Below are 230,686 nucleotides of genomic sequence, written 5' to 3'. Positions count from 1 at the left end.
TGGTCGGTCGGCCATAAAATGTCGTCCGAACCCAGCTGGATAAAAATATGCTCGGGCTTTCGCTTGACCAATTCGTCCACATCTTCCAGCGCGAATTCAGCCGTTTTCCCCGCACCGGCCAGCACGTTCTCCTCTTTCAGCACATCATGGTAAGACAATCCCTCCGTAATCGAATCTCCTAGAAAAACGCTTTTCTGATACAGTGATGCATATGAGGTTTGCTTCGCAGTGGAGATGTCCTCGACCTGCCTGGTCATCTCGGGAGCGGGTGGTTGTCCATTGCTGCCACACGCCGCAACCGATAAGGCGACCATGGCGAACAGTGTAATACTCATCATTTTCCTTTGCACTTTCATCTTTCCCCTTTCTTCTTGAACAAGGTAAAGAGTAATCGTCAAAGATCAAGATCAGATGCAGATCGTGTGCAGATTAGGTAGAAATGCAATAAAAAAAGTGCAGAACCGAGGTTCTACACTTTCGTTTTCTTCAATTCAAAATAGAACAAGACGCCTTCCTTCGTGTTCATTGCCCCATAGAGCGCCCCATGAAGTTCTAGTATCTGTTTGGAGATCGCCAGGCCCAATCCGGTTCCTCCCGTCAAACGGTTGCGGGAATGCTCGACTCGGTAGAAACGATCCCATATCTTCTCCAACTGCTCGCTCGGAATCTGGACGCCTTTGTTTTCGATGCAAATCTTGACAGTATCCTCCCCTTCAACCGTCGAGATGACAATTTCCTCTTTTTCCGGTGTGTAGCGAATGGCGTTTGTCAGGAAATTCACGATCACCTGCTCGATTCGATGCTGATTGGCGATAACCTCGACTGGGATTAAACGGTGGTGCAATTGTAACTGCTTGCTGGCGAGGTCCGGTATCAACCTTACGCAGATTTGCTCGAGTAGCCCATCAATCCGGAACGAATCCATCTGCATTCTATACGTACCGGATTCATATTTTGCCAATTCCAGCATATCCGCAACCAGCATGTTCATCTTCTTCACTTCATCTTCCATCGCAGCAAAATAGTAATCTCGCTTCGGGCTATCTGCCTTATCCTTCAAAATGTACAGGCAGCTTTCCATAATGCTGAGCGGAGTTTTCAGCTCATGCGACACGCCAGCTATAAATTCCTTGCGCGTTTGCTCCAGCCGCTTTTCTTTCTCAATATCCTGCTCCAGACGGACAATATGGGCATGCAGCATATCCGAAAGCCGATTAATATTCCGTGACAAGCTGCCGATCTCATCCTCCGTTTTGATCGGAATTTTTTCAGAGAAGTCCAGCTTGGCCATTTTTTGCGTCATGTCGTCCATTCGGAGCAAAGGAGCTGCTATTCTGCGGGAATAATAGAAGGAGGCGAGCAGAATGAGCAGCAAGGTACCTGCAATGATGTAGCCATAATAACTTCTCATCACCCCTGCAGCTTCGTTTACGGGCTGCAGTGATGTCATGGCAAACAGATAGGCGGGTTTCCCTGTTTGATCGGTCACGCGCTCAACGAATATTTTGTAATCGATATTGTTCTCTTGGTAGTCCGTTATGGTGCTTGTTTGCTCCACAACATCTCCGTATAGAAGATCCGCTTGAAAAGCTTTCACCCGTTCAAGAAATAAGCGGTTCATATAGCGGGATACATCCGCGCCTTGCGGTGTTCGGACCTGCGTGATGGTTCCACGAAACAAAACGCTGGGATAACGCTCATGGTATTCGGTGCCACTCTTGAATCTCGGGACGACCTCATACTCTTTTTTGACGAGTTGCTGATTCTCCAGTTGATCTTCCTCTCTGAGATTGGAGACACTCCTCCCGATCCGTTGCGCAAACCATTGATTATCGAACATGATCCCTTCCATGGCAATCTGTTGTCCCGCTTTCACATAAGAATCTAAGAAGGGGTTATCGGAGCTTACATCCTCCACATCCATGACCGTGTACAACGGAACGACAATCGACTTGCGAGAGAGAGCTGGAGCGGCGTCCGAGTTATCCAAACGGACCTCCATCTGGAAATCGTCCGTGTATTTCAACTGGCCTCTGTCATCCAATCGAGCAAACCAGGCATTCGTCTTTTGATAAAACTCCTGTTCCTTCCTGACCTCATCCTGGGAAGCCCCGTCATGAGTCAACTCGTTTTGCCGATAGGATTGAAGGGCTTCCTTCACCTTTTCTACCTTTTGATGAACATAATACTGCTCGAAAAATACGGTTTGTCCGATAAAAATGCTCGCGATCACAGACAGGCATAATCCGGTCGTGAGCAGAAACAGCTTGCGTACAATGCTCGTTCTCATGGCCGGTCCTCGAATTTATAACCGGAACGAACAACAGTGACAATATGCTTCGCCTGCTCTCCCAGCTTGGAACGCAAATTCCGAACATGGCTGCTGAGTGTGCGATCCTCGCCGACAAAGTCGTAACCCCAGATTTTTGTAATGAGCTGTTCTCTGCTGAGGATGATGCCCTTGTTTTTCATCAAGTAGGCTAAAATTTCGAATTCCGTGTGCGTTAGGCTGTAGTTCTTTCCCTCAATCGAAACCGTTCTGGACGGCAAGTGAATCGTAATCCCGCCGCCGGACAACATATCCCCAGGTTCTTGCATTTGCCGGTTTTCCAGCAACCGTTTGGAGCGTGCCAGCAGAATGGGTGGACTGCACGGTTTCACCACATAATCGTCTGCCCCGAGCTCAAATCCAAGCAACGTGTCATCCTCATCCGAACGAGCTGTTAACATCAGAATGGGGACGTTGGAAACTTTGCGAATGCGTCTGCATACTGACCACCCGTCCAATTCCGGCAGCATAACGTCCAGAATGATCAAATGTACTTCATGCTCCTGAAATAACGTCAGCGCTTGAGTTCCATCGCCCGCTTCCAACACTTCGTATCCTTCGTCCATCAAGTATTCCTTCATAATCTCTCGCAAAACCTGCTGGTCTTCTACAATCAGTATCGTTTTCGTCATGCTTATGACCTCTCGTCCCTCTATCTCTCCAAAAGATATTTTTTAGAATGTTATCATGACTTTGGGGTCGTCACAATATGGCACAGCGTCAAATCGACATTCGAGCTATCGTCCATACTGGGTGCACAACAAAAGCCAAATCTTGTCGTCTAACAAGATTTGGCCCGTTTCTACTAGAGCTGGAAGTCATCCTCACCGCTTATTTTTCAACTTTGTAATACCGATCCCCGGTCTTCGGATTGAAGTATACACGACGCTTTTCCTGACTTACTGGATCGATCGTCACTTCATTCGTCGGCTCAAATCCGGGCGGGACGACTTCTCCGTGGTCTTGGTGCAGTCGCTTGTCCTTGAATTTCGAAATGATGAGCAAGGTGATGAAAAGCAAGATCTGAAAAACGATGTAGGAAATGAAATAAATCATTCCTTACACCTTTTCAATGACAACTGCTGTACCGTATGCGACAACTTCCCCCATATTTCCCATATTTCCAGAGTCGTAACGACACATGACCACAGCGTTAGCTCCCATGGCAGTTGCGTTTTTTATCATGCGGTCAAGTGCTTGCTTGCGCGCGTCCTCCAGGAGCACCGTGTATTCCTTGATTTCTCCGCCAACTACTGAACGAAGACCTGCCATGATGTCTCCCCCAATTCCGCGTGCTCGAACGATTAAGCCGAATGTTGTTCCTTTCACTTCAACGACACGATATCCTGGAATGTTTTCTGTTGTTACAACGATCATTCGCTTCTCCTACTTTCTGCTTTTATTTTTAAAGATCACATGCAGCACGATGTCAGCGCTAAAATGACTAATGATCGCAGCTTCTAAACCGTAGCGCCAATATAGGAAGCCAAACAAGATGCCCATGATACCGTTTAGCAACAACGTCCATACAGTGACCACGTTACCTTTTCCGTACGTCAAGTAATTGGATGGGAGATGGGATACCGCGAAAACAATGGCGGCAACAAGGATGCCCAGCCAATAGGAAATTCCCAGCCACCCCATCTTCTGTACCAAAAATACGACAACAGTCATAACCCCTAGACGCATGAGCACTTCTTCGCAGACCCCTCCGTAAAAAGACGAGAGAAAGCCGAAGAACCGTGATGAAATCGGTTCTTTACCCATTAATGTGGTCATGTGTTGTTGAAAGAAAGAACGATCTGCCCATTTTACCAAAAGGCCTACCGCGATACCTGAACCAATCGATATGGTCCAAAACGACCAGATGGAAAAAGGCAGCTCCGCTCTGGACACCCAGTAATCGAGAATCCAGAGTCGAAGACCAGTAGAAGGCATGAGCCACAAGCCTATCGCAGTCGCCAGAGCCAGAAAGACAGAACTCTGCATGATCATAATCGCAACCATGACGGAAATAGGCGGGACTTTGTTAGTAGAATAGATGGCGGCTTGCAACAGTACATGTTGGCGAATCGTGTTGGATTGAATAGGTATCGTGCATAGAGCGCACAGTACACTAACCAACCAGATTAGCCAAAAATGTTCCATTTCTACGCCTCCTCCTTAGATTTCTGATCGCTCCAAAAAGTACCAGCCCATAAAGAAAAACACGATGTTGAGTGTGAAGACACCTGCGAGGCCCGGTAAACCTGTGATGAATGCTTGCGCCAGCGTTGAGTTTTCTTGAATCACCATCATTGCCGCATTTGACAATCCGCCTGGAGACACCATATCCAAAAATTTACCGAGAAATTGTGGAACCGTGAAAATCAGGATATTGAATACAAGTGAGGCCCCACCGGCACCAACAGCATTGTTAAAAAAGCTGGAGGCGCACAGCGTTGTTGTGACGACAAGGAATAGATTCGGTATGTACATCAACGTACCGATCCATACGTGGGTCCAATCAAGTTTTCCGAAAAGGATCTCTGTATAGTAGGCAGTTATCCCCATCCCGATTAGCATGCTTGCCATTGTTAACGTGTAGTAGGTAATGGCTTTGGCGAGATAGTATTTCGCCCGACTGATGGGCTTGACGAATACCATGGATGCTACTCCAGAGGCTTTTTCTCCGGCAATGGACCCCATGACGATAAGGATTAGCACAAACGTGCCGAGTGAGCTAAATTTGCTAATCGCTGTCGAAAGTACTTCAGGAGCCGACGGGGTTGGAATTTTGATGACTGCCCCTTCCGGCAGTCCAGTGGAATTGGCCAAAATATCCGGGAGCATTTTCATCGTAATCGGTTGTGTAATCATTAAAGCAATAAACACAATCGGAATAATGAGTATCTTGTAGGTTTTGACCAATTCATTAAATTCTTTTCTGATCATTGGGTGGGAAGTCATCAGTTATTCACAACCTTTAGGAAAATATCTTCGAGGGTCGATGCGGACAAGCGATAATATGCCAGTGTCCCGCCAGTTTCCAAAAGAATGTGCGGCAGGAGTGCCTTGGCTTTTTCCATGTCATTGATAAGAACTTTGTAAATACCGCCTTCTTGGCTCCATTCCCTGATCCAGGTTAGCCCATTCAATACATCAGTTAAATCGATGTCCTGTTGATCAAGCTTGAACTCAATCAATGGCTCCACATGGTTTGCTCGCAGCTGATCCAAACTCGACGACAGCACCACCGTACCGTCCTTGATGATGACGATGTGGTCGGCGATTCTTTCGATGTCATCCAAAATGTGAGTCGACATGAAGACAGTCATATGTTGCTTCAACTTTTCAATTAGCAATAAGACGTCATATCTACCCATGGGGTCGAGCGCGGAAACGGGCTCGTCCAAAACGAGTAGCTTGGGGTTGTGGATGAGCGCCTGAGCAATACCCAGACGCTGTTTCATCCCTCCGCTGTAACCGCTTATTGGGCGGTTCCTCGCCTCATTGATTCCGCATAACTCCAAGAGTTCATCAGTCCGCTGCGCAATTGTGCGCTTGTCCAATCCATAAAGTCTGCCCACCCAATGCATCCACTCTGTCGCAGTCATGTAGTTATAAAAGGCTGGGATTTGTGGACAATATCCGACTTCACTTGTGACTTTATTACGGTCGGTCACGACGTCGTAGCCTACTACTCTCACTTTTCCTCCGGTCGGTGCAGCCAACCCGGTAAGGATGCGGATGGTCGTCGTTTTCCCGGCACCATTCCCCCCAAGAAAACCGACACAACCGATGCCATCGACGGAAAAGGTTACGTTCTTTAACGCTTTATGGTCTTTGTATTCCTTTGTGAGGCCTTCACATTCAATAACTCGCAAAGAATGTCAACCCTTTCCTCGGTTCTCTTGAGCTAGTCTTTTCTGCCTACAAAGAAATACACGATTGGACCCAAGGTGTTGATAAAGATAATGCCGAGAGCCCACGGCCATTTTTTTCCACCTGCAACTCGGTATGCTTCACGTCGAGCCAAGTCAATTAATGCAATAACTGCTAGGATCAATTGAATAGCAATGATAGGTGCAAGTAGCTGAATGTCAAATGGCATGGATAAAACCTCCAATTTTTATAGTTATTTTAAAGTTTATCACTATTTTGGGTATTTTCCCACCCGCCACCATAATAATGAGGTGACGGATGGGCATTTATTTTTTATTGCAGGGCTTGTTCCGGTAATTTTAGTTGGCCGCTTCTGATAAAGTAATCAAGGACTTTACCGAAAACTTCCTCGTCAATTTCCGGGCAATCAATGTCGTTTTGACGCAGCAAACGAGTCGTTTTATTGCCCACATAGACGACACTTCCTCTGCTTGTGTGGCCGTCTGTGAACAGATTGCCGAGCGGAGCGGCTGAGTTGGCCTCATTGCCTTTTTCTTTCGTATCTTCTTGCACCGCCTCAATCCATTCATCCATGGTGACTCGTTCCAATACAAAACCTCTGTTTTCAATCGCTGAAATCAGGTCTTCGTAATCGGTTGAGTTCGGGTTGAGCAAGTGGAAGTTTTCGCTCAAGCTCTGCTCGGTCATGGAGAGATGAACGATTCCTTTACTTGCAAAATCTACCGGCATCATGTCCAGATCGCCGCTCATGTCAGGAGCTTTGCCCAAATCTATAATCCCTGCTGCAATTCTCCACATCAGGTCGTCCTTCTGGCATGCTCCTGTTTCGCTGTCCCCAGTCATCCGTCCGCAACGGTATATCGCCGCTGGAATGCCGCGTTCGCGTGCGAGGTTGACGAGATGCTCGGCTACCCACTTGCTCTGTGTATAACCGGAAGTGAGGACGCGACTGTTCTCTGGCATGTCCTCTTCGCGGAAGGCCATGGATTCTTCCGTTTCTTCGGATGCAAACGTGAAAATCGTGGAGACGAAATGCACAGGCTTGGTCTTTTTGGCTACAGCAAGGCGGAGGATTTCCTCTGTCCCTTTTACGTTTGCTTTCTTCAAGGCTGCGTACGGATAGACAAAGTTAACGAGAGCACCGTTGTGGTAGAGCACATCCACTTTTTCAGCCAGCGCAGAGAACTGATCTTCGGACAGATTCAGACGTGGCTTTGCCAAATCACCGATTACAGGGATGATCCGATGCGCCTGCTCCTCATTCCATAACTCGTATAGCTCTAATGTTTTGCGGAGTCGGGCCATTCCTTCCTCTTCGTCAGAAGCTCGAACCAGGCAGTAAATGTCAGCGTCAGTCATTTGTAGCAGGTCACGCAACAAGAAAGCACCAAGGAAACCAGTGGCTCCTGTCAATAATGCCGCTTGGAAATGGCTTGGATCACCGACGTACGGCTGTTCAGCCTGAATCGCTGGATCGAGTACGATTTCATCCTTGAGATCCTTTGCGTCGATGTCATGGGAAACAGCAGAAAGACCGTGTTTGAGAATTTCCTCGATGGTCTTGGCCATACCTGCAATGGTCGGGGTCTCGAACAGGATTCGTAGCGGTACCTCAAGCTGTAGCTCTTCGCGAACCTTGAAGATAAGCTGAGTGGCGAGCAATGAGTGACCGCCAATCTCGAAGAAGTTGTCGTGTACTCCGATTTTGTCCATTTCCAGTACGGAGGCCCAGTGCGTATGCAACATAATCTCGACTGGCGTTTGCGGCGCTTGGTATTCGACGCCTGATTCCGAGCGGTCGTATTCCGGCTTCGGTAGCGCTTTGCGATCCAGTTTACCGTTTGGCGTCTTCGGTAAGCTCTCCATGATCATAAAGTGTTGCGGGATCATATAGGCTGGAAGCTTGTCAGTCAGGAAGTGGTTCAGGTCATGAGACGAACTTGTGTGATTCTCTTCGAACACGATGTACGCTACTAGACGTTTGTCCCCTTCTCTGTCTTCACGAGCGACTAGCACGACTTCCTTGACTTCAGGGTGGCGTCTCAAAACAGATTCGATTTCGCCCAACTCGATACGATAGCCGCGGATTTTGACCTGGTAATCTACCCGGCCCATAAACTGAAGATTCCCATCTGGCAAGTAGCGTACGAGATCTCCAGTCCGGTACATCCTCTCTCCTGGCCCACGGAACGGATTCTGCACAAAGCGTTCCATGGTCAGATCGGGGCGGTGGAGATAGCCACGTGCTAAGCCTGATCCACTGAGGTACAATTCTCCCGGTACCCCTACTGGAACTGGTTTGCGATGACTGTCTAATACAAATACTTGCGTATTGAACTGCGGTCGTCCGATCAGTGGTTCGCTGATGGCTCCTCTTTTCACGATGGAGTGTGTAGAGTAAACGGTGTCCTCTGTCGGTCCGTAGAGATTAAAGACTTTTTCTACGTGTTCGAAGGCGTACAATTCCTGTGCCAGCTTGTTAGAAAGTGGCTCACCGCAAAGGTTGATGACACGAACCGACGCCGGAATCCCTTTCATACGTACCAGCTCCATCGCCGCTGACGGTACGGTATTGATCAATGTCACCTGGTTGGCTGCTGGCAAGGCTGGCAACTGTAATGCATTTTCAGCCATGATAACTTTGCCACCCATGGTGAGTGTTGCGAACATTTCGTAGACAGACAAGTCAAAGCAGATTGACGTAGAGAACAGTACGCCGCTCATCTCCTCTGGTGTGAATGTGTCGTGTGCCCACGATAGGAAGTAGCTGACACTGCGATGTTCGAGTGCTACACCTTTTGGATTGCCTGTAGAACCTGACGTGTAGATGACATAGATCAAATTGTCGGAAGTCCCAAGCTTGGTCGGGTTTTCCTCGCTTTCGTCGGCAACTGCTTCCCAATCATTGTCCAGGCAGATCACTTTGGCGTTGTGCTCAGGTAGAGTTGGGAGCAGATTTTCTTGCGTTAATAGGACGGGAACCTGTGAGTGCTCGATGATGTAGGCAATGCGGTCTGCTGGATAGCTTGGGTCGATTGGCACATAGGCCCCGCCCGCTTTCATAATGGCCAAAAGTCCAATCATCATCTCGGTTGTCCGCTGAGCGCAAACACCGACGAGCACTTCGGGTCCCACGCCTTGCTTGCGTAAATAATGAGCCAGCTTGTTTGCTTGTCTGTTCAATTCCCTGTAGGTAGTCGTTTGATCTCCTACAATGAGAGCGATGTTGTCCGGGGCTTTCGCCACCATGTCCTCAATCATCTCATACACGCATTTTTCTTTCGGGTATGGCGCTTCTGTACGATTCCATTCGGTAACGAGTCGTTGTTCCTCTTCCTCACGCATGAGCGGTAGCAAGGTGATTGACTGATCCGGGTTGGCAATGATTTCTTCCAAAAGCTTGTGGAAATGATCAACCATTCGAACGATCGTACTGTGATCAAACAACGCCTTGTTGTACTCCAAGGTAGCAATGAGACCGGCTGATGTCTCCAACATGGTCACCGTCAAATCGAACTTCGAGGTAACGGCCTCTGCACCGACGTCAAAGCTGCTTATCTGAATATCATCAACAGGATCTACCTGCATCGGGATGTTTTGCAGAATAAACATCACCTGGAATAGCGGCGAGTAGCTCATGCTACGCTCGAGCTGCAGCTCATCTAACAGTTTTTCAAACGGAACGTCTTGGTTCGCATATGCCCCCAGAGCTGTCTCACGAACGCGTGCAAGCAATTCGCGGAAACTTGGCTGACCTGACATATCTGTGCGTAAAACGAGTGTATTGATGAAGTAACCGATCAATTGCTCCGTCTCTTGTTTGTTACGTCCCGCAATCGGAGTTCCGACGAGAATATCCTCTTGGTTCGTATAGCGGTACAACAGCGTTTGGAAGGCTGCAACCAATGTCATGAAAAGTGTAGCCGTTTCTTTTCCGCTCAGATTACGCAATTCTTCCAAGAGGTCGGCTCCAAACTGAACGGAGAGCTTTTCTCCTTCGTATGTCTGTACAGGTGGGCGCGGTCGATCAGTTGGCAGTTGCAGTAATGGTTCGCTGCCCTTGAGTTTTTCTCTCCAATACTCGAGCTGTCCATCAAGAACCTCTCCACGTAGCCATTCACGCTGCCAGACGGCAAAATCTGCATATTGGATCGGCAATTCCGTAAATGGCGATGCCTCTCCTTGACTAAACGCTTTGTAATTGGTCATTAATTCGCTCATCAAAATTCCCATCGACCAACCGTCTGCAGCAATGTGGTGCATCACGAAAAGGAACACAAAGTCGTTTTCGTCGAGCTGAACCAGATTGGCTCGGAGCAACTGACCTTTGGACAGGTCAAATGGCTCGAGTGTGGCCTCTTCAGCTAGGCGTTTGACTTCTGCTTCCCGTTTCGCAGGGTCCAAAGCCCGCAGATCGGTTTGGTTCATAACCCAGTCGTCCTCTGGGTGAATTACTTGAACAGGACGTCCGTCACGAACCTCAAAGCGAGTACGCAAGCTCTCATGACGCTGTATGATAGCTTTCAAGCTTTCTTCCCAAGCGGATATGCTGAGGTCTCCCTGAATCCGTAGGAACGATGGAATATTGTTGACTGAGCTTCCTTGCGTGAACTGCTCCAGGAACCACAAACGCTGCTGGGTAAATGACAATGGGAGCGGTTCTTTGCGAGATACTTTTACAATCGGTGGAGCCATCTTGATGGATGTTTGCTTGGTCAGCATAACGAGCTGTTCACTAAGCCCTTCGACTGTTGGGTACTCAAACAACGTACGAATTTGCAATTCTACCCCAAAGATTTCCCGCAAGCGAGAAACGGTCTGTGTTGCGAGCAGGGAGTGTCCACCTAATTCGAAAAAGTTGTCATGGACGCCAACTTTCTCGACGGAAAGAATTTCAGAAAAGACGTTGGTGACCATTTCTTCCACGGGGGTACGTGGAGCGACATATACGGCTGTTAGCTGGCCCCAATCTGGCGCAGGTAATGCTTTGCGGTCTATTTTTCCGTTGACCGTCAGTCGAATTTCCGGAAGCCACATGAAATAGGACGGGATCATGTACTCGGGAAGTTTCTCTTTGAGCCAGAGCTTGATTTCGTCTATCGACGTCTCCTGCTCCAAAGCATTAGTCAAATAGGCTACCAATCGTTTGTCACCAGGTCTTGCTTCTCGCGCAATAACGACTGCTTCTTTGATTGCTTCATGCTGTCTCAATGCCTCTGCAATTTCGCCTAACTCGATACGGAATCCGCGGATTTTCACCTGATCGTCGACACGACCGATGTAATCCACGTTGCCATCTGGCAGATAACGAACGAGGTCGCCTGTTCGATAGAGTCGTTCTCCCGGTTGACCGAATGGATTCGGGATAAAACGCTCTGCTGTAAGCTCTGGACGATTCCAATAACCACGCGAAAGACTCTCGCCACCAATGTACAGTTCGCCCGGAACACCGATAGGGACTGGTTGTAGATTTCGATCTAACACGTACAGCTTGGTATTCGGGAATGGACGCCCAATCGTTGGGGCTTGGTCAGCATCCGTTAATCGAGCGATGACCGTACCAACTGTTGCTTCCGTCGGTCCGTAGCAGTTATAAAATTTTCGTCCTTTTGCATAGTGGGCAACCAGTTCACGGCTGCATGCGTCTCCTCCGACCTCAAGGCAGACCAGATCCGGGTACTCTTCAACAGGTAGTGACGCGAGTACCGAAGATGCCATCGATACCTTGGTGATGCGACGTTCACGAAGGGTGCGAACGAGGTCTGGTCCTGGTAACAGAGACTCACGATCTTCGATGACTAACGTTCCTCCAGAGAGCAGCGCCTGAAGAATCTCGGAAATGGAAACGTCGAAGCCAAATGACGTAAATTGCAGGACACGGCTGGATTCGTTTATTTCGAAGTAATTCAGGTAAGCCTGCACCATATTCATCACACTTCGATGCTCAACGGCTACCCCTTTCGGCAATCCCGTGGTGCCAGATGTGTAGATAACATAGGCAAGATTGGTTGATACGACATCGCTTTGTGCGTTTTCTACGGACATCTGCTCGTAGAACAGTCCTTCATCCAGGCAGATGACGTTCGCTTTCGTTTTTGTGAATGGCTCTGCAAGTTTCGCTTGTGTCAGGACGACAGTTGCTTGTGAATCTTCCAGGATGAAAGCCATTCTTTCTTCGGGATGAGCTGGATCAACCGGCACATAAGCTGCTCCCGCTTTTAATACACCAAGAATGCCAATGATCATTTCCATGGAGCGCTCCACGCAGATCGCAACAGTCGTATCAGGCTGCACGCCTTGAGCGAGAAGCAGATGTGCTAACTGGTTGGCTCTTTGGTTCAGATCCGCATAAGTCATGGCTTGTTGTTTATACTCAAGTGCAATATTTTCAGGAGTTTTCGCGACTTGTTGTTCAAATGCCTGATGAATGCAAAGTTCGCGTGGATACTCTTTCTCCGTGCGATTCCAATCGATGAGTACCTGCTCGCGCTCGACATCGTCTATCAATGTCATGTCACCGAGATGTATCTCCGGAGACTTGCTCATAGTGACCAAGAGCTGGGTAATTTGGTTCAAGACCCGGTCGATCATCGCGTCATCAAAACGGTTTTGCTCATACTTGAGTTTGATGGCCACTTGCTTGCCTGGTGCTGCCACCAAGGTAAGAGGATAATTCGTCTGTTCGACTGCTGCTACGTCGTGAATTTCCAAAGAAACACTGGACGAAGCTGAACTGGACTCTTCTGTTTCTTGCCCTGTTGCTTGTACAGCCGGATAATTCTCAAATACGAGTATCGATTCAAACAAGGCAGATCCACGCGGCAGTTCGCTCCATCCTTGAATGTCGAACAGCGGAGTGTATTCATATTGGCGTATCTCCAACTGTCTGTGCTGCAAGTCTCTCAGCCACTCTAGCACGGTCGCGTTCGTCTGCAAGGATATCCGGACAGGTAAGGTATTAATGAAGGAACCTACGATCGTCTCAACATTGGAGAGGTCTGCCGGTCGACCTGAACCTGTCGCACCAAAAATGACTTCCTCTTCCCCGCTGTAGCTTCCGAGAATCCAGCCCCACGCCGCTTGTACCAAAGTATTGAGCGTTAACTGGTGTTCGCGTACGAATTTTTGCAAGTGCTCGCTCGTTTCTTCTGATAGAAGGACGCTCTTCTCTTCGTATTGCTTCGGTCCCGCAGTGACTACTGCTTTGCTCATACCCAAGCTGGTTGGTTCGTGGAAGCCTTTTAGTTGGTTTACCCAGAAGCGTTTGGCCTCCTGCATATCCTGACGTTTCAACCAAGCAATGTACTGGGAAAACGGCTGAGGATGTCCAAGCTTAACCTCTTGGCCTTCGCTGATCGATGCATAATAGGCAAACAGTTCGTTCAGTACCAAAGGAACACTCCAACCATCAAGGAGAACGTGATGGAAGCTCCATACGAAGCGATAGCTATCTTCTCCTGTTCGGAAGACAACCCATCGTGACAAAGGTACATGTGTAATATCGAAGCTTCGTCTACGGTCTTCCTCCAGAAAGGCGGTAAACATCTCATCCTGTACATCCGTATGCAGATGACGCCAATCTTCCTGACAAAGAGATACGTTTACCTCTTTGCGGACAATTTGGTGTGCTTGATTCAAACCATCCCAGACAAAGTGAGTTCTTAGAATGCTATGACGGTCCATCACTTTTTGCCATGCTTGCTCGAATACCGGCACATTCAGGTTCTTGAAATCAATCGCAAATTGGACGACGTAATCCCCGCTGTCACTCGCATACAGGGAGTGGAACAGCATCCCCTGCTGGAGCGGAGAAAGTGTATAGACATCCTCGATATATCGGTCAGAACCGATGTGTTTGTCGATGCTCTTCTGATCCAATTCAGCCAGCGGAAAATCAGATGGGGAGTAACCGCCAGCTTCCTCTGTCGCGCAATGGGCAATAATCTCACGAAGCGCATCCATAAAATCCTTCGCGACTGCTGTTATCGTACTCTCCAGATGAATCTTCTCACTGTATCGCCACGTCACATGCAGTTGTTCTCCTGCAACGACACTATTTACGTCGATCAAATGGTGTCGCCCGGCGTCCGGGCTAAGGTTGGAACCGCTGGACTCAGGTGCCCAGCCAAATAAGGAGTCGCCATCGACAATCTGATCGATTTTGCCCATATAGTTGAACAGCACTTGTGCTTGAATGCGGGAAATTTCATCGACAATATGCTGATCCGCATGGAGGTAACGAAGAACGCCATAACCAAGCCCTTTGTTCGGGATCGCACGCAGTTCTTCTTTGGTCGTCAAAAGTGCTTTTCCTACGGAGAATGTTTCGTCCCATTGAAGGTGCACTGGATACATGCTGGTGAACCAGCCGATCGTACGGGACAGATCAATTCTCTCTGACAATTCTTCACGACCATGCCCTTCTACGTTTACGAAGACAGATCGATTACCCGTCCATCGAGTAAGCGACTTTGCCAAAGCGGTTAGCAGGACGTCATTGATCTGGGTGCGGTATGCCTGCGGTACGTTTTGCAGTAGTGCTTTGGTTTCTTCGCTGGTTAATGTAGCGCTGACGGACTTTGTCGTTGCTTCTGTATTCTCCCCTTCATCTGTCATATCCACAGGTAGTTGTGCTGAATCGACGGAGGATTTGCTCATCCAGTACTTTGTTTCGTTTTCCAAAGCATCTGAATTCGCATAGCGCTCCAGTTCTTCCGCCCATTCTTTGTAGGAGGTCGTTTTCGCTGGTAGTTTCACCGCTTGCCCTGCGACAATTTGTTGGTAGGCGTTTTGCAAGTCCTCGAGAATGATGCGCCACGATACCCCGTCAATGACCAAGTGATGTGCGACAATCAACAGACGATTAGGTTGGTCTTGACCCAAATCAAAATAAATGGACTGAACCACATGTCCTTCAAACAAATTCAGACTTGCCTGCGTCTCATCTGCAATCTTTTCGATGGCCTTGCATTGCTCATCTGGTGTAAGGTGGGACAGATCTTCCATCCGGAATGGAATCGTATCACTAGGCGCTTCCATCTCTTGCTTCCAGCCAAACTCTGTCTGTATATAACGCATACGTAAAGCATCGTGCTGATTGAGTAAATGCCCTACCGCTTGTTTCAGTGCTTCCTGATCAATACCTGGCTGGATGGAGAGCAGTACGGATTGATTCCAGTGATGTCTGTTCTTCAGCGGAAGCTGGAAGAACCACTTCTGAATCGGCAAGAGCGGCAATTCGCCGATAATCGGACCTTGTTCAGCAAGGATCGCTTCTTTTTCCTCAACGACCTCTGCTAATTCAGCGATGGTTTGGTACTCGAATAATTGCTTCGGAGTGAGCCTTAGACCTGATTGATTGGCACGTGACACGATCTGGATACTGAGAATCGAATCACCGCCCAGCTCGAAGAAATTATCGTGTATGCCAATTTGGTCAATACCGAGCACATCTTTCCATATCGCGGCAAGCTGTTGCTCCTTTTGCGTTGTTGGGGAGACAAATTTTCCTTCCAGCTCAGGACGATTGAAGTCAGGTGCAGGCAAATTTTTACGGTCTACCTTTCCGTTTGGTGTGAGCGGCAGATATCCTAACGGGATGAAAAATGCAGGAACCATGTAATCAGGCAGTACTTCCTTTAGCGCTTTGCGGATGTCACTTGTGGTAATCTCCGTGTCCTCTTCTACAACCAGGTACGCAGCAAGACGCTTCGTCCCTTGATGGTCCGTGCAAACAGTGACCACTGCTTCTTTTACCGCAGGGTGAGCGAGAATGGCTGTTTCTACTTCCCCCAGTTCAACGCGGAATCCGCGAATACTCGTCTGATCATCTGCACGACCGATGAACTCAATGTTGCCGTCCTCCAGGTAGCGCACCAGATCCCCTGTACGGTAGAGACGTGCTCCTTCTCTTTCACTAAAAGGATGAGTGACAAAGCGCTCTTGTGTCAGTTCGGGACGATTCAGGTAGCCGCGGGCCAAGGAACTTCCACCAATGTATAGCTCACCCGTGACACCTACGGGTACAGGCTGCATACGCGCATCGAGAATATAGACTTGCACGTTGTCAATCGGACGTCCAATGGATGGTGCAATGCTTTGTCCTGTCGCTACCGGAACGATACCAGCTGTTGCAACGACTGCGTTTTCGGTTGGACCGTATTGGTTCACCAGGATAAACGGCAGGTTCGAACTCGGATAGTGATGGAGCTTGTCTCCTCCTGTCAGCATGTAACGAAGCTTGGTATGGCTCGGCCAATCCAGCGCCAACAAGCTCTCTGTTAAAGGCGTCGGCAAAAAGCTGATGGTGATCTCAGAATGGATGAGCCAATCACGCAGTTTTTCCGGTATGAGACGGATTTCCTCTTCTGGTAAATAAAGCGTGGCTCCTTTTGTTAAATAAGGCCAAATTTCCCAAACAGATGCGTCAAATGCCGTCCCGGAGATCTGTGATGCGCGATCTTCAGACGTGACATGATATACGCGTTGATGCCAGGAAATTAAATTGAGAAGAGCCGCGTGCTCGATCTCAACCCCTTTTGGCGTGCCTGTCGAACCAGATGTGTAGATGACGTAAGCAAGCTGGTTCGTCGTAGTCAAGTTCATTGGAGTCATCGTACTTTCCTGAGCGATCGACTCCCAGTCTGTGTCCAGGCAAATCAATTGGCTCGTACCCGCAGGGAGTTTTTCTGCGAGGCTGGCTTGTGTAAGCACAATCGACATACCTGCATCCTGCATCATGAAGGCGAGACGATCCTTGGGATACGCGGGGTCCATTGGTACGTAGGCACCGCCAGCTTTCATGATAGCCAATTGACCGATCAGCATCTCAATCGAGCGCTCAACGCAGATCCCTACCAGATTTTCCTGACCGATTCCCTGTTTTTGCAGATAATGCGCGAGTTGATTCGCTTTGGCATTCAGTTCCGCATACGTAATGGATTGGTCCCGTGTGAAAACAGCCAGCTGGTTGGGCATTTCATGAGCGACCTGATCCACCAGTTCATGTACGCAATGATCCTTGGAGTAGGCCATTGCGGTGTTGTTCCATTCTGTTACGACCTGCTGCTGCTCCGTTTCTCCCATCAGTTGTGTAGCGGTGATCGCCTGGTTTGTGTTGGCAGCAACGGCCTTGAGCAGCTGAGTAAAGTGTTCGATCATTCGTTCTACTGTGTTCTGGTTAAATAGAGATGTGTTGTACTCGAATGTAGCGGACAGACCTTCTGCCGTCTCTGCCATCGTCAAGGTGAGATCAAACTTGGTTGTTTCTACCTGTTGATTCCCTTTTGGTGGCAAAATGCGAATCCCGTCAAGCGCTTCTACCTGAACTGGAATATTTTGCAGAACGAACATCACTTGGAACAAAGGCGAGTAACTGAGACTGCGCTCTAATTGCAGCTCGTCTACAAGCTTTTCAAAGGGTAGATCTTGATGGGAATAGGCTCCCAAGGCTGTTTCCCGTACACGGCTAAGTACCTCTCTGAAGCTAGGCTCGCCTGACAAATCTGTTCGCATCGCCAATGTGTTGATGAAAAATCCAATTAATCCTTCTGTCTCTTGGTGACTGCGTCCTGCTACAGGAGTACCGACGAGAATGTCGTCTTGTCCTGTATATCGATACAGAAATACTTGGAATGCGGCGAGCAACGTCATAAACAACGTCGTACCTTCGCGCTTGCTCAAAGAATGCAGATTCGTCATCAATTCTTTGTCATACATCAGTGTGATGCTGCTTCCTTCATAGGACTGAACAGCAGGACGGGGACGATCTGTCGGCAATACGAGAAGCGGTTCTGCTCCACCCAGCTTTGCACGCCAGTAGGACAGTTGTTTTTCCAATACATCTCCTGTAAGCCATTCGCGCTGCCATGCCGCATAATCTGCGTATTGTATAGGCAGGTTGGTAAGTTGCGGTACTTCTGATTTGCTAAATGCCTGATAGCAGGTAAATAATTCGCTGAGCAAAACACCCGCTGACCAACCATCGGCGATGATGTGGTGTACATTCAGCAGGAAGATGAAATCCTGCTCTCCTGTTTGAATAATCGTCGCACGCATGAGCGGTCCTGTGACGAGGTCAAACGGCTTGTTCGCATCTTCTTTGGTCAAGCGTTGTCCTTCGTCATCTCGTCTATCATCTGGCAGCTCGCGTATATCCATTTTGTTCAGTTTCCAATCCATCTCTGGATGAATCACCGCAACGGCTTCCCCGTTGATGTCGGAGAACGTTGTACGCAAGCTCTCGTGACGGCAGATAATCATCTGCAAACTTTGCTCGAGCGCTTCAATGTTTAGCTCTCCTTGCAAACGAACGGCAGTTGGAATGTTGTAGAGCGAACTGTTTGGCATCAAGCGGTCAAAGAACCATAAGCGCTGCTGTGCAAACGAAAGCGGCAAATGTCGATCACGTGAAACGGGTACGAGCGGAATACTAGAGAGTCCAGATTTGTCCTCGTTCATGGATACAATCCATTCACTGAGTCGGTTGACTGTCGAATATTCAAATAAAGCACGGAGCGGTAAATCTACGTTAAACGCTTCTTTTAAGCGAGAGATGGTTTGCGTAGCCAAAAGAGAATGGCCACCAAGCTCAAAGAAATCGTCGTAGCTACCGACTCGTTCTACCGAGAGAACCTGCGACCAGATGTTGGCCACTAGCTCCTCTGTAGGAGTACGGGGGGCAACGTAATTACGCTGCGTGGAAAGTTGTCCCCAATCTGGTACCGGTAGTGCCCGTCGGTCTACTTTTCCATTAACCGTAAGCGGAATCGTCTCCAGCCATACAAAGCCTGCTGGTATCATGTATTCAGGCAACGATTCTTTCAGGAAAAGAACGAGCTCCTCCGCGGTTGGCATGTCTCCCGTTGCTACCAGATAAGCAGCCAAGCGTTTGCCCCCCGCTTTTTCTTCCCGGACGATGACCACAGCTTCATGGACGGCAGGATGCTGTCTGAGCGAATTTTCAATCTCACCCAATTCAATGCGGTAACCGCGAATTTTGACTTGATCATCCATACGTCCAAGAAATTCGAGGTTGCCGTCCTCCAGATAGCGAACCAGGTCGCCCGTCCGATAGAGTAGCTCTCCTTCTTTGCCGAACGGATGCTTGATAAAGCGCTCTGCTGTTTGTTCTGGACGATTCCAGTAGCCGCGAGCCAAGCCTTTTCCTCCGATATACAGTTCACCTGGTACCCCGATAGGCACAGGCTGCCTATTTGCATCCAAAACGTACAGCGTCGCGTTGGCAATTGGCCGACCGATAGGCGGATTGCTCATTCCAGCCTCGCAACGCATCATAGTGGAGCATACGGTTGCTTCCGTTGGACCGTAGCAGTTGAAGAACTGCCGATTCGCTGCATAGCGTGCCACAAGTTCTCGGCTCGGAGCTTCTCCGCCTACAATCAAGGTTCGTAGATCAGGCAGGTGAGCTTCAGGCAATGCTGCCAGTACCGAAGAAACCATGGACACGGTGGTAATGCGTTGTTCTTGCAAAACTTGGATCAATTCAGGGCCTGGCAAAAGGGACTCTCGATCCTCGATGACTAGCGTCGCACCAGCGAGTAAGGCCATCACAATCTCAGACACCGATACGTCGAAGCTAAACGAGGTAAATTGCAGAACGCGACTGGCTGGCTGAATATCAAACGCATCGATCAAGGCATGGGCCATGTTTATCACATTGTGGTGCTCTACCATTACCCCTTTTGGCTGCCCAGTTGAACCAGACGTATAAATGACGTAGGCAAGATTATGTTCTGTGACCTTGCAAGCAATGTTGGCACCAGGTTCATTCGTTAACGGATTGCTGGCTAAACAAATGACATTCGCCTGTGTTGCTGGCAAGATGTCCATGAGAGACTGCTGGGTCAGCAACACATTTGTTTGAGAATCCTCGATCATATAGGCGATGCGTTCTTGCGGGTAAGCCGGGTCAATCGGTACGTAGGCAGCTCCCGATTTTAAAATGCCGAGTATGCCGATGATCATCTCAGGGGAACGATGCACGCATATGCCGACGAGTGTATCCGGTTTTACCCCTTTGCTTACGAGCTGATGGGCCAGTTGGTTTGCCCGCTCGTTTAGTTCCTTGTAGGTGAGCTCCACGTTTTTATAGGTAACGGCAATCGCATCTGGTGATTTTTCCACTTGTTGTTCAAACGCCTGATGAACGCACAGGCCGCTCGGATATTCCACCGTTGTCTGGTTCCACTGAACGAGAACCTGTTCACGTTCGTTTTCGCTGATCATCGAAAGATCGGCTATCCGTTGCTTGGCGTTTGTGGCGATAGAGATCAGGAGTGAATGAAGCTGATCGAGAACTCGCTCTATAGATGATTGCTCAAACTGGCTTTCATCAAATTTGACCTTGATGTCGATTGTTTTGCCTGACGCCGCAACCAAGGTAAATGGATAATTGGTTTGCTCCTCGGAATGTACACCTATGATCGAAAGCTCACTCTCTCCACTACCGCCGCTAGCATTACCGACAGGGGTATTTTCAAAGACGAGAATGCTCTCAAACAGAGATTGTCCACGTGGCAAATCGCTCCAGCCCTGAATTTCCACGAGTGGGGTATATTCGTACTGGCGGAAGTCGGCTTGCTGTTGTTGCAGAGATTTGAGCCAATTGATTACGCTCTCCTCCGCTCTTACCTGCACGCGGACAGGAAGTGTATTAATAAACAGACCAATCATTGTCTCGACCCCAGGCAAATCGGCAGGACGTCCGGATACTGTGGCGCCGAAAATAATGTCGTCCTGCCCACTGTAGCGATTCAACAGCAGTGCCCATGCGCCTTGCACAATCGTGTTGACCGTCAGGCGATGTTGACGAGCCAATGTCTGTAATGATTTGGAGATTGCCTCGGAAACGGTCAGATCTAGCTCCCGATAATTTTTCTGGTCAAGGTACGGATTTTTATACGCTCGACCGAATGAAAGTGGCGTGGTTTCCGTGAAGCCTTGTAGATACGTGCGCCAAAACGCCTCCGCTTGCTTCAAGTCCTGCTTTTTCAGCCAGACGATGTAGTCACGGTAAGATTTAACCGGAGGAAGTTGTACAGGCTGCCCTTTGCACAGCATGTTGTACGCCGCAAACACTTCCCCGAAGACGAGCGGCATACTCCATCCGTCTATTAGCACGTGGTGCAAAGTCCACGAAAAATGAAAGGTATTACTACTCAACCGGAACAGATTTAATCTCATCAACGGCGCTTCTTCGATATTGAAACCACGTTTGCGATCATCTTTGGCAAAGGTATGAAGAAACGATTCTTGCTCGGAGGAGGAAAGATGAATAATGTCATGTTCCACCAGGGAAACCTTCAGCTCTTTTAAGACAACCTGGACGTATTCTTTTACTTTACCGCCAATAAACCTGGTGCGAAAAATAGCATGTCTGTCTACGAGGCATTGCCATGCCTGTTCGAATAACGGAATGTTCAAGGGACCTTGCAGCTTCAACCCCATCTGTACGATATAGGCTCCGGACTCTGGTTCCAACAAGCTGTGGAAAATGAGACCTTGCTGCAAAGGAGTAACGGGATAATACGTTTCAATGTTATTCATCTTCTCCTGCCCACTCCCATAAAAAATTTGCCATAGAGGCGCCGTGGTTGACGCCTCTATGCAGTTTGTATTCATTACTTGTCTTGGATGAGATCAAGTAAGTCGGCAATCTCTTCATCATCCCAACCGAATTCGGACAGATCACTTGTTGTTGGTGTTGCGGTCGTCTCCGTCTGACCTAGCTCGATCAATTGTCGTAGCGCGCTTACATAGTAATCCACTAAATCTTTGACGGTTTCTTTGCGATAAATCTCTTCACTGAAGGCGATCGTTACAATCAATTGTCCCCCAACGACAGAGCTACCGAAATCCAGCAGGTGCTGACGTTCCGAGTTGCGGTTGAAGTTGTCGCCTCTTGCTTCGTTTGCAAAGCCAAACAAGGATTCTGTGTCATCGGCTGTCTGATCAAGCTGACCGAGGTAGTTGAAGCTAATCTCTGCTTTTGGCAAAGACTTGAACGTTTCAGTCGTTTCCTCGTTCAGGTAACGGAGAATTCCATAGCCGATCCCCTTGTTCGGAATGCTACGCAGCTGTTCTTTGGTCGTGTGTAGCGCTTCTTTGAGAGAGGTAGTTCCCCTCGTATCCAAGAGGATGGTATACATGCTCGTGAACCATCCCAAGGTACGCGATAGATCGACATCGTCGAAAAGCTCTTCACGTCCGTGCCCTTCCAAATGGACGAGGGAGGTTTGATTTCCAGTCCAGACGAAAATGGCTTCTGCCAATGCAGTGAGCAAGACATCATTGATCTGCGTTTGGTAGATCGAAGGCAGATCCTGTAAAAGCACTTTGGTTTCTTCCTGCGTAAGTGCAACAGAAACCATCTTTGCAGTAAGCTCGCGGTTCTTTCCGTTCTCATAATCTTTTGGCAGAGCGTTTACTTCTGTATCGAGGCTGCTTAACCAATAATCCGCTTCCTCACGCAGGCTGTCCGATTGGGCGTACTCCGTCAATTTTTCAGCCCAATACTTGTACGAGCTGGTTTTTGGCGGCAGCTGCACCTGCTTGCCTTGTAGCAGCTGGATGCTTGCCTTATTCAAGTCTTCCGTGATGATGCGCCAAGAAACACCATCGACTGCCAAGTGGTGAATGACGATTAGCAAGCGGCCTTCCTGTTCACTGCCCAAATCAAAGTAGACGGCACGGAGCAACGGACCTTCCGAGAGATGCAAGCTAGCCTGAGCTTCCTCAGAGATTTCCCCGATTCGCTTCACTTGCTCTTCATGCGGCAAATGACCCAATTCCTCTACGGTAAATGGAATGATATCTGTCCAGTCCTCGTTGATTTGCTTCCATTTTCCATCCTGATGGTAGAAACGGAGGCGGAGGGCATCATGATGTCCGAGCAAGTGATAAAAAGCTTGTCTCAAAATTTCCGGATCGATCGGTTTGACCGTTAAAAGTACAGATTGGTTCCAGTGGTTGCGATCTGCCAATTTTTGCTCGAAGAACCAGCGCTGAATCGGCAGAAGTGGCACTTCCCCTGTGACGATGCCTTGCTCGGCGAAAATGTTAACCGACTCCCCAATCGCTTGGGTCAACTCGGCAATCGACTGATTTTCGAACAAGAGCTTCGGTGACAAGCGAATTCCAGATTGTGCTGCACGGGTCACGATCTGAATGCTTAGAATCGAATCACCACCGAGTTCGAAGAAGTTATCGTGAATTCCGACTTGCTCTACGCCTAGAACCTTTTTCCATATTTCGGCCAATACTCTCTCGACGAACGTCTCCGGAGCAACGAATTCTCCATTACTTACTTTGTACTCCGGTACAGGTAATGCACGACGGTCTACTTTGCCATTTGGAGTGAGTGGCAGAGCATCCATGATGACGACCGCAGCTGGCACCATGTACTCCGGCAGTATTTCTTTGAGGTAGCTGTCGAAGTTGCCAGCTTGGTCCTCTACCCCTTCTTCAAGCACGACATACGCGGCCAGTCGTTTGACACCTGGCATATCTTCGCGGGCAAGAACGATTGTTTCTTTGACAGAAGGGTGCGTGTACAGGGCGGTTTCAATCTCGCCCAGCTCGACACGGAAACCACGGATACTCACCTGATCGTCGGCACGGCCGATAAACTCGATGTTGCCGTCTGGCAAGTAGCGGACAAGGTCTCCTGTGCGGTACATTTTTGCCCCTCGAATGTGCGCAAACGGATTTTCGACGAAGCGTTCTTGTGTCAAATCAGGACGTTTTAGGTACCCGCGCCCCAAGCTGTTCCCTGCGATGTACAGTTCGCCTGCAACACCGATCGGCACAGGTTGCAGTTTTGCATCAAGAACGTATACCTGCACATTGTCGATTGGGCGTCCGATTGTGGGTGCGGCTATCTGACCAGCTTGTACAGGAACGATGCCTGCTGTAGCTACGACGGCATTTTCCGTTGGTCCATACTGATTCACCAATGTGAATGGCAGATGAGCCGATGGATAGTGATGCAGTTTGTCACCGCCTGTCAGCATGTAGCGCAAACCAGTATCGGCCGGCCATTCAATAGACATCAAGCTCTCTGCTAATGGTGTTGGCAAGAAGCTGATCGTGATTCCTGAGTCGACGAGCCAATCCCGCAGTTTTTCCGGTACGAGACGAATCTCTTCATGTGGCAGATACAGGGTGGCTCCAGCCGTCAGATACGGCCAAATTTCCCAGACAGCGGCATCGAAGGCCGTTCCGGCGATTTGTGATGCCCTATCTTCTGGCGTGACGTTGTAAGCGTGCTGGTGCCAATAGATGAGATTCAACAGAGCACGTTGCTCGATTTCCACGCCTTTTGGTGTTCCGGTAGAACCAGAGGTGTAAATGACATAAGCGAGATTGTTCGTTGTCGTCGTAATTTCGGGTGATTCCGTGCTCTCACTGGCAATCAAATCCCAATCGATATCGAGACAAATAAACGTTGCATCACCTGTTGGCAATGCTTCAAGCAAGCGTTCCTGGGTCAATACGATCGGCATGTTCGTGTCATCCATCATGAAGGCAAGGCGCTCCTTTGGATAAGATGGATCCATCGGAACAAACGCGCCGCCTGCTTTGAGAATCCCTAATTGGCCGATCAGCATCTCGAGAGAGCGTTCCACGCAAATACCAACGAGTGTCTCTGTTGTAACCCCTTGTTGTTGCAAGTAGTTCGCCAGCTGATTCGCTTTCGAATCCAGTTCTGCGTAGGTGAGCGAACCTTCGCTGGAGACGACTGCCAGCTGATTCGGCATGTTCCTTGTCATTTCGGCAACTAGCTCGTGTACCGTCTTCTCATACGTGTAATTGGCAGCTGTGTTGTTCCACGCAAGTATAAGCTGTTCACGTTCATCCGGACGAAGCAATGGTAGCGCCATGATCGATCGATCAGGTTGGGCGACGATTCCCTCCAGTACATGATGGAAATGGTTCACCATTCGCTCCATCGTTGTTTGGTCGAACAAATCGGTATTGTAATCAAACGTAGCGATCAGGCCGTTTGGCGTTTCTGCCATCGTCAAGCTGATGTCGTATTTGGACATCACTTCTTGGCTCTTGCTTTCAAACGGAGCAATCTGAATGCCTTCAAGCTCATGCGTCTTCATTTCGAAGTTTTGCAGAGCGAACATGACTTGGTAGAGCGGCGAATAGCTTAGGCTACGTTCCAGCTCCAGCTCATCTATTAACTTTTCAAAGGGCAGGTCTTGATGGGTATATGCTTCCAATGCTGACTCGCGCACTCTTGCAAGTAGTTCACGGAAGGTTGGAGCGCTAGACATATCGGTTCTCATCGCCAGCGTGTTGATGAAGAAGCCAATTAATGACTCCGTTTCTTGTCTATTGCGTCCAGCAACCGGACTTCCGACGATAATGTCGTCTTGCCCGCTGTAGCGATGAAGCAGGATTTGGAATGCTGCGAGCAAGGTCATAAAGAGCGTAGCGCCTTCTTGTCGGCTGAGCGCGTGTAATTTTTCCACAAGCTCGGTCGGGAAACTTGTCGTGTATAAGGCTCCATTGTATGTCTGTACAGGTGGACGCGGACGGTCTGTCGGTAAGGCCAATAGCGGCTCACTGCCACTCAGTTTTGCTTTCCAGTATGCGAGTTGTTGCTCCAGCGCCTCTCCTTGTAACCACTCACGCTGCCAAGCTGCAAAGTCTGCATATTGGAGTGGCATGTCGGTGAGTTGCGGCGTTTCTTCCTTGCAAAGCGCTTCATAAATCGCAACCAGCTCTCTTATGAAAATGTTCATCGACCAGCCGTCAGACACGATATGGTGCAAATTTAGCAGGAAGACGAAATTCTCTTCGCCGATCTGGATGATCGTGGCCCGCAGTAACGGTCCTGTACGTAGGTCAAATGGTTTGGTTGCCTCTTCTCTCTCCAGGCGGTGTACCTCGGTGTCACGCTCTTCTTCTGGTAGATCTCGCAAATCAATCTTGCGCAGGCTCCACGCGATTTCTGGGTGAATGACCTGTATCGCTTCCCCGTTGATGTCAGTGAAGGTTGTTCGCAAGCTCTCGTGCCGCTCGATGATCATCTGCAGACTGCGTTCCCATGCATGAATGTTGAGGTGTCCTTGCATCCGCATGGCAGACGGGATGTTGTACAAGGCGCTGTCCGGCATTAAGCGATCCAAGAACCACAAGCGTTGCTGGGCAAAGGAGAGCGGTAGATGCTGGTCGCGAGAAACGGGTACGAGTGGAATGCTGGCAACATTCGATTTGGCTTCCAGTAGTCCGGTTACTTTTTCGCTCATTTGTGCCACGCTAGGATTCTCGAACAAGGCACGAAGTGGTACTTCCACACCAAATGTTTCTTTCAGGCGGGAAACGGTTTGGGTAGCCAAGAGTGAATGTCCACCCAGTTGAAAGAAGTCATCGTGGATTCCAATTCCCTCAACGGAAAGAACCTGCGACCAAATATGGGCAACGATTTCCTCTGTTGGAGTACGCGGTGCCACATATTCCTTTTCTGTCTCCCCTTGTCCCCAATCCGGTGCTGGAAGGGCACGGCGATTTACTTTCCCGTTGACCGTGAGTGGAATCTCTGGCATCCATACATAACCTGCAGGAACCATGTATTCCGGTAGGGTCTCTTTCAGGTAGTGGATAAGCTCAGCATCACTCGGTTGTTGTTCGTTTGCTGCAACGAGATAAGCCGCCAAACGCTTGTCTCCTTTTCGATCCTCACGCGCGATAACGACGACATTCTGAACAGTTGGATGTTGCCTGAGTCTATTTTCGATTTCGCCCAGCTCGATTCGATAACCGCGAATTTTGACTTGGTGGTCGATTCGTCCGAGGAATTCGATCTGTCCGTCTTCCGTATAGCGAACCAGGTCGCCAGTCTGATAGAGGCGTTCTCCTTCCTTACCGAACGGATGATTGATAAAGCGTTCTTTCGTAAGTTCAGGACGATTCCAGTACCCTCTGGCTATTCCTTTTCCGCCGATGTACAGCTCGCCTGGTACGCCTATTGCCACAGGTTGCAGGTATGCATCCAGTACATACACTTCCACATTGGCGATGGGTCGGCCGATTGATGGATTTTGGCCGTTATTCTCACAACGTACGAGAGTAGCGGTGACAGTTGTTTCTGTTGGTCCATAGCAGTTAAAGAGCTGGCGATCCTTGGCGTGACGAGCAACAAGCTCTCGGCTTAACGCTTCCCCGCCGACAATCAGAGTCTTCAGGTCTGGCAAATCCGCTTGTGGCAATGCCGATGCTACAGAGGAAGCCATTGTCACGGTCGTGATGCGTTGTTCCTGCAGGACTTGGATCAACTCCGGACCAGGTAAAAGTAATTCGCGATCCTCCAAGACGAGCGTGGCACCAGCGAGCAGGGTCATAGCGATCTCGGAGACTGAAACATCAAAGCTAAAGGATGTGAATTGCAAAACCCGGCTCGTCGCATCGATTTGGAACGAATGGATCAGGGCATGTGTCAAATTGATAACGGAGTGGTGCTCGACCATTACCCCTTTTGGCAAACCGGTTGATCCAGAAGTATAGATGACGTACGCGAGATGATGCTCATGGACGCTGCTATCCACGTTTGCGGTAGGTTCATCTGCCAGTTCATCGCTATCGAGGCAAATGATCTGTATAGAAGGAACTGGTAGCATGTCTTTCAGCGATACTTGCGTCAACAAAATGTTTGCCTGCGAATCTTCGATCATGTAGGCAATGCGATCTTGCGGATGCGCCGGATCGATTGGCACATAAGCAGCCCCTGCTTTCATTACACCGAGGAAAGCGATGATCATCTCGAAAGAACGCTCGACGCAAATGCCAACTAGCTTGTCCGGTTGTACTCCCGATGCAATCAACCTGTGAGCCAGCTGGTTTGCACGGTTGTTCAGCTCGGCATAGGTCAGTTCCTTCTTCTTGTAAACGAGTGCAATCGCATCAGGGGTCTTTTCCACTTGTTTCTCAAATGCCTGGTGTATGCATAGCTGGGTCGGATAATCTACGCGCGTGTCATTCCATTCGACTACTACTTGCTGGAGCTCGCTTTCACTGATCATCGACACCTCTGCGAGGCACTGTTCAGGCTTTGCCATCATGGATTCGAGCAAGTGAGACATCTGGTGCAGAACTCGTTCGATATTTTCAGACGCGAATCTGCTTTGGTCGTATTTGATCTTAAGAATGAACTCTTTACCCGGACCGCAGACGACGGTAATTGGATAATTCGTTTGTTCCATCGTCTCCACATCAGATAATTGCAGCTGATTGTGTTCATCTTTTACCGATTCACCAATCGGGTAGTTCTCAAAAATGAAGATGCTCTCGAACAGGGCAGCATTACGAGCCATTTCACTCCAGCCTTGGATGTCAACCAACGGCGTGTACTCAAACTGACGAAGCTCCACTTGATGTTCTTGAATCTCGCGTAGCCATTCCCGCACCGATTTGTTCGCATCTATAAAAACACGAATCGGCAGGGTGTTGATGAAGAGACCTACCATGCCCTCTACGGTAGGCAGATCAGCCGGACGACCGGAAACGGTTGCACCGAAGACGACATCATCCGTTGCGCTGTATCGGCTCAGTATGAGAGCCCATGCTCCTTGGACAAGCGTATTCAAGGTCAGCTGATGAGTACGGACAAAGGCTTGCAAACGTGAAGTCATTTCCGCTGATAAGCGAATTTCTTTCTCTTCGTACACTTTCAGCGTATTTTCCCGGACGCCTGAGTGGTTACTCATCGCTAATGGGGTTGACTCGTGGAAGCCTTTTAGCTGTTCACGCCAAAAATGTTTGGCAGCACTCAAGTCTTGTCGCTGTACCCAATCGATATACGCAGAGAATGGTTGGACGTAGCTGTACGAAACCTCTCTGTTTTCTGCTAGGGACACATAAGCACTAAACCAGTCTTTTAGTACAATCGGGACGCTCCAACCATCAAGCAGTACATGATGGAAGCTCCAAGTGAAGCGATAAACTCCCTCACGTAAGTGGAACAACGTCCAACGCATGAGTGGTGGAGACGCAATCTCGAAATTTCGTCTGCGGTCAGCTTCTAGGTAGTGGGCCAGCTCCGTTTTTTGCTGCTCCGTTGTCAAATGACGAAGGTCGATTTTTTCTACAGTTGCTTTTACTTGTTTGCGTACAATCTGATGAGCCTCAGAACCTTCCCAAACAAAATAGGTACGCAAGATTGGATGACGATCCACTACCTTTTGCCACGCCTGTTCAAACGCATCGACGTGCAAGCCCTCCATCGTCATGGCAAAGTGAACAATATAGTCTCCCCCTTCTTGTTCGTACAGGGAGTGGAACAGCATGCCACCTTGCAATGGACTGAGTGGATAGATGTTCTCGATCAGGCGATCCTGTCCCAGATGCTTGTCGATAGCCCGTTGATCCATTCGCGCTAGCGGGAAGTCAGATGGTGTATAGCCGCCTGCTTCTTCGGACTGGCAGTGCGCCATGATCTCGCGCAAAGCTTCCAGATAGTTGCACGCAAGCTCTTGAATCGTGCTTTCCTCGTGAATGTTTTCGCTATAGATCCATGTGACATGGAGTTGTTCGCCGGATATGACACTGTTTACATCAATCAGGTGCTGGCGTCTTGTGTCTTTCCCCAGATTGGAGCCTCTTGATTCTTGTGCCATGCCAAATCTCGATTCGGCTTGTACGATCTGATCAAACTGTCCGAGGTAGTTGAAGCTGATTTCTGGCTTCGGCTTTTCACCTAGCCATTTTTTCAAATCCTGATCCTGACTGAGGTATTGGAGGATGCCGTAGACTACACCTTTCTTTGGAATGCGACGAAGCTGTTCCTTGACCGCTTTCAAAGCGTCGCCCCATGTCTTCGACGGATCAATCGAAAGCTGTACCGGGTACATGCTCGTAAACCAGCCAACCGTACGGGATAAGTCTGCTCCTTCGATAATTTCCTCTCGTCCGTGCCCTTCCAGATGAACAGCTACTGTTTTTTCACCTGTCCACCGATTCATTACTTTGGTTAAAGCCGTAAGCAATACATCATTGATCTGCAGGCGGTAAGGCGAAAGGGTATCCTGCAACAACGCACGAGTTTCTTCGATAGTAAGCGCAAGACTGACTTGTTTGGAGGTTGCATCTGTGTTTTGGCTTGGCTCGAAGGCACGGTCAATGGGAAGTGGACTCACTCCATCACTTTGACCCAGCCAGAACGCTTTTTCCGGCTCGATCGCTTCGGAATTCGCATAGGATTGCAATTGCTCTGCCCATGACTTGAATGAAGTCGTTTTCGCTGGGAATGATACCGGTTGATCGTTTACCAATTGCTCGTAAGCAGTTTGCAGATCCTCTAGCAAAATGCGCCAGGACACACCGTCAATCACCAGATGGTGGGCAACAATCAGCAGACGACCAGGTTGGTCCGCTCCAAGATGGAAGTACACCGCTTGGAAAACGGGTCCCTCACTTACATGTAGACTAGATTGCACCTCGTTTGCGATTTGCTCCAGACGATCGGCTTGTTCTTCTTCGCGAACAGCGGACAGGTCCACACTACGGAATGGAATGGTCTCAGGAAGTCCCTCGATATGTTGGGTCCAGCCTTGCTCCGTATGGATATAACGCATACGTAATGCGTCGTGATGCGTGAGCAGACTCTCGATGACACGCGCTAGAACAGTCAGGTCAACAGGTTGTTGGACCGTCAAAAGCAAGGATTGGTTCCAATGATGGATCGACGGTTGTTCAGTCGTGAAGAACCACGATTGAATTGGCGTGAGCGGTACCTCTCCCGTCACGATGCCTTGTTCTGCTTGGATTTTTACTGCTTGTAAGCCGCCAATCTCTGTCACGACACTTGCCAGTTCCGCGATGGTTTGATTTCTCAGGAGTTGTTTCGGTGTCAAACGAATTCCAGCCTGATTGGCTCGAGAAACAATTTGGATACTCAAGATGGAGTCTCCACCCAACTCGAAAAAGTTGTCATAAATACCAACGTTGTCAATACCTAGGACTTTTTTCCATATATCTGCAAGCGTAGCCTCTATAGCAGTTGTCGGCGCAGCAAAACTGCCTTCTGTTTCGTTGTGTAAGAAATCAGGTACAGGCAATGCTTGTCGGTCTACCTTACCGTTTGGGGTCAGCGGCAGGTTATCCATGATGACAAATGCAGCTGGCACCATGTACTCAGGCAGCTTTTCCTTCAGATAGCTACGGAAGTCACTTGCTTGAATTTCTTGATTTTCTCCAAGTACAACGTAGGCAGCGAGTCGTTTTACGCCCGGAGTATCCTCTCGCACGAGGGCGATGGTTTCTTTTACTGCCGGATGAGTGTACAGAGCCGTTTCAATTTCACCCAGTTCGACCCGGAATCCTCGAATGCTCACCTGATCGTCAGCGCGGCCAATGAAATCTATGTTTCCATCTGGCAGGTAACGAACCAGGTCTCCCGTTCGGTACATGCGCGCTCCTGGTTTTTGTGAGTATGGATTGGCTACGAACCGCTCTTTGGTCAGATCGGGGCGCTTCAGATAACCCCGTGCCAAGCTGTCTCCTGCAATATAGAGCTCTCCGGCTACACCAATCGGCACAGGTTTTCGTTTTTCATCAAGGACGTATACCTGCACATTGTCGATTGGACGACCGATTGATGGTGCGAAAACATGAGTAGCTTCTGTCGGAACGACACCTGCTGTGGCGACAACCGCATTTTCAGTTGGGCCGTATTGGTTCACAAGTGTAAACGGCATGGTTGCTGGTGGGTAATCGTGTAGCTTGTCGCCCCCTGTGAGCATATACCGCAGCTTCGTGCCGATAGGCCATTCCAAGGTAAGCAGCCTTTCCGCCAATGGCGTCGGCAAAAAGCTAATCGTGATTCCCGATGCAACAAGCCAATCTCTGAGTTCCTCCGGGACCAGACGAATCTCTTCTGATGGGAGATAAAGTGTTGCTCCCTTTGTCAGGTACGGCCAGATTTCCCAAACAGACGCATCAAAGGCTGTCCCTGCGATTTGTGAAGCTCGATCATTTGAATCTACGCTGTACGACCGTTGGTGCCAGGAAATGAGATTTAACAAGGCGGCATGTTCGATCTCTACCCCTTTTGGCGTCCCAGTAGAACCAGACGTATAGATGACATATGCCAGATTCCCTGTTGTCATTGCCATGTTCGGCGCCTCGCTGCTCTCTTCCGAAATGATAGTCCAATCACGATCCAAGCAGATGAATGAGGCAGTTCCTTCTGGCAATCGCTCTAACAGTCGTTCTTGGGTTACTACAACTGGCATATTGGCATCTTTCATCATGAATGCAAGGCGCTCTTGTGGATACGCTGTGTCCATTGGGACATAAGCACCGCCAGCTTTGAGGATTCCCAATTGACCGATGAGCATATCGATGGAACGTTCTACGCAAATGCCGACAAGTGTTTCGGAGGATACTCCCTGTTTTTGCAGGTAGTTCGCTACCTGATTCGCTTTGGCATCCAGTTCTGCATAGGTGATCTGCCCTTCTTCGGATACAACTGCTAATTGATTTGGCAACTCTTGTGCAATCCGGGCAACCCTTTCATGCACGCATGTTTCGCGTTCAAAAGGTACATTTGTATCATTCCATTGATGGAGAAGCTGCTCCTTTTCCATATCGCCCAGGAGAGGTATGGCTGTGACTGGTTGCATCGGATTTACCGAAATCGCCTCTAGCAAATTCGAGAAATGGTTCCCCATGCGCTCGATCGTTGCTGGATCAAAAAGATCAGTGTTGTACTCGAATGTTGCAATAAGTCCGTCAGGTGCTTCTACGGTGGTCAAGGTGATATCAAACTTGGCGCTTACACCCTCCTGACCTTTGTGGAAAGGCTCGATGCGAATCTGGGACAATTCTTGTACTTCCATCGGGATGTTTTGCAGTACGAACATCACTTGGAATAACGGTGAGTAGCTTAGGCTTCGTTCCAGCTCCAGTTCATCTACCAGTTTTTCAAACGGGACGTCTTGATGCGCATAAGCTTCCAGTGCGGTCTCTCGTACTTTTGCTAGCAAGTCTCGGAAGGTTGGTTCCCCAGACATATCCGTACGCATTACCAGGGTGTTAATGAAGAAACCAATCAGTGACTCCAATTCCTGTCTATTTCGTCCTGCGACCGGACTTCCGACGAGGATGTCTTTTTGACCACTGTAGCGATAGAGCAGGGTCTGAAAGGCAGCTAGCAAGGTCATGAATAAGGTTGATCCCTCTTCACGACTGAGCACTTTTAGATCGGCAAGCAGTTTTTCCGGGAGCCTAATTGTATGCATTGCCCCTTTATGGCTCTGAACAGCAGGGCGTGGACGATCTGTCGGCAATCTCAGAAGTGGTTCTGCATCGCCTAATTGTTTTTTCCAGTACGCCAATTGTTGCTCCAATACCTCACCTTGTAACCAATTGCGTTGCCATGTGGCATAGTCTGCATATTGCAGCGGCATTTCGGCCAGTTGTGGTGTTTCCCCAGCAGATAACGCTTCGTAAATGGAGACTAACTCCCCCATGAATACACTCATGGACCAGCCATCCGCAATGATGTGGTGTAAATTGAGCAAAAATACATGCGCTTGTTCATCCATGCAAATCAGTTTTGCGCGCAATAACGGCCCTTGATTCAGATGAAACGACTGTTCCGCATCTTCTATGGCGAGACGCAATACTTCCCCTTCTCGCTCTGCTTCGTTCCAGTCTCGTAAGTCGATTCGTCCCAGGTTCCACTCAATCTGCGGGTGAATGACTTGAACGGCTTCTCCATTCCTATCGGAGAAAGTTGTACGCAGGCTCTCATGACGTTGGATGATCAGCTTGAGACTGCGTTCCCATGCCTCGACGTCTAGCTCACCCATCAGACGAACAGCAGTTGGGATGTTGTAGACGGAACTGTCTGGCAGCAGCTTGTCCAAGAACCACAAACGTTGTTGTGCAAATGAGAGCGGCAAGTGTTCGTCACGCGACACGGGCACGAGCGGGATGTCAGTGAGACCCGCTTCCCCTTGTAATAAACCCGTAATTTTTTCGCTGATCGCTGCCGTTGTCGGATAATCAAACAGCGTACGAAGCGGCATGTCTACGCCAAAGGTTTGACGCATACGGGAAATCGCTTGGGTAGCTAGGAGAGAATGTCCCCCTCGTTCAAAGAAATCGTCGTGAATCCCGACTTGCTCTACGGAAAGCACCTGTGTCCAAATGTTCGCCACTATTTCTTCTGTTGGTGTGCGTGGTGCGACATACTCCTGTTGTGTGGTCAAAAGTCCCCAATCCGGTGTAGGCAGTGCCCGGTGGTCTACTTTTCCGTTGACCGTAAGCGGAATCGCCTCCATCCAGACGATGCCTGCTGGGATCATGTAATCCGGCAATGTCTCTTTCAGATAGAGAACGAGCTCCTCTGTAGCTGGCTTCTCGTCACCCATTGCAATCAGATAAGCAGCCAAACGATTGTCGCGTACGGTAATGACAGCTTCCCGAATCGCAGAGTGCTTTCTCAATGCGTTTTCGATTTCACCTAGTTCGATGCGGAAGCCGCGAATTTTCACCTGATTATCGATACGACCGAGGAATTCAAGGTTACCGTCTGGCAGATAGCGTACCTGATCCCCTGTACGATAAAGACGTTCGCCTTCCGCTCCAAACGGATGAGTGATGAATCGTTCCGCTGTAAGCTCTGGACGATTCCAGTAACCGCGTGCCAAGCCTTTTCCACCAATGTACAGCTCACCTGGTACACCTATAGGGACAGGCTTCAGATTGGCATCTAATACGTAGATGGTCGCATTGGCGATAGGGCGGCCAATTGGCGTGTTCGTCAGATTTGTATCCAAAAGCATCAGCGTGGTGCAAACGGTTGATTCCGTTGGGCCATAGCAATTGAAAAATTGACGATGGTTTGCATAGCGAGTGATGAGCTCATAGCTTGGCGCTTCGCCACCGATTACTAATGTTTTCAGATCAGGTAAGTCGGCGTCAGGTAATGCCGCAAGAACAGCGGGCACCGTCATGACAGTTGTGATTTGTTTTTCTTGCAAGACAGAGATGAGTTCAGGGCCTGGCAAGAGCATTTCTCGATCCTCAATGACTAGGGTCGCACCCGAAATCAAAGCCATGACGATCTCCGCGACAGATACGTCGAAACTGAACGAACATAACTGCAAGACGCGGCTAGACGGCTGGACTTGGAACAACTCAATCAGGTAATGAGCCATATTCATTGCACTTTGGTGTTCGACCATAACGCCTTTGGGCAAGCCAGTGGAACCAGATGTGTAAATGACATAGGCAAGATTTTGTTCTGAAACCCCGCACTTCACATCGTGAACAGGTTCATTTTCCAAAGCATTGCTATCAAGGCAAATTACCTGAGCCTTCGTTGTAGTTAAATGGCTTGCCAGAGATTGCTGGGTCAACACGATGTTTGCCTGCGAATCCTCGATCATGTAGGCAATACGCTCTAGCGGATGCGCCGGATCGATTGGAACGTAGGCGGCACCTGCTTTCATCACTCCGAGAATCCCGACGATCATCTCAGGAGAGCGCTCGATGCAAATCCCGACGAGCGTATCTGGTTTCACGCCTTGGGCAAGGAGATAATGCGCCAATTGGTTCGCTCGCTGATTCAGCTCGGCATACGTCATTTCCATCTCTTTGTACATGAGTCCGATCGCATCGGGCGTCTTTTGTACTTGTTGTTCAAATGCTTGATGAATACAAAGCCCGGTCGGATAATCGACCTTCGTATCGTTCCACTCGACCAAAACCTGCTCTTGTTCGCTTTCGCTGCTCATGCTCACATCAGCCAGAGTTTGATCAGGATTGGCTGTCATCGATTGGAGCAGAAGAGTCATTTGCTCCAGGACACGTTCGATACGCATAGGATCGAATCGGTTTTGATCAAAAACGATTTTGAGGACAAATTCTTTTCCAGGGCCACATACTACGGTAAGTGGATAGTTCGTTTGCTCCGCAGAGTCTACATCAGAAATCTGAATACGGCTGTCCGCTTCTTTCACAGACTCGTCGATCGGATAGTTCTCAAAGATAAAAATACTTTCGAACAGAGAGGTGTTGCGCTCGAATTCGCTCCAACTCTGGATGTCAACCAGCGGCGTGTACTCATATTGGCGAATCTCCAATTGCATTTCTTGCAATTCGCGCAGCCATACCCGAACGGTTTTGCTTGGATCGAGTGTGATTCGCACCGGAAGCGTATTGATGAACAGACCCACCATATTTTCTACACCAGGCAAATCGGCTGGACGTCCTGAACCAGTTGCCCCGAATACGACGTCTGCTTCCCCACTGTAAGCTCCGAGGATCATGCCCCACGCACTTTGTATGAACGTATTCAGCGTTACCTGATGCTGACGGGCAAAGGATTGCAGCTGTTCGGTAAACTCGGCCGAGAATCGGATAAAGCGCTCGTCGTAGGTTTTGGGTTCTCCAGTGGATTGGAGTGCTTGTCCGAGATTGATTTGTGTCGGCCCGTATATCCCTTTCAGATGGTTGCGCCAGAAGCGTTCCGCAGCTTGCATGTCTTGGCGCTGGATCCACGCAACATACTGGGAAAATGGCTGTACAGCCCCAAGCTGAATGTCTTTTCCATCTACCAGTGCTAAATAAGCGGCAAACCAGTCCTTTAAGACGAGCGGCAAACTCCAACCGTCCAGTAATACGTGGTGGAAGCTCCAGATAAAGCGATATGTTTCGTTGCTAATCCGAAACAAAGTCAAACGCATGAGAGGTGCTTCTGTAATCGAGAAGTTCCGCTTGCGATCCTCTTCCAAAAATGCGTCTAACGATGCTTTCTGCCTATCCGTCGGTAAGTGTCGCAGATCTCTTTCATCAACTGTCACTCGAACGTGTTTGCGGACAATTTGATGCGGATTCACTATTCCATCCCAGATAAACGAGGTACGCAGAATGGAATGACGATCGATGACTTTTTGCCATGCTTGCTGGAGTGCATCGACTTGCAAATGATGGATCGTCATGGAGAACTGAACCACATAGTCTCCGCCCTCTTGCTCGTACAGGGAATGGAAAAGCATGCCTTCCTGCAACGGCGTCAGTGGATAGATGTTCTCGATGGAACGATCTTTCCCCACATACGTGTCGATTGTACGCTGATCCAAACGAGATAACGGGAAATCAGAAGGAGTATAGCCCCCTGCTTCTTCCGAGCGGCAATGAGCCATAATCTCACGCAAGGCGTCCATATAATCTTGAGCAACTGCTTCCACCGTACTTTTCTCGTGGATGTTTTCGTTGTAAAACCAGGTGACATGCAGTTGTTCTTCGGAAATGACGCTATTTACATCGATTAAATGCGAGCGAATGGAATCAGGTGCAAGATTCGAGCCTCTCGATTCAGCAGCCATGCCAAACTTGGAGTTAGATGAAACGACCTGATCAAACTGGCCGAGGTAGTTGAAGCTGATCTCTGGCTTCATTCGAGACTTCAACTGCTCTTTCAGCTCGTCATCCTGACGTAAGTAGCGCAAGATACCATAGCCAACTCCATTTTGCGGAATGGCTCGAAGCTGTTCTTTGACCGCTTTCAACAGTTCGCTCCACGGTTTCGTCTGGTCAAGTGTAAGTTGTACAGGATACATACTCGTGAACCAGCCAACGGTGCGGGATAAATCCGCTCCTTCCAAAATATCCTCGCGTCCATGCCCCTCGAGATGGAAAGATAACGTCTGTTTCCCCGTCCAACGGTGCATCGCTTTTGTTAAGGCAGCGAGTAATACATCGTTGATTTTCAAACGGTAGGGAGAAAGTGTTTCCTGCAACAGGGCACGGGTTTCTCCTGCGTTTAACGAGAATGTTACTTGTTTGGTAGTCGCTTCGGTGTTCTGACTCGGTTCATAAAGGTGATCAATCGGGATCGGACTCGCCTCATGGTCTTGTTTGAGCCAGTACTCTTTTTCTTGCTGGATGGCGTCTGAATTGGCATACTCGACTAATTGTTCAGCCCACATCTTGAACGAAGTCGTCTTTGCTGGCATTTGTACGTCTTGACCGTTCGCTATTTGATCATAAGTATGTTGAAGATCCTCCAGCAAAATACGCCACGATACACCGTCAACAACCAAGTGGTGAATGACGAGCAACAGTCGGCCAGCTTGCTCTTCGCCCATGTTGAAGTACACAGCCTGTACAACGGGACCTTCTGTGATATTTAGGCTCGCTTGTATTTCTTGTGAGATTTCCTCCAGCCTGGACTCTTGTTCCTGTTTAGGGAATTTAGAAAGATCCACGCTACGGAATGGAACATTCTTTTCAAGACCTTCCATCATTTGTGTCCACATGCCGTCATGGTGTGAAAAGCGCATGCGCAAAGCATCATGATGGGCCAGTAGGCTCTGGATGGTTTGCTTTAGTACAACAAGGTCTACTGGCTGCTGAACAGTTAGAAGTACTGACTGATTCCAGTGGTGCAGTGACGGTTGATTGGAGTCAAAGAACCAATTTTGGATTGGGGTGAGCGGTACATTTCCAGTAACAGCGCCCTGTTCATTTTTCCATTTGATATCTGTTTCTTGGCTAAAATCAGTAACAACGCGCAGTAATTCAGCAATGGTTTGATTTTCAAAAAGTTGCTTGGGTGTGAAGCTTATTCCGGAATGATTGGCTCTTGCGACGATCTGGATACTGAGAATGGAGTCGCCGCCCAATTCGAAAAAGTTGTCGTAGATGCCGATGTTCGCAACACCTAGCACGCTTTTCCAGATTTCTGCCAATTTTATTTCCAAATCCGTTGCAGGTGCTACATAACCGCTATCCGCCTCATTTCGGGAATAGTCAGGGATTGGTAGCGCCCGGCGGTCCACTTTTCCGTTTGGTGTCAGCGGGAAGCTGTCCAACTTCACAAAGGCGGATGGGATCATGTACTCTGGCAACTTATCCTTGAGATAGGATCGCATCTCGGTATGAGCAACCTCTTTTTCCTCTGCAAAAACGAGGTAGGCGGCTAGGCGCTTGTCTCCTGGAGTTTCCTCTCTCACCATGAGTAATGATTCTTTTACAGCCGGATGGCTCTGCAACACTGTCTCGATTTCGCCTAGTTCAATGCGGAAGCCGCGAATTTTTACTTGATTGTCGATACGACCGATAAACTCAATCGTGCCATCAGGCAAATAACGAACCAAGTCACCAGTACGGTACAGGCGAGAGCTTCCATGTGGATCAAACGGATTCTCCACAAAACGCTCTGCGGTCAACTCCGGATTATTCAAATAGCCAAGAGCGAGTCCATCTCCGCCTATATATAATTCGCCTGCTGCACCCATAGGGACAGGTTGTTGATGCTTGTCCAATACGTACACTGTGGTATTGCTGATCGGTCGACCGATCGGGAAGGAGCTGACTCCTTCTGCAAGCTCCGTGACGGGATGGCAGCAAGTAAACGTCGTATTTTCCGTCGGTCCATAGCCGTTTATCACCGTGATATCGCCAAGAGAGAGCACCTTGCGTACATGGGATGTGGAAACAACATCCCCACCGACAAGTAGCTGCCGCACGCCGCGCAAGTACTCCACCTTGTGGTCAACCATGACCGTGAACAGACCAGCCGTCAGCCAAAGTGTCGTCACCTTGTGATTTTGAATCGTCTCCCCCAGTTCATCGAGGGAAGGCTGATGTGGCGGCATCAACACCAGCTTCGCTCCGTTTAACAACGCTCCCCAAATCTCAAAGGTAGCAGCGTCAAACGATACGGTGGAGGCTTGCAGGAACACGTCCTCTTCCGTAATGGTCACGTAGTTTGTGTTTTTGATCAGGCGGACAATCCCGCGTTGGACGACCAGCACTCCTTTTGGTGTTCCCGTCGAACCGGAGGTGTAAATGACATAGGCGAGACTGTCGGCTGTCATATCTACTTGAGGAGCAAGCGTGCTTTCTTCTGCCCATTTTTCCCCGGCCTGGTCGAGATTGAGAATGGTAAGCTCTTGTCCTTGCCACTTGTCAGCCAAATGCTTCTGTGTCAATAAAATGGAAATATGGGCATCTGCCACCATGAAAGCCAGGCGTTCTTCTGGATACGCAGGGTCGAGTGGCACATACGCCCCGCCCGCTTTGAGAATCCCGAGCATACCGACGAGCATATCTAACGAGCGTTCTACGCAAAGCCCGACAAAAGTACCTGTTTCTACTCCTTGCTTTTGCAAGTAGTGGGCAAGCTGATTGGCTTTTGCCTCCAGCTCGGCGTAGGTCAACTGTTCATCTCCCGCAACGACGGCGATACGATCCGGGTATTGGGTCGCTGTTTCGGCAAACAGTTGTGGAACGGTTTTATCCCGAGGGTATTCGCTCGCTGTGTTATTAAGCTCTACTACCTGTTTATTTCGTTCGCTCTCCCTTAGAAGATCAAGCTTTTCAATCGACTCCTCTGGTTGGGCGATGATAGCCTCAAGCAAATTTTGCAAATGGCCAGTCATTCGCTCGATCGTCGATCTGTCGAACAAATCTGTGCTGTACTCAAAGGAAGCCACAAGTCCGTCTGCCTGCTCTCTCATCGTCAATGTGAGGTCAAACTTGGATGTCGTCAAATGTCGCTCAGAATCCAGTGGTGTCAACTGAATGCCGGACGTTACTGCATCCTCCAGCGGGAAGTTTTGCAGGACAAACATGACCTGGAACAACTGCGAGTAGCTGAGGCTACGCTCTAGCTGTAGCTCATCGACCAATTTTTCAAAAGGTAAATCTTGATGTGCATAGGCCTCCAACGCTGTTTCTCGAACGCGTGCTAGTAATTCTGTAAAGGTGACATCTCCTGTTACGTTGGTTCGCAGTGCCAAAGTGTTGACAAAAAATCCAATCAAATTCTCGGTTTCTTGCCGATTGCGTCCAGCTACCGGACTTCCCACAACGATGTCTTCTTGTCCACTATAGCGGTATAGAAGGGTCTGGAATGCAGCCAGCAACGTCATAAACAAGGTAGAATTGGACTCCTGGCTAAGCACTTTCAATTTGGCAAGCAAGTCCGCAGAAAAGGTCTTGGTGTAAATGGCTCCTTTATAGGATTGCACAGCGGGACGCGAACGGTCTGTCGGCAGTGCTAGAAGCGGTTCTGCTCCATTCAGTTTTTCTTTCCAATAAGCAACCTGCTGTTCCAAGATTTCGCCGTCCAGCCACTCACGCTGCCATGTGGCAAAATCCGCATATTGAATCGACAGATCTGGAAGCTCTGGTGTTTCTTGTTTACGGAAGGCTTCGTAGTTGGCAAGCAATTCGCGATAGAAGATGCCCATCGACCAACCATCAGAGATGATGTGGTGCATGTTGATCAAGAAGACATATGCGTGATCATCTGTTTGGATCATCGTTGCACGTATCAGCGGTCCCTGTCCAAGGGAAAAAGCTCGGGCCGTTTCGGCTTCAGCCAACTGCTCTACCTTTTGTTCTTTCTGTTCAGCGGATAGGTCCCGCAAGTCCAAAATGTCCATTTTCCAGTCCATATGCGGATGAATCACTTGTATGGATTGTCCGTCTATTTCGTGGAACGTGGTACGCAAGCTTTCGTGACGCAAAATGATCGCCTGTAAGCTTTTCTCCCATGCCACTACGTCGAGTTCGCCTTGCAAGCGAAGGGCAGATGGGATGTTGTACATCGGGCTTTCCGGCATGAATTGATCAAAGAACCACAATCGCTGTTGGGCAAAAGACAACGGCAGATTGCTCTGTCTTGACACAGGCTGAATTGATCCGCCAATCGTTTCTTTTTCTCCCAAATGAAGTGCTGCTCCTTGTTCACTCCATGCTGCAATGGTTGGATGTTCAAAAATGGAGCGCACCGTCTGCTCTATTCCAAACGCCTCTCTCAGGCGTGATATGACTCGTGTCGCCAAAAGGGAATGTCCACCTAGCTCGAAAAAGTTATCGTGAATCCCCACTTTTTCTACTCCGAGTACCTGCGACCATATGTTGGCAATCAGCTCTTCTACCTGATTGCGCGGCTCCATGTAGCCTTTGTCGGAAGCAGGATTTGTCCATTCCGGTTCCGGCAATTGTTTGCGGTCGATTTTACCATTTGCCGTCAAAGGCATCGCATCAAGGAAAATATAAAATGATGGCCTCATGAATTCTGGCAACTTTGTTTTTGTCCATGCACGCAAATCAGAGGTTTCGAGGTTGTTGTCTTCTGAAACGGTAAGATACGCCGTTAGATGCTTCTCGCCCGGCTTCATCTCACGGACCAAAACCACAACTTCGTTTACAGATGGATGCAGGCTGAGTGCTGCTTCCACCTCACCTAATTCGATGCGGAAGCCGCGGATTTTTACCTGATGGTCGATACGACCGATAAACTCAATCGTGCCATCAGGCAAATAACGAACCAAGTCACCAGTACGGTACAGGCGAGAACTTCCATGTGGATCAAACGGATTCTCCACAAAACGTTCTGCGGTCAACTCCGGATTATTCAAATAGCCAAGAGCGAGTCCATCTCCGCCTATATATAATTCGCCTGCTGCACCCATAGGGACAGGTTGTTGATGTTTGTCCAATACGTACACTGTGGTATTGCAAATCGGTCGGCCGATCGGGAAAGAGTTGACACCTTCTGCAAGCTCCGTGACGGGATGGCAGCAAGTAAACGTCGTATTTTCCGTCGGTCCATAGCCGTTTATCACCGTGGTACCGCCAAGAGAGAGCACCTTGCGTACATGGGCTGTGGAAACAACATCCCCGCCGACAAGTAACTGGCGCACGCCGCGCAAGTACTCCACCTTGTGGTCAACCATGACCGTGAACAGACCAGCCGTCAGCCAAAGTGTCGTCACCTTGTGATTTTGAATCATCTCCCCCAGTTCATCGAGGGAAGGTTGATGTGGTGGCATCAACACCAGCTTCGCTCCGTTTAACAACGCCCCCCAAATTTCAAAGGTAGCAGCGTCAAACGATACGGTGGAGGCTTGGAGGAACACGTCCTCTTCCGTAATGGTCACGTAGTTTGTGTTTTTGATCAGGCGAACTATCCCGCGATGGACGACCAGTACTCCTTTTGGCGTACCTGTTGAACCCGATGTGTAAATGACGTAAGCGAGACTGTCGCCGGTCATATCTACTTGAGGAGCAAGTGTGCTTTCTTCTGCCCATTTTTCTCCAGCCTGGTCGAGGTTGAGAATGGTAAGCTCTTGTCCTTGCCACTTGTCAGCCAAATGCTCCTGTGTCAATAAAATGGAAATCTGGGCATCTGCCAGCATGAAAGCCAGGCGTTCTTCTGGATACGCAGGGTCGAGTGGCACATACGCCCCGCCCGCTTTGAGAATCCCGAGCATACCGACGAGCATATCTAACGAGCGTTCTACGCAAAGCCCGACAAAAGTGCCTGTTTCTACTCCTTGCTTTTGCAAGTAGTTAGCAAGCTGATTGGCTTTTGCCTCCAGCTCGGCGTAGGTCAACTGTTCTTCCCCCGCAACGACAGCGATACGATCCGGGTATTGGGCCGCTGTTTCAGCAAACAGTTGTGGAACGGTTTTATCCCGAGGGTATTCGCTCGTAGTATCGTTTAGCTCAACCAGTAGATGCTGCCTCTCTTCTGGACTGAGGATAGAGATAGAGGACAAGCGTTGTTTCGGATTCTCCACGATGGCAGCTAGAATGGATGCCATTTGGTCAAGTGTCCGTTCGATTGCCGTCTGCTCAAAGCGGTCTGTCCTGTATATCATTTTGATGCTAAATTGCTCGCCCGGAATCCCGACAATCGTAAGCGGATTATCTACTTCTTGGAAGTGCTCAACCTGAGAGATGGAAAAACCGAATTCCCACTCTTCTCCTTCTCCTAGCGGATAGTTCTCAAAAACGAAAATACTTTCAAACAGTGGTAGTCCACGGGGTACATCCGTCCAGCCCTGGATATCCACCAATGGCGAGTATTCATATTGGCGGACTCTCGATTGCTGATTTTGCAACTCTTTGAACCACTGATCCAACGCTTGCTCAGGCTCTACTTTCGTTTTCATCGGCAACGTGTTGATAAACATTCCAACCATCTGCTCTACACCTGGCAGATCACTCGGGCGCCCGGAACCGGTTACCCCGTATACCACGCTTTCTTCCCCACTCAAACGGCTGAGGAGAATGGCCCATGCCCCTTGCACGATGGTGTTGACCGTAACCTTATACGTTCGAGCTAATTTTAAGAGAGCTTTCGAGATTTCATCAGTCAAGGTTCGAGTCGATTCATGAATTCCTTTTTCCTCTTCTGAATCCCTCAAGGGATAAGATTCAAAAGGAAGAGGGGTTGGACCCTCGACGGACGACAGGAACTCGCGCCAGAACTTTTCAGACTCCGCCTTGTCCTGACGACGAAGCCAGGAGATATAATCCTTGAATGGCTTTGGCTGCGGAAGTCTCAAGTCCTTGCCTTGGCAGTACGCCTCATAGAAATCGAGGACTTCCTGAAAAAGAATGGGGCTGCTCCATCCATCCAAGAGCAAATGGTGAAAGGTCCAGATGAACTGGTGCACATCTTTGGCCTTTTTGATGACCGTCACTCGCATGAGTGGGGCTTCGCTCAAGTCGAAGCCCACCTTTTTTTCTTTTTGCAAAAACGATGTCAGCATGGTTCTTTGCTCTTCATCGGTGTGATGTGACCAGTCGTCCTGGTGTATGGAAAAAGGAACACTTTCGAAGACCACCTGAAGTGGCTTCTCCACTTCTTCCCAAAGGAATCCAGTACGCAAAATGGAATGTCTTTGAACCACTTTGTTCCAGGCTTTTTCAAAGTTGCCGATGTCAAGCTCGCCTGTAAGAATGGCAATGTTCTGTACCATATAGGCTGAACCCTCAGAGTACAGCGAATGGAACAACATCCCTTCTTGCAGCGGGGATAAGGTGTATAGATCAGTAAAATCCCCCATTGGATTAATTCCCCTTTCTTTTCTTCAGCTTGGAGAGAACCTTGTTTAACGCCGTCTGACTCAAGTCCGCATCCTCAAAGTCTTCGACTCTATAACTTTGTTTCTCCGCCTGTATCAGTGAACGCAGGATTTCTGTGAAATGACGAGCGAAAGTCTCGACACTCTCTTCGCTATGCAAAGTCTCGCCGTAGAGGAAGCTGAGGTTCAGCTTGCCTCCTGTGACTGCCCCCACCACATCAATCAGATGAGCCCTTCTGTTGTCCAGACTGATGTTGGAGCCTCTTTCTCCTTCCGCAAATCCAAACAGGGAATCTCCTTCACCCGCCTGATTGAATTGTCCCAGATAGTTGAAACTGATCGGTGGTTGCGGAATAGTCGCCAGCTTTTCGGACACCTCGCTATCTTTTGTCAGGTAGCGCAGGATGCCGTATCCAAGACCTTTGTTCGGAATTTGTTGAAGCTTTTCTTTGACTCTTTCCAGCGCATTTTCCTGAGACATGTTCTGATCCAGTCGAATCAAGAGTGGATACATGGACGTAAACCAGCCGACCGTACGGGAGAGATCGACCTCCGAGAACAATTCTTCACGACCGTGGCCTTCCAGGTTGACTAACAGGGCTTGTTCTCCCGTCCATTTGGCGTGTGCCAATGCTAGCGCGGTCAATAGAACATCATTGATTTGCACGCGGTAACGGGACGGTACTTTTTGTAGCAGGGCTTCTGTCTCTTCCTCCTCCATTGCAATCGTTATCGTCCGGCAGTTCCCTTCTGTGTTCGACTCACTGTCATGGATTGGCAATGTAAAGGACACCATCTCTTCTGCTGCAGCTATCCAGTACTCCTTTTCAGCGATAATACGTTCAGAAGCTGCGTACTCATTCATTTTTACTGCCCATGCCTTGTAGGAGGTTGTTTTTGCAGGCAATTGAATCTCTATTCCCTCCGCAGCCTGCCTATATGCCGTTTGCAAGTCTTCGATCAAAACTCGCCACGAAACGCCGTCTACCGCCAAATGGTGGATGACAATCAGCAAACGGCCCGGTCGATCATACCCGAGATCGAAATAGACGATCTTCATGAGCGGTCCGTTTTCCAAATCTAGGCTCGCTTGTGCTTGGTGTGAAAGTTTTTCGATTCTTCTCATGTGCTGAGCCGGCGAGATCATGCTCAGATCCTCCACGATGAGCATAGGTTCCGATTGGACTTCAGCGTGAGTCTGCTTCCACTGTCCAACAGTGTAGGTATAACGAAGGCGGAGCGCGTCGTGGTGAGCGAGCAGGTGGGAAATGGCTTGCTCCAGATGCTCTTCGTCCAATTGTTCGTTCACTTGCAGGAGCATCGATTGGTTCCAGTGATGTGGCGTTGGTTGCTCTTGCTCGAAGAACCATTTTTGGATCGGCAATAGTGGAGCTTCACCTGTTACCATTCCTTGCTCTGCTTCCATTTTCGTTCTTTGGCCTGCAACCTTTGCCAACTCTGCAATTGTTTGGTGATCGAAAAGGTTTTTCGGAGTTAGATGGATGCCAGCTTTGTTTGCACGCGCGACGATTTGAATGCTGAGGATGGAGTCGCCCCCAAGCTCAAAAAAGTTATCGTGAATGCCGATACGATCCATTCGCAGAACGCCGCACCAGATTTCCGCCAGTTTTTGTTCGATAACGTTGGTAGCCTCTGTAAACGAATCAACATCTTGGCTGCGATCATAGACAGGCATTGGAAGTGCTTTTCTGTCTACTTTCCCGTTTGGCGTAAGCGGCATTTCATCCAGCATGACAAAAGCAGATGGCACCATATAATCCGGAACATGTGCTTTGAAGTGTTGGCGCAGCTCGGCTGTGTCAACCTCCTGCTCGGCTTGCTTGACCGCATAAGCGACGAGCTGTTTCTTACCCGGTTCATCTTCGCGGACAATGACGACGGATACGGCAAGAGCAGGATGTTTGGCTAAAACTGCCTCTACTTCAATCAGCTCGATGCGGAATCCGCGGATTTTTACCTGATTGTCGATTCGGCCGATGAATTCGATAACACCATCTGGCAGGTAACGAACCAGGTCACCCGTCCGATACAGTCGTGCCTGCGGATCGGTTGAGAACGAGTTAGGTACAAAGCGCTCTTCCGTCAAATCAGGACGATTCAAATATCCATGCGCCAGACCATCTCCGCCGATGTACAGTTCACCTGTTACGCCAATCGGGACGGGCTGCATTTTGCTGTCCAGTACGTACACCGTCGTATTTTTGATGGGTCGGCCAATCGGGAATGAACTGATCGTCTCTGGCAGCTCCGTGACCGGATAGCAGCAGGTGAATGTCGTGTTTTCCGTTGGGCCGTACCCGTTGATAATCGTGATCCCTTCGATTTCCAACGCTTTTCTTACGTGAGGAACCGAGACGACATCTCCACCCACGAGCAGTTGTCTAACCCCCGTCAGGTACTCTTTGTGATGATCCACCATTAGGGTGAAAAGTCCCGCCGTCAGCCAAAGTGTCGTAACCTTATGGGTCTGAATAGCTTGTCCCAGCTCTTCCAGGGAAGGCAGATCAGGCGGCATCAGTACCAGCTTTGCCCCATTCAGCAAGCTGCCCCAAATCTCAAAGGTCGCCGCATCGAATGATACTGTCGATGCTTGCAGGAAAACGTCCTGCTCTGTGATCGTCACATAGTCGGTCTCTTTGACGAGACGGACAATGCCTCGATGGATGACTAGCGTTCCTTTTGGCAAGCCAGTAGAGCCAGAGGTGTAGATCACGTAAGCGAGACTTTCCGCTGTGGTGTCAATGTCAGGTGCCTGTTCACTTTCTTCGGCAATCATCACCCAGTCGCGATCCAGACAAATCACGGTATGCTCACTGGATGGGAGTGACGGTAGAAGTTGCTCCTGTGTGAGCAAAACGGTGACTCGAGCGTCGTCCATCATGTATGCCAGACGTTCCTTCGGATAATCCGAATCGAGCGGTACGTAAGCCCCACCAGCTTTGAGAATCCCGAGCACCCCGATCAGCATTTCGAGCGAACGCTTTACGCAAATACCAACGAGTGAACCTGGGCGAACGCCTTGTTTTTGCAGGTAGTTGGCCACTTGGTTGGCTCGCGTCTCCAATTGGGTGTAGGTGAGACTCTGGCCTCCCGCTACCACTGCTATTCGATTCGGGTAGCGCATCGCGGTCTGCTGGAACAATTGATCGACGCGTTGATCCCGTGGGTAAGCCGTCGTGGTGTCGTTCCATTCCACCAGCAACTGCTCCCGTTCTGCCTGAGGCAAAAGCGGCAATTGGGTAATGGCCTGCTCCGGCATTTGAACGATGGCTTCGAGTAAGTGATGGAAGTGCTGTGACATCCGCACAATCGTCGTCTCATCAAACAGCGCAGTATTGTACTCAAATGTTGTGATCAATCCGTTTTGCTTTTCTGCCATCGTCAACGTCAGGTCATATTTGGCGGTGACAAGGTGCTTGTCCATATCGAATTCCGATACGCGAATGCCAGCCTTTTCATCTAAATCTAGCTGGAAGTTCTGAAGGACAAACATCACTTGGAACAGCGGCGAGTAGCTGAGACTACGCTCTAGCGCCAGTTCATCGACCAATTTTTCAAACGGAAGATCCTGATGGGCATAGGCTCCTAGCGCCGTTTCCTTCACTCTTGCCAGCAAATCACGGAATGTCGGTTCTCCTGACATATCCGTACGAAGCACCAATGTATTAATGAAGAATCCAATCAATTGTTCCGTCTCTTGTCTATTGCGTCCTGCGACTGGGCTTCCGACGAGGATGTCTTCCTGTCCGCTGTAGCGGTAGAGCAAAGTTTGGAAGGCAGCCAGCAAGGTCATGAACAACGTCGATCCTTCTTCACGGCTAAGTGCTTGTAATTTGTCGAGAAGTTCACCTGCGAGCGCCGTTGAATAAATCGCTCCCTCGTACGTTTGTACAGCAGGACGTGAACGGTCAGTCGGCAAAGTGAGAAGCGGTTCAGCACCACTTAATTTTTCATTCCAGTAAGAAAGCTGTTCGTCTAATACCGAACCTTGGAGCCAGTCACGTTGCCAAGCCGCGTAGTCAGCATACTGCACAGGCAAATCAACTAAATCGGGTATGGCGTTTTGGCTAATCGCTTCGTAGGAAGTGAACCATTCGCGAATGAATACTCCCATCGACCAACCGTCAGAGATGATGTGATGCATGTTCAAAAGGAAGACCGTTTCTTGCTCGCTTATGCGAATCAAGGTGGTACGGAACAACGGACCTTCGCTCAGGTTAAATGGCGTAGCTGCCTCGATTCCCGCCAGTCGCTGTGTTTCTGCTTCGCTCTCGTCCGCTGGAAGCTCCCGCAAATCGACTACATGCAGCGGCTGTTCTTGGTAAGGGTGAATGATTTGAACGGCTTGCCCATCCACGTGGTCAAAAGTTGTCCGCAAGCTTTCGTGGCGCTGGATCATTACCTGCAAGCTCTTGTTCCACGCCTCCATATTCAAATCTCCGTGCAATCGCATCGCGGACGGGATATTGTACAAGGCACTGTCTGGCATCAGACGATCCAGGAACCATAGACGCTGCTGCGCAAAGGACAATGGCAGATGACCTTCCCGTGAAACAGGTTCGATCGAAGCTCCTGTTGTTTCTTGCAAAAAGCTTCCGAGTGCTTCGGATAGTTCTGCAACGGTTGGGTTTTCGAAAAGAGTACGGATGGGTACTTCTCCGGCAAACATGTCACGAAGACGGGAAATGACCCGTGTCGCTAAGAGAGAATGCCCGCCGAGCTCGAAGAAGTTGTCATGAATCCCGACTTTTTCGATACCGAGCACGTGCGACCAGATTGTGGCGACCAGCTCCTCCGTTTGGTTGCGTGGCGCTACATACTCTTGGGTAGAAGCCATTTGCCCCCACTCCGGCTCTGGCAGCTGCTTGCGGTCAATCTTGCCGTTCGGTGTGAGCGGCATAGCGTCCAGCCAGACAAAAACAGATGGAACCATAAACTCCGGCAATTTTGCTTTTGCCCAGACCGCTAAGTCAGTGCTCTCTTCGCTACTTTCCTCTTTTGTCGTCACATACGCCGCCAGACGCTTGTCACCCAGCTTGTCTTCTCTTGCCATCACCACGGCTTCCTTGACAGCCGGATGGGTGCGAAGGACAGCCTCCAACTCTCCCAACTCGATTCGATAGCCGCGAATCTTTACCTGATGGTCAATCCGTCCCAAATACTCGATTTGTCCATCTGGGAGATAACGGACCAAGTCACCGGTGCCGTACATCCGCGCTTGCGGGTCAGCGTGGAATGGGTTGGACAAGAATCGTTCTGCTGTCAGCTCTGGGCGGTTCAGATACCCGCGCGCCAATCCTTCCCCGCCAAGATACAGTTCCCCAGGTAAGCCGAGTGGTACAGGTTGCAGGTTGGCATCGAGAATATACGCTTGTGTGTTGGACAGAGGACGACCGATTGTCGGTTCTGACGTCGCGCCTTTTGTGACCTGTACATACGTGGAGTAGGTCGTATCCTCAGACGGACCATAGAGATTGAAGACTTTTTCCACATGCCCCAGCGCGTACAGACTTTGCGCCAATGTGTTTGGCAGTGGCTCTCCAGCCAGGTTGACCACTCGTACCGTGGACGGGATCGCGTTGATCCGCACCAGTTCTTTGGCGGCAGATGGAACGGTATTGATTAACGTCACTTCGTTGCCTGCTGGCAGACTCGGCAAATGCAAAGCGTTGTCCGCCAAGATGACTTTTCCGCCGTAGGCTAAGGTCACGAATATTTCATAGACAGACAGATCGAAGCAGATAGAAGTCGAAGCAAGCACACCACTCATTTCTTCAGCCGAAAAGACCGTTTTCGCCCAGGCGATGAAGGCAATGACACTGCTGTGCTGAATCGCTACCCCTTTGGGCAGACCAGTCGAGCCCGAGGTGTAAATGACATAGGAAAGGTTCGTTGGCTCTACCAGATTAGGCAAATTCTCTTCGTTTTGCTCTGCGATAGCCTCCCAGTCTCGATCCAGGCAAATCACTTTTGCTGTACGCTCAGGCAGCATGGATAGCAGACTTCCTTGGGTCAACACGATCGCCGCATGCGAATCTTCCAGTGTATAGCCGATTCTCTCTTGGGGATACGCGGGATCAATCGGGACATATGCGCCACCAGCTTTGAGAATGCCCATCATCGCTACGATCATCTCGGTCGTACGTTCCATGAGAACAGCAACCAGGACCTCTGGACCGATCCCTTGAGAACGCAGATAGTGCGCCAACTGGTTTGCTCGTCGGTTCAGCTCCGCGTACGTCAGTCTTTGTTCTCCGACGATTAAAGCTTCCGCATCCGGTGTTGCGACTACTTGTGCTTCAAATAGCTGGTGCATCACCGCGTCACGAGCATATTCCGTTTCCGTTGCGTTCCATTCTACTAACAGCTTGTGGCGTTCTTCGTCTGTGATGAAGGAAAGTGTACGCAACGGCTGTTCCGCTTGAGCGGTTAGGGCATGTAGAACCTGAGACATCTGTTCCAATACTTTCACAACTGATTCCGTATCAAAACGTCCTTGCTCATAGATCAATTTGAGAGCAAGTTCATCGCCAGGAGCCACTACCAAAGTCAATGGGTAATTGGTTTGCTCCACTGCTTGGACTTCACTCAGCGACACTCCGGAATCTGACCCCTCACTTGTGCTATTCAAGTAGTTTTCAAAAACGAGAATACTATCAAACAACGATTGTCCATGTGGAACCTCACTCCAGCCTTGGACGTCTACAAGTGGTGTGTACTCGTACTGGCGTATGTCTAATTGTGTCTTTTGCAGTTTTTGTAACCATTCTTGTATTGTTTGGCTTGGGTCAAACATGACGCGGACAGGTAGTGTATTAATAAAGAGTCCTACCATGTTTTCCACTCCTGGCAGCTCTGCTGGACGACCAGAAACTGTCGTTCCAAAGACAACATCATCTGATCCGCTGTAACCGCTCAGGATCAGTGCCCATGCCCCTTGCACCAGCGTATTTAGCGTCAACTGCTGCTGGCGGGCAAAAGCTTGCAGGTGGGCCGTTACTTCTTTGGACAAGTAAACGGTACGATCTCTGTAGGCTTTAGGCTGTATGGCATGACTGCCTGCTTTTCCCATAGCAAGTGGCGTTGATTCGTAGAAGCCTTTTAACTGCTCCCGCCAATAGCGCTCCGCAACTTGCTTATCTTGCTTATGGAGCCATGCGATATAGCGACTGAATGGTTGGACTGCTTCTAATTTTTCTTCTGCGCCTTTATCGATCGCTTGATAACTTGCCTGCCAATCTTGCAAGACAATTGGCATACTCCAGCCATCTAGCAAGATATGATGGAAGCTCCATAAGAAGCGGTACGTATTATCGTCTGTGGAAAACAATGTCCAACGCATTAATGGCGCCTGATTAAGCTGGAAGTTTCGCACCCGGTCTTTTTCCATGTAGGATTGGATTTCAACTTCCTGCTTATCGACATCCACATGGCGCAGGTCGATTATTTCCACGCTTGCTTTTACTTGTTTTCGGACGATTTGATGCGGTTGTTCCAAGCCTTCCCAGATAAAGGAGGTACGAAGAATCGCATGACGGTCGACTGTTCTCTGCCATGCTTGCTCGAATGCTTCCAAGCGAATATCTCGCACTGTCATGAGGAACTGTACAACATAATCGCCGCCCTCTTGTTCATACAGGGAGTGGAACAGCATCCCCTCTTGTAGTGGGGTCAACGAGTATACACTTTCGAGCTGACGATCCGAAGCGATGTATTTGTCGATAGACTGCTGATTTAGATTAGCCAATGGGAAGTCTGACGGTGTGTAACCCATTTCTTCTGCTGATTGCGTGTAAGACATAATCTCCCGCAATGCTTCCATGTAATCATCAGCAATCGCCGCAATCGTCTGTTCGTCATGGATGTTTTCGTTGTACAACCAGGTGACGTGTAGCTGATCTCCTGTTACCGCACTAATGATATCGAGCAAGTTCTCTCGAATCGAATCAGGGGCAAGATTGGCTCCACTGCATTCAGACGCTATGCCAAACGTAGAGGAAACGGCCACCGTCTGATCAAATTGCCCGAGGTAGTTGAAGCTGATTTGCGGTTTCGGTTGAGCGTTCAGCTGATGTTGTAGTTCAAGATCATCACTTAGATATCGCAAAATTCCGTAGCCCACACCCTTATTGGGAATCCGGCGGAGCTGTTCCTTGACCGTCTTCAGCGTATACCCCCAAGGTTTTTCTTGCTCGATAGAAATCTGTATCGGGTACATACTTGTGAACCAGCCAACCGTATGGGATAAATCTGCTCCCTCGATAATCTCCTCGCGTCCATGCCCTTCCAGAGTGACGACCATCGTCTCTTTTCCTGTCCAGCGATTCAGCGCTTTTGCCAAGGAAGCAAGCAATACGTCATTCATTTGCAGACGGTAGGAAGGAAGCGTCTCGTGAAGCAAGTTGCGCGTCTCTTCGGCGGTCAGCGTAAGTGTAATCTGTTTCGTGGATGCCTCCGTGTTTTGCGCTGGCTCATACGTATGGTCGACAGGAAGTGGTTCCACTTCATACGCTTGGTTTGCCCAAAAAGCTTTCTCCTTTTCAAGCAAATCAGAGTTGGCATAAGTGTGTAACTGTTCAGCCCATGCCTTAAACGAGGTCGTTTTTGAAGGGAATTGCACCTCCTGACCATTTACCGCTTGTTCATAGGCCAACTGCAAGTCTTCCAGCAAAATGCGCCAGGATACCCCATCGACTACCAAGTGATGAACAACGAGCAGCAGTCGTCCCGCGCGTCCTTTTCCAAGGTGGAAGTACACAGTTCGTAACAAGGGGCCTTCCGTGATGTTCAGACTTGCTTGCTTCTCGCCTGCAATTTCTTCCAATCTCGTGAATTGTTCCTCTGGTGAGATGCCAGACAAATCAACCAAATGGAAAGGTACAGGTTCGCCCAAGCCCTCGATGTGCTGTGACCAAATACCATCGTTGTTGGTATAACGCATGCGCAAAGCATCGTGGTGTGCAAGCAACTCGGTAATGGCACGCTCCATGGCGCTTGTATCAACCGGTTCCTCGACTGTCAACAAGAAGGATTGGTTCCAGTGATGGATAGACGGTTGATTTGCGGCAAAGAACCACTTCTGGATTGGCGTAAGCAACACATTGCCAGTCACGAGGCCTTGTTCCGCCAGTTGAATAGCACTTTCCCCGTTTCCAGTTGTGGAAACAAGAGCTGCCAGTTCAGCGATTGTTTGGTTTTCAAAGATCTGTTTAGGTGTAAGACGAATCCCTGCTTGGTTAGCCCGAGAGACGATTTGGATACTCAGGATCGAGTCTCCTCCGAGTTCGAAGAAGTTGGAGTTGATACTGATTTCGTCGATTCTGAGAACGTCTTGCCAAATCTCAGACAATTTGTGCTCGATCAAGGTATGTGGTGCAACGTAGTGCTCATTACTTGTGTACGCATAGTCAGGTTTTGGCAGGGCCCGACGGTCTACTTTCCCGTTTGGCGTAAGCGGCATTTCATCCAGCATGACGAAAGCAGATGGCACCATATAATCCGGAACATGTGCTTTGAAGTGTTGGCGCAGCTCGGCTGTGTCAACCTCCTGCTCGGCTTGCTTGACCGCATAAGCGACGAGCTGTTTTTTGCCCAGTTCATCTTCGCGGACAATGACGACGGATGCGGCAAGAGCAGGATGTTTGGCTAAAACTGCCTCTACTTCACTCAGCTCGATGCGGAATCCGCGGATTTTTACCTGATTGTCGATTCGTCCGATGAATTCGATAACACCATCTGGCAGGTAACGAACCAAGTCACCCGTCCGATAAAGTCGTGCCTGCAGATCAGTTGAGAACGGGTTTGGTACAAAGCGTTCTTCGGTCAAGTCAGGACGATTCAAATATCCTTGCGCCAGACCATCTCCGCCAATGTACAACTCACCTGTTACACCAATCGGGACGGGCTGCATGTTGCTGTCCAGTACGTACACAGTCGTATTCTTGATCGGACGGCCAATCGGGAATGAACCGATCGTCTCTGGCAACTCCGTGACTGGATAGCAGCAAGTGAATGTCGTGTTTTCTGTTGGACCGTACCCGTTGATGATCGTGAGTCCTTCGAGTTCCAACGCTTTTCTTACGTGAGGAACCGAGACGACATCTCCACCCACGAGCAGTTGGCGAACCCCTGTCAGCGATTCTTTGTGATGATCCACCATCAGTGTGAACAGTCCCGCGGTCAGCCAAAGCGTCGTAACCTTGTGCGTCTGAATGGCTTGTCCCAGTTCTTCCAAGGAAGGCAGATCAGGCGGCATCAGTACTAGCTTTGCACCATTTAGCAAGCTGCCCCAAATCTCAAAGGTCGCCGCATCGAACGATACCGTGGACGCTTGCAGGAAAACGTCCTGCTCAGTAATCGTCACATAGTCGGTTTCTTTGACGAGACGGACAATGCCTCGATGGATGACAAGCGTTCCTTTTGGCAATCCGGTAGAGCCAGAGGTGTAAATCACGTAAGCGAGACTTTCCGCTGTGGTGTCAATGTCAGGTGCCCGTTCACTTTCTTCGGCAATCATCACCCAGTCGCGATCCAGACAAATCACCGTATGCTCACTGGATGGGAGTGACGGTAGAAGTTGCTCCTGCGTGAGCAAAACGGTGACTCGAGCGTCGTCCATCATGTATGCCAGACGTTCCTTCGGATAATCCGAATCGAGCGGTACGTAAGCTCCACCAGCTTTGAGAATCCCGAGCACCCCGATCAGCATTTCGAGCGAACGCTTTACGCAAATACCAACGAGTGAACCTGGGCGAACGCCTTGTTTTTGCAGATAGTTGGCCACTTGGTTGGCTCGCGTCTCTAATTGGGTGTAGGTGAGACTCTGGCCTCCCGCTACCACTGCTATTCGATTCGGGTAGCGCATCGCGGTCTGCTGGAACAATTGATCGACGCGTTGATCCCGTGGGTAAGCCGTCGTGGTGTCGTTCCATTCCACCAGCAACTGCTCCCGTTCTGCCTGAGGCAAAAGCGGCAATTGGGTAATGGCCTGCTCCGGCATTTGAACGATGGCTTCGAGTAAGTGATGGAAGTGCTGTGACATCCGCACAATCGTCGTCTCATCAAACAGCGCAGTATTGTACTCAAATGTTGTGATCAATCCGTTTTGCTTTTCTGCCATCGTCAACGTCAGGTCATATTTGGCGGTGACAAGGTGCTTGTCCATATCGAATTCCGATACGCGAATGCCAGCCTTTTCATCTAAATCTAGCTGGAAGTTCTGAAGGACAAACATCACTTGGAACAGCGGCGAGTAGCTGAGACTACGCTCTAGCGCCAGTTCATCGACCAATTTTTCAAACGGAAGATCCTGATGGGCATAGGCTCCTAGCGCCGTTTCCTTCACTCTTGCCAGCAAATCACGGAATGTCGGTTCTCCTGACATATCCGTACGAAGCACCAATGTATTAATGAAGAAACCGATGAGTGACTCGATCTCCTCCCGATTTCGTCCTGCAACCGGACTTCCGACAAGGATGTCTTCCTGCCCACTGTAGCGATAGAGCAAAGTTTGGAAGCCAGCCAGCAAGGTCATAAACAGTGTCGATCCTTCTTCACGGCTGAGTATACTCAATTTTGCTAGCAGCTCAGCTGGAAGCGTAAAGGTATACATCGCGCCATCATAGCTTTGAACGGATGGACGCGGACGATCTGTCGGCAAAACCAATAGTGGTTCGGCATCCACTAGCTTTTCTTTCCAGTACGCTAGCTGATGCGTAAGTACATCTTCTTCCATCCACTTCCGTTGCCATACAGCATAATCGGCGTACTGTAGTGTCAGATCGGCTAATGCAGGTTCTTTGCCGTGAACAAACGCTTCGTACAGTGCTCTCATTTCTTTGATGAAAATACCGATAGACCAGCCATCGAAAATAATATGGTGCATGTTAAATAAGAAAACGGCTTCTTGCTCGCTTATGCGAATCAAGGTGGTACGGAACAACGGACCTTCGCTCAGGTTAAATGGCGTAGCTGCCTCGATTCCCGCCAGTCGCTGTGTTTCTGCTTCGCTCTCGTCCGCTGGAAGCTCCCGCAAATCGACTACATGCAGCGGCTGTTCTTGGTAAGGGTGAATGATTTGAACGGCTTGCCCATCCACGTGGTCAAAAGTTGTCCGCAAGCTTTCGTGGCGCTGGATCATTACCTGCAAGCTCTTGTTCCACGCCTCCATATTCAAATCTCCGTGCAATCGCATCGCGGACGGGATATTGTACAAGGCACTGTCTGGCATCAGACGATCCAGGAACCATAGACGCTGCTGCGCAAAGGACAATGGCAGATGACTTTCCCGTGAAACAGGTTCGATCGAAGCTCCTGATGTTTCTTGCAAAAAGCTTCCGAGTGCTTCGGATAGTTCTGCAATGGTTGGGTTTTCGAAAAGAGTACGAATAGGTACTTCTCCTGCAAACATGTCACGAAGACGGGAAATGACCCGTGTCGCTAAGAGAGAATGCCCACCAAGCTCGAAGAAGTTATCGTAAATCCCGACTTTTTCGATGCCGAGCACTTGCGACCAGATTGTGGCGACCAGCTCCTCCGTTTGGTTGCGTGGCGCTACATACTCTTGGGTGGAAGCCATTTGCCCCCACTCCGGCTCTGGCAGCTGCTTCCGGTCAATCTTGCCGTTCGGTGTGAGCGGCATAGCGTCCAGCCAGACAAAAACAGATGGAACCATAAACTCCGGCAATTTTGCTTTTGCCCAGACCGCTAAGTCAGTGGCCTCTTCGCTACTTTCCTCTTTTGTCGTCACGTACGCCGCCAGACGTTTGTCACCCAGCTTGTCTTCTCTCGCCATCACTACGGCTTCCTTGACAGCCGGATGGGTGCGAAGGACAGCCTCCAACTCTCCCAGCTCGATCCGATAGCCGCGAATCTTCACCTGATGGTCAATCCGTCCCAAATACTCGATTTGTCCATTGGGGAGATAACGGACCAAGTCACCGGTGCCATACATCCGCGCATGCGGGTCAGTGTGGAATGGATTGGACAAGAATCGTTCTGCTGTCAGCTCTGGGCGGTTCAGATACCCGCGCGCCAAGCCTTCCCCGCCAAGATACAGTTCCCCAGGTAAGCCGAGTGGTACAGGTTGCAGGTTGGCATCGAGAATATACGCTTGTGTGTTGGACAGAGGACGACCGATTGTCGGTTCTGACGTCGCGCCTTTGGTGACCTGTACATACGTGGAGTAGGTCGTATCTTCAGACGGACCATAAAGATTGAAGACTTTTTCCACATGCCCCAGCGCGTACAGACTTTGCGCCAATGTATTTGGTAGTGGCTCTCCAGCCAGGTTGACCACTCGTACCGTTGATTGGATCGCGTTCATCCGCACCAGTTCTTTGGCCGCAGAGGGAACGGTATTGATTAATGTCACTTCGTTGCCTGCTGGCAGACTCGGCAAATGCAAGGCGTTGTCCGCCAAGATGACTTTTCCGCCATAGGCTAAGGTCACGAATATTTCATAGACAGACAGATCGAAGCAGATAGAAGTGGATGCGAGCACCCCACTCATTTCTTCAGCGGAAAAGACTGTTTTCGCCCAGGTGATGAAGGCAATGACGCTGCTGTGCTGAATCGCTACCCCTTTGGGCAGACCTGTCGAGCCCGAGGTGTAAATGACATAGGAAAGGTTCGTTGGCTCTACCAGATTAGGCAAGTTCTCTTCGCTTTGCTCTGCGATAGCCTCCCAGTCTCGATCCAAGCAAATCACTTTTGCTGTACGCTCAGGCAGCATGGATAGCAGACTTCCTTGGGTCAACAGGATCGCCGCATGCGAATCTTCCAGCGTATAGCCGATTCTCTCTTGTGGATACGCAGGATCAATCGGGACATATGCGCCACCAGCTTTGAGAATGCCCATCATCGCTACGATCATCTCAGTCGTACGTTCCATGAGAACAGCAACCAGGACCTCTGGACCGATCCCTTGAGAACGAAGATAGTGAGCCAACTGATTTGCTCGTCGGTTCAGCTCCGCGTACGTCAGTCTTTGTTCTCCGACGATTAAAGCTTCCGCATCCGGTGTCGCGACTACTTGTGCCTCAAATAGCTGGTGCATCACCGTATCACGCGCATACTCCGTTTCCGTTGCGTTCCATTCCACTAACAGCTTGTGGCGTTCCTCGTCTGTGATGAATGAAATGGCAGAGAGATGTTCCGTAGACCGAGCCATCATTGACTCTAATACTTTGATCAACTGAGCCAATACCTTATCCATGGTGATCTGCTCGAATCGATTTGTCTCATAAATCAGTTTGAGCATTAGCTCTTCGCCAGGCGCCGCCACCAATGTCAATGGATAGTTCGTCTGCTCAACTGCTTTGATTGTGTTTAGTGACATGTCTGTATTCGCATTTGTATTTGCACCAGACATGTAGTTCTCGAAAACGAGTATGCTGTCAAACAACGCCTGTCCGAGCGGCACGTCGCTCCAGCTTTGAATGTCAACAAGCGGTGTGAACTCGTACTGACGAATCTCACTCTGTTCCTGTTGGATGTTCTGCAGCCAGTCGATCACCGTCATTTGTTCCGAGAAAAGCACGCGAACAGGCAGCGTGTTGATAAACAGCCCCACCATGGAGTCCACTCCACGCAAATCTGCAGGACGTCCCAGATTGGTTGTCCCAAATACTACTTCCGACTCACCTGCGTAACGGCTTAAAATCAACGCCCACGCACCTTGGACTAGCGTATTCATCGTCAGTTGATGCCTACGGGCAAAAGCTTGCAGACTCGCAGTTGTTTCCTTCGATAAAAGTATCATTTGATCGGCGTATTCTTTTTGTTGCACAGCTCTTCCACCCGGTTTCCCCATGCTAAGAGGAGTTGGTGTACGGAAGCCACGCAGATGTTTTCGCCAATACTGCTCTGATGCCTCAAGACTCTGCTGCTTTAACCAGGCAATATAAGTGGAAAACGGAGGAGCGATAGGCAGTTCTGCTTTGGTACCATCAACAGATGCCTGATAATAGGCCAACCAATCGTTAAGTACGATCGGTGTACTCCAACCATCCAACAACATATGGTGAAAGCTCCAAACGAGCTGACTGGTTTTCGAATCAAGTCGAATCAACGACCAACGCATCAATGGCGGATGAGCGAGATCAAAGCCTAGCTTCCGATCTTGTTCGAGATAGGTTTGTAAGTGAGCTTCTTGCTTTTCTTTTGGTAAGTGACTCCAGTCCAGTTGTTCGACATGTGCTTTTACTTTTGTATGAACAACCTGATGCGGTTTCTCTAATCCGCTCCATAAGAAGGAGGTTCGGAGGATGGCATGTCGCTCGACCACTTTTTGCCATGCTTCTGAAAACTTCGCCACGTTCAAGTGATCCAAATTCACGACCAGTTGAACGACATAGTCCCCGCCTGCTTGCTCATAAAGAGAGTGGAACAGCATCCCCTCTTGTAACGGGGTGAGTGTGTAAATGTTCTCGATCAGACGATTGTTCCCGATGAACTTGTCGAGGCTTTTTTGATCCAACTCCGCCAACGGGAAGTCGGAAGGTGTATAGCCACCTGCCTCTTCAGCGTGACAATGGGCAATGATCGCTTGCAATGATTGCACATAGTCACGAGCAAGCTCTTCAATCGTTCGATGTTCGTACATATCGCCGCTGTACGTCCAGGTCATTTCTAACTGATCTCCTGCCACCATGCTCTGGAAATCGAGTTTATGGAGTCGGGCTTCGTCCTTGCTGAGATTGGATGCTGACCAGTTCGGAATGATCTGGAACAAGGAAGCATCAGTCGTTTGATCCTGGTCGAATTGTCCTAAGTAATTGAAGCTAATCTCAGGTTGCGGATAAGCTTGCAGGGTATTTATCGTTTGTTCGTCTTTCCTTAAATAACGATGAATGCCGTAGCCAATCCCTTTGTCAGGAATCGAGCGCAATTGTTCTTTGACTGATTTTATCAGGGAACCCCAAGTTGTCTTTGGCTCCATTTCCAGCAAGACCGGGTACATGCTTGTGAACCAGCCTACTGTTCGGGAAATGTCTACGCCATCGACGATTTCTTCTCGCCCGTGTCCTTCAACTGAAACATAAAGTGTCTTTTGCCCGGTCCAGTTGTTATAGGCTCGGACCAAAGCACTGAGTAGCACATCGTTAATCTGAGTACGGTAAGCGGCTGGTACCTCCTGCAACAAGGCACGTGTCTCGTCCACGCCCAGTTTTACCTTTACTTGTACGGCCAGACTTTCTGTGTTCTTTCCATTCGGATGGTCAACAGGCACGTTGAGTACGTGACTTGTATCCAGATTCGCCCAGTATTCGTCGACTACGCTTTGCTCTGCGTACTGTGTCAACTGTTCCGCCCATCGCTTGAAAGAAGTCGTCTTTTGAGGCAAATGCAGCTGTTGCGACCCTGTCAATTGTTGATAGGCCGTTTGCAAGTCTTCCAGAATAATTCGCCAGGAAACACCATCGACAGCGAGATGATGAATCGCAATGAACAGACGCTGTTTGTCCCCGCATTGGAAGTATGCAGCACGAAGCAATGGTCCTTTTTCGATATCCAGACTTTCTTGTAGCTCGTCTGCAATGGCTTGCATTTGTTCCTCTATGTCCGTCTCAAGTACCGCCGTCGTCAAATCTACGATCTGAAAGACGTCCTCATCCGAAACGACATCATGATATTGCTCCCATTTTCCGTTGACGTTCCGAAAACGCAGGCGCAAGGCATCATGGTGCGCGAGAATCGCCGCAAAAGCTTTTGCCAACAAACTCGCATCCATTTCTTCACGAACAGCAAGCATGACTGATTGATTCCAGTGATTGACATGGCAAATGTCCTGCTCAAAGAACCATGTCTGAATGGGTGTCAGAGGCAATTCGCCTGTCACAATCCCCTGCTCCCTATGCACTTGTGGTGCATCCTCAAGAACATCTACACTTGCGGCCAATTCTGCCAATGTTTGAGAGTCAAACAAGTGCTTTGGTGTAAATCGGATACCCGCCTGATTGGCACGCGCCACGATCTGAATGGTTAGAATCGAGTCACCGCCCAGTTCGAAAAAGTTATCGTGAATCCCGATTGATTCTACACCTAGAACTCCTTGCCAGATTTCGGCCAGCTTGTGCTCAATTTCCGTTTGAGGGGCAACAAAGCCGTCTTCCCATTGAGTTCGCACAGTATCGGGTAACGGCAAAGCGCGGCGATCTACTTTTCCGTTTGGAGTGAGAGGAAGGGCATCCATCAGTATAATGACAGAAGGTACCATGTAATCTGGAAGTCTATCTTTCAAAGACTGACGCAATTCATTCGTCTGTACCTCTTCTCCCTCATGAAGCACAGCATAAGCCACCAGTCGTTTCACACCGGGCGTCAAATCCTCCCTGACGATCACCACTGCTTCCGAGACAGCTGCATGTGCATACAAAGCCGACTCTATTTCCCCTAGCTCAACCCTGAATCCGCGTATGCTCACTTGATCATCAGCGCGCCCAATAAATTCCAAATTGCCATCTACCAAATAGCGAACCAAGTCGCCTGTGCGGTACATCCGCGCCCCTTCATCTGTCGAGAACGGATTGGGTACAAAACTGGCTTCCGTTAGGTCAGGTCGATTCAGATAACCGCGTGCCAAGCTTTTCCCCGCGATGTAAAGTTCCCCGACAACTCCTACAGGCACAGGTTTTCTGCTTGCGTCGAGCACATAGACAGAAACGTTGTCAATGGGACGTCCAATGGAAGGAGCCGCTTCTCGTTCTCCCTGCACCGGCACGATGCCGGCAGTAGCAACGACGGTATTTTCTGTTGGGCCATACTGGTTTACCAGCGTAAACGGTACATTCGCAGACGGGTATTGGTGCAAGGTATCACCACCCGTCAACATGTAGCGCAATGCTGATTCGGCTGGCCAATTCAACGTAAGCAGGCTCTCTGCCAAAGGTGTTGGTAAAAAGCTTATCGTGATGCCAGATTCGACTATCCAATCACGCAGTTTTTCCGGTACGAGACGAATCTCTTCCTGTGGGAGGCAAATCGTAGCACCCGCTGTCAAATACGGCCAAATCTCCCACACCGAAGCATCAAATGCTGTACCAGCTATTTGTGATGCACGGTCCGCAGCGGTTACGTTGTACGCTCGCTGATGCCAATTGACTAGATTCAAGAGTGATCCGTGCTCGACCTCCACTCCCTTTGGCGTTCCTGTAGAACCTGACGTATAGATAACATAGGCGAGCTGTTCTGCTTTCGACGTAACCGCTGGCGCAACCGAACTCATCTGAGCCATTAGATGCCAATCTCGATCCAAGCAAAGGAACGTTGCAGCGCCTTCTGGTAATGCATCTACCAACCGCTCTTGAGTTAAGACCATAGACATCTGTGCGTTCTTGATCATAAAAGCGAGTCGTTCTTGGGGGTATGCAGGGTCCATCGGCACATAAGCGGCACCTGCTTTGAGAATCGCGAGTTGACCGATCAACATCTCGATGGAACGCTCCACGCAAATTCCCACCAAGTCTTCCGAGCCAATCCCTTGCTTTTGCAAGAATTGAGCGAGTTGATTGGCCTTTGCATCCAGGTCTGCGTAGGTGATTGCACCTTGGTCACCTGAAACCGCAATCTGATCAGGCAACGTTTGTGCGATCTGGGCAACAAGTTCGTGCACGCAAAGATTGAGGGAATAATCAACCTCAGTATCATTCCAACCGCCGAGTAGCTGATCTCGCTCCTCATCGCCTAACAGTTCAACTTCCGTTATTTTCTGCGCTGGATTGACCGCAACAGCTTGCAAAAGATTGCGGAAATGCTCTGCCATACGCTCAATTGTCGTACGATCAAATAGATCTGTACTGTATTCAAACACACCCTTCAGTCCGTCATCCTCGTCTTCAATCATGGTGAGAGTCAGATCAAATTTGGTCGTCTTGTTGAGATTGACTTCATTAGGGGTAATGGATATCGTTTCGCCTTTACGTACACCCGTTGACATTCCCTGTACGGAGAAAAGTACCTGGAATAGCGGCGAGTAGCTGAGACTGCGCTCAATTTGTAATTCATCCACCAATTTTTCAAAAGGAATATCCTGATTGGCAAAAGCATCAAATGCCGTCTCACGAACACGTCGCAACAGTTCAACGAATGTAGGGTCGTTCGACAGGTCCGTACGAAGAACCAGCATGTTGACAAAGAATCCGATCAGGTTTTCGATTTCCTGACGATTACGTCCCGCAACAGGTGTTCCGATCAGAATATCTGTGGTATGCGTATAACGGTACATGAAGTGCTTGAATGCCGCTAAGAGCGTCATGAACAGAGTCGCGCCTTCTTGTCGTCCAAGCTCGCGTAGCTTTTGCCCCACTTCCCTCGGCACGTAGAAAGAATAATTGTCACCGCGATAGCTTTGCACGACTGTCCGTGGACGATCGGTTGGAAGTGGCAAAAGTGGTTCACTCTGGCCCAGCTTCTTTTTCCAATAACTGAGCTGCTGCTCCCATACATTGTCTTGCCATTTCTCTCGTTGCCAAACTGCGTAATCCCGATATTGAATGGGTAAATCGGCAAGCGGTACTTCTGCTTCTTTAACGAATGCCTCATAGATTGTGCTTAACTCGTTCACGAATACATCCATCGACCAACCGTCTGAGATGATGTGATGCATATTTATCCAGAGTACGGACTCTTGTTCCTCCAGTCGGATCAACGCTGCCCGCATCAATGGCCATTGATCCAGTTGAAATGGCGTAGCGCCATCTTCTTCCACCATACTCATCCAGATCGTGTCTTTTTCCGCTGCTGGCATCTCGCGCAGATCAGTGACAGGAAGTGACAAATGTACATGTGGATGAATCACTTGAACCGCTCGTCCTTCTATGTCCTTAATCGTTGTTCGAAGGGATTCATGCCGGTTGATGATTTCATTCAAAGCACGTTCCATTACATCCGTATCAACCGCTCCACGCAGATGGAATCCGACCGGAATGTTGTACATGGCGCTATTCGGGATCAGTCGATCAAGGAACCATAGTCGTTGTTGGGCGTAAGACAGTGGCAGCTCTTGGGAACTGTCCAAGGAAAACGGTTGTATCGGGCTTTGCTTTATCGGCTCAGTACCTTGACGAGTGAGTTGAATACGTTCAGCCAATTCTGCTACCGTCTGATAGGTAAAAATCTCACGCATCTGAAGCTGGGTCTGAAATACTTTGGATGTACGGGACAGCAATTGTGTCGCTAAAAGCGAATGCCCTCCCAATTCGAAAAAGTTATCGTGGATTCCGACCTGTGATACACCAAGAACCTCCTCCCAAATCCGGGCGAGCAATTCCTCAATCGGATTACGCGGCGCACTGTACGCGTTGCCTGTTTGCACATTGCCATCTGGGAGCGGCAAAGCTTTGCGATCAATTTTGCCACTCGAGGTCAGAGGGAACTCTTCCATTTGAATGAAATGTGACGGAACCATGTAATCTGGCAGCGTTTGCCGAAGCAATGTACGTAATGAGGCAACAGTCCACATCTGGTCAGCGATAATATAGGCGCATAGATATGCTTGTTGGTTATGATCTGTTTGTGCCACTACCACTGCATCGCGAATCGATTCTTCTTCGATCAACCGGCTACGAATTTCGTTTAACTCAATCCGGAAGCCGCGAATTTTCACTTGATGGTCAATGCGTCCGAGGTATTCAATGTTTCCATCCTTGCGATAACGAGCCAGGTCGCCTGTACGGTACATGCGTTTGCCTGCTTCAAACGGGTGGGGAACAAACTTTTCGTTCGTTAACTCTTCATTGTTTAGATAACCCCTCGCCAATCCAGCTCCGGCAATGCATAATTCACCAGGAACCCCGATTGGCTGTAACTGCCCATGTTGATTGACGATATGCATTTGGTAGTTGGCCAAAGGCTTTCCAATAGGCACAGGATTTTCTATCAAGTCTGCCGTGAGTGAGTAGCAGGAAGCATAAATGGTAGCTTCTGTCGGACCATAGATGTTCTCCACTTTCACTTCTGGCAATACTTGATATACTCTTGGCGCAAGATCATTCGGCATTGCTTCCCCGGCAGCCATGATGTATCGCAGTCGGTTTGCCTCTTTTCGCCCCTCGAGATACTCGACAAAAAGAATGAGCATAGATGGAACAAAATTGACGTGAGTTACGTCATAATTAATGATGGATTCCCAAATTTTGTAAGGTTCTTTTTCTGCGCCAGGTTCGAGAATCACCAGTCTGCCGTTACCGAGAATCCAACCGAAGATTTCTGCGACGGATACGTCGAAGGTGTAGGTCGTTTTTAACAAATACGCATCTTTTTCTTGAAGCGGATATTGCTCCTGCAGTGCGAAGATTTGGTTCAATAGACTCGCATGCTCGATCATGACGCCTTTCGGTTTGCCTGTCGAACCCGATGTGTAAATGACGTATGCAAGATTACTCGTTTGGGCTACATTTGCAAGATTACCCGGTGCTCCCTGATAAAGCTCATCCGCCTCCAGATCAAAGATCCGATCAGCAAAATCTATTGTCTCTAAAAAGCGTTTTTTGGTAAGAAGCAGCACGCTACCGCTGTCTTGTAAAATGTATTCGATGCGTTCCTTCGGGTGAGCCGGGTCGATTGGTAAATATGCGCCGCCTGCTTTAAAAATCGCAAGAATGGCAATGATCATTTCCGCTGAGCGTTCTGTGAGCAAGCTGACAATACTTTCTGGCCCGACCCCTTTTGCACGTAAAAATGTAGCAAGTTGATTTGCCTTTTCGTTTAGCTCACGATACGTAAGCTTTTGCTCTCCCATGACTAGGGCAATGAGGTGTGGTTGTTTCTCTGCACGCTCTTCAAAAATCTGGTGAATCAAATAATCAACAGGATAATTGCGATATGTATCATTAAAAATATGGAGCTGAAGGTGCTTCTCTTCGGAATTGACTACTTCTAAATTTTTCAAAAGGATATCCGGTGTTTTTGTCACTTGCGTCATGATAGTAGTGAGTTGCTGATTGAGGTGTTGGAGCTGATCTTCCGTAAATACGGATGCATTGTAAAGATACGTAACAGTGAGGGTATCGTCTGAGGTGACCATTATGTTTAGGTCGTAGTTGGTTTGTTCAAAGGCATGCAGTTTTGTGAGAGTGAATTCTTGGTTATATTGGTTCAGACGGGCCAAAAGCTCTGCGCCCATCGGATAGTTTTGGAACAGAATGATATGATCGATCAATTGTTGATTTTTTTGAATGTCGGCGAGGGAAAGATAATGATATTTTTCCAGCGAACTCGACTCTTCTTGTACTTGTTTCACCAGATCAGAAAACGTTTGATTGTCACTCATCTGAACACGGACAGGTACGGTATTGATGAAAAGTCCAACCATCTGGTCTACGTTCGGGATATCGATTGGACGGCCAGAGACAACCGATCCGAATACAACGTCATCAATATTGCTTTGGCGCTGCAACATGAGGCCCCAAATTGTACGAAAGAGATTGTTTACCGTTACTTGCAATTTTCTAGCGATATGATTCAAGTCGCTCGTCAGCGACTGACCAATGGTAAAGACCAGCTCTGCTTGCTTGTATTTGATTCCGGTACCCTGCTTTTGAATAAATGTGCTCGGCTCATAGCCACTTAAATACCGTGACCAATTGACTTTTGCTTCTTCTGCATCCTGTTCCCCTAACCAGCTAATGTACTGGCTGTACGGATAAACGTGGCCGAGATTGACTGGTCGTTCTTCTTTTATTTGTTGATAGATTTGGAAAAAGTCATGTAAGACAATCGGAATGCACCAGCCATCGAGCAAAATGTGATGGTGACTCCAGATCAGTGTATATGCGTCAGAAGAGGTTTGGACTAGAGTGAGACGAATGAGCACATCTTTTGCCAAATCAAAGTTTTTCTGACGTTCACTTTTCGCAAAGTCCTCCAAAAAGACAGCTTGCTCGTCTTCAGAGAGGTGTGTGATATCTATCACCTGAACGTTTGTCTTTCTTTCCTTAAGGACAATTTGTCGCGGCTTTTGAACCTTCTCAAGGATAAAGACAGTTCGGAGAATATCGTGTCGCTCGATCAGCGCGTTTAAGCTTTGTTCGAGAATAGCTGGATCGATGAATCCTCTAATGGTAAAGCGCAATTGTTCAAAATAGGACTCTGTTCCTTCGTCCAGGAGGGAATGAAATAACATTCCCTCTTGCATGGGAGATAACGGATATATATTGGCGATCTTTTTACTTGACACGTCTACTCTCCTCCTGAGCTCCATTTACTTACAAATCGCCTATCAAGTCCATAATGTCATCGAGTTCTTCCAGAGAGAGCTTCTTGTCCACGAAATCACTCGGTGTTAACTCAGAATCTTTCTTTTGTAAACAATGTAAAATAATAGCGTTCAAATGAAATTGATAGAGTCCCATGAGCTTGTCTATCGTCGTTTTGTGATACTCATGGCGATTGTAATTCAAATAGATAACTAGCTCTCCACCGATAATCTTGGCATAGATATCGAGCGGGTGCATGCGCTCGGCATGAGGGCCTAGTACTCTACCCTCTGGTAGATCCGATAATGTGAAAAGCTCATTGTCCAGATCGGCATCGTACTGTCCCAGATAATTGAACACAACCTCGGGTTGGCGTGTGAAATGGATGTCTCGTTTGTGCTCGGAATCTGTGAGATGCTTTAGGATGGCATACCCGATTCCTTTATTAGGAATGGCACGCATCGTTTCTTTGACCAGCTTGATCTGCTCCCCCAATTGGCCCGATTTGGCTACAGGCAGCACGACAGGGAAAAGGGAAGTGAACCAACCTACCGTACGGGATACATTCAAGCCTTTGACAATCTCTTCACGTCCATGTCCTTCCAAAAAGACCTTTACATCGTTTGCCCCTGTCCATTCCTGCATTGCCATTCCCAAGGCAGTCAACAAGATCTCTTGCGTTTCCGTTTGGTAGGCGTGATTTGTATGGCGCAGTAATTGTTCCGTCTCCGTTTTGGAGAAACGAACCGACGCTGTTATCGTCTCCATTTCGGTCTGATAAATGGTCTCCTGATCCTTCGGTAAGGGAGGGCACGGAATGGATTCGACTTTTTTCCAATAAGCTAGTTCATTGACAAGCTTCTTGCTATTGGCAAAGGTTTTCAGCTCTTTCGCCCATTTTTGATAAGAATGTGTTTTTTCCGTTATAGCAATTGGATTACCTGAGGCTACTTGCTGATAGGCGATTCGGAAGTCTTCCAGAAGGATTCGCCAAGACACACCGTCAACAACCAGATGGTGAATCGCAAAAAGCAGATGGTCACCTACTCTTGTCTTGAAGAGCGCTACTTGAACGAGCGGCCCCTCCTGTAAATTCATACTGGCTTGAAGACGGCTTGCTTCTTCTTCCACTTTGTTACGAGCGTCCAGCTCTTCTGTAAAATCAAACACATGGAATTCGAACAGATTACCATCGTCGTCCCGATTAAACTGGACAAATCCCTCATCCGATTCGATAAAGCTCATGCGCAGGGCATCATGATGAAGCACAAGTGCATGGAGAGACTCCATCAATAGTTCGCTATGGAAGCCCTCTCGGCTGAAAACCATCATGGCTTGATTCCAGTGATGTCTACTTGATGTTATCCGTTCCAAGAAGTAGTGCTGGATTGGTGTAAGCAAGACAGGCCCTGTTACCAGTCCCTGATCGAAATTGATACTCTCGGAAATGATAAACGGTGCCATTCGTTCGATGGTTGGATATTTAAACAGATGATTGACTGCCATCATGAGATTCATCCGTTGCAGACGAGACGCGATCTGCAAACCCTTGATTGAATCCCCACCAAGCTCGAAAAAGCTGTCTTGAATCCCTACTCTCTCGATGCCAAGTACTTCTCCCCAAATTCCGGCAAGAATCTTTTCCATTTCAGAGCGGGGGGCTACATATTCCACTTCGCTTCTCACACTTCCATCCGGTTCGGGCAGAGCCTTGCGATCTAGCTTGCCGTTGGATGTAAGGGGAAACTCCTTCATGAGAACGAAGTGGGCAGGTATCATATATTCTGGCAATTCACGGCGAAGCAGGTCTCGCAATTGACTGACTGTCCATTCCTTCGCGGAAAGCAGATAGGCGCATAAGTATGCCTGATTGTTCTGGTCCACTCGGGCCATAACCACCGCATCATCAATGGACGCTTCCTGAATCAGGTTGCTTCGAATTTCATCCAACTCGATGCGGTATCCACGAATTTTCACCTGATGGTCCATCCGTCCGAGATACTCGATGTTGCCATCCTCACGATAGCGTGCCAGGTCACCAGTGCGATAGATACGCTTTCCAGCCTCTAATGGATGGGCAACAAACTTTTCCGCGGTCAGCTCTTCGTTATTCAAATATCCTCTTGCCAAGCTGATCCCAGCTATACAGAGTTCGCCTGGAACGCCTATCGGCTGCAACTGTCCATACTGATTGACAATGTACATTCGATAGTTGGGCAGTGGCTTTCCAATGGGGACAGGACTCTCCAGTAAGTCTTTTGCGAGCGAATAACGGGACGTATAGATGGTCGCTTCTGTTGGCCCGTAGATGTTTTCCAATTTCACCTCCGGCAGTACTTCATACACCTTTGGCACGAGATCATCCGGCATCGCTTCCCCACAAGCAAGAATGTACCGCAATCGGTTGGCTTCGTTTCGCCCCTCCAGATATTCGACGAACGGAATCAACATGGATGGCACGAAATTGATGTGGGTGATCCCTTCTTGGACTACCGCGTGCCATATTTCTTTGGGAGTCTTTTCTGCCTCTGGCTCGAGAATCACCAATTTTCCATTTCCAGGTATCCATCCGAAAATTTCGGCTACAGAGATATCAAAAATGTAGGTCGTCTTCAGCAGGATCGCATCTTCACTCATTAGCGGATATTCATCCTGCATGGCATGGAGCACATTGAGCAGCCCCCCGTGTTCAATCATCACGCCTTTGGGCTTCCCGGTTGAGCCTGATGTGTACATGACATACACGAGGTCATCCGGCATGTTAACCAGTGGTAGATTGCTTGTATCTGGGGAAAAGCTCCTCTCGCTGTCCAGATCTATAACACCCGCTGTAAAGCTTGCTTTTTCAACGAAACGGGACTGTGCCATCACCATCTTAGCGCCGCTATCTGTGAAAATGTAGGAAATTCGGTCAGCCGGACTGTTCGGATCGATCGGCAGATAGGATCCACCTGCTTTCAATACGGCGAAAATGGCCACTATCATCTCGAAGGATCGTTCCGATATCAGCATCACCAGATCGTCTGGTTTCACCCCTTTTGTCCGGAGGGTATGTGCCAGTTGATTAGCTCGTTCGTTCAGCTCTCGATACGTCATGCACTGTTCGCCAAGAACCAATGCGATCTTGTCAGGTGTAACAGCAGCCCATTCTTCTAACAACTGCATGATCAATTTGCCGGGGTATGTTTTGGATGTATCGTTTACCCCTAGTAACAAATCGAGGCGTTGCGCTTGAGGCATTAGTTCAAACGTTTTAACTTGCGCCTCCAAAGCGTGAACAGCTTGCAAAAGGAGGTGTTCAAACTGCGCAATCATGCGGTGGATCATGGATTCATCAAACAACCTTGTGTTGTATTCAAAGACAATGTGCAGCTCATTGTCCCGCTCCACTGCTTCTAGTGTCAGGTCGAACTTGCTAATCCTGTTGTTGATATGACGCGTGTAGTTTTCCAACCCTGTCTCCGATGTGCTTTGCATCATGAACATCACATCAAACAGGGGATGACGATTCCCGTCGCGTCTTGCGCCGGAGCCTTCGAGAATTTTATCAAAGGGAACGTACTGGTTTTGCAAAGCGGACAAAAGCTCTTGCTTCACCTGTTGCAGGTTATGTAAGAAGCTTTCTTCATGATCAATTGAGAGTAGAAGTGGCAAGGTATTAACGAACATCCCAAGTATCTCTCGCGTATCTGGATGCTGTCTTCCATCTGTTACGGTACCTAGTATGACTTGCTCGCTGTCGTTATTCATCTTGGATAGCCAGACAGATACGATGGTAAGCATCAGCATATAGAGGGTTCCATCATGTTTGGTTGCGGTGGTCTTGAGCTTTCTCGTGAGTTCTTTGGTTGCGCGATACGTGATCGTAGCCCCATCAAATGTCAGTTGCGGCGGACGTTTTCGTGTAGGAAGCTGGACAACGGGAAGCTCTCCCTCAAGAAGGGTTTTCCAGTAAGCAGCTTGCTGTTTGTATTCCTCGCTTGCATGCCAGTCATTTTGCCAGTGCGCAAACGACTTATAGGTACTCTGTAAAGGGGGAAGCTGCTGTTGTTCGAGTAAAGTCTGTAATTCCCGTAACAAAATCGACTTGGATAATCCATCCATGAGGATGTGATGGGAGTCGAGCCAGAGAACCTTTTTGTCAGGAGTTTCAATGATTCCAGCCCGGAGCAATGGCGCCTTTGCCAAATCGAATGGCTTGATGTGCTCTGCAAGTAGGCTGTGCAGTACCTCTTCTACACCCGTTTGACGGACAAATGATAGTTCGGAACACGTGACAATTTGCTTTACGATTTCGTCATGATACATGTGATACGTGCTTCGTAATCCTTCGTGACGTATCACCAGCTGTTGCAAGGCCAGCTGGATATGCTCCACATCTACGGAGTGGGGAAAGTCAACCGTGAATGTCACATTGTATGCGATCGACTCTGGATTCTGCTGTTGGATAATGTACATCCGTTTCTCCACCGCGGATGTTTCGTATTGCTGTTGTACGGTCAGCTCTTGCAATGGTTGTATGTTCGTCTGCTCTTGCTCTGTGAACAAACGTTTCAATTGGCGAATCGTTGGATGCTTAAAAAGCTGGTCATATCTCAAATCGAATCCGATATTTTTGAACTGGGAAATGAGCTGCATGGCCTTGATCGAGTCCCCACCGCATTCAAGAAAATGGTCGTCGATTCCCACCTGCAAGATTCCCAGCACACTGCTCCACACGTGGGCCAATTGTTGTTCAAGCTCATCAGTCGGCCCGACGTAATATTCCCTCAGCAGCTCCTCATCTCCCTGTACATCTGGCAATGCCCGCTTGTCTACCTTTCCATTCGTGGTGAGCGGTAGCGCGTCCATGTGAACAAAGTGAGTCGGGATCATGTAATCAGGAAGATCATTTCCGAGCCATTCCCTCAGCTCGTGAAAAGGGATTTCATCAGGAGCAACATAGTAACTAACTAAGTATTTGCGGCCATCCTCCCGTTCTTTGGCGATAACGGTTGCCATTTCGACCATTGGATGATTCATGAGGAAAGGTTCAATTTCTCCTGGCTCGATCCGATATCCGCGAATTTTCACCAAATTGTCGAGGCGGCCCATGAACTCGATGTTCCCGTCAGGCAACCAGCGTGCCCTGTCTCCCGTGCGGTACATGCGCTCCCCCGTCTGCGGATGAATGATGTATTTCTCAGCAGTCAAATCTGGTCGGTTCACATACCCTCGTCCCAACGCTCTACCGAGAATAAATAACTCGCCTGCTACCCCAATCGGTTGTAAAGCCAGCTTTTCGTCCAAAATTAAGATGGAGGTATGACCAATCGGCTTGCCAATCGGAATGCTCTGGTATTGCTTGTCCACCTCAAAAACAGTAGCAAGAATCGTGCACTCTGTCGGTCCATACAAGTTGTACAGCTTGTAAGCACCGCGCCGATCAACCTTTTTTAGCACATCCCCGCCTGTAAGCATCGCTCGAAAAGAACGATTATCCATTTGCATGAACTGTTCAGCTGCTCCCGTCGGAAAAAAGCTGATCGTAATGCCTTCGTGGTTGCAATAATCATTCAAGGCAATCAGATCATACTTCAGGGCAGTTGGCACGATGTGTAGTGAAGCGCCCGTGAGCAGATAGGGAAAAATATCCAATACAGATCCGTCAAATGAAAAACTGGAATAGACAAGGGCTTTGTCTTCATGGCTCACTTCAAAGTACTGGCGATGCCATTCACAAAAATTTACCAAGTTGCCATGCTCGATCATCACGCCTTTGGCCAAACCGGTCGATCCCGATGTATACATGACATAGACGAGATCTGTTGATCGATTGACGTGCGGTAGATTCTCTTTTCTGTCGCTAAAGCTATCAGGGTCACACACGTCCATCACTTCTAGTTCGCAGATGCTTTTCGCCTTTTCGATAAAGGGAGTCTGTGTCAATAAAACAGGTGCACTACTGTCGTTTAGCATATAAGCGATTCGTTCATCCGGATAATCCAGATCGATAGGGAGATATGCAGCCCCTGCCTTTAGAACGGCGAGAATACTCACCAGCATGTCCAGTGATCTGTCCATCATGAGCGCCACCAGATCGTCAGGCTTAACTCCTTTGGCACAAAGGTTATGAGCTAACTGATTGGCTCGCTCATTTAGCTGTTTGTATGTCAAGGACTGGTCTTGACATACAGCTGCCAGACTGTCCGGTGACACTTCGACTTGTCGTTCAAACAACTGATGATAGGTTAGATCGCTCTGCCTCTCTACTTGTGTTCGTTTCCCACAAAAACGCTTTAATGTCAGCAGTTCTTTTACGGTAGTCATATTCAGGTTTTTGTAGAAATCTCGGTCTTTTTTGTAGTGAATCGATCCGCCAGTTGGTTGTGGAAAAGGTGTGATCCGCCCGCTGACAATGTTCTCCCATTCTCGGATGAACAGGTCTTCAATCACCTGATTCGCTTTGTTGTAACAATCGATCAACGTATCATCGTCATTAAAAGAAATCTCTTCCTGAACAAGGATATTGCCGGTATCGATGTTCTCGTCTATGAGGTGTAGCGTAACCCCTTTTGGTGTCTCATCCCAAATGCTCCAGAAAACAGGGTCTCTCCCCTTGCTCCAGGGCAAGAGGGATGTATGTAGATTGACAATGCGCCCTTTGAAATGAGAAACGATTTCCTTACCCAGAATATAGCCGTACGCGTAACTGACAACATAGTCAATCTCTTCGAAATATTCGGTTTGTTGCTCCCATTTTTTTGTGCACACAATGACTTCGTGGTTTCTTGATTCCAGATACTGGACAATCCTGTTTTCTTTGCTCATGAATGTTGTTAGGAATAGTATTCTCAAAAAAACATCACCAGCATTTCTCATAATTTCGTTGACAAAAAGTTGACTTCGATTGAAAATCATCCTAGATGGAAGTTGTACCACATTTTTACTTTTTGTTACATGTTTTTACATATAACTCAAAAATATGGTTCTCTGCAAGTAGTTGTATGTAAATTTTTTTATTTTTTTGGCCCGACAAATAGAGGAAAGAACGCCAAAAGGCGCTACTCTGCTTGTTTTGAGCGATGAAAGGAGGTAAGTTTACCACTGGTAAAAATTGACAATTTCTGACAACTCCCGTTTTCAATGCTGCACTTCGCTCAATTTGACATTTCACTCTGATATGAAATTGCCTCTGTGTCTCCATCTCCAGTTGGTTTTGCCCATTTGGTAATCAACTCATTACCTTTACAGATTTTTAATATTCCGAATTGGATAAAAAGGTTACGATATGAGAGCTGCACATGAAATTGGAGTCACAGAGAAATCTAGGAAAGGGGATTTTTTTATGGAGCCTGCAATCGTCATTAAGGATCTCAAAAAATCGTTTGGAGACAAAAAAGTTCTCGATGGCATTTCCCTCTCGATTCCCAAAGGTAAAATTTTCGGTCTACTTGGACCTAATGGAGCTGGAAAAACAACCTCTCTACGTATCTTGTCCTGCCTCATTGAGCCTACGTCAGGAGAAGTCACTATCCTCGGTCATCAAATCAGCAAAAATAAAGAAGAGATTCGCAAAAAAATTGGTTGTGTAACGGAATCTCCCGGGGTGTATGACAAGCTTTCTCTGTTGGACAACCTGGAATTCTTCGCCTCCTGCTACCAGATTCCCAAAGCCAAGCGTGCTTCACGCATCGAGTATTTGCTACGCCAGTTCGATTTGTGGGACAGAAGAAATGATCCTGCCGGCAGATTGTCGAAGGGAATGAAACAAAAACTTTCGATTGTTTGCGCGATTTTACACGACCCAGAGGTGCTTTTCTTAGACGAGGTCACAGCCAATCTCGATCCGGTCAGCACCCGGAAGCTGAAAGATCTGATTCGCGAGTGGGCTGCATCTGGAAAAACGATCATCTTTTGTTCACATATCCTCGCAGAAATTGATGAGTTATGTCATGAATTCGCCATCATTAAGGGTGAGGTGATTCGATTAACCACCCCACAGAAGTTCCGCGAAGAGTGGACCACCTACAATGTGCTTCTTGACGTAGGAGCGGATTCGAATAAATCGGAACAGATCATTAAAGCCGCCGAGGAAGTGGAGACGTATAAGCGCACCGAAGATCAGTTCCATCTGAGGGTAGCCAATCCGAAGACCTCAAACCCTCAGCTGGTCAAAAAGCTGGTTGCTGCGGATATTACCGTCAATTACATAGCACCCATCTCCGTGTCACTGGAGGACTCCTATCTCAGCTTGTTGAATCAAGAAAAGGAGGCGATCTAGGATGCCGGGATTTGTTATTCTCCGGGAATGGAAAGAGCTTTTCGCTGCCCGCTCCGTATTGATTACGAACCTTGCGGCACCATTCGTTATATTGATTGTCGCTCTGATCACTACTGTATTTGCCCAAAACGGTAAAATGGAGTTCATCCTTAACCTGATGAAATTGACCAATCCCCTCCTTAACATGGCAGGTACAGATGGTCATATAGCGATTGCCCGCTTCTACTTCCTTTTGTTCCTGATTGTACCGGCGATGATCCCCTTAACATTTGCCACGACGAGTATCATCATGGAAAAAATGACAGGAACATTGGAAAGCGTACTGGTCACCCCGATTTCCACCAAGGAGTTTTTGCTCGGTAAGGTCTTAGCTTACTCCTTGCCTTCCATCGCTTTGACCTGGGTGGTACAGCTAATTTTTCTAGGGTTCATCTTTGCAACCTTTGACAATGCTGGCGAGTATTTTTCCATCGTATTTATTCTCGCGATGCTCCTGCTGGTTCCATTTATTTCGATCATCAGCGTATCCATGAGCGTCATTGTTTCCTCCAAAGTTGACAACGTCGCAGCAGCCCAACAATTTGGTGCCATACTGGTTCTGCCGATCATCGGACTTGCTGTCAGTCAGGTCATCTTCCTCTCCATGATGAGCAATCCGGTAATCTATCTGGGTATGGTCACGCTTTGTGCGGTGGTAGCCCTGATCCTGTTCCAGATAAGTATTAAAGTGTTTGATCGCGAGCATATCATCAGCAAGTGGAAATAACCGAGGGGATGAAAAATAACCACCTTATGAAATCGTTGTTGTTACACGATTCCATAAGGTGGTTTTACTTTTGGGTTTTGTTTTTAGCCAATAACCGCTTTGAGAGTTTGCGTCATCGTATGCCAGTCTTCTTCTTGCATGATCGTATCTAAAGGTCTCTTCAATTCCATTAGTACATCCTCTACATAATGCTCACGTCTCATCCCTACGAGGACACTGTGCACCTCTGGAGTGGCACGCATCGTTCTAATCGCGGATTGGCTGAGGTTATCTGTTGTCATTAAATGCGGTTTCACCCTCGTCAGCTCTTTCGAGATATCCAGTGAACGCTGGTAGTCTTTCGGGGCGTAGTAGCTCTGCAAAGCTTCTGCTGTCTCCATGAGAGCTGCCTTGTAAGTATCCAGCCATTGCTGCGTCTGGTCGTCCAAGCCCTCATGCCTTTTAATCGTATTGCGAATATCTTCGATGATCGGTTCAAACAAGAAGTTTCTCACATTTTGCACATTTGTGGCAGAGTATAGCTTTTTCCAGTATTTGCGAAGTGTAGCTCCAGATGATATTTTTTTCTTCAGCTCTTTCACATCTTCCTTCTCCATTTTTAATAATGGCAAGACGCGATAGACGATCTGATCCTCTACATCATCTACACGATTCAAGCAATCCTTGATTCGACGAATGGCTTCTTTTTCGTCAATGACCGCGCTCTGATCTAGTTGGATGTTCGTCAGGCGGAAGATTTTTTCCTTTGCTGTCACATCTAACGTCCGGTTGGTCATGACACCAAGCCCTTTTTCCTTGGCAAATAACAAGGCACTCTTGCCTTGCGCATGACTTTTTTCCAGTATGGCACCGGATTCGTACATGTTCATTGGAAACTGGATGACGCGAAAATGGTGATTCGGCGTAATCTTTTCTGCAATGTCCCAGAGGGTATCTAACGCAATAAAATCAAATTCTTTGACATTGCTGACAAACGAATTGGCACTGACTCCATAGCATTGAATCCGACCTGATTCTACTTCTCTCTCCAGATGTCGAAAAGCCTTCTCCACTCGCTCTAATAATTCATCATACGCTTCCTGTTGTTTGATCTTTTTCATTTTGGCCCATAGCAAATACCACTCTGGATTGTGCAGCATGTAGCAATCAATCGTGTCAACCTGCAAGCGCTGCAGGCTGCGTGTCAGCTGGTCTTGAAGATATTCAGGGTGGATACATATCGACAATCCTTCGTGTACCGTCGTGAAGTCTTGATACGGTTTTCCTTCCGCTGTCCTCTTCGTCGTTTCCTCGGAATCCTCGCCTTGTACGATACCGGCCTTGGACACGATTACAAGCTCTTCCCGCTTTATTTTTTCCTCACTTATCAGCTGCTTCAGCACATTACCGATGACTTTCTCGGCGCTCCCATTTGTATACATACTACTCGTGTCAATCAAGTTAATTCCTTCGAGCAACGCTTTACGGAGAGCCTGCTGGTACTGCTCATCCTGTTCATCAATCCGGTACGTTCCGAATCCAACCTGACTGATCCACACATCGAAGCTGCCAAATTGCTTATAGAAAAGATGGGGATTGGCCTGAGCTAGGCGCTGTGTCCCCTCTCGTGTTGCTTTTCCTGTCATCATCCTATCCCCCTGTACCCAGTAAGATAATTTTGAAGAGTTGACCCCACAATACTAATGACTTGGTCCTGTTGCGAATGGATGAAGAAATGGTCCCCTTCCAGCATGTAGGTTTGAAAAGCAGCGTTCGTGTGATCTGCCCAGGCTTCGAGATGTGTTATGGAAAAGTCAGGATCCTGCCAACCGCCAATGGCCGTTATTCCCGACTCCAGCGGCTCCTCGTCTTGATACCGATACGTCTCGCATATCGTGAAATCGGCCCGAAGCGTAGGGAGAAGCATATTCAGAATCTCCTGGTCCTCAAAAATTTCCTTTGGCGTGCCATTCATCGTTCGTACGCCCTCCAGAAACTCTTGATCTGGGAGATGATGGATAGCTTCACCCGGATCTGGTAGATGTGGAGCATGGTATCCGGATGCAAACAGGTGCTGCGGCTTGAGGTTGTAATGTTTGCGTAAATATCTGGCCAGCTCAAAGCTGACCAGCGTTCCCATGCTATGTCCAAAAAAGGCAAACGGTCGATTCAGATAGGGAAGGAGCGCTTCTGCCAAATCACGAATCATTACAGACAAATCCGTGTAGCAAGGCTCTAAAAAGCGATTACTTCTGCCCGGGAGCTGTACAGGACAAACGCCAATCTGAACAGGCAGCTTTTTTTGCCAATCCCGATAAATACCAGCATGGCCACCAGCATAGTGAAAGCAAAATAATAGCACTTCTGCCTCTGCCGTCGTTTTTGCAGAGAGTAGCCATCTGTTCTGGGAAACGTACATCTTTTGCATAGGTATCCTCCTCGCTATTACTTAGGGAACAATGCGAATCTTTGCATTATCTTTTAATTGTGATTGCCCCTTGATAACTACCTTGTCTCCAGGTTTCACTCCAGAGCTGATTAGTGTCTTCTCCGTTCCTTTCGAAGCAATCGAGATTTCCTTCTCAGCTACTCTTTCTCCATTCACGACGTAGGCTACCGATTTCCCATTTCGCTCGAGGATCGCATCTGTTGGTATGAGAATCCCTGCTTGTCCATTGATTGAAGAGACTTCTGCCTTCATTCCGGGTAGTAACGTGCCTTTTGGATTTGGCACTTCTATTTCCACGGGGAAAAGCTTGGATTGGTCAGAAGCCTTTAGTCCCACGTAGGTAATACTGCCCTTGACCTTGATATTTTGAGACGGAACCTGCAAATTTAGCTGTGTTCCTTTTTGAAAGCTTGCCAACGCTTTTTCAGACACATTCACCTTCACAATCATCGGGTCAAGGTTAATTACCGTTGCAATAGGCTTTTGCGGGTTGATTGTATCGCCTTCTTGGACTTGGATATCGGTAATAATGCCGTCAATTGTTGATTTGATCAGTGTGTTTTCCAATGCATTCCTAGAAATATCCACTTCAACCTTTCCTTGTTGCACATTTGCTTGCGTGACTCGTCCATTTTTATCGGCTGTATTCACTTGTGACCGTGCAGTAATCAAAGCGGTTTGCGCCTGATCCAGCTGGCTTTGATACTGGTTTTTTGCTTGCAGATACGCGTTTTCCGCATTCTCAAGCTCACCTTTGGACAAAGCTTTCTGTTCAAACAGCTTTTTTGAGCGGTTGTAATTTGCCTGCGCGAGCGTCAATCCTTGTTCCATCGTACGCTTGACACTCGCATAGGTTTGCTCCGCCTGCTTCAGTTGACTGTTAGCCAATTCGCCAGACGTCCCCATTTTGTTGGAATGCTCAAGATTTGCGTTGGCGACTGCTAATGCTGCCTCAGCTTGGCGCAGTTTCAATTGCGCTTCGGTTTGATCCAGCTTTCCGATGACTTGTCCTTTTTTGACTGTATCCCCTTTCTTTATCAGGATTTGAGAGACGGTTCCGGTAGTTTTGCCGTAAATACTCACATCCGTGTTAGCGAATACCTCCGCAAGCAACCTGTCAGAGTCTTTGAGTTCTCCTTCTATGACTTCCTCTACTTGAACATCAACGGAATTCTCCACTTTAATGGTTTCAACCTCAGTACCGGACTGGCTTTCGGTTGGTGTTCGTCCTTCTTTTGAATTGGTATTGTCTACGGATTGTGAATTGCATCCCGACAGTATTGTCAAGCCTAAAAGACATGCCACGCCTGAGCTGATTAGCTTCGTCTTCTTCATGTTAAGTAAACTCCTCCCTCTGCCTTACCCAGACTTTTTCATATCGCGTAAACTTCTCAGTACGGAAATGAACATATCTTCACTTGGCTCGATCTCCGCTTCTTTGGTATCAGGGGCAAAAAACTCTTTTTTGATCCGATACAGCAATTCATACCCGATAGGAACCACGAACAAGGTCAGGATCGTCGAAGTAACGAGTCCACCAATGACCACAATCGCCAAGCTTTTAGTCATCAAGGCCCCTTCAGAAAAGCCGAGGTAAAGTGGCAAGAGCGCACTGACTGTCGCAACAGCCGTCATAATAATGGGTCGTACGCGGGTAACGCCAGCTTCGACAACTGCCTCACGCATAGAAGCCCCTTCCAGTCTTCGCTGCTGGATATTGTCCACATACACAATTGCATTGGTAACAACGATTCCGACCAGCATCAAAAAGCCGATAAGTGCCGTTATATCGAGAACGGTATCCGAAATGAACAGACCAAATAATCCGCCGATCACAGCAAGTGGCAGGGACAGTAGAATCGCGAGCGGAGCTGTAGCATTGCCAAAAGTGATGAGCATGACGATGTAGACGATAAAAATCGCTGCACCAATGGCTAAAAGCATATCTTTAAAGCTTTTTTCCATGTCACTTGAGACACCTTCAGATGACAATGTAACTCCAGCAGGCAATTTTTCCGCTTGCAACATCGCAAACAGGAAATTACTCGCTCCGCCTTTGTTGTCGCTCGTGATATCTGCTGTAATTTGCACGAATTGTTTTTCGTCCTTGCGCATGATTTGTGATTGAACTTTTTCTTGGTCAATCTCGGCAAAGTCCACCAAACGAACTTGTTGCTTGCTTGGTGTTTGGATGTAGATATTATTCAGTTCCTCTAACGATTTCGCATGGTTTTCACTGAGTCCAAAGAAGAGACTATAGTCTTTGTCGTCGACTTTGATCTTGCCAATTCGGGTATCCGAGACCAGGAGGTTGACTTCTTGAGCCACCTGTACAGGGGAAACGCCCAGTTCCGAGGCTTTGTCTCTATCGACTTTGATGACAACTTCATTTTTGAAATCATTCAGATTGTCCTTCACGTTGGTCAACAGCGGACTTACTTTCAAGTTTGATTTGACAATTTCGCTTGCCTCTTTCAAACGATCCAGATCTGGTCCATACAGAATCACCTTGAACTTGTTGGTATCGCTGCTACCAGGTTTCGTCAAGGCCATTTCGGTTCCTAGTGGAATCATAGGTTTGACGATTCCCTCAAATTTTTTGATGGTTTGGTCGAGATTCACATCTTGCCCTATTTTGATTAGTAAGAGGGCTTGGTTCGATTGGCGTATTTCCGCTTCATTTTCAGAGCCAAGATTGATTTCTATGTACTCTACTTCAGGCTGCTCCATCAATTTACTTTCGACCTGGGCAACCGTTTGATCGAGTCCATCTAGTTGTGTACCTTTTGGCATCGTTACTTGTGCGAATATGTACTTCGCTTCCGGATCAGGAAACAAACCGTATTTCATATACGGGAGAAGCGCTAGACTTGCGACAAATAGAACGAGTGACAGAAATCCGACAGCAGGCTTGCGGTTGAGTGACCATTGAAGCAACTTCCTGTACGTGTCAGACCCTTTCCCATGTTCATATTCCTTGATATTGTGGTCTTTTAAAATCATCAGCTTGGCTAACAGTGGAACAATCGTCACGGCTACTAATAGTGAGGCAAACAGCGAGCAGACGACGGTTAGTGCAAATGGGCGGAATACTTCTCCGATCATCCCCCCAACAAATACAATGGGTAAAAATACGGCGGTTGTCGTAAAAGTCGATGAGGTAATGGCATGTAGCATTTCGTGGGTGGCGATTTGAATCAAGCTTTCCTTGCGTTCTTTGTTCAATTGCAAATGGCGGAAAATATTCTCGATAACGACGATACTGTCATCCACGACTCGTCCTACAGCCACTGCCATCCCGAACAGTGTGATCATATTGAGAGTAATGTCCATCCAGGACATGAAAATCAGGCTTACTAAGATGGATGTTGGGATCGAGACTAGGACGATGAGGGTCGCTTTTACATGACGTAAAAACAGCAAAATGACTACAGAAGCCATAATAGCTCCAAGCAAGCCTTCCTTGAGCATGCCGTTAATCGAATTCTTGATATCGACAGAAGTATCATAAATCGTGGTAAAGGTTAAGTTCGGGTACTCTTCTTTCAAAAGGGATAATTTTGCATTAATGGCATCACCGGTTTCTACCGCATTGGCGTCACGCGTTTTGTAAATATTGATGTTAATTCCATTCTTTCCGTTATAGCGGCTGATCGAATTAACGACTTCATCAAAATTGATTTCAGCGATATCGCCAAGCCTTACGTAGGTAAGCCCATTTTTAGGGTCACTTGGGAGGAATATCTTGGTGTTACGAATATCTTCCACTGTGAGGTAACGGCTCACCACGCGAATGATGCGCTCTTCCCCATCCTCGATGATCGAACCGATAGGCAGGGCTACGTGATTGTCAAGTAAAAGCTGTTTCAACTGCAACGGAGAGATTCCGTAGTAGTTTAGCGCATCTACCTTTGGCAGGATTTTCATTTCTTTGAATTGCCCGCCTATTGTTGATACTTTATCAACACTTTCAATGCCTTCTAACTCTTTGAGTACGGTTTCTTTTACATCGTTGTCAAAATGATCGAGTCCACTCTCCTTATCCTGTCCTGTCACGAACAGATAATAGACGGGTTGATTGCTGAAGCCCTGAATCATTACTTGCGGTCTGTTTACTTTACTGGGAAGCGCGATACTGGAGATTCTTCTTTCCAGCTCGTCCCTGACAGCTTGTACATCTGAACCGGTCTCCAAGTAAACCTGTAGCGTGGAACTATTGTTGCTTGAGTATGACTCCACTGCCTTAACGCCCGTTACATGCCCAACTTCACGTTCCAATGGCTTCGTTACATCATCGAGAACATCTTCTGGTGATGCATCCGGATAAGTCGTATTGACTAGAAGCACAGGGAAAGTGATATCCGGCATGTTCTCTACCTTGAGAGACATGGCGGCAATGATTCCACTAACTACGATAAGCAGGCTCATAATAATGATAGCTGTTGAATTTCTGAGAGAAAAATTCGTTAGAAAACGCAAGGCATGCCCCCCTCATTCCTAATAAATTCCATTCTCTATATTACCCCTCATTTTTTCCGTATTCAATAAATTTCCATAAAAATTAAAATTTGTTTTTCATACCGCTTTTTGAACAAACAGAAAGAAGACCAAAAACCACCTTACGACGGAGTTTTTGATCTGCTTACTCGATTAAGCTCTCGAAATGTTAAAAAATTGTATGTTTTCTACTCACACGGAATGTGAGGGAAACGGTCTTATTTAATGAAACCATGAAGGACGATATCCCCGATCGCGTGTGCAATCATTGCGTACTCCAGCCCGCGCTTCCAGTAGAGGTATCCGTATAATATACCTGCCACCCCATTAAGGGCGAGCGTGCGAATGAACAAAAGCGGGGTAATCTCACCAAAATAAACATTTGCCGCAGGGAGATGACCAAGCCCAAATATAAGGGCTGCCCCAATGATGCCTGCCCAGTACATCCATGGCTTAGGGGAGGATTTACGTCCGAATAACTTGCTCAAAATCCACACGATCATGGTCATCATAAATAAACGAACCATGACTTCCTCGTATACTCCACCTTGAATGGCTGTCAGGATGCCTGCCCAAACCGACACTTCTACGTCTTGGGCTTTTTCTGCCAAGATTGGTAGTAATGGTTGGAAAACGGCGAATTCCAGTAGGAGCAGCAGACCTGTTGCTGCAAATCCAAAGATGACTGCTTGAATGATTCCCTTTTTATGAAAGGACTCTCCACCCGTTTTATATAACCACTTCCGAAGGACAGGGGCATCCAATCCAACCTTGGTTGCGAAAGTCAATCCAATCCACGAAAACAGAAACGCCATGATGGTTCCCTGTAAGACGAAAATTGCCATTGCAACCGGGATCGGGAGAGGTACCAGGGCTAATGCATCCCCGCCAATTGCCAGCAAATAGGGAATAGCTGCGATAAAACCGATAGCGCTCACCAACGATAACAGAAATGCTATTTTCAAGTTTTTCATTTTACTTTCTCCTTCCTGTTTTTTTGTAATAGTAGTGGCTGCTTGCGATCGAAATCAGAATTGTCACCAACACAATGATCAACATTAGGATGTAATGTAAAGTTGTTGGTAAGAATGAGGTGAGCATGATGAGAATTCCTCCGATGAAGAACACACGGGAACTCAGTAGGTGGGTATTTTTCCAGACCTCTTCACTAGCGAGTGACCATGGCGTGCGTATCCCAATCAGATAGTTATGTCGAAAACGAGGCATAAAATTCCCTATTGTTACAAACAGAATCCCCAAAATAAGGGTTACGAATATCCCAATATTTAACATATACCCATATCCATATGCGATTATCACGCTATGGATGACGAGAAGTACGATCATTAATGTATGCAAGATTGTATCGTGACTGCTTTGGAACTTTTGGTAATACTGTTTTTGACTGCGAACAGCCACGAAGAGAAACAGCATCACAACCGGAATGAAGGCTACACCCACAACCTTAGGCGCAAAACCATTCGGTTCACCATTTGGTCCCCAATGAATGACCATCTGATCCGGCATGGAGGGATAGCAAAATACACTTATGACTACACTGATGGCAAATAATAATAGAGACAAATTGGACTTATTCATGTGACTCCCTCACTTTCTAATGGAATTGTATAAACCATTTTAATAAGTCTTGAAAAACGGTCGTATTCAGAGAGTAGTAAATGTTTTGCCCTTTTCGTTCGTCGTAAACCATTTGTGCCTGTTTCAACAAGCTGAGGTGGTGGGAGATGCTGGGCTTTGTCATTTGAAAATGATCGGCAATTTCTCCAGCCGTCATATCTTTCTCCCGCAAAAGGTCAAGAATCTTTCTTCTTGTGGGATCAGAGAGTGCCTTAAATGCGTAATTCATTGACATAATCAATCGATCCTACTTTCATACGTCATTTTTAGATATTTAGGAATTTATCTAAATATTGAATTGAAAAATGCCTTGTGCCAGCTCGTAAGGCACAACTGGAAGGAGGAAGTTTTTTGAATCGTTCATTTCCATATCAATTCTACCACAAATTACAAAATTTATCCAACCATTCTGATACAGTTTATCCTAACTCAGATAAGTATTTACTTCCATAGTAATTCCAAAGTAAGTAGAATGTCGAGTGACATAAGCATTTTCTGGCAACACGCAGTCAGTATCCTTGGATATATCACTCGACAAGAATCAATCTAAGCGAGCAATCTCATTCTATTGTTTCCGCCGACTTTCATGAGCACATCTTGTCAATTACGATTGGATTCGTGAATATCTAAAGGTATGCCAAATTTCATTATCATCCTTAATGGTTAGATAGATTTGCCCCGCTCCATAATCCGCCATGGCTACGTATACTTTTCCAGGGGTATAATCGCCCACATATTTCCCATAATAATCGCTATCAAATGTTAAACTTCTTCCCGATATTTCAAAGGTTACTGATGTCCCTGTCGCTGCTATGCATTTGACATTTACTTTATCTACTGCTGGTTGTTGATAGGTTTGATCATTCTGAGTTTGCACTGTGCTTTGCTGTCTGACAACTTCTAAATCCTTTTTTAATGCGTCATTCTTTTTCGTACATGCTGACAAGGCTTCTTGTACTTCCGCCAGACGTCGCTCTAATCTGGCAATGTGTCTCAGTAATTCGTAATCGTTGTAGTGTCTGCCTTCTCCCGCCGAAATTGGATAATAACCCTCTTGCGGATACCACCCGTACATATATTCCCTCCTCCATTGGCTTTCACACACTTTACGTTATGGATTTAACGCCTAACTCGTTCGCCCATTTTGCCAAAAATTGGTTTTGTGCTAACTCCACTAAATGAGACAACGGCCACCTAAGACCTGCATATAGAGTCTTAGACTGACCGCTGTTTTTATCGCTTATCAAATTCCACTCCATATTTAGTGAAGATGGCCGTGTATTTATTCTCGAATATGGTCCATCGCTTTTCTGTTCCGTACTTTTCGTGCAAAGCCTTCCAATAATGTTTAGCCGCTGCTACATCATTGGATTGGAATAGCAAATGAAAGCTCTCTTCGCTCAGATGTAAAAATGGCCCTGAAGTGTAATAATCCACAATAGATCTGGCACTGGTCATCGCTTCATAGAAATGAATCGCCTCTTCTAGTCCACTTAGAAGTGTTTTTCTTACGTCATCCATATTCGTATCCGGAGTGATTGAAAATCGATCTGGTACAGACTCAACAATCTCCCCCATTCTTGCTCTGAAGTGACACTCCGCTTCTAGAGGTGCTGTTAGAATCTCTCTCGATTGTATTTGTGCCAACTCCGCTGCATAAATACCACAGTTCACATAAAACATTACATGGTCCGCTGCATTGCCAGCAGATTTTTGGAAGTTGAACATGTAGATGAGGCTTTCGGTTTTCTTAGTGAAATTCAAACCCTTCTTTGCGAAGCCACGCTTAGAAAGGAACGGCTTTACGTCCTGTTTCATCATATCGGTAAAGAGCTGCTGCAACATGATCCCTCCTAGAAGATTTTTTTGGTATGTCGTACATCCGCACAAAATCAGGAGCGCTTACGCCAAGGCCAGGCTAGGTCGAGCAAGGCAGCGATGGCTGCTCCCGCCGTGTACCGCACAAGATCCGCCGTCAAAAAGCCTTTTCCTAAAACCAATGCCCCAAGCGTTGTCTCCCGTAGGTAAATGATCCAACCGGCCTGATACAATTGGCTGCCTTCGATCGCAAAGCAAAACGCGAGGCTACACCACAGTGAAAAAGAAATCTTTTTATAAGTATAACAAGTACGAAAGCCGAAGTAGATCATGCACGCCCATAATGCATCGCCAAAATGCTCAGCTACAAAGACAGGCAACACATCGTCGAATACTCTGGACCCTAAACCCAAAGCCATAACAGCAAAAACGGCTACGATATAGCCACCCCTGGGTCTCCATCCACACGTGGAGTGCTTGTTACGCGTAATCAAAACTTTATGAAAGTAATCGTAAATTTTGTAAAGCTGTCTTTCTCACTCTCCACTTTAATCAAGGCACGATGTGCTTCGACAATGGCTTTGACTAGCGCCAATCCAATCCCAGTCGAATCATGCTTGTTAGAACCTGTTGCTTTGTAAAATCGATCAAAAATATGCGCCAATTCCTTAGTTGCAATTCCTTCTCCAAAGTCTTGAATCACCAACTCCGTATAAATAGGCGTATCTTTTACGTGAATGATGATTGTACTGCCGGGTTTTGAATGTTCGATCGCATTCTTCAGCAGGTTCATCAAAGCTTCCTGCATCCATAGTTTATCGTGAACAACGACGATTTCCTTGGGGGCATCCCAGTCAATCGCTATATCCTTATCAATGACCATCTTTGCCAAGCCGTCTATAACTTCCTCGATCGTCTCCACCAAATTGGCTGGTTCTTTAACAAACGAAATAGCTCTGGCGTCGATTTTCGCTACTTTTAACAAATTTTGAATTAAGACATTCATTCTGGAGATTTGAACTTCATTATTTTGCAAAAGTTGAACTTGCTGCTGACGAGGCAGCTCTGCATTTAATAACATTTCATTGTATATGGATATCGTGGAAAGAGGCGTTTTTAATTGATGGGAGATATCTTGCAGAATTTGTGCTAAAAACTCTTTCTCTTCCAGAAGATCCTGCATGCTTTTTCGGATAATATCCTTCATGGAACGAAAGGAAGCCGCTAGTTTGGCAAGATCCCCTTCTTTATTTTCATTGATGACTACCGAGTAGTCCCCGTCGATTATTTTTTTAGCTGCGGAAGTAAGTTGTCTGATTTTATGGAAGACCATCTTGAATTGCATATAGCTTGCGCCTAGCAGAATCAATCCGAAACAAATCAATCCCCAATAAATCCATTGATTATGGCTGGAAATATGTTTATTTAATAGGGGAAAAAGCTCTGACTCCAAATCTTCATATAATCCATACTGTCTAAAGAGCTCTCTTCCTTTTTCCCGATACTCATTTGAATTAGATGCGTGATTTGTTAAGACCTTCATAATTTCCGCTTCATTCTCGGGATTTTGTTCAACCAATCTAGCCGTAATTTCACCCCAGGTTGCAATGGAGTCGCTTTTCACAGCATCATAAAACAGTTGATGGGCAATAATCTGGTGAATGGTAAATAGTGATAACAGAACGGCCAGTATCGTCATATACCCTTTCAATTCGGTATTCTTCATCATCTTACTCGCTACTCACATCCTTATTCCACCGATAGCCTAATCCTCTTTGGGTGACGATAAACTGCGGATTTTTGGGGTCATCTTCCACTTTATCTCTTAGACGCTTGATGTATACAGAAAGCGTGTTTTCATCAAAAAAAGCATCTTCTCCTTCCGATACTTTCATCAAGAGATCATCTCTTTTTAGTGCTTTATGGGCGTTCATCATGAAAGTAAGCAGAAGCTTGTATTCAAGATTGGTTAATGGAATGCTTTCCTGATTTTTATAAGCCTTGACGAGGTTCGTATCCATTTTTATATTTTCAGATACTAAAGTGATAGAAGATGTTTGCAACCGTCCACGTTTGCGCAATTGCACTTTCACTCTGGACATGAATTCTTTGACTCGGAATGGTTTCGTTATATAATCGTCTCCGCCAATATCCAGTCCCATTACTACATTAGCTTCTTCATCCAAGGCCGTTAAGAAGATAACAACCGATGAATCGTTTTGTTTTTTGAAATGCAGACATAAATCATAGCCGTTTCCATCTGGAAGGCCGACATCTAGGATCGCCAAATCAAAAGGTTGAAGTTCAAACTGGTGTTTGGCTTCTTTTACACTAGAGGCTCTGACTACCTCATAGCCTTCATTTCTCAATGAGAATTCGATGGCTAGACCAAGCGCCTCATCATCTTCCACGAGCAATATTTTATGCAAGGTTGTCCTCTCCTCATTTTCATTCCAGTGTTCAGCCATTGACCAATCCGAAAAGCCCGACTATAAAATAGCCAGGCCCATTTTATCATTGTTCCCTGATCACATCGATAAGATTATCTTTTTGAATTTTTCTCAGTGGCAATAGAACAGATAAAAAGCTGATGATCAAAGCTGAAACAAACGTAATGAGACAAGCTTCGTAGGGGATCGTCCATTCGACCCTCAAGACACCGAAAGCCGCCAAATAGATAATATAAGACAGTATACAACCGAAAAAGATCCCTTGCAAACTTCCAGAAAAACCGTAAATCAGCGCTTCATAGATGATCATTTTTTTCAAATCTCTTTGTGACATGCCTATGGATTTTAACGCAGCAAGTTCTTTTCGTCTGATGATGATGCTGATCGTAATTGTATTAAGGATATTGAGACTGCCAATCAAAGAAATGACTGTGATAAAACTGTATACCAGCACTTTTATGACGAGCTCTGAATCTTTCTTCACTTTATTCTCATCAATGTGATTTACAATGGAAATGGCGTGTTTTTTTCCAACAGAGTCCTCGATGTGAGTAACAGTTGCAAGAGATTGAGTCTTATCCTTCAATTCGATTTCAAAATGGAGGTCCTGTTCCTTCACTCCGGATACATTTTCAACTGACTTCAAAAGCTCCAAAATTTGCTGTCTTTCTGCTAAAGAATCATCATGATCTTGTTTCAGGTAGATGGATAGATCAGTTTTCGCAGATAAGTCCTTCACATATTTGGATGCAAATGCCATATCCATCATTGACGAGAAAGTAATAAACAAGACGCTGGATATAATGATGGATAGAATCGTGATGGTATAACGATTTTTATTTCTTTTGACATTTTTCAAGGCTAGGCTCAAAGGAAAAGATAACGGCTTTTTCAACACGTTATTCTTATGTTTTTTAATCGCTTCTTTTTTGATGGATAACCTGCTGCTGATGGCCAGCAGTGGGGATATTCTGCCCGCAAAAAAAGCTGGGTAATAACTCGACGCTAGTACGGCCGTCAGCGTAATGATCGAACTGATGAATAAAATCCACCAATCGATATGAAAGAACGAAACACCTGCACCCTCTTCTAAAATGATCGAGAAAATGGATTGGAGAGCAGCGACCGCCAATATGCTACATACAAGTCCAACCGGAATGGCGATGACAGCCAACACAGCCGCTTCTCTCATCACGATTTGTCTAATTTGCTTTCGCGTAGCACCGATGCTTCGGAGCATCCCGAACTGCTTCATCCGCTCTACGACGCTGATTTGAAAAGCGTTGTAAATCACCACAACTGTCGCGATCACAACAATACTGATGACGATAACGAGCACGGCCAAAATCGATTGATTCGACCCCGGTTTCAAAACTTTGATCAATTCCTCATTGATAACCAGATTCTCGTCTTTCGTAAGTGATTTTATCTCATCTATTACCTCTTTAAAGTCCGCTTTCTCGTTGATTCCGGCTAAGATCCTACCCTCTCCGATAGCAAAATCATGTTTATAGGTTAGGAAACGACCCACTTTATTTCTCTGAGTGAACGCCCGATTATCCAGTAAACCAACCAGTTGATAGGTTTGACCATCCAATTCAAAGGAATCGCCGATCTGAAGACCCTTTTTCAAAAAAGGAAGCGTCCATGAATCGACAGCTGCTTCATGCTCATTGGCAGGTAATCTGCCATCAGCGAGACTGTAGGTTAAAAACTCCAATGCGCTATGATCAGCGAAATTCTTTTGAACAGAAACATCTCCATCTCCAACCGGAACGATCCCCCCCTGTGACATCAAACCATACGAAGCAATTTGGGGATTATATTTGATTTTGTTTAATAGTGGTTCATCGTAATTGGAAATACTGAGATGAAAAGAAAACCCGTTTAACTTCTTGATATTCTCGATTTGGGATAGTTGTGATCCTTTCATAAAAAGGCCGACTGTCGAAATTAACGCTACAGAGAGTATGATTCCGATCAAAGTCAAAATCGTTCGTTTCATATTCCCCTTTAAATACTTGCTGCTTAATTGTTTATAGCTGCTGATCAAAATCATTCTCCTCCAGTCTTTTAGCTAATTCGCAGCAAGCCGTTGGTCTGAAATGATCGTACCGTCTTCTATCGTGATGATCCGGTCAGAAGCCGAAGCAATCGCGAGATCGTGAGTAATCAAGACAATGGTTTGATTGTATTTTTTGGCAGTCAATCGTAATAAATCTATGACTTCCTTCGTATTTCGTGTATCCAGATTCCCAGTGGGCTCATCGGCCAAAATCAAATGCGGCCGATTCATTAAGGCTCTGCCGATGGAGACCCGTTGCTGTTGACCTCCCGATAATTCGGAAGGCAAGTGGTCTTTCCGTTCATGGAGACCCAGGATTTCAATAAGTTCATCCAGATACTTCATATCTATCGGTTCCTCATCCAATAACATGGGCAACGCGATATTTTCCTGGACATTCAATACCGGGATCAAATTAAAAAATTGAAAAATAAACCCGACTTTTCTTCTTCTGAATATCGAAAGCTCATCATCTGTATAATCGTAAATATTATGATCCCCAATGAATACTTGTCCAGAAGTTGGACGATCCAACCCGCCTAAAATATGTAGCAGTGTACTTTTACCAGAGCCGGAAACACCAACGATGGAAACAAACTCTCCTTGCTGAATCGTAAGGTGAATCCCCTTTAATGCATCTACCTTGCTATTTCCTTCCCCATAACTTTTTACTACGTTTTCCATTCGTACAACTTCCATACAGTCACCCTCTCATCAACCAAACTCAATCTTGTACGTCTACGAAGTTTACTTTGTCTTCACTATTTGCGTATACGTTCCCGATTTCTTGTAAGACTTGGTTCACCTGATCTTTCTTCTTATAATCGAAGCTGCGATTTTCAAACTGGATCAAGGAGAGCGTTGACTCTGCTTCGGTTAATTGGTTGTAAGTCTGGTCGTCAACGATAACAAGCTCCGCTTGTGGTATATACCCGATCCACATCTGATGGTTTACATGGGCTACAGGTACCATCTTGCCGTTCAAATCAATTTGGCCATTCTTCATTTCATCATCACTATAAGAGTAAAACAGATTTTGACCATTCGATAATTGTTTTATGCTAGTAACAGGGTCTGAAATAATAGATGTGCTGTTTGGCTCTTGTCTGGCTCTGAGAATCCCCTTCTTGACGAATTGCTCAGCGGTGGATCGAGTAACAACCGAATATTTGATCTCTCTAGTATCAAATTCTTGACCTGTTTCTTTCTGACCTTGCTCTGACAATTTCGTAATTTTTTTCGTTGTAACCAATTTGATTTTGTAGTCCATCGCTTGTTTGGTGTTATCTTTATACAACTCTTTGACCTTATTCGCATCTTTTTGTGTGCCGATTACGAGAACGCCATCGACCGGTTGTGATGGACCTTCTACATATCGGTTTACTCCGAATCCAATCCCTGCAAAAATGACAATCGCCAACAAGAAACCTATTACTTTTTTCATCTTAATTGCTCCCTTATAAACTATTTATGTCTGGATTATAGACGAGACTTTCCTGCAATTGAATGACTCTAGTCTAACGATTTTGACCTTCTTTCTTACAATTTAGTAAGAATGGAGCCAAGCATCAGTCTCTTCCCGCAGGATAAATCAAAAAAGACCGCTTCACTGGCAAAAGAAGCCGAAGCAGTCTTTTCTCTTATACAGATGTAGTTGTGCTTTCTTCTCGTTCAAGTAATACATTTCTCATTTCCTGCATCACCGATGGTCCTTGTGGCAAGACGAAGTTAGGCTGCGTGGTGCCAGATGCTACTTCATAAGCCATAGCTTCTACTGGATTCACAACAATGTGACCGTCCTCTCGGAGCTGGTTTACATTTCGCTGAACCACATTTTTTGTCCACATTAATCGATTCATATTTGGAAAGAACATAACGGGTTTTGGATGCGCTAGAATAGTGGAGGTTAGCAAGTTAGGGGCAAGTCCGTTTGCAGCTTGTCCAATTACATTCGCCGTCGCTGGCAAAACAACGAACAGATCTGCCCACCGTGCTAACTCAACGTGGTTCATTTTTTTCTCAAGACTAGGCTCTTCATCTATAAATATCTCGTCACAGTAAAATAAAATCGTAGACGGCGGGATGAGTGTTGCCGCCTGTTCAGTCATCACGACTTTTACCTCTTTGAAAAGGGCTCGAAACATACTAAGATAAGGAGACACTCCTATAACGGCAATCGAGCCTGATATTCCGAGCAAAAGTTTCTTCTCCTTCAGAAATGGATCGTGTGTCATCCTTTGATTTCTCCTCTTCTAGGCCAACAGGAATGGCTGATCCCATTGTGGCTCTTGATTACTGCTTGCAGAAAGAAGAGCAAGACCAATACCGGCTGCACCTTCAAGTGCGCCTGCCTTATTGAGCCCTACTTTTCCGTCACCATTTGGTTCTATATCTTGATAACCAAAAGGGAGTAACGGATTAAAATTATCTATTAGGCACTTAGCTAAATACGCGATATGTGGTTGATAGCGCTCGTCATCTGTAGTTGTTGCCATTCTAAGCGTCATTTGCATAAGCCCCGCTTTTCCATGACAAAACGTATCTGCGTACAGATTCCAATCGCTTTCTGATCGCTTGAAAACATTATCATAAGCTTGAATAGCCAGATGACAATAAGATGAATCTTGCAAAGCTTCACCCGCTAGATAGAGCGAACGAGCTACCCCTGGTGTGCCATAGCACCATGCATCACGTCGAAACGACTGCGGAGAAAGCACTTCTTCCCCTAGCTCTTCCTCTAATTTCACTCTACCTCTCCACATAATCCCATTAGCGTCCTTTTCCTTCCAACGCACCAACCATTCAGCTATGCTACGTATTGCCTCTCTCTGACCAGTTACTTCTACTCCTTCTTTCAAAGCAAGTGATAATAAGGCTAATGGTCCGGGAATCCCATGAGCAAGTCCTACGTTAAAATTTCCTTTCGGATACAACTCTTTATCAATGTCTAAATACTGCATCTCTTGGGTCAAGTACCACCCTGGTATTTTTCTACCATCTTCATAATCTCTTGGCTGACTTATATATACGAGATATTGCAAAACATCCTGTAAGGCGGCATGAAGAACATCGATTTGCTTACTTGCCAGTAAGTACCGTCCAATGCCTGCTACACCTTTAATAGCATCATAGATATGAGGATTACTTCCCCCTCTTTTTTTATTAAGGACATACTCATCTTCAAGTATGACCGCAGTTCGTTTAGCGAGCAATTGATCCAGCTGTCCAAGAAAACGCTGATAATGCTCCCGATTGCGTGAAGCTACCAGCGTAGCAAAGCAAATACCTGCTACTCCACCAAACATGGATTCGCTTGAAATTCCAACGGCCTTAATTTTTTCTTGAAGAGCAAGAAGATGTTCATGAGCAACTATATTCCAACCTTGATCAGGGAAATGTCGATCCAGCTCGGCAAAAAAGAGTATCGTACCGGGATATCCGTGAGAAAGAGTAGCAGCCCCCCAAGGATGTTGATGAATCGGCCCTACGACACTGATGTTATCTTTATTCATTACGACTTTTTCTACTTGAATGGGATCTCTCAAACACTCGGCTACCTTGAGCGCAGTAGATAAAGCCTTTGTTCTTAACTCTTCATTTTTCATCCCTTTCCATGCTGGATTAGTCGTTACCACTGCTTTATTTGTCTCCATACTTTTCCTCTCTCTTTTACATTTGTCCAACCATCTGTCTTGTCGATTCATCCGTTTCTTCCAGATAAAAAGAAGCCTGCATGTGAAAAAGAGATGCATAAACGCCGTTTTCTGCTAGTAGATCCTTATGTGTACCCGCTTCAATGATCTCTCCTTGTTTTAGGACAAGAATCTGGTTGGCATATCGAACAGTTGAGAATCGATGGGAAATAAATAATCCCATTTTATTTTGGGGCATTTCACGGAACCGAGTGAATACTTCTTGCTCTGCTTGAGGGTCTAGTGCTGCTGTCGGCTCGTCAAGAATGTATAAATCCGCATCGCGCATGTAAGCACGAGAGATGGCAATACGCTGCCACTGTCCCCCTGAAATCTGATACCCATCCGCAAACCATTTTCCAAGCTGAGTATGAAACTGCTGCGGAAGACGTTTAATCATTTCATCTGCTCCGGCCTGTTTGCTTGCATCGATTATTGCTGCTTCATCATCAGCTTTTAGATAGTTACCAAAGCCAATGTTTTCATTGACTGCCATCTCATATTTAATAAAATCCTGAAACAAGGCGCTAATTTTTTGGCGCCATTCATTCTCCTCATAGTGGTAAATTGGCTTACCATCATACAAGATTTCGCCTTCTGTCGGTTGATACAATTGCGTAATTAATTTTACGATGGTCGATTTTCCTGAACCGTTCTCTCCTACTAATGCTAGCGTTTCTCCTGGACGAATGACGAAGCTTACATTCCGTAATGCATAGGACTCGACACCTTGATATTTAAACGAGACATTGCGAAACTCTAAACCAGACGCGTTTTTCTCACATGGATCACTTTCTGAAATTGCTAATCTGTTTTCATCTGGCACTGCTAGAAATGTAAATAACTGACTAATGTACAGATTGTTTTGATACATGTTAAAGATCGTTTGCATAAGATCTGTGGAGGTTGTTTGGGTGTAAGATATCGCTTGGATAAACGCTATCAAGCTGCCTACTGCAATCGTACCTAACATCGTTTCCCATACGACATACGACTGCATCGATACTACAGCAAGAAGTGACAGAGCTTGAAACCCAAGAGCCACCTTTGTCCTTTTTATCACCATTGCCTTGTCTTGATTAAAAAATCGCTCGTAATATTTGCGATATCTCTCGACCAGAAATGGGCCAAGTTGAAAGATTTTTAGTTCTTTTACTGATGAATCGCTGGTCAATAAATTCATCAGATAATATTGCTTACGACGATCAGAAGCTCGGTTGTGGTCAATCATGAATTCCTCTTGTCCTAATCGAATAAATGAGAAAGTAGAACAAATAGGTAGTAAGAGCAAAAATACTGCTAGCCACCACTTCCAAGCGATCAGCATAGCGGATACAGACAGTAATACAATCACATTACTAATAATACTTATCACCTGTTGAAATAACTGATAGGGGCGAAACGTGGAATCTTGCTTTGCTCGTTGAAGCTGGTCATAGATTCCGGCATCCTCAAAACTTGAATAAGGAAGTCGCGTAGCTTTATTCATGATCAATAGGTTTACATGATTGGATAACAGTTCTTGATACAACGTTTTATAGACCAGGTCAACATGTTTGAGAATATCGCGGATCACGGCGAGAAACGCGAACAGCCCAAACGCGATAATAAGCGGAACGATCCCTCCACCTGCAGAAATGGCGACTGCCGCATTAATTAATGATTGCGTGGCAATAATCACACCTACAGGAATCAAGCTACTTAGAATCGTCAATATCATAACAATCGCAAAGTAACGAGGATTTGTTTGATACAGTAAACGAAAAACGCTCGGCCAATGAGAGAAGGAAACAAATACATTTCGAATCGTTTCTAATCGATTGCTGTTGTGCTTAAACGGAGTCACCAACATTCTCCCTCCAGTGAAGCTGGCTGTGTAAAGTATGGCGTACAAAGGCCATCGCTTTATCTTCCATCTCTCGCCTTACTCCAAATAAGCGATTGCAATGTAAATGGATCAAGCTGCCCATGATCATCGATGGGGAACTCCAAAGAGAATGGTTTTGTTCACCCTCAGCTACAAGCCTTCCAAAATCCTCCATTACATCCGCTCTCAAGGCCATTGCTTCACAAATGGCTTCCCCACTTGGATGACTACGCAATCCTTGCCAATCGTTCCGCGGATCAGCGAGAGAAAGCAATGGTTTGCGCCATTTTCGGAATTCTTCTCTATGGGCATCCTTTTTTACACGCATTTCCATCCATGCCAGTTGCTGTTCGAAACCCAGTCCGAATCTAGTCATCATGTCAATAATACTAATCGTAGCCAAAACATAGTCAGGTAGATTCGTTTGACGGAACCGCAATAATCTCAAAAGATTCGCAGTCGTCTGGCTATCTTTGGCAAATACTCGCTCCGCATCAGCCATGATCGATGGTCCACCGTATCTTTCTACTTCGCGATCATATGTATCAATGACCATTCTTTGAATGAATCCTTCTCGTTGACACTCTTGAATCCAAGGGTAAAGTTCTGGAAAAATCTCCTGCATAAGCTTTTCGGGCTTGCCGTGAAAACGGAGGCGAATATGATGGCCCGGGTCTATGTATCGCATGAAAAACCATTCGTCTGCCGCTCCTTTTTTAACCATGGAATCGGCAAACACACGTATCTGATCAACGATAAATTCATCCTGTCTCTGGTGGCCCCCATACAGTTTTAAAAACAGCCAATCACTTCCAGGAAGTTTTGTGTATTGCTCCTTAGATAGAACATTTTCATTTTGATAGGAGGGGGTATTTTTTTTCTTCTCAATATGTGGTCTTCTCAGTAATGGAACCACACATTCCATCGAAAAATGCCCCTCTGGTCCAGTGACCCAATACTCTTCTGTACCCCCGATTTTTTCACGGAGTTGAATGCTGCTTGTCTTAAACAATTCTGTACGCAACTCTTCTACATGATAAGGATTATCCAAATCTAACAAAATACGGTTGTCACCGAATGCCATGTACGCATATCGTGGTAGATCCCACGCGATTCTCCATGTAGCAAAAGCTTCATTCCAGATTTTGTCTTCTTTCGGATCTCCCTTCAGTCCCAGAGAATCTGGTGTCACCTTCCAAATAGCAGGTGATAAGATGGTTTTTCCATATCGAACACGTGGAAGATACGGCGAGGCATCCATATTCCCCCAAGAGAATGGACTCCAAAGACGTACATTTTCCATAGAAACTTCACGCAAGAAACGATAAATATTTGGAGCATTCTTGAAATTAAGCATATTATCCGATGAAAAAATTAGTTTCTTTCCATGTGTACGGGATCTCAGATAGAAATGCTCTATAGTGGCACCTACCACAATATCCTCAAGTTGAAGGGAATGTAGAGTTTTCTCTGAGCAATTCGTACCAATGGCCAGTTCATATTTGCTAACGGATGGGTGGAGTACGATATTGGCATGACGACCAACGGCTGAAAGATAATTGGCATCAACAAAGATCACATCTTCATGTTGTTCCTGTATTTGATTATGGACCTGTTCATGTTTCTCTATCGCTTCTGGTCCGAGTATATCGAAGAATCTCCCAAACGATTGACCCACCTTAGCTGAACCAGGCATGGGTGCTACCTCTAGTAGATAGTCTCCTTGATCGATTGCATCCTGTGAGGGTCCGATTACCTCCACGTACATTTCCAAGGAATCCGGTGCATATTTCGTATCTACTGGCTCTGTATCTAGCTGGTCGAGAAGATCATTAGTAATTTCTATTTCTCTTGTTTTTGTTGCAATCGCATGAACTACTTTTCTCATCAAACTAGCTTCACGCTTCTCAGAATACTTCAGAGGCGACACTGGCTCTCTTCGACTGCTTTGTGGAAACATATATCCTGCTGGAGCCCCTAAACCAACCTCATCACTAAGAAGCTCCAAAACGGGGACTTCTCTTGACGTTCCGTATTTCTCCAAAAAGTCCTTATGGTAACTTCTTAGATGGGCTGCTCCTCGCTGTGGTAAGGATAGTCGCCACAGACATTCCACCGCTTTTGCTACTTCTTCACCTATACCCTTGTGTAAAGATACGCTGTGATTACCTACATGGAGGTCTACTTGTACGGGCATAATGCTTGCTTCAAGAACCTTCATCCGCGTAATTAATTCTTGAAAGCCTTGTATCCCTGTTCCAATCGGAAGTCCATCGTACTGTTTCATTCTTGCTTGAATCGCAGCTAATTCTGAATATATATCCTGTACACCATCAAGTAACGCAAGGCGCTCCATCACATAAGCAAATGGAGTTGCTACCGTGAGTGGTGGACGTAATTCGCTAATCAAAAATTCTTGAGAAAATAATTGCCATAGTAGTCCGGTTACTTTCTGCTCCCCCGCCTCAGGGTACTTTTCCATCAACCTTGCAATTAATTGTTCAAATAGGATCGGCTTTTTTGCCAGATCAAACACGGTGTGCACCACTTCTGTAGCACGGATAGAAATCCTCTCTTTTTGTTTACCATCTAACCATTTCATTTGCCCGTATTCAGTGGCAAACGTAAGTTCCATTCGCCCGCCGACCTGTACGGAAGCGTGATTTCGTTGTACTTTTAACTGTTTAACTACATCTAGTCGTTGCTCTATTCTCTGAATGATTGCAAGCAACCATTCCATGTCTGGACGTGTACGTTTTTGGTGAAGGTGTGAGTCTTTCAAAGAGACGTTTGTCTTGTCAGTGAATGAGCCCAGAGCAACACCAGCGAATAAGCCATATGGAGTGGCACGGGTACTCATCCTTAACAAAAAACGAACAAAACTAGATAGTGCCTGCTTGGTCTTTCGAGAAGTAGGATCGCCTTCTAGATTCGGCAATGCTTCGTAAAGCGATGGACTAGAGATGAGAATAGCTTCTCGTACCTTTTCGTCCTTCGCATATTCCTTTATAGCAGCTAGATAATCACTGGTTTTATTTGATTCATAGAAGGTTTCTATTGGATACAGTGGTACCCGTAGCATAAAAAAGTCAGCTGAGGCATATAGGTTTCCCTCCTTCTTGTTCTCAGGGTAGCGAGTAGTCAGCTCCCTCTCTAACATCTGCTTGGCCATTCATACCCCTCTTTCCTATGCATGAAGTGAGACTATAAAGGAAGAACATCGCTTATCGCGATGCTCCTCCAGCGTCAAACTAAATTAGCAGCAGTTGCTTTGGCACCAAGTAACTGAGCAGAATGTAGTGCAGATGATGTCGCTCACTACTGAATCCGATTGTACTTGATTTACCTCTTTTACTTGAACATCCAAATCAAACAGATCGTTTTGCATTTTTTGTTCCTCCTCAAATTTTAATATTCGTACCCAGAACTTCACGCGCGTTTGTAAGTGCTTGGTTACGCTTACAATAATAAAATAGTAATTATTACCAGTAAAGGGTATTTTTTAAAAATTCATAGAGTTTTTTTATTTTTTTACTCTTAACGTTTTTTAAACAGAAAAAACCATGTCTCATTGAAAAAACTCCAATGAACATGGCTTGTCTCTCGTCACAAAGAAATCGTCTCAAGAATTTCCTCTTGCTCCCGGTTGTTAACAATGAAAAACCAATTGGATAATAGTACCTTCACCGAGCTTACTTTCTATTCTTATTTCAGCGTCATGAATGTTAGCTATCTCCTTACATAAAGAAAGCCCGAGCCCGAGGCCTCCTCCATTCGCTCTCGATCTCGATTTGTCGGACATAAAGAATGGCTCAAAGACTTTGTTTATGTCGTCATCAGGAATACCAATCCCTGTATCTTTCACTTCAAGAATAATTCTTGACTCCGTATCTCTGTATGAGCGTAGCAGTATTTTATCGTTGTTCTTCGATGCTTTAATGGCATTGTCTATCAGGTTTGCAAGTAAAATTTTCATCAAATCCTTATCCATGAAAACACTCAGATTCTCCGTTGATATTTCAAGTTCTATATTCTTTATGTTCAGCTTTGGTATAAAGGAATGTTTGATTTCCACAAAAAGCTCGTCAAGATTTCCCTTTTTTAACTCATAGTCTTCTTTTCGCAAAACAATGAGCTCCATAAGCTTAAATGTCAATTTCTCCAGCCGCTTTCCTTCTTCATAGATAAAGCTTAATGAGTTGATATAAGTCTCTTCATCATATTTATTTGTCCGTAAATAATCCGCATAGCCTATGATCGAAGTTAAAGGAGTCCGAAGTTCATGTACCAGGTTATCGATAAACCTTTGCTTGTCTTCTGAAGATCTTTTAAGCTGGTTTACTTTATCTTCTACATCAACGGCCATCATATTGAAATTTTCCGCTAACAATCCGATTTCATCCTTCGATTTGACCATGACTCTTTCGCTGAAATTCCCGCCTGCAATTATTCTTGTTGACTGGATTAGTTTATTAATCGGTTTTACGATATACATGCTCATGATGATGGTAACGATGACCAAAATTGCTGAAATAAGAGCATTTAACTTGATTAAAAGGCTTAATAGGTCTTGTCTATTTTCATAAACACTCGAAATATCTTTCACGTAAGAAAGCTTATAGTGATTATTTTCCAAATACATATTCTTCGCTATAAATAAGTACGTCTTTTCCCCTAGATCCCGTATGATGTAATTTACTTTATCGGATGGGATGTTTAATTCTTCTCGATTCGTAAGAGTTATCTTGTTATTTTTAAAATGGCTAAAAACGACTTCGTTTTTCTCATCTATTACATCCAAATACACATCCTGTTCTCCGAGGTTGTCCAAGTACGTACGAATCATGGAATCTATGTTTGCTTTGCCAACTCCTTCTGCATCTGGGGTTGAAGACTTTTGAACTTTAAGTAGATATAGATTTGATTCTAAAGAGTTAGCAAATCGATCTTGTTCACTTATCCCGGAGCGGATCTCCATATTGAGATTGAGTTCAAAGCTGCTATTAATAAGGTAAATGGATGCTGGTACAAAAAAGATTTCGAATATGATTAATGTACATAAAAATATCCGCTGCCAAAATTTCATTTATTCCTCCAGCCTATATCCCAATTTAAATACTGTTTTAATTTCCTCTTTCCATCCCAGCTTTCTTCTTAGCTTTTGTATATGGTTGTCAATCGTCCGAGTCTCGCCAACGTAGTCATATCCCCAAATTTTTTCTATGATTTTTTCCCTCGTTAACACGATGTTTTTATTTTGCACTAAAAACACCAATAATTCGAACTCCTTCAAGGTAAGCTCTATCAATTCACCGTTCTTTTTCACCTTCATTTCTTCCAAGTATACTTCTGTGTCTTTAAAATTTATGATGTTGCTTTTTTTATTGTAATGCCTTAATACATTTTCAATCCTGGCGAGTAATTCAATTCCTTCAAAGGGTTTCGTAATATAGTCATCGACTCCTGCTTTTAATCCATACACCTTATCTGTGACAGAACTTTTCGCAGTTAAAAAAATGACAGGTATCCCTAAAGGTTTAATTTTTTCAAATAAAGTAAATCCATCAACTTTCGGAAGCATGACATCCAAAAGTATGAGATCAAAACGATCTCTTTCAATCACATTTAGGGCTTCCTCTCCATCAAAAACGATGGAACTCTCATAATTTGCCGTATTTAAATTCAATTTTATTAAATTTGCTACGGCGATATCATCTTCAACCACTAAAATTTTTATCATACAGTTTTTACCTCGTTCCTTTTGTAACGGTTAGATGGAGTAAGTACCATTTCGGGCACTTACTCCATCTAATCAATCCGCCAATTTTTAATTCACTTTCAGTCCTCTGAAATTCTCACTGTGGTCTTTTTCTTCGGAAGGTAGAGGGAGTAGTCTGTCATAATTAATCTCATAACTAGATACGGAATAATTCTTCAGACTAATTGTCATCTCTACATCTCTTCCATCTTCCAGGTTACAAAGAACACGTACGGTTCCGGAGCTAGCGGTCTTACTAACCTTCATCGTATTTTCCTTAACGTTTTTCTGTTGTTTACCAAAAAAGCTGATAACCGCAGTTTTAACTTTCGCATCATCGATTGTTGTCTCTGAGCTTCGATCTTCATTAGTGAAAGCAGTTAAAGAAACAATTTCACCTGTTTTTTCATTTATGACAATGCGATTAGAAGATGGCATTGGCTGGTTTAAGTCTTCAGCACGAGCAAACTGTACTACGATAACATCTGCCGTTTCTTTTTTGGCGTTTTCTTTTAATACAGCTGCATCTTCTTTTGAATATAAATCCATAAAGAACTTAAAGTCTTCTTGGTTGTTCGTTCGATTTACATGCGCCTCACCAAAAGATTTCGCGTCAAGCTCCATGTAGTCTTTTAGAGCTTTCGTTGCCATTTTTACCGCTTCTTCATCACTAATCTTTCCGTTTGTTACTTTAGCTACAGTGGATTGATTTGTGTCATTTCCTGATTTGCTTACCAAAGTTACAACTTTGTTTTTCGTAGATTGAATCGCGTTATCGCTTGCAAATACCGCTGCTGTAGCACCGCCTACAATTGTTAGTGCCATTGAAAAAACGAGAATATTTTTTTTGTTCATGGTAATGCCTCCTGAAATGTTTTATTTTTGGTTTGGGCACGAAACCCTTGTTACAGGTAATAGAATATAGCGTTCATATGTTAAAAGTATCTTTCAGTTGTCTCCAAGTTGTAAATTCTATAAAAACCATTTCGTTCGTTGTTACAGGGAAGATTGAAAACCACCTGGAGGCTTGCTTCAGATGGTTTCCAAGAGGGGGGTATTGCATTCCTACCATTCAATTACTAATACTACTATAGAAAGAAAAGCAAAGAACAGTATCCAACAACAAATACTGTTCTTTGCTTTATATTTTCAGATTATGCTTATTTAAGATCGAAACGATCTGCATTCATTACCTTCACCCATGCAGCAATGAAGTCTCGGACAAACTTTTCTTTGTTATCGTCTTGGGCATAGACTTCTGCAATGGCACGCAGAACAGAGTTTGAACCGAACACGAGGTCAACAGCAGTCGCTGTACGCAAGAGTTCACCGGTTTTGCGATCACGTCCTTCAAATACGCCACCGTCTACTGGCTTCCACTGTACGCCCATATCTAGCAAGTTAACAAAGAAGTCGTTCGTGAGTGTACCTACCCGATCCGTAAATACACCGTGTTGTGTGCCCCCGTGGTTTGTACCAATAACACGCATACCGCCAACAAGTGCCGTCATTTCAGGAGCAGTCAGGTTTAGTAGCTGTGCCTTGTCTATCAGGAGTTCCGCAGGACTGACACGATATTGCTTCTTCTGGTAGTTCCTGAAACCATCAGCAATTGGCTCGAGCACAGCAAAGCTTTCTTCATCTGTCTGCTCTTGGGTAGCATCGCCACGTCCTGGGGCAAAAGGAACCGTTACATCAAAGCCAGCATCCTGTGCAGCTTTTTCTACTGCGGCGCTACCGCCCAGTACGATCAAATCGGCCATACTGACTTTTTTACCAAAGTCCTCTTGAATGACTCCCAGGATCGTAAGCACCTTTTCAAGTTTTTTCGGCTCATTGACTTCCCACTCCTTCTGGGGAGCAAGACGGATGCGCGCTCCATTCGCGCCGCCACGCATATCCGAGCCACGGAAGGTACATGCGGAAGCCCAAGCCGTTGTTACCAGCTCGCTGACGGTAAGGCCAGAGTCTAAAATCCGTGTTTTCAGTTCTGCTACATCGGCATCTGTTAATTCATATTCAGCAGCGGGTATAGGATCTTGCCAGATAAAATCTTCTTCTGGAACTTCTGGACCTAAATATCTTGAGCGAGGTCCCATGTCGCGGTGTGTGAGTTTGAACCATGCAGTTGCAAATGCATCTGCAAACTCTTCTGGATTCTCATAGTAACGACGTGAAATCTTTTCGTATACTGGGTCCATACGCAAGGCCATATCCGCAGTGGTCATCATCGTTGGAACACGAACGGACGCATCTTCTGCATCCGGTGCAAGATGCTCATCAGCAGGATTTACAGCAACCCATTGGTGTGCACCTGCTGGGCTCTTGGTCAGCTCCCATTCATATCCGAACAAGAGTTCAAAGAATCCATTATCCCATTGTGTCGGATTCGCAGTCCATGCACCTTCAATACCGCTGCTGATGGCGTCGCGACCTTTACCGGAACCGTGTGTGCTCTGCCATCCTAAGCCCATTGCTTCCAAAGGAGCAGCTTCCGGCTCTGGGCCTACAAGAGCAGCATCTCCTGCGCCGTGAGCCTTCCCAAATGTATGACCGCCTGCTACAAGTGCAACGGTTTCTTCATCGTTCATTCCCATGCGTTTGAAGGTTTCGCGAATGTCACGAGCACTAGCAAGCGGATCTGGATTCCCGTTCGGACCTTCGGGGTTCACATAAATCAGACCCATTTGAACAGCAGCGAGCGGATTCTCGAGATCACGATCGCCGGTGTAACGCTTATCACCTAGCCATTCCTTTTCAGCACCCCAGTAAATATCTTCTTCTGGATGCCAAACATCCGCGCGTCCGCCTCCAAAACCGATTGTCTTCCCGCCCATGGATTCAATAGCAGCATTACCTGCTAGAATATACAAGTCTGCCCAAGAGATCTTGTTGCCATATTTTTGCTTGATCGGCCATAGAAGTCGACGAGCTTTGTCAAGGTTGGCATTGTCTGGCCAGCTGTTAAGGGGAGCGAAACGCTGTGTGCCGGTTCCAGCACCGCCACGGCCGTCTCCTGTACGATATGTACCAGCGGAGTGCCAAGCCATACGGATAAATAATGGCCCATAATGTCCGTAGTCGGCAGGCCACCAATCTTGGCTGTTTGTCATTAGATCATAAAGATCCTGCTTGAGGGCCTGGTAGTCCAACTTTTTGAACTCTTCTGCATAATTGAAGTCTTCGCTCATCGGGTTAGATTTTCTGTCATGCTGATGCAGGATGTTCAAGTTCAACTGGTTGGGCCACCAGTGTTTGTTCGATGTAGCACTAGGGTTGTGATTCGTAGTGCTACCGTGCGAAAACGGGCACTTTCCAGTGTTAGCAGTTGCCATAGAGTCCATTTGTCCCTCTCCCGTCATTTAAATTAAGTATTAAATAATAATACTTCTAATTAATTTATATAGCAGTTAACAGGGGAAATCAACATCTTTTTGCTTTTTTCATCGTAAGGATTTATGGACAGTTGCGATTGGCATCTCATGAATACGATAAAATATATGAACTCTTTCATTTTCGATATTATGCTGATTCTAACGTATGCATGGACCTTGTAGATTATGATCTTGTCACCAGCTCGTTAGCCTCTTTTCCATGTGATTATGGTTTGTTATCAGAAAAAGCCCACTTTTCTCCCTTACGGAATGAGTGGGCTTTTAGTGCGAAAACGGTTCAACTTCGCTTACGATGATTCTCTATCATTTTCTTAATACAAGCTGAATGACATGGGCTAATCCAGTGTGTGCCTTTCCTGCGATACGCTCTTGTTCGCCATAGAAGAAATGGAGCACCTCATGCCCTTCGCACCAAGCAAGAATATCTTTTGGTTCATATAGCATTTCACGTTCTGAAGGGCCGCCTGTACCATACTTTACTTGTTCCTCGGAAAATACCTCAAGCATGAGAATTCCTTTAGGCCTTAACGCCTTTTTCATTTTATTAAGAACCGTGGTTTGAGCGTCTTTTTTGAAATGTCCATATACCATAATGGCAGCGTCATATTCCTCTCGCGGGACATCTTCCTCCAACAGGTCAATTTTTTGGGTATGCACGTGAACGCCATGCTTGTGAGCCAGTTTTCTTGTTTTTTGCAATCCGCTTTCCGAATAGTCAATGGCTGTCACTTCAAGATTTTTTTTTGCTAAAAAAACTGCATTCCGGCCTTCACCCTCTGCAAACGCAATAACTTTTTGAGATTGTTCTAAGCGGAAAGCTTGTTGTTGAATAAATATGTTTGGTTCTTCCCCGTAGTAATATTCGTCTGTCTTATAACGCTCATTCCAAATATTCCCCATACTTACCGGCCTCCCTTTATGTCTTTAATGAGTGTAAAAAAGCAACGTAGCTACAAAACACGCTCTGGTTACTTACAATGACTATTGTGGAGTTATCATATCTATAATATCTCTGCAGGCAGAGCGGACTTACCAGCGATATGGTAAAGGGCGAATCGTCTCTACTAGACATCCGCCCATTTCTCGCTTTGCTTCAATTTGATGAGAGCTAATGTAACAGCTGAATGCATAACAGTCAGATAAAGACCCTTTATTTGGTCATGAAATCCAACGATGGGGTAACCGTCTTCAGGCATGGGTCTTAAGAACTCTTTGCTCATGCAGCTTCACGATTTCGATGATGGTGTTCACAGCGTGCATCATGTTGTCAACGGAAACATATTCGAACCGCCCGTGGTAGTTTTCCCCGCCTGTGAAAATATTCGGTGTTGGCAACCCCATGTAAGATAGCTGGGAGCCATCCGTACCACCGCGAATCGGCTGGATACTCGGCACAATTCCGAGGTTTTCTAGTGCTTGCGTGGCAATGTCCACTACTTCCATTACAGGCTCAATCTTTTCCCGCATGTTGAAGTATTCATCTTTGATTTCGAGTTCAATTCGATTTTCTCCGTATTTTTTCTGTAATTCTTCTACGATACGAGCCAGTTCGGACTTCCTCTCCTGAAACCGATTGCGATCGTGGTCCCGGATTAAATAGCGAAGCTGCGTTTGCTCGACGTCACCTTGAATGGAAGACAGATGATAGAAGCCTTCGTAGCCCTCCGTCTCCTCAGGAGCTTCGTCAGTCGGCAGCTTTCCATGCAGCTCCATGGCTATTTTAGCGGCGTTAACCATTTTCCCTTTGGCCGAGCCGGGGTGAACGTTCTTCCCTTTACAAATAATGGTCGCTGATGCCGCATTAAAACTCTCGTATTCGATTCCGCCAAGAGGGCCGCCATCCATCGTATAGGCATATACTGCGTCGAAGGCGGAAACATCAAATTTATCTGGGCCTCTTCCGATTTCTTCATCCGGGGTAAAGGCCACTCTTACTTTCCCGTGTTTCAGTTCTGGATGGCGAATCAGATAAGCCATGGCGGTCATGATTTCGGCAATACCGGCTTTATCATCAGCGCCAAGCAATGTGGTGCCGTCTGTCGTGATTAAGGTGTGGCCTTTGTAACCAGCCAGCTCTGGAAACTCGCGCGGCGAAAGGACAATATTCAGTGCTTCATTCAAGACAATGTCTTGGCCGTTGTAATTTTCAATGACTTGCGGCTTCACGTCAGCGCCGGTAAAATCGGTGGCCGTATCCATATGAGCAAGAAAACCGATTGTGGGTATTTTTTTATCTGTATTGGACGGTAGGGTTGCCATTACATAACCGTTCGAATCCATCGTAACTTCCTGCATACCTATGGCTTGTAGTTCGTCAACAAGCATTTGGGCCAGCACGAGCTGCCCTGGTGTTGAGGGGCACGTTTCGCTGTTCTCATCGGATTGTGTATCAACTTGTGCGTAAGAGATGAATCTATTCATGATCTCCGTTTTCATGGTCTTATCTCAGCTCCAGTACAATTAGTCAAACCTATTTTAGAATGAAGCAATCTCGTGACAAATTCTACCACGATCCCCATCGATTCTTCAATCAATAGCCTGATGCTTTCAAATGCCCTTCCATTACGTTTCTAGACAGTTAACTAAATGCTCCCAGCCTCATCGAAATTCGTTTTGGCACTAACTCTGAAAAATAAACCAACGGCGAACCAAGACCTGAAAATATAGTCTTAGACTCACCGCTGGTTTGATTGAAATTTCTATCCAGTATTACTTCCCATTCCAATGATAAATGAGTTGCACAACGCCAGAGGAGAACGTTCGTGTTTTCACCAACGTTAGATTCAACCTCTGTTTTATATCCATAAACAACGGTTTTCCTTCACCTAAAATAACAGGGTGAACAGATAAACGAAATTCATCTACAAGTTCTAAATTGATAAAAGTTGTCATAAGACTAGCTCCACCATATAGCCAGATATCTTTCCCAGGCTTATTCTTTAGTAGGTTTACTTCTTCAAGAATATTATCATTGATGAATATTGCTTTATTATCCGTCCCTTTTTGTGTCTTGGAAAACACATATTTTTCTTTACTATGAACCAATGACCAAATCTCTTTTTCAGTATCTGTATGTTCATTTTCCGGCGTAAATTGCCCCCATAAATCATAACTTTTTCTTCCGTATAGAATCGTGTCTATTTCATGTAAGAAATCCACAAACCCCATCTCAAAGTCCATTATGCACCAATCAACTTCTCCATTTTTCCCTTCAATAAACCCATCTAAAGTAACAGCTAAATCTACTATGATTCTTCGTTTCATGAGTGGTTACTCCTTTCGTTGATCTACCACCCATTTTAGACCATTAAACATGTCACCTTGTGTCTTATTCGTCATACAAAAAAGCTCACTTCATTGGCGATAGATGGACCATGCATGTGGGGAAAACGCGGTTGCCCCGGTTATACATTCTCCCTTACCACGCGTTCTCATGTCCATGCATCGGGCAATAAATGTCCTTCTGCTACCAGCTTTGAGTTGCCTTCCAAGTAAACGGATTCGGCAGCATAATCTGTGAGATGGTAAGAAATTTTAAGTGGTCCCCCTCGAGTAAGCAGGTTTACAGAGGTGTCTACATGTCCTAAAACACCTGCAATGATTGCTGCAGCAGTCGATCCGGAACCGCACGCGTAGGTCTCTGCCTCTACTCCGCGCTCATAGGTTCTGATGCGAAGCGTTTGCCTATCAATCGGTTCCACAAAATTTACATTCGTACCATTGGGAAACTGCTTCTCATCATTTCTGACCATTCGGCCCCATTCTCTGAGCTGGTCGTCCGTTATCGCGAAAACATTTTCGACAAACCAGACCGTATGGGGAACGCCGACAACACCGTAGTGGTAGACGCTATTCGGTCCGTCCCACTCATATGGTTGATTCAGCTTCAGCACTTGCAATTGAACGTCGGGGAACTTGACCTTCACGCCGTTTTGATTGAGCTCTGCCTGATAGATGCCGGCCATCGTTTCGAAACTCATCTTCGTCTTGGCTGCTCCGATTTGGTAAGCAAAGCGCGACATGCACCTTGCACCGTTGCCGCACATTTCTCCTTCACTGCCATCTGCGTTAAAATACCTCATCTTAAAATCGGCGATGTTGGAGTTCTCCAGCAGCATGAACCCATCCGCACCGATTGAAGTGCCTCGCCTGCATACATGTTGGACAAAGGCTGAAAGCGAAACCTCGTTCAACAGGCCATCGCGATTGTCTACTATAATAAAGTCGTTGCCACAGCCATTCATTTTTGTAAACGGGATCCCAAGATCAAACATTTCGCTCCTCCTTTTATCTGATTTACCTTGCTTAAGAAGGATCGATTGCGCGAAATGATTGATAGAGATGACAAGCGACCGATTGCCCTTCTATTTCACTGAGCTTTGGCAACTCGACTTTGCAAATTTCCATGCTGGAACGGCAGCGCGGATGGAATTTGCATCCCTTCGGAGGATTAATCGGAGACGGGAGATCCCCCGATAACACAATTTGCTCTCGTATATCATCAGGATCGGTAATGGGTTTGGCTGAAAGCAACGCTTGTGTATAGGGATGCAGCGGTCGTCCAAATAGCTTCTCTTTCTCAGCATACTCGATGATTTCACCTAAATACATGACCGCCACTTTATTGGCAATGTGTTCAACTACGCTCAAATCATGGGAAATGAAGACATAGGTCAAGGAAAATTGTTCTTGTAAATCCTGCAGCAAATTAAGGATTTGCGATTGAATCGACACATCTAGTGCGGAAACAGGCTCATCTGCGATAATCAGCTTTGGCCGAAGAATCAGGGCGCGGGCGATTCCAATTCGTTGTCTTTGCCCTCCGGAAAATTCGTGAGGATAACGAGATAGATGCTGCTTGCTCATGCCGACAATCTCAATCGTTTCTTCCAGTAGCGCTTGTCGATGCTGTCGGGAAATACCATGCGAAATCAGTGGTTCCGTCAAGATGTGCCCGATCGTTAGTTTCGGGTTCAATGTCTCAAATGGATTTTGAAAAACCATTTGCATATTTCGCCTAACGGCACGCATTTCATTTTTGTTCATTTTTCCTATTTCGTTCCCTTGGAAACGAATTTCGCCTTGGACGGGCTCCAGCAAACGCAGAATACATTTTCCCAATGTAGACTTTCCGCATCCTGACTCCCCGACAATCCCTAGCGTTTCTCCTTCATAGACGCTCACATCAATCCCGTTTAGAGCATGAACATATTGCGGTTGTTGAAGCCACCCTTTTTTCATGCGAAACAGCTTGCGCAGCCCTTTCACTTCCAGGAGTGGAGTCATCATCCACCTACCACCGAGCTTTCCTGTTCATGACCTTTGTCTTGGGAAAATAACCAGCATCGACAAGAAGAATGCTGATCTACTGGATGGAGAACAGGATTCCGCTCCCAACATATCGCCATCACTTTATCGCATCGCGGGGCAAACCGGCACCCATTGGGTTTGTTTTCCGGTGTCGGCACACTGCCTTTTATGCTGTAAAGCCTCTTTGCGCGTTGCCTTGGTGTCGATTGGAGCAAACCCGCGGTGTACGGGTGCTTCGGATTGCGCAGCAACGACCTTACGTCCGCTATCTCAATCGCTTGTCCCGCATACATCACCATAACGCGGTCGCACACTTCAGCGATCACCCCTAAATCATGCGTTATCATGATCACTGACATGCCGATATCCCTTCTGATTTTTTTGATCAGATTCAAGATTTGCGCTTGAATGGTCACATCCAATGCGGTCGTCGGTTCATCAGCGATCAGTAATGACGGATTACAAGCGATCGCCATGGCAATCATCACCCGTTGCCTCATTCCTCCTGACAAACGGTGCGGGTAATCCCTGTAAATCTCTTCCACTCGGGAGATGCCCACCACCGTAAGCAAATCCAGTACCCGTTGCTTTACCGCCGCTTTGCTTTCCCCCTCATGCGCGTGCAGTACCTCACTGATTTGTCGGCCGATCGTCAACACCGGATTTAACGAATGCATCGGTTCCTGAAAAATCATCGCCATTTCCTTGCCTCTGAGACTGCGCATCTCGGCTTCACTCAGCGCAAGCACTTCTTTCCCGTTGAATCGAATGCTTCCACTCAAAGTGGCATTATTGTCCAACAGTCGCATGAGCGAGAGCGAAGTAACGCTCTTGCCGCACCCCGACTCTCCGACAATTCCCAGCGTCTCCCCTTTTTTCACATGTAAATCAAGCTGATCAACCACCGTAATCGTGCCCGACTCTTTCGAGAACCGGGTTGTCAGCCCTGTCACTTCCAATACATTGTCCATCAATGGAATCCCCTCTCCCATCCTCTTATTGCCCTTTTACTTTTGCGTACGAGGATCAAAAATATCACGCAAGGCATCTCCCAGCCGGTTTACAGCCAACACGACAATGGTGATGGCCAATCCCGGGTATGTCGCAAGCCACCAGGCATCGGACAAATAATCTTTTCCTTCATTCAGCATGGTCCCCCATTCGGGCGTCGGCGGCTGTGCGCCCAAGCCGATAAAGCCCAATGCAGCCGTATCGAGAATCGCTCCCCCGACGAACAGTGTCATGTAAACGAACAATACATTCGTAATATTGGGGATCACCTGAAAAAGAATGATCCACCAGCTCGGCGTGCCGATCGATCTGCTGGCTTCCACATATCCAGACGACATGATGACGAGCGTCGCTGCCCTGATCAGACGTGCAAAGCTGGGAATGGAAGAAATGCCGATTGCGATCATCGCATTGGTTTGACTCGGTCCAAGCGCCGCGACAATGGCCAAGGCCAAAATGATCCCCGGCAAGGCGAGCAAAATATCCATAATCCGCATGAGCAGGTGATCAATGAATCCTCCCACATACGCACTGATGACACCAATCATCGTTCCTGCCACTACTGTGATGCCGACCGCCATGACAGCAACCACAAGCGTAACGCGCGTTCCGTATAAAATACGGGAAAGCAAATCGCGGCCGATCGCATCCGTTCCGAGAACATGCTTGGCAGACGGTCCTTGCAAAAAGGCATCGTAGTTACTTTCAGTAGGGTCATAAGGAGCGATCCAAGGCCCGACGATTCCAATCGCAGATATAAGTAAAAGCACCACCAAGCTTAGTTTTGCTGCTCGCTGTTTCTTGATTTCCCCCCAAAATGCAAGCGTGGGAAACATCGGGGATTTGGCATGTGTCGCCCCATGTGCGGCGGTTTTGCTCACCTCATTCAATTTACCGCCCCTCCTTTTCCGTAATGAGGTCGACACGCGGATCAATCAAACCATAGAGCAAGTCGACCATCATATTTACCACGACATAGACGAAGCCCATCAGTAGCACAATACCCTGAATCATCGGAAAATCACGGGCTGAAATCGCTCCGATAGCTAATGTGCCAATTCCAGGCCAGTTGAACACTTGTTCGATGATAACTGCCCCGCCCAGCAAAGTTGCGATTTGCAAGCCCACCACCGTAACAACAGGAATCATGACATTGCACAACGCGTGTCGGTATAGGATGATCGACTCCCTCAAGCCCTTGGCCCGTGCCGTTCGAATGTAATCATGGGAAAGCACTTCGACCATACCTGAACGCGTCAGTCGGCTGATCATTGCGGAAGACAAAACGCCCAAGGTACACGCAGGCAAAACAAGATCCTTCCATCCCGTACCACCCGCAATCGGAAACCAGCCTAATTGAACGGAAAATAACATAATGACGATTAACCCCAGCCAGAAGCTCGGCAGCGATAATCCGATCGAAGCTGCCGCCATCAGCATAAAGTCCAAGAGTGTATTCTTGTATTTCGCTGCAATCATTCCCATCGTTAAGCCAATGACGACCGCGATGCCAATCCCAGCAAAGGCTAGTTTGGCCGTTGCCGGAAACCGTTCCATTATTTCCACGATGACAGGCCTTTCTGTTTGTAAGGAAGTCCCGAAATCTCCTTGGATGACTTTTTTCATGTAGGTCAGGTACTGATGAGGAAGGGGCTGATTTAGCCCCATCTGTTCACGCAACTGTTCCACTTGTGCTTTTGTAGCCTTTTCCCCTAACATAATCCGTACCGGATCACCAGGAATAAAATGAACGAGCGCAAACGAAAAGATGGAAATGCCGAGGAGGACAATCACTCCTGATAGCACCCGATTCAACAAGTACTGTTTCATGATTCGTTCACTCCTCTCTTCCAGAATGCGTATGGCTAAACTCGCTTGGGAATTTGGCGATAAGAGCCCATCATGCGAATTACCGTTTGACTTTTGTCTCGTATAAAGCGTACGGTTTGATCCGACCCGTCAACGTTCGCGAGAAAAACGTCTTCGTCGATAGCTTTTAAAGAGAATGAGTCCGAATGATCTACCGTTATGATCAGCGTACCTGCATCCACGCTTACCTGAAGATGAATTCCTTCCATAGAGCCATACTCGCCCGCATATTCATGCAGACGCTCTGTCGGGAGGTCATATTCCTTATACGTGACATGCGTTGATCTCGCCGGACGATTCTCAATGCAGTGAAACGTGCCATGTGCCAATGCGGCAGCCGGCGAACCACTGAGATTAGTGAGCACCACGGCAGCCAGTCCGTATTCCGGGATGATACTCATGTGGGCTTGGATCCCTTTTTCTCTGCCGCTATGGCCCAGCATCACAGCACCGTAAAAATTGGGTGTAATCGCTACACCATACCCGTAATATTGGTTTTGTTCGCAGCGGAAATAAGGGGTGATCATCTGCTGCACACTTTCCGTGCGAAGAATCCGTTCCTTGCCAATCAAACCTTTCGTTCGAAACAGCTCGGTGTATCTCATCATATCGGTGAGCGTTAATTTTAATCCGCCGGATGATTGAAACGGCGGTGTCTCAAATAGCGATGTTCTATCCTCGTACCCGTGCAACTCCGCCAAAGAAAAGCAACTATGCTGCATTCCCGCTGGTTGGAGAATATGCTCCTTCACATACGTCGAATATGGCTTGCCGCTTGCCCGCTCAACAATTGCTCCCAGTAGCGTATAGCAATCATTGGAATAACTGAACTCCGTACCTGGTGCGCCCAATAAAGGAAATTCCAGTTGTGCCATATAAGACATCAATTCCTCATAAGTATTTATCCCACGCTTGAGTGCTTCATCGACGCAAGATAATGGCGGCAAACCGGAGGAATGAGTTAGAAAGTTGTGAATGGTGATTGCTTCCGTTCCACCACTTCCCGTTTTTACTTGAAACTCTGGCAGAAAACGGGAAACAGGATCGGCAACCGTCAGTTTTCCGGCTTCCTGTAGCTGCATGATCGCAATAGCGGTGAACGATTTCGTAATCGAAGCGATTCCGAACAAAGTATCAACTGTCACTACCTGACCTTGCTCAATATCTCGATAGCCGAAGCCTTTGGCATAAACGAGCTGTCCGTGTTTGGCCACTCCAATTGCAGCTCCAGGCACCTTGCTTCCCAACATTGTTTCTCGGACAAACTCCTCATAACTCACGATCCATTCCTGATTGTTCATCACCTGTTCTCCTTGTTTTTTGTTTCTCCGCTTACTTAACCCACACGTCCTGATACCATTTCAGTCCGGATGGATCAAGCATCAATCCCTGAACACGGTTGTTTACCACGACAAACCGTTTTTCCGTGTAAATGGGAATCCAAAACGCCTCCTCTACAGCGCGCTTCTGAAGATCTTCATAGATTTTCGCTCTATCGTCGCTCTTCATCGTCACCTGTCCCTTTTCCAGTAAGGAATCGATCGTTTTGTCATGGATAGCTGAACGATTCATCCCACCGATCTGACTTGAATGCATGAACGGAAACAAGATATCAGGGTCATCAGCGACGTATCCATCCAGCGCCAAGTCAAATGTGCCGGCAGCAGTTAACTGGTCGACTGCGCTGCCTTCCAGAGTAATGATTTTCACGTCTACCCCAATTGCTTTGAACATTCCTTGCATCAACTGGGCAGGTTGAGACCATGCTTCCATACTCAACAATTCGAGATGAAGCGGTTTTCCTGCTTTCTCCCTTATCCCTTGTGGATTCAGTTTCCATCCGGCTTCTTCCAGGAGCTTCATCGCTTCCTCGGGGTTGTATTTGTATGCATATTGGGCAATGGATTGATCGTATCCGAACAAATTTGCTGGCAGCGGACCATCTGCAACAATTCCTTCGCCTTGCAAATGCGACTGCACGATAGCCTCTTTCTTTACTGCCATTTGCAACGCTTTGCGTACGTTTTTATCTTGTAAAATTTCGTTTTTCAAGTTCAGCTCGACAAACAGCCCCAAACCGCGCTTTGTCTGCTCCAGTACGGTAAAATGATCGTTGTTCTTGAATTTCTTCGCGTCTTTCGCAGGCAGATCAGCGATGTCGATGGTTCCGCTTTCCAAAGCAGCGACAGTCGTTTGCGGATTTCGAATCAATTTCAGAACTAATTTGTCCGGCCTCGGTGGTCCTTGATTTTTAAAGAAGGGCGTTGCCCAGCGATACGCATCATTCTGAATCAGCGTGATTGAATCTCCTGATTTCCAGCCCTCCATCTTCCATGGACCGACACCGACCGGATTCCTTCCGTATTGATCCCCAAACTTTTGCACAGCTTCCACCGAGAGTGGCTGCATCCAGCTCGCGGAAGTAAAATAGGTGAGGAGTGTGGCAGACGGTTCATTCAACTCCAAAATAAGGGTCCGATCATCTGGTGTTTTAATCGATTTGATGATGCCAAGAACCATCCCTACGCCTTTCGGAGCGATTTCCGGAGACATGGCCCGCTCAAACGTTCGCTTGTACGCCTGTGCAGTAAGCAGCGTCCCATCATGAAAGGTAACGCCTTTGCGAATCTGAAATGTCCATGTCTTCCCATCTTCCGAAATGGAGTACGATTCCGCCAGATGGGGATTAACCTCATTTGTTTGGGGATCTCTGTAAAGGAGAGCCCCCCCTAGATTGAGTGCGACCCCCTCCGTGCTTAACGCTGTCGATTTGTGGACATCGAGTGTATCTGGTTCACTGCCGATCGCGACGGTGATCGTTCCGCCCTTTTTCTCGGATATACTGGCATCTTTATTTCCTACATCCGTACCTTGTTTCGTTGCAAGTGCATCGCAGCCGGACACGATTGCCAGCAGTACGAAACAGGAAAGGACAATGCTCACAAACGTGGCGATTTTCCGCTTTCTTATCCACATGAATGACACCACTCCCTTGTTTCGGAAATATCCTCGCCCCCTACGATTTGAGCCAATCAACCGTTTTTTGATCCAGCTTTTTGACGAGAGCCGTCAGCAATTTGACCGTATTTTCCACATCATCATGATGGAGAATCGAAGCGTGACTGTGGATATAACGCGCAGGGATTGCAATGACGATGGATGGAGCCCCTTTGCCAACCATATGAGCTGCTCCTGCGTCCGTACCCGCACCTGCAATAGCACCATATTGATACGGGATGCCTTCCTCTTCCGCCGTATCAAATAACAGATCCCGCAACTTCCGATTGGGCACGAGCGAGCCGTCGAATAGACCAATCGTAGGCCCGCCACCGCACTTGATATTAGGCAAATTAGGAGAGTCGGCGCTTCCTGGCGTGTCAAACGTTATCCCCGTCTCCAATGCAATGAATAGATCCGGCTGCACCATATACGTGCTTGTGAATGCGCCGCGGCATCCCACTTCTTCTTGTGCTGTAGCGCCGCTAAATACGATGTTGGGATGATCCGTTTCTTGCAACTGTTTCATCACTTCAATGGCTGTCAGACAACCGCCGCGATTATCGAGCGCTTTTGCCATATACATCTTGTCATTTGCCATCACCGTGAAAGGGCAGATCGGTACAATTGGATCACCCGGGCGAATTCCCAGCTCCTTTGCCTGTTCTTCGCTGGATGCTCCGATATCGATGTACATCCGCTCGATTTCAACCACTTTCTTTCGTTCTTCCGAAGACAGCAGATGCGGCGGTTTTGACCCGATTACGCCGACAATATCCCCTTTGCGTGTTTTAATGTTCACGCGCTGTGCCAGCATCACCTGCGACCACCAGCCACCAAGCGGCTGAAAGGCGATGAATCCATCCTTCATCACACGCGTTACCATGAACCCCACTTCATCCATATGGCCCATCATCATGATTTTCGGTCCATTGGCCAAGCCTGTTTTCTGCCCGATTATGCTTCCCAGATTATCTGTGAACACTTTTTCTGTAAGCGGTTCCAAGTGCATGCGTATTAATTCTCGCACTTCCTGTTCTTGTCCGGGAACGCCGGAAGCCTCTGTCAGCTCTTTCAGTACCTTTACCCAACTATTCATTCATATCTTCCTCTCCATTTGCAGGTTATCTCCATGTATCATCCATTCGATCATAGGAACCGATGCGAAGATCTGCTTTTTCGTTCGCCAGTACATGCTTGGCTATACGCTCAGATGGGGTACGAGGCAATTCACTACGGTATTCCCAATATCGTGGAACCTTGTAGTAAGCAAGATGCTCGGTGCAATGAGAGATCAATTCATGAGGAGACACCGTTTGGCCCGCTTTCACTACCACGTATGCCTTGATTTCTTCCCCGCGTATTTCGTCCTTCAATGGAAGGCAGGCGGCATATTGCACAGCCGGATGCATTTTCATGACTTCCTCAACCTCAGTAGCCGAAATATTTTCCCCACTCCGGCGAATCATCTCCTTTTTTCTGCCGACATAATAGATGTATCCGTCTTCGTCCATTCGCACCAAATCTCCGGTGTGGAACCAGCCGCCCTGAAAGGCAGCGCAAGTCGCATCAGGATCTTTATAGTAGCCATCCATCATCCCCAAGCCCCGCAGGAGGAGCTCGCCAACCTCCCCCCTCGAAACGGGGCGATTTTGAGTATCAACAATGCGGACAGTCCGGTCTTTATCCGGTTTTCCGATGCAGCCTGTTCCGAGCAATCGGTCATGATCTTGTGGTTTAACCGAAATATCTCCGCCTGTCTCTGTCATGCCAAAAACCTCATACCATGGCGCGCCCCATCGCTCTTCCAATTCGCGGTGAAGATGCGGGGGAATGGCCGAGCAAAGGATGGTGCGAACGTTATTTTCCCTGTCAAATGGTGAGCGTGGTGCTTTGACCATGAGCGTGGGCATGATTCCCAGACAGTAGAAAAAAGTAACGCCATATTGCCGTACTTTCTGCCAAAATGTAGAGGGATGAAATCGATCGAGAACCACAAGCTTTGCCCCTACAGCGATTGCCCCCAGCAAATTCCACTGCGGGTCCATATAGTAAAAGGGCTGCGCCGTTAACAGTACATCTGAATGGGTCAAATGGGGATGCTGCTCGACCATCTTGTTTGCTATGGTGAGCCAATATTCATGTGAGAGCATACACCCTTTGGGGAAGCCTGTCGTGCCGGATGTATACTGGATGTTGACTAAAGTTTCAGGAAAAACGGTAAGCGCTGTTGGAGTCGTGGGCGCTGTCTCACACATTGCTCTGAAATCGACAACGTTGGGATCGTCTGATTGGTCTACTGAGAGGATTGTTTGGAGGGTTTGTAAGGAAGGTCTGATCTTCTGTAGCAGGGATAAAAACTCCTGTGAAGTGACGATAACGATTGCTTCGGAGTGGTGGAGGATATACTGTGCATCGTACTCTTTGTAATTTATATTTATCGGCACGATATTCGCGCCTAGTTTTGCCAACGCCAGCCAGGTAAGCGGGAATTCCGGCTGGTTCCTCAGCATGACGGCTACCCGATCCCCATAGCCAACGCCCAGCACTTGGAGCATGTTGGCGATTTGGTTGGAACGGTCTTCTATCTCCTTAAATGACAGTTGTTCATTCCATTCATCAAAGACAAGCCCGATTTTTTCTCCCCATCGTTTGGCCGCCCGTGCCGTCAAAGACTTGATTTCTTGCACGTCCAAAAGGTTTCAGCCCTCCTTCTCTAAACCGATCCTTTTTTTCGGAACCCTTCAGCCGCCTGCTTGGATTCAATCGTTTGCACGGTTGCCAGCGCATGCTCGATCTCCAATTCAAAAGCTGCCTCCAGATCGCATTGTGCCCCGCGATTTAGCGCAAATTTGGCTTTTGCAAGCGCTACTTGCGGGAGCTCTGCTAACCGTTTCGCCCACTTGTCAGCTTCTTCAGCTAACACTTTATGATCCACTACCTTGTTGACGAGTCCTAACTGCAGTGCTTGCGATGCACCAAACCTTTCGCCCGAAAACAGCAATTCTTTCGCCCGGACCAGTCCGATCGTGATGGGAAGGATATGCGAAATCCCTCCGGTAACACTAAGTCCCACACTCACTTCGGGAAAGCCGAATTCGGCATCTTGAGCGGCGATGATCAAATCGCATCCGAGCGCAAACTCACACCCTGCTCCTAATGCATAACCATGGACCGCAGCGATCACCGGGAAAGGAACACGCTGGATTTTTCGGGTTATATCCTGAATCTTCTGTAAATTAAGGCGAAGCTCAGCCTCATTTGCAGGCTTTTCTTCATGCCGCAAATCATGTCCTGCACAAAAAGCATTCCCGCGGCCAGCCAGTATTGCTGCCCTTACTCCTTTCCGTTCCAACTTGTCGAGCGATCCATACAGCTCCTCTACCAATTGTGGAATCACCGCATTTAACCGCTCGGGGCGATTCAGGTGAATCCAGCCTACCTCTTGATGGATCTCACACTCTACCACCGCCTTACGTGTTGTCATCCTTTTTTACCTCCGCCTTTATTTTGGAAATCAATGCTTTTGCATTCGAACCGAGCACCTTCTCCAGCACCTCGGGCTTTATGCTTAATTCCTTCCATTCTGCAATCGCGCGTTCCAGAGGAAATACAGGCCAGTCTGTTGCAAAGAGGATTTGATCTTGCAAGAGGTTGTTAGCTAACCTGTACATCATTTCCCACCCTGCTCCTTGCACTCCCAAATACTTTGGAGAAAGCCCGCCCAAATCCATCAGAACATTGGGGTGCTTGCGCGCTACGGCAACCATTTCGGGCACCCAGGGCCATCCCCCATGACACGCAATCAATGTTAATTCCGGAAAATCACAGGCGACTTGATCCAGCAACAGCGGGTGTTCATTACGGATGGGATGAATCATCGAATAATTAATTCCGGTATGAATAGCAACTGCTAAGCCTAACTCGGCAGCCTTTGCGTATACGGGATATAATTTGCGATCATCGATCGGCATCTCAAAAAATGCAGGCTGGATGTTTACTCCCAGAAAGCCCAGTTCTTTGATGCGGCTCACTTGTTGGACAGCGCGCATCGGTCTAAAATGCTCCATTGAAATTGTACCGAATCCTGAGAAGAGCCTGGTGTGAGCGGATATGACTTTTGCCAATGCTTCATTCAGCGCATCCCCATCCTCGCCGAATTCGTATTCTGCGTGCATAATGGCGTGGTCTACTCCTGATTCCTTCATTTCTTGAATCAAATCGTCGAGCGTTTTCGCGATAGTCGATCTTACTTGTAACACCGCATCATATTGCGCGACGTACTCATTTCGCATTTCACCTAGGCTCGCCTCACGGAACTGCTGTGGCAAGCGGACACGGGCATCAAGAATGTTCATCCGCAGTAGCCCCCAGCCATGGTTTCATAAAAAAACGAGCGGGTTCAGGTAGATCCAAATCGGCGACAGTCAGTTGCTGGCCGTTTCGCTTTGCCTGAACGAGTGCAAGCGCCATATCTGAAAAATTCAAGCTGATTTCTTCCAATGAATTTGGGCCATCGGGCGAGTACCAATGGGCGACACCCGTGCACATTTGAAGCAAAGCCAGGACGGCAAGCTTGGTATTTTCTATCGTAAATACGCCCTCCTCTAATCCGCCCGTTAAAATACGCTGCCAGAGCAGCTCATATTCACTGCGCAACTTGGCAATTTCTTCGCGCGTATTTCCTGTCAGCGCACGGAATTCGGTATCTACTACTAGCGCTGTTAGCTTGTCAATGGCATGGCTGGTAACATGAAGCTGTACAAATGCTGCCAATTGCTGTTCGGGCGCTTCAAGCTCAGCGAGTACTTCCTTTGCATTCCCAAGAAGGGTCAGTAACCCTTCTTGCATGATGGCAACGAGCAGATCCTCTTTTGTCTTCATGTAATGATAAAGGGTGGAGGAGGTTACCTCTGCTTCTAGGGCGATATCACGTATGCTGGTTGCTTCAAAACCTTTTCTTGCGAATAGCCGTAATGCTGCTTGAAATATTTTTTCTTTTGTCAAAAAAGCGCGCTCCTTTCTACCGATGATTGCAGGAAAAGAGAGTCCCTCATGTCCAGTTACTTGTGGCGGTACCAGGTACCATCATTTGCTTTTTGAGGTTAGTCGATCGATCGATCGATAGGCTGTTTGTAATCACCACTTTACTAATCACCCGATTTAATGTCAAGATTATTTTTTATTTTCTGATATTTATTTTGACATAACAAAAATCTCCTCCGGTTTCCCATGAGGAGATCTGATTTCGTTATGTTTCATTACTTCAAGTATCTACCCGTGATCGATTGCTCCGCATGGATGATCTGCGGAGGTGTGCCCTCGAAGACCACCTGACCGCCGTTGCTGCCTCCGTCCGGCCCCATATCGATAATCCAATCCGCTTGGCTGATCACATCGAGGTTGTGTTCGATGACGATTACCGTATTGCCTGCATCCACGAGGCGGTTCATGATCTCCAGAAGGTGACCGATATCGGACATATGCAGCCCAGTCGTCGGCTCGTCCATCACATAGATGCTGCCCTTCTTGTGCAGCTCGCTTGCCAGCTTGATGCGCTGACATTCCCCGCCCGAGAGCGTGCTGAGCGGCTGGCCGAGTGTAATATAGTTCAACCCTACATCACTCATCGCCTGGAGCTTGCGCACAACCTCTTTTAGCTCAAAAAATTCCAATGCCTGCTCCACGGTCATCTCCAGTACTTCTGCAATTGACTTGCCGTTCAGTTTGTACGCGAGCACCTCTTCCTTGAACCGTCTACCTCCACATACTTCGCACGGCAACTTTACGCTTTCAAGGAATGCAAGGTCTGTATACACAACACCCAGTCCTTGGCAGTTCTCGCAAGCACCCTTGGAGTTGAAGCTGAACAAACCTTGGTTGACCTTGTTCGCGGAAGCAAACGCCTTTCGCACATCATCCATAATCCCTGTGTAGGTCGCGGGATTCGAGCGCGTTGACACGCCTACCGCCGATTGGTCGATGACGATCGCATCTGGATGCTTGGCGAGGAATACTTCGTTAATCAGCGTACTCTTGCCGGAGCCCGCGACACCGGTAACGACCGTCAGAACTCCTGTTGGAATATCAACATTAACATTTTGCAGGTTGTGAAGTGTGGCGTTTTCGATGGTCAGCTTGCCAGTCGCTTTCCTGGAATCTTGCTTTAATTGGAGCGGCCGATTCATATGGGTACCAGTCAGAGTCCCTGACTCTAGCAGACCTTGGAAGTTTCCTTCATACACGATGGTACCGCCGTGGCTGCCGGCGTGAGGACCGACGTCGACGATATGATCTGCCACCTTGATTACATCAGGATCATGCTCGACGACAATGACGGTATTGCCCTTGTCGCGCAGCTTCTGAAGCAATTCGTTTAGTCTATGCACATCACGCGGGTGCAGGCCAACACTGGGCTCATCGAAAATGTAAGTGACATCCACCAGACTGCCGCTCAGGTGCTTCACCATCTTGACGCGCTGTGACTCGCCGCCGGACAATGTATCCGTCTCACGGTCCAGCGTCAAGTAGTCCAGTCCGATATCGACCAAATGCTGCAACCGCTCCGTCAGCGATTTGACCATCGGTGCAGCAACTGAATCGTCAATCTCTTGAATGACGCGGATAAGCCGACCGACCTCCATGGAGGACATCTCCGCAATATTAAGTCCGTTGATTTTGCAGTTTAGCGCGGCTTGACTGAGTCTTGCTCCGAGGCAGCTTGGGCAGGGACCCTCAGAGATGAACGGCGCAACAGCTTTTTGTGTACGCTCAGACTTCGTCTTTACATCCTGCTTAATGTATTTGTTGGTGAACTTCTCAATAACGCCTTCCACTGTAATATTCGTTGCCTTCCCTGCGAAATCCATCTTCACTTTTCTCGCCTTGCCATAGAGCAGTTGCTCCAGTTCCACTTCCGAATAATCGCTCAGCTTCTTGTCTGGATCGAACGAACCCGACTGCACGATGATCGTCCAATCCCAGCTGTCCACTTTATAGTCCGGCAGCATGATTGCCCCTTCATTCAACGACTTGGACATGTCTACTGCCTTGCTGAGGTCGACGCCTAATTTGCGACCGATCCCGTTGCATTCGGGACACATACCTTGTGGATCGTTAAAAGAGAACATGTGCGCTTGTCCAACATAGGGCTTTCCTACTCGGGAGAAGAGAAGACGGAGAATGGGAGAAATATCGGTAATCGTGCCCATCGTGGAATGGGAACCGCCGCCCAACCGCTTCTGGTCCACGATAACTGCCATGCTCAGGTTCTCGATCGCGTCCGTATCCGGCTGCGGATAGCGCGGCAGGAAATTGCGAACGAACATGCTGAAGTTTTCATTCAGCAATCGTGTGGATTCTGCAGCGATCGTATCGAAGACGATCGACGACTTGCCGGACCCAGATACACCGGTGAAGATCGTAATCTTCCGCTTGGGAATACGTAAGGAGACGTTCTTGAGATTGTTTTCCCTCGCACCCGAGATTACGATATACTCCTGATTAGACTCGCTCATGCCCATCATCCTTCCGATAGTATTCAGTTTTACTTATATTTACATTGTACCATGAAAAAGCTGTTAGGGAACATCAGTTCCTCCAACAGCTTTTCATTGTCAATCATCCCATGTTTCTTTGCTTGATTACAGAAGAGGCAAAATTGCGTTCGCGTACGCCTGGGCTCCCTTTTGATTAGGATGACCGATGGAGGCACGTTTGCAAATCTCGAAATCCAAGCCTGTGCACCCAGCTTCTGTGCAGGAGACGAGTCGCTCGGCTGTGATCAGGTCTTGGGGTGTCAGATCCAAATTGATGCCGAATACATAGGGATCATCGGTCAGCGCCGCATGCTCCGGATCAAAATTCGGATCAGCGAAAAAGATACTGCGTCCGCTCGTCGAAGCTGCTGCCGTATTGCGTCACTTCAATCAGGATAATCTGTCTTTTTTATTGAAAAGGGAAATTACGGCGTCCGAGTTTTTCCAATTGATCCGATTTTCGTTTGTACGGAAAGTGGACAGCGGCTGGACGATTCATTCCTTGATGAGAGAAGCAATCGCCCAGGACATGCGGGCACGCACTCCGCTTCATTTTGCAGATTTGCAAAAGCGGTCCGTTTACTACTATTATGAGAAGTTCACCAAGTCAGCCCATTCGGTCCGCACTCCAGAGGCATTGGAGCTAACCTTCTTTTTAGGTGACGCACTCATTCGCGCTTTTTTAAATTGGTTCGATCCATTACCCCAACCATTCGAATCGATCCACATTGGTCATCGGGAAGAACTGCTGGAGTATATCCGCAACCAGCGACTCTGTCCCTCCCCTAAAACAATCAAACTGTTTGATCCGCATACAAACCGCCATTTTGATTTTCACCTGACAGCGGAGCAAACCTTGTACCCATTGAATTGGCTTGATCATGACCGACTATTCTCTCTCGGGTATGACGTACTTCGCGTTCTGCGCAATGAAAACGGAGCGATCTCGGCACTTGCCGCAGTTGTTCCCATCAATGAAAAAACTCTTCCTTATCTGATGGAACATTCCGGCTCCCGTTCCTATTTTACTGCGCTATCCAAACAAGACCTAGAACGGTTCTCCGTGCCAGAACACGCACGAGCAGGCTGGTTCATTCACACGATTCATCAAGACGATTACGAGGATGTTTCCCAACACACTGCCATTGGCCATTTGCTGCATGGGTTGATGTTCACTGGGGAGTTTTTGTTGTGTTCACCTGCACCATTTCCCTTTTTCAAAGCCGCCCATGAAAGTTTGGGATTTGATATTGCTGAATTTGCCACCCACACCAACTACGATGGAGTAACACCCACACTCGTATTTTTTCGTGATACGCAAGGCGAGCATCTCCCCGCTTACTTGCAAAAGCTGCTCAAACGATCGGGATTGGATGCGGATTTGCATTTGGAAGAAGAAGCGGTTCCATCTCCTGCTCTACCAGCTTCACAGGGCATGGTTACCTCGTAGAACATGAGCATACTGACGGTACGAGAAAGGGAAGTAGCCGCTCTTGTTCTGGAGGGATTAACGAACGCCGAAATCGCTGCCCGCTTGTATTTGAGCGAAGTAACGGTAAAAAAGCATTTGAAATCCATTTTTGAAAAGATGGATGTCAGCAACCGGACACAACTGGTGAAAAAAATGCTTGTGTAAATCGAAAAAAAGAGGAACCGTAGATGGCGGCTCCTCTTTTTTATGTACCTAACAATGGTTACGGCATGACATACGGTTGTTCGAATAAAATATTCTCGACTGCCTCTACTACTTTTTCTGTCCACTCCCGTTCCTGGTCCACGTTTGTGAGATAAATAATCGTTTTATCTTTTTGAATGTAACGTCTTAGCCAGCTTCTATACCCCGGCCAGCTTCCGCCGTGATGCACGACTTTTCCTGTCACCTGATCTTCACGTAGCCGCCAGCCATACCCATAATGAGATAGACTGTTGTCACTAAGCTGCACTGGGGAAAACGCTCTCTCTAGTGTTGCTTTTTTGACCAGCTTTTCTGTGTAGAGAGCTCTGTCCCACTTACGCAAGTCATCCAGTGTTGAACTGACCGCGCCGTCTCCCTGAATGCCATCCAGATAAATGACAAAATCCTGCTCACTTGATTCATCCGGTAACACTAGTGCTTCAGATGGAGCAGAATACAAGTAACCGTAGGCGTAATGCTGGATCAACTCAGGAGAATGTCTTCGGTTGTACACTTTCGTGTGCTGCATATCTAGTGGTTGAAAAATGTGTTGCTGCAAGAAATCGGCAAATCGTGTACCAGCTACGTGTTCTACGATAGAAGCCAATAATGCATAGCCAGTATTACTATACTCATACTTTTCATTGGGTGGAAACAATACGGTGGGTCGATGCTTGATTAGCTGTTCGAGGATGTCTTGATTCGTCGCGATTTTCGATTTGTCCCAATGTTCTGCAAATAAATCCATGTAATCTGGCAAACCGGATGTGTGCACAAGTAGGTTCTCTACGGTAATATCGTCATAAGGGAAATCTGGGAAGAAGCTGTTCACTGTATCTGTATAGTCGAGCTTCCCTTGCTCTTGCAAGATCATGATGCCCATTGCTGTAAACGCCTTGGAAACGGATGCAAGCTCAAATACAGAATGCGGTGACAATCTCTCGGCCGTTTCCAGATTGGCCATTCCTATGGAATTTTGATAAAAAGGTTTTCCTTCTTCCAAAATCAAGATGTTGCCGCTCCAATTATTTTGTTCAGCAATCGCAGAAAAAAGCTCATCAAGCTGGCGGCATCTTGCATCACTTACGTTGGCTCCCAGTGTCATTTTTCGTTTCCCCCACTCGTTTTTGTAAATTGTCTCCCCGAAAAAGCCATTCGAACAATCTTATTCTTTTCAGCTCTGATAAACCGTGCCGCGAAATCTGTACCAAAAGCCCGGACTACAAAGAGATCTTCAGAAAACGGCTTCATTACGTAGTTTTCTCCCAAAAAAGAGAGCATTAGCTGACCATTTTCCAATCGGACCGGCAATGTCCCAAACTCACTAGAATGATAATCCCCCACGAATTGATTCATTGCTTCCTCAGTTAGGAAATCAATCTTGCTAACCAGATGAGAGGATTCAGGAGGGCGGTTTTCCAGACTGTTTAGCGCACCCACCATAACCGCCAGAACCGGCGACAATTCTAGATTGGACAGTGCCACTCCGGCCAGTCCTGTTTCGGGAAAAAAGCACATCTGAGCCGTAACCCCTTTAATACCACCACTATGCTCCACTAATGTTTTTCCATAGTAGTCAGTTGTTATGACCAAGCCATATCCGTAAAATTGACCAGGTACCAAGTCAGTTGGAAAGTAAGGGGTTATCATTTGTTGTACACTTTCCGGCGTCAGGATACGATTGCCCCGTGCGGTAAGCCCACCTTTGCAGAACATGTCCGTATATTTCAACATATCCCGCACGGTTGATTTTATAAATCCTGCCGCCCGAGAAGCGGGAGAATCCCACCAGTTCGGAGATGAGAGCACTTCCTTGTAATCGCCTCTGTCTCGCATGATATACAGCTTTGTAATATTCTCATAGCCATTTAGCTCTTCCAGAAAAAAGCTCGTGTGCTCCATCCCGATTGGATCGATGATATGCTCCTTGACATAAGCCTCATACGACTTCCCGCTGACGCGTTCAATGATCGCTCCCAGCAAGGCGAAGCAGTCATTGGAATAACTGAACTCCGTGCCTGGTGGCCCTAGCAGCTCTAAATCTAAAGTAGAGATTACACTCATCAGGTCTTCGTACGTATCGATTGGGACCGTTTCATCTGCCTGGTTTTGCATCAATGGAAGGTCTTCTACCTCGTTCGCTTCCAAGCTTCGCATCACACTTGCCAAAAATGTGGGCAAGGGGGGAATTCCACTCGTATTCGTCATAAAATGATGAATCGTGATTTGCCCCACATCAAGATTTTTCAGACGGAATTCCGGCAAGTATTTGACAACAGGGTCATGTACGGATAACTTACCCGCCTCTTGTAATTGCATGACTGCCACACAAGTAAAGGATTTTGTTATCGATCCGATACCAAAAACCGTATCGATTGTAACTCGTAACTGCCGTTCCACATCACGGAAGCCAAATCCGTTACTATAGAAGGTTTGACCATCCTTTGCTAATCCCATACAAACACCAGGAACCTGACTTTTGGTTATCAAATTTTGGGCATATTTTTCAAAAGAATCAATCCATCCGTTATGTTGCATGCGCTTCTCTCCTTTGTTGGCATGTAGTTAGTTCTCGACCCAGCTGTCATTATATGTCGGCATGACAGATGTCCACTTTACTCCTTTTACTCGAGAATTTATGACAGTATAGGCCTTATCGTAATAAAGAGGGACAACGTACGCTTGCTCAATGAGATGCTTTTGTACATCCATATACACTTGCTTTCTGGCATGAGTCTGTAAGGTTGTCCGCCCTTTCAAAAGGAGGGCGTCCAGCTTGTCGTCTTTTACACCAGACAGGTTGTAGGCACCGCTGGAATGGAAATAAAAGTATAAAATATCAGGATCATCATAGACGCCCGATATCAACGTTACATCAAAATTTCCTTTGATGACTTCCTGCATGTACCCTGCTATTTCCAGATTCTGTATCTTTATGTTGATACCAGCCTCTCCCAGCATGGCTTGGAGCAATTGGGCTTCTTTGTCAAAATCTGCGGTACTGAGTAAATTCAGACTCAGTGTTTTTCCGTCCTTTTCTCTCACACCACTTCCATTTACTTTCCAACCAGCATCGTCCAACAATTTCTTGGCTTCGCTCACATTATACGCGTACCCGTACTTTTCTAAGGATTTGTCATACCCTAGCGTCGATGGAGATAATGGCGTATGGGCTACTTCGCCTTCTCCCTTCGTAACAGCCTGGACAATGGCTTCTTTATTGACGAGCATATGAAATGCTTTACGCACCTGAATATCTTCAAACGGTGGTCTCTTCAAATTCATCTCCATCAATAAGCCCAGTCCTGGACGCAAGCGTTCTATCACTTGATATTTCGAATTATTCCGATAATAAATCGCGTCTTTCACAGGTATTTCCGTTGCTACATCGATAGCACCACTCTCTAGCGCTGACAATCTGAGTTGGCTGTCAGCAATCGCTTTTATGACAAGCTTGTCGGCTCTTGGAGGACCTTGATTTTCATAATATGGTTCTCCCCACTGAAAAGCTTCATTTCTAATATAGGTGACAGCTTCGCCCGTATTCCAACTCTCAAACTTCCACGGCCCTACTCCCACAGGACTCCTGCCATAATCCTCCCCAGCGTTTTCAATCGCTTTCAATGATAACGGCTGTGTAATATAATTCCCTAGCGAATCGAGGAAGGCAGTATTGGGTTCATGTAGTTCCAGAACGAGGGTCTGATCGTCTGGCGCTTTCACACTTTTTATTGGAGCCATTACCTCAGCGGCTGTTTTTGCTTTTGTCTGCGGATTAAGTGCACGATCGAAGGTTTCCTTAAAACTTTTTGCGGTCAGCGGTGTCCCATCGTGAAAGGTAATCCCGGAACGAATGGTGAAGGTCCACGTTTTGCCATCCTCAGAAATTTTAAAGTCACTAGCTAGAGAGGGCTTGTATTCGTTTGATGCAGGATCCTTATAGAGCAGAGATCCACCGAGCAACCAGGTATAGACCCCAGCTGATCCAGCAGACATGTGAGCATCTAATGTATCCGGTTCATAAGGGTACGCTACTGTAATGGTTCCGCCCGATTTTGGTTTGGCACTCTCCTGTTGCCAGGTTGGAACAATTGTTTGCGTGCTGCAACCAACCACCAGGAACAGGCATAGCGTGACAAATCCCCCTATAAAGACATTGTACGTTTTTCGGTTGTTTTTTTTCATGTGCCAGCATGCCACCTCCCGCCCTTTTCTATTTGAAAGAACTTCCGATGATGACAGATGATTTCACCTCCTTCGCAAGCTGTAACAAAGAGTACTTTTACTCGTTATCCAGTTGTTGAAGCTTCCACTGTACTCCTTGGTAGAATAATTCATTTGTTTTCATATACGATTGCAGACCTGGGTACAGGATTATACAAATTCTTCTAAAGCGCTCGAGATTTTCGGTTTGGCTTGAAAGCAACCATTCAGCAAATCGACGGAAAAATGATTGCGAGACAGGGAGTTCGTCAACATCCGCAAACAGCAACACATACTCTTGAATATTCGCCTGTACGACAGGACTATCTGGAGTTGCATGTTGCTCCGCAGCTTTCAACAGCTGTTTATGGTTTTTAAGCATTCTGGCAGTCCACATCTCCACACTGATTTTAGGCAGGTGAACTACTTCCAGGAAGGACATAACATTATGCTTCATTTCCCGGACAATCTGTGGATCATTCAACATTGCCTCCAACTCATCTAATGCAGCCGTTTGCGCCGCCGAAAGATTGCCTTCCAGCAACGAAGAGACGTTAACCCCTAGTAAAAATATCTCTCGCCATTCAACCGGAAATTGTTCAGGAAAAACGGACGAAAACATTTTTTCCAAAATAAACTTTTCTCGTTCCAATGCATTTGCGGAAATCGATTCAATTAGCTCGTGCATATAGCTCAAAGAATCATTGCCATCCTTACTCTGCTTTGTTTGTTCCAAAATAGTCTTCATGCTGGCAAGTGTACGCATTTGGATGTCCAAAGCTTCGATTTGCCATTCTATCGCCATATCAACAGGGATATCCCCAGCTAACATTCTCTTAATATCATCAATTCCAAAGTTTAAATAGCGCAGGGTTAGGATCAGTTTTAACCGCCATATTTCCTCTGCTGTATACATACGATGACCTCCAGGAGTTATCTCAGCAGGTGAAAGCAGGCCAATCTCATCATAATACCGAACAGTGGGTACAGAAGATCCTGTCATTTTCGCCACTTGTCCTATGGAGAACTTCACTTCCTTTGTTGTTAGATCGTTCTGTTGATTTTGTGTGGTGTCTAATCTGTTCCTCGCCTTTGCGTGCACGTTATAACACCCCCCTTTAGCCAATTATAAAACCTCATGTCACTTGAGATTCAAGAGGCAATATGAAAAAGCCCGGTGGTTCTTGACACCTGATTTCGTAAACAAGATCGGACGGTTGGAATTATTCATAGGGATCTGTGCTTTAATAGCTCAGACCTGAATGATTAATCGTTAACACAGCAGCAACATTTCCATCGGAATTTTCCGTGATCCTTGAAAGATCTTGTTCTCCATAGACATAGCACCTCTTTTCGTATATTTTGGACTATATAGTGTCTGGTCCGAGCTATATACAGATTAATTGCAGAATATAGCGTACATACGTGGAATATAACGTCCGAATTCTATGGAGGGTATTTATGGAAGAGTTTCACACAAATATTGGTGAGAATATAAAGCGTATCCGAAAAGAAAGAAACTTGAGCTTGGATAAAACTTCTGAAATAACAGGGGTTAGCAAAACGATGCTCGGACAAATTGAGAGAGGCAAGTCTGCTCCAACCATCACTACCCTTTGGAAAATAGCTAGTGGGTTGCGCTTGTCCTTTTCTTCACTCGTTAGTCAATACAAGCCGAATGTCACGATCATAAAAAAGAAGGAAGTAAACCCCATTATTGAAAATAACGGTCAATATCGTGTGTATCCACTAGTCCCATATAATCCCGAACAGCAGTTTGAGATCTTTTCAGTAACCCTTGAACCAGGATGCGAGCGTATAGCAGAACCGCATACTACTGGCGTTGAGGAGTTTATTCTCGTAAATGAAGGCACGCTAGAGGTTGTCGTCAATGAACAAGTTTACGTAGTTGAGTCAGAGGATACTCTTATTTTTAAAGCAGACAGGCCCCACATTTATCGAAACAACGGAGATCGTATTGTAAAATGTTCCGTAGTCATTCACTACTCCAGTCAATGAAACAAAGAGAAACCCCATACATGTAGGGTTTCTCTTCCGTTAGATCACTCGAATAGATGTTATCCTGTTACAGTGTTCCCCCATTCCCGTTTCCGTTCGTGGAGCGAGCTGGCAATAATACGGTCTAACAAATGTGTAAAGGTCATACCTGCTGCACCTGCACTCTTTGGAAACAGGCTGTTGGCGGTCATCCCCGGTAAGGTGTTCACTTCTAATACGTAAGGTATATCCTGACACAAAATCATATCGACCCTTGCATAGACTTTGCACTGCAGCAGTTGGTAGCTTGCGAGCGCAGCCTCGCGCACACGCTGCTGGGTAACGGGAGGAAGCTCGATCACCTTCTCCTCCGCGCCCCCATCCTCATATTTCGCTCGGTAGTCGAACCACTCTGAATGTGCGGAGCGAATGCCGATTATCGGTAGTACCTCGCCATCCAGAATCGCGCAGGTTAACTCCGTCCCTTTCAAATAGGGCTCAATCAAGATCCCCTGATCCAAATGACTGGCTTCCTGAACAGCCGACAGCAGCTCCTTCTCATTTTGCACGAGCTGGACACCTATGCTGGATCCCCCCAAGTTTGGCTTCACAATCACCGGGTAACCCAATTGCTTCACCGCTTGTGGATCATAAACGTCCTTCCAGTAAAGTCCTGCAGGCGTTTGAATGCCCGCTGCCTTCAACAGCATCTTGGACAGTTGTTTATTCATGCATAGGCTGCTTGCCAGGACACCGCTTCCTGTATAGGGAATACCAAGTGTCTCCAGTGCTCCCTGCACTGTGCCATCCTCACCATATTGACCATGCAGTGCCAACAGCCCGAAATCGATGCCAGCCTGATGTACCTGCGTGATTAAATCAGCTCGCTGAGTAATGACAATGGGAACCGCCTCGTAGCGACTCCGATCCAAATGATTGATCATCTCTTGACCAGTCTTCAGCGAAACTTCTCGCTCTGAAGAAATACCACCCATAATAACGCCTATCTTCATGATGACACCTCATTTTTCTTCCAAATGGTTGTGTAGTTTGTAATCGTTATCTCTCCAGAATGCGGCGCACCTGTTTGCCGATTATCTGAATGCCCCGCTCGATATTTTCATCCGTTACTCGTGAAAAACCTAGTCGCAAAGTATTCGTCCCTGTTCCTTCTTGAATAAAAAACTTGTCCCCCGGTGTAAAAATGACCCCTTGCTCTGTGCAAGCTTCTAGCAGTTGGCGTGTATTTACGCCTTGCGGAAAGGTAAGAAACAAATGCAAGCCCCCGTCCCCAGATAGCTGCGCCTCAGGGAGATATACTTCACAGCATGCCTTTGTCAGTTCATATTTGCGCTTATATTCCATACGGGCTTTTTTGACATATTTATCAAAGTTTCCATTTAGCAAATATTGATAGAGTATTGATTGATCGATGGTTGAAGTGTGAATGGTGCGTGCACGCTTAATGCTTTCCAGATTGTCGATCAATGCCTTGTCTCCGAGCACCCAGCCCACTCGCAATCCAGGGAACAGTACCTTGGAGAAGCTACCAATATAGATGACACCATTCCCCTTCCCTGCTGTCGCGATTAATGGCGCAACATGCGCTCCCGAGTAGCGCAACTCCTCGTTGAATCCATCCTCGATCACCGGAATCTGATAATGCATCAGTAATTTCATAACCGCACTGCGCTTCGCTGGCGACATGACTATGCCTGTCGGATTGTGATAGGAAGGAGTCAAATAGGCCAAATCGAAGCTGTTTGTCTGCTTATGCAACACCGCCTCAAGCTGCTCCACATCCATACCATCACTCTCCATCGGAATGCCGGTAATCTCAAATCCTTGCAACTTCAAATTCTTGATCGCTGTATGATGGGTCGGATTTTCACAAATGGCTGCCCCACGGCGCGCAGAAGGACGAAGTACCGACAACACGATGTCAAAACCTTCTGTAAACCCGTTTGTTATCAGCATATCCTTACCGCTTAAATCGACGCCCTTATTCTCCATATATCGCATCAAGTAATCGATCAGTGGCTTGTAGCCCTTGGCGTAGCCGTAGTTGAGTAAGACCTGCCCTTCGACTGCCATCCGATCCAAAAACGCCCGCCTTACATCCCCCAAGTCAAACAACTGCTCATCCGGCGCGATGCTTGTGAATGAAATGGTTCCTTTTTTGCCGCGTATGCCTTGCTTCATCATGTCCAGTTCTACAGCAGATACAGCATATTCGTTCATTCGTGCCTTCCAGTCGATTTGCCAGGAGGCATAGCCGTCAGTTCCTTCGTTATCCGTAGTCAAATGGCCCACCATCGCGGTAACATAACTGCCTTTTCCTGGAATCGCATACGTAAATCCGTCATCCTCTAAGCCTTCGTATGCAGCAATGACCGAATTGCGGCTCACTTTTAACAGACTGCTCATTTCTCGTGTGGAGGGCAGCTTTTGATCTGCCTGAAGCGCACCTTTGATAATTAAACGTTTGACGTATTCTTTCACTTGTATCGCGACTGGACGGTCACCAACAAGCTTGAAATCCTGGAACATCCTTCATCGCCCCCGTCTATAATGATGGCATGGGAGACGAGAGAAAAAAAGAACCACCTCACTGGATTTTTCATCCTTCGGTGGTTCCTCTGAAGCGGTCAGCATCCATCCGGCGGTAAAAATGACGTAAAAAAGAACCCATTTTTCTTAAGGGTTCCTCTTTTGCAATCAGTTTTAATAGACCGATCGTGGATCCTTTACCAAATGCTATCCACTTTATGGTTGTTTTGCGCCATCACTATATACTTGTCCAATTGCTGGCTTACCCCCAACACTACGTCACTTGTTAGACCATGTTTTCCAGCCAATTCAATCATTTGCTGTCGTAGTTGTTCGATGCTTGTTTCCAGATCCAAGTGGTGGCGACTTACTTCTATTCCCGCGCCCCAGAACGTGCCCTTGCTTTTCGGGGATGTTCCTGGGTGCACAGAGACGTCCCTTTCTAATGAACTTGCGATACCTTTTATGTTAAGCACCTCCTATGATTTACAAAATATGACATTAATAACTATAAATCAATATGCAAGAATTCACCAACTAAGAAAAAATTGAATAGAAAAAAACATCCTATCGAAAGGATGTTTTTTCGTGTCTTATAAAAACTGTTTCTAAAAATCTGCACCATGCTGATAGTTAATTACGTGTTGGGCCTCAGACTTTTGTGGTTCGTAAACGATGCCACTGCTAAACCCAAACGTTAGAAGAAGGGCCAGGAATACATTTTTCATTCTTTTTCATCCTCTCTACTTATCATCTTTTTTAGTAATTGTTGATACAGCGTCCTACAACTCGTTTATAAATGTAGCTTCAGCCTTCTTCTCTCCAATTACAATGGCTTGATATTGGAGAATCTGTGATGGAGAAGCAAGATGTCGATATTTTTCAAACAACTGTACACATTGCAGAGCATCATAATGTCGATTCATCAAATTCGATAGTACGAAACAGTGCAGGGTTTCATTGAGTCCACTTTCAATGCGCCACTTTGTAAAATCATATATTGCTTTCTGATATCGATATTGGAGGTGCTGAACCATATTAACCAACAATGTTCGTTCATGGAATCTACCAATATCTTCAGAGAGGCGTAATAAAACCTCATCGACACAAAAATGATATTTATTAGCAGCTTCCATAATTGTAACGAGGCCCGGAAGTATTTCATCAGGCTGCTCCGCCAGATAGTCGGTGTATTCCTTAATGATATCTTCATTTCCCATTAATACTTCCAGTGTGTAAAAATTCGCTTTCGCAAAGACAGCAAACCGCTCAACGATTCGTAACCCTTCATCGTCCAGAAGTTCAAACCAATATAAATCGGCGTATGCTTGTACATATTCTTTCGAGTGTGAATAAGCGCCTTGCATCTGTAAGACTAATCCTTTATATAAATAACCCATTCCATAGTAGTAGACGAGTGGGCGTTCTGTTTTTATCAACTCTGCCGCTCGATTTTTTCTGCGTTTTTGCAGCTTATCTTGATAAATAATTTTGGAAAGCTCTCGTAGCTCATCTGCGTAAGTTTCTGCTTCACTCCATTTTTGCAAAGTGAAACAAACCTTCGCCAAATTTAATAAAGCGTCTAATTGATCCGTTTCAGGTAATCGCTTTCGATATAATGAAAAGCGAATAACAGCCTTCTCATTTTCATCGGCATTTGTCCCGAGAATTGCCTGAAATAATCGGTAGTGACTCATCACAAACTGGGTTGAGTAGCTATCTTTCTCGTTCTCAATTACGTACTCATAGAATGGCACCGCCTTTCCCAATTTTCCCTCCTCATATAATTGCTCTGCCACAGTAAAAAGGATGGAAATATTTTTTGGATTCTCCAACAATTGGGAGGCAACAGCTTCAATGCAATCCTTTCGCCCATTCTCAGCGCTTCGAATCAAATAAGGTATCAATCGGGGGCGCGAAATTTTCCCTTCATATAAACATTCATCGGGATATAGTTCATACATCCAGCCTGGCTCGTAGCCAAACACCGAAGCGAGCGCATCTAATTGACCTATTGTGATAGCCCGAGGTGGATTCCCATTTAGAATCTCGCTCAATGTCCCCGGATTAATACCAGTTAAATCCCCTAGTTTGCTTAATGTATAACCGCGCGCTCGCCGATGTTGTTCGATTTCTGACCGCAGCGACTGGTGCAATGTCCCTAGCAGTCCCCCCATATTGGATCACCCTTTTGGTTTTACTTTATTTTACAATCAAATGGTTTTTTTTGGAAGATGCATTAGACATTTCTTTATCGTTTTACTAGTTTTTGTAAGGAGATGTTCACATGCAAGTAACCATAACAGAGCTTGTTATGGTTACATTAAGCTTTCGCTATTCCTTTTTCCCAATCAACATTTCCACTTCCTCGATTTCCTTCGGGATCTGTGACGAGAGTATCTCACAGCCCTCTGCTGTTACCAACACATTATCTTCAATCCGAATCCCAATGGCTTCTTCCTCTATGTACAGACCTGGTTCAATCGTGATCACCATACCAGGCTGCAAGCCAACATTGTAATCTGAGAAATCGTGCGTATCTAGTCCAAGGTGATGTGACACGGAATGATAGTAGTATTTGGAGAGCTCACTGCTGTCTTGGATGAGACCGAGACGTAGCAGACCATCTGTCAGGACCTGTTTCGTAACATCATTGAGTTCTGAAAGTGTGACACCAGGCTTCACTGCTTCGATGGTCTTGATTTCTGCTTCGAGCACGAGTTGATAGATCGCTTTCTGTCGTTCAGTAAAGCGACCATTTACGGGAAACGTTCGCGAAATATCAGCCGCATAGTAATTCGATGCTGCACCGAGGTCGAGGAGGACCAAGTCACCATCTACCGCACGCTGATTATTCGCTTCATAGTGCAAGATAGTAGCATTGACGCCACTAGCAATAATGGGTAAATAAGGAAGCTCGCGAACACCGTGCGACTTCAACGTGAAATCATAGTGCGCCTCTAGTTCATATTCCATGATTCCAGGACGTGCATACGACCACATGCGCCGGATTGCTTCATCCGTGATCGTAATCGCACGTCTGATCTCTTCGATTTCGGCCGAACTCTTCAACATACGCAGTTCTTTCAGCCATGGGCCCGCATCGTGAATTTGAAGGGTCCGGTATTTCTTCTGCGCGTCTTCGGCAAAATTGTCTGCAGGGGTCAGCTCGTCGCTCCACTGATAGCGATACAAGTCAAGATAGAGTGAGGACTTGCCTTCGCAGCGCCTCACAAAGACTCCAAATGACTCCAGCCACTCATCGAGATAGTCGAAGTGTTCAATACCAGATTGCTCCTTCGCCTCTTGATCGGATAAGACCGCCCCTGTCCATTTCGCTTCCAGCTCATTTGGGCGCTGAAGAAATAGCGTTTCGTTTACGATACCAGCGCGTTTCGTGATCATGAGAATGAGGTTGCTGCGCGCAATGCCCGTTAGATAATAGAAGTTGCGGTTTGGTGAAAACAGATATTTATCGTCATTGCTGCGTGTCTTGACAACCCCTGAAAAGAGGACAAGTGCGCTGTGGTCAGGCATTTTTTCCGCGAGTTTTTGACGGCGCTTGATGAATTCTATTGAATGTATGGTGTTTGTCATATGTTTGATACCCCTTCGTTCGTGAGTTTCTTCACGGATTGATATCGATTGTGAAAAGCGTTCTTGATCGCTTCAAGTTCAGTATAGTCTGATAATTTTCTGCCGATTTCAGTTTGAAAGTATCCTCCTTTCTTCTTTATTTTAGGATACTTTCATCAATTGGGAAACGAGTTTCAACAAAGAGCAGTTGCTTTATGCAAACTGCTCCTTGTCACCGTAGATTACGAAGGTTGCCGGGTTTCATCGGGCCAGTCCCTCCACCACTCTCGATAAGAATGTTCTATGAAATGTAATTTCATAGAACATTCTTTTATTTTTCTTTATTATTTATGGAAATGCAAGAATGTCGGCCCAAATCTTAATTGTCGTGGCTAGGATCAACAAGGCTAGAATGGTTTGGAGAATCCGGGTGTCCAAACGTTTGCTGACCTTTGTACCGAGCGGCGCTGCCAAGATGCTGGCGAATACCATGATCACGGATGGCCAAAACAATATATCCCCTGCCATCCATTTTCCTATGGTCGATCCAATGGAAGAAAGGAAGTTGATGGCAAGAGAGGAAGCAATCGCAACTCTTATCGGTATCCTAAGGATGATCAACATGATGGGAACCAAAATAAAAGCGCCAGCTGCCCCTACAATTCCAGAGGCACCTCCGACAATCAAAGCGGATAATACAGCTGTTGGCTTATGAAAGATCATCTCGGTCGTCTGTTCACATTCGTCCATTCGCTTTTTTGGCAGGAACATCAAGATTACAGCAATGGTGGCCAGAATGGCGTAGACGATATTGACGGCATCTGCTGAAAGATATTTTCCTCCATATCCTCCAAGCAAGCTCCCTACAATAATGGCACTTCCCATGTACACAACGAGCTGGTAATGGATAAGCTGATCTTTGCGTAGAGTCCAAACAGCAGCCAGGGTGGCAAAAAATACTTGGACGGCACTTATTCCGGATACTTGGTGAGCTGTGTAAGCAACGAATCCAAGGGCAGGCGGAATGTACAGAAGCATCGGATACTTGATGATGGAGCCCCCGATCCCGACGAGACCAGAGATAAATGATCCCGCGAAACCGATAACAAACAGTGTGATTACGAGGTCGATAGTCATAGGCTCACCCTTGCAACTCCTCGCTTCGTTTTATCCTAGTTCTACGACTGCCAAGCCGTCTCGTTGCCATTTCAATATTCCGCCGCTCAAATTCATCACTTCTTTGAATCCGTTTGCTTTCAGAATGCTGGCGCCAATAGCGGATCGGGCACCGGAACGGCACTGTACGAGAAGTGGCTTTTCGCGAAGAATCTCATCCAGCCGCACGGCGAGTGTACCGAGCATGATGTGCTGTGCATCCGGAATGTGTCCTTCCTTCCACTCAGCCAAATTACGAACATCTACTACGTGAACCTCTCCTTTTTCCACGCGGTCTGCAATCTCCAGCGGTGTTACCTCCTCGATTGTCTCGAGCGAAGACGCTTCCCTTTCCATTAACTTGCCGCAGTCGATATAGCCTGTGACATGATCAATCCCTACGGAATGCAGGGCTTGCAAAATCTCGTCCAGCTCATCTGGGTTGGCCAGAATGTGAACCGGGCGATTGTAATCGACAATCCAGCCCGCCCAGTTGGCAAATGATTTGTTAAAAGGAATGTGAAGAGTTCCCGCCAGATGCCCCTTCGCAAATTTCTGAAAAGGACGCGTATCGATCAGCTGTCCGTTTTCCACCGATTCCTTGACCGCTTCAAGCGAGTTGAACTCTTGAACAACGGGGAGTTCCTTGAGCAAAGCAGGGCCTTCCTTATTCACGCGTTTCATCACTGCAAAATACGTTGGCGGCTCTGGTTGTCCATCAAGGAGTGCCTGAACGAATTCCTCTTCACTAGAGTGTGACATCGCCCAGTTAAAGAGCTTTTCGTAGCCGACGGTAGAAGACGGCACGGCCCCCAGTGCTTTCCCGCAAGAACTTCCTGCGCCATGAGCTGGCCATACCTGCATATAATCCGGCAGTTGCTTGAATTTTTGGAGGGACTGGAACATGTCTCGTGCACCTGACTCGGACGTACCCTTCATTCCCGCCGCTTTTTCGAGCAAATCCGGTCTGCCGATATCGCCGACAAAGACGAAATCTCCCGTGAAGATCCCGATGGGGCGATCTGCATTCCCTCCAAGGTCAGTCAAAAGGAAGGAGATGCTCTCAGGCGTATGGCCAGGCGTATGCATAACTTCAAATAGCAAGTTTCCGATAAAAAAACGATCTCCATCGTGGACAAGCTGATGGTCCAAACCCTCCAAGTATTGATATTTCCAGTCTTCATCGCCCTCATTGGATAAAAACAGCTTCGCTTGGTGAACTGCCCCCAATTCCCTCGCACCAGATACAAAATCAGCGTGAATGTGGGTTTCCGTGGCGGCTACAATGGTAACTCCCTCTGCTTTGGCGACTTGAAAATAAGGAGCCAGATTACGGGCAGGATCGATCACAATCGCCTCCCCGGTTTTTTGGCAGCCAACCAGATAGGATGCATGGGCCAATTTCTCATCAAAAAAGTAACGCAATAACATGGTTCATTCCTCCCTTTACAACATCTCTTATTCGTTTAATTTTTCCGCGAGAACTTCGAGAAGCGCCACGGAAACAGATTCGCTTTTACGCTCGGCTCGCACTTTTGCTTTTTGGAAGACAGCCACGCCATACTCTACTTGCGTGGACACATTTACATCAATCCTTTAAGCATGCCATTCCAATAAAGGATGGGAAGCAGTTCTCTTTTCATCAGGTACATACTGAATCTCTCTTTGGATTGGTCAAAAGGAAAGGTTTCACACGGTGTCAGGTTGTAATCAAATTCGGCTAGCACGAGTTTGTTGTACCCCGTTACGAGTGGGCAGGATGTATAACCGTCATACTTGGCAGCCAATGGAGTCCCATTGATCAGCGCGAGCAGGTTTTTCTCGACGACTGGTGCCTGTTTGCGAATCGCAGCTCCAGTTTTGGACGTGGGAAGATTCGTGCAATCGCCAATACCGAAAATAGTGGGAAACCTTGTGTGCACAAGTGTAAATGGATCGACATCCACCCAACCTCCTGTGTCTGCCAATGCGCTGTTTGCAATGAAATCGGGCGCTTTCATGGGAGGGGTCACATGAAGCATGTCATACTTCCATACTTCCTGCTCTTTGGTTTCCAGCTTCTCGAATACAGCTTCTTTCGTATCCGCCCGCACTTCCAATAGGTTGTGCTTGTATCTCGTTTCGATGTTCTTTCGACGAATGACGTTGTTGAGGGTATTAGCATACGTTGGAACGTCAAAAATACTTCCCTTTGCCGATGCAAAAATGATCTGTGACTGATTGCGAACTTGTAGCTTGCGAAAGTAGTCATCGGCCAAATACATGATTTTCTGAGGGGCCCCGCCACACTTTACGGGTGAATTCGGGTGGGTAAAAATGGCAGTACCGCCTTTAAAACTCCGGATGGCTTCCCATGTACTTTCAACCGTTTGGTATGCGTAGTTGCTGCAAACACCGTTTTTCCCAACGGCATCCTTCAAGCCCTTTACCCCTTCCCAATCTAGTTGCAGACCGGCAGCAACAACGAGGTAGTCATAGGAAAAGACGGCCCCCTGTTTCGTATGAAGCGTATGTTGTTCTGGTTGAAACATGGTGACCGCATCGCAAATCCAGTCGACGCCTGCGGGAATCAGTGCAGAGAGATCACGCTCGGATTTCTCCTTTTTTGCAGCACCACCTCCGACTAATGTCCACAAAGGCTGATAATAATGCTTGGATGCGGGATCGATGATGGCGACTTGTCCTCTGAGCCTTTTGGAAGCCCGGACGAGACGGGCAGCAACAGAGATACCGGCTGAGCCTGCTCCCACGATGACAACCGTATAGTGTACTTGTTTTGCCATAGTTCCTCCTTCGACGACGATATGGTTTCCAAGTGTACGATGATGGTTCTTAAGGTGTAGTCTCTCTATTCAGTTTATTCGCCTGTCCTTTTTTCCATATAGGGGAAGTCCCCTACTTTTTGATCTATGCAAATTAAAACGCCAAATCGAGATATCTATTTTTTATGGCGTATTGGATCAATTGATGCTTAGAATCCAGTCCTAGTTTCTGCATGATATTCGTTTTGTGGTTCTCCACAGTTTTGACACTGATCAACAGCTTATCTGCTATTTCCTTATTGGTATAGCCAAGCACAATGAGTCTGACTAGCTCCTTTTCACGTAGCGTTAAAACAGAAGGTATCGTTTTGGCATCCGATTTCAGCCATAGATTAATGATCTCTTGCGATACAGAAGTCTTGTAAAAGCGCTTGCCTCTGTAAACCTCCACAATGGCTTGATACAGCAGCTCTCCATGGCTGTTTTTTAAAATGTATCCATGGGCTCCGACGGTGATGGCTTTCTGGACAAAAATCTCCTCGTCATGCATGGTCAAGATGACGATTTTCGCGAAAGAATTCGACTTGCGAATCTCATTGCTCGCGGTAAACCCATCCAGCCCATTCGGCAATGACAAATCCATGAGCACTACATCGGGTTTTAGCTCATTGGCTTTCAGGATGGCATCATTGCCTGTGTGACTCTCTCCGACAATTTTAATTTGAGAGTAACTTTCGAGAAGCACACGCAATCCCTTCCGAATCATCGTGTGATCATCAACCAAAAGCACCCGTATCACTCTACTCCCCCTCCCTGTCCTACTACCGTTACCTTGATCGAAGTACCTTCGTGAAGCACGGATTGAATCTGAAGAGTCCCCTCCATTTGATCCACTCGTTCTTCCATATGTTTGAGGCCCAGACCAACTTGAACCTGATCGCGCACAAATCCAATTCCATTGTCCTGAATCAGCAAAGTCAGTAGGTCGTCCTCCTTGTACAAGATCACCTCAATGAGTGTCGCCTTCGCGTACTTCAGTGCATTATGTAAGCTTTCCTGGATGACACGGTACAGATTGATTTCCAAGTTTGGCTGAAAATGATCTCTGACATTACTGTAGGAAAAGGTAATGGAAACATCCTGATGTGCTTTGTTCAAGCTGGAAACCAGATGCCGTACCGTAGGAATCAGACCCAGTTGATCGAGACTATGCGGACGCAGCTGTAGAGAATACAGCTTGACGTCTTGTATCGCTTTTTCCAGCTCATTCACGATCTCTTGCATGAAGTCCCGGAATTGTCCTTTCTCGTTGAGGCGCGCTTGAATCGCTTGAATGCCTACCGAAACGGAATACAAGGATTGTCCTACGCCGTCGTGCAGCTCACGGGCCAGGCGCTTATGTTCATTTTCTTGAGCTTCTAGCGTTTTTTGCAGCACCTGCTTGGAGATTCTGACCTCCTCTTCTTTTTTCTTGACCGTCATATCTTTTAAAACTAATAGGACATCCTGCATGTTTTGTTCACCATTTTCATAGATGACAGCCGTGCTCATCTCCATGTCTACGTACCGTCCTTCATAGGTAGGCATCGCAGAAAGAAAATAGGGAACCTCCCGTTTGGCGAGCAAATAACATCGTTCTTCTCCCGGTTCCAACTCTCTGTTTTGGCAGTAGGAGCAGAACGGGACCTTTTCTCCTCGTTTCCAACCGGTCATTTTCTCTGCGGATGGGTTCATTACCATGATTTTTCGTTCCTGATCCATGAGAATAATCCCGTCCTGCAAGTGGTCGAAGATTTGTTTCAGGTACCCGTTATCCATCGCCTTTCCTTCATCGCCAGAGCGTTCAAAACAAGTCGGACTTTGATCCATTATTGGTCCTCCATACTGAAAGATATTGGGATCATTTCCCCTATGACCCAATCGTAAAAGACGGGGAGCACCTTTCAAATAGGTACCTTCCCCTATCTTTTGTGACGCTAAATGATGGTCAAATAGATACTGTGCTGTGCTTTGGCATCTGCGTATGAAAAAGCCGAGTAAACGCTAGGTATCATCTCCTAACATGTACTCGGCTTGCCACCTGAATATTTTCCTCCGTGCCCAAAGACGATCTACGGATAACCGTTTTCTTGCTTCCACGATTGAGCTTCAGCAATGAACATCATCGGTTTTATTGTAATCCAACAGAAGCTTTGCTTCGTTCATAGGCAAAAATGATCATCGTCACACCTAAGATTGCACAAATCATATACATAAAGGAATAAGAGAAATGATCAGCAACTGGCCCCATGATGACTCCTCCCAGAGAAACACCCAAATCGGCCATAGCTATGAATAACCCGATTAACACATTGCGATCCGTCTTTGGTAGAACAAATGTCAAATACGTCGTTAACGTTGGATAAAGAAGGGCTTGAGCAATTCCCATTAATATGGCCCCTACGTAGAGAAAGGCTGCTCCACCCACGCTAGAAAAGCTTACACTTAACGCCGCTACCGCAAGAATGAGCATAATTCCCATCATAAACGAGGAACGCCACTTGCCGTCTGATGGAATTTTTTTTCTCAACACAAACCGTGATAATACGACGGTACCCGCTTGAAGCATCAGGAAAATTCCCGCATTCCCGTAGTTGATTTGTACAGCGTACAGCGGTATAAAGGTTGTCACAGCTCCAAATATAATGGATGCCACCAGCATCAGGACGCTGCATTTACATAAATACGGGTTTTTGACCAATTGGCTCACGGAACCAAGCATGGTTGCTCCCTGTTCAGTCTGACCCGGATCAGGCTCAGCTACTTTTTTGTCGATGCTGGCGCTATAACCCACTACTCCTGTAAGGATCGCAATGGTGACCATGGCAACTGTAAAATATGAGCTATCCCCCGCTTGCCAGATGCCTAAAGCGAGTAGAGGGCCAATAATACCAGGCAAATAAGCACATAAGGAATACAGAGAGATCCCTTGTGAACGATCCTTGTCCGGCAACGCATCAATAATCCCTAGCTGTAAGGCCATGGAGAAAAAAGCGGTACACATCCCTTGCAGAATTCGGGCAACAATAAACCCCTCTAATTCAGTAAACGTATATAAAATGAGAGCCGCTCCATTGAAAATAAGAATCGTGCGGAGCACTTTGATTGGTCCATGTTTTTGGATGATATGGCCTGCCCACGGCCGAAAAAACATGGTTGTAAACAGATACGCTCCCATAACGACTCCAATTGTTGTATTGGTCGCACCCAACTCTGCACCCTTTAACGGAATAATGACATTCAGAATAGAGTTCGCACTAAAATACAAAAGAGTCAATATGTATAATCGTAAAAATGGCCAAGACAGAGCCCCTCTCATAGCTCTTGCTCCTCCCTCTGATCCTCTGCTCACTCTCATTGCCAATTCCTTTAAGCAATAGTCATTTGCAGCAGTTTCTTCGTATAGGCGGATTGAACATCTTTTAATTCTTCAACCCTCACAATCTCTTCGATCTCACCATTTCGTATGATCATGACTCTGTCGCAAATATAGGCGGCAGCCTGTATATCATGAGTGATGAAGATATAGCCAATCTTGTAACGTTTTCTCAAGTCTTTTAGTAAATCAAGCACTTGCATTTGCACAGACCCATCCAATGAACTGATTGCTTCATCGAATAGAATGCATCTCGGTTCCGTTGAAATGGCTCTCGCTATGCATACCCTCTGAGCCTCCCCCCCTGATAGCTCATGAGGATATTTCTTTCGATAGGAAGGATCCAACCCTACTTGACTTAATAAATGATCAATCTCGCTTCGAACATCTTTTCGTCCCCTTCTTTTCATTTGCAAAGGCTCCCGAATGGCATCCTCAATCGTATATAATGGATTGATCGAAGAAGTGTAATCTTGAAATACAGCGCTGATATTCCCTGTTCTTACTTTTCGATCCTCTACTTTTTTGCCCTCAAACAAGATGGTACCTCGATCAGGCTTTTCTATCCCCAGGAGCAATCTTCCTAATGTCGATTTACCACTTCCGCTTTCTCCGATGATGCCGAGACACTCCCCAGACTTGCATTCGAAGCTAATGTTACTCAACACTTGCTCTCTTTCCCTTGAGAACAATCCGCCTTTTCTGTATGATTTCTCTACACACTCAACGCTCAGCAATACTAACTCCTCCCATGACCCTCTTAAAATGTTGATTCATCGCCAGCTTCGTGGAGAGCAAGTAGCGGGTATAGGTATGCTGCGGTTCAGAGAAGATGGCTTGGGTCATCCCGTTTTCAACAATTTCTCCTTCTTTCATGACGAGAACCTCATCTGCCATTAATTTGACAATCCCTAAATCGTGAGAGATGAAGATCATCGAGCAGCCCATTCGATCGCGCAATTGCAGGAACTGTTCAACCACTTCGAACTGCGAGATTGTATCGAGTGCTGTCGTGGGTTCATCCGCAATCAGAATGTCAGGCTCCAATACGATAGCCAGCGCAATCATGACCCGCTGCAGCGTTCCACCCGACAACTGGTGGGGATACTTATTCATTACCTCTATCGGGTCTTTCAGCATGACGCTTTCCATGGCATTTTTCATTTTGGTTGTGATTTCGTCACGGCTCCATCCAAAATGCTCCACTAGCGTTTCCTTTAAATGAACGCCCACCACGCAAGAGGGATCAAAGGCACGCATGCCATTCTGTAAAATCATACAAAGCTGCTTTCCCCTCTTTTTCCTCATCTCCTGTTCTGAGAGCTCCATGAGGTTTTCTCCTCGTAATAGAATGTCTCCCGATTGGCGAAGCCCGGCCTTATTCAATCTCATGATGGCCTTGCACGTAACCGACTTCCCGCTTCCGCTTTCTCCAACAATGGCCAGACAGCTTCCCTGCTTCACATGAAAGGAACTGTTTGGAACGATCACTTGATCATTGCGGCTGTCCCAGATTTTCAGGTTATTTACCTCCAAAATGTTCATCTCCCGGTTGCCACCCCTTTTCCTTCGAGCTTCACGGCAGAGGCTCTTATTAACCCTTGCTGGTTATAGGTAGAAGTCATCAATTTGGGATCTAAAGCAACTTGAAGCGTATCAGACAAATAGTTAATGGCCGATACGACGATCACGATGGTCAAACCGGGTGCTAGCATGAATTCCGGGCGGGAAAACATGACGTCTCTCGCTTCATTCAACATCATGCCCCACTCTGCTTCCGGTGCTTGAATGCCTAAACCGAGGAAAGAGAATCCCGATATTTGCAAAATCATCGAACCGAAGGAGCTGCTTGAAATGACAGCAATGTCGGGCAATGCAACCGGAATCATGTGCCTGATCATGATTCCCATATTGCTTGCGCCGATTGCCTTTGAGAATTTTACATAGTCGGATTCCGCATATTGCATGACTGACGCTCTGATGATTCGAGCAAACCACGCCCATTTCATCAATACAAAGGCGATGATTACATTTTCAAAGCCTACTCCCAAAATGCCGATAATCGCCAGGGTCATGACATATCCCGGAAAAGAAAGGATTACATCGCAAACACGCATCAAGAAGGCATCTGTTTTTCCACGAAAGTAACCCGCAAGAACCCCTACAATTGACCCAATCAATACAGATAGGAGCAGCGCAGCGAAGACCCATAGCATGCTGGGACGAATCGCGTAAATGAGTCTGGATAAAACGCATCGCCCTAAGTGGTCGTTGCCCAAGAGATACTCCCATGATGCGGATGCAAATCGAAGCTCCATATGTACTTCTGCGGGATCATGCGGTGCAACGAAAGGTGCAAATATCCCAGCCATTGCTGTAAGCGAGATAATGGATAAGGATAGGACAGCAACCTTGTCTTTCCACACATTTTGTAATCGATTCATCTATAGACCATCCCTTATTTTGGGTTTCAATGCCGCATTGATGATGTCGGAAACGGTGTTGAACAGAATAAAAGCGACTGCCAACACAAGGACATAGGCTTGAATGATCGGAAAATCCCTGCTTAAAATGGATTTGACGCTTAGCGTACCGAGTCCCGGCCAAGCAAAGATGTTTTCCACGACGACTGTGCTTCCCAAAATGATGGGAATCGCCATGCAAAATACGGAAATGGCCACCTGCAATGAATTTCTGAGAATGTGCATCGCGATCTTTTTCTCCGATAAGCCGCATGCCCTTGCGTAGAGAACATAGTCTTCATTCATGTTGCTTAACATGGAACTTCTGATGATTCGAAAATAGATGCCAGCATAGCTGATTGTAATCACAACAACGGGCAATACATAGCTTTTGTACGATTCCATTCCGCTTGTCGGAAGCAAATCCAGCTTGACGGAAAAATACCAGATCAGCAGAGCGGCGAGCCAATAGGACGGCATCGATGTCAGGAAAAATGAAACGCCTCTGACTGATTTGTCCACCCATTTGCCTGCGTTCAATGCGCATGCCACTCCCAAAACGATGGACAGCGAAACGATGGCAAAGGCCGAAACCAACGTCAGCTTTAATGTGTGGAAAAAGGCTGGTCCTAGCATAGACCACACGGGTTTTCCCGTTATGTATGAATCTCCAAAATCAAGCTGCAAGCATGAAGCAACCCAGTTTACGTACCGGGTCAAAAAGGGTTGGTCCATCCCAAGTTTCGCTCTGGTTTGCGCAAGTAACTCATCCGTTATTGTGGGGATGCCTTGCGAATGCAGGACCACTTCGGCAGGATCCATGGGAGATAGATGAATGAAAGAAAACGTTACAAACGATACGATCAGGACCAAAGGAATCGATAGCATGAACCTTTTGATGATATAGCTACCCATGGCATGCTCCTTTTTTCCGTATTTATTCAAAGTACATCCGCTCAAATGGAAGCTCGAATTGCGTTTGCTTAAACGAGATACCCTGCAGGTTTTTGGGAGCCAGGATCGTGACTCTTCCATTCGTAATCGGAATAAATACGGCTTCCTCATGGACCATGGTCAAAATATCGGTATATAACGATTTTCTATGTTCCTCATCAGTCGTCACCATGACTTCTTCTATTTTTTTATAGAGCTCATCAGCTTGCGCGATGCCTCTTGTCGAATGGTAATAGGAAGACTTGGAGGTAAAAGCAGCGATTGTGCTCTGCGGATCATACGCGAGTCCCCATGTTTGATTAAAAAGCAGGTCATAGTCACCTGTAGACCTTCTGTTCGCAATCGAAGATGACTCCTCGCCAATAATCTCCAGATGAACCCCAATCCTTTTTACCGTATTTTGAATCAATTCAGCCTGCGTTTTTTGCGTGGACGAATTTACATCATAATAGAGCTTCACTGTTAATGGCTTTCCGTTTTTCGTTCTGAATTCGCCCGCATTCCCGATAACCCAGCCTTCCTCCTCCAAAATCTTCTTCGCTTTTTCCAAATCGTACCCCCGCTTCTCTAATTTCACGTTGGCGTAATTCACATTCGAAGAGAAAAGGGTATACGCTGGTTGTTCCGTGCCTTCAAATATTTGTTTGCTGATGGTCTCTCTGTCAATCGCATGCCAAAACGCTACGCGTACAGCCTTTTCATATACAGGGCTCTCTGTTTTGCTGCTATTGGCGACAATTATGCCTGTGTTCATTGGTTGACTGCGAATGATTTGGTGTTCACCTGATTCAACAAATTGATTCATGGCTGCCACATCGAGACTATTAGCTCCTCGATCATCCGTAAATACAAAGTTGACTTCTCCCTTTTGCAGTGCCAAGAAAGTAGTTTCTCCTGCGGGAAGTACTTTGGCTGTGATTTTCTTCACTTTAGGTGGGCCACCCCAATAATTTTCATTCGTTTCAAATACGGCATACTGATCGACTTTATGCTCAGTGAGCTTATAGGGACCCGTTCCGTTATAACCACTAACACCATCTTTGGTTCCCCCGTTCACAAAATTTTTTGGCGAGATGAATACATAAGGTCTTGTCATCGACAATTCGACCAGAGTCGGGTAGTACGGTTCGGATAAGACCAGTTCAACCGTATACTCATCGAGTACATTGCAGGCCACGATCTTTGTTGATAGCTTGATCCAGGAATGCTTGCTTGCATTGCTTTGCACCGCTTCGATATTCTTTTTTACTGCTTCCGCATTAAACAGCTCTCCATCATGAAACGTCACGTTTTTTCTCAAATGAAACGTGTACACTTTTCCATCTTCGGAAACTTCCCAAGATTCAGCCAACGAAGGTTTGATCCCATCTTCTGTATTTTCCACCAACGATTCGTACACCATCCCTTGAGCTGGCATGGAGCCGGAATAAAAATGTGGGTTCATATCGTTAATATCTTTCGAAGTGGCATACACGATCTCTTTCCCTTTATTGGTTGACTCCGTTTTTTCCATATCACCGTTACTGCAGCCAACCAGCAGAACGACGGAGACCATGAAAGTCCTTAATAAAGATCCCATTCTTCTTGTCATACCATTTCCTCCAGAAAATACGTGTTAGTATGGTTTCTTTGATCCGATACCCTTTTCGATCTCACTACATATCATTTTCAAATCTTCTGCAAAGCTTTGCACAACGAACGCATCCGATAACTGTTCACCCTTACGTGTTCGCGCAGCTTCCGAAATTTTACTCTCGTACGTTTCAATGAATGTATCAATTGTCGGGCAGCTGATATCTATGTATCTTGCAATGCCCTGAATCATTTTTATCCGATAGTAATCTTCCTTTGGCATGCGCGGGATATCCCAATACCCTTCTTTATTCATAAATATTTTCTGGATGGGGACAGCAGAAAAATCGAAGTATCTACCATCTGAATCTGGCTCCGAAAAAGGATCAATCAACAGTGAGGTATATCGAATGAACAATAAATACTCTTGATGAATCGTTTCATACTGAACGAAGTTTTCGATATCATCACGTGATAGACTTTCCAGCCTGACCGGATAGTTGTCATCTGTCATGAACTTTAGCAAATTGAGCCCTTTTATATTGAGCTTTTCCACCACTTTGGTAATCTCTTTCCATTGAGCCAGCATATCGCGTATGAGATATTGCGTGATGGGGCCCTCTGGAAACATTTTGTATACGTACTTTTTGATTGGTTCCTCTCCAAATATCACACGAAGGGAGAAAGCATTCATAAACAGTGGCGGATGCACGTATAGCGATATGTTTCGCGTTTCCGCTTCGATAGGAGAGTCCATGACTTCCAACTGAATACCTACTTGCTCAAATAACTCACAAAGTCTTTTTACATTCGGGGAGAAAGAGCGCGTCGAGCCGATGTAAAGCTTTTTCTTAACCCCTGTCGTAATCACTCGATTTGAAGGCTTATCATGGAACCAGCGTGTATCGCCAAGGTATGTAGAAAAACTGATAATCTCCGCATTCGAACCAATCCTGTTTAAATAATGGCGTAGTAAACTGTTGGAACCAAAGGTGGGAGAAACCAAAACCATGCACGTTATTCGTTGTAAAACCTGATCATTTATTTGTTGTAAAACCTCTGTATATGCATCTGTTGTGACAGATAATATGAAGGTATCCCATTCCCCTGTAACGCTCCCGTATCCATGGAATACATGATCGATTTGGCATTCGCCTTCCATCTTTTGATGCTTTTCATTTTGAATATCTGCGCGAATTTGCTGACTGCTTAGCTTAAGTGCAGTAAAGAATGATTTGGAACGGACAGACTCACGCCCAACGACCCCGACGCAACAATTCCAATGTTTTTTAAGCATGACAGCCATTTGAATGGAAGCAGGACCTGTTCCCAATAGCAAGATTCGTTTCATATCACCCATAGAAACCTCCTTTTAAGATCAGCATGCAGCCGATGCTTTTTTGTACAACGCGATATCAAATACATGCTCGGGACGCAAGATGGTTTCAATCAGCCTCCATTTCCGCAGATCTACCTCTCTCATCGGGTAGTTAAAAAGGGATTTCATTTGATTGCCGTATCGCATCGCCACGATCACTTGGTCATTTGTCAATGGATGTAATTGTTCCAGGAGATCATACTTATTTGCAACCGTTGAACTAAAGATGATATGGGTTGCATCCTTCGTCATATCAAGTCGTTCCACAAACTCTTTCTCCAAGCGGATAGACAATCCACTTCCCAGCCTTTCTACAACACTCCGCCCTAGTTCGATGGCCTCCTCATCAATGTCGATACCAACTACTTCTGCTCCAGTCCGCTTCGCAATCAATAATGGCGTCATGGGAAAGGAACCTGAGCCTACCATCAACACCTTTGAATCAACAGTAACTTGAAAACTCCCAAATTCTTTTTCAATACAAGATTCTATGTTTTGAAAGTAGTCGGTCTTATCGTCAATCCCTTTTAGCAGCTTCAGCGCACGATATTTCTCCATAATCGCAACGCAAATCGCCGACGATTTCCTTGCATTCTCCACAAGCTGGTTCAATTGGTTTGCGATTGGCTGTTCTATCTGCTCCCAGGCTTCTTTGTTTCTTTCATCCGTTATGAAAGTAGAATACTCATCGATGATCGTCTCTAACTCCGAGCTGTAATGGATGGTACCGTCATATCGATCGGCTAAATGGGTGAACCTTTCTAGAAATGCAGTCAACTGTTGATGCAACTGTTCTGGTCTATTCATTCCGTTCTCCCCTTGCTATCTTGAATCTCGATGAATGCTTTGCCTTGTGCCACGATTCCGACTGCACCCTCTATTTTGAGACTTGTTACTTCTTCTTTTTGCCAAGAGGCCGTTACATGAATCGTGCCTCCCGGTTGCCTGATGTGAGCAGCAATATCGCCTTGCTTTTTCCAAGCCAGATAGGCCCCAAGTGAAGCAGTACCTGACCCACAGCCGTTTTCCCAGATCATGCTATCTAATGACGGAACAAAGATAAGTGGAGCCAATTCATTCGAAGCTGGCTGATACAATAGCACCCCGATTAAACTCACCCCTACAGTTACTCCAAGCAGCTTGGCTAAAGATTCCGCACGTTTTCTTACCGCCTCACTGAACTGGTCTACTTCAATCACGATGTGAAAGAAATCTTGATACCTCACAATCACCATGTTTATTTCGTCGCCATCATAGTTGACTGACTGCTGCTCGATTTTTTTGGGAAGAGGCATCGAAACTTGGCAGTAATATTCGTCTTTAATTCTTTTCACTTGACAAACAACGAAATGATCTGTGCCGGAAGCTTCCAAAACAATTTCGGTCAAATCATGATGCTGTAGACCATTTTCATGCGCGATAAGCAACGCTAATGCCATGCATGCGTTGCCGCAAAACTCACCCCCAGCCATTTGTAGATGTGCTGCTGCTCCATGATTATTCGGTTTTTCAATAAAACCCACTTGTTCAGCATGGACACTAGCGTAGGACATCATTTTTGAGGCGATGTGCGTATACTCTTCAGCTGGATGATCGTTTTTCACAAGAATGGTCATATTTTGTGTGGGATTAAACTTTATAAAATCGATTTCCCGTTTCATCTCAACCTACCCTCTTACCATATTTTTGATAAAAAGCTAATGACCTTAGATTAATCGTAATCATTACGATTTAATGTTTAAAAAAATAAACCGTAATGATTACGATTATTATCGAGTAAATCATAACCACAATTTGGGTGTCTGTCAACGGTAGACTTGTCGTTCTTTATTCCTTTTCTCGAACTCGATCACCCTTCCAGGGATGCGCTCTAGTATTTTCTAGTAGGATTTTTACATTTATACAAGAAGAATACCTTGACTTAACAAAGTGGAACAGGTAATCTTTACCCGCACCACAAACGGATTTTATCGTACAGAAAGGTTGTATTGACTTCATGGCGTTATCTCAAACTACTACCAAGAAACAGGTCAACAAGGAAAAGTCTTCTATCTCATTGCTCTCTCTTACCGTCGGTTCTTTTGCCATTGGGATGACGGAATTTGTCATTATGGGGCTTTTGCCGAATGTTGCAGAGGATTTGAATGTCAGTATTTCATCTGCGGGACAACTCATTACCATGTATGCTCTGGGGGTAGCCGTCGGCGCACCGATCCTGACAGTCCTCACCCATCGGATTCCCCAAAAGAAGCTACTCTGTCTCCTTATGATTCTATTTATTCTCGGGAACGGAATCTCTGTGTTTGCTCCCAACTACGAAATACTGATGGGAGCACGCCTGATCACCGCTTTGACGCACGGGACGTTCTTTGGGGTTGGGGCTGTTGTAGCCTCCAGTCTTGTAAGTCCTGACAAACGTGCCGCAGCCGTTTCCATTATGATGGCAGGTCTGACGATTGCTAATATTATTGGTGTGCCTCTGGGGACTTTCATTGGTCAACACATGGGATGGCGGGCCTCGTTTGGCTCTATTGCGATCATGGGAATGATAGCACTGATCGGAATACTCATTTTCGTCCCAAACATCCGGCAAGAAAATACGGGGAGTATCACTGGGCAAATTACTGCCCTACTCAAGCCGAAGCTTCTTCTATACCTCTTGATCGGAGCGCTAGGCAATGCAGGTTTATTCACCGTATTTACGTATATAACGCCACTGCTGACGCAAATTACCGGTTTTGCTGAGTATCATGTAACGTGGATTCTTGTCCTCTTCGGCTGTGGTGTGACCATCGGCAATATCGTGGGCGGAAAGCTTGCGGATTGGAAGCTGATGCCCTCCATTCTCGGACTTTACTTAACAATATGCATCATTCTGACGCTGTTTACGTTTACCCTGTATAGTCCCATAGCTGCCATATTGACCATCTTTCTTTGGGGAGCTGCTTCTTTCGCTGTATTTCCAGGGCTGCAAGTACGGGTGATGAATCTCGCTCAGAATGCACCAGCACTTGCTTCTACCTCCAGTCATTCTGCCGGAAATCTAGGAAATGCTACTGGCGCTTTCATTGGTGGATGGGTGATTACACATCTTGATATAACCTCCCTCCCATGGGTCGGTGCGATGCTCGTAGGAATGGGTCTGATTTTGGGAATCGCATCCTATCTGGCTGAACGCAAGCCGCAACAAAGTTGAAAAGGGTACTCAGTATGAGCACCCTTTTTTCTTTTACCCTGTTTTTGCTGTTCCGTACGGTTTTGCCAAAATTCGTTCCCACATCGGAATAAACTGCTTGATCAGCGGTCCAATGGCAAGGGCCGTCACAAATGTCCCCACCGAAACAGGCCCGCCAAGTAACAAGCCCAACACCATGACCGTGCACTCTATACCGATCCTGACTTTACCGATGCCCCATCCCATTCGTTCATGTAATGCTAACATAAAACTGTCACGTGGACCTGCTCCCAATCGTGGTGATATATACATCCCTGTTCCGATCGTATAGATAAGCAGACCGACAACGAACAAAATAGCTCGTTCTACAACCGTCTCTCCTGTAGGAATCAAGTTCAGCCACATAAAAATGTCAATAAACAGCCCAAAGAAAAACATGTTTAAAAACATACCCACGTTAGGCCGGATCTTGCCAATGATGTAGGAAGCGAGAATGATCATGGCTCCCACGATCTGCGACCATATGCCGATGGTCAGTCCAAATGTCTTCTGTAATCCAATATGCAGTGTATCCCATGGCGCAACACCTAAATGAGCCTCAATCATCATGCCTATGCCAAACGCCATAACCGCCAGTCCAATCATAAACACACTGTATCGAACTACAAGCGGATGAAGCAGAAACTTCCTCCACATGAATTTCTCCCCCTCTAATTATTCTGACTTTTCCAACGCGCGTAGGTGGAGATTTGGTGAATGCTACCTTATCAAAAACGATTTGCGAATTCATAAGAATCACCTTCCTATTTCGAAATGGGAAACATGATTTCTACGATGGTACCCTGGTTGATCTCACTTGAGATGGTGATGGTTCCTTGATGATCTTTCATTATTTTATTGCTGACAAGTAAACCTAAGCCTGTTCCTTTCTCTTTCGTGGTATAAAACGGTTCACCGAGCCTGGGCAGCAGTTCTTGGGAAATGCCACATCCATTGTCGGTAAAACGTATCAGCACTTGGTTATTAGGTAGACATGTGGTTTCTATGATGATTATGCCATTCGTCGTGATAGCATCGAGGGAATTCTTCAATATATTGATAAAGACTTGTTTTACTTGATTTTCTTCTCCATTAATCGCTATCGGAAAATCACTGAATATTGTGTTGATTGTAGTGTTGTTGAGATTTGCTTCTGATTCAAGAAACTTTACCACGCTTTCAATGAGCGGGTGTAAAAGAATCCGCTTCACATTCAGCGTTTGCGGTTTGGCCAATACAAGTAGCTCACTCACAATAAAGTTGATTCGATCTAACTCGGACATCATAATGTCTGTATAAGTAGCGCCCCCCGATAGTGTTGGCCGCAAATATTGGATAAAGCCTTTCAATGCCGTAAGCGGATTTCTTATTTCGTGCGCGATACTTGCAGCCAATTCACCGATGACGGACAACTTCTCTGTTCTGCGGAGAAGTTCTTCATTTTGTTTCCTCTCCGTTATGTCACGTGTAATGTTGATGAAGTATTGATTTCCGCCATCCGAGCTAAAAAACGGCATCCCTCTTGATTCGAGGTAGATCCATTTCTCGTTTTCCAGTTTGTATCGATACTCACATGTAACCGGGATATCGAACTGAATCATCGTGGAAAATCGCTCACAGACGAGTGCTGCATCTTCTGGATGTATGTTCTCAAAAATAATATGGCTCGTACCTAATTTCTTCACATGGGAAGGTGAACTATATGATACGTGACCGTACTTATCCATCACGGAAATGAAGTCCGCCGTGTGTTCGGCAATGAAGCGATATTGTTCCTCGCTCTTGCGCAAGGCTTCTTCGGAGTGTTTCCGCTCGGTGATATTGCGTGAAACGAATAGAAAGCTATCAATCTCTTTGTTCTCAGACATAATCGGAACACAACGTGACTCCCAATACACCCACGATCCATTTTTATGACGTAATCGAATCTCCATTTGAACATTTTGGGGATGCATAGAGATTAAGGAACGCAGATCTTTCACGGTTTTTACATCATCAGGGTGAATGAGATCAAAACTATTCGTTTGAAGAAATTCATCCTGAGTGTATCCCAAGTGGTGTTCGATAGAAGGAGATACAAAAAGATTATTCATGTGTACATCATACTGACAAATAACATCACTCGTATGTTCTACGAGGATGCGGTACTTTGCCTCGCTTTTCACAAGTGCTTCTTCCGCCATTTTGCGGTCCGTTATATCTCTGGCGATGACTGAAGTGCCTACAATCGTACCTTCTGTATCTCTTATAGGGGAAGCGGTTAGACCAACCTGAACGATCTCGCCATTTTTTCGTTGACGCACGGTCTCATAGCCCGTTATATTTTTTCCTGCAAATTTAATCTCGTGGAAAATCTCCTTTGTCTCGTTAATGAGATCTTCAGGTACAAGACAGTACGGGTCATTCAGGAGATCTTGATATGTCCAACCATAGATTTTTTCAAAAGCACTATTCAAAAAAAGTATATTACCCTGCATGTCCCTAATTGAAATCGCGTCCGTAGTCGTTTCAACAAGTGACTGAAGCAGCTCTTTCATGTTGAACTGTTCTTGTCTAAGGTTGATTCGCTGAGCTTCTTTATCCATAGGTTTATACCTTCCTTAAATGAAGATTGTGAATAATGTTAATATTCTATGCCCGTTGAAAATATCCTTGAGAAAATATCTATCCCACTAAAAAAATCCCGCCCCTTAAAAAGGAGCGGGATATTCTGGCACCATTTCTTATTGAGGGCTTTGCTCAGAAGCCATGGCACTGGCTTTTGTCTCATGAACGGTGCCAAAGGGATGTTGCGGTGGCGCATAGATGGAATATACCTTAAGCGGCGTATTGCCTGTATTGATGACATTGTGCCATGTGCCCGCGGGAACCATGATGGCATCGTTATCATTGACTCTTCGTTCAAAATCTAAATGATCTTGGCGATCACCCATCCGAACCAGTCCTTGACCTTCTTCCACTCGGATGAATTGATCTGTATTCGGATGGTTTTCTAAACCAATGTCGTCTCCAACATTTATGCTCATTAGCGTCACCTGCAAGTGCTTCCCTGTCCATAATGCCGTACGAAATGTGTTGTTTTGCTTTGTGGCTTGCTCAATATTCACGACAAAAGGCTTTGGTCCATAATCTCTCAATTCGATGGTATTCTGATAACGATTCCCATTCGCATGGCCCCAGTTGTAATAATGAGGGCTCCACCCATAGTGAAAATGGTTGTTATTCCAGCCGGCAAGCACGGGATAATACCCTTGATGATAATGGTAATAGTTGTTGTACATCTCAATCTCCTCTCCAGTGTAAAGGATTTACCCTTTAGCCTATGTAGCTACCTGATGACAGGTAACTATGCCGAAGAGCAACTTCAGATGGTACTACACAACCATCACATTCTTCCTTGCCTTTATTGTCGTTATGCTTGGTGGCCGGTCATCCTTTCACGGGTATCAATTTCCACGCCGGATAATCGTTTGCTAAAGGTCGCTCGCCAATTTGAGGACAGTTCTTCTACTTCCAACAGATTCTTCATGCCATCGATATTGTCTTTTTCTTGATGCATGATTCGGTTTGCATACGATACAGTTACTGCCTTTGGATGGCGCGAGAGCCTTGTCAACACATCTGAATGCGATACCAGCCCTTCTTTCAACACGCGAAAATAGAAGCCGGTATAGCCTGTCTCCTGTACCTTAAGCAGCATTTCAGGTACACCGTATCGTACAGACAATTTGTAACAGGGCTGTCTCGGTTGACTCACCTGTACGACCGCTTCCCCTAGCTGAAAGGTATCACCGATACAAACATCCGTTTCTACTAATCCTCGGATCGTCAAATTTTCTCCGAAGGCACCGATTGGAAGCTCCGTCTGTAATTCAGCCTCCCAAAATGGGTAGTGCTCATAGGGATAGACGCATACAGCCTTTTCTTTCCCTCCATGGTGGACAAGATCTGCTTGCCCATCTCCCTCCAAGTTCAAAAAGGATAAATATAGAGCCTTTGTGGTCGGGGTTTTGTAAATACCGGTAGAAACCTCTTTGTTTTGATACGGTACCTGTTTGGGTTTCCCTACATTTATCGAAAGGATTTCGATATTCACAAGCGATCACCTCATACTTTCATGAAAATGTATATTGTGCAGTACATTCATATAAATTCATAATGGTTTATTCTATAATGATAGGAAAATCCTATTATTAGATCATAAATCGCTGGAGGGATGGTCGTTGGAGCTCAAGCAATTAGAGTACTTTATGGCACTGTGCCAGGAGTTGAATTTTACTCGTGCAGCCGAGAAATTGGGTATTGCACAGCCTTCACTCAGTCAGCAAATCCGCTTGCTTGAGCATGAAATCGGCATGCCCTTGTTTGATCGCATCGGCAAACGAACGGTTATGACGGAAGCAGGCAAAACATTGCTTCACCATAGCTATCATGTGTTTCATGAATTGTCACAGGCGCGTGCAGCGATTAGCGAGCTGCAAGGCTTAAGCAGAGGTGCCTTAAAGATTGGTGTACTGCTGACAGTTGTCAATTACTTGCTCCCACCTACTGTTATTGAGTTTCACCAGCGTTATCCAAAGGTTGAATTGTCTGTTTTCGGGTTGAGAACCGGTGATATTTATGAAGGACTTCTGAAAAACGAACTCGATCTGGGGATTGTTTTTTTGCCTATGGAGCATGACGATCTGGAAACCATTCCGCTCTATACAGAAAGTCTGGCATTAGGAGTTCCTGCTGATCATCCGCTCGCGAAGGAAACGTTTGTTTCGCTTGCGATTTTGAAAGAAACCCCCTGCATTTTATTGCCGAACACGTACTTTTTGCGTCAGTTGATTGATGAAAGGTGTAAGGAGCTGGGCTTCTCGCCACAGCCTGTTTTGGAAATGACCACAATGGAATCGATTACGAATATGGTCGGGCAAGGTGTCGGTGTCACGATACTTTCGAAAGGCTACCTCGACTATATCGATGATAAACGGATTCGCACGATTCCGATCCAACAGCGTAATATGACGGCGCAAATCGGTATCGTTTACCGGAAAAACAAGTATTTGTGTGCAGCAAGCCGAGTTTTTATGGAGCATTTGATTGCTTCGGTTAAGCGTGATGAAGGTTGATCATGCATGAGTCAAGATTAGTTTATGATGAGGCGAATCATTGTTCAATAGCATCGTTGTTATCATTTCGATAGGTATTCCCTATCATTTGTCAGGTACTCAGGTACTTATGAATCACCTGTATTCGGCTTAAAATGAAAATGAATGCAGCTTATGGTAATCATAGGGATTCACGATGAATAAAGCCTTTGAACGCTTCAACAAATTCTCTATACTGGCTTTTTTCGAAAGCTAAAGGCGGAACATGGATCGGCTTTGACATGTCCACGCCATATCCGAACGTTTTCCAAATGATGTAATCCTTCGCCTCCTCTACATACGTGGTGACAACTGTACAAGAGAAATCCATGTCATCCGAACAAACCAAAATAGGAAGAGCAACATTTGTAAAAGAAAGCAATGCGAGGACTTTTTGTTGATCGCGATTATCAAACAGTCCGATAGGTGGAACTAATAAATCAAAAGAACGACTCTGAGTATTTTGATTCAAATAGTCATTCAAAGTGATGTCATTGATTGTAATGACGTATTGGGGATGCTGAAAACCCTTCATCTGATCTTGGCGTATTTCGATTTTACTATGTATGTATTTATGGGCCATACCCACTATAAGCACCTCCGTCAAGGATGACTCTTTGTATTGACTCCCTTTCATTTTACATGTTCATAAATCAGAACACTATGAGAAACGAAGGCTCTGGAATGCACGCTCACAGAGCCAATCGTTACTCTTTCATGTCGTCAATCTATTCCCGCTTTTTTCAACGAAACATGAACACTCAAGCCTCTATCCGCAGAAGGAGCAATAGAGATGCTTCCCTCGTGATCTGCGACAATCGCTTGGGCGATGGCCAGACCAATCCCGCTTCCGCCCCTTTTTCGCGTACGGGATTTGTCCACACGATAAAATCGCTTAAAAAGGTGGGGAATCTCTTTTGCCTGAATACCGATCCCTGTATCCTCTACCACAATGTGCACAGCCTCTTCATCCCCATATGCGCGTACCTTCACTTGTCCTTCATCTGTATATTTCCGTGCATTGTCCAAAAGGATGTCCAACAACTGGCGAATCCGCTCCCGATCCATCAAAAGGACAATCGCTTCTTCCCATTCAAAAAGCAGCTTAATTTGTGGAGGGAAAATGGGAACCCACGCTTGCTTTACTTCCAGAAGCAGAGGGGTTAGTGGCTGCACGACTTTCCTTGAGCCTAGTTGTGAGTTATGCTGCAATTTGGCTAGCGACAACAGATCATCGATGAGTTTGAAAAGTCGTTTACACTCCTGCTCCACAGCAGCGAGTGCTTCGTCCCTTACTTCTGGTTTGTGCTGCCCCCATCTTTGCAGAAGACTTACATACCCTTCAATAATCGAGAGCGGTGTACGTAATTCATGAGAGGCATCTGTGACGAATCTCTGCTGATAGACCATTGCTTCTTCCATACGATCTAACAACAGATTAAAGGCATGGATCAACTCGTAGATTTCACTCTCTACGTGATGATGGTGAATTCGCTGGGAGAGACGTTGAGGGAAAATGGAATGGATTTGCTGGATAAGATGATCGAGAGGCTTCAGTCCCCAGTTGCTCAACCAGTAGCCTCCAATCGCCGAAAGTAGCAAGGTAAAAAAGGACGAGAGAAAAAGAATCGTGAGCAGGATGGAAAAATACCATTCAAGTGCTTCTGTCGTAGTAGAAATTTGCACAAACAAAAGCTCCGATGTGAACGGTAGCTGCACAGGTTCTTTTGCGACCAAGGTCCTTTCATAATAGTCTTCCGGCTCTTTTGTCCAATTGGCTCCCTGTATTGAAGCGATTTCCTTGCCGTTTTGGTCGCTGATGTAGATGAATTGATTGACGTCAGCGTAATTGGTTAGCAAACGCGTCAGATAGGGAATCTTCAAAGATGCTTCTTCGGTGATTTCTGTTTTCAAATCGGCTGCGATGGCCGTCGCTTTTTGATTGAGTAATTTTTGCTCATGTTGATGGACGAGATTAGAGGTACTGAAAAAAATAAAAATAGACAAAAAGAGAAGCAAAACCAGCATGCCAGAGCTAAAAAACAGTGTCAGTCTCCATTTGAGTGAGTATCTGCGAGGTGTAAGCACTGCGTTCTCCTTCTAATCTCGTAGTGTATAGCCGATTCCTCGAACAGTATGTATCAGTTTGACGGATGGATCACTTTCAATCTTGTTCCGCAAATACCGGATATACACATCCACGATGTTGGTATTCCCCATAAAGTCAAAGCCCCAAACGGCTGTAAGAATTTGCTCTCGCGAGACCGCTTGCTCTTTGTTTTGAACCAGATAATAAAGCAAATCAAACTCGCGTGGGGTCAACATGATTTCCTCGTCATCGAGGAACACTCGCCGTGCATTGGGCTGGATACGCAAACGACCAACCACTATCTCCTGATTCGCTTTTGATTCCCGCTGACGTAACAAGGCCCGAATCCGGGCAAACAACTCCTCGATGGCAAACGGCTTCGCCAGATAGTCATTGGCTCCACTGTCTAGCCCCGTGACGATATCTGGAACCTCTCCACGAGCCGTGATCATGATAATCGGGACATCCTTGGTTTCCCGTATGCGCCGGCATAGTTCGATCCCCGATAATTCGGGCAACATGACATCCAGAAGAATGAGGTCGTACTCAATCGTCAGTGCCTTTTCTAATCCGGAAAGCCCGTCGTATTCAATATCCGTCGAAAATCCTTCATTCTCCAACTCCAACTGTAAGTATCTTGCCAAGTTATGCTCATCCTCCACGAGCAGCAAATAGCCTTTTCCATCTGGCGTAGGCATGCATATCATCTCCGTTTGAATATCTTACCAACAGTTTTCTCAGGAAACTCTCATGAAATTCTACCGGGAATCTTAGTTTTATTCTGTACGATAAAAGCGTGGATGAGAAACATACAACAAGATGAACCATTCAGAAGGAGGAACATCATGACAAAGCGAAACTGGAAAGGTACTACTGCGGTCGTAGCTATTCTAATGGGAACTTCTCTTCTCATGAACGGACAAGCCTACGCGGCTTCTGAGACAGGTCTCACCTCCACAACTACACATAATCAGGATAAACTGCAGAAAAAACATAAGAATGACCAGAACCTGCAACAGATTATCGAAGAATCCATTGCAAATCAGGGCAATGGACAGGCTGAAATGGACCAATTTGATCAAATGGTTCAAGATGGTATGAATAACGACCTGGCAGCCAACGAGGAAAGTACTACTGATAGTAATCTGAATAAACAGACGAAAGATACTGCTCCTTCATTTGATCACAATACTTCTGCCTCCTCTTCCGACATTGCCGATCAGGTCATTTCCGAAGGATTGAAGTATAAAGGCGTTCCCTATAAATACGGTTCGAGCAAAAAAACAACACGTACATTTGATTGCTCTTCCTTTACACAGCGAGTGTTTAAAGAGGTTGGCGTAAAACTGCCTAGAGACTCGCGACAACAGTCCAAAGTCGGTCAAAAAGTCTCGAAGGATCAACTGCAAAAAGGGGATCTCGTGTTCTTCCACAGCTACGGCAGCTCGTCTTCTCGCATTACCCATGTTGCCATCTACGCTGGAGACAATAAGCTGCTGCACACGTACGGTAAGCCTGGAGTTACAACAACTAAATTCAAAGGGACTTCCTGGGAAAAACGCTTTGAGCTTGGAAGACGTGTGATTTAATCATCTTCGTGCAACACAAAAAGACTGCTGAGTGCTTCAGCAGTCTTTTTCATCATCACTGTAACGAAGGAAGCAAGAGAAACATGTTCCGTTACGCCCTCCTTGAAAAAGAATCATTAAACTACAAAAACTCTGTCACAATGACACCTTCCTGATTGTCGCCTGAAAGCACATATTTTCCATTGGTAGGCACTTGAATCATGATGCTAGTATTTACCGGATAATAATAAATTTTGTAGTCGCCACCATTTATACTCCCCGACACTTCCTTTGCTTCTCGCAAGTAATTCACGTATTCCTCCAGGGAGAATTGACGCTCCTGCATAATAGCGCTGTGTGGCAAACCTATAAATCGGTAATGCATAGGATTATAAGGAATGCCAGTGATTGTGACCTTTTCCTTTGGATAGCGAAGAATGAACCCGTATTTCCAAGCGTTTTCTTGTAGCCACTTCCCTTCAGGAGATTGGTCGATTTTCATTTGTGTGGATGCAACATCCAAGGCTGTTCCCAAATGATGTTCGTTAAAACAATCTGGCAATGCACCTTCGTCATGTCCCTTTTCTTCAGCCGGTTTTCCCGTTTTTTCCAAACTTCGATAGCCGCTTTTGATCATAAAATCATTTACATTGTCACTGCTTGCTGCACCGGCCATCTCGTTGAACGCCTCCGCTGCGTTCTCAGACAATTCAATAGAATTATCTTGCAAGCGATAGCCTTCCACCAAATATTTGTGCGAAGACAAAAGGATCACATCGGATGGGACAGCCTCTGAATGGATCGGATGGTTCTTGTTGACTAATAACAGATCGCCCTGATAAATCTGGTCTTGTTCAACGCGAATCGCTTTGTATTTCGGGAAAGCTGCCGTGTACGGCTCTTTTTGTTCCCATAAAGCATCTATGAATGTCCGCAAGAATGGATAACCCAATAGCAATAAAAGAATACCTAGTAAGAGAAACCTCTTTTTCATTTCCATTTCCTCCATGGTTCGAGCGCATGTTGTTTTTTTCAATATGATGGTACTAGGCAATGTTAAATGAAATCGTGGTCAAAAGATAAAGTTTTCCTTAAATATTTTTACTGTAAACAAACTGAAAATTTTCAAGGTCCCTTGATATTCGATAGGAGCAAAGGAAAGCTGAAACGTTGTCAATTATTGCTCGTCAAATGGAGTGAAACTTCAAAAATAGACGAGGTGGCTACCATGAATGTCAGACAACGTACGATTTCTCTTTCTTTCCTTGCATTGTTAACCGTGTCATTCGCCCAACCAAGCTTTGCTGCAACGACTCCTTTTACGGATCTCGTCCAATCTGGAGCAAAGGATAAAATTCTTTCCTTACAGCAAGAAGGTGTGATAAAAGGCGTAGATGATAACAAGTTCGCACCTAATGAAACGATAACAGCTGCTCAAGGTATTCAACTGATTGTAAATGCCTTTGATTTGAATCTGGCAGCGATCCGTTTTGTAAAAGCTCCACAAGCCACTGACTTTTTTTCCAAAGCAGATAACGAGGCTTGGTATGCAGAGAGTCTCATCATAGCGGCTGTGAACGGTTTGGAGTTACCAGCTGATCTCGATCCGAACGCTGAATGGACTAAAGAGCAATTCATTCACCAGCTGATGAGAGTGATGGAGACCAAAGGTAATCTTCCCATGATCAAACTAGTGCCGGTAGAAATCAAAGATGATCATGACCTCACCGTGGATTATCAAGGCTCCATTCAACGAGCTTTGGCAAGAGATGTGATCGAATTGGATAAGGAAAACAAGCTCCATCCGCAAAAGCCCATCACGCGTGAAGAGGCAGCCGAAATGATTTATAATGCCCTTGCTTATTTGAAAAACCATAAGCCTTTGAACTAAAACAAAAAAATGCAGCGATCCTCGTGAAGAGGGGCTGCATTTTTTACTTACTTAACCAGTAATCATCTGATTTACTTGCCCGGTTATCAACAGCATCGCTTGCAAGACAGGCATCATACTGACAAGATCAGACGAATGGAAGCGTACCGTGCGTCCTTCGATGAGTTCAATTCCTGGCATCCAGCTGACTGCTGTGGCAAATTGTGATTTTGTAAACTCGACTTCTATCGTATTCTCTACTCTTTGCTCAAGCGGTTTCACTGTATTGCGATGGAGCAATGCCTCTTTTGCCCGCTGACGGATCAGCTCTCTCGCACGGACGGGATGCATCGCTTGCGACGAGAGTCCAGTTATCCCTGTTTTTACAGCGACTGTAAAGACTCCAGGGATATGTTCTTCCACCTCCTTAGCCGTTTGGGAATCTCCGGTAACGAGTACGACTGGGACACCGAAGGCTCCTGCGATTGCTGCATTTAAACCCGCTTCGCCCACCTCTTTGCCATTTAAGATAAGCCTATGGATAGCGAGGCCAGACAGTGTATGATTGAGTACTGCATCTCCTGTTCCCGCTTTTCCATGATAACCGATGAAAAATGCGGCATCGCAGCTACTGTCGATTCCCTGCATCATACAGAGAGGCTTGAAAAAACCGCGGATGACATCTGCCTGTGGGTGCAATTCTTCCAGGATGATATTGTTCATCGGTCCATGAGACTCATTGACGATAATTTCGGTAGCTCCTGCTTCCAGTGCACCCTCAATCGCCGCATTAACATCTTGGGTCAGCAGTCTTCTCCCCGCTTCGTAATGTCTACGACCGGGGATCACATCCTCCCATTCACTAAGTCCGGATATCCCTTCCATGTCCAACGAAATAAACACCTTCATGAGAAACTTCCTCCCTATCTTCGATTAGGTTGCTTTCGGTATTTGGCGCGATCCAAAGGCCATGCGCTTGATCTTACCGTCTGGATGGCGAACAAAGCGGATGAGTGAATCGATGTTGTGGCGCGTGAACAGAAACGTGTCTTCGCCCACGGAACGCAGTGGAAACACATCATTGCCTAAAACGAGTAAGAGCTGTCTCTGTGCTTCATCGAATCTAATCTCTACTGCGTCTCCTTCTCCTGATTTATATGTACCAGGGCATTGCTGCAAGGAATCAAGCGACACTTCCCTATCGGGAAACGTGGCGAACTGCGTCTCGAGCGGGCGACCGAACATGCTGTTCAATAAACCTAATGTCAGATTGGTAATGGGGGCATCATCCATGTTGGTCAAAAGAACGCCGGTTACTCCCGCCTCTGGGATGATGAACATTTGTGCTGTGATCCCTTTTAAGCCGCCGGTATGGGTGAGTAACGTGTAATCTTCAGTAAATGGAAGTACGCCGAGTCCGTAACCATAGCTGCGACTCAAGTCAATGCGTACATGAGGAGCAGCCATTTGTGACACGCTATCTCCCGAGATGATTCTCGCTCCATTTGAAAGCCCGCCTGTCCGATAGACATCCGCATACCGAAGCATGTCACGTGCGGACGATTTGAGAAAGCCTGCTGCACGCATGGAGGGAGCATCCCACCAACCAGGGGCACGTACAACCTCACGAACACCATCATTCATGCGACATGTGTACAGCATGGTAGTATTGTCGTCCTCTCCTAATTCCTCTACATGAAAAACCGTTCGTTCCATGCCAACCGGCTGTAAAATATGCTCTTTAACATAGTCTTCATATGTTTTGCCGCTGACACCCTCAATAATTGCCCCCAGCAAGCCAAAAGCTTCGTTCGAATAGCTGAATTCTGTCCCGGCAGGTCCCAACAATTCGAAGGGCAGCTTCTCTATATATGCCATGAGGTCTTCGAAGGTATCGATTGGGTGTTTACATTGCGCTTCAAAATGTTGGAGTAATTCTTGTGCTGTCGGATCGGCTTGTAAACTGCGTAGCATTGCGGGAATGAGAGATGGAAGTGGTGGAAATCCGAGGGTATGGGTCATGAAATGATGAATGGTGATGCTCTTCGTTTGGGCTTCATCCGGTGTGCGAAACTCAGGCAAATACGTGATGACCGGATCATGTACGGAAAGCTTTCCTTCTTCCTGAAGCTGCATGATCGCCATGCATGTAAACGACTTCGTAATTGACCCGATGCCAAATACCGTATCCAGATTGATAGGAGCTTGCTTTTCGCGGTCTCGATAACCAAACTCTTTTTCGTAAGCGAGTTCCCCGTCTTTGGCTACCGCAATGATCGCACCGGGAACCTGAAAATCATCCATCAGCTTTTCGACGTATGCTTCAAATGACGCTTCCCACTCATTCATCTTCATGTCATACCTCCTTAGATTTATTACATACAAACCGGAAAGCAATTTCAGTTGTTCAACTCCGAAGTGTATACTTCAAAAAAATAAGGATATGAAGTTCATGCACTAGTAGAATTATAAGCGGCAGATAAAAAAACAACAATATATAATTCTGAAAATAATTAATTTTCACAACGAAACGCAATTAAATAAAAATGGCCCTTCGTCTTGTATGACGCACGTCAATCAGAAACTCCAAAATGTAAAAGAAACAATCTCTTATTAGAATAAAAAAGTAAAAGCTGCCGGTTTTAACACCAGCAGCCTCTATTTGTGTTTGCCTTACTATCGAACCCATAAGGCTCAACTGGCCAAGCCGTGTGGACATATGCGGATTCTATAGGGGACGTTTCTTGAAGATGAGCACACGTTCGCACGATACGGTTAACCAGATATTTAAAATATGAATCTGTCCTTTTCTGTTACCATCTATGAACCGGCTATTTTTTTTCCTCTTGGTTGTCTGCTGTTTGCGTCTGGTTCGACAGTAATGCCGATTTGATCAAAAGTCTGCCCTTCGGCGAGCTGGTAGGTCAGTAATCCGAATCCGTTTTCGTCCGGCTTGAATATGCCACCATTTTCCCTCTTGCTGTTTTTCAGCAGCCAAACCTGGTAAACCTGTGAACCTTCGACGCCGGGCAATTCGTGAACCTGCACCACCAAATTTTTCTCTGATCCCTGCTGGACAATATAGGCGATACCGTTTGTTTCCGGGTGGCTTTGATTGGCTGCTTTTAAGGGAATCGCCGTTACAATTTCAATGGGGACATTTTCCGCATGGCGATTTTCTACTTGTATATTCGCTATTCCAAGGCCAATAAACGCGAGAAACAAGACGGTCACCATACTCGTTGAAACGGGAGTGAACTGGCTTTTAAGCATCATGGCGAGCTTGCTCATCTTAGCCATGAATGTTTCCGTACCGCTTCTTTTGGGCTCAAAAACAAACCCCAGTACCTCGCCTTTTAGCGATTCAGGCACCTCGATTTCGGTATAATCGAACGGCAAAGCATGCCAGGCCTGGGATAATTCCTGATATTCTTTTTTACACTCCGCACAATTCTTTACATGTTCAGCAAAGGCCATGTGTTCGCTCTCCTTGAGCTCATTTGCTATATATGAAATTAAATGATCACAAACCCTTCTCATTTTATATCCTCCAGTTCCAGATGCTTCCTCAATCCTTTAAGAGCCTGGTGAAGCCTGCTTTTAATCGTGCCAAGCGGCTCTTGTTCCAGCTTGGCGATCTCTGAAAGAGAATACCCTTTCCAATATAGCAGATCGATTAATTTTCTTTGGGCCGTCGGCAATTTGTTTTTCGCCATCGCAATATCATTCGTATTTACTCGTTGCTCGACTGCATTTGCAGGATCGGCGATCTCTTCATGTTCCTCTTGATGGTGTTGCGTATGCTTCTTCTCTTTGCGAAGGTAGTCAATGCATATATTGCGGGTAATCGTGAGCAGCCAATTTACAAAGCTGCCTTGAGCAGGATCGTAATGGCTGTTTGTTGTCCATAGCCTCAAAAAGACCAGCTGAATAATTTCTTTCGTCTTATCCTCATTCCCATTGCAAAACTTCATAACGAAGCCGTAAACAAGCTTTATATATCGATCATAGAGCTCCTCTAATGCGTGACCATTTTTTTCGTTAACCAATCGCATTAATTCCGCATCGTAATTTTCTTTCATTGGCACTCCCTGCTTTTGGATAAAAATTATACTGCCATAACCCTTTTTTAAAAGTAAAGATGGGAACGACCGCGACTGATCGTTCCCTGGGAGGCTTATTCAAATGTTGTTTCGCTGTTTACGACAAACCATACTTCTTTTACTCCTTGTCCGTTTATATCCCCTTCTTGCTGGTCTTTTGCAAAATAATAGAGAGGAAAGCCTTTGTATGTAACCTGCTTCTTCCCGTTGTCTTCTCTTGTGATCGTACCGAAATCCTTTTTGTCAAAACCTTCTGGGACTGCGAAATTCTCCTGGGTAAATGCCGGCCAGTTTGCCAGGCATTCCCCGCTGCAATTGCTTTTTCCTGCTTCGTCCTTTTTAAAGTAATACAGGGCCCTTCCCTGTGGATCCGCCAAATACTCTCCAGCTTTTTCATTCTTCAAAAGCTGGAGGGCTTGTTCCGATTTAGTTGGTTCCGTTTGGGCTTGATCGGGTTGAACCGCCTCTGTTTTTACCTCCGTGCTTTTTCCACAAGCAGCCAAAGCAAAAATAATCAAAAGCAGTGCAAGTGTAAAAACTACTTTTTTCATGTATGTTCCTCCTTACTTCCAGCCCCATTTTTGAAAGATTTGGTGAGATTTTTCCGTTCTTAAATAATCAATAAATTGCTGTGCCTCTTTTTTCTGATCAGTGATTTTTGTCAGGGCGATCGGCGTTCCACGATAGAGTTTTTCTTCTTCGGGCAGTTCGACCAGGTCAGTCACATCCTGGATCCGGTAATGCCACGATTCATAGGTAATCCAGGCGTCCAGACTGGAATTCGATTTCCATCGTTCAATGGCTTCGGCACTCGACTTTACAGAAACGGTAATATTTTGAGTAATGCCTCCGATCAGCCCTTTTCTGCCTGCCAGGTCTTCCCACAGGCCAAGCTGGCCAGCCCCATTCACATCCATTATTTTTACTCCCTTTTTCGTTAAATCCTCCAGACTTTCAATCTTCTTAGGATTTCCTTTCCTCACCAATATTCCTGCAGCACGTGCGTAAAGCTCCGTACGTGTTTTGGTGTCGATCATGTCGGGGTAGTTAAAGATAAAGTCCTGCAGCATATACTCGGAGCCACCGAAAATAATATCTGCATCTTGCTTTGCTTGACCGATCCACTTGCTCTCTGGTCCGGCTGTTATTTCCACCTTCATTCCCGTCTCAGCTGAAAAATGTTCAGCAGCTTCTTTGATCGGTCCAAGTGGTCCACCTGGTCCGTACACCCGGATGACTTGGTCACTTTGGCTAGAATTTGGTGTCGCCTGGGACGCCGGCTTACCGTCCATTTGTGCATAGGCTGACATTCCGGCAGCCGTAGTGAAAAAAAGCAGTAGAACTGCTAGGCACACGGTCTTCCTCATGATTCTTCCTCCATTTCACACTTGTTTTTTAATGGTACTATCAAAGGAAACGAAGGGAGGCTGTAAACGGTTTGATTGTAATTGTGAAATAGTTAGAAAGTTACATGAAACGATGAAAAACTAGACTGGTGAAGAATAAATAAAGATCTCCGCACAACCTACGCCAGTCTGGCCAGGTGTGGTGATCTTTGTCTTTGAGATGCCGTTGTAAACAGAAAAAAACGACCCTTTTTCAGGGCCGTAAAATAGTTTGCTCTTATTTTTCTAATTCTCCATCGCTATTTGTTACCGCAAAGTTGTAATTAATAGAGCGTGTAAATGGTTCGCCATCCTCATTGATGCCAGTTACGTCAAAGGAGAGATTATAAACACCTGGCTTCGTCGGCACAGTAAAATTGCCAGTAAGCTCATCTTCTTTTACGGCAAACTTCACTTCATCAAGGACGCTTGCTTTTTCGCCGTTCATGGAACGAGTCAGGTTTGCTTTTTCCAGTAACGATTGATCAATTTCGTTTTTGCCCAGGTCGACGGAAATCTTCGCTTTGTCGCCTTTCTTGAATACCTTTTTGCTCGCCTTTACTTTCGCTTCTTCTCCACCATCCACGGAACCAACCATGAAAAAGGCGTCGTCAGAGCCCTCCACTTCAAGTGTCCATTCGCCTGCTTCAGGTTCCTCTACTTCAATGAAGTGATGAACAGCATCTTGGAATATCCCGGGCTCATCTTCCGAGTTGCTTTTTTTACTAAGATCGGCCTCATACTCTTTGCCAGACGGACTGATCAGGGTCACAACGGTGTCTTCCGACGAGGTCATCGTATCAAGATTCAGCTTATCGATTCCGCTCTCCAAGAAAAATGTTTCGGAGGTGTTGTCTTCCACTTCGCCTCCGCGGAGAATAACGGAGCTTTCTTCCACAGTGGTTTCTTTCGATTTGTCTTTGCTTATTTTATTTGCACGTTCTTTAATGGATGCGTTTTGCAATTTTGGCTGAACCAGATCCCATGTTTGTGAGGCTTTCGCTATTTGACCGTGGGAAACGTCTTTTGTAAAGCTCTTGATCCCATACGGCAAACCGAAGGCAGACTCAACAGAAACGGCTCCATCGTCTTCACCAGGAAGAACCGCATGACCAAACCAGGTAGCACTAAACCAGCCATCATCCCCTGTTCCAGCGGCCATGTATGTCTTTGTTGAACTATTTTCGCTACGGCTGTCAGTCTGCGCACGGAAGTTGGCCATATAGGACGTTTGCAGGGAATACACGGCATCATCTTTTTTGCCAAGAATGTCAGCGAGCCATCCCGCCCAGTTGCTGTACGCCATGTCAGCCAATTCTGAACCTTTGTTTGGCGTGGAAAGCTGGTGAACTACGTTGACATACGGATGTGCGCCATAGTGAACGAGCGCTGTCTGTGTATCGATGCCACCTTTGGAATGTGCAATGATATTGATTTTGGAAACACCGTAATAATCTGCAACCTTTTTAATGACTTCGGCGAGCTTGGCTCCGTTTGTCCACATGTTTCCACCAGTACCATCCGCGTCCTTCAGTTGTACAAATGCGGTACGATACCCGGCGTTATAGGCTGCATCATAATATCCGTCTGTTGTATACCAGGTATTGTAGGTGGAGTGCAGACCCTGGACAAACAGGATCACGGGCTTGTCTTTGGATGCATTGGGAGGAACCGCACCTGTGTACCAGTCACCAAAATGACCACTTGGATTGTCGTCATGCAAAACCGGAGCTGGAGCGGCTGCGCTTGCTGCTTGCGGGTAGACCAGCGCCGTTGATAATGTAACGGCCGCTAGCAAACGAGATAGTGCTTTCTGATTCATGAAAAGAACACCAACCTTCACCTTTGGATTTATTGTTGCCGTACACAATTGTTAAAATGGTGCACGGATTGCAACTGCCTGTTCTACCTTCAATGTGTCTTGAATAATCACCATGATCGTATTCATTTGCTGATGAATAAAGAAATGCCCACCAGGCATGGGGTAAAATTTGCATTCTCCCCCGCAATAGTCTCGCCATGCCACAATATCTTGGATTTCAATAGAATCTTCTTTCCCAAACAATACCGTCATATTGACAGGGATTTGTTTGGGAAGCTCATTATTCATTTCATAAGTTTGCACGGCCTGGAAATCAGCGCGAATCATAGGCAAAAATACCTCCAAGATCTCGTGATTATCCAAAACTTCATTGGGAGTGCCCCCAAGTGTACGAAGCGATTCGATGAACTCGTCATGCGGCAGGTTGTATGTTTTTACCAGCTTCTGATACGCATGTGGCACGCGGGAGGCAGACAGGAACAAGTGCTGGGGCAGTGGCTTTCCATTCTGCAACAGCTTTCGCGTCAGTTCAAACGCAATTAATCCGCCCATACTGTGGCCAAAAAAGGCAAAAGGTTCTTCCCCCAGCTCTGGTGTAATCCGGTTGTATACATCCTCCAAGACCTCATAAAACGAGGTGGAAAGAACCATGCTATCGCCAATTAATGAAGGCCGTACCTCGAATGGATCAATTTCCAATATCGCTGGCGACACTACCCGCTTCCACCCGTAATAGATGCTGGGAAGCCCACCTGCGTACGGAAAGCAGAACAATTTCATCTCTTACCCCTCCCTTTCCTCATTGCGTATTATCTCGACATCTTTCTATGAAAAATAGCCTGATCTAAATCTTGTAAATCCCTCATCACTACTTGAGCAGCAAACTGATTGGCAGTCGCGCATGCTGATAATTTGTAACCTGGATCGATCTCATACTGATGAAATGCCCAAGCATCGCGGGAATCACTTTGCGATATCGTAATCGATTGGTCCAGGTTTTTTCTTATGGCGAATGATTGCAACGGGATGGATAGCCCCATGCCTCTCGCTTTTATATAGCTCTCCTTCAAAGTCCAAAGGTCGTAAAAATATGAAACCTGTTCATCTGGATGTTTTGCCAAGAGATCCTCTACTTCGGCTGTTGCAAAATAATGAGTGGCAATATCCAAATCAATCGGACATATTTGCTCCACATCAATCCCCACCTGCGCGTCATGCGTGGCGCAGACGACCCATTCCCCGGAATGCGAGACGTTAAAGCAGAAGTTGGGAAATGATTTCAAAAAAGGTTTTCCGTATGCATTGTAGTCATACTCGATTTCGTCATTAGAAATCTCGTAGACTTCACAAATGAGAGAACGTACCAGCACGTCCGCGAGCAACGCCCGATAGGAGTCAGCCGGATTTCTGAAACGATTGACCCGTTCCCGTTTTTCTTCGGGCAGTGCTTGTAAAAATCGGTTGAACGACTCTTTCTCCATGACAGCAGGACATTTCAAAGCGTAAATGGCAATCATGTAGCGCTCACCCTTCTTTCGGTCAATTCCAGACTACTCATTTGATCTGCTCGATCCTTTCGCTGCTGCACTTCATACAAGTTGGCATAGATGCCGTTGTACTGCATTAACTCAACATGGCGCCCTTGCTCGATAACCTTTCCTTGATCCATCACGTAAATCACATCGGCAGCCTCTACAGTCGACAGGCGATGAGCGATGACAAGTACTGTTTTATCTTTCATGAGTGCAGTTAATGCTTGCTGCACCCAATATTCCGATTCTGCATCCAAAGCAGAGGTTGCTTCGTCCAGTAAAAGAATCGGTGCATTTTTCAAGATAGCTCTGGCAATGGCAATTCGCTGACGCTGGCCGCCGGATAGCTTGGCACCGCGTTCTCCTGTTTTTGTCTGGTAGCCATCTGGCAGTTCCATAATAAAATCATGCGCATACGCAGCTTTGCTTGCCTGGATGACATCCTCTTCCGAAGCATTCAAGCAGCCGTAACGGATATTGTCTTCAATCGTTCCTTCGAACAAAAAGGCATCCTGAGGCACGTATGAGATCAAGCTTCTGATTTCTGCGAGAGAATAGGCGCCCATGGGCTTGCCCAGTAAATAAAGAGAGCCGCTCGCAGGTGGGTAATACCCTAACAGAAGTTTCATGACGGTGCTTTTTCCACTTCCACTCGATCCGACTAGGCCAGCCATTTGGCCTTGCTCGACTCGTAACGAAACACCATCCAGCACATTTGTATCTTCGTTGTATCCGAAAACGACCTGCTCCAGTTTCAGCATGCTTTCGCAATACTGGTGTTTGTCGGTGCTCTGCTGATACTCTTCCGGTTCGAGAGGTTCATTCAGAAAATCGACAACCCGAGAAGCGCCAGCTAGCGAGCTCTGCAACGCTGTAATGACTTGGCCAAGCTGGAGAAAGGCCAGTGTTACAAGCATCTGTTGTTGAACCAGAGCAACCAGCACACCCAACCCGATTATTTGTTTGGACACCATCATGATTCCAAAAACAAGCATTCCTCCGAAGCTTACGAATTGGATGAAGAAATTGGTCCCTTCCAATAATCCGTGTTTATGCCCTTGTTTGATGGCAGACGAAGCTACTTCCTCATTTGCTGCCGTGTAACGGGCGGTCACAACGTTATGTAAATGAAACATTTTGATGATGGGCAACCCAGACAAAAAATCGTTTAATCTTTCTGTCCCAATCCCCATCTGCTGCTGCATTCGGTCTCCAATGCGCCGTACAGACTTGGCAAACAGCGTATTCACATAAAGAGTCAATGCGCTTACGATCAACAAGACGACGGCAATTTTCCAATCCATTGCAAACATTCCTATGATCGAGCCAATCAGTGACAGCAGGATGATGCTCAATGTTTTCAATTGCTCTGCGTACGCGTTTTCCATGAGGACAACATCATTGCCCAGTCTCGACATCGTATCTCCCGAATGGTGCTGCTCATAGTAATCGAAAGGCAGCTTGCTCAAACGTTGATAGACATGAAGCCGAATGTTGGCAATGAGCTCACGGACGCATCGACGATAGATGTAGCTGAAAAATGGAGACAGGATACTTAGCAAGAGGAACATCATAGCCATGGTGGCAATCGCTCTGGTTAATAAAGCAGGGTCTTTTGTGTTCGCAAAATCCGTCAGATCCTTGAATACGAAAGGTAAAGATACCAATACAGCTGCTTGACCGATTCCGTCTCCTACGAGTCCCAATATATACGCTCGCTTTTTCGATTTCATAAACGACAGCAGTTGAAGTAGTTCCCGCATCAAACTCTTGATGAACATGCCTATACCCTCCCTGCTGCCAGTGAGCTGTGCGTCTCTGTGGCAAACTGTTTTTGATACAATCTGGTGTAAGCGCCGTCTTGGGCAAGCAAATCATAATGTGTACCCCGTTCAACAATTTGTCCTTGCTCCAAAACGAGCACTTCATCCGCGTCTTTTATCGTAGACAGTCGGTGAGCAATGACGAGAACCGTCCGATTTTTCATTACATTTTCCAGTGCTTCCTGTACCAGAGCTTCCGATTCTGTATCTAAAGCAGACGTTGGTTCATCCAGCAGCAGAATCGGGGCGTCCTTCAAAATCGCTCGGGCAATCGCGATCCGCTGTTTCTGTCCTCCGGATAAACGAGAGCCTCGTTCTCCCACTTTTGTTTGATATCCTTGCGGCAGCTCCATGATAAAGTGATGCGCATTGGCTGCTTTTGCCGCTGCGATAATCTCGTCTTGTGTCGCATCAATTCGTCCATATGAGATATTTTCCGCAATAGACACGGGAAATAGCGTCGTATCCTGAGAAACCATGGAAAGATAGCTCCGCATGTCCGGCATATTCCACTCCGTCATGGAATGCCCGAATACATTGAGTCTTCCGTTGCCCGGTTCCATTTGATAAAACCCGCACAGCAATTTCATGATGGTGCTCTTTCCACTTCCGCTTGCACCAACTAACGCAACGGTCTTATTTGGATGTAACGTAAAGCTAACATCATCAAGAATCCTTACCTGATCGTAGCCAAACGTAACGTTCTCAAACTGTACAGGAATCGCTTGTGGATCAACAGGAATCGCAGGCAGATCATTTTGTTCAACTGGCTGTGAAAAAATTTCTTGCAGCCGCTTTGCCGCACCTGAGGTCTCTTGTACTTGGGCAAACAACACGGGCGCGAGTGAAAGAGGTTCGATAATGAAGTGAAGCAAATAGCTGAAAACGACCAAGCTGCCCAGATCCAATTCTCCCGCCTGAATCAAGTACCCACCATAAGCAACAAAAAACAGAATGGGGGAAGAAAACAATAAAATCCCTGGTGCTGTCATCCACGCACGTTTCTTCTCTGCCTGGAACGCATTTTTCAAAACCTGCTTCATACCCGCATGGTATTTACGATACAGGACACCTTCCAATTGAAAAGCTTTGACCATGTGAATCCCGGAAAGCGTATCCTGAGCGATTGCGTTCGTTTTACCCAGATGGTCCTGCATTTGCTCCGAATATTTTTGAAGCGGTCTGCTCATCCACCCTGTGATCGCGATAGCGACGGGGAGGATTGCAACGCTGAAGATGATTAACTTCCAATTGATCGTCAACAACAGTCCAAGAGCTCCGACAAAAACAACCGGCAAATAAAAAAGCTGATAGAAATGCTTTTGCAAAAAGCTTTGCAAGATTTGGGCATCCGTTGTTAAGCGAGAAACGAGATCGCCAGAATGAAATTTATCCATCGTGGACATGGGGACTTTTTCAAGATGAGAAGCCATGCTGTTTTTCAAATCTCTCATGGCTCTTGCACTAAATCTAGCTGCCGAATACGTGATGAAATATTTTGAGAGAAAACCGACGATGGTCAGACAAAAAATGATAAGGGCAATACTGACCAGCTTGTCGAAGTTGTTCGTATGTTCAACCATGGTTTTGATCAGGATTCCCATCCAAATGTCTGCAACAGCCACAAGGAGCGAGGCAATGATACAAATCATGACCCAACCTCGATAAGGCTTTACATATGAGAGTATCCAGCCAAACACGGGCTCTTTCTTTCTGTGCTGAGCTTGCTTGGTAAAAATCATTTGCTGCTCCTCTCCAAGGATGTAATGGATGAACTCCCCTTGGAAATCGTGTTCCCAAGGGGAATCATCACAAAGCCTCGATCTTATTTCAGAATGAACAGCTCTTGCAGGATGTCTCGGAGGATGGAGGCATTCATTGTCACGTAATTTCCACCCAACATTCTGGAGTGGATACCGTACCCTTCGTACGTCATCAGTCGTTTCGTAGCCTGTGTCCAAGCGGCTTCATTCCATTTGACTGCGGCCAGATCTTCTTCGCCCGATTCCAGCTCTGATTGAATGAGATGGATCGCTGCGTTCGTTGCACCCGTATTGATCAGTTGATTGTGGTACATCACGTAGCTGACCGTTTTTCGAATGAAGCTTTGCTTGACGAATTCATTGGCAGCGTACAAATTGAAGTCTTCTTGCGTCATGTTGAACATCTCGATGTTCTCACCAATTTCGGCAAATAACTGGGCAATGTCACTCTCTGTTTCCGCCAGAGTCCTCTCCATCACCTTGTCTTTCCAGTACGAATCGAACAAGATGAGATCGGTCACGACATATCCTTGGTTCTCCAGTTCTTTTGCGACTTCAAATGCCAGATTGCCTCCAGAGGAATACCCCATGAGCGTATAGGGTCCTTTTGGATCAATCGCTACAATGGCTTCGATGTACTGCTCAAGTCGATTGTCTTCTTGGATGAAATCAAAGCTATACAAGGAGACGCCCTTGATTTCATCAGCAAGCTTTTGGTAATAGACACTTTGGGCTCCAATCGGCGTAAAGCAGAATACCTTTCTCGCCGTCTCTTCATTTAAGAGAATGGGACCACCGGAGTTGCCCTCGAAGTTCTTGTGCGTGATGAAATCGGCTACCTTCTCAATGGTTGGATGCTGGAAGATAAGGTTTAACGGAAGTTCAATCTGCATGTACTCATACACCTTTGCAACTAACAGTGTTGCTTTCAATGAGTGCCCACCCAGTTCAAAGAAATAGTCAGTGATGCCGATTGGTTCTATCCCCAAAACTTCCTGCCAAATGGCAGCCAATTGATGCTCAGTCGCACTTCTTGGGGCCACGAACTCACGTGAGGCCGCATCCGATGGCTTTGGCTTCGGCAACGCTTTGCGATCCACTTTTCCATTGGCTGAAAGCGGCAGTTGATCCAACTGGACAAAATAGCTTGGAACCATATAAGCAGGCAGTTCCTTCGCCAGATACCTTCTCAGCTCGGAAATGGATACCTCTGCTGCTGGGACGAGATAAGCGCAAAGATACTGTCCGGCCGTTACGTCATCCTCTTGCACAACTACCACTGCCTGATCGATGCCATCGTACGCAAGTATAGTGCTCTCGATCTCCCCGATCTCGATGCGGTACCCTCTCACCTTCACCTGTTCGTCAGCCCGGCCGATGTAATCGATCGTGCCATCCGTCCGCCATTTCACCAAGTCACCCGTTTTATACATGAGCTCCCCTGGCACAAACGGATTCGGAACGAACTTTTCTTGAGTGAGCTCTGGTTTATTCAAATAACCTCTTGCCAGTCCTGGTCCTCCGATGCATAGCTCTCCCACTACGCCAATCGGTTGCAAATGATGTTGCGTATCTACGATGTAAACCTGTACATTGGCTAGCGGTCGTCCAATCGTGATATCTTGCCCCGCTTCAATCGAACGAGAGATGGTGGTGACGACGCTGTTTTCGGTCGGACCGTATTCATTGTTGATCTCGATTGCTGGATGCTTTTCTTTCGTTTTTTGCACAAGCTGCGGAGGTAGTTTCTCGCCTCCCAGTGTCACGCAACGCAGAGGTGAGAAGTCGGCAGCAGTCGAGCAATCCAGAATTGCCTGGAACAGACTCGGTACACCGTAGTAATGTGTGACTTCCGTCGAGGCAATCAGCTTTTTCAGCGCTACCGGATCTTTCGCTTCTTCCTCTCTCGGCAAGACGCAAGTAGCACCTCCGAAAAGCGGAGCGAACAAGCTGGCTACAAACCCATCGAAGGCAAATGAGAATACCTGCAACGCCTTGTCTCCCGGTCCGAATCCATATTCATCTCTTCTCCACTGCAAGCAATTGACGATTCCTCGATGTGGAATCATAACGCCCTTCGGCTTACCGGTCGTACCCGATGTATAGATTACATAGGCGAGATCAGTTGGTTGATTGAGTGATGAGAGATTGGAGCCATCCATCTTGTTGTCATGCTCTGCGTTCAGATCAAGCCAGTCAAGACCGCTCGACACGCGAGACAATAGTTCTGATAAATGAGATTGGCAGAGAAGCAGTGCTGCGTTGCTGTCCGCAAGCAGGTACTGGATGCGTTCTTGCGGATAAGCCGGGTCGATTGGAACATACGCTCCGCCTGCCTTTAAGATACCGAGGATGCCAATGATCATCTCTGGTGAACGCTCCGCCATGACTGCTACAAGACGATCGGGTCCAACTCCCCTGGTGCGCAAAACTCTTGCCAGTCTGTTGGCCCGCTCATTGAGCTCGCTGTACGTCAGTGACTGACCGTTAAAGAGAATGGCTGCCTGATCTGGCGTCTTCGCGACTTGCTCTTCGAATAATTGATGCATCGTTTTGTCCGGTACGTAGCTAACACCTGTATCATTGAACTTCCCGAAAATTTGCTGCTTCTCTTCCGTCGAGAGCATATCGATTTCGCTCAAGCGGATATGCGGGTTTTGCACAACGATTTGGGCAATAGCCATGAAGTGGTTGCTTAACCGTTCAATTGTCTCTCTCGTAAACAAGCTTGTGCTGTACTCCACGCCAATGCGAATCTCTTCACGCTCTTCTGTGGCAATCAACGTCAAATCAAATTTGGAATGGTTGCCAGCCTGATCAGTCATGAAAGGAGCGAGTGTCAAGCCGAGCAAGTCGATAGCATCATCCGTGTTGTTTTGCACAGTAAACATCGTGTCGAAGAGCGGGTTTCTGCTTAAGTCTCGCGGAATGTCGAGTTTTTCCACCAGTTCCTCAAACGGATAATCCTGATGAACATAAGCGTCCAGTGCATTCTGCTTGACTTCCAGCAACAACTCGGTGAATGTTTTCCCAGCAAGCGGCTTGTTTCTCATCGCCAATGTGTTGACAAACATACCGACGATTGGTTCCAGATCAGCATGGGATCTGCCTGTAATCGGTGTGCCGACGATGATGTCCTCTTGCCCGGAATATTTGGAAAGCAGTACGTTGTACGTCGCGAGGAGCACCATATACAGTGTCGTTCCCGTTTCTCGGGCCAACTGGTTCAAGCCTTCCATGAGCTGTTTACCGGTTCCGATGCTATACTGATCTCCTGCGAAATTTTGAATGCTTGGTCGGGTGAAATCCGTTTGCAGATTCAGCACTGGAATTTCGTCTGCAAACACTTGAGCCCAGTACTGTTCTTGCTTGTTGAAGGCATCGGACTCAAAAAGCTCCCGTTGCCATACGGAGAAGTCCTTGTACTGGATTCGCAGCTCTGGCAAAACATCCCCTTGGTATAACTTCACTAAGTCAGACAGGAGAATGCCGGAGGATACACCGTCGGAAATGCTGTGATGCATGTCGGTAAAGAGCACATGACGATCTTCTCCAATATGCAGGAGACGGACGCGAAGCAACGGCGCTACCCCCAGATCGAATGGCTGAACAAGGGATGAAAGAACCTCTTGTGCCTGATCTTCTGTGATCGTTGTATACGAAAGTTCAAAAGATACTTCCTCGTGAATCTTCTGAACAGGTTCTCCATTTACAACGGCAAAAGACGTACGAAGACTTTCATGTCGCGCAATCAGCCGCTTGAACGCTGTCTCTAATCGTTCCGGTTCCAGCTTTCCTTCGATCAGCATAGTCGAAGGCATATTGTAGCTGATGCCGACTCCCTCGAACTGATGGAGGATATACATGCGCTTTTGAGCTGATGAAACAGGGTAATACTCTTGCGCAGGTGCTGGTTGGATCGAAATGACATATCCTCTTGCTGTCTCTTCGATGTGTGCAGCCAATTGCTGAATCGTCGGTTTTTCGAACAAAATACGAAGCGGAATATCGACTTGATATTCGTTATGCATGCTCGAAATCACACTCATCGCACGCAGGGAATGACCGCCAATTGCAAAGAAATCATCCAGAACCCCTACATGTTCCACATTCAGCACTTGCTCCCAGACGCGGGCCAATTGTGCCTCCAACTCCGTACGAGGTGCCACGTACTCTGTCGTTCTGAGTAGAGATACATCTGGCGCCGGTAAGGAACGTCTGTCGATCTTCCCGTTTGCGGTAAGCGGCAGCGCTTCAAGCGTTACGAAATACGATGGAATCATCGCTTGAGGCAATTCTTTTAGCAATTCCTTACGTACTTGTGCTGTATCGATCTCATGGTCTGCCACCATGTACGCGCATAGATACTTTTCTTGTCTGTGATCCTCTCTTGCGATGACAACTGCTTCAAGGATTCCGTCCAGCTTGCGTAGCTGGGTCTCGATTTCGCCCAGCTCGATACGGACACCCCTGATTTTCACTTGATGATCGTTACGACCCAGGAATTCTACATTGCCATCCGTGCGCCATTTTGCCAGATCACCCGTACGGTACAAGAGTTCACCTGGTGCAAAAGGATTTGGTACGAACTTCTCCTGTGTCAGCTCAGGTCTGTTCAAATAACCGCGAGCGACCCCAGCTCCACCGATGCACAACTCCCCCACGACTCCAACAGGTTGAAGATTCAATTGTTGATCCATCACATACATCTGCATATTCGGCAGCGGTTTTCCGATCGGTACCGTTCCCGAGCGAATGGATGAGACATCTGTTTCTTCGTAATAGCTGGAATCGATGCACGCCTCTGTTACGCCATAACTGTTAACAATGCGCATTGTCTGGCTGAATCTGGCGAGCAAGGTCTTGAAGTCTTCTGCCGGACAACTGTCTGCTCCGAGGATCAGGAGCTTCATCTGACTGATGTCGAGCTTGTTTTCGTAAATGTAATGCATCAACGGCATGATCAAAGCTGGTGTGGCTTCGAAAATCGTTATTTCATACCGCTTGATGATTTCGTACAAGGAAGCAGGGTCCATTTTGACCTCATTCGGGCAAATGACCAGTTGCCCTCCTGTGAGCAATGCTCTGGCAAAATCGCCAGTCGATACGTCGAAGGCGAAGCTCGCCATTTGCAGCAAGCGAACCGGGAAGGTATCCAAGTGATACTCATCCTGCCATGCAAACGCGACATTCGCATAGCTCCGGTGCTCGATCACGACCCCTTTTGGCTTGCCAGTCGTACCGGACGTATAAATGATGTAAGCAGCGTGTTCCGGCAGTGCAACAGGTTCCAGATTGCTCGCTTCTCCCTGATACAACCCCTCTGCATCCAGATAGAGCGTTTCGTAAGGGAATGCAAGCTGCGTATTCATCTTTTGCAAGGTAAGGAACAACTTCGCATCGCTATCTTCCAAAATGAATGTTTGGCGCTCCAACGGATAGTCTGGATCAATCGGAACGTAGGCGCCGCCGGCTTTCAAAATACCGAGCGTCCCTACTACCATGTGCAAGGAGCGGTCTACCATGATGCCGACATTGCTCTCTGGCTTGACTCCCATTTTGCGCAAAACACGTGCGAGTTGGTTGGCTTTTTCATTTAATTCCCGATACGTAAGCTGTTCGTCCTCGAAGATGACAGCTACTTCGTTCGGTGTTTTTTCTACCTGCTCTTCGAATAGCTCCTGGAACGTTTTATTCGTTGGATAAGCGGCTTTTGTTGCATTGAAATCATGCAGCATTTGCTCTATCTCTTCTTTTGACAAAACATTGATCTCTGCCAGCTTGCAATCTGGATTGGCAATGATCGTCTGTAGAAGATGGACGTAATGTGCTGCCATGCGGTCGATCGATTCTTTTGCAAACAACTTCGTGCAATAGCTGAATTGCACGAGAAGCTCATCCTGTTGTTCCATCGCGTCCAGAGCGATATCGAATTTCGCGATCTTGCCATCTACCGGGTAAGCGGACATGTTGAGTCCGGCAATTTCTAATGCAGACGAGTCCGCAAGCCCCAGACTGAACATCGTATCGAACAGTGGATTTCGGCTTAAATCGCGCCGTACTTGCAACTTATCTACGAGATGTTCAAACGGATAATCCTGATGTTCAAACGCTTGCAGTGCATTCTGTTTCACGTCACCCAAAAACTCGCGGAAGGTCAGGTTGCCTGCTGCCACATTTTTCAAGGCAAGCGTGTTGACGAACATGCCGACGACTCGTTCCACATCTGCGTGGGATCGACCTGCAATCGGTGTACCGACAACGATTTCTTCCTGTCCTGCGTATTTGGACAGCAGTACATTGTAGGCTGCCAAAAGCACCATGAACAGTGTGGAGCCCGTATTTGCAGCGAGTTGTCGCAACTCCGCAAGTAATTGATTTCCTGTACCGATCGCTACTGTGTCGCCTTCGAAGCTTTGAACAGTAGGTCTTGGGAAATCATTTGGCAGGTTGAGTAACGGGATCTCCCCTGCAAAGACATCCGTCCAATAGTCCTGCTGTTTTTGGAAACGCTCAGACTGGGACAGTTTCGTCTGCCAAGCAGCAAAATCTTTATACTGGATGCGCATGTCAGGGAGCTGCTTTTCTTCGTATAAGCTCGCAAACTCCTTGGCGATGACTGCAAGCGATACACCATCAGAGATAATGTGATGCATATCCATGAAGAACAAGTGTCGTTCTTCTCCCAGTTTCAACAAGTGAACCCGGAACAGCGGAGCCAACTCGAGATTAAATGGCTGAACCAACTCTTGAATGCGTTGCTCTACTTGGTCTTCTGTCGCCTCGGAAATACCGATGTGCAGCGTGACATCCTCATGGATTCGTTGAACTGGTTCCCCGTTTTTCGAATGGAAGGATGTTCGCAAGGATTCATGTCGTTTTACCAGTGTTTGGATCGCATGTTCAAAGCGCTCGTAATCCAGTTGGCCATCTATGATCAGCACATTTGGCACGTTGTAGCTGATCCCGCTTCCTTCAAACTCATGCAGGATGTACATTCTTTTTTGTGCGAACGAGACTGGGTAAAACTCTGCTTGCTCTACTAGTTGAATGGTCTCGAACTGTTCAATCTCACTCGCAGTGATATAGGCAGCCAGCTCATGGATCGTAGCAGATTCAAACAGTGCTTTTAACGGAAGCTCTACCTGGAATGCTTTATGCACCTGCGTGATTACATTCATAGCCTTGAGAGAATGTCCACCCAGTTCAAAGAAGTTGTCATGAATGCCTATCGGATGAATCCCCAGAACCTCTTGCCAAATTTCTGCCAGCTTCTGCTCCGTTGTATTTTGTGGGGCGACATATGTGGCGCCTTGTACCCGATCTCCAGATGGTTCAGGCAAAGCTCTGCGATTGACCTTCCCATTTGCAGTCAAAGGCAGTTTATCCATTTGAACATAGAAGGCTGGAACCATGTAGCTAGGCAATTCTTTGGAAATAGCCTCTCTCACCTCTGCTACGTCGAGCTCCTCTTCTGGAACAAAGTAAGCGCAGAGAGCTTTTTGGCCGTTCGTATCATCCATCACGGTAACGACAGCTTCTTTTACCTTTTCCAGATTAGTCAAGACGCTCTCGATTTCCCCAAGCTCGATCCGATAGCCCCTGATCTTTACCTGTTGGTCGATACGTCCCAAATACTCAATCGTTCCATCCGCCTTCCATCTCGCCAAATCCCCTGTGCGGTACATATTTTCACCAGAAACAAACGGATTCGGAACAAACTTCTCGGCGGTCATTTCCGGTTTGTTCAAATAGCCTCTCGCAACTCCATCACCACCGACGCACAATTCACCGGGCACCCCAATTGGCTGCGGCTGGTTGTAGCGATCCACGATATAAGCTGTGGAGTTCGAGATTGGCTTCCCAATCGGAATATTGTCTTCGAATTCCTTCTCAATCAAATAGCATGTCGAGAAAGTTGTGTTTTCGGTCGGGCCGTATCCGTTCCAAATTTCCAGAGCTGGATGGGCGCTGTTAACTTTGTTGATGTGTCTCGGAGACAGTGCTTCGCCACCGACGATTAACGCACGCAAACCTTCAAACATCGCCGGGTTGTCTTGCGAAAGCTGGTTAAACAGTGGTGAAGTTAACCACATCGTGGTAATCCGATTCTCTCGCAGGAAGCTGCCTAACTTCTCCGCATCCAAAAGGACATCCTTGCTCACAAGGAACAAGCTAGCACCATGCAACAGAGCCCCGAAAATCTCGAACGTCATGGCGTCAAAGCCAATGGCGCCCGTTTGAATCATGCGATCTTCTTCACGTACCTGAACGTAATTCGTATGTTTCACCAATCGGGTGACATTGCGATGCTCGACCATGACTCCTTTTGGCTTGCCTGTTGAACCAGACGTGTACATCACATAGGCCAAGTCCTTGGCGTCATTGAGGTTAGTCGGATTGCTGGCATCTTCTTGCTCCAGGCTCTCGTCTTCCAAAATGATTGGAATGAGACCTTCTTCCACGAGATGCAAGAGATGTCTTTGAACAAGGACAACCTTCACGCCGCCATCTTCGAGCATGTAAGTAATGCGCTCGGATGGATGCTCTGGATCAATCCCCAGATAGGCGCCTCCCGCTTTGATGATCCCCATAATGCCTGTGATCATCTCGAGAGAACGATCTGCGATCAATCCGACAACGGAATCCTTCCCGATTTCCTCACGGCGAAGAGCACTTGCGATCTGATTGGCTTTCTGGTTCAGCTCCTGATACGTCAACATCTGTCCGTCAAAAATGACAGCGGCTTGCTCAGGCGTTCTCAGAACCTGCTCCTCGAATAGCTCTTGAATGGTGCTCTCGCGTGGATAATCGACTATCGTGTTGTTAAATGCGACCGTCACAAGCTGTTTTTCTTCTTCGGTCAACAAGCTGAGCTCGTGCAAGGCAGCGGTTTGATCTGCAATAACTCCTCGCAGCACCTGTAGAAAATGACCTGCCATTCTTTCTATCGTGTCTCTTTGGAACAATTTCGTTGAGTATACGAGACCAAAATGAATTCCTGTCTCATCTTCATGTGCTTCCAGCGTGAGATCGAATTTGGCGTTGCCTTGCTGCCCATCTCCGGAGTAGGCTTCAAATTTCAGTCCATCCACCTCAAAGGCTTTTTTGTCCAGGTTTTGCAAAATAAACATGGTGTCAAACAGTGGGTTTCTGCTGAGATCCCGCTGGATTTCCAGTTTTTCGACCAGTGCTTCAAACGGATAATCCTGATGGGCGTATGCTTGCAGTGTATTCTGTTTAACATCTTCCAAAAATGCCTGGAACGATTTTTTGCCGTCAGGGTAGTTTCGCAAAGCCAATGTATTGACAAACATCCCCAAGACTTTTTCTACATCCGCATGCGATCTACCAGCAATCGGCGTTCCCACTACGATGTCTTCTTGACCGCTGTATTTGGAAAGGAGCACATTGTAAGCCGCCAGCAAGACCATAAACAGCGTAGTTTGGTTCTCATGGGCGAGCTTGTATAAATCGTCCATCAACGTTTTGTCAGCCTGGAACGTAATGCAATCTCCCTCAAAGCTTTGAACAAGCGGGCGAGAATAATCGGCGGGCAGATTCAGTACCGGAATGTCTCCCGCGAAGGACTGCAACCAGTAGTTCTCGTGCTTTGTATAGATGTCGGTTTGGAACAGATCCTTCTGCCAGACAGCAAAGTCTTTGTATTGAACAGCCATATCTGTTAATAATTGGTTTCTATACAACTTCGAGAATTCCTCCATGATGATCCCGACAGAGACACCATCCGAAATGATGTGATGCATATCCATCAGGAAGAGATGTCTCTTCTCTCCCAATCTGAAGAGTCCAACCCTCAACAACGGAGCCTTTTCCAAATCAAATGGTTGCACAAATGTTTCGATGGTTTGCTCGACTTGATCTTCCGTCAAATCCTCATAGCGCACATCCAGTTCGACTGCCTCATGTACACGCTGAACAGGCTCACCATTCACTGTGTGGAAGGATGTCCGCAACGATTCGTGTCGCTTGACCAGCCCGTGTATCGCGGTTTCAAAGCGTGCGTAGTCCAGATCGCCTTCAATAAACATTACGCTTGGCATGTTATAAACTGTGCCGGTACCTTCAAACTGGCGCAGGACATACATCCTCTTTTGTGCTGAAGAAACGGGATAATATTCTTGCTGCGGTACAGGATGAATCGGTATATGCGTGTCTTTTCCACTTGTCTCGATATACTGTGCCAATGCCTGAATGGTAGGTGTCGCAAAGAGCACGCTGAGTGGAAGCTCTACTTGATATTCTTTATGGATCTGTGCGGAGAGCGACATGGCTTTCAAGGAATGCCCGCCTAACTGGAAGAAGTTGTCGAGAACACCGATGTCGGTTATCCCGAGCACATGTTCCCAAATCTCTACCAGCCTGCTTTCCACAGGACTTGCTGGCGCCACATATTCTGCCCCCGTTACAGGCCTGCCTTCTGGTTTCGGCAAGGCTTTCCTGTCGATCTTTCCATTCGGCGTAAGCGGGAGATGATCGAGCTGGATCAAGTACGCAGGAATCATGTAAGACGGCAAGCTTTTCGACAGATACGTCCACAGATTCGAGACTTCAAGCCTTTCTTCCGCCGTGTAATAAGCAGCAAGCGACGATTGGCCCTGTTGGTCCTCATGGACAATCACGACAGCCGAAGTCAGCTTTTTAAAGGAGAGCATAACCGACTCAATCTCGCCGATTTCAATCCGATATCCTCTTACTTTTACCTGTTCATCCAAGCGACCGATAAATTCAATCGTTCCGTCAGGGAGCCACTTTCCTAGATCGCCCGTCTTGTACATGCGCTCGCCTTCCAAATACGGATGAGAAACAAATTTCTCTGCTGTGAGTTCCGGCTTGTTCCAATATCCACGTGCCAAACCGTGGCCACCGATGCAAATTTCCCCGACGACGCCGATTGGCTGTAGCTGATGGAATTTGTCCACAATATAGATGCTGGTGTTGGCAATGGGACGTCCGATTGTTATCACAGAATCCAGTTGCGAAATTCGTTGATAGGTGGCGACGACACTGCTTTCTGTCGGACCGTATTCATTGACGATGACCAATTGCGGATTCTGCTGATTGCTCTTCTCAACGAGCTGAGCGGTTACTTTTTCGCCCCCTAGTGTGACGTTTTGCAGGGAACTGATATCTGCAGCAGAACCGCATTCCAATATCGCTTGGAATAAACTTGGCACGCATGTCATTTGAGTGCATCTCGCAGCTGCAATGAGCTTTCTGAGAGATACAGGATCTTTCGCTTCTTCGTCCTTCGCCAGGATGACAGCTGAACCGGAAAGGATCGGCGTAAAGAAGGAAAGAACAAAGGCATCAAATGCAAAGGATAGGGACACCAGTTTTCGATCATGAACACTAAACTGATACTCCTCTTTTTTCCACAGCACGTTGTTGACAATGCCTCTATGCTCGACCATGACTCCTTTTGGTTTACCTGTTGTCCCCGATGTGTAAATGACATAAGCCAAATCGGAAGCGGTTTGAATCGGTTCGAGATTCGAACGGTTGGGAGAATAGTTGTTCTCCTCCTCCAGATACAGGCATTCCACGCTCACGCTAGAAGCCAGTTTAGCTCCAAGATGCTTTTGGGTAAGTAACAGACGGGCTTCGCAATCCTCCAGCATGTAGGCCACACGGTCTTCCGGGTATTCGGGATCGATAGGCACGTAGGCTCCACCTGCTTTCAAAATGGCCATGATTCCCACAACCATTTCCAAAGAACGATTCGCCATGATTCCTACGAATTGGTTAGCCTTTACTCCCCGTTCACGCAAGGTAACGGCAAGCTGGTTTGCTCGCTCATTCAATTCGTGATAGGACATCTGCTTATCACCGATTACAATCGCTGTAACCTGTGGTGTTTTTTCCACTTGCTCCTCAAACAGCTCATGGAGTGTCTTGTTCTGCGGATATTCCGTATGCGTTTGGTTGAATTCTACTAATAAGCGATGCTTTTCTTCAGCGGAAAGCATACTGATTTCGGACAATGTAACGGCTTCTTGCTCAATAACGGCATGAAGGATTCGGATGAAATGTGCCGCTATTTTTTCAATGGTCTCTCTTGTAAACAATTTGGTGCAGTAATCAAGGCTAAAGATGATTTCTTCATCTTCTTCGTACGCCTCTAATGACAGATCAAACTTGGCCTGATTTACTTCTGCCATATAGGGTGTAAACGTCAGTTGCTCCATTTCGAATGGCTTCTGATCCATATTTTGCAAGATAAATACGGTGTCAAACAAAGGATTGCGGCTCAGATCCCGTTGAATGTCCAACTTATCGATCAGCTCATCCAGTGGATAATCCTGATTCTCAAAAGCTTTCAGCGTATTGTTTTTCACTTCTGCCAAAAAGCTAAGGAAGGTCTTCGTCCCCACAGGCTCGTTTCGCAACGCCAGTGTATTGACAAACATACCGATGATCGAATCCGTTTCAGCATGGGACCTGCCAGCAGTAGGCGCGCCAACAATAATGTCCTCTTGTCCAGAGTATTTGGCCAGAAGTACATTGTAGGCCGCCAGCAAAACCATGTAGAGCGTAGCTCCTGTACCATGGGCAAGTCGATTCAGTTCTTTTTTCAAAAGGGCACCGGAGCCGAAAATAAATCGCTCACCCTCGAAGCTTTTCACAGAAGGTCTCGGATAATCCGTTGCAAGATTCAATACAGGAATTTCTCCCGTAAAGGTATCGATCCAATAGGCTTCCTGTGCAGCAAACTCTTCCGTCTCGTACCATTGATTCTGCCAATGGGCAAAGTCTTTGTACTGAATGCTCAGTTCAGGCAGCTCTTCCCCGTGATAAAGCTGAGCAAGCTCTTGAACCAGAATGCCAATCGATACACCATCCACCACAATATGGTGAAAATCCAGCATAAAAAGATGGCGTTCCAGAGGCAGTTTGACCAGTCCAGCGCGTATCAGTGGAGCTTTTTCCAAGTCGAACGGTTGAATAAATTGCTCGACGATTTGTTTCAGCTCTCCCTCTGTTGACTCCATCGACGAGATTTCCAGTTCAACATCTTCATGTACGCGCTGAACAGTCTCTCCTTTCACGGTGTGGAACGAGGTACGCAGAGATTCATGGCGTCTCACCAGACTCTTGAGCGCTTGCTGCAAACGCTCTGTATCCAGCTTGCCATCGATGTACAGGATGCCCGGCATGTTGTAGCTGATACCTGCACCTTCCATTTGTCGGAGAATAAACATTCTCTTTTGTGCAGAAGACACGGAGTAATACTCCTGCTTTTGGACAGGTTCAATCTTCGTATACCTGCCTTTTCCAGCAGTAGCGATGTATGCCGACAAGCCAGCGATGGTAGGCGATTCAAACAGTGTTTTCAACGGCACATCTACATGAAGGGTGCGATGGATCAAAGAGATGACGTTCATCGCCTTCAAGGAGTGTCCGCCCAACTCGAAGAAATGATCGTGTACCCCGATTGGGTTCACGCCAAGTACACTTTGCCAAATGTCTGCGAGCGTAGCTTCCACTTCATTGCGCGGAGCTACATACACGATTTCAGATGTGGATGCTCCCTCTGGCTGAGGCAATGCTTTGCGATCCACCTTGCCATTTGCTGTGAGCGGTAGCTTCTCCAAATAAACAAAATAAGAAGGAACCATATAAGCTGGCAAATGGGACGCCATATAAGCTCTCAGGTCGGCTGTCTTGATTTCCCTATCGGAAACGATATAAGCGTACAAGTTGTTTTGCCCTTTTTCATCTGGACGGGCAAGGACAATAGCCGTTTTGATCCATTCATGCTGCATAAGCCTTGCTTCGATCTCACCCAATTCGATCCGGTGTCCTCTGATTTTGACCTGATGGTCGATGCGTCCGAGATATTCCACGTTGCCGCAGGCTAGATACCTTACCATGTCTCCCGTACGGTACATCCTGCTACCCGGTTCAAACGGATTGTCAATGAAGCTGGCTGCTGTCAGTTCTTCACGATTCCAGTAGCCGCGGGCCAAACCATCGCCAGCAATGCACAGTTCTCCTGCAACCCCTATTGGCTGGAGCTGGTTGCTCGCATTTACGACATACAAACGGACGTTATCAATCGGTTTGCCAATGGGAATCACGCCATACTCCGGCAAACGAGGGCAAATCCAGTATGTCGCATCAATCGTGGATTCTGTAGGACCATAGAGGTTAATCAACTGTGCCGTTTGCGTCTGGTAAAAGCGCGAAACTAGCGCAGGTGCCAATGCTTCTCCACCACAAAAAACGCGTTGCAAGCTCGTGCAATTGCTCCATCCTGGTTCGGTCATGATCAGGTCCAGCAAGGAAGGAACCATCTGTAATGTCGTGATCTTCTCTTCTCTGATCATGCGAGTCATGTACGCGATGTCGCGATGTCCGTCTGGCATTGCCAGTACCAGGCGTCCCCCTGTGATCAGTGGCAAATAAAATTCCCATACGGAAGCATCGAAGGAAAATGGCGTTTTTTGCAAGACAGCATCTTCTGTAGTCAGCGGGAAGGCATTCCTCATCCAAAGCATGTGATTGCAAATCGCTTGATGCGTGATCATAACCCCTTTGGGATTTCCGGTCGATCCAGAAGTATAAATGACATAAGCCAAGTCATCCCCACCAGCGACATTGTCAAGATTGGTGTCGTCCCCTGCATAAATCGCTTCATCGTCAACATCAATGATTTCTCCTGTATACTCTACTGTCTCTTTCAAATGACGCTGTGTCAGAAGAATAGGAGCCTTGCTGTCGCTGAGCATGTATTGGATTCTTTCTGGCGGGTAGGTAGGATCAATTGGCGTATACGCACCACCTGCTTTTAACACGGCCAACATGCTCACGACCATCCCGATAGAACGGTCTACCATAATGCCGATCAACGTATCTGGTTGCGTTCCTTTGCTCCGCAGCAAACGAGCTACTTGATTGGCCCGGGCGTTCAACTGGCGATAGGTCAATGTGTATCCGTCATAGGCTACCGCTACTTGATCTGGCGTAAGCACTACCTGCTCTTCAAACATTTGATGCAATACCTGATCAGCGGAACGTTCGACAAAAGTGTCATTGACGTTCAGGATCAGAGCACGTTTTTCTGCTTCTGTCATCATGTCGATTTCTGCTAGCTTGGCATTCGGCTGTGCAGGAATGGTACGCAGGATTTCCAGATAATGATGGGCCATTCTTTGGATCGTTTCTTTTTTGAACAGCTTTGTTCCAAATGCAAATTGGAATTGAATGTCAGATTGCGATTCACTCGCATTCAAAGCAAGATCGAACTTTGAAATTTTGTTAAACAACTCATAAGGAGCTGCTGTAAGCTGCTCGATTTCCAGCGACTGCTGATTCGCATTTTCCAAAGAAAACATAGTATCAAACAAAGGATTTCGGCTGATGTCACGTTGAATCGCCAGCTTTTCCACCAGCTCTTCAAATGGATAATCCTGATTGTCATAAGCCGCCAGCGCATTTTGTTTCACTTCTTGCAAGAATTCGGTAAAGGTTTTGTCACTCGCAGGATGATTTCTCATCGCCAACGTATTCACAAAGATTCCCATGATGTTTTCCACGTCGGCATGAGAACGACCAGCGACAGGCGTCCCCACAATGATGTCCTCTTGGCCCGAATACTTGGACAGGAGGACATGGTAAGCTGCGAGCAAGACCATATACAGGGTTGTTCCCGTATCTGCTGCTATCTTGCGCAAACTCTCCGTCAATTCTTTTCCTGCGTCAAAAAGGACAAGATCCCCATCAAAGCTCTGAATGGTTGGTCGCGGATAATCCGTCGGCAGATTGAGCAAAGGAATTTCATCAGCAAACGTATTTAACCAGTGGAGCTCCTGCTTCTTGTACACATCCGTCTGGAAAAGCTCATTTTGCCAAGCCGCGAAATCCTTGTATTGGAGAGAAAGAGGCTCCAAGGCTTCCCCTTGGTATAACTTGGCAAATTCGCTCAGTAAAATTTGGGACGAAACACCGTCCGAGATGATATGGTGCATATCGAGTAGGAACAAATGACGATCTTTGCCCAGCTTAACCAAGCCTGTTCGAATCAACGGAGCGATTCCGAGATCAAAAGGACGGACGAAATCGCGCATGATCTGCTCCGCCTTGTCTTCCGTAGACTTCAGCATCAGGATGGGTACTTCTACCTCATCATGCACTTTCTGTACAGGCTCACCATCGATACGGTGGAAGGAGGTGCGCAAGGCTTCGTGGCGCTCCGCCAGTCGTTGGACCGTGCTAGCAAAACGATTGTAATCCAGCTTTCCTTCCAGCAGCATTGCGCCCGAAATGTTATAGCTGATGCCACTTCCTTCAAATTGCTGAAGGATGTACATTCTCTTTTGAGCAGAAGATACGGGATAAAATTCTTTTTCCTCAACCGGTTGAATGGCTGTGTACGCGCTTTTCCCCGATTTCGCGATAAAAGCAGCGAGCTGGGATACGGTCGGATTCTCAAACAGTGCCTTTACTGGCAAATCCACTTCCAACGCTTTCGATACTTGAAAGATGACTGTCATAGCCTTCAGTGAATGTCCGCCCAAATCAAAGAAATGATCGTGAACACCTACACGACTAACCCCCAGGGCCTGCTGCCAAATCTCAGCCAATTTGGTTTCCATTTCATTCTGCGGAGCGACGTACGCCGTTCCCGTTACAACTGCACCGTCAGGCTTCGGCAATTTCTTCCGCTCAACTTTTCCATTGGCTGTCAGCGGAATTTCTTCCAGACGAACAAAGAAGGACGGGATCATGTAGGAAGGAAGCGTACTTCCCAAATGCTCTCGTAGTTCTGATACGGTCAACTCCTGCTCGGAAACAATGTAGGCATAGAGCACATTTTGACCACTGTCATCCTTTTCCGCGATAACAACGGCTTCCTTGATCCATTCATGCTGCGTTAAACGCGTCTCAATCTCACCCATCTCAATCCGATGTCCACGAATCTTCACTTGATGGTCGATTCTTCCCAAGTATTCCATATTGCCGTCGGGCAGCCATTTCGCCAGATCGCCTGTTCGATACATTTTGGTCCCCGGACGGAACGGATTATCGATGAACTTTTCCTGGGTCAGGTCTGGTCTGTTGAAATATCCTTTGGCTACGCCATCCCCAGCTATATACATTTCACCGATGGAGCCAACGGGTATCGGCTGCATAGCGGAATCGAGCAAATAAAGCTGGACGTTGTCAGCAGGAACTCCGATTGGTACCGATTCTTGGATCGGCTTCTCTGGGTCATACAAATAAATCATGCAGCCTACAACCGTTTCGGTAGGTCCATACTCATTGAAAATCTTGACATTCTGTCCAAAGTTCTCATAGATTCTCTTCGCCAATTGGGTTGGCAAGTTCTCACCACCGACAATAAACCGTCGGATGCTGCTGTTTGTTCCATCTATTTCTTCTATCAGCTTCAAATGTGTTGGCGTCAGCTTGATGATTCCCACTTGATTATCTTGGATGATGTCTAAAATGACCTGTACCTTATCTGCCCCTCTGTATACATAGATCGTATTGCCTGACAAAAGTGGCGTGAAAATCGAGGTGACAGTCAAATCAAACGAAATGGAAGAGTATAACGGAAAGTCGACAGCTTCCCCTTGAACATACTCCTTGTTCGCCCACCAAATGTAATTGACGAGACCTCGGTGGGTAATCATCGCGCCTTTTGGATTCCCCGTTGACCCGGAAGTATAGATCATGTACGCCAAATCGTCCGGTGTGCATGAATTGTCAAGATCCGTACTGTCACCTTCAAACAAAGAAGGATTGTCTAGGTAGAGGATGTCGCCTTCAAACTCGACTTTTTCTTGAAGATGAGACTGCGTCATTAGAATCGTCGTCTGACTGTCATCTAGTAAATACTGAATTCTCTCTATCGGATACTCGGGATCAATCGGCAAATAGGCGCCGCCTGATTTTAGAACTGCCATAATCGCCACAATCAGCTCGAGTGAATGCTCCGCCATAATGGAGACGATACTGCCCTGAGAAATTCCTTTCCCACGCAGAGCTCTGGCCAACTGGTTGGAACGCTCCTGAAGCTCCTGGTAAGTAAGGCGATCTTCCCCGCAAACAACCGCTACTTTCGAAGGTGTCTGTCTTGCCTGCTCCGCGATCAGCTCGAAAATCATTTTGTCGCGTGGATAATCAGCGGTTGTGTCGTTATAAGCGACCAGCAATTGCTGTTTTTCCTCATCCGTAATGATGCCGATATCTTCAAGCAGTACATTCGAATTGTGAATGACCTGATCAATGATCGTTTTCAAGTGACCTTCTACTCGGTTCATAAATGACTCTTCATAAACCGATGCATTGTAGCTCAACTTTACATACATCTCATTCGAAGGTGCGACTGCTACCACAACGTTAAAATCATAGGAAGTCTGTTCTTCCCCATTTTCCACGTTGAATTGAAAGCCTAAGGAATCCTCCCGATCACTCGAAGCATGATCCGGGTAGTTTTCATACGTCACCAAATGATCAATTAACTCTTGTTTCAGTACCGTCTTGCTCTGAATTTCGTACAGCGGAGCGAAATCATAAGAAGCAGAAGCCAAGGCTTGCTTCTGAACTGTTTTTAGCAGCCCACTGAAGGTTTGTTTTCTACTCGTTTGCACGCGGGTTGGGATCGTGTTAATGAACAATCCGACCATGCTCTCAATCCCTTGAATCCCTGGCGGACGACCTGACACAACAGAACCGAAAACCACATCGTCCGAGTTTTTGTACTTGCTCGCCAAAATCCCCCAAAGAGATTGAAATACACTGCTCAACGTAGCCTGATTCTGACTGGCAATCTGCATCAACTGCTGAGTCTTCTCAGGTGCGATGGTGAAAAGATTCTCCACATGGACATAACTGCCATCTTCCGCTACATTCTTCTTTTTAGGGAAGTCAGCCTGATGGTCATAGCCTTCCAGGTAGTTCTGCCAGTAAGTAAGTGCTTCTTCTTTATTTTGCTTATCCAGCCATTTGATATATTCGCTGTATGGTTTGGTTGCTTCTCGCGGAATAGTCTCACCCTTACGAATGGCGGCATAGTACGCGAGCAGCTTATGAAGCAAGACCCCCAAAGACCAACCGTCGACGATGATATGGTGGAATGCCCAAACGAACTGGTACTGGTTCTCCCCCGTTTGGAAAATGGCTGCTTTCATCAAGACGTCTTTCGTCAGCTCAAACGTATGATGCTGGTTGGTATACGCTTTTATGTATTCGTTCTGATCATCTATTGGCAAATGAGCAATGTTTTCGAAATGAATGGTAACTTTTCTCTCTTTAAAAACAACCTGTCGAGGTCTCTGCAGGTTTTGATAAACGAACACCGTGCGCAAAACTTCATAGTTCTCTACGAGCTTGTTCATGCTCTCTTCAAAAATGGGCAGGTGAAAATCACCTTGGAGTTTTGCGGACATTTGGAGGCAGTAGGCGCTGCTGTTTGTGTCACTGACAGCATGAAACAACATACCCTCTTGCAATGGGGTTAACGGGTAAATTTTTGCGATATTTTCCTGCTTATTCATTCTGCACCTCAACTCTGTGATTTATCGTTTTAGAGAGGGTTCCTCCAATAAAAGCGAAATGTCCAAGCTTTTATTGGAGGAATAACATTTCTCATGTCGCCTGATTAGATTAATTCCAGGATGTTCTCCAGTTCTTCCATGGAAAGGTCATCATCACCCAGATCGCTCGGGGTCAATTCCCCATTTTCTTTTGATAGGCAATGCTCAATAATGCTGAGCAAGTGATTCCGATAGCTATCTGCCAATCTCGCGATGGTTTCTTCCTGATACTGGAGACTGTTGTAGCCAAAACTGATCTGGAGCTTTCCATCCTCGATCATGCCGGAAATATCCAACAAGAATACTCTCTCCGATTCTGGACTGAAAAGCTGACCCGTACCAAGTGGCGAGAAAGTAAATCCACCCGATTTTACATCCGAATCAAATTGCCCGAGGTAGTTAAAGCTGATTTCCGGTTGCAGGCTAAATTGCAGGGATGGACGCAGTTTATCCGCCGTCATCGTGCGCAAAATCTCGTAGCCAATTCCTTTTTTCGGAATACGGCGCAAGCTTTCTTTGATTTGCTTGATTTGGTAGGACAAGTCCTTTGATTTTTCCATATCAAGCACAACAGGGAACTGGGATGTGAACCACCCAATCGTTCTCGTCACGTTCATTTCATTCTGAATATCTTCGCGACCGTGACCTTCGAGGTTGATAACAGCATAGTTGGTATTCGCCCATTCTTTCACGGTTAATCCCAAAGCAGTCAGCAACAGGTCATTCATTTCGGTGTGATAGGCATGATGAACGTGGCGTAACAGGTTTTCTGTCTCTTGGGCTGTCAACTCGACCTTCGCTGTACGTGTGTGCTTTTGTTTACGATCTGCTGTAACAAAATCAGTAGGCAACTTTTCTGCCGTGACCGTGCTCTCGAGGTTGTGCCAGTACGCAACTTCTCGTAAAAGCTCCTCACTCTCCGCATAGTTTTGCAATTGAGCCGACCAATCCTTGAATGAATCTGTCTTTTTCGGCAAGACGATCTCCTGATTGTGGAGAGCCTGCGAATAGGCAGATGAAAAATCTTCAAACAAGATGCGCCAAGAGACGCCATCCACGACCAGATGATGAATCGCGATCAGTAAATGGTCCCCTTCCCTTGTGGAGAAGAGCGCCAAGTGAACGAGCGGCCCCTGTTCCAGATCGATACTGCTTTGGATGTGATCAGACAACTCCAAAATATGAGCTGCGCTATTTGCATGGTCTTTCAAGTCATACGAATGGAAGCGGAATCGCTCACCTGTCAGTGCTCGATTGATTTGCGTGATCGTCTCATTCTCCTGTTTGTATACCATGCGCAACGCATCGTGGTGCTCGACGATTTTATAGAACGCCTGCTGAACAAGTGCCGGATCAAAGCCATCCTCCCGGAACAGCATGACAGCCTGATTCCAGTGGTGACGATCAGTGAAATTGCGCTCGAAGAACCACTTCTGGATGGGTGTCAAGCCAATCTCGCCTTCTACTACTCCCTGATCGCTCTCTCTGTTGTTTGGTATGACATGGACGGCAACTTGTTCGATGGTCGGATATTGGAACAGTTCCTTCATCGCCAGCGTCCAGCCTGCTGCGTGCAAACGCGTGGATACCTGAATGGCTTTGATAGAATCTCCGCCCAATTCAAAGAAGTTGTCTTTGATTCCCACTTGCCCGATTCCCAATACCTCTGCCCAAGTCGTTGCAAGTAAATGTTCCAGTTCGTTTTGCGGTGCTTCATATTCTCTGCCCGATTTTTCTTCGTGGCTTGGCTTTGGCAATGCTTTGCGGTCAATTTTGTCGTTCGGTGTCAACGGCATCTTATCCAACTGAACAAAGAAGGAGGGAACCATGTAATTTGGCAATTCTTTTCCCATAAATTCTCGAAGTTGAGCCGGGCTTGCTTCCCCATCAGCTACATAGTATGCGCACAGGTAAGGTTGCCCCTGGTCATCCAAATGTGTGATAGCTGCTGCCTCAATAATCGACTCATATCGCAACAGAACACTCTCGACTTCGCCCAGCTCTACCCGATGACCACGCACCTTCACCTGATGATCGATTCTGCCGAGATACTCGATATTTCCATCCGGAAGCCATTTGGCCAGATCCCCGGTACGATACATCTTCTCTCCTGGCACAAACGGATTGTCGACGAATTTTTCAGCCGTCAATTCTGGTCGATTCCAATATCCTCTGGCTAACGCCACCCCGCTGATGCACAATTCACCTATTTGACCAACTGTCTTCAATTGCATTTGTTCATCCACGATGAACAGCTTCGTATTCTGAATCGGTTTGCCAATCGTAATGGTCTGACCAACTGGTTCATGAGGCAAAGCTTTCCAGAGTGTCGCGCAAACCGTACTCTCTGTAGGGCCGTAGCCATTGACATAGGTCACTTTCTCTTTCCATTGCTCTACCAAAGCGATAGATGCTGCCGATCCAGCAGTAATCAAGATGCGCAATGACGGCATACGATCAGGCTCAAGATAAATGGCATACGTCGGCGGCAACGTGAGAATAGTAATTCCGTTTTTGTGGACGTATTCCTCAAATTTGCGGAAGTCATTGATCGTATCACGCGAAATGATATACAAGGTCGCTCCTGTCAATAGCGCCATAAACATATCCCACACCGATGCATCAAAAGAGATACTCGCAAAATGCCCTGGACGATCTTGTGGCGTTACGCCGAGTTGATTTTTGAAAACCGCCTGTAGGTTTGCTGCCCCTTTGTGCTCCAGCATGACGCCCTTTGGATTGCCAGTGGTACCAGACGTGTAAATGATATAGGCCAGATCTGACGATTTGTTGATGCAAAGCAAGTTGTCTGTATGCGACGAATAGCTCCCCGCGTCGTCCAAATCGATAATTTCTGCCTGACTGGACACTTTGTGGGTCAAGTGAGAATGGGTAAGCACGAGCTTCGACTGACTGTCCTCGATCATGTAGCGAATTCTTTCTTCGGGATAATCAGGATCGACCGGTAAAAATGCGCCGCCAGCTTTTAAAATAGCGAGTGTGGCAATGACCATTTCCAAGGAACGCTCTACCATCATGACGACAATTTGCGAAGGACCTACCCCTTTTTCCCGCAAAACCGCGGCTAGCTGGTTCGCTCTTTCATTGAGCTCTTGGTACGTCATCTGCTTCTCTTCAAATACAATAGCCGTTTGATCAGGCGTATTCGCTGCCAGGTCCTCAAAGAGCTGTTGTATCGTCTGGTCTTCCACGTACTCTCTGTCTGTATGATTGAACTCCACCAGCAACAACTGCTTTTCTTCTGGCGTCAACATCTCAATCGCTTGAAGTTGCCTATCAGGGTCTGCCGCAACATTGCGTAGAATTTGCATGAAATGACGCGACATTCTGTCTACGGTGTCTCTTCTAAACAGCTTGGTGCTGTACTCCAGTCGCAGCAACAGGTCTGTTTCTCGTTCAGTTAGATGAAAAGACAGGTCGAACTTTGAAATGGCAAGCGCGCTTGTCGATTCATAGGGATGATAGGTTAGTTGACCAAGTGTTTTTTGGTACAAATCGTCGGTTTGCAGAATGAACATGGTATCAAAAAGTGGATTGCGTCCCGGATCACGTTGAATGCCAAGCTTCTCAACCAGACTTTCCAACGGATAATCCTGATGATCATAGGCATCCAATGCATTCTGCTTGACTTCCATCAAAAACTCCCTGAAGGTCTTCTCTGCTATCGGTTTGTTTCTGATTGCTAGCGTATTGACGAACATGCCGACAATCGGTTCGAGCTCAGCGCGAGTCTTGCCGGAAATTGGCGTTCCGACAACGATATCATCCTGCCCCGTATACTTCGAAAGCAGCAAATTGTAGGCGGCAAGCAAGACCATGAACAAGGTCGTTTTCGTCTCTGCAGCCAACGCGTGTAAAGCTTCCAACAAAGGTCTATCGGTAGCAAGTACGATTTGATCACCCTCAAAGCTTTTCACAGCTGGACGCGGAAAATCTGTCGGGATCTCCAAGACAGTGTTATGCCCCTCAAACGCATGGCGCCAATACTCTTCCTGCTTTTTGAAGTCATCTGATTCGATAAAGCGTTTTTGCCAGACAGAAAAATCTTTGTATTGGATACGAAGCTCCGGTAATTGTCTGCCTTGATACAACTCCGCCAGTTCGTTGAAAATAATTGTGATGGACGAGGCATCCGAAGCAATATGATGCATGTCATACAAGAGAAGATGACGTTCATTCGAGATTTGCACGAGACCCATGCGCAGCAGTGGCGGAACAGCCAGATCAAACGGACGGACAAATGCATGGAAAGTCTCATCGATCTGATGTTCTTCTGCACTCCGATACTCCATTTCCACTTCCACACGGTCATGAATTTTTTGGACCAGCTGATCTCCTACCATTTCAAAGGAGGTTCTCCATATTTCATGACGATCTACCAATGCTTGCAGCGCATGCATCAATTGATCGCGGTCCAGTTGACCCTCTAGCATGATCATCCCAGGCGTATTGTAGCTGATGCCCGCGCCTTCCAACTGATGGAGCACGTACATCCGCTGCTGGGCAGAGGATACCGGGTAGTACTCTTGTGGTTCTGCTGGCTGAATCGATGCATCCGACGCATTCTCACTGTTTGCGATCAGCCTGGACAAGGCTCGAACGGTAGGCTGTTCAAAGAAATGCTTCAACGGAAGATCGGTTTGAAGCTCCCGATGCACATGCGCCACTACCGTCATGGCTTTCAAAGAATGTCCGCCCAGCTCAAAAAAGTTATCCATTACTCCGATGCCGGAGATGCCAAGGACGTCTTCCCATATCTTTGCCAGTGTTGCCTCTACTTCATTGGCAGGCGCGACATACTCCACACCTGTTGTAGGCTTTCCTTCCGGCTTCGGAAGCGCTTTGCGATCGATCTTGCCATTTGGCGTGAGCGGGAAAGCGTCCATTTGAACCAGATAAGTTGGAACCATATACGCTGGCAGTTCTTGAGATAGATGTGTTCGCAGCGCCACTTCCGGGATGTTTTCTTTACCGGTAAAATAGGCTGTCAGGTAGGCGTCCCCACTATCGTCCTGATAAGCAACGACAATCGCTTCATTTATCGTTTCATAGCTGAGAAGAACCGATTCTATCTCCCCGATCTCAATCCGGTATCCTCTCACTTTTACTTGTTCATCCAGGCGTCCTGCGAATTCAATCGTACCGTCCGGGAGCCATCTGCCAAGGTCGCCTGTCTTGTACATGCGTTCACCTGGCTCAAATGGATTGGAAACAAACTTCTCCTCGGTAAGCTCTGGTTTGTTCCAATATCCGCGCGCCAAACCAAGTCCGCCTATGCATATCTCTCCTACTACACCGATTGGTAGCAGCTGGTGAGCATGGTCCACGATGTATATGCTTGTGTTTGCAATTGGCCGTCCGATGGTGATCGGAGCATCCGGGAGCGTATCGCACAGATAGGTGGCGATAACGCTGCTTTCTGTTGGACCATACGCATTGACAGTGATCATCTGCGGATTCATCTCTTTGCACATCTCAACCAGCTTCGGCGATAGCTTCTCTCCCCCGAGCACAGCCATTTTCATTGGACTGATCTCTTCGGTGGTGCTGCATTCCAAAATCGCTTGGAACAAACTCGGCACGCATAACGTGTAGCTGCAACTCCATGTTGAGATGAGGTTTTTGAGTGCTATCGGATCTTTGGCTTCTTCATCCTTCGTTAAGACAACAGTTGAACCGGATAGAATCAACGCAAAGAAGGTAAGAACAAAACCATCAAAGGCAAAAGATAGGGCCAACAAACCTCTGTCATGGACGGATAAAGCAAACTCCTCTTTGTTCCACGTCACACTGTTGACAATACCTCGGTGCTCCACCATGACCCCTTTTGGCTTGCCTGTCGTACCCGATGTGTAGATGATGTAAGCCAGATTGGTAGCCGCATGAATCGGGTCAAGGTTTGTGGTGATCCGGGAGTAGTTACTCTTATCCTCCAGATACAGGCATTCCACCCCAGCAGCAATCTTTGTTCCAAGATGCTCATGAGTAAGCACCAGACGAGCTTCGCAATCTTCCAGCATATAAGCAATGCGATCATTCGGATATTCTGGATCAATCGGCACGTATGCTCCACCAGCCTTGAGAATGGCAAGGATTCCAATCACCATCTCCATGGAACGATTTGCCATAATCCCAACTCGTTGGTCAGCCTTTACTCCCTTTTTCCGTAATGTGCGAGCTAGCTGATTGGCTTTCTTATTGAGCTCCTGATATGTCAACTTTTGGTCCCCGCAAACCAGTGCGATTTGATCAGGGGTTTTCAGCACTTGTTCTTCAAATAGCTGGGGAAGTGTGCTTTCCAACTGAACAGGCTTGAATGTGTCGTTGAAATGGACCAGCAATTCCTGCTTTTCCTGCTCGGTGAGCATCTCTATCTCATAGAGAGCCAAATCCGTGTTCCGGGTGACTTCTTGCAAGATTTGGGTGTAATGACGCGACATGCGCTCGATGGTCTCCTGCTTGAACAGCTTGGTGCAAAATTCGAAGCAGAATAAGAGACCTGCATCGTTTTGAGTTGCTTCGAGCGACAAATCGAATTTCGCCATCTTGCCCTCTGGCACGTACGGCGTCACTGTCATGCCCTCGATCTCAATCGGATCGGCATCCATGTTTTGTAAAATGAACAACGTGTCAAACAATGGATTGCGGCTTCGATTTCGATTGACCGACAGCTTTTCGACGAGCTCCTCAAACGGGTACTCCCCATGCTCAAAAGCAGAAAGTGTATTGTCCTTCACTTCTTGTAAAAATTGCTTGAAACTTTTGGTTGCCACCGGCTGATTTCTCATTGCCAGCGTGTTGACGAACATACCCGTGATGCTTTCCGTGTCAGGGTGCGTTCTTCCAGCTGTCACGGTTCCGACCACCATGTCTTCTTGCCCAGAGTATTTCGCGAGCAAAACATGGTAGGCTGCCATGAGCACCATGTAGAGCGTAGTACCCGTATCGGCCGCCACTCGTTGCAAGCCATCCAGCAGCTGTTTTTCAGAACGGAATAAATAACGTTCGCCCTCAAAGCTTTGAACAGACGGTCGAGAGTAGTCCAAAGGCAGGTTCAAAACAGGAATTTCACCACGGAATCGCTCGGTCCAATACGCTTCCTGCTTTTTGTATTCGTCTGTCTGTGCCAAGCCTTTTTCCCAAACTGCGAAGTCTTTATATTGAATGCGCTGCTCTGGTAAGGAATTGTCTTGATAGAGCTGCGCAAAATCATTCAGGATGATTTGCGATGACACGCCATCCGAGATGATATGATGCATATCGATGATCATGACATGGCGCCGCTCTCCCAGTTTGACCAGTCCAACCCGGCTTAATGGCGCCTTTTCCAAATCAAACGGACGCATAAAATCCGTGATGACTTGATTCAAACGATCTTCTGTTGCTTCCATGTAAATAATTGGCAGCTTGCATTCCGGATGGATGCGTTGAACCGGCTCGCCGTTGATAGTATGAAAGGAGGTTCGCAGCGATTCATGACGACTCACCAATTTGGCAATGGCATGCTCCATCTGCTGCATATTCAATTCCCCATCGAGTACCGTCACAACGGGCAAATTGTACACCGTACTATCTGGATCGAGCTGGTTTAAAATCAGCATGCGTTTTTGCGCAGAAGATACGGGATAATGCTCTTGCATGACGACCCGCGGAATAGCGTGATACGATCCTTCCTCTACCCCTTCCACATACTTGGCGATTTCTTGAATAGTTGGTCTATCAAACAAGACGCGAAGCGGAACATCTGCTTGGCAGTCTTTTTGCATCCGGGAAATGAGATGAATCGCTTTTAGAGAATGACCCCCGAGCGTGAAAAAATTATCCAGAATGCCAATCGGGGACACGCCGAGTACGCTTTCCCAAATCGCTGCCATTTTCTGTTCCAGTTCGGTTGTCGGAGCGAGATAATCCGCTCCCGTAAAAGCGTTCCCCTCAGGGATGGGCAAGGCTCTTCTGTCTGTTTTTCCGTTAGGTGTGACCGGAATTCGCTCGAGTTTTATAAAGAACGAAGGGATCATATACTCCGGTAGCTTTCGTGATAAGTACGTACGCAGCTCCTCGTTGCTGACTTCTTCTGTCAAAACGACATAGGCGCACAAGTACTTTCCGCCAGTCTCATCCGCTCGATCAATGACCACTGCTTCCTTAATCACGTCGTGGTTGAGCAACTGCGATTCGATTTCCCCCAGCTCGATGCGGTGACCCCTGATTTTTACCTGATGGTCGATTCGCCCTAAAAACTCGATATTGCCATCTGGCATCCAACGAGCGAGGTCACCCGTTCGATACATTCTTTCTCCTGATTGATACGGGTTCTCGAGAAACTTCTCCGCAGTCAGCTCCGGATTGTGCAAATATCCTCTTCCTACGTTCGCACCAGAGATATACAACTCCCCAACAATCCCCTCTGGTTTCATCTGGAGCTTTTCATCCAAAATATAAATGCCAGTGTTGCTGATCGGTTTTCCGATTGGTGGCAGCTCCGGTATATCCATGCTTGGGTCCATGGTGTAGGTGGTCACCACATGTGTCTCCGACGGCCCGTAATGATTGTGCAAAAATACGTGATGGTTACGCAGATATTTCTGTAGCTCAAGCGTGACGACGAGCTGTTCTCCGGCCGTGATAATGTGCTTGACGCAACGCGGGAAGCTTTGTGCATAATCTTTTTCGTTAAAGATAAATTTCAAGAAGGATACAGGGAGGGACAAAATGCTGATCTGATTTTCCTGGATAAAGGTAAACAGTTTTTCAACATGACGTCTCAACTCATTCGTGATGAGATAGAGCTGTCCCCCGGAAAGCAGCGTGGAGAAAATCTCCTGGTAGCAAACATCAAAGCTGCAAGTGGTATACTGCAATACTTTTTCATGAAAATCGATGTTGGTCTTGGCAAACGTAAAGTGCATCAGATTTGCCATGTTTTTATGCTCAAGCATGACGCCTTTTGGTTTCCCCGTTGTTCCTGAAGTGTAGATGATATAAAACAAGTCATCTGGATGATTGATCGTTTCGACAGGTGCACTGCTCTCTTCCCAGATGGCTGGAGCGTTAATATCGATTTTTTCAGTAGAAGCGGAGACTTTCCCAAGCAAATACTGCTGGGTCACTACCAATTGAATCCCGCTATGCTCGAGCATGTAGGCAATTCGTTCTTCTGGCAGCTCTGGATCAATCGGTACAAACGCACCACCGGCTTTCAGAACCCCTAGAATTCCGACAATCATCTCGATGGAGCGATCCATCATCGTTCCAACCAGACTGTCTGCTGCAATCCCTTTTCTTCTCAAAAATCTGGCGACCTGATTGGATTTTTCGTCTAGCTCCCGATACGTCAGATGCTGTTCCCCGAATACGACAGCAACCTGCTCGGGTGTCCTTTCCACCTGTTCCATAAAGAGTTCATGCATCGTCTTCGTAGGATAGGCAGCCGAAGTATCAAGATTTCTAGCCATTAGCTGTTGTTTTTCCGTTTCTGTCAGCAAGGTAACCTGTTGAAGGGTGACCTTCGGATTGTTTGCCACGCAAGCTGCGATCTGCTTGAGGTGCCCAGCCATTTTTTGGATAAATCCTTCATCGAAAACAGCAGCATTATAGTCAAACCGTATCGCAATCTCTTCTTTCGGCATTACCATGACGGTCATGTCATAATTCGTAGGTTCAAACATCTCGACATCAGAAATGGCAAAGCCTACCTGCTGCGTCGCTGCTTTTTTCTGCAAGGCCTCGACTAATGGATAGTTTTCGATAACCATCAGGTGATCGATCAAATCTTGCTTTAATACGGAATCGTTTTGAATGTCGTACAAAGGTACATGCTCATATGGCTGAGATTGCCGTGTTCTTTGGTGCACATCCTGTATTAAATCGGCAAAGGATTGATCGTTTTTCGCTTGAATACGGAATGGAATGGTATTGATAAACAACCCTACCATTTTTTCGATTCCGACGATTTCTGTTGGTCGCCCGGATACAACAGAGCCGAATAGCACATCATTCGTAGCGTTATAGGATTGGAGCAGGATTCCCCATAAGGTTTGGATCACAGTTGGCAATGTCACTTGATTTTGACTTGCGATCGCAGAAAGCTGCTGCGTCAGCATGCGGTCCAGCACAAAACGATATTGCGCTGGTAGAAAGGCATTGCTAGAAGACTTCCCAAATTTCGGCAAGGAAGTTTGCTGTTCAAACTGTTCCAGATAGTCTCTCCAATATGCGAGAGCAGCCTCTTTATCTTGCTTTTCCAGCCAACGAATAAATTGGCTGTATGGCTGCACCGGATCAAGGGAAATCGGAGCCCCGTTCTTCAAGGATAAATAGACGGAAAGCAAGTCATCAAAAATAATGCTAAAGCACCAACCGTCCATGAGTATGTGATGAAAACTCCAGATGATTTGGTATTCGCTCTCCGTCATTTGGAAAATAGCCACTCTCATCAACGAGTCTTTCGCTAGATGAAAGGTTTTCTCTTGGTCATTCCTTTTGTATTGTGTATAGCGTTGCTGCTTTTCTTGCTCGTCGTATGCAGTTAAATCACAAAAAAGGATGGGAATGGGCCGTTCTTTCAAGACAACCTGCAAAGGCTGCTTTAATTTTTCATAGAGAAACAGCGTACGGAATACGTCATATCTCTCTACCAGCACATGCAGACTATTGGTAAACAAACCAACATCAAGATCGCCCTGAATCGAAATGGACATCTGTACAAGATGAGAGTTATGTTCTTCGTCTAGCAAGGCGTGAAATAACATTCCCTCTTGCATGGGCGTCAATAGATACATATCTTGTACTTGTTCTTTGCTAAAAACACTCATTCCGGCACCTCGATATCAACATTATTTGTCTTATTTGTTTAAAAATGTAAGTTGGGAGCATGATTTTCCCCATGAAATTTTAGCAAGCGTTTCTCTAGTTAAGCGTATTGGCAAGTGCTTCGAAGATGTCGTCCATTTCTTCTATTTGAAGTCCTTTTAGACTAAAGTCACTGGGAGTCCGTTCGACTTCTTTTTTCTGCAAGCAATGGGTAATAATTGCCCGGAGATGTTTTTGATAGCTCTCACTCAATTGAAGGATGGACTCTTCTCTAAACTGCTCCTCACTGTAAGTAAACGTGATGAGAAGCTCCCCACCTTCCATTCTTCCTGTAATATTCAAGGAGGTATAAATCTCCGAATCGGGACTCAGATTGTTCTTCCCATCGGCACCGAGTGAGTTGCCTGAACTATAAGGAGAACGGGTAAACATTTCACTGTTAAGTCCTGAGTCAAACTGACCCAAATAGTTAAACGTCACTTCAGGTTGCAAGGAAAAGGACAAGGAACTTCGTTTTTCAGGTTTTGTCATATATTTTAAAATTTCATAGCCAATGCCTTTATTAGGGATCTTCCTCAGGTTTTCTTTCGTGCATTTGATATGGTCAGGCAAGTGATTCATTTGACTCAAATCTAGTAAAACAGGATATTGGGACGTGAACCATCCGATTGTTCTTGTCACGTTAGCGTGTTCGATCACATCCTCGCGCCCGTGCCCTTCCAGATTAATCACGATTTGGTCAAGCCTGCTCCACTCTGCAACAGCCAACCCCAACGCTGCCAGTAACAAATCATTGATTTCTGTTTGATAAGCAGAATTTGCCTGCTTCAACAACTGTTCGGTTTCCTCTGCTAACAATCCGACCTGTATGTTTCGGATACTTTTCTGTTTGCAGCCGACCGTTTCATAGTCTTTTGGAAGGGAAGTATGCCTAGCTCCGGATTCAAGATTCTCCCAATACGGGATTTCTCTGATCAATGCATCACTATTCGCATACTCGTTCAGCCACACTGCCCAATTTTTAAAAGAATCTGTTTTTTCTGGGAGAACGATATCTTTTCCTGCTAGTGCCTGACTGTATGCAGTTGCTAGATCCTCAAACAGAATGCGCCAAGAGATTCCATCCATGACTAAATGATGGATAGCCAAAAACAAATGATCGCCTTGAAGCGTATGAAACAAAGCTGCCTTTACCAACTGTCCCTCTTGTAAATTCATACTGCCATGCAACCGTCTCGTCTCTTCTTCGATTGCTTGCTGGACATCCGAATGAGTGGTCAGATCATATTGAAGGAATTGGTATAATTCACTCACCAATCCACGATTCTGTTGAACGATCCTACCATTCTCGTTTCGATAGATCATACGGAGCGCGTCATGATGAGAAAGGATTTTATCCAAGGCCTTTCGGATGGCTTCAGGATCAAATCCCTGTTCGCGATACAGCACATAAGATTGATTCCAATGGAACATATTCGTAAAGTTCTTTTCAAAGAACCATTGTTGAATTGGTGTTAAGTTAACAGTGCCTTCGACGATTCCCTGTTCGCTTCTCCTCGTCGTACTTTTGACATAGAGAGCAACCTGCGAAATTGTCGGGTAATTCAGCAAATCTTTCGTGTCTAGTTTTCGTTGATAGGCATGTAAACGAGCAGCGACCTGGATCGCTTGTATGGAATCCCCACCGAGTGAGTAAAAATTGTCGCGAATCCCAATTTTCTCGATTCCTAATACCTCTTGCCATACGTTTGCAAGAATCGCTTCTGTCTCATTTCTGGGAGGTTCGTATGCTGGATTTGTCTCAGAAGTAATATCGGGTTCTGGCAATGCTTTTCGATCAATTTTGTCATTCGGCGTAAGCGGCATTTTATCCAGCTTCACGAAATAAGAAGGAAGCATGTACGCAGGAAGCTTTTGAGCCGCATATTCTCTGATCTGCGCAGGAGTTACTTCCAGTTGCGAAATAAAATAAGCGCACAAATAGGGTTGAGCGTGTTGGTCTTCTCTAGCGATTACCACTGCCTCTTTTATTTGTTCATGTTTCAGTAAGACAGACTCGATTTCTCCTAACTCAATCCGATGACCCCTGATTTTCACCTGATGGTCGATTCTGCCGAGAAATTCGATTTCTCCAGTCGGCAACCATTTGGCCAGGTCTCCTGTCCTGTACATCTTCTCTCCTGGTACAAACGGGTTATCCACAAATTTTTCGGCGGTCAAGTCTGGACGATTCCAATATCCTCTTGCTAAGCCTACTCCACCTATGCATAATTCACCTTCACTGCCAATTGGCTGAAGTTGCAGCTCTTCATTGACAATATAAGCGGATGTATTTTGAATCGGTTTACCGATTGGGATCGTCTGGTTGAGAAGCACATTGGAAGGCGCCTCCCATATTGTCGCGCAAATGCTTGTTTCTGTAGGTCCGTATGCATTCACGTACCTGACTTTGTTTTTCCATTTATTCACTAAAGGGAAGTTAGCAGCTGAACCTGCCGTAATCATGATGCGAAGAGTAGTAATATGCTCTGGGGTGAGGTGCGTCAAATAAGTGGGTGGCAACGTGATGATGGTCAATTCATTTTCATTTACATAGTTTTCAAAACTGATGAAATCATGAATCGTCTGCTTGGAAAGGATATAGAGGCTGGCACCGGTTAATAAAGCCATGAACATTTCCCATACCGATGCGTCAAAAGACATGCTGGCAAACTGCCCAATCCTGTCTGCAGGTGTTACACCAAACGTATTTTGAAAGAATGATTGCAAATTCGCGATCCCTTTATGCTCCAGCATGGTTCCTTTCGGTTTGCCGGTTGTGCCTGAAGTATAGATGACATACGCCAAGTCAGTAGGTTTGCTTGGCAAGTCAAGGTTGGAATCTGAGCGAGAATCCAACTGTTCTTCCTCGATTACCACTACAGGACCACGGTATCCGACGTCGTATACAAGTTGGCTGACACTTTTCTGGGTGATGACGATTTTGGTTTGACTGTCTTGTAGGATATATTGAATCCGATCACGGGGATATTCGATATCGATGGGAACATACGCTCCGCCAGCCTTGAGGATGGCCAGAATAGCCGTAACATTTTCAATGGATTTTTCCATCATTACACCGACAATGCTGTCTGTTGTAATCCCTTTTTCGATCAGTGCTCTTGCTAATTGATTGGCCTTCCTGTTGAGCTCCTGGTAAGTTAAGCGCTCATTTTCATAAACGATGGCAACTCGGTGCGGCACAGCCTCTGCCTGCTCCTCGAACAACTGATGGATCGACTTATCCTGGGGATAATCCGCCTTTGTATTATTAAACAAGGCTACCTGTTCTTTTTCCCACTCCAAGTCGATAAGATTGGCCTGATTTGCTAACATATGTCCCCTCCGATAATTGGCAAACTTTTGTCTATCATGAAGTACGACAATACAATGAAATGGCCAAACAAGTAAACGAAGCTACAAGGAAATGGTCTGCTAAAACTGAAGATGGAGCCTCAGTGACGAATGGATCATGTTAGCCCCCCTCTCATCAACACCATTTAATATAATGGCCAATTGTAACAAAATATGTGGGTTTTTGTATCTTTTTTGTAAGTATTACCCATCTTCATATTACTATGGTCATGAACCAATTTTCACCTACAAATTTTCCACGATTTTACACTTTTTCACAATGGGAATAATTCCCTGTTTGCTCCATGCAGTTTTCAGGACAAAAGTCACCTTCCATTTTTGGTCAAAACATGTGCTCTGCTACTCTTACCTGGAAACAAATGTGCTGGCCTGCACACCTCCTTACAATCCAGCAGAATAACGTATTCTTATGCACCTGTTTGAGAAACTGTTATTCATTATAACAGAGAGTGTTTTGGAAATCAGTTAAAAAATAGGTAATTTTTGTTATTTGTGTTACTTTTTACCCAACCATTCTCCCATCCCTAAAAAAGGCTCACACTTTCTGGGTTCATTCGAAAGTGTGAGCCTTTTGATTTACGATTTCATGGAGGAATCGAAACGGTGGACACTATTCTTTCAGGGAAATATTCTTGTCCTTCAGTCGCTTGTTCGTCGTACTTCTGACGAGCGTATATATGACAGCAAAAGCAGGGATTCCAAGCAGCATTCCCATTAGCCCGAACAATGCTCCCCCAACCAATAAGGCTATTATCACCCATAAGCCATCCAATCCGATTGAATTACCTACCACTCTTGGATAGATAAAATTCCCTTCAATTTGCTGCAAGACAAGAATAAAGGCAATGAACCAAATAGCCTTGACTGGATCGATCATTAGAATGATAAAGGCACTCGGAATCGTCCCGATATAAGCACCAAAAATCGGAATGATGCTCGTAACACCAATGATCACACTCACAAGTAATGCATAAGGCATGTGAAATGCCCACATTCCCACAAAACAAAGCCCGCCAAGAATGAGAGCCTCTGTTAGCTGGCCTGAAATAAAGCCACTAAATGCGCGATTGGTGATTTGTCCAATTTCTACAGCCCGATCCGCCTTTGCTTTTGAGGAATAGGCATAGACGAGTTTTTTCGCAATGAGCGTCAACTTTTCCTTATGGAGGAGCAAATAGACGGACAACATTAGTCCCATGATGACATCGATAAAACTAACGGTAAACATTTTCGTGTACGTCAGTAATACTGGGATGGAAGTCAGGAAAAAATGGCCTAACTTATTTACAATTTCATTCCACTTCTCCATGAGTGGATTCCATAAATCGCCGGACAAGTTAAACCTCTCTGCAAAACCGTCGACGAAAGCCTTTAATGATTGCATGTCATTCGGAATACTTGCCGCAAGCATGGAAATACTCGTCAGAAGCTGAGGGACAATAAACCACATGAGAAATGTAAAAAATACCAGGACAGTCGCAAGGGTTAACAGGATTGAAAAAGGACGTCTTACTTTCAACCAGATTCGATTGTTGCCGCGGTTAAGGGGGGAGAAAAGTCTTTCTTCATAAAATCTCATTAAAATGTTCAAGATGAAAGCAATGGCAATCCCATAAATCACAGGATCTAATAAGTCAAATATTTCATAGACAAATGACTTTACCTCAGGAAAATTCCATACCACAGCAAACAGCAATACGGTGTAAGTCGCGATCATTATGTATTTCTTTATATCTCGCCAGTGTACTTTCTCCATCATTTTCCGGATGACTCCTAATCTTTGTGAGTTCTAAGTTGATCTGTTTGTTCATAAACTTTTCCATTACTATGTCCACCCAAAAGTATACTATGTTTTTTAGCTGTACGTAATTATTTTTCCACTTTCACTAAAACTCCCCACGAACTTATCACAATCATGCGTATCAAAACATACTGAAAAAATATAACAGGCTACCACTTAGGGCAGCCTGCCTATCTTCTATAGGGGGATTAACTCCCCTTTTTTTACTTGGGTGAGTTACGTAGCACGTATCAATTCCCGATCCCGTTTGCCGTGTAGCCAGTGATAAAGCGGGATACTGAAAAGGATAAAGGCAACCATCCCGCTGAAGATCATGCGATATCCTGTGTGTGGTACGATAAATCCGAGCAGATAGGGCCCGATTCCTAATCCCAGATCATACATAATGTAGTAAGTAGAGGTAGCTAATCCAAAGCGATGCGGAGCTGTCACCTTCACAGCTACCGTTTGGGCAATGGAGTTAAAGTTACCGAAGCCTACTCCAATCAATGCAGCGGATAACAGCAGCATCCAGGAAGTCGAAGCTTGACTGAATATAAGCATCCCGGCAGCAAATATCACCAGGCTGGGGTAAGTCACGATGTTCGCCCCTCTTGCATCCATTAGCTTCCCTGAGAATGGTCGCGAGAGAATAATGACAATGGCATACACCAAAAAGAAATAACTCGAAGCTGAGGTGAGATTAATTTCTTCCGCATAAAACGAGAGAAATGACAAGACACCCGAATAGCTGAAGCCGATTAATAAAGCGACGAATGAAATCGGTAAGGCTTTGGGCTCGATGAATTTCGAAAGCAGAGAACCTTTTGCTTCCTCTTTTACACTTGTGGAAGGAAGCGGAACATTGATTTTTGCCATCGCATAAAACAGCAAACAAATCAGGGAAAACACGACATTCAGCGTGAAGATCCAGGTGAAACCATTTTCAAGCCGCAATAAGATCATGCCGAGAAAAGGACCAATCGCAGTGGCTAAAATCGCACTTAAGCTGTAATAGCCAATCCCCTCACCCTTGCGAGATGCGGGCAAGATTTGGGCAATAATGGTACCTGTAGCTGTACTGGCAATACCAACGGCGATTCCTTGCAGCAATCGATTTACCAGTAAAAAGCTGGTATGGACGGCAAAAAAGTAAAGCAACGAGGTGACAGCAAAAAATCCCAACCCAATCCAAAGCGTTTTTTTCGTGCCAATATGACTTATGGCTCTACCCGTGAGTAGCCGCCCGATCAAAGCACCAATGATAAAGATACTGGAAACTAATCCGGCTAAACTGGTTGAAGCGTGAAATTCTGTTTTGGCATACGAAGCGATTGTAACCATTAGTAAAAAATACATAAGTGTCAAAAGAAAATTGATGAAAGAAACAATGACGAACTCTTTTGTCCAAAGCCTTTCCTTATTCACTGCTTACCCTCTTCTCTTTAGGTTCATGATAAGTTTTTCTAATACTGTGGCTGCTGCGTCTCTTTCTTCTTGTGTGATGCCCTCCATTACTTCTTCCAAGAATGGATCAGTCGCTTCCATGATCGTTTTATATAGCGCTTCACCTTTCTCAGACAAGCACATAATTTTTTGCCGTTTGTCTTCACCTGATAAAATCGAAATCATTTCACGCGCAGCTAATTTTTGCGCAATAGGTGTAATCGCTGGCTTCTCTACTTGCCAATAATCGGCAACGTCGCTAAAAGTAGCCGAACCGTTATTTTTGAGATAACGAATTAACGCCCATTGCGTGACGGATATACCAAATGGAAGTAATTCCTCTTGCAATTGGTTATTGTATACACGATGTGTGAATGCGACTTTTGAAAAGAACGGGTACATGTTACGCTCCTTATCATTAGTTAATTAATTTAATTAATTATAATTATATATCTTTCCTTGCTGTTTGAGAAGGTCTAAATCAAGATGGGTTACCTTGTGGCTTTTTCCTCACACATTCGTCTAACCTATATCATCATACAAAGGAGAAAATCATGCTGGAAAAAAGGTTCTTCGCTATTCACTTCCTATTATTGCTTTTCTTCGTACTTTCTTTTCCAATCCCTACGCTTGCGAAGGAATCGTCCATTCAAAATCTGTATTATGTATTTGGCTGGGATGAGAAAGGCAATGTCCGCATTACTGATTTGGTAAAAAACGAAATCCTCTCTTCCATTCAGTACCAAGCTGAATATGGCACCATTTATAATGCGATGACTCCTTCCCTTCCGAATGGTTCCAATCAATTAACGTTGGATCAAAGCCCACCATTTCAACCAGGCGCGGCCATCGAAATTCGCTCAGAATCGTTTGGCGGTAGAATGAATGCTCCGCTTGTCCATCAGGCGAAAGTTACTGCAGTCCGTGGAAATGATTTGTATTTCTCTCCACCTACGACGAAAGTGATCGACAGGAACATTTTTATCAAACGGGGCAGCCACTGGGTTCGTAAATGGGATGACGTAAAGGTGGAACACCAGGAAACCGCTACTGGTAACACAGTCATTGTCACAGGTCATACTCCGATTGCAGTGGTTACAATACAATATGCATTGCAAAAAAACAGCCCAGCCATCGATATCACCGTAAAAACCACCTATAAGCGAGAGGCAAAGGTTTTTCGTGAAGCCTTCGCCCTGCAATTCAAGCCAAATGTGACAGAGGTATATCGCAAGAATCGGAAAGTGGACGCACAGAAATTCCAACCTTCTTACTGGCTGGATCACCAAGGCGCGAAATTTGGTCAAGGAAAGCAAGCAGCTTTTTTGTACCATGCCCCCAACGTGTCTTCATTTGAATTGAATACAACGCAAAAACAGCTCATCGTGAATCTGGATCACATGAACGATCACAGATACGTACAGCAAGGCTCTACGAATCAAGTCGGAAAAGTCCGCCACGCTTCCGAATATCGCGCAAACGAAGAACGGACGAATTCTTTCTCGCTGGTAGTTGGGTATCAACCAAAGCTCATGCCGCGTTTTATGAGTCAGCCTTCTGGTTTTTTGGCGACTCATGTATGGACAGAGCATGCTGACGAGCAGACGCTGCAAACGAATCGAGCTGTTTATTTCGGCTCCGGGAGGATTACATCGTCGGCACAAGCGACAGGCGGTTTTGTGAAACACCGGATTCCGGTTACAAAAAGCGTATTTTACTCGAATCCGTATTTTCAAGCGAAATTGCCTGTCAATGTCGCCATTGCGCAAAGCCCTGAATTTTTGCAGTTTCTGAATGATCTGAATCGGAACGGTGATGAAATTGGGCTACATACCCTCTATCCATACGAAATCAGGCACTATCAAAAGACGACGGAAGATGCACTGCAGGTAATGAAAGATCACTTCCGAAGCCGTACCTGGATTGACCATGGGTATTTGAAGACCAGCTTTGCGTTTAACGCACTCGACAACCAGACTGCGAATTACTTGGCGCATCAGTGGAAAAAATACGGCACATCGTATTTTTGGCACTACAGCTCAGAAGATATCGCGAATCCGAATAATGGTCTCGATCTGTACCAATCTCAAAGAGGCGACTCCCTGCGCACTCCGCTCTATTGGTCGCACCCGACAGTGACAGGCCCGTTTTATTCATGGTCGGCTGCCACCATTCCAGAAGATTCACTTTATCTGTATCGGGAGCAAAATCTCCAGCAGCTCATTCAAAACCGTGGAGTTTTTATCAACCATACCTACTTGGCAAAATTTCCATCCAACAAGCAGGGCGGGAAATTTGTCATTCGAGATGCCCAAGGAAACTGGATCATCCATCCCGATTTTGACCGCTTGCTAAAGCGAATGGAAGTTCTGCGAGATCAAGGAAAATTGCATTTGACAACCGTACGTGAAATCATGGATTATTGGCTCGCCCTCTCTCAAGTCAGATTGGAATATGCACCAAACGGCTCTATCGTTCTGCACAACGATGGCACGCAAAAGATTTCTGGTCTTTCCATGGCGACAAAAGCTTCGGAAGTTTATGTGAACGGGATAAAGCCGTCGCAAAAGAAAGCGGATGGCGATCTTATCTTTTGGTTCGATCTGGAGCCAAATGCAGTTGCCGTTATTGCTGCGAACAAAGTAGATAGTACTTCACATCCGAAATAAATCCCACAAATACAAAGAAGCTTCCCTAGTGGGTCTAGGGAAGCTTCTTATTCCTTTATCTATTGAGACAATTTTACTAAGCTGTAGTTTTTCTTACCTTTGCGGATAATGATGAAGCGACCGCCGATAGCAAGGCTTGGCGTTACTTCCAGTTCCAGATCGGTAACACGTTCACCATTCATGGAGATAGCGCCTTTTGTAATATCCTCACGTGCTTGACGTTTGGATGGCTCGATGCCGACCTCAACGAGCCAGTCGACAATGTTCCTCGTTTCGAGGGTAGATTCGAATGTCGGCATTTCTTTGAAGCCTTGCTCGATCTCATCTGCCGACAGCGATTTGATATCTCCAGTAAACAAAGCTGCTGTAATGCGCTTGGCCTGCTCCAGCAATTCCTCGCCGTGCACAAATCTCGTCATTTCCTCTGCCAGCGCTTTTTGCGCCTCGCGTTTATGTGGCTCGGTCTGTACTTTTTCAGCCAGCTCTTCAATTTGTTCCTTGGAGAGGAACGTAAAGTATTTCAAGTATTTCACAACATCGCGGTCATCGGTATTCGCCCAGAATTGGTAGAATTCGAATGGTGTTGTTTTATTTGGATCAAGCCAGATGGCTCCTCCTGCTGTCTTCCCGAATTTCGTGCCATCTGCCTTCAGCATCAGAGGAATAGTGAGACCGAATGCTTTTGCTTCTGCTCCTTCTTTTTTGCGGATCAGATCGAGACCGCTCGTGATGTTGCCCCATTGGTCGGAACCGCCGATTTGCAACTGAACATCTTCATGTTTGTACAGATGCAGGTAATCCAGCGATTGCAGAATTTGATAGGAAAACTCCGTAAACGAAATGCCGCTTTCCAGTCTGCTCGATACGACATCCTTGGCAAGCATCGTATTGATGCTGAAGTTTTTCCCGTAATCCCTCAGAAATTCAATGACATTGATTTTGTGCGTCCAGTCGTAGTTGTTCACCAAGCGAATTTGGTTGTCGCCATCTGTAATGAACAGCTTTTTCATCTGCGCGGTGAGTTTGTCGACGTTCTCCTGAATCTGTTCCAGTGTTTGCAAAGAGCGCTCGGATTGACGGCCGCTTGGATCGCCAATCGTACCTGTTGCACCACCGATCAAAATGACCGGACGATGACCAGCGAGCTGAAAGCGTTTCAGTACCATGAAAGGAATCAAGTGACCGATATGCATGCTGTCACCCGTTGGATCGACACCACAATATAACGAGACTGCTTTTTCATTCGTTAATTCTCGCAGCCCTTCTGCATCTGTTTGCTGATTAATGGCTTCGCGCCATTCGAGTTCGTCGATAATATTCACTGCCATACACTCCTTCAATCTCCTATGGTAAAAAAAACAAAAAATCGCCCCTTGTCTATTGTAGACATAGGGACGATTGAATAACCGTGTTACCACCCATCTTGCACCAATGGACCCAAGCGCTTGCGCAGGCCATTCATGCCACTCGTAGCGAGTTATCGTTCGCGATTCCGCTCGGCATTACCCGAGATACTCCAGAGTGTAATTCGCTCGCTTATTGTGTACCGGGTTCCATCAACCCCCGGCTTTCTAGGACAGGGAATAAGCTGCTACTGGGCTCTTTCAACGTATGTTTCATATGAAATTAAAGTCAGTATATTGAATTCAAATAGCAATGTCAACCATGTAGCAAGGATTCCGCCACGATCCCTTATTTTATTTTCGTAAGACCGTTGGAAGTTAGTTCATAAACAGTTGTTGCGACCTCATGCAAATACCGTCGATCATGCGAAATACTGATAATCACACCGTCAAAAGCCGTTAACGCCCGGCACAGAACAGGAGTCGTCAAAGGACTGAAGTTTCGGGTCGGTTCATCCAATATCAAGATTTCGCACTGATCCAAAATCATTTTTAACAGGAGCAATTTCGCTTTCTGTCCCCCAGACAAGTTTTGAATGGGTTGGTGCATCTCATCTTTTGTAAATTTCATACTGCCTAAATGCGTATACGCTTTTGTGATCGCTTCTTTATTCCCGGTTCTTTCCAGGTACGCAATCGGTGTTTTGGTCGAATCCAGTTGTTCTTCATAATTTTGGGGCATATACCCGATCTTTAATGACGAGTGCTGGACTAGCTCATCCATGATCTTTTTCAACAACGTCGTTTTTCCGATCCCATTTTCCCCAATAATCGCGACTTTTTCTGGCCCGTTAATCGATAAATGAATCTGTTTCGATAGCTGATTGTTCGCTATTTGCAGGACTTCCAATGAAAAGTCGAGGATTTGTTTACTGCCAGGCACATGTACCTCAGAATCAAATCGGAATTCGCTTGCTTCTTCCACACTCGGAGCCTCTACAAACGTTTCCGATGCTTTCTCCATGCGCTCTCTTTGATTTTTCAAAGACTTGATCTTCTTTTGCAGACGTGGATCTGAGCGGGACACGTTCCGATGTTGATGCTCTGCCTTATTCCAAACGTCGTGCCATTTCTCCATTTGCTTTTGATGATCAGAAACTTGCTTTCTGGCTATCTGTTCTTGTTTGTTCAGGTGGCTCTCGCGATTCGCAATGTAATTTTCATATGGCTCTCTTGAAAAAGTATATTTGGGTACTTGTTTACGCTTCGTCAGCTCCATATGAAGGATACCATTTGCTGTATTCGCAATAAATGTTTCGTCATGCGATACATATAGGACAGGAAGCGATGTTTGTTGAATAAACTCTTCCAGCCATTCCATCGTTTGAATATCCAAATCATTCGTGGGTTCGTCTAGCAATAAAACGTCAGGATTCTGTGCCAGCAGACTTAAAAAGCGGTATTTGAAACGCTCACCACCTGACAGAACACCCATCTTTTTATCTGAATCCAATACATGAATGCCGAGGTCATCCATCGCCCTCACCAGTTCTTTGCTCCATTGATTTTCGACAAAAAACTCGGCGATGGTCCATTGTTTTTCTTCGCCCGATAGCTCCTGTGCAAGAAATCCCATGGAACAATCGTTTCGCAGCACGTTACCTGCAAATGTGCAATACTCGGCAATCATTTGTTCCGCGTATATCAACTTTAATAAGCTGCTTTTTCCATTTCCCTCTTCCCCGATGATGGCTATCTTGTCACCGGTTTGCAGGGTCAGATGCAAATTTTGAATGAGAGTCCTGTCGTCTTTTTTGGTGGTAATCGTGATATTGTGCAGTTCAACCATGTGGATTCCCCATTTCGTTTTTACGTTTCTCGTCATTTACTCCTTGTTCATCTGTATCACCCCCCTTTTTTGACAACAAAAAAAGATGCTCCTGTCCAATAAACAGAAGCATCTTGCTCTCGTAATAGAAATCGCTATATGAAAAATAGATCATACAGGAATTCAAGCTATACATTTGCGGGTGAATTTGGCTTCTTGTTTATTTATTATGGGATTGGCTTTTCCAATAAATAAACAATTGCGCAAATGATTCACCCTCCGTTCCATGAAGTTGACTTCAATATAGCATGGCCTTCTAAATATTGTCAATGTAGCTATTCGACCAAGGCTAGCAATTGTCCGAGCTTGTCCTTGATGGGGGAAGATTCCTTTTTTACCGCCTGTGCGAGCTTCTTATTCCCACCGAAAAGACGATAAATAACGGTTTCCCGCTTGTAATCTTCCAGCGCTGCAAGCTCCTCTATAAGCGCATCCACCAGCTCTGCACGATCGATGGTGACATTTTTCAAAGGCTTCGCCGAATCACTACTGCCAAGCACCAGAGAGACGAGTACGGGGATATTCTCTACGGTTACACCATGCGCCTCCATAAAAGCTAAAGCAAAATCGTCCTGAGCAGACTGATGCTCCGTGTCGACCATCTCCATATAGCGACGAAAGAGTGGAAAATAATCGCTGCTAGACAAGCCGAGAGCCAATACCGCATAGGTACCAGGCATGACGGATTTCTCGCTTGGCTCTACATCCCCGTACCACGCGAACTCCTCCATCGCAAGCTCGGCATATTCTGCGATTTTCGGATATAACGCAGGATAACGGGACGCATTGGCAAAAAACTGATGGAGACCTGACTTCGCCAGCTTTTTTACTGGGAAGTAATTCTTTTCGCTGCTCTTCAGCTTGAGCTTGTACCCTTTGGGAAAGCCTTCACGCAAAAGGCCGTTGATAAAATCAATGGCTTCACCGTAGGCAGCTTCTTCCTCCGATACGATACGGATGTCGATCGCTTGTAAAACGTCATTGGCCATTGCTTGAATCAGGCTGCTTTTATACTCGTTTTCAAAGCGACCACTGCCCCGTTTTACATAGTCCACAGCTCGCTTGGAGCCAAGCTGAACAGCGAGGTCCAGGTACTTCTTGCGGGTATCCGGCTCCTTGTTACCTATTGCGAGAGCGACGTACAGGAAAAAGTCCAGCTCCTCTGTTTTTGGTTCCTGACGCTCCTGCTCGGGTTTCAAAACCCAATCCAATCCATAATGCCCGGTACGATCAAAAAATTTGACTAAAAAACGCTCATCCGCCCAGCCTTTTAAAGCCAAAGTATAGTGGTATGTCCACGAATCACTGCGTTCTTTGTTGGAGAGCAGCTTTTCGCTAAGACGCTGGATGAGTGGTTCGACAAGCTCCTGCTTTTGTTCCATCAAATCGGGATTGACGAGGCAATGAGCGAAGAAGAAATCGTCTCTTTCTTTCGGACGTACAGGAAGCTCCGCTTTAATTTTTGTTTCGATAAATTGATCCAGTACTTGTTTTAGACTCTCGCGTTTTCGCTCGTTTATGAAATGGCGAGCATGGCATTGCACCGATTGTTTCCACTCAAATTCGAAAACAAGCTCGAAGCGGTAATTAAAAAAGTGAGAATCATAATCGGTGGAATGGAACAGGGATTCCATTCGATCACACAGTGCGGGGAAAAACTCATTCATGAGCATTTCCTCTGTAAGCTCCTCGATATAAGAGCCAGCATCGTATTTGTACGAGTCGTCACTCCAACTGAAAGGTTCGTGGACATCCACGTGGATTTTGCCATTGGCCCAATTGAGTTTTCCTTTTCTCCACGCCACTCTCAGGTAGTCTTTGACCCCCGCCTGCAGTAGACTCCAGTCTTTGATCTCTTTGATCCGCTGGTTCTCTTTTTGGTAAATTTCTTGGATAGAAGTCCATACTTCGTTTAGAAATGCTTCTGCTGCCTCATGCATTGACTGACTCTCCTCCTCGCAAAAAACAGCGCTGTCGCCTTTAACCGATGACCTTGACGACATTGCCCTCGCTATCGGTAATATTGGTTTTCACAATGTTGATGGCAATTCCTTTCAGGGAAGGAATCTCAAAGCTGCTTTCCTTTGGAAGCAACTGCTTGGTAAGCGCAATCGTTGTCGCATCATCGAGAACAAAGCGAATAACGTCCTCTCCTGGAATACATTCAGGATTGGCTCCTGCCTCAAAGACAACGCGGACATCAGGTCCCAGCAGGCTCAGGCTTTCTCCTTTTCGCATACGTCCGCGGAGAATTTTTCCGATGACTTCCGCTTGCTTAGCTCCCAAGCTCAGGGTCGAAGGTGCTTTTTTCAAGAAGCCTTTTTTCCCTGGCTCCCAGCCAAGCTGGCTGACAAACAAATAGGCAGTGTTGGAGCCTTCTTGTTCCATTCCTTTTTGAACAGCATCAGAAACTGTAGAGTTGCAAAGGAGAGAATCACGCTCGAGATCGGTTATGTAGGAAGGCATATACGGCAAGCCAGATTGAAGCACACCACGTGTATTCCAAGCCATCATTGCATCGAGTTCATCACCAGTGATTCCTACCATTTGCAAAAATTGCACCCGCCCATTCGGCGTATCGATTTCGGCAAGCTGTGGGTCTGTGACAAAAGCGAGCGCAGTCAGTTGGGTATCGGCACCCAAGCATATCGGACCGTTTGCATCCAAATGATCACCTGCTTGAAAAACATTGCCCGTGTTGAATACGTAACGCCCCATATTTTGAAGCAAATTCAGCGCCCAGGCAGGCGGTTCCTCCTCGTCGTCTTTACGAGCCAATCGAAACGTCAATTCAAAGCCAAAACCGCTTTCCTCTTCATTCTCGGACTCTTTTTCATACAGTTCAGTAAACCCATAAGTCACAAAATGCCAATGCGGGTAAGGCTCGTCCGCTTTGTAGGCGCTAATTCCATCTAATGGATCGGGACCACCCAGTGCATACGAGATAAGCGTGCCGTAATGTTTAGGCTCCTGCTCTCCATAAATCTTTCGCATCTCCTGATCAATGGCATCCCAGCCAGCTGACATCATTTCTTCATTCAATTCTTCGTTCATCTCTTCGTTCATTTCTCACGCCTCCTATGTAATGACTGTCTTAACAATAGCCAAAATGAAATTTGGATACTCTATTAGACGGTCAATACCACTTAGCAAATTACATCGTTCTCATTCCCTTCAATATCAAAGTCTTTAATATGTTTGTGCTAGCCCATTTGGAACGACTGGCTTCGATAACCAGTGCTGGTCGGTTTGCACATGATTTTTGCGCACAAACTTGGCGGCAGATTGTTTAAAATCTTCGTACGGAAACCTCTCCGTTACCCGTACCACGTACCCCTCTTGTTCTCCGCCGAAGGCAGATTGTTTGGTGTAGCAACTTTTTACGGTCTCTTCCTTCCAAATCCCTCTGTATAAGACAGGTGCTGTTTCTAAGCCCAGTAGTTCGGCCCATTCTACCGTTTCATCCCACGACAAGCATTCATTGTTTTCATTCCAGATCGAGAACACGTAGAAATAGCTCGTTAGGTATTCGTAGTAGATGGAGTGCAGCGCATATACGTTTTCCCCGCAAATTCTCCAGCCTTCCGGGATATGAAACGAAATCGTCCCGTGAAGCATCTTTACCCAATGTCTAGATGCGTGATCTTTGCTATCGAGTGACCTTGCATGGATATGATTTCGGTACAGCGTGGTATTTTCTCCATCCAGCTTTTCTGTTACGACTACTTGTTTCCCCTCGAAGTGACACACTGATCGCAAGATTTTATCGTCGTCGGTTCTACTTCTTGACCAGGGTAGATGAAAGGTTCTCGGATATTTTTTCAACAACGTTATTCACCTCCTTATTTGGCATAGGCATCTCCTTCCTTGAAGAAGTACAGCTTCCACAGGTACTCTTCGCCCAACAAATGATAAATCTCGGAAATATCTTGCTGAGTTCCATAATTAATCTTCATGTGCATTTGAATCAGGTTGACGGCTTCGAAAATAAAATCATCTTCGAATCCTAATTCTTTTAAGAAATGACAAGCAATTTGCGCAGAAACATGCTCATGTCCGAAGTAGGAGTAATGGCCTTTCATCGGCTTGTAGGTTTTGCAAAATGGTTTTCCTGTATCGTGAAATAAGGCGACCACTTGCATGAGAAATTTGTCTTCTTCCGTGTAAAAGGCGTTTACATAATCGAAAACATGATAGGTATGCTTGCACAAAGGGTACTGATGATAAGGGTTTTCCTGATTAAATTGATACATCTCTTTGAAGATGGGAATGGCATTCAACCTTTCAAACAGCTCTTCATAGGAGGGTTCTTTTTGAAGCAATTGAACGAATTCTTCTTTTTCAATGGAATAAGGAACTGGCTCGTGCAAGAGATGAATGTGATCCCAGCCCTCATTCTTAATGGGAAAATGGAAGTTCTTCCGCATCTTCGCCAGGATGTATTCGTCTACGGTTCTCTTTCGGGATCGATTGCGCTCTAGGCAAACGGTATAGGGAACATCGACGTAATAGCATTCCTTCTGGACATCGGGAAATTTGGCAAGGACCTTCATTCTTTTCTCTCTGTCAATATTGGTTGCATCTAAAATGACATTCTTTCCATTCGCCAGCTCCGTTGCGATTTTCGAATAGACCTCAAAAAATACTTGTGCTGATCTTTTTTGTTTTCGCTCGTCACCAAATAAGTTCTGACGAATTTCATCCGTAGACACGATTGTTGCCCGTTCCTTTTTGGCAATTTCTTGTGCCCACTTGCTTTTGCCACTGCCCGCAATGCCTGACAGGACGATTAATTTCTTTTTCACTTATATCTCACCTCCTTTCAATAAAAACAAACTTTTCGACATGCTTTTCCAATATTATACACACTTCGCGTATAGATGGCACCCTTCTTTGTTCCTAGATTTTCCGTTCTTTACAGCCATGGGCCAAAGAAGTTCTGGATAGCTTGCTCGGAATAGCTATCTTCGCCGCGCCAATTTACTACGGCAAAAAAGTCGTTCTTCCCGCCACGCCCTGGTCTGTCCTTGCTTGGCGCTAAGATCCCGGCGGATGCAAGAATTTCCATTAAGACATCCCGTTCGTTTTTGCTAGATGCGAAGACACCATGGAGGCGCTTCTCCAATTGACGGGCGGCATCGGTTGGTTCACTGCTGGCAATGATGGCTAGCACCTGACGGAGAATTGCTACATCTTCTTCCTGTACGGAAAGATTTTCTTCCTTGCTTAACAGCTCCAGATCAAGCATGAGGTACGGTAGATAGTTTAGGCGGATACCTCCCCACTTGATTCTTTCAAAATTCAAAACGTTCAAATCTTCTTCCGTATATAGCTCTCGTCCAGCGATATAATAACGGTCGCACTTATGGCAGTCTCCGTACATGGCGAAATAGGTGCCGTTTTCTGGATTTGTATACTTGCCGACGTTACTTTCGAAGTCATGGGCTTTTAAAGACTCTGTCAAAGCCCAGCTAGACAAGGCGCTGCGCAGGTACACCTTTCGCGTCGAGAGACTGTGCAAAAATGCAGCGGCGGCTTGTTCTTTCGTCACTTTTTTATGCAGAGTAATGATTTTGTCTATACAATCTTCGTGACTAATTGTCTGCAGATCAAACATGAGACCTTTGCTTTTGGCGTATTCAAAATCTGCTCCCGAAAAATCGTATGGGCGACTCTTCCACCCGTTGCTGCTCCAAAATGTTTTCATCAAGATTTGCTTTGCTTTTTTATCCATAAAGCAATTGCTCCTTTTTTCTTCGGCTTTCCATATTCTAGCGCGAATCGGACGTATGAAAAAAGAGTCCAACATGTGAAAGATCGTTGGACTCTGATTGCATGCTATCATGTACCGCAAAACGTTTGGTAAGGACATGCCGATTCCGCTGGTAAGGTCGTGTATTCTACCTGTTCAGGCGTGTACGCATATGGATTGGAAAGGACTTCCAGGAGTCGTTCCATCACCGTGTAGTCGCCCTCTTTCCACGCTGCTTCCAATGCTTCTTCTACACGATGGTTCCGTGGGATGATTGCCGGGTTGCTCTTTTTCATTACCTGTTGTACCGCAGCGGTGTCCTCTGGCTGTCTTGTTAGTCGTGCTTTCCACTGCTCGTGCCATTCCGTGAATTCGCTCGTGCCAAACATTGCAGTTTCTTCTGGTTGATTAAGCGTGAAAGCACGGAATGTATTCGTATAGTCAGCATGGTGGTCCTTCATCATGTTGAGCAGACCTTCGATCAACGCTTCGTCTTCCTCCTCTTCGTTGAACAATCCGAGCTTTGCCCGCATTCCTGTGAGCCAATGGCTGTGATACAGCTTGCTAAATTCGGCAAGTGCATCTTCGGCCACTTTTACAGCCTGCGCTTCATTTTCATGCAACAACGGCAATAAGCTTTCCGCAAAACGAGAAAGATTCCACACAGCAATGTACGGCTGATTTCCGTAAGCATACCGACCCTGAACGTCAATGGAGCTAAATACAGTTGCAGGGTCATATGTGTCCATAAAAGCGCAAGGACCGTAATCAATCGTTTCGCCGCTGATTGCCATGTTGTCGGTGTTCATGACTCCGTGAATAAATCCTGCGAGTTGCCACTTGGAAATCAGCGCAGCCTGACGCTGGATGACTTCCTTCAGTAAGAGGAGGTAGCGGTTTTCATCTGCTGCGATCTTTGGAAAATGTCTTTGCAACGTGTAATCAGCCAACGCACGGAGGTCTTCTATGGAGCACCATCTTGCCGCGAATTGGAATGTCCCTACTCGGATATGACTGGCAGCGACACGCGTCAAAATAGCACCAGGCAGCTCGGTTTCGCGATAGACAGACTCGCCCGTTGTCACTACTGCAAGGCTCCGCGTAGTAGGAATTCCGAGTCCATGCATGGCCTCGCTAATGATGTATTCGCGCAGCATCGGGCCAAGGGCTGCTCTACCGTCACCGCCGCGAGAATAAGGTGTTCTGCCTGAACCTTTCAGTTGGATATCAAAGCGCTCGCCGGAGGGTGTAATTTGTTCACCAAGAAGAAGAGCCCTGCCATCGCCTAGCATGGTAAAATGACCGAATTGGTGTCCCGCATATGCTTGGGCAAGAGGCATTGCGCCTTCTGGGGTTTTGTTTCCCGCAAGCATGGCTATGACTTCTTCGCTTTGCAGAGCTTCGACATTCAGCCCAAGCGTTTTTGCCAAACGTTCATTGAGAATGGCTAGCTTCGGTGATCGTACAGGAGGTGGATTGAGCCTGGAAAAAAACGATTTTGGCAGCGTTGTATAGCTGTTATCAAAATTCCATCCCGGTTCGATTGTTGCTTTTTTGTCTGTCATTGGATCTCCTTTTATCGATTGGCGTTATTTACATGGACGTAACGTACACATGATACATTTTGCCAATTTATTATACCCTTTTCTTGCGAGTTTCGAGCACATTCGTACATTTTTAGCGCACTCCCAGCCGAATATAATTCGTGAATGGGAGGAAAAATACCATTTACATATAACCAAAAGGTGTTATATTATTTTAAAGTATAACCAAAGGGTGTTAGATTTTCACTACGAAACGGAGAGATTTTATCGTGGAACAAAACAATCAACAAGCCGTAGAAGATATTAGACAAACCATCGTTTTCGACGCCCCTATTCAAAAGGTATGGGAGAAAGTATCCACTGCGGAAGCCATTTCTGCTTGGTTTATGCCCAATGATTTTCAACCAGTGGTAGGTCATGAGTTCCATATCCAATCCCCTTTTGGGCCGTCTCCATGCAAAGTGTTGGAAGTAGAAGCACCACATCGCCTTTCTTTTGCTTGGGATACAGACGGGTGGGTCGTCTCGTTTCTTTTAAAAGAACTGGGAGAAAAAACGGAGTTTACCCTCATTCATGGTGGATGGAAAGCGGCAGATGAGATTATCGGAAAAGCAAACGCGAAGAGCTCAATGATTCGCGAGAAGATGAATCAAGGTTGGGTTGGTATTGTACACGAACGTCTGAAAAAGGTTGTGGAAGGGTAAATGTCTGCTTCAGCAGAAAAGGTTGATGTATTTCAAGCGATCGCTGACCCTACTCGTCGGGAAGTACTTCGCTTGCTCG

The 230,686-nt window shown here is 46.5% G+C and carries 122 protein-coding genes, 1 riboswitch and 1 other annotated feature (2 of these 124 running past the window's edge); of the genes, 12 read left to right on the top strand and 110 right to left on the bottom strand.

Annotated features, from left to right (window positions below):
• From HP567_RS18065 to HP567_RS18010, 13 genes are all read right to left on the bottom strand, one after another.
• On the bottom strand, positions 1 to 356 hold the 5' portion of the coding sequence (locus tag HP567_RS18065) for a GDSL-type esterase/lipase family protein (RefSeq protein ID WP_173607650.1). 331 nt of this gene lie to the left of the window's left edge; the window shows 356 of its 687 coding nt (coding positions 1–356); the start codon lies at positions 354 to 356; the stop codon falls past the left edge of the window.
• A 113-nt stretch (positions 357 to 469) separates the two neighbouring features.
• Entirely contained in the window at positions 470 to 2,290 is a 1,821-nt protein-coding gene (locus HP567_RS18060; protein ID WP_173607649.1) for a sensor histidine kinase, read from the bottom strand.
• Positions 2,287 to 2,961 (bottom strand): response regulator transcription factor, encoded by a 675-nt coding sequence (locus HP567_RS18055; RefSeq protein WP_173607648.1) that lies wholly within the window; start codon positions 2,959 to 2,961, stop codon positions 2,287 to 2,289. Before HP567_RS18055 ends, HP567_RS18060 begins: the two co-directional genes overlap by 4 nt.
• A 199-nt stretch (positions 2,962 to 3,160) precedes the next feature.
• Positions 3,161 to 3,385 (bottom strand): hypothetical protein, encoded by a 225-nt coding sequence (locus HP567_RS18050; RefSeq protein ID WP_173607647.1) that lies wholly within the window; start codon positions 3,383 to 3,385, stop codon positions 3,161 to 3,163.
• 3 nt (positions 3,386 to 3,388) lie between these two features.
• Complete coding sequence (locus HP567_RS18045) at positions 3,389 to 3,706, bottom strand: heavy metal-binding domain-containing protein (RefSeq protein WP_015891250.1); 318 nt, start codon at positions 3,704 to 3,706, stop codon at positions 3,389 to 3,391.
• A gap of 9 nt (positions 3,707 to 3,715) precedes the next feature.
• Positions 3,716 to 4,477: a CPBP family intramembrane glutamic endopeptidase gene (locus HP567_RS18040; RefSeq protein WP_173607646.1), complete on the bottom strand. Its 762-nt coding sequence runs from the start codon at positions 4,475 to 4,477 to the stop codon at positions 3,716 to 3,718.
• A 15-nt stretch (positions 4,478 to 4,492) separates the two neighbouring features.
• On the bottom strand, positions 4,493 to 5,278 hold the full coding sequence (locus HP567_RS18035; protein ID WP_173607645.1) for an ABC transporter permease: 786 nt from the start codon (positions 5,276 to 5,278) through the stop codon (positions 4,493 to 4,495).
• Positions 5,278 to 6,195: an ABC transporter ATP-binding protein gene (locus HP567_RS18030; protein WP_173607644.1), complete on the bottom strand. Its 918-nt coding sequence runs from the start codon at positions 6,193 to 6,195 to the stop codon at positions 5,278 to 5,280. The genes HP567_RS18035 and HP567_RS18030 overlap by 1 nt, the downstream gene beginning before the upstream one ends.
• 32 nt (positions 6,196 to 6,227) lie before the next feature.
• Positions 6,228 to 6,422, bottom strand: a complete 195-nt coding sequence (locus HP567_RS18025) for a PLD nuclease N-terminal domain-containing protein (RefSeq protein ID WP_007729128.1) — start codon at positions 6,420 to 6,422, stop codon at positions 6,228 to 6,230.
• A gap of 104 nt (positions 6,423 to 6,526) precedes the next feature.
• On the bottom strand, positions 6,527 to 21,781 hold the full coding sequence (lgrD, locus tag HP567_RS29860) for a linear gramicidin non-ribosomal peptide synthetase LgrD (RefSeq protein WP_173607643.1): 15,255 nt from the start codon (positions 21,779 to 21,781) through the stop codon (positions 6,527 to 6,529).
• 74 nt (positions 21,782 to 21,855) lie between these two features.
• Complete coding sequence (gene lgrC, locus HP567_RS29855; protein WP_255675813.1) at positions 21,856 to 45,069, bottom strand: linear gramicidin non-ribosomal peptide synthetase LgrC; 23,214 nt, start codon at positions 45,067 to 45,069, stop codon at positions 21,856 to 21,858.
• A 4-nt stretch (positions 45,070 to 45,073) separates the two neighbouring features.
• Entirely contained in the window at positions 45,074 to 68,308 is a 23,235-nt protein-coding gene (gene lgrB / locus HP567_RS18015; RefSeq protein WP_255675811.1) for a linear gramicidin non-ribosomal peptide synthetase LgrB, read from the bottom strand.
• Positions 68,309 to 68,312: 4 nt separating this feature from the next.
• Positions 68,313 to 75,140: a non-ribosomal peptide synthetase gene (locus HP567_RS18010; RefSeq protein ID WP_173609154.1), complete on the bottom strand. Its 6,828-nt coding sequence runs from the start codon at positions 75,138 to 75,140 to the stop codon at positions 68,313 to 68,315.
• Positions 75,141 to 75,630: 490 nt separating this feature from the next.
• On the opposite strand from HP567_RS18010, the gene HP567_RS18005 reads away from it, so the two are divergent.
• Positions 75,631 to 76,566, top strand: coding sequence for an ABC transporter ATP-binding protein (locus tag HP567_RS18005; protein WP_173609155.1), 936 nt, complete (start codon positions 75,631 to 75,633; stop codon positions 76,564 to 76,566).
• 1 nt (position 76,567) lies between these two features.
• Entirely contained in the window at positions 76,568 to 77,332 is a 765-nt protein-coding gene (locus HP567_RS18000) for an ABC transporter permease (RefSeq protein ID WP_173609156.1), read from the top strand.
• Between the two features lie 83 nt (positions 77,333 to 77,415).
• Here HP567_RS18000 and HP567_RS17995 read toward each other — a convergent pair whose 3' ends face one another.
• The 40 genes from HP567_RS17995 to HP567_RS17800 form a co-directional block, all read right to left on the bottom strand.
• The gene (locus HP567_RS17995; protein WP_173609157.1) at positions 77,416 to 78,960 is read right to left on the bottom strand and encodes an aldo/keto reductase; all 1,545 of its coding nucleotides are present in this window, start codon (positions 78,958 to 78,960) and stop codon (positions 77,416 to 77,418) included.
• Entirely contained in the window at positions 78,957 to 79,739 is a 783-nt protein-coding gene (lgrE, locus tag HP567_RS17990; protein ID WP_173609158.1) for a linear gramicidin aldoreductase LgrE, read from the bottom strand. The genes HP567_RS17995 and lgrE overlap by 4 nt, the downstream gene beginning before the upstream one ends.
• 21 nt (positions 79,740 to 79,760) lie before the next feature.
• Positions 79,761 to 81,095 (bottom strand): efflux RND transporter periplasmic adaptor subunit, encoded by a 1,335-nt coding sequence (locus HP567_RS17985; RefSeq protein ID WP_173609159.1) that lies wholly within the window; start codon positions 81,093 to 81,095, stop codon positions 79,761 to 79,763.
• 24 nt (positions 81,096 to 81,119) lie between these two features.
• The gene (locus HP567_RS17980; RefSeq protein WP_173609160.1) at positions 81,120 to 84,239 is read right to left on the bottom strand and encodes an efflux RND transporter permease subunit; all 3,120 of its coding nucleotides are present in this window, start codon (positions 84,237 to 84,239) and stop codon (positions 81,120 to 81,122) included.
• A gap of 236 nt (positions 84,240 to 84,475) precedes the next feature.
• Positions 84,476 to 85,231: a CPBP family intramembrane glutamic endopeptidase gene (locus tag HP567_RS17975; protein WP_173609161.1), complete on the bottom strand. Its 756-nt coding sequence runs from the start codon at positions 85,229 to 85,231 to the stop codon at positions 84,476 to 84,478.
• 1 nt (position 85,232) lies between these two features.
• Positions 85,233 to 85,856 (bottom strand): SdpI family protein, encoded by a 624-nt coding sequence (locus HP567_RS17970; protein ID WP_173609162.1) that lies wholly within the window; start codon positions 85,854 to 85,856, stop codon positions 85,233 to 85,235.
• Between the two features lie 16 nt (positions 85,857 to 85,872).
• On the bottom strand, positions 85,873 to 86,130 hold the full coding sequence (locus tag HP567_RS17965) for an autorepressor SdpR family transcription factor (RefSeq protein WP_007729097.1): 258 nt from the start codon (positions 86,128 to 86,130) through the stop codon (positions 85,873 to 85,875).
• Between the two features lie 369 nt (positions 86,131 to 86,499).
• Positions 86,500 to 86,970, bottom strand: a complete 471-nt coding sequence (locus HP567_RS17960; protein WP_173609163.1) for a hypothetical protein — start codon at positions 86,968 to 86,970, stop codon at positions 86,500 to 86,502.
• Positions 86,971 to 87,128: 158 nt separating this feature from the next.
• On the bottom strand, positions 87,129 to 87,740 hold the full coding sequence (locus tag HP567_RS17955; protein WP_173609164.1) for a DUF4304 domain-containing protein: 612 nt from the start codon (positions 87,738 to 87,740) through the stop codon (positions 87,129 to 87,131).
• Positions 87,741 to 87,787: 47 nt separating this feature from the next.
• Positions 87,788 to 88,132, bottom strand: a complete 345-nt coding sequence (locus HP567_RS17950) for a ribosomal maturation YjgA family protein (RefSeq protein WP_173609165.1) — start codon at positions 88,130 to 88,132, stop codon at positions 87,788 to 87,790.
• A gap of 71 nt (positions 88,133 to 88,203) precedes the next feature.
• Complete coding sequence (locus HP567_RS17945; protein WP_173609819.1) at positions 88,204 to 89,439, bottom strand: HAMP domain-containing sensor histidine kinase; 1,236 nt, start codon at positions 89,437 to 89,439, stop codon at positions 88,204 to 88,206.
• A 4-nt stretch (positions 89,440 to 89,443) separates the two neighbouring features.
• The gene (locus tag HP567_RS17940; RefSeq protein ID WP_217367011.1) at positions 89,444 to 90,142 is read right to left on the bottom strand and encodes a response regulator transcription factor; all 699 of its coding nucleotides are present in this window, start codon (positions 90,140 to 90,142) and stop codon (positions 89,444 to 89,446) included.
• Positions 90,143 to 90,227: 85 nt separating this feature from the next.
• A complete protein-coding gene (locus HP567_RS17935; RefSeq protein ID WP_173609167.1) occupies positions 90,228 to 92,216 on the bottom strand; it encodes an ABC transporter permease in 1,989 nt (662 codons plus the stop codon).
• A gap of 24 nt (positions 92,217 to 92,240) precedes the next feature.
• Positions 92,241 to 92,927, bottom strand: a complete 687-nt coding sequence (locus HP567_RS17930; protein WP_173609168.1) for an ABC transporter ATP-binding protein — start codon at positions 92,925 to 92,927, stop codon at positions 92,241 to 92,243.
• Between the two features lie 25 nt (positions 92,928 to 92,952).
• A complete protein-coding gene (locus HP567_RS17925) occupies positions 92,953 to 93,672 on the bottom strand; it encodes a lipoprotein BA_5634 family protein (protein ID WP_173609169.1) in 720 nt (239 codons plus the stop codon).
• Positions 93,673 to 93,868: 196 nt separating this feature from the next.
• Complete coding sequence (locus tag HP567_RS17920) at positions 93,869 to 94,462, bottom strand: flavoprotein (RefSeq protein WP_173609170.1); 594 nt, start codon at positions 94,460 to 94,462, stop codon at positions 93,869 to 93,871.
• Between the two features lie 18 nt (positions 94,463 to 94,480).
• Entirely contained in the window at positions 94,481 to 95,881 is a 1,401-nt protein-coding gene (locus tag HP567_RS17915) for a lanthionine synthetase C family protein (RefSeq protein ID WP_173609171.1), read from the bottom strand.
• 16 nt (positions 95,882 to 95,897) lie between these two features.
• Entirely contained in the window at positions 95,898 to 97,772 is a 1,875-nt protein-coding gene (locus tag HP567_RS17910; protein ID WP_217367012.1) for an ABC transporter ATP-binding protein, read from the bottom strand.
• The gene (locus HP567_RS17905) at positions 97,753 to 100,959 is read right to left on the bottom strand and encodes a lantibiotic dehydratase (protein ID WP_173609173.1); all 3,207 of its coding nucleotides are present in this window, start codon (positions 100,957 to 100,959) and stop codon (positions 97,753 to 97,755) included. Before HP567_RS17905 ends, HP567_RS17910 begins: the two co-directional genes overlap by 20 nt.
• 84 nt (positions 100,960 to 101,043) lie before the next feature.
• The gene (locus HP567_RS17900) at positions 101,044 to 101,175 is read right to left on the bottom strand and encodes a gallidermin family lantibiotic (protein ID WP_173609174.1); all 132 of its coding nucleotides are present in this window, start codon (positions 101,173 to 101,175) and stop codon (positions 101,044 to 101,046) included.
• Positions 101,176 to 101,436: 261 nt separating this feature from the next.
• Positions 101,437 to 102,873 carry a sensor histidine kinase gene (locus tag HP567_RS17895; RefSeq protein WP_173609175.1) on the bottom strand — a complete coding sequence of 479 codons (1,437 nt, stop codon included), beginning with the start codon at positions 102,871 to 102,873 and terminating at the stop codon, positions 101,437 to 101,439.
• Positions 102,874 to 103,527, bottom strand: a complete 654-nt coding sequence (locus HP567_RS17890; RefSeq protein ID WP_173609176.1) for a response regulator transcription factor — start codon at positions 103,525 to 103,527, stop codon at positions 102,874 to 102,876.
• An 87-nt stretch (positions 103,528 to 103,614) separates the two neighbouring features.
• Positions 103,615 to 104,400: a hypothetical protein gene (locus tag HP567_RS17885; RefSeq protein ID WP_173609177.1), complete on the bottom strand. Its 786-nt coding sequence runs from the start codon at positions 104,398 to 104,400 to the stop codon at positions 103,615 to 103,617.
• Between the two features lie 305 nt (positions 104,401 to 104,705).
• Complete coding sequence (katG, locus tag HP567_RS17880; protein WP_173609178.1) at positions 104,706 to 106,889, bottom strand: catalase/peroxidase HPI; 2,184 nt, start codon at positions 106,887 to 106,889, stop codon at positions 104,706 to 104,708.
• A gap of 354 nt (positions 106,890 to 107,243) precedes the next feature.
• Positions 107,244 to 107,840 carry a class I SAM-dependent methyltransferase gene (locus HP567_RS17875; protein WP_173609179.1) on the bottom strand — a complete coding sequence of 199 codons (597 nt, stop codon included), beginning with the start codon at positions 107,838 to 107,840 and terminating at the stop codon, positions 107,244 to 107,246.
• 288 nt (positions 107,841 to 108,128) lie between these two features.
• Positions 108,129 to 109,376: a peptidase T gene (gene pepT / locus HP567_RS17870; protein WP_173609180.1), complete on the bottom strand. Its 1,248-nt coding sequence runs from the start codon at positions 109,374 to 109,376 to the stop codon at positions 108,129 to 108,131.
• 273 nt (positions 109,377 to 109,649) lie between these two features.
• Positions 109,650 to 110,204 (bottom strand): dihydrofolate reductase family protein, encoded by a 555-nt coding sequence (locus HP567_RS17865; RefSeq protein WP_173609181.1) that lies wholly within the window; start codon positions 110,202 to 110,204, stop codon positions 109,650 to 109,652.
• 167 nt (positions 110,205 to 110,371) lie between these two features.
• Positions 110,372 to 111,214, bottom strand: coding sequence for a diaminopimelate epimerase (gene dapF / locus HP567_RS17860; protein ID WP_173609182.1), 843 nt, complete (start codon positions 111,212 to 111,214; stop codon positions 110,372 to 110,374).
• Between the two features lie 31 nt (positions 111,215 to 111,245).
• Positions 111,246 to 112,229 carry an ABC transporter ATP-binding protein gene (locus HP567_RS17855; protein ID WP_173609183.1) on the bottom strand — a complete coding sequence of 328 codons (984 nt, stop codon included), beginning with the start codon at positions 112,227 to 112,229 and terminating at the stop codon, positions 111,246 to 111,248.
• Positions 112,226 to 113,221 carry an ABC transporter ATP-binding protein gene (locus tag HP567_RS17850; protein WP_173609184.1) on the bottom strand — a complete coding sequence of 332 codons (996 nt, stop codon included), beginning with the start codon at positions 113,219 to 113,221 and terminating at the stop codon, positions 112,226 to 112,228. Before HP567_RS17850 ends, HP567_RS17855 begins: the two co-directional genes overlap by 4 nt.
• A gap of 36 nt (positions 113,222 to 113,257) precedes the next feature.
• On the bottom strand, positions 113,258 to 114,151 hold the full coding sequence (locus HP567_RS17845) for an ABC transporter permease (protein WP_173609185.1): 894 nt from the start codon (positions 114,149 to 114,151) through the stop codon (positions 113,258 to 113,260).
• Position 114,152: 1 nt separating this feature from the next.
• On the bottom strand, positions 114,153 to 115,091 hold the full coding sequence (gene nikB / locus HP567_RS17840; RefSeq protein ID WP_173609186.1) for a nickel ABC transporter permease: 939 nt from the start codon (positions 115,089 to 115,091) through the stop codon (positions 114,153 to 114,155).
• A gap of 35 nt (positions 115,092 to 115,126) precedes the next feature.
• A complete protein-coding gene (locus HP567_RS17835; RefSeq protein WP_173609187.1) occupies positions 115,127 to 116,431 on the bottom strand; it encodes a serine hydrolase domain-containing protein in 1,305 nt (434 codons plus the stop codon).
• A gap of 31 nt (positions 116,432 to 116,462) precedes the next feature.
• Positions 116,463 to 118,106 (bottom strand): ABC transporter substrate-binding protein, encoded by a 1,644-nt coding sequence (locus HP567_RS17830; RefSeq protein WP_173609188.1) that lies wholly within the window; start codon positions 118,104 to 118,106, stop codon positions 116,463 to 116,465.
• Positions 118,107 to 118,146: 40 nt separating this feature from the next.
• Positions 118,147 to 119,226, bottom strand: coding sequence for a M42 family metallopeptidase (locus tag HP567_RS17825; RefSeq protein ID WP_173609189.1), 1,080 nt, complete (start codon positions 119,224 to 119,226; stop codon positions 118,147 to 118,149).
• Positions 119,227 to 119,251: 25 nt separating this feature from the next.
• On the bottom strand, positions 119,252 to 120,817 hold the full coding sequence (locus tag HP567_RS17820; protein WP_229088223.1) for an AMP-binding protein: 1,566 nt from the start codon (positions 120,815 to 120,817) through the stop codon (positions 119,252 to 119,254).
• A gap of 26 nt (positions 120,818 to 120,843) precedes the next feature.
• Positions 120,844 to 121,614, bottom strand: a complete 771-nt coding sequence (locus HP567_RS17815; protein WP_173609191.1) for an enoyl-CoA hydratase/isomerase family protein — start codon at positions 121,612 to 121,614, stop codon at positions 120,844 to 120,846.
• The gene (locus HP567_RS17810; protein ID WP_173609192.1) at positions 121,601 to 122,485 is read right to left on the bottom strand and encodes an amidohydrolase family protein; all 885 of its coding nucleotides are present in this window, start codon (positions 122,483 to 122,485) and stop codon (positions 121,601 to 121,603) included. The genes HP567_RS17815 and HP567_RS17810 overlap by 14 nt, the downstream gene beginning before the upstream one ends.
• Complete coding sequence (locus HP567_RS17805; protein WP_173609193.1) at positions 122,472 to 123,134, bottom strand: TetR/AcrR family transcriptional regulator; 663 nt, start codon at positions 123,132 to 123,134, stop codon at positions 122,472 to 122,474. Before HP567_RS17805 ends, HP567_RS17810 begins: the two co-directional genes overlap by 14 nt.
• 254 nt (positions 123,135 to 123,388) lie before the next feature.
• Positions 123,389 to 125,644 carry an ATP-binding cassette domain-containing protein gene (locus HP567_RS17800; protein WP_173609194.1) on the bottom strand — a complete coding sequence of 752 codons (2,256 nt, stop codon included), beginning with the start codon at positions 125,642 to 125,644 and terminating at the stop codon, positions 123,389 to 123,391.
• Between the two features lie 397 nt (positions 125,645 to 126,041).
• Between HP567_RS17800 and HP567_RS17795 the strand changes: the two genes are divergently transcribed.
• Together HP567_RS17795 and HP567_RS17790 are read left to right on the top strand one after the other, a co-directional pair.
• Complete coding sequence (locus HP567_RS17795) at positions 126,042 to 127,115, top strand: hypothetical protein (protein WP_173609195.1); 1,074 nt, start codon at positions 126,042 to 126,044, stop codon at positions 127,113 to 127,115.
• Positions 127,116 to 127,118: 3 nt separating this feature from the next.
• Positions 127,119 to 127,301 carry a response regulator transcription factor gene (locus HP567_RS17790; RefSeq protein ID WP_173609196.1) on the top strand — a complete coding sequence of 61 codons (183 nt, stop codon included), beginning with the start codon at positions 127,119 to 127,121 and terminating at the stop codon, positions 127,299 to 127,301.
• 58 nt (positions 127,302 to 127,359) lie between these two features.
• Here HP567_RS17790 and HP567_RS17785 read toward each other — a convergent pair whose 3' ends face one another.
• The 4 genes from HP567_RS17785 to HP567_RS17770 all read right to left on the bottom strand — a co-directional run bounded on the left by HP567_RS17785 (position 127,360) and on the right by HP567_RS17770 (position 132,645).
• Positions 127,360 to 128,445, bottom strand: a complete 1,086-nt coding sequence (locus tag HP567_RS17785) for a serine hydrolase domain-containing protein (protein ID WP_173609197.1) — start codon at positions 128,443 to 128,445, stop codon at positions 127,360 to 127,362.
• Positions 128,442 to 129,878 (bottom strand): serine hydrolase domain-containing protein, encoded by a 1,437-nt coding sequence (locus tag HP567_RS17780; protein WP_173609198.1) that lies wholly within the window; start codon positions 129,876 to 129,878, stop codon positions 128,442 to 128,444. Before HP567_RS17780 ends, HP567_RS17785 begins: the two co-directional genes overlap by 4 nt.
• Before the next feature lie 27 nt (positions 129,879 to 129,905).
• Positions 129,906 to 131,525: an ABC transporter substrate-binding protein gene (locus HP567_RS17775; RefSeq protein WP_173609199.1), complete on the bottom strand. Its 1,620-nt coding sequence runs from the start codon at positions 131,523 to 131,525 to the stop codon at positions 129,906 to 129,908.
• A 97-nt stretch (positions 131,526 to 131,622) separates the two neighbouring features.
• The gene (locus tag HP567_RS17770; protein ID WP_173609200.1) at positions 131,623 to 132,645 is read right to left on the bottom strand and encodes a MerR family transcriptional regulator; all 1,023 of its coding nucleotides are present in this window, start codon (positions 132,643 to 132,645) and stop codon (positions 131,623 to 131,625) included.
• 359 nt (positions 132,646 to 133,004) lie between these two features.
• On the opposite strand from HP567_RS17770, the gene HP567_RS17765 reads away from it, so the two are divergent.
• Positions 133,005 to 133,562 (top strand): helix-turn-helix domain-containing protein, encoded by a 558-nt coding sequence (locus tag HP567_RS17765; protein ID WP_173609201.1) that lies wholly within the window; start codon positions 133,005 to 133,007, stop codon positions 133,560 to 133,562.
• A 59-nt stretch (positions 133,563 to 133,621) separates the two neighbouring features.
• Here HP567_RS17765 and HP567_RS17760 read toward each other — a convergent pair whose 3' ends face one another.
• From HP567_RS17760 to HP567_RS17670, 20 genes are all read right to left on the bottom strand, one after another.
• A complete protein-coding gene (locus tag HP567_RS17760) occupies positions 133,622 to 134,554 on the bottom strand; it encodes a D-alanine--D-alanine ligase (RefSeq protein WP_173609202.1) in 933 nt (310 codons plus the stop codon).
• A gap of 46 nt (positions 134,555 to 134,600) precedes the next feature.
• The gene (locus tag HP567_RS17755; RefSeq protein WP_173609203.1) at positions 134,601 to 136,091 is read right to left on the bottom strand and encodes an aminotransferase-like domain-containing protein; all 1,491 of its coding nucleotides are present in this window, start codon (positions 136,089 to 136,091) and stop codon (positions 134,601 to 134,603) included.
• Between the two features lie 197 nt (positions 136,092 to 136,288).
• Positions 136,289 to 136,519, bottom strand: coding sequence for an aspartyl-phosphate phosphatase Spo0E family protein (locus tag HP567_RS17750; protein WP_173609204.1), 231 nt, complete (start codon positions 136,517 to 136,519; stop codon positions 136,289 to 136,291).
• Between the two features lie 354 nt (positions 136,520 to 136,873).
• A complete protein-coding gene (locus HP567_RS17745; RefSeq protein WP_173609205.1) occupies positions 136,874 to 138,268 on the bottom strand; it encodes a helix-turn-helix domain-containing protein in 1,395 nt (464 codons plus the stop codon).
• A gap of 157 nt (positions 138,269 to 138,425) precedes the next feature.
• Complete coding sequence (locus HP567_RS17740; RefSeq protein ID WP_173609206.1) at positions 138,426 to 139,688, bottom strand: aminopeptidase P N-terminal domain-containing protein; 1,263 nt, start codon at positions 139,686 to 139,688, stop codon at positions 138,426 to 138,428.
• 149 nt (positions 139,689 to 139,837) lie between these two features.
• Positions 139,838 to 139,964: riboswitch (SAM riboswitch) on the bottom strand.
• Between the two features lie 51 nt (positions 139,965 to 140,015).
• Complete coding sequence (locus HP567_RS17735) at positions 140,016 to 140,804, bottom strand: sulfite exporter TauE/SafE family protein (protein ID WP_173609207.1); 789 nt, start codon at positions 140,802 to 140,804, stop codon at positions 140,016 to 140,018.
• 30 nt (positions 140,805 to 140,834) lie between these two features.
• A complete protein-coding gene (locus HP567_RS17730) occupies positions 140,835 to 142,253 on the bottom strand; it encodes an MBL fold metallo-hydrolase (RefSeq protein ID WP_173609208.1) in 1,419 nt (472 codons plus the stop codon).
• Between the two features lie 27 nt (positions 142,254 to 142,280).
• Positions 142,281 to 142,403: a hypothetical protein gene (locus tag HP567_RS29850; RefSeq protein WP_255675804.1), complete on the bottom strand. Its 123-nt coding sequence runs from the start codon at positions 142,401 to 142,403 to the stop codon at positions 142,281 to 142,283.
• A gap of 2 nt (positions 142,404 to 142,405) precedes the next feature.
• Positions 142,406 to 143,605 carry an FAD/NAD(P)-binding oxidoreductase gene (locus tag HP567_RS17725; RefSeq protein WP_173609209.1) on the bottom strand — a complete coding sequence of 400 codons (1,200 nt, stop codon included), beginning with the start codon at positions 143,603 to 143,605 and terminating at the stop codon, positions 142,406 to 142,408.
• A 133-nt stretch (positions 143,606 to 143,738) separates the two neighbouring features.
• The gene (locus HP567_RS17720; RefSeq protein ID WP_173609210.1) at positions 143,739 to 144,383 is read right to left on the bottom strand and encodes a response regulator; all 645 of its coding nucleotides are present in this window, start codon (positions 144,381 to 144,383) and stop codon (positions 143,739 to 143,741) included.
• Complete coding sequence (locus tag HP567_RS17715; protein WP_173609211.1) at positions 144,380 to 145,453, bottom strand: PAS domain-containing sensor histidine kinase; 1,074 nt, start codon at positions 145,451 to 145,453, stop codon at positions 144,380 to 144,382. The genes HP567_RS17720 and HP567_RS17715 overlap by 4 nt, the downstream gene beginning before the upstream one ends.
• A gap of 301 nt (positions 145,454 to 145,754) precedes the next feature.
• The gene (gene cntE, locus HP567_RS17710) at positions 145,755 to 146,942 is read right to left on the bottom strand and encodes a staphylopine family metallophore export MFS transporter CntE (protein ID WP_173609212.1); all 1,188 of its coding nucleotides are present in this window, start codon (positions 146,940 to 146,942) and stop codon (positions 145,755 to 145,757) included.
• Positions 146,943 to 146,992: 50 nt separating this feature from the next.
• On the bottom strand, positions 146,993 to 147,736 hold the full coding sequence (locus tag HP567_RS17705; protein ID WP_173609213.1) for an ABC transporter ATP-binding protein: 744 nt from the start codon (positions 147,734 to 147,736) through the stop codon (positions 146,993 to 146,995).
• Positions 147,723 to 148,544, bottom strand: a complete 822-nt coding sequence (gene cntD / locus HP567_RS17700) for a staphylopine uptake ABC transporter ATP-binding protein CntD (RefSeq protein WP_173609214.1) — start codon at positions 148,542 to 148,544, stop codon at positions 147,723 to 147,725. Before cntD ends, HP567_RS17705 begins: the two co-directional genes overlap by 14 nt.
• Positions 148,541 to 149,443, bottom strand: coding sequence for a staphylopine uptake ABC transporter permease subunit CntC (cntC, locus tag HP567_RS17695; protein WP_173609215.1), 903 nt, complete (start codon positions 149,441 to 149,443; stop codon positions 148,541 to 148,543). The genes cntD and cntC overlap by 4 nt, the downstream gene beginning before the upstream one ends.
• Positions 149,444 to 150,376: a nickel/cobalt ABC transporter permease gene (opp1B, locus tag HP567_RS17690; RefSeq protein ID WP_173609216.1), complete on the bottom strand. Its 933-nt coding sequence runs from the start codon at positions 150,374 to 150,376 to the stop codon at positions 149,444 to 149,446. It lies immediately after the preceding gene.
• A gap of 22 nt (positions 150,377 to 150,398) precedes the next feature.
• Positions 150,399 to 152,006: a staphylopine-dependent metal ABC transporter substrate-binding lipoprotein gene (cntA, locus tag HP567_RS17685; RefSeq protein WP_173609217.1), complete on the bottom strand. Its 1,608-nt coding sequence runs from the start codon at positions 152,004 to 152,006 to the stop codon at positions 150,399 to 150,401.
• 24 nt (positions 152,007 to 152,030) lie between these two features.
• Positions 152,031 to 153,347 carry an opine metallophore biosynthesis dehydrogenase gene (locus HP567_RS17680; protein WP_173609218.1) on the bottom strand — a complete coding sequence of 439 codons (1,317 nt, stop codon included), beginning with the start codon at positions 153,345 to 153,347 and terminating at the stop codon, positions 152,031 to 152,033.
• An 18-nt stretch (positions 153,348 to 153,365) separates the two neighbouring features.
• The gene (locus HP567_RS17675) at positions 153,366 to 154,172 is read right to left on the bottom strand and encodes a methyltransferase domain-containing protein (protein WP_173609219.1); all 807 of its coding nucleotides are present in this window, start codon (positions 154,170 to 154,172) and stop codon (positions 153,366 to 153,368) included.
• Positions 154,169 to 155,026 carry a diaminopimelate epimerase gene (locus tag HP567_RS17670; protein WP_173609220.1) on the bottom strand — a complete coding sequence of 286 codons (858 nt, stop codon included), beginning with the start codon at positions 155,024 to 155,026 and terminating at the stop codon, positions 154,169 to 154,171. Before HP567_RS17670 ends, HP567_RS17675 begins: the two co-directional genes overlap by 4 nt.
• A 335-nt stretch (positions 155,027 to 155,361) precedes the next feature.
• Between HP567_RS17670 and HP567_RS17665 the strand changes: the two genes are divergently transcribed.
• Complete coding sequence (locus tag HP567_RS17665; RefSeq protein WP_173609221.1) at positions 155,362 to 156,561, top strand: MFS transporter; 1,200 nt, start codon at positions 155,362 to 155,364, stop codon at positions 156,559 to 156,561.
• A 33-nt stretch (positions 156,562 to 156,594) separates the two neighbouring features.
• On the opposite strand, the gene HP567_RS17660 is transcribed toward HP567_RS17665, so the two are convergent.
• The 4 genes from HP567_RS17660 to HP567_RS17645 form a co-directional block, all read right to left on the bottom strand.
• On the bottom strand, positions 156,595 to 157,236 hold the full coding sequence (locus HP567_RS17660) for a YczE/YyaS/YitT family protein (protein ID WP_173609222.1): 642 nt from the start codon (positions 157,234 to 157,236) through the stop codon (positions 156,595 to 156,597).
• Positions 157,237 to 157,343: 107 nt separating this feature from the next.
• Positions 157,344 to 159,116, bottom strand: a complete 1,773-nt coding sequence (locus HP567_RS17655) for a PAS domain S-box protein (protein WP_229088058.1) — start codon at positions 159,114 to 159,116, stop codon at positions 157,344 to 157,346.
• A gap of 186 nt (positions 159,117 to 159,302) precedes the next feature.
• Complete coding sequence (locus HP567_RS17650) at positions 159,303 to 159,860, bottom strand: cupin domain-containing protein (protein WP_173609224.1); 558 nt, start codon at positions 159,858 to 159,860, stop codon at positions 159,303 to 159,305.
• A gap of 131 nt (positions 159,861 to 159,991) precedes the next feature.
• Positions 159,992 to 160,675: an MOSC domain-containing protein gene (locus HP567_RS17645; protein ID WP_173609225.1), complete on the bottom strand. Its 684-nt coding sequence runs from the start codon at positions 160,673 to 160,675 to the stop codon at positions 159,992 to 159,994.
• Positions 160,676 to 160,802: 127 nt separating this feature from the next.
• Here HP567_RS17645 and HP567_RS17640 point away from each other — a divergent pair, with 127 nt between their 5' ends.
• The gene (locus HP567_RS17640) at positions 160,803 to 161,696 is read left to right on the top strand and encodes a LysR family transcriptional regulator (protein ID WP_173609226.1); all 894 of its coding nucleotides are present in this window, start codon (positions 160,803 to 160,805) and stop codon (positions 161,694 to 161,696) included.
• A gap of 160 nt (positions 161,697 to 161,856) precedes the next feature.
• On the opposite strand, the gene HP567_RS17635 is transcribed toward HP567_RS17640, so the two are convergent.
• From HP567_RS17635 to HP567_RS17625, 3 genes are all read right to left on the bottom strand, one after another.
• Positions 161,857 to 162,297 (bottom strand): hypothetical protein, encoded by a 441-nt coding sequence (locus HP567_RS17635; RefSeq protein ID WP_229088222.1) that lies wholly within the window; start codon positions 162,295 to 162,297, stop codon positions 161,857 to 161,859.
• A gap of 140 nt (positions 162,298 to 162,437) precedes the next feature.
• Positions 162,438 to 163,802 (bottom strand): sensor histidine kinase, encoded by a 1,365-nt coding sequence (locus tag HP567_RS17630; RefSeq protein ID WP_173609228.1) that lies wholly within the window; start codon positions 163,800 to 163,802, stop codon positions 162,438 to 162,440.
• 12 nt (positions 163,803 to 163,814) lie between these two features.
• Positions 163,815 to 164,501 (bottom strand): response regulator transcription factor, encoded by a 687-nt coding sequence (locus HP567_RS17625; protein WP_173609229.1) that lies wholly within the window; start codon positions 164,499 to 164,501, stop codon positions 163,815 to 163,817.
• Between the two features lie 147 nt (positions 164,502 to 164,648).
• On the opposite strand from HP567_RS17625, the gene HP567_RS17620 reads away from it, so the two are divergent.
• Positions 164,649 to 165,392, top strand: a complete 744-nt coding sequence (locus tag HP567_RS17620; protein WP_173609230.1) for a C40 family peptidase — start codon at positions 164,649 to 164,651, stop codon at positions 165,390 to 165,392.
• A gap of 121 nt (positions 165,393 to 165,513) precedes the next feature.
• Here the strand turns inward: HP567_RS17620 and HP567_RS17615 are convergent, their stop codons facing one another.
• On the bottom strand, positions 165,514 to 166,365 hold the full coding sequence (locus tag HP567_RS17615) for a M15 family metallopeptidase (RefSeq protein WP_173609231.1): 852 nt from the start codon (positions 166,363 to 166,365) through the stop codon (positions 165,514 to 165,516).
• A 234-nt stretch (positions 166,366 to 166,599) separates the two neighbouring features.
• On the opposite strand from HP567_RS17615, the gene HP567_RS17610 reads away from it, so the two are divergent.
• Positions 166,600 to 167,262: an S-layer homology domain-containing protein gene (locus HP567_RS17610; RefSeq protein WP_173609232.1), complete on the top strand. Its 663-nt coding sequence runs from the start codon at positions 166,600 to 166,602 to the stop codon at positions 167,260 to 167,262.
• Between the two features lie 51 nt (positions 167,263 to 167,313).
• On the opposite strand, the gene HP567_RS17605 is transcribed toward HP567_RS17610, so the two are convergent.
• The 17 genes from HP567_RS17605 to HP567_RS17525 form a co-directional block, all read right to left on the bottom strand.
• Entirely contained in the window at positions 167,314 to 168,150 is an 837-nt protein-coding gene (locus tag HP567_RS17605; RefSeq protein WP_173609233.1) for a M55 family metallopeptidase, read from the bottom strand.
• A gap of 24 nt (positions 168,151 to 168,174) precedes the next feature.
• The gene (locus HP567_RS17600) at positions 168,175 to 169,596 is read right to left on the bottom strand and encodes a serine hydrolase domain-containing protein (protein ID WP_173609234.1); all 1,422 of its coding nucleotides are present in this window, start codon (positions 169,594 to 169,596) and stop codon (positions 168,175 to 168,177) included.
• Between the two features lie 465 nt (positions 169,597 to 170,061).
• Positions 170,062 to 170,781, bottom strand: coding sequence for an anti-sigma factor domain-containing protein (locus HP567_RS17595; protein WP_173609235.1), 720 nt, complete (start codon positions 170,779 to 170,781; stop codon positions 170,062 to 170,064).
• A complete protein-coding gene (locus tag HP567_RS17590; protein ID WP_173609236.1) occupies positions 170,778 to 171,323 on the bottom strand; it encodes an RNA polymerase sigma factor in 546 nt (181 codons plus the stop codon). The genes HP567_RS17595 and HP567_RS17590 overlap by 4 nt, the downstream gene beginning before the upstream one ends.
• A gap of 95 nt (positions 171,324 to 171,418) precedes the next feature.
• Entirely contained in the window at positions 171,419 to 171,895 is a 477-nt protein-coding gene (locus HP567_RS17585; protein ID WP_173609237.1) for a COG4315 family predicted lipoprotein, read from the bottom strand.
• A 12-nt stretch (positions 171,896 to 171,907) separates the two neighbouring features.
• Complete coding sequence (locus HP567_RS17580) at positions 171,908 to 172,711, bottom strand: extracellular solute-binding protein (protein WP_173609238.1); 804 nt, start codon at positions 172,709 to 172,711, stop codon at positions 171,908 to 171,910.
• Positions 172,712 to 172,967: 256 nt separating this feature from the next.
• On the bottom strand, positions 172,968 to 174,551 hold the full coding sequence (locus HP567_RS17575; RefSeq protein ID WP_173609239.1) for an alpha/beta hydrolase: 1,584 nt from the start codon (positions 174,549 to 174,551) through the stop codon (positions 172,968 to 172,970).
• Between the two features lie 51 nt (positions 174,552 to 174,602).
• Positions 174,603 to 175,331, bottom strand: coding sequence for a thioesterase II family protein (locus HP567_RS17570; RefSeq protein ID WP_173609240.1), 729 nt, complete (start codon positions 175,329 to 175,331; stop codon positions 174,603 to 174,605).
• A 29-nt stretch (positions 175,332 to 175,360) separates the two neighbouring features.
• A complete protein-coding gene (locus tag HP567_RS17565) occupies positions 175,361 to 176,068 on the bottom strand; it encodes a 4'-phosphopantetheinyl transferase family protein (RefSeq protein ID WP_173609241.1) in 708 nt (235 codons plus the stop codon).
• A complete protein-coding gene (locus HP567_RS17560) occupies positions 176,065 to 177,864 on the bottom strand; it encodes an ABC transporter ATP-binding protein (RefSeq protein WP_173609242.1) in 1,800 nt (599 codons plus the stop codon). The genes HP567_RS17565 and HP567_RS17560 overlap by 4 nt, the downstream gene beginning before the upstream one ends.
• Positions 177,865 to 177,866: 2 nt before the next feature.
• Positions 177,867 to 179,648 carry an ABC transporter ATP-binding protein gene (locus tag HP567_RS17555; RefSeq protein WP_173609243.1) on the bottom strand — a complete coding sequence of 594 codons (1,782 nt, stop codon included), beginning with the start codon at positions 179,646 to 179,648 and terminating at the stop codon, positions 177,867 to 177,869.
• An 83-nt stretch (positions 179,649 to 179,731) separates the two neighbouring features.
• Positions 179,732 to 199,195 carry a tyrocidine non-ribosomal peptide synthetase TycC gene (gene tycC / locus HP567_RS17550; RefSeq protein ID WP_173609244.1) on the bottom strand — a complete coding sequence of 6,488 codons (19,464 nt, stop codon included), beginning with the start codon at positions 199,193 to 199,195 and terminating at the stop codon, positions 179,732 to 179,734.
• Between the two features lie 104 nt (positions 199,196 to 199,299).
• Positions 199,300 to 210,069, bottom strand: coding sequence for a tyrocidine non-ribosomal peptide synthetase TycB (tycB, locus tag HP567_RS17545; RefSeq protein WP_173609245.1), 10,770 nt, complete (start codon positions 210,067 to 210,069; stop codon positions 199,300 to 199,302).
• 94 nt (positions 210,070 to 210,163) lie between these two features.
• A complete protein-coding gene (tycA, locus tag HP567_RS17540) occupies positions 210,164 to 213,442 on the bottom strand; it encodes a tyrocidine non-ribosomal peptide synthetase TycA (protein ID WP_173609246.1) in 3,279 nt (1,092 codons plus the stop codon).
• 649 nt (positions 213,443 to 214,091) lie between these two features.
• On the bottom strand, positions 214,092 to 215,240 hold the full coding sequence (locus HP567_RS17535; protein WP_173609247.1) for an AI-2E family transporter: 1,149 nt from the start codon (positions 215,238 to 215,240) through the stop codon (positions 214,092 to 214,094).
• Between the two features lie 258 nt (positions 215,241 to 215,498).
• Entirely contained in the window at positions 215,499 to 216,689 is a 1,191-nt protein-coding gene (locus HP567_RS17530; protein ID WP_173609248.1) for an MFS transporter, read from the bottom strand.
• A gap of 3 nt (positions 216,690 to 216,692) precedes the next feature.
• The gene (locus HP567_RS17525; RefSeq protein ID WP_173609249.1) at positions 216,693 to 217,109 is read right to left on the bottom strand and encodes a MarR family winged helix-turn-helix transcriptional regulator; all 417 of its coding nucleotides are present in this window, start codon (positions 217,107 to 217,109) and stop codon (positions 216,693 to 216,695) included.
• A gap of 152 nt (positions 217,110 to 217,261) precedes the next feature.
• Between HP567_RS17525 and HP567_RS17520 the strand changes: the two genes are divergently transcribed.
• Entirely contained in the window at positions 217,262 to 219,376 is a 2,115-nt protein-coding gene (locus tag HP567_RS17520; protein ID WP_173609250.1) for a hypothetical protein, read from the top strand.
• A gap of 59 nt (positions 219,377 to 219,435) precedes the next feature.
• Here HP567_RS17520 and tyrS read toward each other — a convergent pair whose 3' ends face one another.
• The 8 genes from tyrS to HP567_RS17480 form a co-directional block, all read right to left on the bottom strand.
• Positions 219,436 to 220,704 (bottom strand): tyrosine--tRNA ligase, encoded by a 1,269-nt coding sequence (tyrS, locus tag HP567_RS17515; RefSeq protein ID WP_217367015.1) that lies wholly within the window; start codon positions 220,702 to 220,704, stop codon positions 219,436 to 219,438.
• Positions 220,705 to 220,763: 59 nt separating this feature from the next.
• Positions 220,764 to 220,993: a binding site (T-box leader), on the bottom strand.
• A gap of 75 nt (positions 220,994 to 221,068) precedes the next feature.
• Complete coding sequence (locus tag HP567_RS17510; RefSeq protein WP_229088056.1) at positions 221,069 to 222,604, bottom strand: ATP-binding cassette domain-containing protein; 1,536 nt, start codon at positions 222,602 to 222,604, stop codon at positions 221,069 to 221,071.
• A gap of 278 nt (positions 222,605 to 222,882) precedes the next feature.
• On the bottom strand, positions 222,883 to 224,547 hold the full coding sequence (locus tag HP567_RS17505) for a DUF6138 family protein (RefSeq protein WP_173609251.1): 1,665 nt from the start codon (positions 224,545 to 224,547) through the stop codon (positions 222,883 to 222,885).
• Between the two features lie 40 nt (positions 224,548 to 224,587).
• Positions 224,588 to 225,649, bottom strand: a complete 1,062-nt coding sequence (locus tag HP567_RS17500) for a suppressor of fused domain protein (protein WP_260506815.1) — start codon at positions 225,647 to 225,649, stop codon at positions 224,588 to 224,590.
• 147 nt (positions 225,650 to 225,796) lie between these two features.
• A complete protein-coding gene (locus HP567_RS17495) occupies positions 225,797 to 226,435 on the bottom strand; it encodes an RNA ligase family protein (protein WP_173609252.1) in 639 nt (212 codons plus the stop codon).
• Between the two features lie 14 nt (positions 226,436 to 226,449).
• Positions 226,450 to 227,412, bottom strand: coding sequence for an AAA family ATPase (locus HP567_RS17490; protein ID WP_173609253.1), 963 nt, complete (start codon positions 227,410 to 227,412; stop codon positions 226,450 to 226,452).
• Positions 227,413 to 227,522: 110 nt separating this feature from the next.
• Positions 227,523 to 228,341: a hypothetical protein gene (locus HP567_RS17485; RefSeq protein WP_173609254.1), complete on the bottom strand. Its 819-nt coding sequence runs from the start codon at positions 228,339 to 228,341 to the stop codon at positions 227,523 to 227,525.
• Positions 228,342 to 228,448: 107 nt separating this feature from the next.
• Complete coding sequence (locus HP567_RS17480; RefSeq protein ID WP_173609255.1) at positions 228,449 to 229,924, bottom strand: protein adenylyltransferase SelO; 1,476 nt, start codon at positions 229,922 to 229,924, stop codon at positions 228,449 to 228,451.
• Between the two features lie 248 nt (positions 229,925 to 230,172).
• Here HP567_RS17480 and HP567_RS17475 point away from each other — a divergent pair, with 248 nt between their 5' ends.
• Together HP567_RS17475 and HP567_RS17470 are read left to right on the top strand one after the other, a co-directional pair.
• The gene (locus HP567_RS17475; RefSeq protein WP_173609256.1) at positions 230,173 to 230,607 is read left to right on the top strand and encodes an SRPBCC family protein; all 435 of its coding nucleotides are present in this window, start codon (positions 230,173 to 230,175) and stop codon (positions 230,605 to 230,607) included.
• Positions 230,608 to 230,686: the start of an ArsR/SmtB family transcription factor gene (locus HP567_RS17470; protein WP_087347353.1), read on the top strand. The gene runs 293 nt beyond the window's last position; the window shows 79 of its 372 coding nt (coding positions 1–79); the start codon lies at positions 230,608 to 230,610; its stop codon lies off the right edge, out of view.

The sequence above is a fragment of the Brevibacillus sp. M2.1A genome, from assembly GCF_013284355.2.
In the GTDB taxonomy this organism is placed as follows: domain Bacteria; phylum Bacillota; class Bacilli; order Brevibacillales; family Brevibacillaceae; genus Brevibacillus.
The sequence above is the reverse complement of the archived record's forward strand: the minus strand, read 5'-3'. Positions and strand labels throughout refer to the sequence as shown.

What these genes read in the sequence shown, in the direction of transcription:
- HP567_RS17615 (WP_173609231.1), bottom strand. Translation starts at nt 166,365, where the DNA reads ATGAAAAAGAGGTTTCTCTTACTAGGTATTCTTTTATTGCTATTGGGT.
- HP567_RS17480 (WP_173609255.1), bottom strand. Translation starts at nt 229,924, where the DNA reads ATGACAGACAAAAAAGCAACAATCGAACCGGGATGGAATTTTGATAAC.
- HP567_RS17575 (WP_173609239.1), bottom strand. Translation starts at nt 174,551, where the DNA reads ATGAATCAGAAAGCACTATCTCGTTTGCTAGCGGCCGTTACATTATCA.
- HP567_RS17505 (WP_173609251.1), bottom strand. Translation starts at nt 224,547, where the DNA reads ATGCATGAGGCAGCAGAAGCATTTCTAAACGAAGTATGGACTTCTATC.
- tycB (WP_173609245.1), bottom strand. Translation starts at nt 210,069, where the DNA reads ATGAGTGTTTTTAGCAAAGAACAAGTACAAGATATGTATCTATTGACG.
- tycC (WP_173609244.1), bottom strand. Translation starts at nt 199,195, where the DNA reads ATGAATAAGCAGGAAAATATCGCAAAAATTTACCCGTTAACCCCATTG.
- HP567_RS17985 (WP_173609159.1), bottom strand. Translation starts at nt 81,095, where the DNA reads ATGAAGAAGACGAAGCTAATCAGCTCAGGCGTGGCATGTCTTTTAGGC.
- HP567_RS17595 (WP_173609235.1), bottom strand. Translation starts at nt 170,781, where the DNA reads ATGAGAAGGGTTTGTGATCATTTAATTTCATATATAGCAAATGAGCTC.
- cntD (WP_173609214.1), bottom strand. Translation starts at nt 148,544, where the DNA reads ATGAACATTTTGGAGGTAAATAACCTGAAAATCTGGGACAGCCGCAAT.
- lgrD (WP_173607643.1), bottom strand. Translation starts at nt 21,781, where the DNA reads ATGAATAACATTGAAACGTATTATCCCGTTACTCCTTTGCAGCAAGGT.
- lgrE (WP_173609158.1), bottom strand. Translation starts at nt 79,739, where the DNA reads ATGCAAAAGATGTACGTTTCCCAGAACAGATGGCTACTCTCTGCAAAA.
- katG (WP_173609178.1), bottom strand. Translation starts at nt 106,889, where the DNA reads ATGGACTCTATGGCAACTGCTAACACTGGAAAGTGCCCGTTTTCGCAC.
- HP567_RS17740 (WP_173609206.1), bottom strand. Translation starts at nt 139,688, where the DNA reads ATGACAAACACCATACATTCAATAGAATTCATCAAGCGCCGTCAAAAA.
- HP567_RS17790 (WP_173609196.1), top strand. Translation starts at nt 127,119, where the DNA reads ATGAGCATACTGACGGTACGAGAAAGGGAAGTAGCCGCTCTTGTTCTG.
- HP567_RS18040 (WP_173607646.1), bottom strand. Translation starts at nt 4,477, where the DNA reads ATGGAACATTTTTGGCTAATCTGGTTGGTTAGTGTACTGTGCGCTCTA.
- HP567_RS17590 (WP_173609236.1), bottom strand. Translation starts at nt 171,323, where the DNA reads ATGAAAGAAAATTACGATGCGGAATTAATGCGATTGGTTAACGAAAAA.
- pepT (WP_173609180.1), bottom strand. Translation starts at nt 109,376, where the DNA reads ATGAAAACGGAGATCATGAATAGATTCATCTCTTACGCACAAGTTGAT.
- HP567_RS17520 (WP_173609250.1), top strand. Translation starts at nt 217,262, where the DNA reads ATGCTGGAAAAAAGGTTCTTCGCTATTCACTTCCTATTATTGCTTTTC.
- HP567_RS17895 (WP_173609175.1), bottom strand. Translation starts at nt 102,873, where the DNA reads ATGAAATTTTGGCAGCGGATATTTTTATGTACATTAATCATATTCGAA.
- HP567_RS18060 (WP_173607649.1), bottom strand. Translation starts at nt 2,290, where the DNA reads ATGAGAACGAGCATTGTACGCAAGCTGTTTCTGCTCACGACCGGATTA.
- HP567_RS17875 (WP_173609179.1), bottom strand. Translation starts at nt 107,840, where the DNA reads ATGGGGAATATTTGGAATGAGCGTTATAAGACAGACGAATATTACTAC.
- HP567_RS17835 (WP_173609187.1), bottom strand. Translation starts at nt 116,431, where the DNA reads ATGAACAATCAGGAATGGATCGTGAGTTATGAGGAGTTTGTCCGAGAA.
- nikB (WP_173609186.1), bottom strand. Translation starts at nt 115,091, where the DNA reads ATGAAACAGTACTTGTTGAATCGGGTGCTATCAGGAGTGATTGTCCTC.
- HP567_RS17600 (WP_173609234.1), bottom strand. Translation starts at nt 169,596, where the DNA reads ATGAAGATGAATGAGTGGGAAGCGTCATTTGAAGCATACGTCGAAAAG.
- HP567_RS17810 (WP_173609192.1), bottom strand. Translation starts at nt 122,485, where the DNA reads ATGAACATTCTTGATGCCCGTGTCCGCTTGCCACAGCAGTTCCGTGAG.
- HP567_RS17865 (WP_173609181.1), bottom strand. Translation starts at nt 110,204, where the DNA reads ATGAAACGAAGAATCATAGTAGATTTAGCTGTTACTTTAGATGGGTTT.
- tyrS (WP_217367015.1), bottom strand. Translation starts at nt 220,704, where the DNA reads ATGGCAGTGAATATTATCGACGAACTCGAATGGCGCGAAGCCATTAAT.
- HP567_RS17885 (WP_173609177.1), bottom strand. Translation starts at nt 104,400, where the DNA reads ATGAACAAAAAAAATATTCTCGTTTTTTCAATGGCACTAACAATTGTA.
- lgrC (WP_255675813.1), bottom strand. Translation starts at nt 45,069, where the DNA reads ATGGGGGATTTTACTGATCTATACACCTTATCCCCGCTGCAAGAAGGG.
- HP567_RS17620 (WP_173609230.1), top strand. Translation starts at nt 164,649, where the DNA reads ATGACAAAGCGAAACTGGAAAGGTACTACTGCGGTCGTAGCTATTCTA.
- HP567_RS17950 (WP_173609165.1), bottom strand. Translation starts at nt 88,132, where the DNA reads ATGGCTTTGGGTTTAGGGTCCAGAGTATTCGACGATGTGTTGCCTGTC.
- HP567_RS17905 (WP_173609173.1), bottom strand. Translation starts at nt 100,959, where the DNA reads ATGGCCAAGCAGATGTTAGAGAGGGAGCTGACTACTCGCTACCCTGAG.
- HP567_RS17930 (WP_173609168.1), bottom strand. Translation starts at nt 92,927, where the DNA reads ATGGAAGTTGTACGAATGGAAAACGTAGTAAAAAGTTATGGGGAAGGA.
- HP567_RS17635 (WP_229088222.1), bottom strand. Translation starts at nt 162,297, where the DNA reads ATGGCCCATAAATACATACATAGTAAAATCGAAATACGCCAAGATCAG.
- HP567_RS17785 (WP_173609197.1), bottom strand. Translation starts at nt 128,445, where the DNA reads ATGACACTGGGAGCCAACGTAAGTGATGCAAGATGCCGCCAGCTTGAT.
- HP567_RS17745 (WP_173609205.1), bottom strand. Translation starts at nt 138,268, where the DNA reads ATGGGGGGACTGCTAGGGACATTGCACCAGTCGCTGCGGTCAGAAATC.
- HP567_RS17610 (WP_173609232.1), top strand. Translation starts at nt 166,600, where the DNA reads ATGAATGTCAGACAACGTACGATTTCTCTTTCTTTCCTTGCATTGTTA.
- dapF (WP_173609182.1), bottom strand. Translation starts at nt 111,214, where the DNA reads ATGTTTGATCTTGGGATCCCGTTTACAAAAATGAATGGCTGTGGCAAC.
- HP567_RS17485 (WP_173609254.1), bottom strand. Translation starts at nt 228,341, where the DNA reads ATGGATAAAAAAGCAAAGCAAATCTTGATGAAAACATTTTGGAGCAGC.
- HP567_RS17775 (WP_173609199.1), bottom strand. Translation starts at nt 131,525, where the DNA reads ATGAAAAAAAACAACCGAAAAACGTACAATGTCTTTATAGGGGGATTT.
- HP567_RS17715 (WP_173609211.1), bottom strand. Translation starts at nt 145,453, where the DNA reads ATGGATCAAAGTCCGACTTGTTTTGAACGCTCTGGCGATGAAGGAAAG.
- HP567_RS17855 (WP_173609183.1), bottom strand. Translation starts at nt 112,229, where the DNA reads ATGATGACTCCACTCCTGGAAGTGAAAGGGCTGCGCAAGCTGTTTCGC.
- HP567_RS17945 (WP_173609819.1), bottom strand. Translation starts at nt 89,439, where the DNA reads ATGAAGAATACCGAATTGAAAGGGTATATGACGATACTGGCCGTTCTG.
- cntC (WP_173609215.1), bottom strand. Translation starts at nt 149,443, where the DNA reads ATGAATCGATTACAAAATGTGTGGAAAGACAAGGTTGCTGTCCTATCC.
- HP567_RS17670 (WP_173609220.1), bottom strand. Translation starts at nt 155,026, where the DNA reads ATGAAACGGGAAATCGATTTTATAAAGTTTAATCCCACACAAAATATG.
- HP567_RS17675 (WP_173609219.1), bottom strand. Translation starts at nt 154,172, where the DNA reads ATGAATAGACCAGAACAGTTGCATCAACAGTTGACTGCATTTCTAGAA.
- HP567_RS17730 (WP_173609208.1), bottom strand. Translation starts at nt 142,253, where the DNA reads ATGTTATTGCGTTACTTTTTTGATGAGAAATTGGCCCATGCATCCTAT.
- HP567_RS17760 (WP_173609202.1), bottom strand. Translation starts at nt 134,554, where the DNA reads ATGAAGATAGGCGTTATTATGGGTGGTATTTCTTCAGAGCGAGAAGTT.
- HP567_RS17650 (WP_173609224.1), bottom strand. Translation starts at nt 159,860, where the DNA reads ATGTACAACAACTATTACCATTATCATCAAGGGTATTATCCCGTGCTT.
- HP567_RS18005 (WP_173609155.1), top strand. Translation starts at nt 75,631, where the DNA reads ATGGAGCCTGCAATCGTCATTAAGGATCTCAAAAAATCGTTTGGAGAC.
- HP567_RS18050 (WP_173607647.1), bottom strand. Translation starts at nt 3,385, where the DNA reads ATGATTTATTTCATTTCCTACATCGTTTTTCAGATCTTGCTTTTCATC.
- HP567_RS17890 (WP_173609176.1), bottom strand. Translation starts at nt 103,527, where the DNA reads ATGATAAAAATTTTAGTGGTTGAAGATGATATCGCCGTAGCAAATTTA.
- HP567_RS17560 (WP_173609242.1), bottom strand. Translation starts at nt 177,864, where the DNA reads ATGTTCATCAAGAGTTTGATGCGGGAACTACTTCAACTGCTGTCGTTT.
- HP567_RS17960 (WP_173609163.1), bottom strand. Translation starts at nt 86,970, where the DNA reads ATGTACGGGTGGTATCCGCAAGAGGGTTATTATCCAATTTCGGCGGGA.
- HP567_RS17570 (WP_173609240.1), bottom strand. Translation starts at nt 175,331, where the DNA reads ATGAAATTGTTCTGCTTTCCGTACGCAGGTGGGCTTCCCAGCATCTAT.
- HP567_RS17755 (WP_173609203.1), bottom strand. Translation starts at nt 136,091, where the DNA reads ATGTTCCAGGATTTCAAGCTTGTTGGTGACCGTCCAGTCGCGATACAA.
- cntA (WP_173609217.1), bottom strand. Translation starts at nt 152,006, where the DNA reads ATGACAAGAAGAATGGGATCTTTATTAAGGACTTTCATGGTCTCCGTC.
- HP567_RS17565 (WP_173609241.1), bottom strand. Translation starts at nt 176,068, where the DNA reads ATGATTGCCATTTACGCTTTGAAATGTCCTGCTGTCATGGAGAAAGAG.
- HP567_RS17780 (WP_173609198.1), bottom strand. Translation starts at nt 129,878, where the DNA reads ATGCAACATAACGGATGGATTGATTCTTTTGAAAAATATGCCCAAAAT.
- HP567_RS17725 (WP_173609209.1), bottom strand. Translation starts at nt 143,605, where the DNA reads ATGGCAAAACAAGTACACTATACGGTTGTCATCGTGGGAGCAGGCTCA.
- HP567_RS17510 (WP_229088056.1), bottom strand. Translation starts at nt 222,604, where the DNA reads ATGACGAGAAACGTAAAAACGAAATGGGGAATCCACATGGTTGAACTG.
- HP567_RS17995 (WP_173609157.1), bottom strand. Translation starts at nt 78,960, where the DNA reads ATGATGACAGGAAAAGCAACACGAGAGGGGACACAGCGCCTAGCTCAG.
- cntE (WP_173609212.1), bottom strand. Translation starts at nt 146,942, where the DNA reads ATGAGAGGGGCTCTGTCTTGGCCATTTTTACGATTATACATATTGACT.
- HP567_RS17655 (WP_229088058.1), bottom strand. Translation starts at nt 159,116, where the DNA reads ATGAAAGAGCTGCTTCAGTCACTTGTTGAAACGACTACGGACGCGATT.
- HP567_RS17585 (WP_173609237.1), bottom strand. Translation starts at nt 171,895, where the DNA reads ATGAAAAAAGTAGTTTTTACACTTGCACTGCTTTTGATTATTTTTGCT.
- lgrB (WP_255675811.1), bottom strand. Translation starts at nt 68,308, where the DNA reads ATGGAGCTCAGGAGGAGAGTAGACGTGTCAAGTAAAAAGATCGCCAAT.
- HP567_RS18025 (WP_007729128.1), bottom strand. Translation starts at nt 6,422, where the DNA reads ATGCCATTTGACATTCAGCTACTTGCACCTATCATTGCTATTCAATTG.
- HP567_RS17665 (WP_173609221.1), top strand. Translation starts at nt 155,362, where the DNA reads ATGGCGTTATCTCAAACTACTACCAAGAAACAGGTCAACAAGGAAAAG.
- HP567_RS17850 (WP_173609184.1), bottom strand. Translation starts at nt 113,221, where the DNA reads ATGGACAATGTATTGGAAGTGACAGGGCTGACAACCCGGTTCTCGAAA.
- opp1B (WP_173609216.1), bottom strand. Translation starts at nt 150,376, where the DNA reads ATGGGTAGCTATATCATCAAAAGGTTCATGCTATCGATTCCTTTGGTC.
- HP567_RS17830 (WP_173609188.1), bottom strand. Translation starts at nt 118,106, where the DNA reads ATGTGGATAAGAAAGCGGAAAATCGCCACGTTTGTGAGCATTGTCCTT.
- HP567_RS17535 (WP_173609247.1), bottom strand. Translation starts at nt 215,240, where the DNA reads ATGATGGAGAAAGTACACTGGCGAGATATAAAGAAATACATAATGATC.
- tycA (WP_173609246.1), bottom strand. Translation starts at nt 213,442, where the DNA reads ATGTTAGCAAATCAGGCCAATCTTATCGACTTGGAGTGGGAAAAAGAA.
- HP567_RS17965 (WP_007729097.1), bottom strand. Translation starts at nt 86,130, where the DNA reads ATGTCAATGAATTACGCATTTAAGGCACTCTCTGATCCCACAAGAAGA.
- HP567_RS17900 (WP_173609174.1), bottom strand. Translation starts at nt 101,175, where the DNA reads ATGCAAAACGATCTGTTTGATTTGGATGTTCAAGTAAAAGAGGTAAAT.
- HP567_RS17625 (WP_173609229.1), bottom strand. Translation starts at nt 164,501, where the DNA reads ATGCCTACGCCAGATGGAAAAGGCTATTTGCTGCTCGTGGAGGATGAG.
- HP567_RS18000 (WP_173609156.1), top strand. Translation starts at nt 76,568, where the DNA reads ATGCCGGGATTTGTTATTCTCCGGGAATGGAAAGAGCTTTTCGCTGCC.
- HP567_RS17970 (WP_173609162.1), bottom strand. Translation starts at nt 85,856, where the DNA reads ATGAATAAGTCCAATTTGTCTCTATTATTATTTGCCATCAGTGTAGTC.
- HP567_RS17580 (WP_173609238.1), bottom strand. Translation starts at nt 172,711, where the DNA reads ATGAGGAAGACCGTGTGCCTAGCAGTTCTACTGCTTTTTTTCACTACG.
- HP567_RS17815 (WP_173609191.1), bottom strand. Translation starts at nt 121,614, where the DNA reads ATGACAACACGTAAGGCGGTGGTAGAGTGTGAGATCCATCAAGAGGTA.
- HP567_RS17765 (WP_173609201.1), top strand. Translation starts at nt 133,005, where the DNA reads ATGGAAGAGTTTCACACAAATATTGGTGAGAATATAAAGCGTATCCGA.
- HP567_RS17680 (WP_173609218.1), bottom strand. Translation starts at nt 153,347, where the DNA reads ATGGGTGATATGAAACGAATCTTGCTATTGGGAACAGGTCCTGCTTCC.
- HP567_RS17735 (WP_173609207.1), bottom strand. Translation starts at nt 140,804, where the DNA reads ATGACTATCGACCTCGTAATCACACTGTTTGTTATCGGTTTCGCGGGA.
- HP567_RS17910 (WP_217367012.1), bottom strand. Translation starts at nt 97,772, where the DNA reads ATGTTGGTGACTCCGTTTAAGCACAACAGCAATCGATTAGAAACGATT.
- HP567_RS17555 (WP_173609243.1), bottom strand. Translation starts at nt 179,648, where the DNA reads ATGATTTTTACCAAGCAAGCTCAGCACAGAAAGAAAGAGCCCGTGTTT.
- HP567_RS17800 (WP_173609194.1), bottom strand. Translation starts at nt 125,644, where the DNA reads ATGAGCGAGTCTAATCAGGAGTATATCGTAATCTCGGGTGCGAGGGAA.
- HP567_RS17975 (WP_173609161.1), bottom strand. Translation starts at nt 85,231, where the DNA reads ATGAAAAACTTGAAAATAGCATTTCTGTTATCGTTGGTGAGCGCTATC.
- HP567_RS18045 (WP_015891250.1), bottom strand. Translation starts at nt 3,706, where the DNA reads ATGATCGTTGTAACAACAGAAAACATTCCAGGATATCGTGTCGTTGAA.
- HP567_RS17825 (WP_173609189.1), bottom strand. Translation starts at nt 119,226, where the DNA reads ATGAATAGTTGGGTAAAGGTACTGAAAGAGCTGACAGAGGCTTCCGGC.
- HP567_RS18055 (WP_173607648.1), bottom strand. Translation starts at nt 2,961, where the DNA reads ATGACGAAAACGATACTGATTGTAGAAGACCAGCAGGTTTTGCGAGAG.
- HP567_RS18035 (WP_173607645.1), bottom strand. Translation starts at nt 5,278, where the DNA reads ATGACTTCCCACCCAATGATCAGAAAAGAATTTAATGAATTGGTCAAA.
- HP567_RS17915 (WP_173609171.1), bottom strand. Translation starts at nt 95,881, where the DNA reads ATGGAGACAAATAAAGCAGTGGTAACGACTAATCCAGCATGGAAAGGG.
- HP567_RS17925 (WP_173609169.1), bottom strand. Translation starts at nt 93,672, where the DNA reads ATGAAAAAAGTAATAGGTTTCTTGTTGGCGATTGTCATTTTTGCAGGG.
- HP567_RS17525 (WP_173609249.1), bottom strand. Translation starts at nt 217,109, where the DNA reads ATGTACCCGTTCTTTTCAAAAGTCGCATTCACACATCGTGTATACAAT.
- HP567_RS17955 (WP_173609164.1), bottom strand. Translation starts at nt 87,740, where the DNA reads ATGTTGCAGCAGCTCTTTACCGATATGATGAAACAGGACGTAAAGCCG.
- HP567_RS17920 (WP_173609170.1), bottom strand. Translation starts at nt 94,462, where the DNA reads ATGACACACGATCCATTTCTGAAGGAGAAGAAACTTTTGCTCGGAATA.
- HP567_RS17605 (WP_173609233.1), bottom strand. Translation starts at nt 168,150, where the DNA reads ATGAAGGTGTTTATTTCGTTGGACATGGAAGGGATATCCGGACTTAGT.
- HP567_RS17660 (WP_173609222.1), bottom strand. Translation starts at nt 157,236, where the DNA reads ATGTGGAGGAAGTTTCTGCTTCATCCGCTTGTAGTTCGATACAGTGTG.